A 230,686-nucleotide genomic window follows, 5' to 3' on the forward strand; every position below is an offset into this window, starting at 1 on the left:
GCCAGGTGTCACGGCTGGAGAAAGCTCTGGGCGTGATACTTATCGAGAGGACAACACGTCGTCAAAGCACAACGTCGGTGGGCATGGCTGTGTATGAGCAGTGCCGCAATATGCTCGACAGCGCCCGGGAAGCGGTCCAGGTTTCGGAGAGCGATGCCACTGAGGCAAAAGGGCGCCTGCGCGTGGCTGTGCCCAAGGCGCTGGCAAAGCAGGTGCTGGAGCCTTATTTTATTGCGTTCGTGAAAGAGTACCCGGCGGTGTCTCTGCATCTGATGGTGACCGATGAGCGCTTAGATCCGGCCCGGCAGGACCTGGATATTGTCTTTCACGTGTCGGCGGAACCCTACGAGCACCTGGTCAGTAAAGTAATCGGTAGGGTGGAATCAGTGCTTTGTGCATCTCCCGCTTATCTTAAAGAGCGTGGCGCGCCAGCTAAACCAAGGGATCTGCTGGCGCACGATTGTATCCCTTTGGGTCTGCTGGAGAGAGATAACCACTGGTTACTGAGCCGCGGGGAAAGTCGTGAGACTGTCGCGGTAAATGGTCGCTACACCAACAACCATTCGGAGATGAGGCTAAGGGCGGTAAAAGAGGGTCTGGGAATCGGCATCTTCCCGGACTTTGTTGTACAAGACGCATTGAAAGCCGGCGAAGTTGAACGGGTACTGCATGGCTTCCAAGTTCACAGCCATTTCCAGGGTGGTATGCACATGCAGTTTCAACCCATGCGCTTTATGCCGGCGAAGATGCGGGCGTTTATCGATTTTATGGAAGGTGTAGGGTATCTGGCGGCACAAGACTGATGCAAAAGGATCGCCTTTGCGGCTGGTAACGGTGCTGGAAATGCTTCAATATCAGCCCATTACGAAGCGTGGAACGGTGCGATTTATCGAACTGCCCGGTTGAAAGCTGGGGGGAGGTGGCTGATGAACATGGAGAACAATAGGCAGATCTCATAATTTCGATCTGTTGCAATCGTTTGTCACGCTTTCCTGTTAGGTTCTTTTATTAAAATCTGTTTATAAACAGAAAGACTATAAATATATAATATCTTTTGGAAATATTAATGAATTATGCGGATATAAAAGTCATTGAATATCGTTATGGTGAAGAATCTGAACTTGAGCGTGAAATCTACAAAAGTAAAACGCCTCTACTGATAAAGATATCTGATTTTCCTGACGATTTTGACTTGGATTATTATATCAATTCGCATAACGGGAAAACGAGCTACACTCGATACGACGAACATAAGAATATCATTCAGTCATCCAGTGCTAAGCTTAAGGATGTTTTGTCCTGGATTAAGGAAGATCAGCCGGTAAGAATATTTGGGCAGATGTATCCGGAACATATCAACGAGAAACTGGTTGATAAAATACCTTTATGGAGAAAGATCCCTTTCCGACCGAGATATTTCAAGCCATCGCTTGGGAAGGCGCTTTACTTCTTTGGTGGCAAAGGCAGTGTGACGAAAATGCACTACGACAGAGAGCGCAACAGCAATCTCCACGTTTGCCTTCATGGTAAGAAAAGAGTGCTGCTGTTGGACGAATCGGAAAGCCGTCATATTTACAAAACGCCCCTTAAAAGCGACAGTGTCGTCGATTTCAAGCAGCCTTTCGATAAATCCAAGCGGCACTATCCCGATCTGGCTAAGGCGACTTGTTATGATGTAATCCTGAGCCCGGGCGATATGGTATACATGCCCAAGCATTGCTGGCATTACATCGAATACATTGAGCACAATGTGAGTGCTACCTTTGCATTCTACCCGAAGCGTATAGATCAAATTCTGGGTACATTGAGCGGTGTGTTTTATCTGGGGTTTTCATTTCAAGGCCTCGGACTGGATAAAACACAAACCTATAAGAATTTCTCAAAGCGCTATATCCACGCGCGTGGGTTGAAAAGACTGTTTTTGCAATTTGTCGAAAAGCTGGCCTTTGTCGCTTTGTTCCCGGTTTGTCTGTACTCGACGATACATAAGTTTGTTATTCTTAAGAAAAGACCCTATTGATTCCTGATAATCCTGACCTCTTTGCTGTCTTTTTGGAAATAGCCCGGGTTTTAGGCTTATTAAAGCAGAGGTAAAGGCCTTTTCAGGTTAGAAATACACTAGAGCTTTCACAAGGAGCTTATATGAAAGTGATGATCGATCTCTGCGTGATACCCCTGGGTGTTGGTGTGTCGGTATCCGAGTATGTCACCGCTTGCCAACGGGTATTGGAGGAGGCGGGGCTTGAACATCAATTACACGCCTACGGTACCAACATTGAGGGTGACTGGGATGAGGTTATGTCGGCAGTGAAGCGTTGTCATGAGGTTGTTCATGAGATGGGCGCTCCGCGTGTCAGCTCCTCCATGCGACTGGGTACCCGGACCGACCGGGAGCAGACTATTCAGGACAAGATCCAAAGTGTAGAGACGAAGCTCTCGGCGGATTGAACTGCATGAGCAGTAACTGAAAGCTTTCTAACCCGGACACATCTAACCCGCCGGTTGTTTCGTATGCTGGCGATCTCTTTTTATCGCCACTGTGCAGGGCTCAACAGCCCGACCTTTTTGCACTTCCGCTGATACTTAATACACTCCCATGCTCCCAATCCCTTGCTGATGAATGCCCTGGCGACTGTTTGTGCATAGCCGGGGCGGCAACTATATTGAGGTGTACCTCACCTATAGCCCCAATGGGCACCAGAAGCCGCTGGCAGAAAGGGTGAAAGGGAGCCGTAGATGGAGCAAACCCTGTTTGATAAATACGGAGGTTTCGCGACAGTCAGCCGCATTGTCTCTGCTTTTTATGATGAAGTTCTGGATTCACCTCGCCTGAGTCCCTTTTTCGACGGCCTCGATATGCGGCGTCTGGTCGATCATCAAACCAAGTTCATCGCATCGTTAATGGGCGGCCCCGCGAGCTTTTCCAACGAGGCTCTGGTTCGTGCTCATTCCGGTCTGGGTATCGATAGCGAATCCTTCGATGAAGCGGTAAAAATTCTCAAATTCACACTCGAAGACTTTGACCTGGAAGAGGGTGATATTTCACGTGTTATCGGCGAAGTGCTCAGCCGTCGACACTGCATAGTGACCCAAGCCTGAGGCTCGGCCGATGGATAAGTCGATCGATACCCGCGCTCTTTTACAGCAGATCCATCTGGCCGTTGCGCTCGTTGATATAGAGCAAAACACTATCTGTTTCGAGAATGCCTGCTTCTTTGACTGGTTTCCACCGCCGGCCCAGGAGCAAGGTGACTTTAGCGACAGGGTGCCGTCTCTTGAGCTGGAGAAGGCGAAGCAGCGGCTGCAGGCCCGGGGCAGCTATCGTCTGGAGGTGGATGTGCAGATAAAAGGACGCGCGACTCCTGTTCGGATTGAAATGCACCAGGTGGAGTACCAGGGCCAAGCGCGCACCTTGGTCGAAGCCCGTGATATATCCAAGGAGAAAGAGAGCCAGTACATGCTGGATTCCTACTCACGCCTGGCAGAGAAGAACGCCAAAGCGCTGGAGCGTGAAAAGGACAGGGTAGAACGTTTGCTGCTTAACGTGATGCCAAAGCAGGTTTACGAAGAGCTGAAGAACTACGGAACGACCACGCCGCAGCACTTTGAAAACGCCGCTATTCTGATGCTCGACTTCGTCCGCTTTACCGATATGCAGATTTCTCACGATGCCAGCGCACTGGTCTCCGAGCTCAACGATATCTTTTCAGCCTTTGATCGCATTGTCGAAATGTTCGGTTGCGAGCGTATACGTACTATTGGTGACTCCTACATGGCGGTGTCCGGCGTGCCCGAGGAAAGTGGTGAAGACACGGCTAATATTGCCCGTGTGGCTCTACGTATGCGTCGCTATCTGGAAAAACGAAACTCGGCACACAGCAACCAGTGGCGCGGGCGGATCGGCATCAACACTGGGCCGGTCATCGGCTCGCTGGTAGGTATCCAGAAGTATGTCTACGACCTGTTTGGCCCCGGCGTAAACCTGGCAGCGCGGATGGAGAGCCACTCCGAACCGATGCGGATTACGCTGAACCAGGCCACCTATGAACTGTTGAAGGATGACTTCATCTGCACAGAGCGGGGCGAGGCGGAGATTAAGGGTTTTGGTCCGATGACGCTGTATTTCCTGGAGGAGGAAGCAAGACAGCACTACCGGTGATCTACGATTCCAGTAATCCGGGTTTTCGTTATCTGCTCTGCTTTAGGTTCCCTCTGTCTTAATAAGCGCTGTTGGTGTTTACCCTTGGCTTGCTGAGCAAGCATCTGTTAACCACTTTTGCCGTTGGCGAGGCAACTACACGGCCTTCGACGAAATTCGGGTAATTCATTGATCTAACGCGCAATTTCTTCTTCTCGTTGTTGTCACAATGGCGGACACGGATTACCGCTACGGATAAAAAATCCGGACATACCAATGAGAAGGAGTTTTCCATGCCGCTGACCGAGCGCACCGTCACATCCCCGAAAAAATTCATCATCGGTACAGGATTGCTGGCCAACATGGCGGATTACGTTTCCGCCTTTGGTGATAACGCCCTGATTATCACCGACGAGTTCATTCTTGATCGCGTCGCGACCCAGGCGACGCCGGCGCTGGAAGCGGCGGGTATCCATGCCAAGGTCGAGAAGTTTCAATACGAATGCACGGATACTGAAATCAATCGCATCGGTGAGCTAGCCAAGGCGCAGCAGGCCAATGTGGTTGTTGGGATTGGCGGTGGTAAAACTCTGGATACCGCCAAGGCTGTGGCCTACTACAACAAATTGGCCGTGGTGCTGTATCCGACCATCGCCTCCACCGATGCACCCTGTACTGCGCTGTCGGTGATCTACAAGGACAACGGCGAGTTTGATCGCTACCTGTTCCTGCCGCAGAACCCGGACGCAGTGATCGCCGATACCGATATCCTGGCCGCGGCGCCGGCGCGCTTCTTTGCCGCCGGCGTAGGCGATGCCCTGGCAACCTACTTTGAAGCGCGTGCCTGCTACGCCTCGGATGGGATCAACCTGGTGCTTAAAAAGCCTTCCCGAACCGGTCTGGGTCTGGCCAAGCTTTGCTATGAACTGCTCTGCGAAAACGTCGCCGCGGCGATGGATGCCGTGAATAACAAGATCTGCACACCGGCACTCGAACAGACTATCGAAGCGACTATCTACCTGAGCGGCGTGGGCGCTGAAGCGGGTGGCCTGGCCGCAGCCCATGCGGTTAACAACGGGATGTCTGCGGTGCCGGATCTGCACCATGTGCAGCACGGCGAAAAGGTGACCTTCGGGCTGCTGACCCAGTTGGTGCTGGAAAACGCACCCAAAGAGGAGATCGACGAGGTTATTCGTATCATTAAAACCGTAGGCCTGCCGCTGACGCTTGAGGATATGGGACTTACATCCTTTGTCGAGGCCGAATGGCGTACCGTCGCGAGCATCGCCTGTGCAGAGGGCGACACCATGGGTAATATGCCGAAAGAGGTATCCGAGGCTGACGTGTACAACGCCATGATTGCAGCCAACGCTATGGCGCAGCGCTACAAGGCTGAGGGTTAAACAACCTGGTCGGTGAGGCCTGAACGAAAGTTGCAGATCGAAGGGGCGGATCTATGAATAGTATCGATAGAGAACAGGCTGAAAACGGATTGTATGCCTGTCCCTGCTGCGGATACGCAACCCTTAGACGGGCATGTCGCTATGATATCTGCTCGATCTGCTTCTGGGAGGACGATGGTGAGGATGACGACACCCCTATTGAATATCGGGGTGGTCCCAACGGCGTAACCCTTGAGGATGGGCGAATTAATTTTCAGCGCCATGGCGTCAGTGATCTCAAGGACGCACCCCACGTGCGTGCGGCGACTGCGGAGGATATCGATCTAAGGCACTACCGGCTGGAGTATGATCTTGAGAGTGGCTGGGTCGTTAAATCCGATCAACAGGGCGGCGACTGACCCTGTTTTGATGCCATAGTCTGCTGTCATTGCTTAACAAAAAGGCTCCTCAATCGAGGAGCCTTTTTATTGCCGGTTGATGACTGGCAGAGGGCTCAGTTCAGTTAGCCGGCGCGGCAGTCATATTCTTTTTCAGCTGGTCCATGGCGCCCAGGCTGGTGAACACATCAAGGCTGTTCACGGGGGTGGCGCTGCCATCACCCACGTAGTATTCCGGCATCTTGATCTGGGTTTCTTTAAGTGCCGGGTACATGACATCGGCGATATCGCGCTGGATCTCTGCCATATAGATATCCTTGGCGGCCTGTTTCGCGAGCAGATGCGCCTTGGCCACTTCTGCTTCCGCCAGCCCTTTTTCGCGAATCGCCTTGGCTGCGTAAGTAGCGGCTTCCGCGTTGGCTTTCTGGATATCGCGCTCGGCGGTGGCGACCTCGAGCTGGGTCTCTTTCTCGAGCACCGCGACCGCCTGCTCCTTCTCCTTACGCACCTGTTCCAGTTCCGCCTGCTGGCGCTCCATCTCAACCTCTTTCTGCTTGGAGATGATCGCCAGCTCCTTGGCGCGCTGGGCGTCCTGGATGGCACGGGCCTTTTCGATCTCCTTTTCCAGCTGAGCGGTCTTCGCCTCGGCGCGGGCGGTCTCCTGAGCCTGAATCGCGGTGATACGTTTGGCCACCAGATCCTTCTTCTTCACCAGCAGCTCATCAAGGCGCTTCTCCGGGAACGGCCGACCGATAGTAACCTGGCGTACCTGGATACCGTAGGAGTCCAGCGGGTTGGCGAGGCGCATCGCCTGACCGGATTTGTCCTGCAGGATGATGTTTTTCCAGACCAGCTGTACTTTGCGCTCAAGACGGTCGGCATCGTCGTTCTCGGATGAGACGGCAGCGAGATCGGTCTGTTCCACTTCCACCTGACGGCGCTCGGTCTGGTAGAGACCGAACTGGAGCTGATCTTCCAGTTGGACCTTGAACTTGTTAAGCCCGCCCTGGAAGAACTCTTCGCCGGTGTACTGGGTAGCCGTGACCACGGTGACGTTCTTGGCGTTCTTGATTAGCAGTGAATCGATCAGGTTGTCGTAGCTGCGAAATTCCCGGTGCATGGCAATGATCTTGTCGGGATCGGCCGAGAGCTTAAAGCGAAAGGTGGCCGGGATGCTGGCGGTATAGGTATCGGCAAACTGCACTTCAACATCGTTAAGCTGACGGGTCGCGCGGATAACTTCGCCGTTTTCCTGGTTGCCGAAGTTCAGCGTCATCGCCTGGTTATAGGTGTAGACGTTGGAGAACATCGGTACCTTGAAGTGCACACCGGGCTCGGTATACACACGGATAGAACCGAACAGGGTGTCCTGCACCACGTAGGTGTAGCCCAGTTCCGTGGTAAAGAAGGATGACATCCCGATCAGCAGTGCGGCGCAAGCGCCGATGATGCCGAGAGAATACTGCTTCAGATTGCCAAGCAGAGAGCTTAAGAGGGGAGGGAGCGGTTTTTTATCAGACTGGTCCATGTTTTATTTCCTGTTGTACTTCCTTTGGCGCGGCGAAAATACACAGTTTGGGAAACAATTTCCATGGATTCAGACAGTTGTTTTAATAAGCGTTAGCCAGTGCGAGAGATTAATCAGGCAAAGCAAACTGCAGATCAAAACAAAAAAGCAGCCGTGAAAGGCTGCTTTTTTATCGGTGGCGGCGCGAGCTGCTGTTAGCGTGCCTCGCGGATCGACTTGGCCAGGGAGCGTGTCAGCTCTGCAATCGCTTCTGTACCTTCGGCCGGTGATGCCGCGTTTTCGACACAGTCGGTGAGGGCGGAGCCTACGACCACGGCGTCAGCGAACTTGGCGATCCGTTCTGCCTGTTCCGGGGTGCGGATACCGAAGCCGACCGCGATCGGAATATCGGTGTGGGCACGGATCGCGCTGACTTCACCTTCAACTTTCTCCGGGGTCGGAGCCGCAGCGCCGGTAACGCCGGTGCTGGAAACGTAGTAGAGAAAGCCGGAGGTGTTTTCCAGCACCATCGGCAGACGCTTGGCGTCGGTGGTCGGGGTCGCCAGGCGGATGAAGTTGATGCCGTGTTTCTGGGCAGGCACGCACAGCTCGTCGTCATGCTCCGGCGGCAGATCCACCACAATCAGGCCGTCAACGCCCGCTTCGGCAGCCTGGGCCAGGAAGGTGTCTACACCCATGCAGTAGATCGGATTGTAGTATCCCATCAGCACCAGCGGGGTGTCCTGATCTTTCTTACGCAGCTCGCGGACCATCTGCAGGGTTTTCTGCATATTCTGGCCAGCGGTCAGTGCGCGCAGGGAAGACTTCTGGATCGACGCGCCATCGGCCATGGGATCGGTGAACGGCATGCCCAACTCGATCACATCGGCACCGGCTTCGGACAGGGCGATCAGGTTGTTAAGGCCGGTATCGTAATCCGGGTCGCCGGCGCTGATAAAGGTGACGAGACCTGCTCGGTTCTGCTGCTTCAGTTCGGCAAAACGGCGGGAGATACGGCCCTGGTTGTTACCCTGGATCGGGGTTGTACTAGTCATTATCTCTCTCCTTCAGTCTTCGAGCTGATCGGCCAGGTGTGCGGTAACGGTGGCCATGTCCTTGTCGCCACGGCCGCTCAGGTTGATCACCATCAGGTGATCCTTGGGCAGAGTCGGCGCCAGCTTGATGGCGTAAGCGATCGCATGGGAGGACTCCAGCGCCGGGATAATACCTTCCAGGCGGCAGGTAATCTGGAACGCTTCAAGTGCTTCATCATCGGTGGCGGAGACATATTCGCCGCGACCGACTTCATGCAACCAGGCGTGCTCGGGGCCGATGCCCGGGTAGTCGAGGCCGGCGGAGATAGAGTGCGCATCCTGAATCTGGCCATCTTCCGACTGCAGCAGGAAGGTGCGGTTGCCGTGCAGTACGCCCGGTGTGCCGCCCTTGAGGCTGGCCGCGTGCTTGCCGGTGTCGATACCGTAACCGGCGGCTTCAACGCCGATCAGGCGCACGGACTCATCCTTGATGAACGGGTGGAACAGGCCCATGGCGTTGGAGCCGCCACCGATGCAGGCCACCAGAGAGTCCGGCAGACGACCTTCCTTCTCCAGGATCTGTTCACGCACTTCACGGCCGATAACGGACTGGAAGTCACGCACCATCTCCGGGTAGGGGTGCGGGCCGGCCACGGTGCCGATGATGTAGAAGGTGGAATCCACGTTGGTGACCCAGTCACGCAGTGCGTCGTTCATGGCATCTTTCAGGGTACCGGTACCGCTGGTGACCGGAATCACCTTGGCGCCGAGCAACTTCATGCGATGCACGTTCGGCTGCTGACGGTCGATATCGGTGCTGCCCATGTAGACCACGCACTCCAGGCCGAAACGGGCGGCCACGGTGGCGGTGGCGACACCGTGCATGCCGGCGCCGGTTTCCGCGATGATGCGTTTTTTGCCCATGCGCTTGGCCAGCAGGATCTGGCCCAGGCAGTTGTTGATCTTGTGAGCGCCGGTGTGCATCAGGTCTTCGCGTTTGAGGAAGATCTTCGCGCCGCCCAGTTCTTCGGTCAGGCGTTCGGCGAAGTAGAGCGGGCTGGCGCGGCCCACGTAGTCTTTCTGCAGCGCTTCAAGCTCGGCATAGAACTCGGGGTCGTTTTTCGCTTTCTCGTACTCTTTCTGCAGGTCGAGAATCAGCGGCATCAGGGTTTCAGCGACGAAGCGGCCGCCAAAACGTCCGAAGAAGCCGCGTGCGTCCGGGCCGATCTCCGGCGTGCTGGAATTTGTTGTCTGGATAGTCATGGTGCTAACTCCTTTTCGCAGGCGCCTATTCGCAGAGGGCTGCATCGTTTTCGCAGGGGCTGCGTCTTTTGATGGGGCAAGAATAGGAAAATTCCCCGTCTGTGAAAATCGATTATTTTGCGCTAACCTGTGAGAAAATCTAACAGGTTGATCTGTCGTGTCCCAATCCCTTCCCTCGCTGAACGCCCTGCGTGCTTTTGATGAAGCCGCACGTACTCTCAGTGTATCCCGTGCTGCTGAGCAGCTTAGCGTGACTCACGGTGCCGTAAGTCGCCAGATCCGTCAGCTTGAGGAGCAACTCGGCATCAGCCTGTTCCGGCGCGAGGGGCGGGGACTGGCGTTGACCACCGAAGGTGAGCAGCTGCGTGCAACAACCTCACAGGTGTTCGATCAGCTGGTGCAGACCTGTGACCAGCTGAAAAAGGCCGCAGTGGATGCGCCGCTGGTGCTGGGCTGCTCGGGTAGTTTCCTGGCGCGCTGGTTTATTCCCCGCCTGGACCGGATGCAGCGTCAGTGTCCGGATCTTAAGCTTCATTTAACCGCCAGCGATGACCTGGGTTGGCCACTGCCGGCGCAGGTTAACCTGGCGCTACGCTTCGCGGAGCCGCCCTGGCCCAAGGGGGCGCAGGTGATCGATCTCGCACCGGAGCGAATGGGGCCGGTGTTAAGGCCTGATCTGTTGCCGCCGGAGTTTCAGTCTGAGTCCGATAGGCTCGCGCCAGAGCTTCTCACCGAACTACCGTTGCTGCATACCCGCTCCCGTCAGCAGGCCTGGCCGCTCTGGCTGCAGGATAAGGGGTTGGATCGTGCCGAGCGCAGCGACGATAAATCTTTCGATCATCTGAACTACATGCTGGAAGCGGCGCTGGTGGGTTTGGGCGTGGCTATCGCGCCTGCCTATCTGGTGGAGGAAGATCTCCGGACCGGGCGGCTGATCGCCCCCTGGGGATTTATCGAGACCCCGGCGCGGCTGGGGCTCTGGTTGCCACAGGGTGAGCTCTCGGCCGGTGTAAAGCAGTTGGTTAGCTGGCTGAATGATGAGTTGCGCTTAAAATGATGAGTTGTGATTAAGTAATTGATTGCTTGCGGCGTCTCAACAGCCAGGGGCTGATCTACTGTTACAGACACGGAAAGCGCCTCAGCATCTTTTGATCCCGACTGAGGCAGCGGTGATCCGCAAGTCGACTAGACTTAAAGCGGATAACTGCTACTCGCTTCGTTGTTCGATCCTTTCTTTGCTGGCGCTTCCAGGTGCCCAAAGAGATGGTGACGAAATAGAGGGAGCGATCATGAACAGTATTAAACGTATCGCTTTTTCTGCTGTATTGATTGGGCTCTTTGGTGTTGTACAGGCCCAGGCTGCCAGTGACGAATGTATCGATACTGGGCTGAAGGCAACGCAAGAATCCATGCATAAAGCAGAAAATTACACCGCTGAAAGCGGTAATCAGTCCGACAGAAAGCTCAGCAGTGGTGAGCGTGACTATATTTGGACGATTAATCACACCAACTGGTAACAAACCAAAAAGATCAGTCCAAAGCGGCGACAGGCTGCGCGCCAGCAGTTCTGGCCGCTTTGGCTACTGAGATAAACGAACTCCCTGAACAGCTGTGTTTCAGAAACAGATAGATTGCGTTAGTTTTAGTATTCTTTCTTGGAATTAATAACACGAAAAATATGAATTTGTGTTGTTTATAACCCTGGCCTAGAGTGGTTCCACATTGATAGAGCCAGCGTTACCCAGGTCCTCCGGTCGTCTGTTTAGCCCCTCCAGCCGGATCACCCAAGTACAAGAATAGCCATTCGTTCGGCCTCTCCGTCTTTCATACCTGATCAAGGACATTAATCCGATGGGCCTCTGGATCCCCTTTACCCTGTTCGCCGCGTTTATGCAGTCGATGCGTAATGCCATCCAAAGCCGTCTCAGTAAAGAGATCAGTACCGCGGGAGTGACGCTGGCGCGGTTTCTCTGGGCGAGCCCGGTAGCTGCGGCTTACCTGCTACTGCTCTACCATTTCGATCCGGTGGCGGTACCTCGTTTCGATACAGGCTTCGTGCTGACCGTGGCTGCCGCAGCGGTGTCTCAGATTATTGCTACCGCGCTGATGGTGGTGCTGTTTCGTCTGCGTAATTACGCCATCGGCGTTGGGCTTGCGAAAAGTGAAGCGGTGATTGCGGCAACCCTGGGCGCATTATTTTTTGCGGCGCCGCTTTCCCCCCTGGGCTGGGCCGGTGTTGTGATCGGCGGTGTTGCGATCTGGTTGATGGGTAATACCGGCGCTATTCGCGAACTGCCGCTGAAAACGGTGATGACGGGGCTTGGTAGCGGTCTGGGTTTTGCGATGACCACCCTCTGGGTGCGCGAAGCCTCATTGATGCTCGATCTGAGCTTCCCGCACAGCGCCGCCTGGGTGCTGCTTTGGGTGATCAGTCTGCAGACGTTGATGCTGCTGGTATGGCTGGCGGTCCGTGAACCGGCGACACTGCTTGAGCTCTGGCGCAGACCGAAGATTGTGATGCTGACCAGCCTGATCAGCTGCCTTGGCTCGCTGGGTTGGTTTACCGCCATGAGCCTGGAGAGCGTCGCGCTGGTGAAAACCCTGGGTCAGGTCGAAGTGCTGTTTACCCTGGCCATATCGGCAACCTGGTTCAAGGACAAACTCGGGCGTCGGGATCTGCTCGGTCTCGGATTGATTGTGCTCGGAGCGCTCTGCGTTATTCTGGCCTGATGCTGGGCGTGATTCTGAGGCTTGATTTTGAGGTAAGAGTCACTTTAACGTTTGCTCGGTATCCAGCGGTGCGGCCGCTGCTGGCTCGGTGTTGGTGGCACAGTCGCAGCCCATCGCCTGGTTGCGGCCACCCGCTTTAGCGTAATAGAGGCACTCATCGGCTTTGGCGATCAATGCGGTTGGGGGGCTTTGGTCAGGCACACAAACGGCATAACCGACGCTGATGGTGACGCTGGTCGATACCTGTGAATGGCTGTGTGGAATAGCCAGATTTTCTACGGACTGACGTAGCTTCTCGGCGAGCTGAGTGGCGGTTTCGAAATCGCATTTCGGCACCAGGCAGGCGAACTCCTCACCTCCATAGCGGGCGACGAAATCAGAGGCTCTGGTTAACGACTTCCTGAGCTGAGCAGCGACCTCGCGGATACATTCGTCGCCCTCAAGGTGACCGTAGTGGTCGTTGAATGGCTTGAAGTAGTCGATATCGACCAGCATAAGCGTCAATGGGCTGGCCTCACGCTGGCAGCGCTTCCATTCCTTGATGAATACTTCGTCAAAACTGCGCCGGTTGGCTATACCGGTCAGGCCATCGTTAAGGGCGAGCAATGTCAGTTCGGCATTGAGCTGTTCCAGTTGGGCATTCTTCTCTTTGATAAGCGCTGAGGCGGCGACTTCACTTGTGTAACGGGCACGTTGGGCGCTTTGCAGCCTGAACATCAAAAAGCTGGATGAAACGCAGAGCAGCATAAAGATCAGCCCCCGTGAGAGGGTAAAGTCCCACCAGTCGGCGAATACCCGGTCAAGATCGCGACCCACGGCGAGAATAATGGGTGCATCCAGGTGCAGGTCGGCTGGCTGGATGGTCCGCAGCGCCATGATCCGTTCTTCACCGGTGGCATAAACTCTGCCGCTCAATAGATTTTTTTCCTGGCCGCTTTCGATATGACGGGAAAAGAACGATCCCGGTTGAGCCAGGTTCATGCCTTGCTGTCCCTCCCTGAATGGCTCCATCAGTAACTGGGTGCCACTCCCGTGGGCGAGGGCGGACCACATATCCGGTGCATAGTTGACCGCGTTCAGTGTGTTGCGAAATCTTTCCGGATCGATGGAGGCGATAACCATGCCGTCAAAGTTGCCGTTCTTATCGACGACACGAAGGCTAAAGGTCATTACCCAATGATCGGTCACCGCCAGAAATGGCTTGGCCATGTGAAGCGTTTCCGTGGATGGGTCCTTAAGGGCGACCTGAAAATACTCGCGTTGACTGAAGTTCTGATGCAGCAGAGAGACTCTGCTTGAGGCGATGACATCACCGCTCTGGTCCAGAGCCAAGAGGGTGCGTATACCGGTTAGCGTCTCGATGTGGTGCTGAAACTCGATATTAGCATGTTCCAGTGCCTCTTCGCTCTCTCGCCACTCGGGCAGATTGCGTCTGACTAGCTCCAGAACGCGATAGATGGAGCTGAGTTGCTCCGTCAGGTAGCTGTTGACGATTTCGGCCTGAGCGGTCAGCCGTTGCTGCTCCTGCTCATTGGTTGACGCATGCCGTTCAATGATGGTCCAGACGATATAGACCCCGAGCAGCGCAAGGCTGGCGAGCAGAGTGATCCATTCAAAGCGCGCGCGGTGCTGGGTCATAAATTAGGGCTTTGCGTTTCGCCGCTCTCGACGGACTGAAGTTTTGGCGCTGTACATGAGGGATCCTAGTCTAAAGCTGTGTTTTTCTGAACATTAACCGCGTTTGACTTAGGTATTAGTCTGAGTTGCCAACAAAACCCTAGGTCTTTGGTCAGTATGCGGTTCAGTGTTGAAACGACTTTGCGCTCACAGGTTGATGGCAATCTGTCTTCATATTTAAACAAAATTAAATTTATGTAATTTAGAAAAGACTATAATGCGTATTTTTGTGCATGTGGCGCTGCAGGCCCGTTCATTTTGGAGAATCTTATTCGATGAAAAACCTGTCTCTGCGATTCAAACTCAGTCTCTTCTCGATGCTGGCGCTGGTGGTCGCGCTGGGTGTGCTGGTAGCGGTGGCGCTGAGCCAGTTGCAGGTTCTGAGCGACATCACTATCGATTCAGCCTCTGAAAAAGAGGAGGGGGCCGCCCGACAATCGCTGGAACTGGCGGGTTCCAAGGCCAGCGAACAGATCACCTCGTTACTGCAGAGCGCTTATCTGACGCCGCGCACCCTTGCCGGCGAAATGGCGCTAACGGCTGAATCAGAGCCGCTCAGCCGTGACAGTGTTAAACGTCTGGTGCAAGGAGCCCTGGCGGCGAACCCGGTCATCAGCTCGTCTTATGCGCAGTTTGAACCCAACGCCTACGATGGTCGTGATGCTGAGTACAGGGGCGATCTGAGCCATAGTTCCAACACCGGTACCCTGGATGTGTACTGGGTGCGTGAAGAGAGTGGGCTGACCTTTTATCCCACCGAGGATACGTCGAGCAAATACAGTGAAGAGCGCGACGAAAACGGTACCCGCGAGTCGGAATGGTATCTCTGCGGTATGGAGAACAAACGCGACTGCCTGATTGAGCCCTATCTTTACGAGATCAGTCCGGGCAACTCCATCATGATGACCTCGCTGACCTCGCCGGTGGTGGCCGATGGCAGCTTTATCGGCATTGTCGGCGCGGATATCAATCTGCCGGTGCTGCAGAAAGATATCGAAGCACTGGCCGCCACGCTCTATGGTGGCCAGGCCAATGTGGTGCTGCTCAGCGAGCTGGGCCGTCTCATTGCGGCCAATGAGTACAGCGGCTCTCTGGGCAAAAAGCTCGCCGATGTGTCGACTCAGTATGCCGGTACGAAAACCCTGGGTGCTGATTCCATGCAGGTCAGCTTTCCGATCAGGGTGGCCGACGCCAACTGGGAGTTGCTGATCTCGGTGCCGCGCGAAGTGATATTTGCCGATCTACAAAACCTGATCAGCACCATCGACGATTCCCGTCAGGATACCCTGGTCACGCTGCTCAGCATTTCGGTGGGCGTACTGGTGCTGGTGATGTTCGGGTTGCAGCTGTTTGCCATCGGTATCACCCGACCACTGAAAGACCTGGGCTTGCGCATGAAGGCATTGGCCGGAGCCGAGGGCGACCTGACTCATCAGCTTGAGCGTACCAGCCACTCCGAGCTCAATGACGTGGTGGAAGGGTTCAACGGTTTCACTCAGAAGATCCGCCTGTTGATCGCTGATTTGGTAACTCATTCCGAGCAACTGAAATCCAGCGCTGCTGCACTTAGCACGACGGCAAGCCACACCGAGGTTTCCACCAGCGAGCAGCGTCGAGAACTGGAAAGTGTGGCCACCGCTGCCAACGAGATGTCTGCCACCGCTACCGATGTGGCTCAGCGTGCGGCCCGTACTGCCGAGGATTCCAATGCGGCCAACACCGAGGTCACCAGCGTGCGTGAGAAGCTCGCCGCTACGGTGCAGGAGATCGGTGAAGTATCGGATGCGATTCAGACCGCGTCCGCTTCAGTGGGCCAGGTGGCCGATCAGAGCAACACGATCTTCGGCATCGTTGAAACTATCCGTGGAGTGGCGGAGCAGACCAATCTGCTGGCGCTGAATGCTGCGATTGAGGCAGCGCGCGCCGGTGAACAGGGCCGCGGCTTTGCCGTGGTGGCCGATGAGGTACGTGATTTGGCAGCTCGCACGCAGAAAGCTACTGCTGAGATCGATGAGCTTATCCGCCAGTTGAAGCAGGGCGTGGATATCAGCGTGGCGCAGATGGAAACCTGTCTGGAGCGGGTATCTGTCACCGTGGAGGAAAGTCAGGAAAGTTATGACCGACTTGAGGGAGCCTCTGGGCGTATCGAGTCGATCTCCGATGATGCCACCCAGGTGGCCACCGCCGCTGAAGAGCAGAGCATGGTCAACGAAGAGATCAATCGCAATATCACGCTGATCGGCGATGCTGCCTCAGAGCTGGCGGAAACCGCCGAGAAAGTTAAATCGCTGGGGAGTGAAGTCTCCAGCTGCGCCGGTCAGATTGACGAACAGCTGGGGCGTTTCAAAATCTGACGAGGTTTATTCCTCGGAAAGATGAATGGGCGGGGTGCTTAGCGCTCCTGCCCGGCACGCCTCCAGAACTTCGGTGGCCAGGGCGTTATCGTTCAGCGCCCTGGCCACCGCGACGCCACCAATCATCATGACCACTTTTTGCAGTGCGGCCTGCTGCTCTTCGGCCTGAGCTGCCGAGCCTTCTCCCGTATTGTTCTGTAACCGTTTGACCAACCCCTGAAATACCTGGGACCAGGTGGAACGTACGCCCTCATCCTGATGCGCCATGTCGCTGACCAGAAATGCCAGCGGACAGGGAATATCTGCGCCCTGACAGTGGGCCTCGCTGAGGTAGGCAGCAATAAACGCCTCACGCTGTTGATCCGTGGCTTGTCCCTGCGGCAGATAGCTTTCGGCTGCGGTGTTCGCCGCATACAGGATCGCCTCGGCGTAGAGGTCGGTCTTGGAGCTGAAGTGCGCATAAAACGCGCCCCGTGTCATACCGGCGGCCTGCATCACCTGGTCGATACTGACGTTATCGAAACCCTGCCTGGCAAACAGTCCTGCCGCCGTGGTGAGTATCTTTTCCCGGCTTCGTTGCTTGTGATCTTCGCTCCACGCCATGATGCGATCCCGTCTCTCTACTAAAATATGTTCTTGAACATATTGTGCCGCCTGCAAAGATAGAGTCCAGCTGTACATAAAAACTATTTGGAGATGTTCCATGGATAAATTGCATATTTTCGGCCCTGAATTCAGCACCTTCGTGCGCACCGTAATGCTCTGCTGTGAGGAGAAAGGAATCGCCTACAGCGTGGGGATGGAGGTTAATGGCCAGGAGATTGCGTTTAAAAGCGAGCAGCATTTCGCCTGGCACCCCTATGGCAAGGTGCCGGTGCTGTTGGTCAACGGCAGTCCGCTGTTTGAATCGGGTGCTATCTGCCGGTACCTGGATGCCGTTTACGATAGCGCTGAAATGCTACCGGGCGATGCCTGGGAGCGCGCACTGGTAGACCAGGCCAGTTCAGAGATTGCGCTCTATCACTACGATGCGCTGATCCGTGATCTGGTGTTGGAGTTCTACTTCCCGAAAGGTGAGGGCGGCAGCGTAGACATGGCGGCGGTAGAGGCGGCCTTGCCGGCGGCCCAGGCATCCATTACCCGCCTGACCGAGATGCTGGGTGTTCAGTCTCATATCGCCGGCGAGCATTACACCCTGGCTGATGCGATGCTGATCCCAATCCTGGATTACGCGGCTGAACTGCCGGTGGCTGACCGCCTGTTTGCCGAGGCGGAAACATTAACCGATTACCTGGGGCGGATGCGTGAGCGGGAGGCGTCGCTAAAAGTGCTATCCGGCAACGCCTGAGCATCTGCCCCTCTGGCGCAACCGCCGGGCCAAGCCCCGACAGTTTGCCGGTGTTAACCGACGACGGAAAAAGAGTAAGCTGTTGCGCTTTCTTTATAGCACTAGAGAGCACGGATGGCGGATCTTCTTCCCTGGCAGTATGCACTGATTGGACTTGTTTTTGTCTGGAGCGGCTTTGTCCGTTCCGGTCTCGGTTTCGGTGGCGCCGTGCTGGCGCTGCCGTTTCTGCTGCTGGTCGTGAACAAGCCACTGGTGTTCCTGCCGATCATCTCCATCCATCTGTTGATCTTCTCTTCATTGATTGCGTTTCAGGGTTGGCGTGACAAGCAAGCCCAGGGCGCGAGCGGCAGTAATATCGACTGGGGCTATCTTGGCAAGTCGATGAAGGTGATGATCATTCCCAAGCTGGTGGGGGTGTTTGGCCTGCTGACCCTGCCCGCGGAGATCATGAGCAGCATTATCTTCCTGATCGTGATTGTTTACGCCGTTGGCTATGTGCTTAACCGGCCGTTTCGCAGTAAACGGCCGTGGATGGATAATATCTTTCTCGCCCTGGGTGGCTACGTTAGCGGCACCTCGCTGATCGGTGCGCCGCTGATCGTTGCGGTTTACGCCTCCCATGTGGCCAAGCATCAGCTGCGCGATACGCTGTTTGTGCTCTGGTTTATCCTCGTAGCGATCAAAATGGTCTCCTTCCTGATCGCAGGAGTGGATCTGCAACTGATTCACCAGCTTTGGCTGTTGCCCTGTGCCTATGTTGGCCATCTGATCGGCGAGCGCTTTCATCGTTATATCGTCAGTAACGAGACACCGCTGTTTTTTCGTGTGTTGGGAACGGTGCTGATTGTGGTGAGTCTGGTGGGTATCATTCGGCAGTTTGCGTTGTTTGTCTCAGCCTGAGTTACTCCTTTAGCTGGCGTTGTAGATGCTGGGCGATGGCGCTTGCCTGCATCCGACTCAGCTGTGAAAAGTGGGGCATATCCGGCAGATCCGGGTGGCCGGTTCTGATCACATCCACCAGCTCCGCTGCGCTGAATTCGGTCCGATTGTTGGCTGGGATGCCCTGGAGAAAAGAGCCGTCGCCTGACTCCTTGTGACATCCGGCGCAGTAGTAGCTGTAGAGCTCTTTTCCATCCTGGTTGGCAGGGTCGGGTTCCGAGCTGCAGCCAAACAGGCCGGTCAGGATCACAAGAGACAGCAGGCGTAACAACGGCATAAGCTTGTTCCTATAATCAGTCACTTAAGCATAAGCCATCAGGCGTTGTAGCGCCTGCTTCTGCTTTAAGCCGATTTTCGCTAAGGTGCCCCTATCTTTTTAAGGGTGATGAAACATGTCCCGCCTGGAACTTAAATGTCCGCCGCCGCTGGTCGCCGCGGTTTGTGCGCTACTGATCTGGCTTAGCCGGTGGATAGGGCTTGGATTGCCGCTAAACAGCGATCTGGCCTGGCTCAAGTACGGTCTGGTATGTGCGGCGCTGTTGCTGGGCTTTGGTGCGCTGTACCAGTTTCACCGGCGGCGCACGACTTTCCACCCGCATACGCCGGAGAAGACCCGCGTACTGGTGGATTCAGGACTGTTCCGCTATTCACGCAACCCCATGTATCTCGGCATCCTGCTGTTACTGGCCGCTTATGGCCTGCATGAGCCGAGCTGGTTGGCACCGTTCTGGCTGGTAGGCTTTGTGCTGTATATGAACCGTTTCCAGATTCACCCGGAAGAGCGCGCGCTTAAGTCGCTGTTTGGTCCCGAGTACACGCGCTACATGGAACGCACAAGGCGCTGGATCTGATGCTGAAATCTCCCATCTATCTGCGTTTGCTCGCTCTGCTGGCCGCAGGCTTGTTGCTGGCGGGCATGTGCACACCTTTGCTGACGCTGACTCGGCTCTGGCTGTTCGATGATCGTCTGTCGATTATCGGTGGCATCGGTCAGCTTTGGCTGCAGGGGCAGTACCTGCTCTTTGTATTGATTCTTGGCTTCAGTGTCGTCCTGCCGCTGACCAAACTGCTGGTGTTGATCCGGTTACTGACGCTACACAGTCGTGGCAGTAGTACGGCAAAACGTTATCTGAAACTGATGCATGAATATGGCCGCTGGGCGATGTTGGATGTGATGGTAGTGGCGATGTTGATTGTTACCGTCAAACTGGGCGTGATCGTCAGTATCCAGGTGCACTATGGCCTCTACCTGTTTGCCGCCGGCGTGCTGCTGACGATGCTGGTAACAAGGCAGACCGTGAACTGGCTGGAAAAACCGGGGGTTGGTGCGGGGGCTGACTCAGCGAAGGATGCGGGCCGGTAAGATCACCGGCCCGTACGCTTTCAGCATGTTGCTATAAGAGCGTTGAAACGGCCTGTTAGAGGCTCAGGTATTTCTTAATCTTCGCGACGGTTTTGTCTCCAAGACCACGCGCCCTGGTCAGCTGATCCAGGCTGTCGTAAGGGCGCTCGGCGATAATCGCCTTGGCCAGGCGGGGAGAGAGCCCTCTCACCGCGGCCAGCGCATCCATATCAGCCCTGTTGATCGATACAGGAGTCTCCGACTTAGCCTCTTTTACCGCTGTGCTCTTGCTGACCTGTTTGGCTGCAGGCTTGGCTTTGGCTGCGCTCTTTTTAGTGCTTGGTTCGCTGCGTTTTTTCGTGTTCGCTTTACGCGCTTTTGCCTTCGGTTCTGCAGCTTCCTCCTTAACCGGGTTCACCTTCGCAGCCTCGAGTTCCGCCGGCTCTACCAGCGCAGCTTCGGCATGCGCCGGGCGTTCCTGCTCTAGGACGTGCGCAGGCGCGAGCGGTGCCTGTATCAGATCCGGCAACTGGCGGTAATCACGCGTCACGTAGCCTGCAGAGGTCCACTCGCGCAGCATCAGTACAACGGACCATTCGCCAGCGGGAGCCTGCGCCTTATCGAGGGTAAACCGGCTGTCGCGCCATTCGGAACCACCCTGCAGCGCGCCCAGTTCACAACTGGCCAGCTGGATACCCGCAAAGGCGCCACCGTTATAAGGCGTGTTCAGGGCCCAGAGCTCAAGGCTCAAAGAACCGGAAAGGTTCAGCTCATCGCGGGGGTTGATGATCGATTCGACGTTCAGCTCCACCCGGCTTTCTAGCAGTTGGCAGTCAACATGTCCCTGAAGGCGCGGCTGGGTGAACAGCTGCCGGTTATTGAACAGGGCCAGATCGTGAATGCGGGTGATACCTTCTGCGGTCTCGCCGACCAGAGCCATCGCGATCAGGTAGTCGCGGTTGCCCGCGGGGGGTAGTGCAGGAGTCTGGTCGCTATAGAAGCCGGAATAGTGCACCGGGTGCAGAGGGAGCGACGCAATACGGGTGTTCTGCGGCGCGCTTGGATCAAAGTGATCGTCGCAGGCCCAAAGCTGCAGGGAGAGTGTTTCATGGGCGATCTGTTCAGGAGCATCAATACCCAGATGCGCGCCGAGTTTCGCGAAATCACCGTCGAGGGTGTATTCAACCTGTCCGTTAAAACGAATGGCGGGGCTGTTCATCGTTCTTTGTACCTGTAATTGGAGTCTTGTTAGTGGGACCAGGAACGGACAGGGATTATAGGCGAGGCGTATGACGGGTAGTTAGCAAAATATGGTCAGTTTTAAAAATAGGCTGATAGGCGCATTTGGGGCAATTTGGTTGTCATATTAGCGACATTTGCTGCTCTTTTATGGTGCAAAAGGCTTTTGAGAGGGGGCGGGATTGGGTGTATGAAAAAGGTTAGCACTCCCTTTGCGTGGAGCTATTCGATTTAACTACTCGGGAATACGATTTTCCATTCAGCTGAATTGTTGTAAATAATTTTTGTTTGCTCAAAATTGGATCTTGATAATTAGCTATAGGTTAGTGCATATATCATGGCGGGATCTGAACAGTTGTCCGCCAAATTCGCAGTATCGCCTGATTTAACCCAGTGACAGGTTGCTGTACTTGAACTCAGCGGCTTAAGTGGCGATCATCGTCGCCCGCTATGTGTCCTTTATAATCGATGCCGATGGAGTAGGTTTTTGTCCCAGTCGCCCCGTGAAATCTATTTTCAGGCCCTGGAAAACGGGTTCACCGATGATCCTGCCCAGCGCCAGGCCGTGGAGTACCTGGAGCGCTGTTTCGAGGCGCTGCACAAGCGTGGCCGTAAGCCGGTGCGTGGGGTTTACCTATATGGCCCGGTAGGGCGGGGGAAAACCTGGTTGATGGACAGCTTTCATCAGGGGCTTGATGTGCCCGCCCGGCGTCAGCATTTCCACCATTTTATGCGCTCGATCCATCGTCGTCTGTTTGAGCTCACCGGCCATAAGGATGCGCTGAAGCAGGTGGCTGACGAGCTGGCAGATCAGGTGAGGGTGCTCTGCCTGGATGAGCTGTTCATCAACGATATCGGCGATGCGATGATTCTTGGCCGTCTTTTTCAGTTGCTGTTCGCGAACCGGGTCACGCTGGTACTGACCTCTAACAGTGAGCCGGACAATCTCTATGAGGGCGGGCATCACCGCGATCGACTATTCCCGGCTATCGAGGCGATCAAAAAAGAGATGGAAGTGGTCGATGTGCTGGGGACCGAGGATCATCGCTTGCATCCTGGCGCCAGGGTTGAACGCTACTGGGTAGAGGACGCTGAGCAGCCGCTACGCATGGAATCCTGCTTCCATGAGCTGGCCGGTTGCCAGGGTAGCGCCGAAAGCGTGCGCGCGGGGAACCGTAATGTGGAGGTGATACGCCACAGCTCACGTGTGCTCTGGGCGACCTACGATCAGTTGTGCGAGGCTAACCTCTGGGCCAACGATTATATCGAGCTGTGTGACAGCTTCCGCCAGATACTGCTGAGCGAAGTGCCCTGTCTGGTCAGCGACGACAATCTGCCGAGCATCGCGCGAGGCACGGAGGATGCTGTCGAGCGTGTCGATACCGGTGACCGCCAGTTACCTTACCGCTCGAAGATGGATAACGGCGTACGCCGTTTCATCGCGCTGGTCGATGAGTGTTATGACCGCGGTGTACCGCTCTATATCGAAGCCCAGGTACCGATGGAGGAGCTCTATCCCATCGGCTACCTGGAGTTTGCCTTTCGCCGCACCCTTAGCCGACTCAACGAGATGCAGCTGGCGCGCTTCGGCCTCAATCGGCCTTAGCCGTTAAGGGTTATGCATCGCCTTAGTCATCGGTTTCCGGCAGGGTAAGGGCCAGTCCTGCGCCGGCCAGGCAGAGGCATGACAGCAACAGAATAATACCGCTTACATCCATTACCGCCCCCAGTGCGCCTGTGAGTCCCATCAACAGCAGGATGATGCCGATCACCGTGTTACTGACCGATACGTAATCGGTACGCTTGTTACCCTCGGCCAGGTCTACGACGTAGGTCTTGCGGCCGATGCGCACGCCTTGATGGGCGATGGTGAGCAGAAAATAGGCCAGGGGCATCAACCAGAACAGGCTCAGCCAAGCCGATTTGAACGTGGCGATGGCGAAAATCACGATTCCCAGTACCGATGTCATCACCGCCGATACAATCAGAACACGGCGGCTGGAAACATCGGCAAATTGCCCCCAGAAAGGCCCGGAGATCAGGCTGGCGGCGCCGCTGGCGAGAATAAACAGACCCAGCAGGTACGCCGGCGATCCAAGGTTTTCCTGCGCCAGGACCACGTAATAGGGTGCTGTCAGTGCCGAGCAGAGCATCAGGGCGCGGGTGGTTACAAAGCGGCGAAAGGGTTTGTCGGTGCGCAGCAGGTCGAGCCGTTTCATCGCTTCGAGAAAACCGTTCTTGCCGCCGCTGGTTTCACCGGGAAACTCTTTCACCCGGGAATAAACCAGTGCCGCAATCAGCCAGAGACTGCCGGCGCCGGCCATCAAAAGACCGTAGTGGAGGGGCCCCAGCTCACTGCCGTCACTGAGCAGCAGCGCCGCACCAAAACCCAGCGTTATCAGGCCTGCGGCCGATGAGGACCAGCCGGAGAGCTGGCCGCGCTGACGTTTGGGGATAGTTTTACCGATCACATCCTTGGAGGCCACGGAGCAGAGTCCGCGCGACAGGCTGAACAGTGTCAGCAGCGCGATAATAGACCAGCCCGCCACGGCGCCTTCCAGTAGCCAGGCCGACAGGCCGATACCGAAAATCGATAGTGCCTGGAGGACACTGCCCAGCACCCAGACGCCCTTGCGCATCGGCATGCGGCGTACGTAACTGGCTATCACCAGCTGGGGAATCATGGAGCCGGATTCACGGATCGGCACCAGCAGGCCAAAGAGGTACAGGGGGGCTGCTACGCTTTGCAGCACCCAGGGCAGAATGATCTTGGGGTTGGAGAGGGCATCGCCAAGCTGGGTCAGGAACTGGCTCAATAGAGTCAGCATAAAATTCCCCGGTACTTCGCGGCAGGCTGAATCGTCTATTGCCTTGCAGGCGCGGGCGTCCTCCTGGTTGACCAGTTTCTGGTACAGGTCTTCAGTCAGAGTGTGCGGTTTGCTCATATCCGTATTTCGCCTTCTTTCTCTTGCAGAGTTGTGCCAGTCTCTCATATATCGGCTAATCGTTAAAAAACAGCCTGTTGGAACGTTGTGACGAGGACGCGCTCGAATGCAGATGGAAAATTCGCAAGGGAAAGCGGCAACCAGTATCCATCTGGTCGCCAATGCAGGCTCCGGGCAGGGCGCGGCGGCGAGGGCTGGGCGGCAGCTCGAAGAGCTTTGTGCCGAGCGCAATATCCGCTTTAGGCGTTATCTGGCTAAGCGGCCAAGTGATCTGCCAGAGATGATCGGTCGCGCGGTAAAAGGCGCCAGGGATGACGGCGGGCGTGTTGTGGCGATGGGTGGCGATGGCACCATACGTGCTGTGGCCGAGGCAGTGCGTGAAACCGATATTCCGTTGGCGGTGATTCCCACCGGCACGTTTAATTTCTTCGCCCGCAATCTTGATATCCCCGAAACCCAGACCGAAGCGATTGAGCTCTCGGTGAGTGGTGTAATACGTGCTGTAAGCCTGGGACAGGTCAACGGCCACACTTTTATCATCAATGCCAGTTTCGGCCTTTACGCCCGGTTGATCAGAGCGCGAGAGCAGCATACCCGGCGTTTCGGGCGGCACCGTATTGTCGCGATCCTGTCTACGCTGTTTACACTGGTGCGTGGATTTCGAACCATGGATCTGGACCTGTCGGACGAAGAACAGACCCGTCGTGTTAAGAGCCCCATGGTCTTTATCGGCATCAACGCGCTGCAGCTGCGCGGCGTGGATCTGGATGTGGAGCAATGCGCTGCACGGCGTCAGCTCGGCGTGGTGGTGATGCGCGAGATGAGTCATTGGGCGCTCTACCGGCTGACCCTGCGCGGCCTGGTCCGAAGGCTGAGGGATGAACAGAGCCTGGAGCGTTTCTGTGCAGACCGGTTGATGATTGGCCCCGACCGGCGCAAGGTATCGGTGGTGCTGGACGGTGAACGGCTCAGGCTTCGCGCCCCGCTGGATTTCAAGATAGACCGCGGCGCTCTGAACGTTGTGGTTCCCGCTGAAGATGTTCGTGACTCTGGATTTTCAGAGTCTGACGTTTGTGAATCTAAGGAAGGTAACTGATGCGTATCCTCCACCTCTCTGACCCGCACTTTGGCACCATCCCCGAGCTGGTGCGCCAGCAGATGGAGGAGCAGGTGCATGCGCTGTCGCCCGATCTGATCATCCTGTCCGGCGATATTACCCAGCGCTCCAAGGAGCATGAGTTTGAGCAGGCGGGGGCGTTTGTCGAGCGCATGCCTGATGTGCCACTGGTGGCGGTGCCGGGAAATCACGATATATCGCTCTTCAACCTGCCGCGCAGGCTGTTTGATCCCTACGGTCTGTTCGAGAAAACCTTTGGCCGGTTACCCCCCTTTGCCATCGAAAAAGGCGGTGTGCAGGTGATAGCGCTTAACTCGGCGCCACGCTGGCGTCATATCAATGGTGAGATCGACGCCAGCTTTCTGCGAGAGAAACTGGCGGAATATATCCGCACCCCTGCACAGCTGCGAATCGCCGTACTGCACCATCCGCTGGATTGCCGGCGTATGCAGGACCGCTACAACCTGACACGGGGCCACCGGCGCGCCGTGGAGGTGTTGAGTGAATACGGTATCGATCTGGTTCTGGGCGGCCATATTCACGATACCCTGATGCGCACCTCCGAGCATCGCTTCCCACGTATTTTTCCCCGCATGCTGATGCTGCTCGCCGGTACCTGCATGTCCTCACGCACCCGCCTCGGCGCCCCCAACTCATTCAACCTGATCGACCAGCTTGAAGAGCAGATCGTGCAGGTACAGCGCTGGGACCTTGGCAAAGAGAGCGGTGTTTTCCATCCCGTGGAGCAGGGGCGTTTCAGTCGTGACGACAAGGGCTGGGCGCTGGTGGAGTATCAGCGCCCCGATCATCCTGAGCGCCCGGCAAAAAAACAGCATCACTGACCGGCATTTTGCTTTGAATCTACGCTAGATCCGGTGGTCCAATCTCTGGAGCGAAAGGCGTGCCCGCAATCTCCCGATGGCGGCGTTATGCAATTCGGAACCTGAAGTGATCTGGGTCAGCGAGCCCGGCCCATTAAAAAAGCATGCTTGAGAAAGGTTTGGCACCTACTTGATTCCGTTAGGCCCGTGGGTGCGATTTAAAAGCTGCTAAAAAATGCCAGGTAAGTATTAAAGAAAATCCTTACGGGCTTTTCATTATTACAACGACAGGGAGAGTGTGGGATGCGTGAATTTAAAAGCCTTTTATATATTGCTCACGGCACCGCCGATGAATCCGAGGCCTTACACCAGGCGCTCAGCCTGGCGCAGAGAAACCAGGCCTCGCTAAAACTGTTGGTTGTTTGCCCCGAGTTTCCCGCCGATTTCCCTGAATACAAACGCAAATATGAAGAGTCCCTGCTGGAGCAGGTTGAGCAATCGATTAAAGCCACCGAAACGCTGCTTTCTCTGGACCCGGGCGGGCTGGAGATCAGCATTGAAATACTCAGTGATAATCTGCCGTCAATCCAGATTATCCAGCGTGTTATGCGCGATGCCCATGACCTGGTGATTAAAGAAGCTGAGGCCCGTGATATGGAGGGTGGCTTCAAGGCGATCGATATGGACCTGCTTGGCAAATGCCCGGTGCCTGTCTGGTTGTGTCGCCCGATTCGCAAGGAGGCAAACCCGGTCAGGGTGGCCGTCGCGATCGATCCCGAGAGCGAAGAGGAGTCCGCTGAGGTGCTTTCGATACGGATGCTGCAATTGTCACATTCGCTGGCGGAAAGCTTTGCTGTTGAACTGCATATAGTCTCCTGCTGGGACTACATGCTGGAGGATTATCTGCGTCATAACGTCTGGTTTAATGTGCCGGATACGCAGCTGACCGAAACGGTGGTTCACGCGAAAAACGAGCACCGGCTTAAACTGAACCAGCTTATTGAGCAATCCGGCATAAAGGGCGCCCATAAAATCCATCACCTGCGCGGTAAGGCCAGTGACCTACTTCCCGATTTTGTTAAAGACAACAGGATTCACCTGCTGGTAATGGGCACCGTGGCCCGCACCGGTATCCCCGGTTTTCTTATCGGTAATACCGCTGAAAATATCGTGCAGAAACTCAGTTGCTCGCTGATGGCGCTTAAACCCAACGGCTTCGACTCGCCGGTAAAGTCAGACTGAAGCGGAGCGGGAAGATGGTAAGAGACAGGGTTGTCCAGAATTTACCGGGAAGACAGGGGCGGGGAGCGCATGCTTGAACTGATTACGAACTGGGTCCACAGCTCGCCGTTTTACGAATTGACAGCATTGATCGCCCTTGCCGCTGCGGTGGGGTTTATCGGTTTACTGCTGCGCCAGCCGATGATCGTCAGTTTTATCGCGGTGGGTGTTATCACCGGGCCGTCGGCGTTGGGAATCGTCCGTTCCCACGATAGCATTCAGCTGCTGGCCGATCTGGGTATTGCGGTGCTGCTGTTTCTGGTGGGCCTCAAGCTGGATCTGAAATTGATCAGAACGCTTGGCCCGGTGGCGCTGGCGACCGGGCTGGGCCAGGTCACCTTCACGTCCGTTATCGGTTTTACGCTGGGACTTGCACTGGGTCTGGATGTTACGACGTCACTTTACGTGGCGGTCGCACTGACCTTCTCCAGTACGATTATCATTATCAAGCTACTTTCGGATAAGCGTGAGGTGGATTCGCTGCATGGGCGTATCGCTATTGGTTTTCTGATTGTGCAGGACCTGGTGGTCGTTTTTGCCATGATGGTTCTGTCAGCGATGGGCGTGGGCTCCCAGGGTGGAGACGATGCTTCCGTGCTATTGCATGTTGGTACGGTCGTCGTTTACGGGGTACTGATGCTTGGGGCTGTGCTTCTGTTTATCCGTTACCTGGCTAACCCGCTGGTGAGCCGAATCGCGCATTCCCAGGAGTTGTTGATCACCTTTGCCATCGGTTGGGCGGCCTTGCTCGCGGCGATCGGTAGCCAGTTGGGGTTCAGCAAAGAGCTGGGTGGTCTGCTGGCCGGTATCTCACTGGCCTCGACGCCGTTCCGGGAGGCGATTGTCGCCAGGCTTTCGTCGCTGCGTGATTTTCTGCTGCTGTTCTTCTTTATCGCGCTGGGTTCCGAGTTGGATCTGGGGCTGCTTGGATCACAGATTACCCCGGCCATTCTGATGTCACTGTTCGTGCTGATCGGTAACCCACTGATCGTGATGGTGATCATGGGGTTCATGGGATACCGCAAACGCACCGGCTTTATGGCGGGGCTGACGGTGGCCCAGATCAGTGAGTTCTCCCTGATTTTTATGGCGATGGGGCTTTCCATTGGACATGTGTCGCCGGAGTCGCTGGGGCTGGTGACCCTGGTCGGGCTGATCACTATTTCTTTGTCGGTTTATATGATCACCTACTCCCACGGTCTGTATGGCAAGCTTGAGCCGCTACTGGGCGTGTTCGAGCGCAAAAATCCCTTCCGGGAGCAGGCGCTGGACAGGGAGCGAAGTGCGGGCGATGGCCATGACGTGATTCTGTTTGGCCTGGGACGCTACGGTAAGGCGATCGCCCACTACCTGAAACAGGAGGGCTACAGCATCTTGGCGGTGGACTTCAATCCGGACGAAGTCAGGCTTTGGAAGGAAGAGGGCAACGATGCCATCTACGGCGATGCCTGTGATCCTGCATTCGTGGGGCATCTCCCTTTGAAGGGGGTGAAATGGGTGGTGTCTGCCATGCCGCAGCATGATATCGGTATTACCCATCAGGACCCGCGCCTTTGCCTGATCGAAGGCTTAAAAGATCAGCAGTATGACGGTGGCATCGTTATTTCCACTCAGAGGCTCAAGGATCGCGAGTCGCTCAAAGCGGCAGGAGCAACGATGATTCTTTCACCCTTTTATGATGCGGCGGAACGTGCCGTATACCGAATCAAAGAGGCGTCCTGAGCGACACTGTTACAGGCATTCCAGCGCACTGACTTACTGGTTAGCTGGAGTGCCTCCTGCCCTGTTTAATCTATTCCCCACGCAGATAACGCCGATGCTGTCACGGAAATCGGTCTGTATTTTCACGCATGTCGCAGGGATCTATACGCACAAAATTTCAACCTGAACTGCGTTCATGCCCACGTTGCGTGGCTATAGTTGTGGATACCTGCCGATGAATGTCAGCCGACAGAAACACTTGTTGAGTGTTATGTAACCCCAGGCTGACAGGCAGTGATATTTGGAGACGGAGCCCGTGACAGCGGGCAAGAAGGGTGGCAATGAATGATCCATTTTCCGCCCAGCCGGATCCGCATGAGGAAGAACTCGCCAGACTTTTGATAAACCGGGGCCTCCTCAGCGAAGCTGACTTGGGACGAGTACACCAGATGCAAACCGGCGCTTTAGCGTCAGGGCAGCTATCGCAGTTACTGGTACGACTCGGACTGGTTTCAGAAAAGAACCTGGCCAGCGCCCTCGCCGAGCTGTATGACACTTCGTTGCTTTCCCTTGAAGAACTTCAATCCCCGCTCGATCCAGACGAGCGTGTTTCTATCCGTTTTCTGCGGGAATACAGCGTTATTCCGTTATTAGAACGGGACGGCTATCTGGAACTGGCGATGGCCTACCCGGGCGATCAGTATGCCCGCCGGGCGCTGGAGCTGGCCTGGGGAATGCCGGTCTCAGTAAAAGTTGCAGCCGCATCCGATATTCTGTCGGTGCTCGATCGCTACTACAGCGAGGGACAGAGCCAGATGGGCGATATCCTGGCGGATGTGAGCCCCGGCGAGGAGCAGGAGGAGAGCGTCGAAGAGCTGATGGATATGGCCAGCGGCGCGCCGGTGATCCGTCTTGTGAACCTGATCATCCAGCGTGCGGTCGAGGCGCGCGCCTCGGATATTCATATCGAGCCATTCGAGAATCAGCTCAAGGTGCGTTACCGCGTGGACGGCGTGCTGCAGGAGGGCGAAGCCCCGCCGGTGCAGCTTTCGCCGGCGGTTATTTCCCGCCTAAAAATTATGGCGCGGCTCAATATCGCCGAACGTCGTCTGCCGCAGGATGGCCGCATCGAGCTCAGGGTTCAGGGTAAGGACCTGGATATTCGTGTCTCCACCGTACCCACCATGCATGGCGAGAGCGTGGTGCTCAGGCTGCTGAACCGCGAAAACATCTCGTTCGATTTCCAGTCGCTCGGTTTTACCGATGCCTGCCGGGCCCAGCTTGATGAGCTACTGGCGATCTCCAACGGCATGATTCTGGTGACCGGCCCTACGGGCAGCGGTAAGACAACCACGCTTTACACCGCACTTCACCAACTTAACACCCCGCAACGTAAGCTGATAACCGTAGAGGATCCGGTGGAGTATCAGCTGGAGGGGATCAACCAGATCCAGGTGAAATCCTCCATCGGCCTCAGTTTTGCCAATGCGTTGCGCTCCATCGTGCGTCAGGACCCGGACGTGATCATGGTGGGTGAGATGCGTGATCTGGAAACCGCCCGCATCAGTATCCAGTCGGCGCTGACCGGTCACCTGGTGCTGTCGACCCTGCACACCAACGATGCCGCATCCAGCATCACCCGTATGCTGGAGATGGGTGTTGAAGACTACCTGCTGACCTCCACCCTGAATGCGGTGCTGGCGCAGCGGCTGGTGCGTGTGCTCTGCCCACACTGCCGTGAGCCCTACACACCTTTGCCGGAGCTGGTGCGGGAAACTGGGCTGGATAGGTTCGCCGAGGGTAAGCCGTTGCAGCTGTGGAAAGCGCGGGGTTGCGATCAGTGCCAGGGCAGCGGTTTCTTTGGTCGTTTGGTGATTCATGAACTCCTGCTGATTAGCGACGAGATTCGCCGGTTGGCGCTGGACCATGCCGATTCCGGCCGCATCCATGCCGCCGCCAGAGCCAATGGCATGCGCACCATGTATGAAGATGGCTGTGCCAAGGCGCTGCAGGGCCTCACTAACCTCGAAGAAGTCATTCGGGTGACTCAGGAGTGATGGCCTATGCCCCAGTTTCTCTACCGTGCTGTGACCCAGGGAGGGGAGGAACTAAAAGGGGAATTGGAAGCGCGAGACAGTCAGGGAGTGGTACGCCAGCTCCAGGCCAAGGGGTTAATCCCGCTGTTGGTGGAACCTGCGGGTGCCACCTCCGATCTTGCGGCTTTCCTGAAGCTTGAGGTTGGTGGTCAGAGCAAACGTCAGCGGGTGCAGCAGTTTACCCAGGATCTGGCGGAGCTGATGCGCGCCGGACTGTCGTTGGATCGCGCCCTGCAGATCATGTCCCGCGTCAGCGAAGACAAGGAACAGCAGGTGCTGCTCAAGCATGTCGAGGATGAGGTGCAGCGCGGCCGCCCCCTGTCGCGGGCATTGAAAGAACAGGGCGGTCTGTTTTCTCCCTTTTACGTCAGCATGATCCACGCCGCCGAAACTGCCGGCAACTTGGCCGAAGGGCTGCAGGATATGGCGTTCTACCTGGAACGTAACCGGGCGCTGCGGGAAAAAGTGCTCTCGGCACTGCTCTACCCAATGATTCTGTTGTTTGTCGCCATCCTCTCGCTGGTGGTGATCCTCACCTACGTTATTCCCCAGTTTGAACAGCTGTTTTCCGATATGGGCGAAGCGCTGCCGCTGGCTACCCGCATGGTGATGGCGGTGGCCGATTTTGTACGGATTTTTGGCCCCTGGTTGCTGATTGCACTGGTGGTTGCTGGCCTCATTTTCGGGCAGCGCCTGAAGCAGGCGGATGTGCGCCTGCGTTGGGATCGGTTGCTACTGCGCCTGCCTCTGGCGGGCGGACTGATTCAGCGCATCGAAACGGCCCGCTTCAGCCGCAGTCTCGGCACGCTGCTTCGTGGTGGCGTGCCGATGGTCAATGCCCTGCAGATCGCCCGCGGCACCCTGGTTAATCAGCATATTGCATCAGTCGTGGCCCAGGTGGGTGAGGGCGTTCGTGAAGGGCGCCGACTCGGTGAGCCGCTGCATGCCACCGGGGAGTTTCCGCCGCTGGCGATCCAGATGATCCAGGTCGGTGAAGAGACCGGCCAGCTCGATGACATGCTGATGAAAGTGGCAGAGCTGTATGACCGTGAGGTGGGCCTCAACATCCAGCGCATGCTGACCATCCTTGAGCCGCTGCTGATCGTTGGTCTGGGCATGCTGATCGCCGGGATCATCATGTCGATCCTGGTGGCGATCATGTCGATCAACGAATTGCCGCTCTAAGGCCGGATTCGGGAGAAAGGAAGAATGAACAGAATACAGAGTGCAAAACGGACAGCCGCCGGCTTTACATTGCTTGAGCTGCTGGTGGTACTGGTGATTCTCGGCCTTCTCGCCAGCCTTGTCGGCCCGCAGGTGCTGCGCCATGTGGGCAGTTCCAAGACCCAGACCGCGGCGCTACAGATTCAGGAACTGGGCGCCGCGCTGGATCTTTACCGGCTGGAAGTGGGGCGTTATCCGACGACCCAGCAGGGGTTGGAGGCGTTAGTGAAGCAACCCTCTGGCGCCACCAACTGGAACGGTCCTTACCTCAGCAAAAATGTCGTGCGCCAGGACCCTTGGGGAAACGATTACAACTATGAAGCGCCTGGGTCTCATGGCGAGTATGACCTCTATTCGTTGGGCGCAGATGGTCAGGAAGGTGGCGAAGGTGAGAATCAGGATGTGTCGAATTGGGAATAGCAAAGCGGATCAGGGCATGACGCTGCTCGAACTGCTTGTGGTGCTGGTGATTGCATCGCTGATGCTGACGCTGGTGGCACCCAACATCGCCAATGTGTTGCCTGGCAGCGAACTGAAAGCCTTTGCACGGCAGAGCGCTGCTCTACTGAGGGAGCTGAGAAGTGAAGCAGTAAGTCAGAGCCAGGTTCAGCAACTGGTGCTGGATAAGGAGGCTCGCGAGTATCGCAATAACGGTGAGGTCGTGATGAGTTGGCCTGATGAGATAACAGTCGCGCTTTCGCCCGGTGAGCTTCCGGCGTTTATGCGTAACCCCTTTGTGGGCAGCGGCGCATTGATGTTCTACCCGGATGGCAGCAGCAATGGTGGGCTGTTGAGCCTGGCGACGGAAACATCGGGTAGCTATTCGATTGAGGTCGATGGGCTCAGCGGAAGGATTTCCATCGATGAACGCTAAGCGCGATGTGAGACCGGAGGGCGGGTTAACGCTGCTTGAAGTCCTCGTGGCTTTTGTTCTTCTGGCAAGCATCTTGGGGGTCGTTCTTAACCTTAATTCGCTGGCGCTCGACAGCACGACGCGCGCAGCGGACAGGCAGCAGGCGCTGCTGTTGGCCCAATCCCAACTAGACAGGGTGCTGGCGCGAAGAGAGTTACGGCTTGGAAGAGAGACCGGGCGTTTTGATGATGAGCGTTATGAATGGGAGTTACGTGTAAGGCGGTTTGATTTTCCTGACTGGGATCCGTCACTGGAGAGCAATACGGCGGAGCCCTATGAAATTGAGATCAGTGTTTTCTGGGACAGGGAGAAGAGTCTGACAGTGAACACCTTGCGACTGGTGAGGCCGTTGTGAAACGCATAGATGCCGCCGGCTTTACGCTGGTGGAACTGATGATAGCGCTGGTACTGACCGGCATGATCATGCTTCTGCTGTTTGGCAGCCTGCGTGTCAGCTCCCGTGGCTGGGACGCCGCAGAGCAGCGCCAGCAACAGATCTCTGAGCAGTACCAACTGCAGCAGTTTCTGCGTCGTCTGATCGGGCAGGCCCGGGGCGAACGGATACGTGATATCGACGGCGTAATTCAGGTGACATTTCGGGGTGAGCCCGACCAGCTTGTGTTTGCAGCCCCCCAATTCAGTATGAGCAGTGAAGGTGGCCTGCTCTGGTATCGACTCTATCTAAGCGAGGCGACCGATGAACGTCCCCAGGCGTTGATGTTGCAAACCCGGACTTTTGCGGAGCAGGAGGGCGTTGATTGGCTTTCGTTGTTTGATCCTGATTTTGTAACCCGGCTCGACGATGAGGACAAAGGGATACAACCGCCCGAAGAACACCTGCTGCGTATCACCGGGGATGCAAGCTTGAGCTTTAAATACAGCTTTTTCGATAGCGATGGCAGTGAGGAGGAGAGCGATCAGTGGTTGGATGAAACGCGATTGCCGACATTGGTAGAGCTGACCTTGGAGGAATTTGATTCCGAGCACGAAGAGGAACAAGCGGAGACACCACTGTTGAGCAGCTGGCAGCCGCTCAGCGTTGCATTGCAGGAGTACAACTATGCCGTTCGCACTGACTGATAGCGGTAACAGTGTGTATCGCCTGACACAACAGGGCGTGGTGCTCGTGACTGTGCTCTGGGTGCTGGTTCTGCTGAGTCTGATCGCAACCAATCTGTCGTTGGGCGGACGCGGGTTTGCACGTCAGACCCTCAATACTGAGCAGGCGTACAAGGCATCGCAGGCGGCGGATGCAGGGCTGGTATGGGCACTCTGGAGCCTGCAGCAACAGGATCCCTACGGCTGGTTGGCGGACGGCTCAGAACACAACATGGAAATAGGCGGTACAGAGGTGCGCGTGTCGCTACAGGATGAGAGCGGGAAGCTGGATTTGAATGTGTTACCCACCGAACTGCTCGATGCGCTGATCGAACCGGCCATGGAAGATGACAGCCAGCGGGCGGCGCTGGTGGCGGCCATCGAAGACTGGCGCGATGAAGACGATCTGATCCGACTTAACGGTGCTGAGGAGGATGAATACCTGGCGGCCGGGCGTTCTGAAGGACCCGCCAATCAGCCGTTCAAAGAGGTGGCGGAACTCGCCAATGTGCTGGGGATGACAGTAGAGGTGTACCGCCAGATTCAACCGAGCCTGACAGTGCGAACGCAGGCCCGGACCATTAATCCAACGGTGGCGCCGTTTGAGGTTTTGATGACACTACCCAATGCCAGTGAAGGCATAGTGCGCAGTTACATAGATCAACGCCGAACTGCCTGGGAAAGCCAGTTGCCTTTGCCGGAACTGCCCTTTGACGGTGAACCCTATGTGGCAGATGGCAGAAGCGGTAGAGAATTTTCCGCGACGATAGAGGCGGTGATCGAGCCCTATACACGGGTTCGGCAGATTGTAAATATCGCGCGGGGAGGCCAAGTGCCGCGAGTAGAACGGGAACGTGTTCTACTCCTTGGCTCAAACGACCAAACAGAGCGGGAGGTAGCCGGTAATGAACGGTGAACCGCAACTGAAGAAAAAGCGCCTGGCCGCCGGTATAGGGTTGCGTGTGCGTCAATTCTGGGACTGGTGGACCGGCGAGTTAGCCAGCCTGGTTCCCGAGCGCTGGCGCAGCCGCCTGGAAGGCAAAGAACTCAGTTTGCATTACACCGCAGCGGGGTTTGAAGTCGTGGAAAGTGGTCAGCAACTTCGTATTCCTCTGGATCAGGTCGGAACTGCCCCGACACTGGCTACCTGGCGTACGCTGGGTAAAGGGCGCGCAGGCCTGGTTGTTACGCTGAGTGATGAAGACTTACTGCAGAAAAACCTTTCACTACCGTCAGCAACTGAGGCGCGCCTGGATACTGTGCTTGGGTTCGAACTTGATCGTCACACACCTTTCAGTGCAAGCCAAGCGAGTTATGGCTATCGTGTTGCCGGGCGGGACCGAAGTGCACAACGTATAGACGTAGAGCTCTTTGTGCTGCCCAACGCGTTACGTGAGAGGGTTGTGAATTCCTTGGCAGAAGCGGGTCTGCACCCAACGGCGATACTGCCGGAATCCGTTTTTTCCGATGGGCGCTACCTGTCCACTCTGAACCTGTTGCCAGAAACGCAGCGGCCCGAGAGCAAACGCTCGGTGCTGCTACGAAGCCGCCCAGTGCTGATCGTTCTGCTGTTATCACTGGTGATCGGGGTACTGTTTTATCAGCGGGAAGAACGTCTGCTCGCCTTACAACAGGCGATAGGACCGCGAGAGTCAGTGGCTGAAGAAGCCCAGGCGATACGATCAGAGATCGAACTGATGGAAGGGGGCGGTCAGTTTATCTACCAGCGCAAAACCGCACGCCCCGCCACAATTGTTCTGTTGGATGAACTGACACGGCGATTACCCGATTCGACTTGGCTAAGCCGTTTTGAGCTTGAGGGGGATGAGCTGCGTGTTCAGGGCGAGTCCAACAGCGCATCAGGCCTGATCAGTCTATTGGAGGAATCGCCGCTGCTTGAAAAGGTGAGCTTTACCTCGCCTGTGACGATTAATCCCAGGTCGCGTAAAGAGCGTTTTAGTCTGACGGCTCAGGTTCAGGGGGAGGTAGCACAATGACAAACCTTAAACCCGGGCAGAGTCGCTTCTTAGCTGTTGCACTCCTGGTGGTCGTTACCCTTTTACTGATACGCATTCTGCTGGTGCCGCTCTGGGTGAGCTGGAGCGACTATGCTGCCCGTATCGATGCGTTGGAGAACCGGCTTGCCGTCTATGAGCGTCTCGCAGAAGGCCTGCCTGAGGCGAAAGCGCGGCTTGCGGCACTGCAGGCGAATCAGCCATCCGATGACTGGTACCTGGCCCAGGCGACTCCCGCGTTGGCTGCCGCGGGCCTGCAGCAGCTGCTTCACCGGCAGGTTGGAATCGGCGGTGCTCAGGTCATCAGTACCCAGATTCTGAACCGCGACGACGACAGCCCTCTGCAACCTGTATCGATCCAGGTACATCTGCGTGGAGAATTGAACGACCTGGTGGATCTGCTTTACAACATTGAATCAGGGCGGCCGGTGCTGTTTGTCGATAATCTCCGAGTCCTTGCCAACCCCCGCCGCCAGATCAGCGCCCGAGTCCGGAATCAGCGGGACCGGGCGGCAGCTATTCCGGCACTGGATGTCCGCTTCGATCTCATCGGGTATACGGGTCAGGAGGTGTCGCAATGAACATTATCCAGGCTCTTTTAATCGGGGCGTTGGTGCTGGCGGCTATAGCCCCTGCGGTGAGCGCGGAACAGGAAAATATCATATCCGATACGGCGCCAATCGGTGCTGTTTCGCAGAGTATGGAACTGCCCGAGCTCCCTCCCCGTGATGCATTCGACGAAATTCTCCAGCGCCCCCTGTTTAACACCAATCGACGTCCCGAAGCGTCGGATTCGCAGGCCACGGCTGTCTCGGCGCGAGAACTGCGCGAGACCTGGCGTTTGACCGGTGTGTTTATGGTCGGTGAGGAACAGAAAGCTTTGTTCCGACAGCGCGATGGAGAGGGACATAGGCTGCTGACAGCAGGGATGCCGCTGGATGATACCTGGATGCTGAACGAGATTACTCCGGAGGGAGTGCTCATGGATTCCGGCGATGAGCAGGTTCGTCTCGACTTGCTTGAGCCCCGTGATACGGAGTCGGTTGCTTCGAGGGCTGAGCCTACAGAGACCGAACAAGCAGATTCAGAGGTGCGGCGATTGGATGAGCGGGCCCGCGAGGCCGTGGAACAGTTGCAGCAGGATCTTCAGACTACGAGGGATGAGCGCAATGAATAACTATATCCGCTTTATCTGGCTGACAGGTTGCGCACTGAGCCTGAGTGCCTGCGCCCTGCAGGATACCGGTAATCCGAACGCCCTGGACAGCATTTACCGGCAGGGTAGCCAGCCCCAGGCACCAATACCGGTTGGCGAAACTCTGGCGCGACAGCAGCGTCTGGGACAAAACCGGGCGGAAGACCGTTTCGCCACAGAGGCAGTTTCGCCCTCCGGCAGCACCGGGCAGGAGGTTGAGATATACAGCGGCAGCGGAACTTTCGTAGACCTCAGCGGTGCAGCGACGACGGTACCGGTGGAAGGGGATATAACCTTTAACTTTCAGGATGCCGAGATCAGCGAAATCGTAAAAACGATTTTGGGGGATATTCTGCAGGTCAACTATATCCTCGATGACCGTGTCCGTGGCATCGCCAATATGCAGACCACAAGGCCGATCAACCGTGATGCGCTGATTCCCACCCTGGAAAAACTGCTCCAGGTAAACGGTGCAGCGTTAGTGGATCAGGGGGACTTCTACGAGGTGGTACCGATCGACAGTATTAACGGCGGCACCGTTAGCCTGAAGGCCAACCTGAGCGCAGACCGCGGCTACCAGATGCTGGTGGTGCCGTTGCGTTACATAGGCGCTCAGGAGATGGTCAAGATTCTAGAGCCAATGAAACCCCGTCAGGGACTGCTGGAAGCCGATACCTATCGCAACATGATCACCGTTGCTGGCACGCAGGCAGAGCTGATCAACCTGAAAGAGACCATCAAGGTGTTCGATGTGGATCAGCTACGGGGGATGTCGGTGGGGTTGTATCGTTTGCAGGCGGTGGACCCTGAACAGCTGATCAGTGAACTGGAAGCGATATTCGGTGACTCTGCCGATGGGCCTCTGGCAGGTGTTGTACGCTTTTTGCCGATCGAACGACTTAACGCGATTCTGGTCATTACGCCGCAGAAAAAATACCTGGCGGATGCCGGAGCCTGGGTACGCCGGCTTGATCGCACTGAAGGCGCTCAGGGACTGGGCATGTATGTCTACTACGTGCAGAACGGGCGTGCTGAGAGCCTGGCGGAAATGCTGGGCAACCTGTTTGAAGGGCAGCGCCGCAACCGACAGGAGCGGGAAGCGAACCAGCCGCGTCCCACCGAGCCAGCACCGGCTGCGGGGGAAGAGGGGGCTGATGGCGGTATTACCCGCACGGAGGCGACTCAGTCCGCACCGGCCAGTCTCGATGTGGGCGACGTCGATATTATCGCCGACACTGAGAATAACGCTCTGCTGATCATGGCGTCGCCAACGGACTACGATAAGGTCTACCGCGCGATCCAGAAGTTGGACGTGCTGCCACTTCAGGTATTGGTGGAAGCGACGATCGTTGAAGTCTCCCTGCAGGATGAACTGCGTTATGGGCTAAGCTGGTTCTTCAAGAGCCACCTGGGTAACACCAGTAAGGGGGTCGGTACCATAGGCAGTTTCGCAACTGATCTCGCGAATAGTGCCACCTTCGAAGTGTTCAAAGCCGGCGAAACCCGAGCCCTGCTCAACCTGCTGGCATCGGACTCACGCCTCAATGTGATCTCCTCACCGTCGTTAATGGTCCTGGATAACCGTACTGCCGAGATCAGGGTCGGTGACCAAGTGCCGATCCGTACCTCCTCTACCACCAATACCAATAGCGACAACCTGAATACCACCAGTACCATCCAGTACCGCGATACCGGTGTACTGCTGGAGGTGACCCCCAGGGTTAACGCCGGCGGTATGGTCGTGCTGGATATCACCCAGGAGGTTAACGATGTGGCGGAGGAAACCACCAGTTCGTCAATCGACTCACCAACCATCACCCAGCGCCGTATCAACACCAGTGTAGCGGTGCAAAGCGGCGAAACCCTCGTGTTGGGTGGTCTCATAAGGGAAAACCGGACTAACGGTAGCGAAGGTGTGCCCTACCTGCGCCATGTGCCGGTGGTGGGCTTGGCCTTTGGTAGCAAAGGTAAAAGTGTAAACCGCACGGAGCTGGTGGTGATGATTACACCGACCGCCGTGACTGACACCGCCGATGCGCGGGAGGTCACTCGGGAGTATCAGAACAAGCTGCGTGGTCTGGAACTGCCTTCACGCTCACTGGATTCATCAATAAATCCATAGAGTTAATTCAACGTACAACCGCTCAGTCGAAACTTCGGTCCACAAAGGCCAGGTTTCGGCTGAGACCTTCTGTTCAGGATTATTCGGTCCCATTACTAAAAGTTGTTCAACCGTTACTTAGTGTTTACATCTATAGCGATTACCCAAAGTCCCTAACTATCAAATACTTATATTTAATCATAAGCAATTTATATAAGTGGGTATTACAGTTATATCTCTCGCCTCCTGCCCGTAACCCATAAAACACTTAACTATCAATGGCTTAGGTTTTAGGCACGCTCTTTGTATCTTTTAGGGCACCTAACGGCTTTGGCAAAGACATGCCTAGGTCGACCGCTGGGGGAGATATGCACCAGCGGCCAGGAGTCCTCAGAGACACCGGTTTTCGCCCTTCGTATGTTATTTCCGCCACCCGTTTGTGTGTGAGGGGGGACCCTCGCGTCAGAGGAACTGGCGTTAGAGGGATGACAACCACCTCCAGGCCGGAATCGGTACCTCGACAGGAGATCTTGGGCCAGAGCCGCTCGACCGGTATCCGGAGCACAGGCGGGAGCGAAACTTTAATTGGTTTCCCTACAAATAAGAAAAAGGAAACCAAAGGAGGTGGGCCATGCGGTCCCAAATTCATGAGGGAGGGTTTCAGTGGCGAAAACTATCACTATTGCCATCACTGCTGTTCGCGTTACTGATGGCTGTTGCGATGCAGGCCAGTGCAACCTATCCCGTTCAAATTACCTTTACACTTGAGGGGTGCCGACTGGAAACCGGCGCTATTTACGACCAATCAACCTATACCTGTACCGATGAGGGATACACCACAGGTAACCTCGGCAAACAGTGGAACGAGTTGGACTATGTGCCTCACCGTGTAACGCTGCAAAACGGTAACGGCGCACAGACCTTCAATTTTTTGGTGTCAGGGGATTATAGGGACAATGGCGACAGCACAACAGGCTGGGACGATATCAGTGAGCTGACCCTCAATACTGATCTTTCAGATGCCACTTGTAACCCTGTTCAGCAGGGGATTCCAGTACTTACCCCGCCAGGAGGGGGCGCTGGTGGTGCATTCCAAACCATCTTCCGCGCCATCGAAGCAACCATGGCCCCGGATGAAACCTGTGTGTATGACTACGCTCAACGTTTGTCATTGGGGGCCAGTGAATTCACCGGTTCGTCTCTTCAGTCCAACCTCTGGAACGAGGATGCCGCAAGTTCAGGCATCGGTCAGAAACGTATCCAGTTGCCGGTGGCCGATATTCTGCCGCAGGAGCTGAGCAAGGATATGAGTGCTCAGCAGGATACCAACTACATCTGGAACCTGACCAAAACCGCCGATCCGAGCAACCTGCAGTTCCTCGACAGTTGTAAACGCGACGATCCGATGACCGAAACCTCTACCATCCGTATTGAATGGCAGAGACTGCCAGGCGAGCCAGGAATGGTGACGGTGATCACCAATATCTATGCACATAACCCGGCGCACCTGGATGTACATATTAGCGTTGAGGATAAGGTCTACGGTGATACGGGCGGCGGAGAAGTGTTACTCGATACAGCGAGTGCCAATGATGTGGTAGTGCCGGCCGGTACAACAAAACTGTTGCTGACTCATCAGTTCAGCGCACCGTCTAATGTGACTGGCCTGAACGACGTGGCCGTTGCGACCTATAAAATTGATGGCACGACGGTACCGGGTGATACCGATGCGACTGCCTCTACTGACGTTCAACCTAGCGGTAATTCCAACAACGAAACCGCTGTCATTACAGATGTGGAAGGCCCGATCACTGGACTTGGCTACAGCTTCTCGGTTGATTCCGTCGATGGTGACGGTACCTTCCAGGGCGGCTACCTGCTCGGTGACGAAGTTGTCGGTGCTGTGACCTGGGTATCCAGCGAACAGAGTGGCGATGGCTATGTCGAGTTTGAAAAGACCATCTATCTGGATGAACCACGAAATAGCAATGGTTCACTGCCGGATGTGGCTACACTCGTCTCCGGGGAGTATGAGGTCAGCAAGAATGCGGCAATCAACTTCTTCGATGCGCCGTTGGTTGATCTGACGATCAATAAGACGATCGACAAGGATATTCTGGGCGAGGGCGAGTCTGCCACCTTCTACTTCGATGTCTACGACTCAGAAGGGCTGGTTGCCGATGATGTCCTGATTACCATCGAGTCTGGCGAAACCAGTGGCTCTGCGGTCGTTGAGGGCCTGGAGCCGGGCGTTGAATACAGCGTCTATGAGGTTGATGGTAGCGATGGCTTCCTGCTGGATGCGGATGTCGAGGTGCTGACTATCGTACTGCCGCTTTGCGGTGGCGATGTTTCCTTCCAGAACGAAGCTCTGCCGGCTTCGGCTAAGGTGATCAAGGTCACCGTACCTGAAGGTTATGACCCGTCAGGCTTTGAATTCACGCTCACCGGACCAGGACTGCCGGTAGGTGGCGTTACTGCTGTGTCCAACGGAGATGGCGAAGCAGTATTCTTGGCTGACCTGTTTGAGGGTGTCTATGAAGTCACTGAGACTCCGAAGTTGGGATGGGAACTCACCGATATCATTGGCGACAGCGTTGATCTTGAAGCGGGCACCTGCAGCTTCGAGGTGGACCTGCCGGAAGATGCCGGTTATCAGTTCCTATGTACCTTCGAAAACACAGCATTGGCTACCATCATCATCACCAAGCGGGTTGAGGGCAATAACGCGCTCGATCTCAGCGGTAGCTTCAGCTTTGACAGCTCCGTGAGTGAATTCGATGACCTGTTGGCAGCCGAGTCCTGGAGCTTCGGCGATGTGGCCTCTGGCACAGAAACGTCGAACACCTTCGTCAACCTCTTCCCGGGCACCTATGATGTGACCGAGGCAACACCGCCGCTGCTGTGGGGCTTCACCGACGTGTTCTGTGACGACCCGACAGGCAACAGCAGCGTAAACGCCGATCCGAGTGTCAGGTTGGCAACGATCGAACTGGATCCGGGTGAAACCGTCGAGTGTACCTTCGTAAACACGAAACTGGCAGCTCCCGGTAACCTGATCATCTACAAGCGGACGCTTGGTGATTTAGGTAACTTCGGTTACACCAGTCCTGATCTACCGCTGCCAGCATTCGATGTTGCGACTCTGGCAGAGGATGTCTTCTACACGGAAGCAGATGCAACCTTCAACGGACTTGTATCAGGTATCTACCACGCCAGCGAGGTCGTACCGGCTGGCTGGGATCTGACCGGACTGTACTGTGAGGATGACACCACAGGCGTAACAGGTGGCAGCACCTCAGTGGATCTCGGCGCAGGAGAAGTCACGGTCAGCATCGATAATGGTGAAACCGTATCCTGCTATTACACCAACACCCGCAGGGGTTACATCCGGTTGCATAAGGAAACCATTCCGGATGGCGCAGAGGGTCTGTTCCACTTCGATGGCTACCTGAACGGTGATATAGGTGACGGCGGGTCTATCCCGGCTAGTGGTTACCAGGAAGTTCAGCCTAACGGCCTGTACACCAGCACAGAAATTGTGCCGGATGGCTGGGATCTGACGAATATCAGCTGTGTAGAGACCAAGGTTGAAAACACTGGCATCTACTATCAGACCTCGTCTGTCCAGTTCAACGTTCAGCCGGGTGAGTACATCGATTGTACTTTCACCAACACCAAACGTGGTGATGTCGATCTCATCAAGCTGGCCAATGGTGTGGAGACCAGTACTCCGTACAACTTCACTCTGGTTGGCCCGGGTGTGAATACGTCGGATAACACCACACCGGTCATCGACTTCGGTCACCCGGACCCTGCAGACATGTGGCTGCTGCCTAACGCAACCTACACGATCTGTGAGACTGGCATTCCGGCTGGCACCACCGCCTGGTGGTCTGCCAACGGTTCTCCGCTGGACTTCGTAGGTGGCACAGACGACCTGATCGACGACGGCCTGCTGCAGGTGTACAACCCGGATGATGATGGCACACCATCCTCTGAGGACCTCGGCAACCGTTGCGTCAACTTCCAGGTTGGCCCAGGCGTGTCCCTCAGCCTGCTGGTGGACAACCGGACGCCTCTGGGTGACGCACGTACCCCGGGTTACTGGAAAAACTGGAGCTACTGCAGCGGCGGTAACCAGTTTGCGAAAGCGACCGAGGAGTACCATGTGGATCCGTCCGGCCTGATCGATACACGGCACTACACGCTGGATGAGATCCTGACCACCGCCAAAGATCACGCACCGCCGATCTACGCCAACAGTGTCTATGACACCGGCGTATATATCGGGTTGCTGGCCCTGAACGGTGATCCAGATGGAGACGTCTATGACGGTACTGCCAATACCGACTGCGAAAATGCTGTACTGGTTCTGAATTCCGCAGACCAAGAGGCGACTCGCGGCGGTAAGGACAAGGCGGTCGGCCACTCCAACGATCCGGCCTATAAACTGGGTCGCTACCTGCTGGCGTACATCGCCAACCAGGCAGCGGGAGCCTACCAGTGCGATCTGGCGGCGGATGCTGCGGAAGCTGCACAGGATCTGCTCGTCGACCAAGGCTTTGACGGAACAGGGGACTACCTGACCAAGAAAAATGAAGAGGAAGCCGCGGCCAACGCGCTCTACTACCATGGCATACTTGGCCAATACGTAGAGAATGACCCGGCCCTCAACTGCGGTGTATTGCTGAATCCACCCTATAGCAACTAAGGAGTAACACTGAGTGAATCACGGCGGGCTTCGGCCCGCCGTTTTTCGTTTACTCGTTCGCTGGTGAATACCGTTGCTGGCTTTGACGTGGCTGGCACTCTGAACCTGTACAGCAACCTGCCGTGTCCCTAACCTGCGCAGTTGAACTCAGAACTGTCAGCTTTGGCTGCCAGACAATCACCGCTCTCGCACATCCTTGTGCTCCGCGGCATACGTACATCCTGTAGATAAAAAAAGCGACGGGAGTTTCCCGCCGCTTGTCTGCATCTGCCGTGACGCTCCGTTAAGCTCCCTGATCTCTCCCTTGCCAGCCCTGGCGAAACTCCTGACTCCTCAAGTTCCTGAACGCTTATTTCTTACGGCCGTTACCTTTGCCGCCACCGCTACTGGTATCGCCGGAGCTGCTGTCACCACTCAGCGATACGGTGACGTTTGCGCTGGCGGTCAGCGAACCGTCGCTGATTGTGTAGCTGAAGGTATCGAAGTTTTTGAAGTTCTTTGCCGGCGTGAAGGTCAGGGTGCCATCGGCATTGATCTTGACTGCACCTTTTCCGCCCTCGGCCACCGATACCACGCTCAGGTTATCGCCATCCGGGTCGGAATCGTTGCCGAGTACGGCGATCACCACAGGGCTGCTGCTGTCGGTACTGGCTCTGTCATCGGTTGCCACAGGCGCCTCGTTGGCTGAAACCGGGGCTGCAGCCACACTGACACTGACGGTGGCGCTGTCGCTACTCTGACCATCGCTAATGGTGTAGCTGAATGATTCGGTTCCGCTGAAACCGCTGGCCGGGGTGAATGTGATGCTGCCGTTGGCGTTGATGACCGCCGAGCCGTTAACGCCGCTGACTGAGGTGATGGTCAGAGTATCACCATCCGCATCGGTATCATTGGCCAGTACGTTAATGGTTACCGGCGTTTCATAGCTGGCACTGCTGTTATCGTTGACTGCGACGGGTGCAGTGTTGGTTTCAACCACAGGGTTGTCTACCACGTAGGTGACGTTACCGCTGGCGTTGTAGCTGCCTGAGGCTGCTGCTGCGCTGATGGTGTAAAAGCCATCGGAAGCACTGCTGCTTGAGGTCACGGTCAGTGTCGTGCTGAGACTGGCTCCGGGTGCCAGTGTCAGGGTGCTGTTACCCAGCACGCTGCTCCAGCCAGAAGGTACACCCTTACTCAAACTGAAACTGTTTGTGGCGCAGGCGCTGCTGTCACGGTTGGTCAGGGTCAGGGTATAGGTGACAGAGGTGCCGGCGGCGACCCACGCGCTCCCGCCCGGTGTCAGGCTGAGCCCCGGGTTGGCACGGCTGCAGGTGGCCACTGTGCCGTTTACCTGTACATTGATGCCGGCAGTTTCGCCGTCGACCCACTCGGTGGCCAGAGTCAGGTCTCCATCATTAAAGCTGGCCCCCACCTCCAGGGCCGGGTCTCGGGTGTCCGCATAACTTGACGCGCCGCTGCCTGGAGTCATGTCCAGCAGGTGGCTGGTGTTGCCGCGACTTTCGACACCGGTATGAACGACGATGCCATTCTGGACATTGGCGAAGCTCGAGAGCATATCGTCGTAGCCGATGGCATGGCGATACTCAAGGTAGTAGTAAAGTGGCAGACCGGTAGCGGCATCGGTACCGTTCTGGACCTTCAGTGCTTTTGCGGTTGAACCCTGCGTGGCTGCATAGGGCTCCAGGGAGTAGACGCCGCTCTCGGTGACGGTTTGGATATTGGTGTCATCCAGCCAGCCTAAACGCTCTTTCTGAAAGGCGGTGTAGTGGCTGGTGATATGCCCCATGATATCGGTGCTGTCGCCGTATTCGTCAGTTGAACAGCTGGATCCGGTGACGGCAGAACCACACTCCAGCGCGTGAGAGTGATAGAGGCCCAGGTTATGGCCGAGTTCATGCGCTACGGTGTAGAGACTCATGGAGCCGTTGATAACGGTGGTTGAGGGCCAGCCGCCGACAGAACCTACGCCGCTAAAGCCGCAATTTGAGCTGTAAGGCATGGCGTAGATCAGGCGCTTGTAGTTGGACAGGTTGTAGCCCGCTGCAGTAGCCGCATTGTCTGCCGCGTTAACAATAGCTGTGGTGTCGCAGCTTGCACCATTGATCGGTAGTGTAAGCCAGGGAGTAACATCACCAGTGAGCCAAGTCTGGCCGGATGAGTTTTCACGGATGAAGGCGTCCACCGATTCGAACACGGTGCTCTGTGCTTGTGCCTGGGTCCAAGGCTGGGTGCTATTGTCGGCAAAGTTGACGTTGATGACCAACGTGGGTTGTTCGCCGAAGGTCCAGCCGGCCTGAGCGGTGCCGCCCAGGTTGCCACCGGTGCTACTGCCAGCTGCCAGCATCAGGTTCTCTTCGCTGATGGCAAGATCACCATTGCTGCTATCGTCTTCATCCTCGGTTTCAAGCAGAACACCATATACGGTCGCCGCGGAGCCTTTGGACAGCTCTGGAGCTTGGCCGGCAAAGTGCATTTCGAATCGCTCGCCAAAGTCAGTGCTCAATACATGACGCAGGCGGTGGCTGCCATCTGCGTAATCTTCGTAAAAAACATCCAGCTCGCCGCTGAGCTCAAGTCTTTGTTCCAGCTTTTCCTCTACTTCGGCGGGCATTCCGGCTCGCTTTTCATTGGGGATAGCCACGCGAAGTACCTCGCCTGGGTTGGTTTTGATCAACTCAGACAAAAGTTGGCGGCGTTCCTCTGCTTTGGCGACAAGCTTTTCGAGTACGCGAGATTTGTCAGCACCTTTCGCCTTCTCCCACTGTTTTTGCAGTTCGACCAGCGCTTGGGTCTTTTCGTAGGCCCGTTGACGGGCCTGTTCAGCGGCCTCCGACACCTGGGCCGGCATATTCTGTGAGTGTCTGTGACCGTCAGCAGCAAAGGACGGTAATGCCACAGATGTAATGGCGGAGGACAGGGCTGTAACAGCGATGGAACGAACCAAGTTGGGTCCGGCTAGGCGCATAGATCTCTCCTGATACACAAAAATTCAGTAAAGATCCTCTAGCGGCATACCGGAGTGTCTCTACTTTGGCGGTCCGGCGATCCCCTGTGAAGTAAACGTTATGCTCGCTTCAGCTAGGGACCCGTAACTTTGCGCCACCCGATTACTCGGGATTAGCCTTTTCAGTAGAGGATCTAGTTCGTTAATTGTTTGTCGGGTTGTGTCTTATCGAGGTTGCACTTAAGTAATACTTGTAAGCTTGATATAACGTTTTTCGTTTTAGTTACATAAATCCACGAGTTTTTTAGACTGTAACTGGCAGTGCTCTGTGTTAACTGTTACCTGAATTTAACGTTGTTAACTTGAAGGGAATATTATCAATAGAAAGATGTAAGGTTAAGTATGCGGTTTTTTTGATAAAGTTCTGAGGCGTAAAATAAATTAAAGAGGTGGAACAATAAGTTAACATTTTAATTTTTATTACGTACAGTTGTTAAGATAATGATACAGCTACCCAAGTAGCAAGGAGGATAAAATGTTACAACTGTGGCTTTTGGACAACATCTAAGATGTTTTTTGTAAATATAATGTTACAAAATAGACAAAAAAATTTTCTTGTATTTTATTAAGAACTTTTTGTTATAAAAGATTATTAAATTATCAAAATTACAAAAGTGTATTAGAACGATATCACTTCTAATCTCGGGAGCGGCTGCGGGCCGTGTAGCTGGAAGTGTCAGGGTATTGTGGGTTGCACTGGGATGCACATAGGAATGACGGTTGGCCTTCCGCCGTTTCTGCCTCTCATTAGCGGGTATACGGCACTGTAATGGATTAATGACACAGGTTTTTTTGTGAAATTTCCTAAATATCAATCAATTACATCGCCAGCCTGAGTCTGAAATTTTTCAACTCTGTATCTCGCCGTTAACAGTACTGACTGTTAATTCCATCCGAATAATCAAAATAACCTTTCTAATCAAAAGCTTTGCAGAAATGGCTTAGTCGTTGCTCTTCATGTGTGAAGTAATGCGCTCACGGAATGAATCAGAGCTTCCTGTAACAGGAGGTGACATCAACACTTTCATCCCGCTAGTGCTTAAACGTATATCGGGGGCATTCGATGCAGCGGCAAGTGGTTAGACAAGATGCGAGCCATCTGACAGGGTCTCGTCCATTCATGCGCCTAGTTCGTACCGGCTTGCTTTGGGATCTGATTGGTTACGTACTGGTGCTTTCCCTCGTCGTTTATCTGTCTGCTGCTCATCTGGGTTTACTCAATGAGGTTTCAAAACCGTCGAAAACTGCTGATTTGGGTGTTCGTAATGGCGAATACTTTGAAACTCTAGCTGGAAATGAATCTGAAGCTCTAAAGGATCAGAAACAGCCTTTCAGCCGTGATACGGTCCAGCGAGCATACAGATCTGTAGACCGGGTAGCTCCTGATCTGCTGCTGGAGAGATTGGAGCTGTTACAGAGCAGGCCCGCTTGGACGCTTCTAGATATCGACGCTGCACAAGCTAAGCGCGATCTTTGGCAGCTAATAAGGGAAGGTGATGCCGCGTTACCTGCCATCGCACACTTTCTTGCCAGGGGGGCGGACGCTGATTTCACCAAGGGCGGAATAGACGATGAGGTGGGCTATCCATCTTTGCGCCTGGCCCTGTTTGCTGCGCTTGAGCGTATCGGTGGTCACCAGGTGGAGTCGATTCTTTATGAGGAGCTTCATAAAACCCAGCAGCCTACGGAAATTGAGGCTTTGGGATTCTATCTGAACGATGCATCGCCCGGTTTGTATGATCAGGATATCGTCCGTGCCGCTCGTGACGTTTTCTCAACGCTCGTTAATGAAGGCGGAGGCGACAGAGATACCGGCCCGCTGTTTCGCATCTTCAGCCAGTATGGTGATGCATCGATCTCCCGTGAACTTGAAGGCATCAATCAACTTAATTGGGGTAGATACGCGGCAATAACTCTTTCCGAACTTCCCGATGGGGGAGGAGTCCAGGCGTTATCGAACCGGGTATATGGGGCTGATAGGTCAGATGCGGGCGCCCAGTTCGCAATAAAAATATTGGCTCAGTCGTCTGAGTATCCTGCTGCTGCAAACGCACTGATCAATAGTGTGAGGGCAAGCCTTATACCTGACCGGCGTTGGTCCGAGCTGTCGCGGCTGATTGCCGGTACATACCATCTGCAACTTACTTCTTCAGACCTGGGATCAACAGCTTCCGATGATCGGGACATTCGTTCCCCTGTGCTCAAAACGAATCAGTATATCTCGCGTACTCCGGGTGGAGGGCAGGTGGTTTACGGTTTGGAATTCGCCTCGCCAGTGCTTGCTCCTGATCAGATTCTTCCGCGCATGGAGTTGATTGATCAGTTGCTATTTGAGGTGACCAGCCCAGTTGCGAAAAGGGAGCTGGAGAAAGCATACGAAACACTCTGGTTATTAAACCTTGAACAGGAGAAATAGCAGGGCAGGACGCTCAAGCGAAGCCGGCACGGCGCGACGTCGTCTGACGGTCGAATCAACAGCCTTAACTAATGGAGGGGCTGATTATGAACGTTAAGCACAAATGGAGAGGCGTCACGGCGTGTGTGCTAGGTGCCGCCTTATCTTTACCGCTTACGGCCGGAGCGGCATCGCTGACCGGCAGCAATTTTGAAATAGACACCGACGCGGACTTTATAGTCGATGACGGGGGGATCGACTGGGAAACTACCGTCGGAAATGGGCTACGCGTGGCAACTGACGAGCTGACTGGCTCCGGTGACGATTCATTCAAAGGGGGGACCAAAGAAGATACGGTCAATCCGGATACAACGACGGGTAGTATCCCAAACAACAAAAGCGACCTTCTTCATTTCGGTGGATACCAGGAGACCAATATTAACGGTGACTTCTTGCATCTGTTCTGGACACGTGTGCAGGATCCCTCCGGAACCACGTTGATGGACTTTGAGTTTAACGCGGGCAATACCCTGCATAACCCGACCTCAACGGGGGTTCAGTTCCCGGTACGTGAAAAAGGCGATGTATTGATTGAATACAAACTGGCTCAAGGAGGTATAACACCGGAGTTGTTCATGTACCTCTGGTTGGAGGAGGCCGCTGATGGTACCTGTGAAGCCAATAATAAATACCCCTGCTGGGGTGAGCAGGTAAACCTTAGTGCTGCTGGCATCGCGATTGGTTCAATCAATACAAGTATCGCTGATGGTGATGGAATTACGGCTCCACCTCCGGGGGACCCGACAGGCACACCCGTACTGATCGGTAGCTTTGACCCCTATACGTTCGGTGAAGCGAGTATCGACCTGAGTCAGCTGTTTCCCGAAGGTCAGTGTCGCTCCTTCGGTTATGCGCACCTGAAGAGCCGCTCCTCCGACTCTTTCACGGCGCAGATGAAGGACTTTATAGCGCCTATCAACGTGAATATCAGTAACTGCGCCAACATCAATATCAGTAAGACTGATGAAAACGGATCAACGGATGGGCAGGAGGGCGCTATCTTCCGTCTGTTCAATGATGATGGTGACACCTCTGGTGTTTACGATGATGCAACAGCGACTAACCCTGATACACGCGTAGCGGTACCTGGATCAGATCCAGTCAGCTACGTAGAAGACTGTACGACCGATTTACAGGGTGAGTGTAGCTGGACGAATATCTTTGCGGGCGACTACTGTATCGTTGAAATCCAAGCTCCCACGGGTTACTCAATTCCCGACGATCCGGATTACTACGTGTGTGACACCGTTACAGCTGACAATGACCTTAATCTTGATTTCGTCGATCCGGCCATACCGGCAACGATTAGTATCGATAAGAAAGATGAAACAGGGGCATTGTTAGGCGATGGATGGGTATTTACTCTGCATGAAGATGTCTCAGGGGTACCAGGTAGTGCGACTGCTTTCAGCTGCACGACGACAGCGGGCGAATGTACCATTATCGATATCCTGCCGGCTGGGACCTATTGTGTGGTCGAAACAACGAACCCGCTTCCCGCCATGTATGAAGATACGGATCCTCAGTGCGATATCGACGTCGCTCTGGACGCTGATCTTGAGCTCACCTTCGTCAACCCGCGGATTCCTGCCGATATTAACATCGACAAGAAAGATGATACTGGTGCACTGCTCGGTGATGGTTGGATCTTTACGCTGTATGAAGATGACGGCGATCTGGTATTCGAGGACGACGGCTCAGATACAGCAACAGCCTTCAGCTGCACTACAACTGCCGGTGAGTGTACTATCAGCAACATCCTGCCGGCCGGTAAATATTGCGTTGTCGAAACCACCAACCCACTGCCCACCATGTATGGCGATCCGACCAATGTGCCTGCATCGCCCTGCGTAGACCTGGCCTTGGGTGACAGTGTGGACTACACCTTCGTCAATCCCCGTATTCCGGGCAAGATCAACATAGATAAGAAAGATGAAACCGGGGCTCTGCTATCGGATGGCTGGGTATTTACCCTGCATGAAGATGATAACGGATCTGTTGGCACTGCCACTGCATTCAGCTGCACAACGACAGCAGGTGAATGTACCATTGAAAACATCTTGCCTGCCGGCACCTATTGCGTGGTAGAAACCACCAATCCAGAACCTGGTAAATACGGCGATGCCGATGATCAATGTGGCTTGGATGTGACCCTGGGTGGTGAGCTCGATCTCGTTTTCACTAACCCGCGTCTGCTCGGAGCAATCAAGATCACCAAAACCCGCAAGCATGCTGCTGATGGCTCAGGAGACCATCCGCATGCGGGCGTGACCTTTACGGTAACAGGTGGCGAACTGGCAGCAGGCGGTGTGGATCTTGTCACCGATGCCAATGGTGAAGCCTGCCTCGACTCACTTTTGGTCAGCAGCCTGGTAGGCGATTACACCGTAACGGAAACCGTACCTGCCGGCTATGCTGCGGATGGCGATGTAGCCAAGGATGTTACAGTGTCGGCTGTATCCACTTGCGGAGATGGAAGTGAAGCCGCTGTTAGCTTCAGTAACACTCCGCTGACTGACGTGACAGTTTCAGTCAACTCGCTGGTTGATGGAGGTACCGCTTCGACCATTACATGTACCGATGCAGAGGGCACTGTGTATAACGGATCAACAGGCGTAGACGGAGACGGCACTCTGACTGTCGAAGACCTGCTGCCGACCGACCCGATTGTCACGTTGACCTGCGAAATCACCATCGATCCGTGAGTTCGCAATTTCTTTAAAACAACATTAAAAGGGCGGGTATATCCCGCCCTTTCTGTTTTGCCGTTTACTGAGCGGTAACTTGAATGATGCCGCTGGTACTGACGTTATCAGCTCCATCACGCACCAGTATTTCTATCTCGTGTACACCCTGCTTTTTGGGTACGTTCCAACCGCAGTAGTAGAAGGGGGATGTAGTTCCCCAGTTCGGTGACGGACGAGTCGCAGAACACTCGGTACGACCATTAACGATGTAGTCCACCTGAACGATATTGGCGTTGTCCCAGACATGACCCTTAATCTGGGTATACCCGCCTTTGGCGATCGTGCCGCCGTCTTCGGGATAAACGACTCGCGCTGTAGGAGCGATGATGTCTTCGCTTGTCGGTACTAAATACCCCACCAGTGCGGCGGCAATATCTATATCGGTCTGCGATACGTAGCCATCTCCATCGAGGTCGAATCGACGCCATTCAAATACGTTGGCGTAGAGGTACGCTGGGTCACTGGGGTTCGGGCTGATCGCTTCCAGTGGAATACCGTTACCTTCCCCCAGATGTAAACCAATACGAGCCAAGTCAAGCTGGTCGACTGTCCCGTCATCGTTCACGTCTGCAGGGTAGCTATCTACCTCATCGTTAACGCCCAGGGTATTTGCCTGTGCTCGAAGGTAGTTTGGCCCCCAGAGTGTATCCATCTGGTAATCACCGTCGATATAGCCGATATAACGCACCAGGCTACCCATGGTGTGTTCAAGTGCATCGTTCCAGCCATCGTTATCGGCATCAGCATTTACGCAGCGGTTGTAGTAGTACTCGACCCAGTCATTTTCGCTGTGACCGTCAACAACAATGTTGTCGGCTGCCGTATCACCGATATTGGTGACGGTAATGGTGTAATTGATCCCTTCCTCTTTGTAATTAGGGAACATGCAGAGTTGGGATGTGTTACCAACGTTTGGCGCAACGACGGCTTTACCTGTCTGTTCTACATCAGAACTGGAGTAGTCGCGGTAAGGAACTGTGCTCGACAGTTCAAGTTCCGAGCCTTCCCAGGAGAGCTGCACGGTAATGGCCGCTGGGTGATAATTGCAGGCGGGGTATTTCGGTGTGAAGCTAAAACTCTCACCAGGCTGCAGGCTACCAAGAGCTTCCCAGATCAGGTGGTCATCTTCACCCAGGCAGCTGTTATCACCGGACAGGTTACGAAAGTTATAGTCCTCTGTCGCCAATGCCAGCGGACCGGAGTTGGTAACGGCGCTTTCTGTCGCTGTTGAGTTCTTGCCTTTGCCTGCTGGCTTTGCGGCCATCACATGAGATGACAGCATAAGCCCAAAGGCTGCAGAAATTGTGATGGCTACTTTTGGCAGTGCATGTGAAGCTTTATGAGATGCCATGAGGCCCTCCTGAAATTGATATTCAGAAAGATCCCCTGGCGATGATTCCAAAGAGGTCTGTCTCCTTCGGCAATCCGGCTACCCTGACTATCTGATGCAGGGCCCGTGACTTTGCGCGGCTCCTAAGAGCTTTGCCTTTTCGGGAGAGGATCTTCTTACAGTTAAATAGGTTGTTTCAATCGTGTAACGTTCGCTTCGGTGCTTTGCACTACCGGTATACAGAACGTGCAACGGCAAACACCGGTATAAACCTGTTCAATTAATACGCTGTACATTTCTGAACAATGATTTACAGCGGATGAGTGTCTTGTTAATCCCGTGTTACGTTTGAATTCTGGGTGGATCATATCAGGACGATAATTGAATTTTAAATGCTGGATTTTGTAAGAAGATTGAAAACGTATTAGTCGACAAAGCGTCATGTGTAACTTTAAATTTACAGTAATTATTTTTCCGGAAATTTTTGTAAAGTATTTGAAACTAATAATAGAGGAGAGATGATATTATTGAGGGGATTTGCAGGTTTTTAGATACAAGCAGATAGGTTGGAATGTAACGTTTGTTAAACAGGTTTTTGGCTAGCTGTTATGAACTTTTAACTAGATTTTTTAGTTATAACTAGTTATCAATTTCGTCCCATAGGGTGATATGGATTTCGCTCTGCTGGCCTTCAATGGTATGGAATATGGGCTTGATCTGGCGCCAGGTGCGTACTCTGTTCATTTCTTTACTCCGAGTGCTGTCACTCCAGTCAAGCGTACGATCAGATCCGCTGGAGTTTTCGAGACGTTCCCGGTCGGCTTCTTCCTGTTGGATTAGGCGATGTTTGAGCAACATACGCCGGTATCGTTTTTCCATAGGGAGCTCTCTTCCGATGGTACAGAATTGCTGCAGCATACGGGCCAGAGTGGTTAGTGGATTGATATAGAAGGGATTCGGCTGGGAGGAGAGGGTTTTTCAGCGCCCGGCAATGTAAATATGTAACGGGATTCGTACAGGGGAGACCAGGGTGGCCACGGGCGCTAGCTATGCTGGAGTGAATTGGTGCTGTTTTCCTTGGTGTCCAGGTGATGCTTTTCCATCATCCGGTACAGCGTTACCCGTGAGACACCCAGTGCTTTGGCTGCGCGGGATATGTTGTGGTTGAACCGTTCCAGCGTCACGCATATGACGCGCTTCTCGGCCTCTGAACGCGCTTCACTTAGTGTACGGATCGGCTCTGCTTTCGCCACGATCTCAGAAGAGAGGTTGAGGTCCTGCGGCGTAATCAGCTTATTATCGCTCATGATCATGCCACGGCGGACGCGGTTGATCAGCTCGCGCACATTGCCTGGCCAAGTGTGGTGATTGATCGCATCGATCGCTTCATCGGTGAAACCGCGAAGCTGGCCGTTATGATCGCTGGCGAACTTTTTAAAGAAGAAGCGGGCCAGTAGCTCTTTGTCCTCGCCGCGACTGCGCAGGGGAGGGAGCTCGATGTTGAGTACGCTGAGGCGATAAAACAGGTCTTCACGGAAGCGGCCCTGTTCAACCGCTTTAGTGAGATCGATATTAGTCGCTGCGATAACCCGTACATCCACCTGCATCGGGGTATTGTTACCGAGCCGCTCAATGGTTCCTTCCTGTAGAAACCGGAGCAGGTGCGCCTGAAGGTTCAGATCGAGATCACCAATCTCATCGAGAAACAGCGATCCCTGATCAGCGGCTTCGATACGGCCGAGTCGGCGCTGCGCTGCGCCGGTGAAGGCGCCTTTTTCGTAGCCGAATAGCTCGGAGTGGATCAGCGTTTCCGGCAGTGAGCCGCAGTTGACCGCGACGAAGGGGTAAGCGCCGCGTTTCGAGCGTTGATGAATCGCGCGGGCGATCAGCTCCTTGCCGGTACCGCTTTCTCCGGTAATCAACACCGCCGCATCGGTTTTTGAGACTTTGCGGACCTGGTCAAAGATCGACAGCATTTCCTGGCTGGTGCCGACCATCTGGAATTCATCGTTGATGCCGGGCTCATCACTTTCCAATTGCTGCAGGTGATAAATGCCGTAGGCATGACCCAGAACGGTTTCCAGGTTGCTGAGATTATCTGCAAGCGGGAGGGAAAAATAATCGTAAAAGTTTTCGAAAAGCGCGCGGCGCAAGCCTACGTCTCTTAAAAATTCAGGACGAATCAGAGCGATCCAGGCTATCTGGTTATGCTGCTGAAAAAAGGTCGAAAGGGCCTGGTGAACCGAAGGGTCTGACCAGTCAAAATGGGCCATGCCGACAAAATAATTCTGTTGTAATAGGGCCTTATCGGCCTGTTCCAGGCTGTTAACCTCATGTAACTGCCAGCCATGCAATAGGGCCAGCTCATCGGCAATAGTGTTGCCGGAATCAAGGTTTAAAAACAGGGCTTTCCTTTGCGCTATTGTTCTTGGGTGTTCCCTCGTTTTATAGATTTCCATAGTTATGTGTCCTGAAAATGCGAAACTGACGTGCATTCGACACGATGTTTATGGTGAGAAGTATAGTTGTCAGCTGGTGTATAAAAGAGACAACTTTGCACGTGATGTTTATCTGTAGTGCAAATATTTCATCAGCCTAATGTACCGGTTTTGGGACTCCAGATGGTCATTTGCTGACTATAGTGAACAGTAATTGAGTCAAGCGATTGGCACTTGTTATGTACTGTAACTATTTTGGCTTACGCGAGTCGCCCTTCTCGATAGCACCGAATCCCCGCTACCTGTTCATGAGTGAACAGCATCAGGAAGCGCTCGCACATCTGCTCTATGGCATCAGCATTGATGGTGGCTTTGTACTGCTTACTGGAGAGGTGGGCACCGGCAAGACCACGGTGGCACGTCAGCTTCTTGAACAGCTGGCAGAGGATTCCTCTGATGTGGCGTTGATCCTTAACCCCCGTTTGACCGTTCAGGAACTGCTCGAAACCATTAGTGAAGAGCTACGCATCGACGACCGGACTGACCGGTCAACGGTAAAGGGCCAGGTGGATGGTATCTACCGGGAGCTGCTACAACGCTACGCCCAGGGCCGCAACACCGTTCTGTTAATTGATGAAGCACAGCAGCTATCCGTGGAGCTTCTCGAACAGGTGCGCCTGCTGACCAATCTGGAAACCAGTGAGCATAAGCTACTTAACGTGATTCTGGTGGGTCAGCCGGAACTGCTTGATATGCTGGCGCGGGATGATCTGCGCCAGCTTTCACAGCGCATCACTGCGCGGTTTCATCTGGGGCCGCTCTCTCCCCAGGACCTACCGCTGTATATGCAGCATCGACTCGCCGTAGCTGGGCTTAACCGGCCCGTATTCCCTGACCCCGTGTTAAAACAGTTGTACCGCCTCTCTGGCGGCGTTCCCAGGTTGATTAACCTGATCAGCGACCGGGCTCTGCTCGGCACCTATGTGCAGAAGCAGAACGAAGTGAGTATGGAAACGCTGAAAAAGGCGGCGGAGGAGGTTCTTGGTGAGGATCTGCCGGTCCGGATTCCGGCAGCGCAGAGTAAACGGGGAATTCTTGCAGCAGCGGTGGTGATCGGCTTGATGGCCTGGGGGACAGGCTTTGCTCTGTCCGCGCTGTATCAAGAGGGTAGCGTAGCGGAACTTAGCGCTTCTGTACGTGGGTTGTTCGGCGATGTCGCGGTGGAGCCCGCGGCGCCAGTTGCAAAACCGGTGTTGCGAGATCGCCCGATCACTCTGGCAGAACTACCAGCACCTGCTGCTGGCAAACCGGACGAGCGTGAGGGCGATACTCAGGCTGAATTGGCGGATACCAGAGCGCTGGGCGGTAAGGCACAGGTGTCGGATTTCTCCCTCGCATCCCTGCAGTTCACTTCCGTTTCAGCAGAGTCGGATCGTCCCGCTTCTGAAACAGCGGATTCCCCGGCTATCGGTCTGCCGTCTGCGAGTTGGCCAGAGCAGTCCGACCGTGACCTGGCGCTGGTTCAGGCTTACCGTCGCCTGTTCAATGTTTGGGGTATCGATTATGACCCGAGACAGCAGCCGGTGGTGTGTGATTTTGCCGCTTTTCATGATCTCGCCTGCCTTACGCTGAACGGTGATGTGGATCTGCTCAAACAGATTGATCGCCCTGTGGTGACCCGTATAGCCCACGAAGGCCGCGCCTATGACCTGCTGATAATGTCTCTTTCCGACGCTCAGGCGCGAGTGTATCTATCGGGAACAGAGCGGGTATTGAGCGCGGAAGAACTTGCAGCGGGGTGGCAGGGGCAGTTCACATTGCTATGGCGGCCGCCACCGGGATATGCAACACCGATCTGGCCAGGCGCCTACGGTGATGACGTGGCATGGCTGGACAAGCAGATGGCACGGATCAATAACCAGGTACTGACTACCGAACCGCGTAAGGCTTACGGGCCAGGCCTGATTGCACAGGTTAAGGAGTTTCAGTCCAGTAAAGGTTTGAACGTGGATGGGGTCGCTGGTCCCCGTACTTTGATTCAGTTGAACAACGCCGCGTTGGATAATCAGCCCAGGCTGGCTGGGGAGGGGCGCTAAGATGTCCTTTATCCTGCAGGCGCTCAAGGATTCCGAGCAGGAGCGCAATAGAATCAAATCGGTAGAGTCCACTGAGCCGACCCGGGCTTCTGTGGCTGTATCATTGCCCCCTAAGAAACCGGTACGTCGTCTGGCTTACATTGGCGCTTTCGCGGTCATCGTGGGCGCAGGTTGGTATCTGGCCAACCGCCCGGCAATAGAACCTGCTGTTCAGGCCGTGCCGGTTTCAGAGTCCAGCGGCACTGAGATCCGTGCCAAGCTGTTGCCTGGAGTGGAATCGAATGAACCGGATATGCGCGGGGTTAAATTGATCATCAATCCGCCCGAAACCCAGTCGCGCCCCGATGTCAGTGTGCAGCCTGCCAGTTTAACTATCCGCGAGAGGTCGATGACGGCGCCGCAACCGCGCAGAACCGCTACGCCGGTGGAAACGGCTGAGGCAGCAGCGGCTGAAATATCTCCGCCTGATCCTTATGCGGATCTGCCCTACCTGCGCCAGTTACCTGTCTCAACCCAGCGGGAGATCCCGGAGCTTAAGTTCAGCGTGCATATCTATTCGGAGAGCCGGTCTGGCAGGATGGTAAAGCTGAATGACCGCATGATGCGGGAAGGGCAGCGCGTAGCGCCGGACCTTAATATCGAAGCGATTATTCCACGGGCCGTAGTGTTTAACTACGCGGGCCAGCGCTTCAAGGTACCGGCGCGGTAACAGCACTTTAGACTTCGATATCGATATTCTGCCCAAGTGGGCTGGATGGGTCGACCGGACGGGTTGTCGTAGACTGCAGCAACTGCATCACCTGTTGACCCTGCATGTCGATCTGGTCGTTAGCCATTTTGGTCATTTTAGTCGCGTGTTGGGTTGCCATATCCAGCTGACTCAAGCTGGTGGCGGTGCCTGCAATATCCATGGTTGATACTCCAGCGATATAAGTAGTATTCCGCGCTACCTGCCCAAGTAGCACTTTCCCTGATACTAAGGGATTTGTATGTCTCTTAAAAGAGACGCTAGCTGAATGTTTTTCATCCAGTTAAGAAAAACGCGCACAAAAAAAGGAAGGCCTGAGCCTTCCTTTTTTTTAGCTTTCACCGTCTTCAAAGACGGCCAACGTTACTTACAGAGCAACGATGTTCTCAGCCTGAGGACCTTTCTGGCCCTGAGTAACGGTGAACTCAACCTGCTGGCCTTCAGCCAGGGTTTTGAAACCAGAACCCTGGATAGCGCTGAAGTGAGCGAAAACGTCCGGGCCGTTTTCCTGGGAGATGAAGCCGAAGCCTTTAGTTTCGTTGAACCACTTAACGGTGCCGGTAACGGTAGACATAGTCTTAAATCCTGTTTTTCAAATAAGTGTGTGCCTTCGACCTGAGTCTCTGGCGGAGGTGCTGGGAAGTTGTATCGAACTTATGAGAACAGGACGGACTACAGAAGCAGGACGTCAAGGGTGTTACATAATTCGGAAACTTACTTGCTAGCGGCATTGAGTCTACAGGTGGGTGGGGTGGAGTCAACAAAATACTGTTTTATTTTTATGGATAAACAGCGCTGAGGTCCGCTTCTTAGAAATTTAGTCGCGGTAATCCCGCTAACGGCGCTGGCTCCAGCGTTTTTAGCCGTTTTAACGCACAGAATAAAATCCAAGCGTCTCTAATGCCTCACGAATCATCGCAACCTTCTGATTGCTCAACTGCCGGTAATCGGGGTAGGGCGTGAGCAAAAGCTTCTGTTCGGGAATGACGAAAAGGTCATCTGTTCCCGGTAAGGGTGATGCCGAAAGATTGGTCATACCGAAGCGGGTCTGGTTTTCCTTGCCTCCGATCCAGTGCCAGCCATCGGTTTGTTCAAGCTCCGGGGCGAACACCAGCGCGACCTGATTGAAAAAGTACGCGTCTCGGAAGCTACGCCAGTCATCGTCCGGTGACGCTACTTTGGCCGCCAGGTTAACAATCTTGCGCCAGTGGTTAGAGTTCTGGGCGAGGAGTGTCGTGATTCGGGTGTCGGCGATACAGGCGTCGATACTGGCAGGCTCATGGGGGATATAGACACTTAAACGGGGAGCAGGGGTCCCCAGGCGTTGGCTCGCAGAAATACTCATCAAAGATCGGATTCGCGGCGGTCAGAGGCTGAATAGGTTGAGCAGCATGAAAGGCTTCATGCTGCTCAGGCGTTTTACCAGACGGTCTTGATCAGACCACCATCCACAGCGAGGGATACGCCGGTGATGTAGCTGGATGCGTCAGAGAGCAGAAAGGCGCAGGCCTTGCCGGCATCTTCCGCGGTACCGAAACGCTGCAGCGGCAGTTGTGCGGACATATCCTTGCTCAGTTCTTCTTCCGAAATACCGCGCTTGGCGGATTGCGCCTTGATCGTGCCGCGCAGTCGGTCGGTATCTATCTTGCCCGGAATCATGGTGTTGAAGCGGATGTTTTCTGGGCCCAACTGCTGCGACAGAGACTTGAACAGCGAGGTGACGCCAGAGCGCATCACGTTGGAGAGCAGCAGGATATCGATAGGCTCTTTCACCGAAGAGGAGGTGATCGCCAGGATAGAACCGCCGCCAGATTCGCGCATGGTTGGCAGCACCGCGCGGATCATCCGCACCGAGCTCATCAGTGTGAGCTCAAAGGCGTTTTGCCAGTCATCGTCGCTGAAACTTTCAAACTGACCGGTGGGCGGGCCGCCGGCGTTGACCAGCAGACCTTTAACGGGGCCCAACTCCTTCAGTGTCGCTTCTGCCCACTGGGCGATGCTGTCACCATCTTTAGCATCAAAGGTGTATGCCTTAACTTGGGCGCCGGTTTCCTGACGGATGGTTTCGGCGGCGGCTTCGATGGCGTCCTTATCGCGGCTCGCCATGGAAACAATAGCGCCTTCGCGCGCGCACTCCAGCGCGGTGGCGTATCCCATACCCTTGCTGGCGGCGGCAACCATCACCACCTTGCCTTTGAGATTAAGGTCCATGCTGCTCCTCGTTGTGATTGTTTGGATTACAGGTGTTGTGTTCGTATTCTTCGATAAGGATACGGGCGTTCATGAAATCAGATCCGTCGACCTTCACCTGGGCCAGGTTGAAGGTACCGACCTCTCCCAGCGCGCCCTGCAGATAATGCCCGGCCACGTGTGCTTCGATACCGTTGGCACGCAGCATTCCGGCGACAATATGGGCTTCGGCAATATCCTGCGCCTGGTAGACGATCTGCATAAGGTGATCCCCTTAACGCCCTGTTGTAGCCAATAAATGTACCACGGTTGGAAGAGTACACTGTAGCCGCAACGCAGGGTTTGGCGTCTGAGGCGGATGTTGAGTGGGGGGATTGGACGGGAAAAGCCGGTGCGATATTGACCTCTTTCCAAGAGCAACATCGTCACCGGCGTCGACCTGATCGGGCCTCAGGTTGGGGGATCAGGCAGCGTCGAAGGTTTCGAGTGGGCCGAAGAACTCGTAACGCAGACGTTCCGCCGGAATGTTCAGTGCGTTAAGGCTGCGGTAACAGGACTGCATGAACGGTCGCGGCCCGAGGAAGTAGACTTCCGGCTCTTTCTCCAGAGGCAGCAGGGATTCAAGGCGGGCCTGATCCAGCAGACCGGTCGCGAACTCGCCGTCTTCCGGCAGCGGCTCGCTGTAGCAGTAACTGATCCGCAGGTTGTCGAACTCTTCGCCAAGTTTATTGACGCTCTCCTTGAACGCATGGGTGGCGCTGTTCAGCGCGCCGTGAATGAAATGTACTTCACGGCCAGAGGTCAGAGCAGGGCGCAGCATACTCAGCGTTGGTGTCAGCCCGACACCGCCGGAGAGCAGCACCAGCGGGCGTTCGCTTTCGCTAAGGACGAAATCACCGCAGGGCGGCGTCAGTCGGGCGCTATCGCCGATATTCAGATTGTCATGAAGATAGTTAGAAACGCGGCCACCCGCTTCGCGTTTTACGCTGATACGGTAGTAGGGCTGGCCTGGGGTGTCGGATAGCGAGTAGTTGCGACGGGTGGTTTCGCCGTCGATCTCGAGAACCAGGGTGATGTACTGGCCCGGCTTGAAAGAAGCGATGGCGCTGCCGTCGGCTGCTTCAAAGTAGAAGGAGGTGATCACCTCGCTCTCCTTTTCTTTTTTGATCAGGCGGAATTCGCGCTCGCCACGCCAGCCGCCGGGCTGCTGTTCATTAGCCTGGTAAACACTCTCTTCGGCGCCGATAAGAATGTCTGCAAGTTGCTGGTACGCTTCGCCCCAGGCGTTGAGTACCTCTTCGGTAGCAACGTCGCCAAACACTTCTTTGATGGCCGCCAGCAGGCATTCGCCGACGATGGGGTAGTGCTCCGGCAGAATGTTCAGCGAGGCGTGCTTGTGCACGATCAGTGAGACCGCGTCACCGAGCAGTTCCAGCCGGTCCAGATTGCTGGCGTAGGCGACCACGGCATTGGCCAGGGCCTGGCGCTGTGTGCCCTGAGCCTGGTGAGCTTCATTGAAATAGGTTTTGACCTGAGGGTAGCGCTGGAACATCAGCGGGTAGAACACCTCGGTGATGTTGCGCGCGTTTTCTTTCACCGCCGGTAGCGTGGCGTCGATGATCGCTCTGGACTGCTCTGACAGCATAGATCTCTCCTGAGGGTAGTAAGGCACTGAGGCCGTTTTCGGTCAGAGGCTAGATAGCGGATATCGTGCCAGCTCGTGATTCATTGATATCACGCGCATCTTATGAATATATTGTTGATATGACTTGTTAAAAATATTGTTAAAAGAACAATTTGGAAGTCGTAATGACATCATTTTCTATAGCCGAGTCGATGATTTCCATTGTCGCCGACCTGTCGCAACAAATGCCTGCTGAAACCCGTTTTCAGCGTTTGGTAGCGTCGATAGATCAACTCTTTCCCTGTGATGCCGTAGCGCTGCTGCAACTGCGTGGCTCGGTGCTGCATCCGCTCGCTATCAGTGGTTTATCGGAAGATACGCTGGGGCGCTCGTTCATGGTGGAAGAGCACCCACGTCTGGCGCGTATCCTGCTAAGCCGGGAGCTGGTTCGCTTTGAGGCGGATTCAGAGCTGCCGGATCCCTACGATGGTTTGATCGATGCGCCCAATATGACGCTGCATGTGCACGACTGTATGGGCGTGGCGCTGTATATCGACGATCAGCCCTGGGGCGTTTTGACTTTGGACTCCTTGACCCCAGGTGTCTTCGACAGGATCGATCCGCTGGAACTCAGAGCTTTTGTGCGCCTGGCAGAAGCATCGATCCGCGTAGCCGCGCTGATCCAGTCACTGGAGGTGCAGGTTCGTAAAGAGAACGAGGTGGCCCGCCTGCTGGCATCCGATATCGGACGCAGCGAAATGGTTGGTGAGAGCCCGGCGATCAAAGCGCTGCTCGACGAACTGGACCTGGTAGCCAATTCCGATCTGGCGGTGCTGATCAGCGGTGAAACCGGGACGGGTAAAGAGCTGGTCGCCCGCCATCTGCATGCGGGCTCGGCCAGGTCAGAGGCGCCCTTGGTCTATGTGAACTGCGCTGCGCTACCGGAGAGCCTGATCGAAAGTGAACTCTTTGGTCACACCAAAGGCGCGTTTTCCGGCGCCACGGGGGCCAGAACCGGAAAGTTCGAACTGGCCGATGGCGGCACGCTGTTCCTTGATGAGGTTGGCGAACTGCCGCTGGCGATGCAGCCCAAACTGCTTCGAGCCCTGCAGGCGGGAGAGGTGCAACGTCTTGGCAGCGATAGCTATCACCAGGTCGATGTGCGGGTTGTTGCCGCGACCAACCGTGATCTCAAACAGGAGGTCGCCAACGGTCGTTTTCGTGCCGATCTCTACCATCGCCTCAGTGTGTATCCGGTGCAGGTACCGCCGCTACGCGAGCGTGGCCGGGATATTCTTCTGCTGGCGGGGCACTTTCTGGAGTTTAACCGACGCAAGCTTGGGCTTGGCTCTCTGCGTCTGGCACAAAGTGCGCGCACCGCGCTACTCGGTTACAGCTGGCCGGGAAATGTGCGCGAGCTTGAGCACCTCATAAGTCGGGCGGTGTTGCGTCTTTCCGCAACCCGTCGTCAGACCGGCGGCGTGCTATCCCTGGGAGCGGATCTATTGGCGTTGCCGGCTGTGGATGAGTTCAGCCAAAGCGCCGGGAGCGAGGGTGTGATTCCAATGCAAACTGCTGCGTTGGGAGAACAGCAGACTCTGCGCGAGGCCACGGATCGCTTTCAGAGCGAGCTGATCACCAGGGCTCTGCGTGAAAAAGCTTACAACCGAACGGCGACAGCCAAGGTACTGGGGCTGGACCCCGGCAACTTTAACCGGCTGCTGAAACGACTGGGTATCGATGTGGAGAAGATGAAGCGTGAAGTCTGAGCGAAATGAAGGGAGCCTGAGAGCCCTTCTGGGTCTTGGCGACAACAACACCAGCCATACGGAGAAGTTGATCTCCGGTCTTGGCGCCATGCTCAGTATCGTGCTGGTTTATTACATCTCCCACTGGTACCTCGAATCGCACAGCGGCGCGTTGATGGTCGCGTCCATGGGAGCTACTGCGGTACTGCTATTCGCCGTACCCCATGGTGCCTTGTCTCAACCCTGGGCGGTTTTGGTAGGTCACCTGGTTTCGGGTGCCATCGGTGTCAGCTGCCAGATTTTGTTACCGGATAATCCAATGACGCCGGCGCTGGCGGTGGGCCTGGCTGTCGCCGCGATGCACTATCTGCGCTGTATCCATCCACCGGGTGGCGCAACAGCGTTGACCGCAGTCGTAGGCGGGGAGTCGGTTCACGCGCTCGGATACGCTTACCTGTTTACGCCGGTGCTTTTGAACCTGATCTGCATGCTCAGCGTCGCGGTGCTGTTTAACGCGCTGTTCCACTGGCGCCGTTATCCGGCGGTCTTGGCGCGGCGGCCCGCGAATGCCGGTGTACCGGTGATGGATCGGCAGAGCAGCATGCTGACCCATGAAGATCTGGCCGCTGCTATGGAAAAGCTCGACTCCTATGTTGATGTCACTTCCGAGGAGCTCGCGCAGCTGTTTGACCTGGCGGTTGAGCATGCGGCGCAGTCACGGCAGGAGTCGATCAGCCTGAAAGTGGGGCGTTATTACAGCAATGGCTTGTACGGCGAAAAATGGGCGATCCGCCAGATCCTCGATGGGCCCGAAAATATGGCCATTGAGCGTGAGCGGCTGGTCTTCAAAACAGTGGCCGGTGACGGCAGTTATGGCACGGGCAGCTGCACGCTCAGAGAGTTCCGGGAGTGGGTCGGTTTTCCGGTGGAGTTCACTGGCGAGCGCTGGGTGCGGTTGGTTATCCAGACGCCAGACTGACGGCTAAGCGATAGCGGTCATCGTTTTGAGCGCAGTCACGAAAATGAAACGCGTAGCCAGTAAACAGCTGATAGCGCATCTGGCATGACTGCATAAAAAGCAGCATAGAAAGCGCATAAAGAGCAGCATAGAGCTTCAGCCAGAGCGTGTAAGGCGGAAAACGGACTGTAGTTTTCTGAAATTCCCGATAAGAGAGCCAACCATGCCCAGCGTGTTAAGAATCCTGTTTTTCTGTCGTCACAACTCTGTACGTGCACCTTTGGCCGCAGCGCTTGCTGAGCGCATTGCAGCGCCGAAGGTTGAAGCCTTCTGTGCGGGGCTGGATGCCTTGCCAATGACTCCCGAGGTTGAGAGCACGATAGTTAATCTGACAGGGGCGGCGCCAAAGGCGGTGGCGGAGCTCGCCGATTTATCGGCTGAAGGGATAGGGTTGATTGTGGTGCTGAGTGATAAAACCCATGCATCGCCCGCTATCGGCGCAAAACTGGATGAGTATTTTACGGACACTGAAGTGGTTGAATGGGATATGCCGGCACCTACCGATGATGAAGATATCAAGCATCTCGAGATCGAACTGGCGGAACGCCTGCGACTGATGTTCCTGGCGCGTCACCTGATCTAAGAACCAAGTTCAATAATCTCTTCCGTGGCGGGGTTGGGGTTAAATCGGTGAGATTTGTTGCCCCGTCAGGATGGCTCGCGGCGCAGCCAAGCTCTAGCTATCTCGCGCTAAACTGATGATCCCGGCGGATTTTGAATTTGTACCCGGTAAACGCTTTCGCTTACCCTGCGGCCACTTAGGGATATGAGGCGGATCAGGGTTCATGCGTTTACTGGTCGTAGAAGATGACATCATTCTGGGAGAGTCGCTTACCCAGCGCCTGCGCCGCAGCGGGCAGGGCGTGGATCTGGCCAGGAGCGGTGCTGAAGCCGTTTCGCTGATCAAACTTCAGCCCTACGACCTGGTGCTGCTCGACCTTAACCTGCCGGATACCAGCGGCGAAGCGGTGCTGAACAGTCTGCGTCGGCAGAATGACACCACGCCGGTACTGGTGTTGACCGCCCGCGATCAGATCGAAGATCGCATCCAGCTGCTGGATGCCGGCGCCGATGACTACCTGACCAAACCTTTCGATTTTGGAGAGCTGGAAGCCCGCATGCGCGCCCTGTTGCGACGCAACCAGGGGCAGGCGAGAGATCAGGTCAGCTTCGGCAACGTGGTGCTGGACCGCCGTGCGTGCAGCCTCAGCGTAGCGGGTAAACCGGTAGAGTTGAAATCACGAGAGTTTCGACTGCTGGAGATCTTTATGAACGAGCCCAAAAGGGTTTGGAGTAAAGAGGCGCTGCTGGAGCATATATACAGCTTTGATGAGCACCCTAACCCCAGCGTTATTGAGATCTATGTGACCCGTGTACGCAAGCTGCTGCAGGGGAGCGATATCCAGATCCGGACCATTCGCGGTCTGGGTTACCTGCTAGAACAATCCAAATGAGTGAGCGCCGCGGCTCTATCCGTCGCCAGATGTTGCTGATGACCTCCATGGTGCTGGTTGTTGTGGGTGGCGCCGCGCTCTGGTCTGCACACCTTTATGCGGATCGGGCGGCCAGGCTCTCCTACGACCGGTTGCTGCGCGGCGCCGCGCTGCAGATCTCCGAGAATATCCATATGCTCGATGGCCGTGTGGTGGCGGACCTGCCCGCGTCGGCATTCGACATGCTGGCGATGGCACCGCGGGATCGCGCTTTTTACGCCATCATCGATAGTGGTAAACGGGTAGTGACCGGCTACTCGGATCTGCCTTCCGTTCCTTTCGATACTTTGCTTGAAGCGCGCGACCGGGAAGGGCAGTTTCAACCCACGCTTTACGATGTCGATTACCGTGGCGAAATGGTGCGTTTTCTCGGTGTCGCCAAGCGGCTGATCGAGGCGGATAACGCTGAAACCGTTTACATCGTGGTTGGCCAGACGCTGAAGGCAAGAAAGGCGCTTGCCGATGAAGTGGGCTGGTTTGTCCTTCAGTTTGTCGCACTGTTTTTTGTGCTCACGCTCGCGCTTTTGATGCTGGGAATCTGGCGCGTGTTAAGACCGCTTAATCGTCTGCAGCACGCCATCGCCGAGCGTTCGCCCACGGATCTACAGCCCCTGGGAAATGATGTGCCTCGGGAGATAGCGCCACTGCTCGACACCCTTAATTACTTCATGGCGCAGCTGCAGATCTCTCTGGATCGGCTCAAGCGATTTACCGCTGAGGCGGCGCATCAGATCCGTACGCCGCTGGCGGGGCTCCACTCCCAGGCGCAGAACGCTCTGGATGAGCCAGACCCCGAGATCCGCCAGCGGCAGTTGAGTCATGTGCTGGAGTGCAGCGAGAGCCTGACACGAACCGTCAATCAACTGCTGCAGCACGCCAACCTAACTCACCGTTTTCAAAGCCAGCCGCGGGTGAAGGTATCCCTGCGGCAGATCGCCACCGAGGTATGTCGTTCACTGGTGATCTGGGGGCTGGATCGTGGGGTCGAGCTGGTTTATGAGGGCGACGAGGATGTAAGCGTCACCGGAGACGCCTTTGCGCTTGAGCAGATGATTCGCAACCTGGTTGAAAACGCAGTCAAGTACAGCCCCGCCGGCAGTCTGGTGACTCTTCGCCTGACGGCGGCTGGCGCCGGTGCGGAGCTCGAGGTCAGTGACCAAGGGCCGGGTATCAGTGATGAGGAGAAACCCCGCGTCTTCGAACGCTTCTATCGCAGCCGCAACATAGATCAACCGGGCAGCGGGCTGGGCCTGAGCATCGCCCGGGAGGTGGCTCAGTACCATGGAGCCGAACTGGAGCTGTATGATAATCAACCTCAGGGTCTGGTTGTGCGGGTGCGATTCAACGGGGAGGCCATTCATTGAAAGCGCTGACCTCATTGCTGCTCGGCTTCTGTCTGGTCGCGATTGGCGGCGCGCAGGCCGCTACCACCGAGGTATTTAAGCCGGCCAACGTTGACGCTTCTCCCGACCTGGTTATCTCCGGTGTTGCTCCCGTTGCCAGGATCGCTCCGTTTCTGCAGAGCTTTGCCGAACGTGAGGGGCTGGTAGTGCGTTATACCGAACGGATGACCAACGAGGTCTCTCGGCTGGCCACCAAAGAGCAGGGGGGCTCGCCTGATCTGATCCTGAGTTCTGCCATGGAGCAGCAGCTTAAGCTGGTGAATGACGGCTACGCCCAGCCTTATCGCTCCGACGTTATCCGTGAACTGCCGGAATGGGCCCAGTGGCGTGATGAGCTGTTTGCTTACGCTTTTGAACCCATCGTTATGGTGATCAACCGGGATCTGCTGGCGGGAGCCGAATTGCCGCAAAGCCGGGACCAGCTGCTGCAGCTGATCCGTGCCAAGGGCCCGCTGGTGGATGGGAAAATCGGCATGACCGATATCGAAACCGTGGGGCTGGGCTACCTGACCTGGGCGCATGACAGCCGGCAGTCGCGTACCTACGGACAGCTGCTGGAAACCTTTGGTAATGCTCACCTGCGTCTTTACCCGGACAGCGAGTCTGTGCTGCAGGCGCTGCTTAAGGGGGAGATATTTATCGCCTATAACCTGGTGGGTTCCTACGCTTTCGACTTCTCAAACCGCTATCCCTGGATAACCACGGTGATGCCCGCGGACTATACCTCGGTCCTGATGCGCACTGCGTTGATTCCGAAATCGGCGCAGCATCCGGAAGCGGCCCGGCGTTTTCTCGATGACCTGCTGTCGACCTCAGGTCAGGCGAGGCTGGGTGAGCAGACCGGCTTGATCCCGGTTATCAGTGAAGCGGGCAGCAGTGATACCTTTGCGTTCCTGCGTGAGAAGAGCCACGGCATCTTCAGGCCGATCCCTCTAAGCCTGCAGTTGTTGCTGCAGACCGATGCGGAAAAGCGCCGGCTGTTACTTAATGAGTGGCGGGCTGCGGTCTACCCGCAGCAGAAACCGGCGACTGACAGCGCTCCATAAGATCGATACCCAGAAGTCCCCACCGAAAAGCGCGTAGAAAAAAATCGCCGCTAAATAATCCGTGAAAGGTTCGTGAAAGGTTGCACCAATAATTTGATGATCGCGGGTCTCATACCCCCTTGTTCTCTGACCTGAGACCCGCGACAACAATAAGCAAAATTGGAGCTAACCATGTTGAAACGCGTAATGACCGCGACAGTGCTTTCCCTCAGCCTGTCAGCAGGCGCAGTCTCTGCCGATGATCGTATCTCTATCGGTACCGGCGGCACCGGCGGACTTTTCTATGTGATCGGTGCCGGTATCTCTGAAGTGATCAACAAGCATCTGGACGGTGTGACCGCCCGCGCTGAAGTGACCGGCGCGTCGGTGGAAAACAACCACCGTGTTGCCGCCGGGCAGATGCAGCTCGGTTTCTCATCCTCCTCCACACTTTATGAAGCCAAGCATGGCGAAGGCCCGTTCGAGGCGCGTGGTTCGCTGGACGTGGCCGCTATCGCTTATCTCTATCCTGCCGTGCTGCAGGTTGCTACCGTGGATGGGACAGGTGTCGAATCCTTTGACGATCTGAAGGGCAAACGCGTCAGCATCGGCCCACCGGGAAGCAACGCTGCAGTATTGGCGACCCGTTTGCTACAGGCTTATGGCGTGTTTGACGATATTACGCCGCGTTTCCTCTCCTACACCGAGGGTGTCAAAGCGCTGAACGATGGGCAGGTTGATGCCGCAGTTGTGCTGGCCGGTGCGCCGACAGCCTCTTTGATCGACCTGGATTCACAGGCCGATATGCGTCTGCTCTCTGCCGATGCGGGCGTCCTTTCTGGCCTGATCGAGAAATATCCGTTCTACCAGTCCTACACCCTGAAAGCCGGTACCTATTCCGATCAGACTGAAGAGATCAGCGTGATCAACGATCCGGCGGTCCTGTTTGCCAGCGGCAGTGCCGATCAGAGCAAAATCTACGATATCACCAACGCCATCTTCTCCAACCTGGAGGAGCTGCAGCAGGTGCATCCTCTGGCGAAAGAGATTCAGCCGGAAACCGCGACGCAGACGCCGATCCCGCTGCACCCCGGTGCACAGAAGTACTTCGATCAGTCAGCTCAATAACAGGGGGCTGTGATGGCGCAGTTTAATCTGTCGCGCCTGCTGCTGGAGTCCCCTCAGGGGGGCTCCATTGAGCGTGGCGTATTTTCCGGTTTGTTTTGTCTGCTCGCTACAGCCGTGGCGGCGCTGGTGCTTTATGGCGCTTACTATGGCGGTATCACCGCGCTGCTGCTGCGCTCGAGCTTTTTCTCCCTGGTGGCCTGTGCCGGTCTAATCTATTACGCCCTGCAGATGGGGCGCTGGGCACGGATTCCACTTTATATTCTGGCGTTTGTCGCGCTGATTCCGGGGCCGTACCTCTGGCACAGCTACATGGATATCATCATGCGCGGCGCCATGTCGGTCCCCGAGGATACCTGGGTGTTCCTGGCGCTGATCAGCGTGGTGTTCCTGTTCGTACGCATCGCCGTGGGCTGGGCGCTGGTGGTGCTGATGGCGCTGGCGTTTCTGTACGCCTGGTTCGGTTACCTGATCCCCGGTAAATATGGCCATGGTGGCTATGGTCTGGACCGGCTCACCTCAACGCTGATGCTGTCCACGGAAGGGGTCTATGGCGTCCCCATGGGCGTAGCCGTTGAATACATATTTCTTTTCGGTCTGTTTGGTACGCTGCTGACCAAAATCGGCACGGGTTCGGTATTTGTCGATATCGCACGCGGCCTTACCGGTCGTGTACAGGGCGGCCCCGGTTTGTCAGCCGCGCTCTCCAGTGCCTTGCTGGGTTCTCTGAACGGCAGCGCAGTGGCGAACGTGGTCACCACAGGCACCTTTACCATTCCGTTGATGAAAAAGGTGGGTTACAGCCCGAAGCTGGCTGGCGCCATTGAAGCGGCGGCATCCTCCGCGGGGCAAATTATGCCGCCGGTGATGGGCGCTGCGGCCTTCCTGATGGCAGAGATGATCGGTATTCCCTACGCCGAGGTCGCGCTGGCGGCGCTGGTGCCGGCATTGCTTTATCTCTTCGCATTGATGTTGGCGGTACGCCTGGAAGCGGGGCGCCTGGGCCTGGAACGCGATACTGCGGCTGGGTTGAAACTGCTGGGCGAGACGCTGCGCAGCCGCGGCTATCTGCTGGCGCCGTTGATTGCGCTGATCGGCCTGATGATCGCCGGTAAGTCGCCGACCCAAGCGGCGGTGCTCGGTATCGTCGTCGGCCTGTTGATCAGCCCCTGGAGCAAGCTGACCCGTGTCGGCCCGGTGGACCTGGTGGAATGCTGTAAGGATACGCTGATTAACACGCTGCCGATCGTAGCGGCGGTAGCCTCAGCGGGCGTGATCATCGGGATCCTTAACCTCACTGGTATGGGGCTGATGGTTTCCGGCCTGATTATCGAGATCGGTGGCGGAAACCTCTGGGCGGTGCTGCTGTTGACCGCTCTGGCATCGTTTATCCTCGGCATGGGGCTGCCCACCTCGGCGGCTTATCTGCTGCTGGCGGTGCTGGTAGCGCCGGCGATGACTCAGCTGGGCATGAACGTGTTGTCCGCCCATATGTTCATCTTTTACTTCGGCCTGGTTTCCGCGATTACACCACCGGTGGCACTGGCGGCCTACGCGGCGGCAACCATTTCCGGCGCCAAGCCAAACGAGACTGCAGTGGAGGCGATGCGCCTTGGTTTTGTAAAACTGCTGATACCTTTCCTGTTCGTCACCATGCCGGGGATCCTGTTGATAGGCGATGGCATCAGCATTGCCGTTGCGATCGCACTGACCACCCTGGCGACCTTCTCCATGGGGGTGGGATTCTCGGGCTGGTTGGGCAGCACGCTCAGTACAGCTCAGCGCTCACTCTATGTGGTGGCAGCGGTGCTGATCGCCTGGCCGGAACTGGCGACCAATACCGATCTGTTCGTATTGGCTGCCCGTGGGGCAGGGATGGTTATCCTGGTCGCGATGCTGGTCCGGGGGCATCTGGAACATCGCTGTTCGCAGCGTGCCAGCCTCGCCACGGATTAAGTCTGGCGATACAAAAAAGGCCGATGGTGTTATGCCATCGGCCTTTTTTATTTCAAGCGGTAGAGCAGGGGTTAAACCACCTGCCCAGCCGCCACACCCGATGCCCAGGCCCACTGGAAGTTATGTCCGCCCAGGTGGCCGGTCACGTCCAGACACTCGCCGATAAAGTAAAGACCCGGCTGGGTTTTGGCTTCCATGGTTTTTGATGAGACACCATCGGTATCGATGCCGCCGAGGGTCACTTCAGCGGTGCGATAGCCCTCGGTGCCGCCGGGTTTGATGGTCCAGTGGTGCAGCTGTTGGGCTATCTCTTCCAGGCGTTTGTTGCTGAGGTCCGCCATATGGCCGCTGAACTGCCAGTGCTCGCAGAGCGCTTGGGCCATCCGCTTGCTCATCAGATGTGACATCTGTGTCAGCAACTCCGACTTGGGATGATCATTACGTTGCTGCTTCAGCCACTCAAACAGGTCCAGGTTGGGGAATAGGTCGATCTGGATAGTATCGCCAGGATTCCAGTACGAAGAGATCTGCAGCATCGCCGGGCCGCTGAGGCCGCGGTGGGTGAATAGCATCGCTTCACGGAAAGTGGTGCCGTTGCAGCTGACGCTGACATCATGAGAGATACCGGAGAGCGGCTTCAGGTACTCAAGGTCATAGGGCTGCAGGGTGAAGGGCACCAGTGCCGCTCGAACATCACCCACGCTGAGCCCGAACTGACGCGCGATATCGTAGGCGAAACCGGTAGCACCGCCATTGGGGATCGACAGGCCGCCGGTGGCGATCACCAGGCTTTCACACTGGAGTTCACCGCCACTGGTGCTCAGATGAAACCCTTTTTCCAGTGCTTCAACGCTTTCAACCCGGGTATCGGTGACCAGCTGCACGCCGGCCCACTCACACTCGGTGAGCAGCAGCTGCAGGATCTCCTTGCTGGATTCGTTACAGAACAGCTGGCCCAGGGTCTTCTCATGAAACTCAACGCCGTGACGCTCCACCAGTTCGATAAACTGGGCGGCCGGGTAGCGGCTCAGGGCTGATTTGCTGAAGTGCGGGTTGCCCGAGAGAAAGTTCGCAGCGCTGTTATGGATATTGGTGAAATTACAGCGACCGCCGCCGGACATCAGGATCTTGCGCCCGAGCTTGCGGGTGTGCTCGATAACCAGCACCGAACGTCCACGGTAGCCAGCCACTGCTGCACACATTAGCCCCGAGGCGCCACCGCCGATAATAATCACGTCGAATTGCTGCACTGAATTTCCCGCATCCGGTTGAAAAGGGCGCAGTTTACCACGTTCATCGGCTGATTCAGGTAAGATCCCCGGGGTAATGCAAGGAGTTAATATGTCAGAAATGCCCGTAATCCGTTCTTACCACGCGCACGTTTACTACGACGCAGACAGCTTTGAGCAGGCCCGCGAGCTCTGCGAGGGGGCTGTAGCAAAATTTGGCATCCCCATGGGGCGTATGCACCAGAAACCGGTGGGCCCTCACCCCGACTGGAGCTGCCAGCTGACCGTCGCCACCTGCCTGATTGGAGAGGTTATTGGTTGGCTGACATTGAACCGAAAGGGGCTCAATGTGTTCGTACATCCTGATACGGGTGATGATCTGCGGGATCATCGCGACCGTGCGATCTGGCTTGGCGAAGACAGGCCGCTGAAGCTGGATCAGTTCTACCGCTAAAGGAACACTGGTAAAAACAGTCAGGGGATGCCTCCCGCAGCGGCACCCAGGGAGTATCTGGATACTGAGTGCCGATGAGTGATGTGAATGCTGAACTGCCGACGATTCTGGTCGGACCGATCCTGCGCCGGGTTGAAGCCAACCGGCTGGTTATCTGGTTACTCACCACGGCGGAGGTCCCGCTGGGGCTCAAGCTTACCTGCGATGGCCAAACGCTATTGGAGCGGGAGCTCAGTGGCGAGGATGTATGGACCCTGCCTCTTGGTGAACGCTGCTGGCTGCGTCTGGTGGATATAGAACCCGACAGTGATTTTCCTCTGGATAGCTCGATTGAATATGACCTGAGCTATAAAGACGCGGATCGATGGGTCTCGCTGGCGGAGTGGGGCAGTGAGCTGCTTTATCCCGGCGAATCTCTCCCCTCGTTTCAGGTAAAATCAAGGCTGGGCGCGATCTTCCACGGTTCCTGCCGTAAACCTCATCATCCGGGCGCAGATGGCATGGCCCGCGCCGATACCTGGCTGGAGCAGCACCGCAACGAGCCTGATACCTGGCCGGCGGTGATGATGCTCAGCGGCGATCAGATCTATGCCGATGATGTTGCCGGTCCCATGCTCGTGGCCTGTCATGAGCTGTCCGATCGCCTGGGACTCTGGCATGAGCAGTTTGAAGACGCCTGTGTGGCGGATACCTCAGAGCTGGTCAGCAGCGAGCATTGTTACTACCAACGTGAACGCCTGTTGCCCGAAGGCAAGACAGGGGAGACCGCACGCAGGTCGTTGTTCAGCGGCGTAAAGAAACCGATCTTTACCTCCGATAACGCGCATAACCACCTGATCAGCTTTGCCGAGATGATCGCCGCCTACTGCCTGGCCTGGTCGCCCTGTGCCTGGAGCGAACTGAAGCTGGCGCTGCCTGATGGGCTTGATGACCAGCAGACGACGCTCTATTACCAGGAGCGAGAGGTGATCGATGCCTTCCGCGAGCAGCTACCCCGGGTAAGACGGGTGATGGCCCATCTACCCACCTACATGATCTTTGACGATCATGATGTCACCGATGACTGGAACCTTTCTGCCGCCTGGGAGGTATCCGCCTATGGCCATCCGTTTTCGCGGCGGATTATCGGTAACGCCCTGATCGCCTACCTGCTCTGCCAGGGCTTGGGCAACAACCCTGGCCCGCTGAAGAAAAATCTCGGTGAGCCGGTGGAACGATGGTTAGGCGATCGAAGACCGGCTCCTCATGACGAGCTGATCGAGACATTGACCCGCTTTGAGGGCTGGGATTATCTGATTCCAATGGAGCCGGCGGTGCTGGTTCTGGATACGCGCACCCGACGCTGGCGCGCGGAGAGCAATCTGGCCAGCCCCTCGGGTCTGATGGACTGGGAGGCGCTGACCGAGCTGCAGCAGCAACTGCTGGACCGGGAGGCGGTGGTGCTGGTTTCGGCGGCGCCCGTATTCGGTGTGAAGTTGATCGAAACCGTGCAGAAGGTATTCACCTGGTTTGGTCATCCACTGATGGTGGATGCGGAAAACTGGATGGCTCATCCGGGCGCCGCCAATGTGATGCTTAATATCTTTCGCCATACCCGTACGCCCAAGCACTTCGTCATACTGTCGGGCGATGTGCACTACTCCTTTGTCTACGATATCGAGATCCGCTTTCGCAAGGGCGGGCCAAAAATCTGGCAGATCACCAGCAGTGGTTTGAAAAACGAGTTTCCGGACCGTCTGCTGAAGGTATTTGATCGCCTCAACCGCTGGCTTTACGCACCCTGGTCGCCGCTTAACTGGTTTACCCGCAGGCGTCGCATGAGAGTATCGCCCAGGCGGCCCGAAGGGGCTGATGAGGGATGCCGCCTGGTGAATAGTTCCGGCATGGGGCTGGTGCGTTTCGCTGCCGATGGCGAGCCGGAAGAGGTGTGGCAGCTGGGTGCCGATGGCCGCGATACCCGCTTTTCACTCAGCGACGAGGAGGAGCACTGGGGCTGATATGAGGGCATTCGTGCAATAAGCTGATCTCGGACATTCCTATATCTTACAGGGATGTTAGTCTTAATCCCCATTATATATATTAGATAGTTCTTATTTTGGCGGATCCCCAGCTATGCCCTTCCAAAGGTTGCTGCTTTGGCTGACCGGCAGTCTGATACTGCTTGCGCTTGGCGCACTTATTCTCTGGCCCACCGACTCAGGGCAACCCCTGGCTGAGCAGAAAGAAACGGCGGTTGCGCCAGCTCAGTATCGGTTGCGCATGGGCTACAACATGCCCGAAGGCAGCGTGATGCACGCGGCAGCGGTTCGCCTTGCAGAGCAGGTGAAGCAAGACTCTGGCGGGCGGCTGCAGATAGAGCTCTACCCCAACCAGGCGCTGGGCAATGACCACCAGATGCTGGAAATGGCTCGCGATAGCGAACTGGATATGGTGCTCACGCCCACGGCGAAGCTGAGTATCTCGCTGCCAGAGATGCAGTATGCCGACCTGCCGTTTTATTTTCCCTCTCAGGATGATGTCTACGCGCTGCTAGATGGCGAACCCGGCCAGATACTGCTGAGCCGGATGGCGCGCATCGGTCTGGTGGGGCTCACGTTCTGGGGTAACGGCTTTAAACAGTTTACCGCCAATGAGTCCTTGCTCACGCCTAAGCAGTTTGAGGGCAAGCGGTTCCGGGTAATGAAAAGCCGGCTGCTGAAGCAACAGTTCGAGATGCTGGGAGCCGAGGCGGTGCCGATCGATTTTCATCAGGTACGGGCAGCGCTGCGTGATGGTGTGGTCGATGGTCAGGAAAACCCTCTCGCGGCGATTTATGCCGTTGGTATTCATCAGGAACAGAGTCATCTGATTCTGTCGTCCCACGCCTATCTCGCCTACGTTCTTTCCATCAGTGAAACCAGTTTCAATCGGCTTCCCGGGCCGTTGCAGCGGCTGCTTATCGCCAGTGCTCGGGAGCAGACCGCCTGGCAGCGTGACGAGACGGAGCGGCGTGAACAGGGGCTCCTGAAAGAAATCGAAGATTCCGGCGTCACTATCGAACAGCTGAGCGAGGCGCAGCGAGCAAAGTTCAGGGAACGCCTCAGGCTGCTGGTGGAACGGTTCGAGCCGATCATCGGGGCTGATCTGATCGCCATTAGCGATGAGTACCTGATGGAGCGTTACGCGGCTAGTGAGCGCAGCTTGATCGGGATCGATATGGATTTGACGCTCGCGAATGGTGATGTCGGGGTGGATATTAAACGCGGAGCCGAGCTGGCGCTGAAAAATTTTCCCGAGCTGGGTTCCGTTGCCATGAATAACAGCGGTCAGCCGAGTCTGGCCCTGCGCAACATGGAACGGTTTGTCGGAAACCCGCGGGTGATCGCCATACTCGGTGGTACCAGCGCGGCGACGTTAAGAGAACAGCTGCCGCTGATCAACGAGGCCGGTATCCCGGTGCTGCTGCCCTGGGTGGTGGAAGCGAGCCTGTTTAAACAGGATGGCAATCGCACTCTGTTTTCCATCGGTATGTCCAGCGATCATCTGGCGGAGCGGATTCTTGCATCTGCCCAGGAAAAGTCCGTAAAGCGGATCGGCCTGGTAACCGAGAACAGCGCTACGGGCATCGAACTGGCTGGCCAGCTTGAGCGGTCACTGAGGGGGAGCGGAGTAGCGCTCGGCAATCTTGTTAAGTTGAATGTGGGCAGTTCCGAGGTGGGTGCTGAGCAGTTGCAGGCACTGATCGATAGCAGTGAATACTGGGTTGTCGCGTTAGGTCGGCCGGCTCAGTATCCGGTACTGAGGCAGCTGGCGGTAGTGGCCGGAGAGCACAGTGTGCTATCACTGTGGAACAGTGTGCCCAGTGGACAGAAGGTGATCGAATGCCTGCGCACCGACATCGATGCCCAGGCCTACAATCAGTTGGAACGGCAGTATATTGAACACTATGGCGTGACTCCGCAGGTGCCGATGGCACTGGTAAGGGGTTACGATGCGGGGCTGTTACTGTCAGAATCGATCGAACAACTTCAACATAAGGAGCTCGCTCTGAGCCGCGAAAATCTCCTCACTCAGCTTGAGAATCTGCCGCCTGTGCAGGGGGTGATTCGCCACTATGATCCGGCTTACGCACCCGGCCAGCATCGGGCCCTGAGCTTCGATGACTATGCTGTTTCGCCTCAGGGTTGCAGGCTGGAAGGGAGTGTCGCGCAGTGAGCCACAGGTTTGAAATGCTCAGTTCGCCGCAACAGACCCGCAGCCTCAAGCGACGCCTTGTATTCAAAGTGGCCGGCTTTGTGGCGCTGGCGATGGTTGTGATTACCCTGGCAGTGGTTTACATGATGAGCCAGGAGCTTGGTCGTCAGGCACAGCGTATGCTCTGGGAATCCGCCCGTTCATCCCAGATCCAGCTGGAGAACCGGGTGGGTTACCTGGTCGAGGCCAGCCGTCGCCTGGCGGATAACCCGTTTATGGTTAATGGCCTGATCGACAGTCGCGCCCGTGAGGAAGATCTCCCCAAGCTGGTCGAGAACTTCGCCGAAGGGACTTCGCTCAGCACCCTGGCGTTGCTTGATTACGATGGTCGCCCGGTTTACCAGGCGCAGGACTGGCGCCCGGAGTTCAACCAGTCGCCGGAACTGCGTGCTGCGCTTGCCATGGGCAATACCGCCCTCTACATGGAACCCGGCACGGGGCAGTTATTGATCATTGCCCCGATCAGTTATTACGAAACGACTCAGGGGGCGCTGGTCGTCGGTTTTGATCTCAACCGGCTGGTGCTCAGCCATGCGGTGCGTGAAGAGAGTTCCTACCTCAAGCTGTTTAGCGGCGGGCAACAGGTTGTTGGCCTGAACTACAACGACGAGACCGAATACCTGACGACACGCTTGGCCGCCAGTGAGCAGACGCCGCTACTGGCGCGTCTCGATCTGAGCCTGGAGGCAGGTGTTCCCAAGCAGAATTTTGATTCAATCGTTAAGACGACCCTGTCCCGCTTTATCGGTATCGGTCTGCTGCTGACACTGGCGTCGGCCATGCTGGCGGCAGCCATAGGTCAGAGTATCGCCAGACCCATACTGGAACTCTACCGTCGTGTCAGAGCGGTGCCGTACCGGGCATGCAGTCCACTGGGGACCGGTGACGAACTCGATGTATTGGCCAGCGCGTTTGACCATCGTACCCAGGCGCTTAAGTCTGCCCAGCAGGAGCTGGAGCGCCAGCGCGACCGCTTCCGCCATGAAGCCAATCACGACATGTTGACCGGGCTTCCCAACCGTTTCAACTTCGATCAGCGCCTGCTGGAGATCATCGGTCGTCACCATTCCGGCAATCGCGTGTTTGCGGTTATTTTTATCGATCTGGATCGCTTCAAACTGATAAACGACAGTCTGGGGCATTCGGTGGGGGATGCCCTGCTGCAGACGGTGTCTCAGCGGCTGAAGCTGGAGGTGGATGGACGTGACCAGCTGTTCCGCCACGGCGGTGACGAGTTCATTCTGATCAGTGAGGTGGATGGCGATGAATCCCGGCTGCACCAGCTGCTGGATCGACTGATCCACACGCTGAGCGCTCCGGTGCGCCATGGCGAGCGTGATCTTGATGTCAATGCCAGCATCGGTGTGACCTTCTATCCGCAGGATGGGCTGGACGCCCAGACCCTGGTTCGTAATGCTGATATCGCCATGTATGAGGCCAAGAGGAAGGGCGGCGCTCGCTACAAGCTGTTTGATCCGAGTATGAGTGAATACGCCTTCAACCGTATGGAGACGGAAGCGGGCCTTCGCAAGGCGATCGAGAACCGGGAACTGGAGGTTTACTACCAGCCCCAGGTGGATATGAACAGCGGCCGCCTGACCGGGACCGAGGCGCTCGTGCGCTGGCAGCATCCGGAAAAGGGGCTGGTTATGCCTGGGGCATTTATTCCGTTGATCGAAGAGTCCCGTCTGATCGTCGATATTGGCGAATACGTGTTGCGTGAAGCCTGCCGTGTGCAGGCCGCCTGGTGCCGTGCCGGCTATGAGCCGGGCAGGGTGTCGGTGAATCTGGCCGGGGCGCAGCTGCATGATTCCGGGCTGGACCGTATTATCGCCCGGATTCTGACCGAAACTGGCTGTAAGCCCGAATGGCTTGAGCTGGAGGTGACCGAAGGTTTCATCATGGAAGACCCCGCCGCGTCGGTGCCGATGCTGAAGCGGTTGCGTGATATGGGCATTAGCCTGGCGATCGATGACTTCGGAACGGGCTACTCGTCGCTGGCCTACCTGAAGCGGTTGCCGGTAAGCCGTCTGAAGATAGATCAGTCCTTTGTCCGTAATTCGGTGATGGATCCTGATGATGCGGTGATCATCGAAGCGATCATCGCGTTGGCCGGAAAACTGAAACTGGGGTTGATTGCAGAGGGGGTGGAGACTCACAATCAGACCGAGCTGCTTCTTGAGCTCGGCTGTGATCAGGCGCAGGGGTACCTTTACGGTCGACCCGTGCCTCATCAAGAGCTGGAGCTGATGCTCAAGAGCGGCCGTGGCGGACACCAGATCGTTCAGTAATGAGACAGCATGCAAGGCTTTATCAAAACCAATCCAGTGGCGGGTTCCGACAGCCTGTTGTGCGAGGCCAAGGGGCTTGAGCTGCTTGAGACTGCGCTCAATCGCGCGGGCATCGTTAAAGTGCGCGTACCGGCACGGCTGGAGATCAGGCGCGACAGGCTCTGCCTGGAACTGATCAATTCCGTATCGGCCAGCGAACAGCAGATGAGTCTGCTCGGTGAGTCTCTGGCTCAGATCCATAAACAACGGCATAGCTATTACGGTCTCGCCAGCGGCAACTTCATCGGTTTATCCCCCCAGGCCAACATCAAGAGCGATAACTGGGGGCGGTTCTTCCTTGATTACCGTCTTGGGTTTCAGATCAGGCGTATCGCCGACAGTGCGGTTCGCGAGCGCTTTCTGGCCGAGCTGGAGCGCTGTCGAGAGGCGCTCGAGAATTTCCTCAACGCTACCAGCCGTGGACCGGCACTGGTGCATGGTGACCTCTGGTCCGGCAACGTGATGTTTGATCGAAACGGCCAGAATGTCTGGCTGATCGACCCGGCGGTCTACTATGCGGATCCGGATGTGGACCTGGCGATGACCGAGATGTTCGGTGGTTTCTCGAGCGCCTTCTACAGCGCTTATGATGCGGTGTTCCCCAGGGCCGATGATTACCCGCTGAAGCGGCGCATCTACAACTTCTATCACTATCTGAATCACTACAACCTGTTCGGCGATGCTTATCTGTCCGGCTGTGAAGAGGGGCTGGCAGCACTCGATGAAACTCTATATCGCTGAAAAACCAAGTCTGGCACGGGCCATTGCCGCGGTATTACCTAAGCCGCAGAGCAAGGGCGATGGCTGTATTCGCTGTGGCAATGGCGATGTGGTCAGCTGGTGTGTTGGGCATCTGCTGGAACAGGCGGAACCGGAAAGTTACGATCCGGCATTCAAACAGTGGCGTTACGAACATCTGCCGATCGTACCGGATCAGTGGCAATTGAAACCGAGGCCCAAGGTGCGCTCTCAGCTCAGCGTGTTACGTAAGCTGGTTAAGGAAGCCGATCAGATTGTGCATGCAGGCGATCCGGACCGCGAGGGGCAGCTTCTGGTCGATGAGGTATTCGATTACCTCAAGGTCAGTGACACCAAAAAACGTGCGATCCAGCGGTTGCTGATCTCTGACCTCAATCCTTCGGCGGTGACCAAGGCGCTGGCAAAGGTGCGCACTAACAGTGAGTTTGTGCCCTTGTCGGTGTCGGCGTTGGCACGTTCCCGCGCCGACTGGCTGTATGGAATCAACCTGACCCGTGCACTGACGCTGCAGGGGCGTAAGGCCGGTTTCGACGGTCTGCTGTCGGTGGGGCGGGTGCAAACGCCGGTGCTGGGTCTGGTGGTGACCCGTGACAGGGAGATTGAATCCTTTGTCAGCAAACCCTTTTACGAGGTCAGGGCGCATCTGCTGACTCCGGCGGGGGAGCGTTTTACCGCGACCTGGGTACCCAGCGAGGCCTGCGCCCGCTGGCAGGATGATGAGGGGCGCATCCTCAGCCGTAAACTGGCAGAGAATGTGGCCGAGCGCATCGGCGGCAAAGAGGCGCTGGTGGAGCAGGCGAAACGCTCGCCCGGTAAGCAGCCGGCACCTCTGCCTTACAATCTTTCCGCACTGCAGATCGATGCGTCCAAGGCATTTGGACTCAGTGCCCAGGCGGTGCTCGATGCCTGTCAGTCGCTTTATGAAAAACATCGCGCCATCACCTATCCGCGTTCGGACTGCCGCTATCTGCCTCAGGAGCATCACGGTGAAGCACCCGCGGTGATGCGGGCCATCGGGCAGAGCGAGGCTAATCTGGCCGATGCGGTAAAAAGCGCGGATACCTCCCGTCGCGGGCGCGCCTGGAATGATAAGAAGGTGGAGGCGCACCACGCGATTATTCCTACCTCCAAGGCGGTACCGGTGGAGCGCTTGTCTGCCGATGAGCGCAAGGTTTACGGTCTGGTTGCGCGCCAGTACCTGATGCAGTTCTATCCCGACTGGCGCTACGCTGATACGGAGCTTCAGCTGCGCATCGAGAGTGGTCTGTTTATCGCCAAATCGAGGCAGACGCTGGAAGCGGGCTGGAAGGTACTGCTCGGTAAGGGGGAAAAAGAAGCGGATGAACTACCTCGGGTAGAGGTGGGCGATCAGCTGCTGTGCGAGAAGGGTGAGGTGGTCGATAAACAGACACAACCCCCAAAACCGTTTACCGATGCGACGCTGCTGGCAGCGATGACAGGGATCGCCCGCTTTGTCAGCGATAACAGTTTGCGAAAAATTCTGCGTGAAACCGATGGCCTCGGGACCGAAGCAACAAGGGCAGGGATTATCGAGCTGCTGGTCAAGCGCGGTTATCTGCAGCGCCAGGGTAAGACGCTTAAGTCGAGCCAGGCGGGACGCGGGTTGATCGATGCGTTGCCGGAACGTGTCAGCAAGCCGGATTTGACGGCACACTGGGAATCATCGCTGGATGCGATGGCGCGGCGCGAAGGGCGCTACGACCAGTTTATGGAAGCGCTGGGCGTGTCGTTGCGCGAGTTGGTCGATGAGCTGGGCAGTCAGGTACCGGAGAGCCTCAGGGGTGTTCCGTCCAGTGCCAAGCCGAGACGTAAAGGGCAGAAGCGAAAGGGTTCAACCAGCCGCAGTGGCTCGACAAGGAGCAGGTCCCGATCGAAGGCTGCGGCGGGTTAACGCTGAGCGCCTGACTTAAATAGTTAGGCGCAGTTGGAGATCCAGGGGTGGTTTTGCAGGCGTTCTGTCATGTGGTCGAGGAACGCGCGCACCCTTGGTGTCAGATTGCGACGGCTGGCGTAAACCGCGTTAATCTCGGTCGGGGTCATGGTGAAGTCGGTAAGGACCTCCACCAGCTTGCCTTCTTCCACCAGGTTGTTGAGGAATACACGGGGCATACGGCAGATGCCGGTGCCTTCCACTGCCATTTCGCGCGCAAAACTCAGGCTGTTGGTACGCAACTGGCCGCCGTAGGTCACCGGCTCACCATCGTTCCAGTCCATGAAGCGCCAGGTGTCGAACGGCTTCACCAGGGTGATGCACTGGTGCTGCGCCAGGTCTTCCGGTGTCTTGGGAGAGCCATTCTTTTCCAGGTAACCGGGGCTGGCGTACAGACCGCGACTCAGGCTGGCGATACGGCGAGCGATCATTGATGAGTCGGGCAGTGGGCCCATGCGCAGTGCCAGGTCCATACCCTCTTCGATCAGGTCCACGGCACGGGTGCTGAGCTCAACATCCACATCCAGTGATGGATATTCGCGAATAAAGCTGGCGATCACTTCGGTCATCAGCATGGTGCCCAGTTCGCTGGGCATGGTCATGCGCAGACGTCCGCGCAGCTCATGGGAGTCGGCCGCGATTTCATCGCGTACCACTTCGAGCTGACCGATCAGCTCTCGGCTGCGATCGAACAGCTCGCGTCCTTCAAGGGTCAGTTTGATTTTGCGGGTGGTACGCTGGATCAGACGCACACCCAGGCCATCTTCCAGCTGCGCTATACGGCGGCTGATAGTCGATTTCTGCACGTTTAGCGTCTCTGCGGCAGAAGTGAAGCTGCCGGTCTCGACGACGCGGATAAACAGGCTGAGGTCATTGAGATTCATGGATAATGACTTCCCGGATCAAGGCTGGGGATTGGTTGGGTTAGTATGTTGCAACCGAGCAAAATTCAGGAGAGCATCGATCATGGCATTGAGGCCGTTGCCGCGGCTAGGGCTCAGATGTCGCTCCAGATCGAGTTCGCGAATCCGCTCAGGCAGATCCAGCGAAAGCACTTCCTGTGGGGTGAGGCCATTGATATTTTGTAATAGGAGGCCAAGGAGGGCTCTTAGTATACGCGCATCCGCGTCCGCAAGACACGCCATCCGGGCCTCTTCATCGACTTTTGTTACCATCCAGACGCGGGTTTCACAGCCGTGCAGGCGATATTCGTCCCGTTTCCAGGTATCGGGTAGCGGTGGTAGCTGGCTGCCGATCTGCATCAGAATGCTGTAACGGCTATTCCAGTCGGGTGCCTGACGCACCTGTTCAACCAGGCTGCTTTCCAGGTTTTGCGCTATTTCACTGCCCGCTGGTGCAGAGACTTGTGTGCGTGACTGATCGATCAGCTGCTGCAGGCCGCTGGCCAAGGCTTCCGCTTCGTCGAGGGTGTTGTAGAAAGCGAAGGATGCACGGATCGATCCGGGGATGCCCAGCGCGCTCATCAGCGGCATGGCACAGTGATGTCCGGCCCGCACCGCAATTCCCTGACGATCCAGCCAAAGTCCCACATCCTGAGGGTGTTGGCCCTCGAGCAGAAACGAGATCAGCGCCGCCTGTTCTGGGCCGGCAGCCAGAGAGCGAAACCCTTTCACCTGGCCACAACACTCCAGCGCGTGGCTCAGCAGCTTCTGCTCGTGTTGCTCAAGCGCTTTTCGATCGCTCTCCCGCAGGTAACGGATTGCGGCGCCAAGACCGATAACGCCGGCGATATCCGGGGTGCCGGCCTCAAAGCGAAACGGCAGACCGGCGAAACGGGTCTCATCGAAACTGACCTGCTCAATCATCTCGCCGCCGCTTTGCCAGGGCGGCATCTGTTCAAGGATCGCTTCGCGTGCCCAGAGTGCACCGATGCCGCTGGGACCGAACAGCTTATGACCCGAGAAGGCGTAGAAATCGCAGCCTATATCACCCACATCGATGTCGGTGTGAGGCAGCCCCTGGGCGCCATCGACCAGCACCGGGACCTGTGCTTCCCTTGCCATGCGGCACATCGCTTTAATCGGGTAGATGCTGCCCAGCGCGTTGGAGACATGGCTGATGGCGGCGATCGCAGGACCTCTGCCGAGCAGTTCGCCGAAGAGCTTCAGGTCGATCTCGCCCGTAGCGCAGGGCAGCACGTCGATCACGGCGCCGGCTTCCCGAGCAATCTGCTGCCAGGGCACGATATTGGCGTGATGGGCGGATTCCATCAGCAGTACGCGTGAACCCGGCTTGAGTCTCGGCTTGAGGTAGCTGTAAGCGACCAGATTGATCGCCTCGGTGGTGCCGCGTGTCCAGACGATTTCATTCTGATGGGCGGCGCCGATCCAGTCGGCGAGCTCCTGGCGCACCTGTTCAAACGCCAGAGTTGCGTCGGCGGAAAGGGCATGGGCCGCGCGGTGGACGTTGGCGTTACTGCGTTTGTAGTAGTTGCTGATGGCGTCGATAACGCTGCGGGGTTTCTGCGTGGTCGCAGCGTTATCGAGGTAGATCAGGGGCTTGCCGTGGACGCGCGAAGAGAGAATCGGGAAGTCGCGTCTCAGGCGATTAGGATCAGCCCTGTGCTGCATGTTGCTGGGCATGTTGTTGGGATTTAGTCAGGCGGCTCTGCCAGCGAGCAAACATCATGGCGCTGGTGAACAGGGTGCAGGTCAGGGCCACGTCGATCAGGCCGAGCCAGCGGGTGGCCGGCACCAGGGAGGCGAGTACCGCCTCGGTGAAATAGATCAGCAGTACGAAGCAGAGCCAGGCATGGCCGCGAGGGTAGCCCTTGATCACCACCGGCATGAAAGCGGCCAGAGGAACCACGTGTACCAGCCAGATCACCCAGGGATGTTCCGCCTGGGCCGGTAGAATCAGCATGTACCAGAGGGTGAACAGCAGCAGCAGGCCAAAATAACTGGCCAGTGTCAGGATACGGCTGGCGCGGGTTTTACAGGCAAGGGTCATGGTTTCAGAGCTTCCTCAGTTTCTTGGCGCTAGAGTCTTGGCAAGTTTGCCCAGGCGGCGCCCCTGCGCGAGACAGAGTGCCAGCTCGGCGTCGTCTACCGCGCGCTTGCCATCGGCTCCCGCCACATGGGTAGCACCATAGGGTGTGCCGCCGCCCTGGGTTTCATTCAGGCCGGACTCGCTGTAGGGCAGGCCCGCCAGGACACAGCCGTGGTGCAGCAGTGGCAGCATCATGCTCAGCAGCGTGGTTTCCTGGCCACCATGCATTGAGGCGCTGGAGGAAAAAACGCAGGCGGGCTTGTCGATCAGTGCACCGGAGAGCCAGAGGCTGGAGGTGGAATCGATAAAGTACTTCATCGGCGCCGCCATATTGCCAAAGCGGGTAGGGCTGCCAAGCGCCAGGCCTGAGCACTGCGCCAGGTCTTGTTCGGTGCAGTAGGGCGCGCCCTCATCTGGTACCGCAGGTGCCGTGGCTTCGCAGACGGCGGATACCGGCGGTACCGTTCTCAACAGCGCACGGACGCCGCTTTCTTCGATACCCCGGGCGATATGTCGCGCCAGGGTGCGGGTGGCGCCGTGGCGGCTGTAATAGAGAACGAGAACGTAGGCGTCGCTCAACCCAGAATCTCCAGAACCGATTCCGGCGGCCGGCCGATACGGGCCTGGTCACCGTTGATCACGATCGGGCGCTCGATCAGCTTCGGGTACTGAGTCATCGCTTCAATGACCGCCTCATCGCTAACGGATGCGTCATCCAGTCCCGCTTCCTTGTATTCTGCTTCTTTCTTGCGCAGCAGGTCACGCGGAGCGATACCGAGTTTACCCAGGACCTCTTTCAGCTCCTCGCTGGAGGGAACGTCCTTGAGGTACTCACGAACCTCAGGTTCGATGCCTTTGTCCTGCAGTAGCTGCAGAGTTTCGCGTGATTTCGAGCAGCGGGGGTTGTGATAGATAGTGATCGCCATGTGGGCTCCGTGGAGGTCTTTCATTGGTAGTTCTGGGAGCCTATTGTATAGACTTGTCAGTAGGTTACAAAGCAACCCGCCGGTTTTAAGGGATCACAGATGATCAAACGCCCATGGCCCACCGCACTGATTTTTGCCCGCGACCTGGTGCGCCAGTACCAGAGCAATCAGGGCATACTCAATGCGGCGGCGCTGACCTACACCACACTGTTTGCGGTGGTGCCACTGATGACCGTGTCTTACGCCATGTTGGCGGCGGTGCCCTCGTTTCAGGGGCTCGGTGAGCAGCTGCAGGGCTGGATATTCCAGAATTTCGTGCCAGCCACCGGTGATGTGGTACAGGAGTACCTACAGGGGTTTACCTCACAGGCGCGCAAGCTCACCGCCATCGGTGTGGTGTTCCTGGTCATTACCTCGATCATGATGATGAAGAATATCGAGGCGGCGTTGAACCGTATCTGGCGTGTCAGCGAACCCCGCCGGGGTATGTCCAGTTTCCTGTTGTACTGGGCCGTACTCAGCCTGGGGCCGGTGTTGATCGGTCTAGGTCTGCTGCTGACCTCCTATGTGGCGTCGCTTCCTTTCTTCTACAGCGCCAGTGAAATGGTCGGTCGTGCAAGGCTGTTGTCGCTGGTGCCGCCGCTGCTGTCGATGTGTGCGTTTACGCTGCTGTATGCGGCAGTGCCGAACTGTCGGGTACCGCTGAAAAATGCTTTTTTCGGTGGGCTGGCGGCAGCGATCATGTTCGAGGTTGCCAAGCGCGGGTTCGCGCTATTCGTTACCCAGTTTCCTTCCTACGAGCTTATCTACGGTGCCTTTGCGGCGGTGCCGCTGTTCCTGGTCTGGATCTTTATCTGCTGGACGATCATTCTGCTGGGGGCGGAGCTGTCTCGTGCGCTGACAATTTTCCATCAGGGCCGCAGGGCGAGGAGCGAGCCACATTTTTATACGCTGCTGGAGGTGCTCGAGCGTCTGTGGCAGGCGCAGCAAAAAGGTGAACCGCTGGAAGACAGTCGCTTATTGCATGACGTAGCGGCGCTGGATCAGGGGCGTTGGGATGACTACATGCAGTTACTGATGGATGCGGAGCTCTTGCGCCGGACCGAGCAGGGACACTATCTGCTCAGCCGTGACCTCTCATCAATCACCCTGGCACAGTTTCAGGCGCTGCTGCCCTGGCCGCTTCCGGCGGGCCTGGAACGCGAGGTCGATGGCTGGAAAGGTGTGGTCAGTGATCGCCTGAATAAACTTCAAAGTGAGCGTCAGGAGCAGTTGGATCTTACGTTGACGGCGCTGTTCTCTGGCGCAGCCTGTAGCAAACCTGAACCGGTAAAGGGGCTGTCCCTGCAGTCAGCCAATACGGAGAAAGAGAATGTCTGAAGTCTGTGCGCGCGTTAAAGTCAGTGGCCGGGTTCAGGGAGTCAGTTTCCGTCGTTTTACCCAGCAGCAGGCGCAGGCTTTAGGGGTAACCGGCTGGGTGCGCAATCTCGTGGACGGTCGGGTGGAGGCGATGATCTGCGGTGAGCAGAGTGATGTTGAGCGGATGTTGACTGCGTTGCGCACGGGTCCGGATTACGCTCAGGTCGATAAGCTGGAATCGGAAACCCTGCCGATGCAGAGTTTTCACGGTTTTATTATCCGCTACGACCAGTAGGGCGCGAGTCGCTATGCCGGTTGAGGTTAGCTGTGTGGCTATGAAGGCCTCGGTGGTTTATCGCGTGTGGTCTTCGTATCCTGACGATGCCCAACAAAAAAACGGCGCCCGATGAGGCGCCGTTTTTGTATTCCCATCAACAGATCAAGCGAGGGCGGAGCGGATAAACTCCAGCGCTTCCTCGACCTGAATGTCGCGGGACTCGGCGTCGGTACGCGCCTTGTATTCGAGGGTGCCGTTACCGAGGCCGCGATCGGAGATCACCAGGCGGTGCGGAATACCGATCAGCTCCATGTCGGCGAATTTCACGCCCGGACGCTCTTTACGGTCATCCAGCAGTACATCGATACCGGCCTTGGTCAGTGCTTCGTACAGCTCGTCGGCCTTGGCCTTAACGGCGTCGGACTTATCGTAGTTCAGCGGTACCAGCGCAACAGAGAAAGGCGCCAGCGCCTGCGGCCAGACGATGCCCTTGTCGTCGTAGTTCTGCTCGATGGCGGCGGCTACCACACGGGTGATGCCGATGCCGTAGCAACCCATCTCCATCTCAATGGTTTTGCCGTTCTCGTCGAGTACGGTTGCTTCCATCGCTTTGGAGTACTTGCTGCCCAGCTGGAACACGTGACCGACTTCAATACCGCGCTTGATCGACAGCTTGCCGTTGCCGCAGGGGCTCGGGTCACCTTCGACCACGTTGCGCAGGTCGGCGACTTCCGGAGTGGGCAGGTCACGGTCCCAGTTGATGCCGAAGTAATGCTTGTCTTCGATGTTGGCGCCGGCGCCGAAGTCGCTCATGGTGGCGACGCTGCGGTCGATGATGCAAGGAATCGGCAGGTTCAGCGGGCCGAGGGAGCCGGGGCCGGCGCCGAGCAGCGGGCGGATCTCGTCTTCGGTGGCCATGCGCAGCGGGGACTCAACCAGCGGCAGCTTTTCCGCCTTGAGTTCGTTCAGTTCGTGATCGCCACGTACCAGAAGGGCGACGAAGTCCGCTTCGCACTCTTCGCTGGCGGCGACGATCAGGGTCTTGACGGTTTTCTCGATCGGCAGGTTGAACTGCTCCACCAGCTGGGCGATGGTCTTGGCGTTCGGGGTGTCTACCAGGTGCATCTCCTGGGTTGCCTCACCGCGCTCTCCCAGAGCCAGCGCTTCGGCCAGTTCCACGTTGGCGGCGTAATCGCTGCTGTCGGAGAAGGCGATATCGTCTTCGCCGGAGGCGGCCAGAACATGGAACTCGTGGGAGGAGCTGCCGCCGATGGAGCCGGTGTCAGCCAGCACCGGGCGGAAATCCATGCCCAGGCGAGTAAAGACGCGGATGTACGCGTTGTACATCTTGTCGTAGGTTTCCTGCAGAGAGTCGCGGTCAGCGTGGAAGGAGTAAGCGTCCTTCATGATGAACTCGCGGGAGCGCATCACGCCGAAACGGGGGCGGATCTCATCGCGGAACTTGGTCTGGATCTGGTAGAAGTTGGCCGGCAGCTGTTTGTAGCTGCGCAGCTCACGACGGATCATGTCGGTGATCACTTCTTCGTGGGTCGGGCCAACGCAGAATTCGCGGTCGTGACGGTCTTTCACACGTAGCAGTTCGGGGCCGTACTGCTCCCAGCGGCCGGATTCCTGCCACAGTTCAGAGGGCTGGATCGCCGGCATCAGCACTTCCTGGGCGCCGGCGGCGTCCATCTCTTCACGTACCACGCGCTCAACCTTGCGCAGGGTGCGCAGCCCCATCGGCAGCCAAGTGTACAGGCCAGCCGCCAGTTTGCGGATCATGCCCGCGCGCAGCATCAGCTGGTGGCTGATAACCTCGGCATCCGCCGGGGTCTCTTTCAGTGTGGCAATAAGATAGTTACTTGCTCGCATGATTCCGCTTGTTCCCGTTGAAAAATGGCCCTCATTTTAGGGGCGAGGGGGCTTAGTCACAAGTCGCGTAGTCGAGGGCGCGGTGCTCGGCCTCAAGTTGACGCTCCTGAGACTCAACGAAGTTGATCAGATCGTCGATCTCTTCCTCGTTGAAAACGGGGGTTCCTTCGCGGATCAGCTCATGGGCAGTGACACCTGGAGAACTGATCAGTCGGCCGGTAAAGCTACCGTCATAACTTGAGCGGTTGCCGCATGAGGGGCTACGTGCCTTCAACAGGGCGCAGCAGCAGCCGTGTTTGCGGGCTATATCGGAAGCCTGCTCGGCACCGGAGAGAAATTCGGGAGTGAAATCCTCGCCATCCCGGCTGGTGACCAGCAACGGAAAGCGGGATTGGACCTCAGCAGGTGGTCTCGGTGTGGGTAGTCCACCGAGGACCTCAGGGCAGAGGGCCACCAGGCGACCCTCTTGCTTCCAGCGCGCGATAACCGGGTGATCGATAAGATTGTGGTTACCGTCGTAACGTACTTCAGCGCCGAGAAGGCAGGCGCTTACCAGAATTTTTTCCATGAAAATCCGTATCTGTTTGAGTTTTCTTATTATTTTGGCATGCGGATTTTAAAGTCCTGTTGCAGTGAAGCAAAGCAGACTTTCGTCGTTGTCGGCAGATTTACTCTGCAGGTTGCGGACGGCGGTCCACCATGAAGGTTGCTTCACCGGTTGCCACCAGTTTGTCGCCAACATGGACATCGGTGCGGCAGATGATGCGTGCGCGGCGCTCGTTGATCTCCGTAACGGTGATGGACGCGCGGGCGGTGTCACCGATATGAACGGGAGCACGGAACTTGATCTGCTGATCCACGTAGATGCAGCCGGGTCCTGGCAGGCGGGTGCCGGCAACGGTGGAGATCAGGGCGGCGCTGAACATGCCGTGGACGATGCGGCCGCCAAAGGGAGTCTGGCTGGCATATTCTTCGTTGACATGCATCGGGTTGTTGTCACCAGAGATGCCGGCAAAGAGGTAAACGTCGGATTCGGAAATGGTTTTTGCGAAGGAGGCGCTCATTCCGACTTCCAAGTCTTCAAGATAATATCCGTGCAGATCTTCCATTGTGTTCTCCTCGTGCAGGCAGTGTTGGGTCAACGTCTTATAACGTTTTGGTGACAATATAGTTGGCGAGTGTTTCAGCTTCTCGACGCTGGGTTAGTTTAAACGAACATTGTGCGACCGCGAAATTGGCGTCGATATTTGGCCAAGGCGGATGGTGTAGCTGTGTAGTGAAGGAATTATGTTAATGGAATTAATCAGTTGCAGGGGATTGCGCCTTGAGCGCGGCGGGGTGGTTTTGCTCGAGGATACTGATCTGGTTATCGAGGCTGGCGAGCGCATATTGATTACCGGTCCCTCAGGTTGCGGTAAATCCACATTACTGCGTCACCTTTGTATGCTGGAGCCTGGAGCCGAACAGACAATTTTTTTACAGGGCCGAGCTCTCGCCGAATGGGTGCCTGGTGAGTTGCGACGCGCCGTCGCCTATCTGCCGCAAACGCCGGTTGCGGTCGAGGGGAGTGTGAGAGATTACCTCTGTCTTCCTTATACACTCAAGGTCTATTCCGGCAATCGTCCCAATGATAAAGCGCTGAAAGCAGCCCTGGAAAGCCTGAATCTTGAGATCGCACTGGATGCAGGCGCCGAGCAGCTGTCGCCCGGGCAGAAGGCGCGGCTTGCTTTGGTGCAACGGCTGCTGCTAAAGCCGCAGGTATTGCTCTGCGATGAGCCGATAGCCGCGCTGGATCAAGATAGCGCGGCTCTCGTTGTACGCGCATTGGAGCAGGCAGGCCGTGACGGAATGACACAGGTGCTGGTCAGCCACCAGCCGCTGCAAGGGGCTAGCGGGCGTTGCTATCGCTTTGTTGATCGTCGGTTGGAGCTTTCACCATCATGAACGTTGTAGAAATAGGTTGGGGGCAGCTGCTGATCTCGCTGCTGTTTATCGTTCTCGCCGCGGCTGCGTCACTCTATTATCGACTCAGGATGGAGCGCGACCTGCTCGTCGGTACGATCCGTACCTTCGCCCAGCTGGCATTGGTGGGTTATCTGCTGCAGTTCGTGTTCGATCTGCACAATCCCTGGCTGATTCTGCTGCTCTATCTGTGGATGCTGTTTTGGGCAGCCCATGCTATTCGTGGTCGCGTAGATGAATCGAAAGTGGCGATCCTGGGGCCGACCTTTGTCTCCATGGCGATAACCTTCACGCTGATGACGGTGGTGGTAACCAGTGCAGTGGTGCAGGTTCAGCCCTGGTATACGCCGCAGTACTTTATTCCGCTGGGTGGGATGATCGCCGGCAACGCAATGAATGCGATTTCAATTGCGCTGGAGCGTCTATTCAAAAGCTTGCGTGAGCAAAGGGCGGAGGTTGAGTTGATACTCAGCCTTGGTGGAAACTGGCAGGAGTCCAGTCAGAGGTTGCGGCGGGATGCGATACGCGCCGGCATGATTCCATCGGTCAATGCAATGATGACGGTGGGGCTGGTATCCCTGCCGGGGATGATGAGCGGCCAGATTCTCGCCGGTGTGGATCCTGCCCAGGCGGTGCGCTACCAGATACTGGTGATGCTGATGATGGTCGGGGCGACTGCGGTGGGGACTTTGATTGTGGTTAACCTGGCGTTGAAACGCTGCTTTACACGGTATCAGCAGCTGCGGCTCTAGTCTGGTCTTTTACGGCTAAAATGACCTGTAGGGCAGGTATCCCGGGCCTTGCTGTTGTTGCCTGCTAAAATGGGGTATCTTAGCGCCTTCGAAATTCACCTACGGACACCGATAGACAGACGATGATTATCAAGCCAAAAATCCGCGGTTTTATCTGTACAACCACTCACCCGACCGGCTGTGAAGCCAATGTGCGCGAGCAGATCGAATACACGCGTGCCCAGGGAAGTATCGAAAACGGCCCGAAAAAGGTGCTGGTGATCGGTTCCTCCAGTGGTTACGGTCTGTCGTCCCGTATTGCTGCGGCGTTTGGCAGCGGTGCTGCAACCATCGGTGTGTTCTTTGAAAAACCGGGAACCGAGAAGAAAACCGGTACAGCCGGTTGGTACAACGCCGCAGCTTTTGACCGTCTCGCCAAGGAAGAAGGTCTGTATGCCAAGAGCCTGAATGGCGATGCCTTCTCCCATGAAGCGAAACAGAAGGTTGTAGACCTGATCAAGGAAGACCTGGGTCAGGTTGACCTGGTGGTTTATTCCCTGGCGTCACCGGTGCGCAAGATGCCGGACAGCGGCGAAGTTGTCCGTTCTGCGCTGAAGCCGATCGGTGAGCCGTACCGCTCAACCGCGATCGATACCAACAAAGACTGCATCATCGAAGCGGAAATCGAGCCCGCCACCGAGCAGGAAGTCGAAGACACCGTGACCGTTATGGGTGGCGAAGACTGGGAACTCTGGCTCAACGCTTTGAAAGAAGCTGACGTCCTGGCACCAGGCTGCAAGACCGTGGCCTACAGCTACATCGGCACTGATATCACCTGGCCGATCTACTGGCATGGTGCGCTGGGTAAGGCGAAGCAGGATCTGGACCGCGCAGCGGGCGAGCTCAACACCATGCTGGGCGCCGATGGCGGTCAGGCGAATGTGGCAGTGCTCAAGTCTGTTGTGACCCAGGCGAGCTCTGCGATCCCGGTGATGCCGCTGTACCTGTCCATGGTATTCCGTGTTATGCGTGAGCAGGGTCTGCATGAGGGCTGCATGGAGCAGGTGCACCGTCTGTTCAACACCGGTCTGTATGGCGCTGATGCGCAGATGGATGAGGGCAACCGCTTCCGCATGGATGACTGGGAGCTGCGTGAAGAGGTTCAGCAGGCATGCCGCGAACTCTGGCCGCAGGTGACCACCGAGAATCTGTTCGAGTTGACCGACTATGCGCTGTACAAGGATGAGTTCCTGAAGCTGTTTGGCTTTGGTATCGACGGTGTTGATTACGAAGCGGACGTCAGCCCGCTGGTGGAGTTTGATGTGATCGACATCTGATAGTGCATTACTTTTGCGACCTGACGGCCTCTTCGTGAGGCCGTTTTTCGTAAACGGATTCCAGGTTGTGACCTGTACTAAGGTTCAGGCTGGTAAAAACGTAAATTAGATATAATATTAGATTCTACTTACGGAGTTCGGTCGCAGGGAGGTGACGATGTTAATCAGGAGGATGTGTGGGTATGTCTCTGTACTCACGATGAGCGCCGTTCTTTCGGCATGTGGCAATCACCAGGCTGTCGAACAGTCGATGGTACCTGTCGCTGAAGATGCCGCCGTATCTTTCTATTCTCAGCGAGCGGACCAGTTGTCAGGCCGTTGGCTTATTCAATCCATCGGCGACCGTGCCATCGATAGCTCCAAGCCCCTGGTTATCGCGTTTGATGATCGCAGTCGCGTTGGTGGTGTGGCGGGCTGCAATCGTTTTCTCGGTGCTTACATGCTGACAGGTGATGACGAGCTCGAGCTGCAGGGGTTGAAAGTGACGCGGCGCATCTGCCCTGACCCTGTCATGATGCAGGAGCGGCTGTTACTGAATCGCCTGGAGAATGTTCATAGCAGTCGGTTTACCGTCGAGGGCAGCTTGCTGCTGTTCTTTGAAGAAGGTGAAGAGCCGATCCGCCTGTCCAGAGATGTCGAATCAATGGTCAATCGCAGCGAAATCCGTTCCGCAATGATGGTTGCGCAGAATCAGGGGTGAGCCGCTTGGTGCTGGTCCACGTATAGCCTCTTGAGTACACTGCTACTGCAGTTTTTTCAGAGAGTTATGCGGAGATGATCAGTCAATGAAATACCGGTCGGCAACGAACTACGAACACCTGCAGAAAGATGGCATCGGCATACTGCTGACCAATCTGGGTACCCCTGATGAGCCGACAACTCCCGCCCTGCGTCGCTATCTGAAAGAGTTTCTCTGGGATCCCCGTGTCGTTGAGGTGCCGCGACCGTTGTGGTGGCTGATTCTTAACGGCGTCATTCTTAATATCCGCCCCAGGCGATCCGCTGAGGCTTACCGCCAGGTATGGACCGATGAAGGCTCGCCGCTACTGGTGCACACCCGCAATCAGGCCCAGGCGCTGTCGGAGCGCTTTTCCAGTGCTGCCGGCAAGCCGGTGATTGTCGACTTCGCCATGCGCTACGGTAATCCCTCCATCGCCAGTGTGTTGCAGTCCATGCAGGACCGGGGAGTTCGCAAGCTGCTGGTGTTGCCGCTTTATCCGCAGTACAGCGGTGCTACCTCGGGTTCAACCTTTGACGCGCTGGCGGCGGATTTTTCCTCTCGGCGCTGGCTGCCTGATCTACGCTTTGTGTCTCATTACCATGATTTTGCGCCCTATATCGAGGCGATGGCTCAGTCGATCGAAAAACACTGGGCTGAGAATGGTCGGCCTGATCGTTTGCTGCTCTCCTATCACGGTGTGCCCAAACGCTATCTCCTGTCTGGAGATCCGTACTACTGTGAATGTCGAGCTACTTCACGGCTTCTGGCGACGCGTCTTGGGGTTGATGAAGAGTTTTGCATGACTACCTTTCAGTCCCGGTTTGGGCGTGAAGAGTGGCTCAAACCCTATACCGATGAGACGCTGAAATCTCTGCCTGCAAAAGGGGTGCGTTCGGTGCAGGTGTTCTGCCCGGGATTCTCTGCCGACTGTCTTGAGACGATCGAAGAGATAGGGGTGGAAAACCGTGACTATTTTCTCGAGGCGGGCGGCACGGATTACCAGTATATTCCCGCGCTTAATGACAAAGTATCGCATATCGATGCATTGGAACAGCTGGTCAGAGGCCAGATCGGTGACTGGTTGGCAGAGGGGGCGGCGGATTACACCGAGCGTGAAAGGCTGGCCCAAAATAGTCAGATCTAAACCAGTCGCGCGCAAAGTCCTGTTTTGCCGGGTTTTGGTGCGCGACGATAAAACTTGATTCATATTGGTGCGGCGCATCAAAGCGTATTCTAACAGGTCTGCTTTGTGCGTCGCTTTATGGTGACAGTTAACAGATTTGGCATAAAAATCAATCGCAATACGATCTTTATCTTTTCGGTATAAACGGTTAGTTTGAAAAGGGCTGCCTGACCGGATGGTCGATTTTTAGCGACAGGAGTCGCGCCGATCACCGGAACAGGGAAAGCGTTCAGGTGTTGCCAGCGAGCAGGGCGACGAATTTTCCGTTTGAAACCTCATCGGTATTGCATGTCAGTCAAACTGGAAGTTAAACATCTTTACAAAATTTTCGGAGACGACCCCTCCGAAGCTTTTACTCTCCTTGATCAGGGTGTCGCCAAAGACGAAATTTTCTCCCGTACCGGTCTCACCGTCGGTGTACATGATGCCAATCTAAGCATCAATGAAGGGGAAATATTCGTTGTCATGGGGCTGTCCGGCTCCGGTAAATCGACCCTTGTCCGTCTTCTAAACCGTCTTATAGAGCCCACCCGCGGTCAGGTGTTGATTGATGGTGAGGATATCGCCGCCATTGACGAGCGCGCCCTGCAGGAGGTGCGTCGGCGCAAGATCGCCATGGTGTTTCAGTCTTTCGCGTTGATGCCGCACATGAGTGTGCTCGACAACACCGCGTTCGGTCTCGAAATCGCTGGTGAGTCGGTCAGTGTGCGTCATGAGAAAGCGCGGAATGCGCTCAAGCAGGTGGGACTCGAGGCGCATGCAAACTCCTACCCGGACGAGTTGTCTGGCGGTATGCAGCAGCGCGTAGGGCTTGCTCGGGCGTTGGCAAACGATCCGGATATTCTGCTGATGGATGAGGCGTTTTCGGCGCTTGATCCTCTGATCCGTACTGGAATGCAGGATGAACTCGTTGCGTTGCAGCATCAGCACAAACGCACGATCGTGTTTATCTCGCATGATTTGGACGAGGCGATGCGCATCGGTGATCGCATCGCGATCATGCAGGGCGGGGTGGTCGTTCAGGTGGGTACCCCCGACGAGATCCTCAATAACCCGGCCAACGATTATGTACGCAGCTTCTTCCGCGGCGTAGACGTGAGTAACGTGTTCAGCGCCAAGGATATAGCGAAGCGCCGTCAGGCGACGATTATCCGCAAAGAATCGGGTAATCAGCTGCGCTCGGCGTTGCAGTTGCTCAAGGATAACGACCGTGAGTACGGCTATGTAGTCGATCGGGAAAACCGCTATATCGGTGCAGTGTCGGTAACCTCCATGACGGAGCAGCTCAAGAATGAGGGCAATCTGGAAAGCTCGTATCTTGAAGAGGTTCCAAGCCTGGCCGCGAAGCAGCCGGTCGGCGAGCTGATCGGCACCGTGGCGCAAGCGCCGTGCAGTGTGCCGGTGGTCGATGAGGATGGGAAATACCTTGGCGTAATCAGCAAGGCGGTCCTTTTGGAAACTCTGGATCGGGAGGGTGAAGGCGATGAGTGAACAGGAACAGACTGCGCCGGCTCAGGATCCCTGGGGTGCGGCATCTGAACAGAGCAGTGATCCCTGGGGCTCCGCCTCGGAGCAGAGCGACCCCTGGGGTGCATCGGATCAAAGTGGTCAGGATTGGTTAAACAATACAGCGGTTCCCGAAGAGGCTGTTCCTTTCGACTGGCTGAACCCTTTTCAGGAGACCTTGATTCCACTGGATGGTTGGGTTGAGAACGGTCTTGACTGGGTGGTGACCAATTTCCGTCCTTTCTTCACCGCAATCAAACTGCCGATCGAGGCGCTGCTTAACGGCGTTGACGGCTTGCTCAATGCGGCGCCCGCACCGCTGATTATCCTGATATTTGTGCTTTTGGCCTGGCAGCTCGCCAGTGGTCGTCTGGCCATCGGTGCCTTGATCAGTCTGCCGATTATCGGTGCCATCGGTGCCTGGCAGGAGGCGATGACCACCTTATCGCTGGTGCTGACGGCGGTGTTCTTCTGTGCGCTGATCGGCATCCCAGCCGGTATCTGGATGTCTCGCAGCGAGCGAGTCAACAGTGTAGTGCGGCCTATCCTTGATGCGATGCAGACCACCCCGGCCTTTGTTTACCTGGTACCGATCGTGATGTTGTTCGGTATCGGTAACGTACCTGGTGTAGTGGTTACCATTATCTTCTCGGTGCCGCCGGTCATTCGTTTGACTAACCTGGGTATTCGTCAGGTACCGGGAGATCTTATCGAAGCGGCTCACTCCTTTGGTGTCAGCAAGCGTCAGCTGCTGACCCGGGTTCAGCTGCCGCTGGCGATGCCTACCATCATGGCGGGTGTGAACCAGACGTTGATGCTCTGTCTGTCGATGGTGGTTATCGCCTCGATGATTTCTGTTGGCGGTCTGGGGTTGATGGTGTTGCGCGGTATTGGTCGTCTCGATATCGGACTGGCCACCGTTGGCGGCGTCGGTATCGTCATTCTTGCGATTATTCTTGATCGTTTGACCCAGTCTCTCGGTAGGGACGCTCGTAGTCGTGGCACGCGCCACTGGTATGAGAGCGGTCCCGTGGGAATGGTTTACAAACGATTTGTGTCAAAATCCAATTAAGGAGCGGATTTATGCGAAGTTCAAAGTTTATCACTGCGGGTCTGGCGCTGGCTGTCAGCTCGGCAGTAATGGCTGAGTCACTTCCGGGTGAAGGTGTGGAAGTGCAGGGACTGCAGAGCCCCATCGCGGAAGAAACCTTCCAGACGGTTGTCGTTAACAAGGGTCTGGAAGCTCTCGGTTATGATGTTTCTCCGATCCGCGAGGTGGACTACAGCGCGAGTTACACCGCAATCGCTAATGGCGATGCAACCTTTATGGCTGTTAACTGGGATCCGCTGCATAACCAGATGTATGACAATGCCGGTGGCGATGACGCTTTCTACCGGAAAGGTTATTACATCGAAGGCGCGGCTCAGGGCTACCTGGTCGACAAGAAAACCGCTGAAGAGTACGGCATCGACAATATCGAAGACTTCAAGGATCCTGAGATCGCGAAGCTGTTCGATACCAATAACGATGGCAAAGCGGACTTGACCGGTTGTCAGGCTGGCTGGGGCTGTGAAGGTGTCATCGAGTATCAGCTCGATGAGTTCGGTCTGCGTGACAGCATCAATCATAACCAGGGCCAGTATGCGGCGATCATCTCCGATACCATCGCCCGTTACGATGCAGGTGAGCCGATCTTCTACTACACCTGGACGCCGTATTGGGTGTCTGGCCGTCTGGTGCCGGGCAAGGATGTGATCTGGCTCGAGGTACCTTACTCTGCCAACCCGAATGGCACGGATACCGCACTGCCTAACGGTAAAAACTACGGTTTCGATATCAACTCTGAGCGTATCGTTGCCAACAAGGAGTGGGCCGAAGAGAATCCGGCTGCTGCCAAACTGTTTGAGATCATGAAGCTGCCGATCAACGCGGTCAGTGCGCAGAATATGATGATCAGCCAGGGCGAAGACTCTCCGGAAGCGATGGAGCGTCATGCTGAAAGCTGGATCAAGGCGAATCAGGCTAAGTTCGATGCCTGGATAGAGGAAGCGAAAGCGGCTGCCAAGTAAGCGCTGCTAGGCTTGTCGTCGAAGCCCCGCTATCGCGGGGCTTTTTTATGGCTGTAAACCGCGGGCGCCGGCGTGGATAGTGTGCTGTTTCGGTATAGCTGAGGCTTTGCATTACTTAAAAATGAATAAAACCCCATTGCCGTGTCGGCGGTCATATGCAAAATAGAGGTGTGGGTATCGGTAAGTCGGTGCCGCGCAGACCTTAACTCAGCCGAGGAGGCCGCATCATGAGTGAAACCTCTCCCCATCCCAAATTTATGGAAGCCATGCGCAAACTTTCAGCTATGTCTGAAGAGGAGCGGCTGTCTGAGGAAAATAAAGAGTTGTTTGAGCAGGCGATGAAGTACGCGCCGCTGGATATTCAGCCTGCGCTGATCGCTATCCAGAAGAAGTATGAGGTCTCCGTTCACTAATTTTTAAATTGGCCAGGGTCGCGCGCCCCGCAATGGGGCGTGCGTACAGTCCGAGGCAGAATCAGGCAACTCTCTGACTATGCGCCGGGTGTGTGGCAATAAAATGTTGTAGTACGCCTCGAAGCACTCTTTCTTTCGCTGAATCGCCCGCTTTCCGCGCTTCATTGATGTCATCAAGAATGATCTGACGGATCTTTTGTTCACCGTCGTGGGTGACAAGATAGTGACCCAGTGCCATCGCAATCATGGTGTCCATATGCTCATGCTCCGCGATGGCATCGATCTCTTCTTCCGTGAGATCTGACATCGCCAGGCACTCCTCATAGGTCAACATCGTTAAACCTCCTGCGCGCTGAGCGCTTTTTAGGGTTATTCGTTGCTCTGCGTTAATTAGTCTAGGTCAGTGTCTACCTCATGCTAGCGCTCTGCGTAGAGGAATTTTCATTCAAATATGTCAGAGGTAAGTTTTGTCTCATGCTGCAGTTGCGGTGATACCCGGGGCGTATTTCGAAAAGACCATGAGTATCATTCGGTTGCTGGTTTCGCGGGTGCATCAGGCGTGGGCATCGGCCGTTTTTGGCTTCGGGCCGGGGTGTTGATCTGGATCAATCGCTCAGTTGTCGTTTTGGCGGAACGGAAGCCCCTCGGCGAGTCTGGTCATCTCCTGGCGAAGTAGCTCCTGCTCTTCATTGAGGAAGTCTCGCAGGGCAGGGTGGAAACCGGTTTCCCTGAGCCAGTGGGTAGACCAGGTTTCTACCGGCTCAAAACCACGCTGTATCTTGTGTTCTCCCTGAGCGCCTGGGTCGAACCGGTGCAGACCTTCGCGGATACAGTAGTCGATACCCTGATAGTAGCAGGCCTCGAAGTGCAGGCTGTCAAATTCATCCAGGCACCCCCAGTAGCGTCCATAGAGGCATTCGCTGCTTCTTAATGACAGCGCGCCGGCGACAAACCGTTGCTCATGTTCGGCCAGGACCAGTACCAGATGTTGTGGCATCGTTGTGCGCAGCAGGCTGAAGAAATCGCGGGTCAGGTAACCCTGCCGGCCGCGTTTGAGATAGGTCATCTGGTAAAAATTGTAAAACTGATCCAGGTGTTCTTCGGTGATCTCAAGTCCCGAGAGTGTGATCAGCGTAACGCCCTGGCGGATAACCTTTTCTCGCTCTTTGCGCAGGTTCTTACGTTTGCGCGAAGTGAAGTGCTCGAGGTAATGGTCGAAGGAGTTGTAGCCGCGGTTAAACCAGTGGTATTGGGTACCGAGGCGGGTCATAAGATCGTTCTTCTCGAACCTCTCCCTCAGTTCGGGCTCGATAAATAATCCGTGCCAGCCGGATGCATTAAAGCGTTCGGAAATCTGACGCAGCGCCTGGCTGAGCAGTGTGATGCTTTCCTCATCGGGGAGGTTGATCCCGTAGCGTGGACCCGTGGCCGGAGTGAAAGGGATCGCAGTCAGCAGTTTTGGATAGTAATCCAGCCCATGCCGGGACCAGGCATCCGCCCAGGACCAGTCAAAGACGTACTCGCCCCAGGAGTGGCCCTTGAGGTAGAGCGGCATGACGCCGATCAGTTGGTCTTCCTGCCATATGGATAGATGCAGAGGTTGCCAGCCAGATTTTGCGGTGACGCTGCCGGACCGTTCGAGTGCGTCGAGAAATTCATGCCGAAGAAAGGGGTAGTCGGTCCCGCAAAGCGCGTTCCAGTCGTCTCTTGGAATCTCTTCGATCTTGCTGTGCAGTCTGATATCCGGCATCGTGACCTATAATCCATTTGAGTAGCTGTCTGCTCACAAGTCTGGGTGCGCAGTGGGCTCAAGTAAGTAAAAAGCCTAACCATTTCTAGCAGTATCTGAAAGGAACATTATGGACGAACTGGAACTTGAATTTGAGCTGGCTCCGCAGCTCAAGGCGGATACGATCAACCTGGGCGATTTCCCGCTATGTCAGTTGCTGTTAATGAACGATGCCAATTACCCCTGGTTCATCCTGGTGCCGCGTCGTGCTGATGTGACCGAGGTATATCATCTTTCACTGGATGATCAGGCTGAACTGATGAAAGAGTCGAGTTTTCTGGCGGAGAATCTGGCAGACCTGTTTCAGGCCAAGAAAATGAATATCGCTGCCTTGGGTAATATGGTCCCACAGCTGCATATTCACCACGTTGTGCGCCAGGAAGACGATCCGGCCTGGCCGGCTCCAGTGTGGGGTAAGGTGCCGGCGGTTCCTTACAGCGATGAGCAGCTGAATGATATTCGCGAACGCCTGTGCCGTTTGATGAGCGAAGAGCTGAGTTTCTGCCCCCATCCCTGATCAGCGTGGGGCCTAAGGTTGGTATCGTCTGGATAGCGCCCGCCGTTACCGCTAAAAAAGCCCTGCCCTGACCCTTAGGGTCCTGTCAGGGCTTGCCAAATCGAGTATACTTCCCGCCTTTAAAATAAGAGGAGCCGCATCGGGGCCGGTGTTTTGCCGTGCTGACGATCATCTTTCAGGCTTCTCTGCAGTCTTGATCTGGCGCCCGGACAGTGGCGCGTACACGTTCAACAACAGGATAAGGTAACTATGCGCAGCCATTATTGCGGCGATCTTCGTAAAGAGCATATCGGTGAAGATGTGGTCCTGATGGGGTGGGTTCACCGCCGTCGTGACCACGGTGGAGTCATATTTCTTGATGTCCGCGATCGTGAGGGTATCGCTCAGGTCGTTTTCGATCCCGATCGCGAAGAGAGTTTCAATCTGGCCGATAGCGTGCGCAACGAATTCGTTATCGAGATTCACGGCACCGTTCGCTCCCGTCCGGAAGGCACCGACAACCCGGAAATGCCTACCGGTTCCATTGAGGTGCTGGGTAAAGAGCTGAAGATCCTTAACAAGGCGGAAACGCCTCCGTTCCAGCTCGACGAGCATCAGCAGGTGGGTGAAGACGTACGTCTGCGTCACCGTTACATCGACCTGCGTCGCCCGGAAATCCAGCAGAAGCTGCGTTTCCGCTCCCAGGTGACCCATGCGGTACGTAACTTCCTGGAAGAGAACGGTTTCCTCGATATTGAAACGCCGATTCTGACCCGTGCGACTCCGGAAGGTGCCCGTGACTACCTGGTGCCGAGCCGCACCCACGAAGGTAACTTCTTCGCATTGCCGCAGTCTCCCCAGCTGTTCAAGCAGCTGCTGATGGTGTCCGGCTTTGATCGTTACTACCAGATTGCCAAGTGCTTCCGTGACGAAGACCTGCGCGCTGACCGTCAGCCGGAATTCACTCAGATCGACATCGAGACCTCTTTCCTCGGTGAGCAGGAGATCATGGGTCTGGCTGAAGGCATGGTCCGCAAGCTGTTCAAGGAACTGCTCGATATCGAGCTGGGCGAATTCCCGACCATGCCGTACTCCGAAGCGATGCATCGCTTCGGTTCCGACAAGCCGGATCTGCGTATTCCGCTGGAGCTGGTTGACGTCAATGACCTGGTTGCCGATGTGGACTTCAAAGTGTTCGCCGGTCCCGCCAAGGATCCGAAAGGTCGTGTTGCTGCGCTGAAAGTACCGGGCGGTGCCGAACTGACCCGTAAGATCATCGATGACTACACCAAGTTCGTTGGTATTTATGGTGCCAAGGGTCTGGCCTGGATCAAGGTCAATGCCCTGGAAAACGGCGCTGAAGGTCTGCAGTCACCGATCGTCAAATTCCTCGGTGAAGAGGTTGCACTGAAGATCATGGAGCGCCTCGGTGCTCAGAACGGCGATATCGTTTTCTTCGGTGCCGACAAGGCAAACACCGTCAACGAAGCCCTGGGTGCCCTGCGTATCAAGGTCGGCGAAGACATGAATATGATCGAGAAGAACTGGGCGCCGCTGTGGGTGGTCGACTTCCCGATGTTCGAAGAGCTGGATGATGGCAGTCTGACTGCGCTGCACCACCCGTTCACCGCGCCGAACTGCTCACCGGAGCAGCTGATTGAGCAGCCTGAAGGCAAGCTTTCCCGCGCCTACGACATGGTACTGAACGGTACCGAGCTTGGCGGTGGTTCTGTGCGTATCCATGACCAGGAGATGCAGAAGGCGGTCTTCAAGGTGCTGGGTATTTCCGATGAAGAAGCGGAAGAGAAGTTCGGCTTCCTGCTCAACGCCCTGAAGTTCGGTGCGCCGCCTCACGGTGGCCTGGCGTTCGGTCTGGATCGTCTGATCATGTTGATGACCGGTTCCAGCTCTATTCGTGAAGTAATCGCTTTCCCGAAAACCCAGAGCGCCGCCTGTCTGCTGACAGATGCGCCGGGAGAGGTCAGCGCTGCTCAGCTGCGTGATCTCAACATCAAGCTGCGCAAGGCGCCTTGATCGAGGCGGGTGATCCCGTTCGCTATCAGGTTAAGTAATTAGCAACACTCCGGGACCGCTTTCGAGCGGTCCCGTCAGATTGAGGAAGTGGTATGGCAGGTCATTCTAAATGGGCTAACATCAAACACCGCAAAGCGGCACAGGACGCCAAGCGCGGCAAAATCTTCACCAAACTGATTCGTGAGCTCACCGTGGCCGCGAAAGAGGGTGGCGGTAACCCTGAAGATAACCCGCGTTTGCGTGCAGCGGTCGATAAGGCGCTGGGCGCAAACATGAAGCGCGACACCATCGACAAGGCGATCCAGCGTGGCGCCGGCGGTGGCGACGGTGATAATTACGACGAGCTGACCTACGAAGGTTACGGCAGTAACGGTGTGGCGATTCTGGTCGAGTGCATGACCGATAACGTTAACCGCACCGTTTCTCAGGTGCGTGCTGCATTCAGCAAGCATGGCGGTAATCTGGGTACCAATGGTTCAGTTTCCTACCTGTTCGATAAGCGCGGTGTGCTGAGCTTTGAGGCCGGCGTTGATGAAGACGCGATCATGGAAGCGGCACTGGAAGCGGGCGCCGACGATGTTGTCACTAATGATGATGGCTCCATCGATGTGTACTGCGAAGCCAACGATTATATGGATGTGAAGCAGGGGCTGGTTGATGCTGGCTTTGAACCTGCGCACTCCGAAGTCGGTATGATTCCGCAGACCAGCGTTGAACTCGATGAAGAGACCGGTCGCAAAGTGATGAAGCTGATCGACACCCTTGAAGATCTGGATGATTCTCAGAACGTCTATCACAACGCCGATATCCCCGAAGAGGCGATGGAAGACTGATCGCTCGAGGTCGGTGTCAGGGGCTTAGCCCCGTTGAGAAAGCCGGAGCCAGTGCTCCGGCTTTTTTGTTATTATCGCTCCAATGTAAGGATTGAGCATCGCATGCTGATATTGGGGATAGATCCAGGCTCTCGCATCACCGGATACGGAGTGATTAACGTCGATGGTCCGCGCTATGAATACGTAACCAGCGGCTGTATTCGCATTCAGGGCGACGTTCTGTCTGAGCGGTTACAGCAGGTTTACGCCGGTGTGACCGAGATTATCGATAAGTATGTGCCGCAGGAGATGGCGATCGAGCAGGTGTTTATGTCGCGCAACGCCGATTCGGCGCTTAAGTTGGGACAGGCCCGCGGCGTGGCGATGGTCGCCGGCGCCAACGCGGGTTTGCCGGTGGCGGAGTATGCGGCGCGCCTGGTGAAGCAGTCGGTGGTTGGCAACGGCGGTGCCGATAAGACCCAGGTGCAGACCATGGTTGCCCACCTGCTCAAGTTGCCGGGACGGCCGCAGGCGGATGCCGCCGATGCGTTGGCGATTGCGCTCTGTCATGCGCATAACCGAAACCGGCAGATCGCGACTGCCGGGGCGAGAAAAGTGGTTCGGGGGCGCTGGCAGTGAGCGAATACGCCGAATTTATCTATGTTGCCGATCTTATTGGGGTTGCGATCTTTGCCATTACCGGTGCGATAGCGGCTCCCGGTAAACGCTTGGATATTCTCGGCGTGGTAGTGCTTGGATTTGTAACCGCTCTGGGTGGCGGTACCATCCGTGATATCACCCTGGACCTGTATCCCTTGGTCTGGGTCGAGGATACACTCTATCTATATGTCGCGATTGTCAGTGCCGTTGCAGCATTTATAGCCTCCCGCTATATCCCGTCACCGCGTCGGGCGCTACTTGTGCTCGATGCTATGGGTCTTTCCGTATTTGCCATTCTTGGGTTGCAGAAAGCGTTGGCCGCTGGTGCGCCGGAGGCTGTGGCAGTGATGATGGCGGTGATTACCGGCGTGGCGGGTGGCATGATCCGCGATGTGCTGACGGGGCAGATCCCGCTGGTGCTGCAGCGTGGTGGTGAGCTTTACGCCACCTCGGCGCTGCTTGGTGCGCTGGTCTACCTGGGGGCTTATCAATTGCTCGATGAGCCCAGCCCGTGGCTCGATATTAGCGCCATGGTCATTATCTTTATAACCCGCATGGCGGGGCTGGTAGCCGGTCTCAGACTGCCGGAATTTATTGTTCGTGGTCATCGCCTGGAGTCACCGGGCGAGGCCAGAGAGATGGAGAATAGGGAACCGTGATAGGACGTTTAACTGGCGAGCTGGCCGAGAAACAACCCCCGCAGCTGCTGCTCGACGTAAGCGGCGTTGGCTATGAGGTCGAGGCGTCGATGAACACCTTCTATAAGCTGCCGGCGCTGGGTGAGTCCGTGGTTCTTTATACCCATATGGTTGTGCGGGAAGATGCCCAGTTGCTGTACGGTTTTGCCGACCAGCAGGAGCGGATTCTGTTCCGGGCACTGATCAAAACCAATGGTGTGGGTCCGAAGCTGGCGCTGGCGATCCTTTCCGGTACCAGCAGCGAGGAGTTTATCCGCTGCGTGCATAACGAAGACAGTGCGACGCTGGTACGTATTCCCGGCGTGGGTAAAAAAACCGCCGAGCGCCTTATCGTTGAGATGAAGGATAAACTCGACCGGCTTGAGATCCCGACCATGACCGAATTCGCTCTGGCGGCCAGCGAGAGCGGTGTCGTCGCACCGAAACTCACGGACAACCGTCAGGAAGCCGAAAGTGCATTGATCGCGCTGGGGTATAAACCGGTTCAGGCCACCAAGGCGATCGAGAACTCCGTATCTGCGCTGGGAGAGGGTGCCAGTGTTGAGGAGTTGATCCGCACGGCTCTCAAGTCCATGGTCGGCGGGTAAGAGGTAGCGCATGAAGATTGAAGAAGATCGTTTTATCAGCCCGGTGGCTCAGCCGTCGGAAGAGGTGCAGGATCGTGCGATCCGGCCGAAGATGCTGGAGGATTATCACGGTCAGCCCCGTGTGCGTGAGCAGATGGAGATCTTCATTCACGCGGCCCGTAATCGTGGTGAGGCGCTGGATCATACGCTGATTTTTGGTCCGCCTGGGTTGGGTAAAACCACCCTGGCGAACATCGTTGCCAATGAGATGGGCTCGCAGATCAAGACTACGTCAGGTCCGGTACTGGAAAAGGCTGGAGATGTGGCGGCGCTGCTGACGAATCTGGAACCCAACGATGTGCTGTTTATCGATGAAATCCATCGTCTCAGCGCCAATGTTGAAGAGGTTCTTTACCCGGCCATGGAGGACTATCAGCTCGATATTATGATCGGCGAAGGCCCTGCTGCGCGCTCAATCAAGATTGATCTACCGCCGTTTACGCTGGTGGGGGCGACTACGCGGGCGGGTCTGCTGACGTCGCCCCTGCGTGATCGCTTCGGTATCGTGCAGCGGCTTGAGTATTACAGTGTCGATGATCTGACCCGTATCGTGATGCGCTCCGCTGAGCTATCCGATACACCGATTGAAGAAGAGGGGGCTCGAGAGGTGGCCTGTCGCTCCAGGGGGACGCCACGAATCGCGAACCGCTTGCTGCGTCGTTCCCGTGACTACGCCGAAGTTAAAGGCGAGGGGCGTATTACCCGGGATATCGCAGATCTTGCGTTGAATATGCTCAACGTTGATGAACGGGGCTTCGATCATATGGATCGTCGTCTGTTGCTGGCGATGATCGAGAAGTTTGGTGGTGGCCCGGTTGGTGTCGATAACCTGGCGGCGGCGATCAGTGAAGAGCGGGATACCATCGAAGATGTGCTGGAGCCGTTTTTGATTCAGCAGGGATTTATCATGCGCACCCCGCGGGGCAGGGTAGTCACCGATCATGCTTATCTCCACTTCGGGATTGATCGGCCTGACCGCGATCAACTCTGAAATAAAACTATTTCTGTGCTCACGGGATACCTGACGCTAATCAAGGAGTGCAAAGAGATCCTTGCCTAATATCCGTTGGAACTTGAATAACAACGGGTGTCTGGCAGTGCCTCAATCAAACCGCGAAAATCCGCGCATTGTACTGCAACAGCTGAGAGCAGAGCTGGAGGCGGACCTGCGCGCACTCAAGCCCACACTGGTGGGTAATGGTCATGTTGCCGATAATGCCGGAGTGCTGGCTCAACAGATCGAACATGATATTCATCGCGTCGATGCGGCGCTTGAGCGGATCCATACAGGGCTTTACGGCTACTGCATCGGCTGTGGCGAGGAGATCGAAATGAACCATCTGCGGGCGGACCCCGCAGTGGACCTCTGCGTTTCCTGTGGCGCCAAGGTAAAACGCCTCGCCCAGGGTACCTAAGTCCCTCTTTTCCCTGCTTGTATAAAATTGTCCTCCTGCTATTGTGAGCCCTTCACCAATCGGTTGGGGCTTGAAATGGCGTTCGAGTGGCCCGTGCGTGTCTACATCGAAGACACGGATTTTGGCGGCATTGTCTACTATGTGAACTATCTGAAATTCATGGAGCGGGCCCGTACCGAACTCCTGCGTCAGCAGGGCTACTCCCAGCAACGGCTGGCTTCCGAACACTGTCTCTTCGTTGTCCACAGCATTGATGCGCGTTATGTAAAACCAGCACGTCTTGATGATGAACTTATTGTGCATACCGCTATCGAACAGCGGGGTGGCGCTAGTGTTCTCTTCGAACAGCGGGTTGTCGACGCTGCGTCGGGTCAGCTGTTGTGCGAGGGGAATGTGCGCGTGGCCTGCGTTAACAGTCAGGGCTTCAAGCCCCGGCGCTGGCCTGCCGATCTGGTGAAGTGTTTGATTCAACAGGTTTGAATGATTCTATCTCGGGAGTTGTAAGTGGAAGACAAACTGTCTATTTGGGGGTTGGTGATCAACGCCAGCTTTGTTGTGCAGCTGGTAATGCTGTTGTTACTGCTGGCCTCCTTCGTGTCATGGGTGATGATCTTTCAGCGCCGTCAGGTATTGCGTCGTGCGCAGAACTCCCTGCGTGATTTTGAAGACCGCTTCTGGTCGGGTGTGGATCTGAGCCACCTGTTCCGTGAAGTAAACGCCACACCTAATCAGGCCTGTGGTGCCGAAAATATATTCCGCTCCGGCCTTAAAGAGTTTACCCGGCTGACCAAGCAGCCCGGCGTTGACCCCGAAGTAGTGATGAACGGCGTGCAGCGCAGTATGCGCGTATCGCTGGCGCGGGAAGAGGAGCGCCTGGAGCGTCATCTTCCGTTTCTTGCAACGGTGGGTTCTACCAGCCCCTATATCGGTCTGTTCGGCACTGTGTGGGGGATCATGAACGCGTTTCGTGGCCTGGCGAACGTGCATCAGGCGACTCTGGCATCCGTGGCTCCCGGTATCTCCGAGGCATTGGTGGCGACGGCGATGGGTCTGTTTGCGGCCATCCCGGCGGTTATTGCCTATAACCGCTTCTCGGCAAAGTCCGAGTGGCTGATGAACAGCTACGAAACCTTTGCTGATGAGTTCACCAGCATTCTTTACCGACGCGTTCACGCTGCGGCCTGAGGTAATTAGGCATGATCAGGCGGATGCGTAAAAAGCGTAAGCTCAACGCTGAAATCAATGTGGTTCCCTACATCGACGTGACCATGGTGCTGTTGATCATTTTCATGGTGACGGCGCCAATGCTGACCCAGGGGGTCGATGTGGATCTGCCGCAGACCAGTGCTGAGCAGGTTGATACCGAGGATAGCGATCCGTTGATCGTCTCGGTCGATCGTGATGGCGCCTACTACATCAATGTAGGCGGTGCTGATGAAACCGAAGCGGTAACGGCGGATGAGGTGGCAGAGAGGGTCGGCAAGGTGCTAAGCCTGACTCCTGACAAGTTGCTGCTTGTGCGCGGTGATAAAAATGTCAGTTACGATGCTGTGGTTCAGTTGATGGTGCTGCTCAAGGGTGTTGGCGCCTCCAGCGTCGGGCTGGTAACGGAGTAGCCTGGTGGAGTTACGCGGATATATCCTGCCAACGATCCTGGCGACCCTGTTGCATGTGGTGATTCTGGGCAGTTTGCTGGTGCATTGGGTGGGCGAAGCCGAGCCGGAGAGGCGTACGCCTCGTCACATTCAGGCCAAGATGATCGATCTTGATGCGCTCTCTCAGCAGACCGGTCAGAGCTCACCACCACCGACACAGCAACCGGATCCCAGGCAGCAGGCCGAGGCGCAGCAGCGCGAAGAGGCGCGTAAGGCTGAGCAGGCACGTCAGCAGGCTGAGGCGGAGCGGCAGAAGCAGGCACAAGCGGAAGCCAAGGCCGAAGCCGAGGCGGCTGCTGAGCGCAAGGCGCAGGCCGCGGCGGAGCAGAAAAGAAAAGCGGAACTTGAGGCCAAGAAAAAGGCCGAAGCCCTGGCAAAAAAGAAAGCCGCTGAGGAGGCCGAGCGCAAGGCGCAGGCACAACGAGAGGCGCAAGCCAAAGCAAAAGCTGAGGCCGAGGCGAAAGCCAGAGCGGAAGCCCAGGCGAAGGCTCGGGCCGAAGCGGAGGCAAAGAAGCGTGCCGAGGAAGAAGCCGCCGCCCAGGCGCGTGCGGAGCAGGCGCGTCAGGCTGCAGCGAAACGCGCAGAGTCTGTGGTGGGAGATATCCAAAGTTATATTCATGGATTGCTGCAGCGGAACTGGCGTATTCCGGCCACCGCTCGTAACGGGATGGAGGCCGTGGTGTCGATCAGGTTGCTGGGTAACGGCGAGATCGATCAGGCGTCCATCGTAAAGAGCAGCGGTGATGCGGCTTTTGATCGCTCTGCACTGCAGGCGGTACATCGTACCGAGCGCTTTGACCGCGTGGCCGAAGTGGACCCTATACTTTTTGAACGACGACTAAGATCTATCCGTGTGGTTTTCAGACCCGAAGGATTAAGGTGGTAAACGGATGAGACAGATACTGATTTCACTCTGCCTGCTGGTGATGGCAACAGCCACTCGCGCCGAGCTGGTGGTCGAGGTAACCCAGGGTGTGTCGGAACCCTCGCCAGTGGCCGTGGTGCCGTTCGGCTGGAATGGCAGTGCGGCGCTATCTGAGGATGTGGCAAAGGTTGTCGAACAGGATCTGGGCCGCAGCGGTTTCTTCTCGACCCTGCCGCGGGAAAGCATGCTCAGCTTCCCGACCCGGGAAGGCGACGTCTATTACCGTGACTGGCGTGTCAGTGGGGCCGATTACCTGCTGACCGGGCGTATCGAGCCGGCTGGCGCTGACCAGGTGCGGATTACGGTTGGTCTCTACGATGTGCTTAAAGAGCAGCGCATTGAGTTGGCCAATAATGTCGTCAACAGCGGCAGCGCGCAGTTGCGTGATGCAGCCCACTATATATCCGATCAGGTTTTCGAGGCTCTGACCGGACTCAAGGGCGCTTTTTCGACTCGAATCGTTTATATCCAGGCGGATCATAAGGGTGGTAGCAATAGCTATAAGCTGCAGTTGGCCGACTGGGATGGGGCTCGTCCGCGCACAGTGATGGAATCCAACGAGCCGATCATGTCGCCGAGCTGGTCTCGTGATGGTCGCAAGCTGGCGTATGTTTCCTTCGAATCTGGTCGTCCGGCGATTTACGTTCAGTATCTGGCCACCGGCAAGCGCGAGCGAATCCAGTCATTTCCGGGGCTGAACGGCGCTCCCGCCTGGTCGCCCGATGGCAATCAACTGGCCCTGGTACTGTCCAAGGACGGCAACCCCGAGATTTATGTTCTTAATCTCGCCACGCGTCAGTTGCAGCGTGTTACACGTCATTATGCGATCGATACCGAACCGACCTGGTCGCCGGATGGCAAGTCGCTATTGTTCACCTCAGATCGTGGTGGGCAGCCACAGATTTATCGTTTGAATCTGCAAAGCAGGGATCTGGAGCGGCTGACCTGGGAAGGTAACTATAACGCCCGCGGGCGGTTAACCGATGACGGGCGTTTTCTGGCCATGGTGCATCGTCCTCAGGGTGGCGATTTCACTATCGCGGTTCAGGATCTGAAGTCCGGACGTCTGGATATCCTAACCGAAGCAGGGCTGGAAGAATCACCGAGCATCGCGCCGAATGGCAGCATTATTATCTATGCGACCAAAGAGGGCGGTCGTGGTGTGCTGTCGGCGGTATCCCTGGATGGTCAGGTCCGCTTCCGTATGCCTAGCCGCAGTGGCGACGTGCGGGAGCCCGCCTGGAGTCCGTACTTGCATTAACAGTGCATTGGCAATCGGGCTTTTGGGCTGAGTTGTCGTAGTAAAGAATCAGTTTTAAGAGACTTTGGAGCAGTTAGCCCCGGGTCTCTTGCAAAGCGCAATCGCTGGGATTAGCGTTACCGAAAATTCACATCGTCGAGCAAATAAAGCAGGAGATATCGATGCGAGCGTTGAACGTTTTTAAGGCGGCCACTTTGGGCGCAGCTGTCATCTGGGCAGCAGGCTGTAGCACTACCAGCACCACCACCGAAGGCGGTGAAGGTGCAATGGGTGGTCAGGACGGTTCCGGTTCTGCAAGCTCCTATGGTGTGGATGGCTCTGGCGTCAGCGGTGGCAGCGCGGGTGCAATCGATCAACTGCAGACCGTCTTCTACTTCGACTTTGACCAGTCGGTTGTGAAACAGGCCGGCTTTGCCGATCTGGAAGCGCACGCCCGCTACCTGGCCAATAACCCGTCTGCTTCTGTGCGTCTTGAAGGTCATGCGGATGAGCGTGGCACCCGTGAGTACAACATCGCACTGGGCGAGCGTCGTGCCAACGCTGTAGAGCGTCTGCTGGTGGTTAATGGTGCATCTTCCAACCAGATCGAAACCATCAGCTACGGCGAAGAAAAGCCCGCAGTGATGGGTAGCGGTGATGCCTCCTGGGCTCAGAACCGCCGTGTTGAGCTTAAGTACGTAGCTCGCTAATGCTGGCACTGCGTAGAAAGGTTCTGCCCCTGCTGACCCTGAGCCTTGCGGCTGGGTCGGCGGCGGCAGCCGAAGTCACTCAGATTCCCGTTACTGAAGTGCGTTCCGGCGCCGGTATGCAGCAAGGTCTGCAGTCCGGTCAGAGCCAGCTGTTGATGATGGTGCAGCAGCTTCAGGAGGAGGTCCGGCAGCTGCGCGGTCAGGTTGAGACCCAGCAGTACCAGATCAACAAAATGAAGCAGGAGCAGCTCGACCGGTACCGTGATACCGATCGCAGGCTCAGCGCGATTATCAACGCAACGGCTGCCGGCGGTGGGGCGGCATTGGCTGCTCCATCATCATCCGACTCCGCAAGCAGCGATGCCGCAGAAGCGGCGCCCGCGCCGACAACCGACAGCAGTAATCAAACCGCCGTTGCAAGCGGTGATGCGCAGTCTGCATATCAGAGTGCGTTCCAGCTGGTGCGCGAGCGTAAGTTTGATGAGGCGCAAGCGTCTTTCCAGGCGTTTATTAGCGATTATCCCGACAGTGACCATGTGGCAAACGCCTACTACTGGATCGGAGAGATTCAGCTCGCAGAGCAGTCTCTGGAGCAGGCACAGACGTCGTTTAATAAGGTCGTCAGTGACTACCCGAGCCATGTAAAGGTGCCGGATGCCCTGTACAAGCTTGGCGTCGTTCAGGATCGTTTGGGTAAGCGTGAGGCGGCTCAGGGCTCTTTCCAGCGTTTGATTCAGGACTATCCGCAGAGCTCCGCTGCGGGACTTGCGCGTAACTATTCTCGTTAAGGGGAGTCGCGTTAGAATAGTTGCTGGTAATAAGTCAGGTTCTACAAGTCACACGTCAAACACGGAATATTTAATGACCCAAGCTCAAAAACGCGCAGTCGTGCTGCTTTCTGGCGGGCTCGACTCTGCGACCGCCCTGGCGATCGCCAAATCCAAAGGTTACAGCTGCCATGTACTTAGTTTTGATTATGGCCAGCGTTCGCTGACCGAGCTAAACGCGGCGCGTCAGATCGCTGCCTCGCTTGAGGTGGCTGAGCATCGTGTGCTGAGGCTTAACCTGGAAGACTTTGGCGGCTCGGCGCTGACCGATAAATCGATCGACGTCCCTGAGGACGCCGAGGATGACGGCATCCCGATCACCTATGTTCCGGCGCGCAATACGGTGTTCCTGTCGCTCGCGTTGGGCTGGGCTGAGGTGCTTCACGCCGAGGCGATCTTTATCGGCGTTAACGCCGTGGACTACTCTGGTTATCCGGATTGTCGCCCTGAATTTATCGCCGCGTTTGAGAAAATGGCCAATCTGGCCACCAAAAATGGCGTCAGCGGTGAACCAATCCGTATCGAGACGCCGTTGATCGATCTGACCAAAGCAGAGATTATTCAGGCGGGAATGGCGCTCGGTGTTGACTACAGCGCGACGTTGTCATGCTACCAGGCAGACGACGAGGGCAGGGCCTGCGGTCACTGTGACAGCTGCCGTCTACGCGCTAAAGGATTCGAGGATGCGGGCGTTGCGGATCCCACTCGCTACGTTGAAGCGTAAAAAACTCGAAAAATAGGGTTGCCTTTCGGCGTAAGCTACGTACAATGCGCAGCCCTACGGCGGGTCGTTAGCTCAGTTGGTAGAGCAGTTGGCTTTTAACCAATTGGTCATAGGTTCGAATCCTATACGACCCACCACCTTTCCTTTATAGCAGGCCGTTCGCCTGTTCTATACTGCGGGTCGTTAGCTCAGTTGGTAGAGCAGTTGGCTTTTAACCAATTGGTCATAGGTTCGAATCCTATACGACCCACCACTATTCTCGCTCACCTTGTCACTGGTTCCAGCGCTTCGATTCGCACGGGTATTAGAGCTAAGCGGGAAATTACCGTTTCCCTGAATGTCTAATCCGCTGGCTGTGATATAATTTGCCGCCTTTCAAACAAGTCTGTCGACATTAGTCACGAAGTTAAGAACAGAAAAGATGCTGACGAAACCGGAAATAGATGATCGTATCCTGGTGCAGGAACACTTCGCCCAGGAACATTTGCCCTCTGCACTCAGTCCGGAGCAGATCGAAGACTATACCCAGCGCATTCAGGCTCTTCTGAAAGAGAAAGATGCCTGTCTGGTTGCTCATTACTACACCGATCCGCTGGTCCAGGAACTGGCAGAGAAAACCGGTGGCTTCGTAGCGGATTCGCTGGAGATGGCGCGCTTCGGTGCGCGCCATGAAGCCAAGACGCTGATCGTTGCCGGTGTTCGCTTTATGGGTGAAACGGCGAAGATTCTAAGCCCGGAAAAGCGCATTCTGATGCCAACCCTCGAAGCGACCTGCTCGCTGGATCTGGGTTGTCCGATTGATGAATTTTCCGCTTTTTGTGATGCCCATCCGGATCATGAGGTGGTGGTATACGCCAACACTTCGGCGGCGGTTAAAGCGCGTGCAGACTGGGTGGTCACATCGAGCATCGGTCTGCAGGTTGTTGAGCATCTGGCGGAGCAGGGCAAGAAGATTATCTGGGCGCCGGATAAGCATCTGGGTGCTTACATCCAGAAGAATACCGATGCTGATATGTTACTGTGGGATGCTGCCTGCATTGTTCACGACGAGTTCAAGGCCAAAGGTCTGCGGGATCTGAAAGCGGTTTACCCCGAAGCTGGCATTCTTGTGCACCCGGAATCTCCCGAGTCTGTGATCGAGTTGGCGGATGCCGTGGGTTCGACCACGCAGTTGATCAAAGCTGCTCAGGAGCTGCCGCATCCGATGTTTATCGTCGCTACCGATCGCGGCATCTTTTACAAGATGCAGCAGGCTGCGCCGGATAAGACCTTCATCGAAGCGCCTACCGGCGGTAGCGGTGCGACCTGTCGCAGCTGCGCTCACTGCCCGTGGATGGCGATGAATGGCCTGGAAAATATCCTGCAGGCGCTGCAGGAAGGTACCGATGAGGTGCACGTGGATGAGGCGCTGATCGAGAAAGCGCGGATTCCGCTGCAGCGGATGCTCGACTTCCAGGCGAGCTAAATCATATTCAGCTCAGCTGATTGATAAAAAGGCCGACATCTTAGTCGGCCTTTTTATGCGTTGGAGGTGGGGCGGGGCTGTATCAGGACAGGGTGTCGTCCATCTCCTGGCGTACCCGTTTGATCTCCTCTTCCATCTGGTCCAGGCGTGCCGTATCGATTGGGCTCAATCCCTTTTCACGACGCGCATAATCCAGTTGTTTCTGCGCCCGGTCGATGCGCCCGGTAAGCAGGAAATATTCGATGCGCGAGCGATGCACGGCGGCAATATTTCCGTCCAGGCCCTGGGTTTCGGAGAGCTGAAACCAGAAAGCGGCATCGGTGGGGTAATCGGAAGTAAGCTCCTTGAATGCGTCTGCGGCCCCCTTGTAATCACGCGCCTGGCGCAGGGCAAGGCCGTAGTAGTAGGTGACCGGCATGCTGCCTGGATAGAGATCATGCAGCTCCCTGGCCAGCTTCACGCCGGCTTCGATGTTGTCGGTGCGCAGATAGAAATCCAGTGCCGTCAGTCGCACATAGGGGTGCTGTTGCCAGGCTCTAGGCAGCATATCCAGGGCCGCCTGAGCCTGTTTGGGTTTACCCAACTCAATGGCGGTCAGTAGCAGGCCGTAGGCATCGCGGGGCGATGACTTGGCATCGTTGCTGAACTGGTTGAAGAGCGCGTTCATATCCTTGCCGTAGTGCACCAGCAGTCGTGTGCGTACCAGGTCGTAAACCAGACTGTTGTCTTTTGCAGAGGGACGGTTCAGGTGGGCTGCGCGGTTCAGCGAGTCGGCAATACGTGATTCGGTTACCGGGTGGGTGAGCAGAAATTCCGGAGCGCGGTTGCCGGCAAATCGATAACTCTTTTGCAGCCGTGAGAACATCTCTGGCATCGCGTAGGGATCGAATCCGCTTTTTACCAGCGTCTGCATACCGACCCGGTCCGCTTCCTGTTCATTGCGACGGCTGAACGCCAGTTGTGCTGATGCAGATCCGCCCAGGGTAGAGGCGAGGCCAGCGGTTCCCGCTTCGCCATCGGCAGAGGCCAGTAGAATACTCGCCAGCACGCCGGCGAGCACCAGCGGGCGGTTACGTCGGCTCTCTTCCAACTGCTGGGCGTAATGGCGTTGGCTCAGGTGAGCCAGTTCGTGAGCGAGTACCGAAGCAAGCTCCGCTTCCGATTCGGATGCGGTGATCAGGCCGCCATGGACGCCAACGATCCCGCCGGGAACGGCGAAGGCGTTGAAGGTTTCATTATCCAGCGTGATCAACTCCAGACGCCGGTCCCTCAGTTCGCTACTGGGTACGATTCTCCAAAGCAGATCCTGCAGATACTGTTTGACCATCGGATCGTCCAGCAGCACGGCGCGGCCTCGCAGTACCCGAGCCCAGGCGCGACCGAGCTTGTGCTCATCCTGCAGGCTGATAATGCTGGAGGTGGAATCGGTCAGAATCGGCAGCGAAGGTTCAGCGGCTTGCCCGGTCAGGGGCAGGGTGGAAAACCCGATGCAGCAGCATAAAATGCCGCCACGGAGCCGTCGTCCTATCTGCGTCCATGCATTTTTCTGTCTGAATTTCTGGTATAAAGTCCGTCGCATACAGCTCTGTAGTCGTTGGAGGTAGTGGGTTAATGCAGCATACGCCGACTGAAGCGGAAATCACCGAACTGCTCGATGCGAGTGGTCTTTCCTGTCCCTTGCCTTTGCTCAAGGCCAAACAGGCTTTGAACAAGATGGCGCCGGGGGAAGTATTGAAAGTGATCGCGACCGATGCGGGGTCTGTTCGTGACTTTCGTGTCTATGTCGATAATAGCGACCATGAAATGGTGGATTCGTTCACAGAAGGCGAATGTTATATCCATATCATAAGGCGAGGAAAGATGATGCAGAAAGGGAGTAAGTCGCTGAATGCGTAAAATTTTTAATAAATGGATAGATCAGTATTTTTCCGATGAAGAAGCGCTTTATCTGTTTTTGCTGCTGCTTGGCGGGCTGGCCGTTATCATTTTCCTCGGCGCGCCCCTGGCGCCCGTTTTTGCCAGTCTGATTATCGCTTTTCTGATGCAGGGCCTTGTGACCTGGTTGCAGGAGCGAGGTTTGCCACATCTGCCCTCGGTGATTCTGGTATTCGTCGTCTTTGTCGGCTTCCTGGCCGGTTTTCTGCTTGTCGTCATGCCGATCGCCTGGCGTCAGTTGGTTAATCTCTTCAATGAGCTGCCGGGGATGGTCGTGCAGGTGCAGAATCTGTTGCTGCTGTTACCGGAAAAGTATCCGAACCTGGTTTCCGAGGAGCAGATCCGGCAGATGATCGGTGTGGCTGCGACCGAGCTCAGTCAGCTGGGGCAGTGGGTCGTGACCTTCTCGTTGAACTCCCTGACCAGCATTGCCGCGATGCTGATCTATCTGGTGCTGGTGCCGATTCTGGTGTTCTTCTTCCTGAAGGATGGTGACTCGATGCTACAGACTTTCAGCTCGTTTATGCCCGCCAAGCGCCAGATGATGACTGGTATCTGGCATGAGATGGATGCCCAGATCGCCAACTATGTGCGCGGCAAGGCGATCGAGATTCTCATCGTTGGTGGTGTGACCTGGGTGGTTTTCGTCACCCTTGGTATCAACTACGCAGCGCTGCTCGCGCTCGGGGTGGGTCTGTCTGTGTTGATTCCCTACATCGGTGCGGCGCTGGTGACCCTGCCGATCGCGTTGATCGCCTTTTTTCAGTGGGGCTGGACCAGTGAATTTATGTGGCTGATGATCGCCTACGGCGTGATTCAGGCGCTGGATGGAAACGTGCTTGTGCCGCTGCTGTTCTCCGAGGCGGTAAACCTTCATCCGGTTTCGATCATTGTATCGGTGCTGGTATTTGGCAGTCTCTGGGGCTTTTGGGGGCTGTTCTTTGCGATTCCCTTGGCCACCTTGGTGAAGGCGGTGATCAATGCCTGGCCTATCGCGGTTAGTCAGGCGGAAGAGGAGCACACCGACGCGTAAGGGCGGCGTGCTTTGAGAAAGTTTTACTCCGCCAGAATCTGGGCGGTGTGTTCCTTGGTTTTTACCTTCTTGATCACCTCGGTGATCGTGCCCTGCTCGTCGATCAGGAAGGTGGTGCGCACCGTACCCATATATTCCTTGCCGTAGTTCTTCTTCAGCTGCCAGGTACCGAACAGTTCGTGAACACTGTTATCCGTATCGGCGATCAACGGAAACGGCAGCTCGTATTTGGCGATAAAGTTCTGGTGCTTTTTCTCTGTGTCGGTGCTGACGCCGATCACCTGATAGCCCTCAGCCTGGAGTCGTTCGTAGTTGTCGCGCAGGTCGCAGGCCTGGGCAGTACAGCCCGGGGTGTTGTCGCGCGGATAAAAGTAGAGAACAACCTTCTGGCCACGGAACTGGCTCAGGCTGATCGGGTCTCCATTCTGGTCCACGGCGTTGAAATCCGGGGCTGGTTGTCCTGCTTCAAGCATGGATAGACTCCTCAAGTGTTGTATCTGTTGTGAAAAAAGCTGCGACCCTCTACGCTAGCGGTCGCCAAATCGTTTAAAATATTCGGCTTTTACGATATCAGAAGCCGGTACGATCACAATCTACCGGTGGTTGTTCATCCCGGCGGCGCAAACGTACCATACCGGGGCTTTAATTCAGATGGAGAGAGAAATGATTCGCGGCAGTATTGTAGCGCTCGTGACCCCTATGCATGCTAACGGTGACGTCGATTGGGACGCACTGGATAAGGTGATCGATCTCCATCTTAAAAAGGGCACCGCGGCCATCGGTGCTGTGGGTACCACCGGTGAGTCCGCGACACTGGATTACGACGAGCACCTCGAGGTAATCAAGCACACTATCAAGCGTGTGGGCGGTCAGATTCCGGTTGTTGCCGGTACCGGTGCCAACTCAACCCGCGAAGCGATTATGCTGACCCGCCGTGCCAAGGACGCCGGTGCCGACTACAGCCTGCTGGTAACGCCTTACTACAATAAGCCGACTCAGGAAGGGATGTATCAGCACTTTAAGGCTATTGCTGACGCGGTCGATATTCCGCAGATTCTATATAACGTACCGGGCCGTACCGGTTGCGATATGAAGCCGGAAACCGTATTCCGCCTGATGGACCACCCCAATATTGTGGGTATCAAAGAAGCGACCGGTGACCTTGATCGCGCGAAAACACTGATCGATGGTGTCTCCGAAGACTTCGCTGTTTACTCTGGTGATGACGGTACCGCGATCGAACTGATTCTGCTCGGTGGTCAGGGCAATATCTCCGTAACCGCCAACGTGGTTCCGGCTGAAATGGCTGAGCTTTGCCAGCTGGGTCTAGATGGAAAGGTTGAAGAAGCACGCGCACTGCAGCAGAAGCTGATGCCGCTGCATACCAAACTGTTCGTGGAAGCTAACCCGATTCCTGTGAAGTGGGCGATGCATGAAATGGGGCTGATCGAAAACGGTATTCGTCTGCCGTTGACGATTCTCGCCGAGCAGTATCACGAGGAAGTACGTAACGCGCTTCGCGAATGTGGCGTAATCTGACAGGCAGAGGGACATGACCAGAAAAAACTCCCACACACTCATGGCGCTGGCCGTTGCCGCGGTGTTGAGTGGTTGCAGTAGTCTTGACGACAACCCGATCTATGGTGATAACGCGATTGTGCGTGACCGTGGCCAGGACTATGAACTGGCACGGGCCGGCAAGCGCCTGGCGCTGCCGCCGGAGATGCAAACCCGCCAGATGCAGGAGCAGCTGGTGGTACCGGAAGCCGGTGATACCGCTATCGCTCAACAGGGCGAATTTGAGGTGCCGCGCCCCGAGTTCTTCTATCTTGAATCGGGCAGCGAGAAGGTCAACATGCGGCGCGAAGATGGCCAGCGTGTCATCGTCGTGGACGAGCCGATCTCCGATGTCTGGGTAAAAATGCAGGAGTTCTGGTCATTCAATGATATCGACCTGGCACTGTCGGATCCGCGTCAGGGGGTTATGGAAACTGACTGGATCACTCTCGATGGCGATGACTACAGCTTCATCGATAGCTGGATTAAGCGTCTGACATTCCAGGATATGGACGGGCCGAGCCGCAACAAACTGCGTCTGTCCCTGCGTCCGGATCCGGATGATTACCAGCGCACCTCGATCCGCATGCAGCACGTCGGCTTCCCGCTTGAGCAGGAAGTCAGCGCCATCGACTGGGACACTCAGTCCCAGGACGTGGAGTATAAGGCCGATATGATGTTCGAGATGCTGCGCTACCTGAGCGAAGCATCCGAGCCCGACTCTCAGAGCCTGCTTGCGCTGCAGCAGGAGACTCGGGACGATCCTCAGCTTGGTCGCGACTCCCGCGGTAACCCTGTGCTGAAACTGGGCACTCCGATCGATAGCGCCTGGGCGCAGCTCAACAGTGCGTTGGATGAGGCTGAGGTCGATGTGGGTACCCGCTCGCAGGAGACCGGTATGGTCTACCTGACTTACACCACCAAGACCCGCGTGGATGAAACCGAGCGTATGGGCTTCTTCGAGTGGCTCAACTCCGATCGTGAGGATATCCAGTTCAGCACCGATCTCTTCGGTGATGCGTTGGGTCTGGCTCCGGATGAAGACGATTCGCCGGGGGCGATCCGTTACAGCTCCGGCAACACCAGCGCCTCGGGTGAAGAGCAGGCCGATGTGGCTGCCGACATTGCAGATCCGAATAACCCGGCGAACCAGGAAGGTTATAAAATCTGGTTTGGCGGTAAGGTCATCTACGTCTTTGGCGGTGGCGATAACGGTACTTACAATGAGGAGACCGGTAACTTCGAACATACCGGACGTTACCAGTTGAAGATGAACCGTACCCGCAACGGCGTCTTCCTGTCCGTATTGACTGACCAGGGGTTGGCGGCACCGAACGTGGTGGCTGAAGAGATCCTCTGGGAGATTAAAGATAACCTGCCGGAAAGCTGATCAGAGGCCTTTGGGTGGAACAAATCCCGGCAAATCGGGTGTTTTGGAGAGATTGATGGAAAAGCGTGAAGAGCTTTACAGCGGTAAAGCTAAGTCGGTCTACCGTACCGACGACCCAGAGCTGATGGTGATGGAGTTTCGTAATGACACCTCAGCGTTCGACGGTAAGAAAGTCGAGCAGCTTGACCGTAAAGGTATGGTCAATAACAAGTTCAATGCATTTATTATGCAGAAGCTTGCTGATGCGGGTATCCCGACGCACTTCGTTAAGCTGTTGTCCGATACGGATAGCCTGGTTAAGCGTCTGGAAATGATTCCGGTAGAATGCGTTGTGCGTAACGTCGCTGCGGGCTCTATCTGCCGTCGTTACGGCGTGCAGGAAGGGATGGATCTGAATCCGCCGACCTTTGAGTTCTTCCTGAAGAACGACGCGCTGGGTGATCCGATGGTTAACGATTACCACATCAAGTCTTTCGGCTGGGCTACTGAAGAGCAGGTTGCACGTGCCAAGGAACTGACCTTCGCCGTCAATGATGTGTTGAAAAAGCTGTTCTCCGACGCCGGTATGCTGCTGGTGGATTACAAGCTTGAATTCGGCATGAGTGAAGGTCAGCTGGTACTGGGTGACGAGTTCTCTCCGGACGGCTGCCGTATCTGGGACAAGGAAACCCGCAAGAAGCTGGATAAAGACCGCTTCCGTCAGGGGCTTGGCGGCGTGATCGAAGCCTACGAAGAGGTAGGTCAGCGTCTCGGTATCCAGTTCGACTGACCCGACCGACCAGCGAGTTAAGACAAAAAACCCGGCAATGCCGGGTTTTTTTGTGCTTATAAGAAAGTAAGTGGGTAATCATCTGTTCGTAGGGGTTTAAATGTCATATTTAAACTGGTTAAGTTGTTAAAGGTATAAAAAACAACTGAATAAGTTCATCGACACATCGCAAATCCATCCACCCTGGTCTAGCCTTAAGGGGATTGGAGCAATGAGCCCTGATGGAGAAGAGGCAAATGTCCGAACGGCGTACTGAACAGAAGAATAAAATCCTATCGCAGCTGGGTGAGACAATCGCGGCCCGTATACCGAAACGCGATACCCAAAAAGTTCTCGATTTCGTTAACCAGTATTATCGGGTTTCCCCGTTGGAGGAGCTGGCGGAGCGCAGCCCGCAGAACCTTTATGGTGCGACCCTGTCCTGCTGGGAACATTTGCAGGAGTGGGATGGCCAGGATCAGAAGATCCACGTCTTCAACCCCGATCTTGAGCGACATGGCTGGCACTGTGGACACACGGTGATCCAGATCAGTCATCGGGATATGCCGTTCCTGGTGGACTCGGTCCGCATGGAACTGAACCGGCGCGGTCTATCTATCCACGTCGTGCACAGTGGTGTACTGAACATTCAGCGTGATGGCCGCTCCGCGTTGGTCAAGGAGAGCGCCAAGGCCAGCAGTGAAGAGGGGATTACCCGTGAAGCGCTGATCTATATCGAGGTTGATCGCCACAGTAATCCCGATGAGTTAAAGGATATCGAACACAGCCTGGCTGAAGTGCTCACCATGGTGCGCGCAGCAGTAACGGATTTTGATGCCATGCGTGGGCGCGTCGAAGCGCTGATGGATGAACTGGCTCAGCTCAAGCAGCCCGAGCAGGTGGACGTGGATGAAGCGCGCGCTTTTCTTGGTTGGCTGCTGGAGAATCGCTTCACTTTTCTTGGTTATGAGGCACTCAATTTCGACGTATCCGGCAATGTGTTGACCACGGTGCCGGTAGAGAGCTCAGAACTGGGCGTGTGTCGCTTACAGCCGTCTGAGCGGGATGTTCAAGAGGTGGGTAGCTGCTCACAGCTGGTCAATAAGCCGTTGATGTTTGCCAAGGACTACCGGCGCTCCCGGGTACATCGCCCCGCGTATCGTGACCTGGTGGTGGTTAAACAGTTTAATGACCAGGGCGAGGTCACCGGCGAGCACCGCTTTTACGGTCTTTACACCTCTCCTGTTTATGCGGAGCCGCCGGTCAATGTGCCGGTCCTGCGCCGCCGTGTTGCCCAGGTGCTCGAGCGCGCCGGATTCACGCCCGGTGGTCATAGCGCCAAGTCGCTGAGCCAGATTCTTAACGATCTACCGCGGGATGAATTGCTGCTCTCCAGCGATGACGAACTGTTCAGCAACACCATGGGGGTGTTCAACCTGCAGGAGCGGCGTAAGGTTCGTCTGCTCTGTCGACGTGATTCCTGTGGCAAATTCTTTAGCTTTCTCTATTACGTTCCGCGTGACATCTTCAATACGGCGTTGCGCACTCAGGTGCAGGACCTGCTGGTGGAGCGCCTTGGTGCGCTCGACTCTGAGTTCACCACCTATTACAGCGAGTCGGTGCTGACCCGTGTCTATTTCGTCCTGCCGGTTGATCCGGAGACGATGAACGCCTTTGATCCCCAGGAACTGGAAGCGGAAGTGGCTGAGCTGTCACGTTCCTGGTCTGATGAGCTGCATTCGGTGCTCGTTGATGCCTCCGGTGAGGAGCGTGGCAATCATCTGGCCAACGCCTACCGTAACGCTTTCCCATCGGCTTACCGTGAACACTTCTCACCGGCCAGCGCGGTATTCGATATCGACCACATTGAGGAGCTCGATACCGGTAAAAGCATCGCTTTGAGCTTCTATCGGCAGATAGAACAGTCTCGCGATCTGCTCAAGTTCAAGCTGTTCAACCGCAATGAACCGCTGGTGTTGTCAGATATCATCCCGGTGCTGGAAAACCTCGGTATGCGTGTCGTCGGCGAGCACCCCTATATGGTGCGCCGGCGTGATGGCGAGCATTTCTGGATTCACGATTTCACGCTGCTCTACAACAGCGAGGACACCGTTGATCTGGAAGAGGTTAAGCAGGTTTTCCAGGACGCCTTCTTTAATATCTGGAGTGGCCGTGCGGAAAACGACGAGTTTAACCGCCTGGTCATCGGTGCGCGGCTGAACTGGCGGGAAGTGGCGATGTTGCGTGCCTACGCTCGCTACAATCAGCAGATCCGCTTTGGCTTCAGTCAGCCCTACATCGCTGATACCCTGTCGCGTCATCTCTATATCACACGCCTGTTGGTTGCACTGTTCCGTGCCCGTTTCGAGCCTGGCAGGCAGAACAGTTCCAAGGTACAGGCGCTGGCCGATCGTATCGGCAGCAGCGTAATCGATGCGTTGGACAAGGTTGATCATCTTAACGATGACAAGATCCTGCGCCGCTACCTGGAGCTGATCCGCGCGACCCTGCGAACCAACTATTTCCAGAACGACAGTGCGGGTGAGCCCAAGGATTATCTGGTCTTCAAGCTCAATCCCCACGAGATCGCCAATATCCCGCTACCGCGGCCGATGTTCGAGATCTTTGTTTATTCTGCGAAGGTCGAGGGTGTGCATCTGCGCGGTGGCAAGGTCGCCCGTGGTGGCCTGCGCTGGTCGGACCGCCGCGAGGATTACCGCACCGAAGTGCTGGGTCTGGTCAAGGCGCAGCAGGTGAAGAACGCGGTTATCGTGCCAGTGGGTGCCAAGGGCGGCTTTGTGGCGAAGCAGATGCCGGTCAACGCCAGCCGCGAGGCGGTACTGGAAGAGGGTATCGCCTGCTACAAGACCTTTATCCGCGGTCTTCTGGATGTGACCGATAACTTTGTCGATGGTGAAGTGGCACCCCCGCCAGAGCTGGTGCGCCATGATGAGGATGACCCCTATCTGGTCGTCGCTGCCGACAAGGGAACGGCAACTTTCTCCGATATCGCCAACGGCATAGCGGAGGAGTTTGGTTTCTGGTTGGGCGATGCCTTCGCTTCTGGCGGGTCCCAGGGTTATGACCACAAGAAAATGGGCATCACCGCACGCGGTGCCTGGGAATCGGTGAAACTGCACTTCCGTGAACTGGGCCTCGATACCCAGACCCAGGCGTTCAGCGTCGTTGCCATTGGTGATATGGGGGGCGATGTCTTTGGGAACGGCATGCTGATGTCTGAGCATATTCAGATGGTGGCGGCCTTCAACCATATGCATATCTTTATCGATCCGGCGCCGGATGCCGCAGCGAGCTTTGTCGAGCGTAAGCGTCTGTTCGAACTGCCACGCTCAAGCTGGTCAGACTATGACGAGTCTTTGATCTCCAAGGGGGGCGGAGTTTTCTCCCGTGCCGCCAAGTGGATCGATATCACGCCGGAAATGAAAAAACGCTTCGATATCAGTGAGGACAGGCTGGCACCTAACGACCTGATATCCGCGCTGCTCAAGGCGCGTGTGGATCTGATCTGGAATGGCGGCATCGGTACATACGTCAAGGCGAGCTTCGAATCGCACGGCGATGTGGGCGATAAGGCCAATGACAGCTTGCGTATCGATGGCCGCGACTTGCGCTGTCGGGTACTGGGTGAGGGCGGCAACCTGGGCTTTACCCAGCTTGGACGTATTGAGTTTGCTTTGAATGGCGGCGCCTGTAACACCGACTTTATCGATAACGCCGGTGGTGTGGACTGCTCCGACCATGAGGTCAATATCAAGATCCTGCTTAACAACGTGGTTGGTAATGGTGACCTGACCGTTAAGCAGCGAAACGTTTTCCTCAAGGAGATGACCGAGGAGGTCTCCCGGCTGGTCCTGAGAAACAACTACAGCCAGGCGCTGGCGATCAGTATCTGTCAAAGCCAGGTTGGTCGTGCGCTGGATGACTACCGGCGGCTGATCAACGAGCTGGAGCAACGGGGCCGGCTGGTACGTGCGCTGGAGTTTATTCCGGCGGATGAAGAGATCGTCAGCCGCAGCGAGCAGGGCAAAACGCTGACCCGGCCTGAACTCTCGGTGCTGATCTCCTATGTTAAGGCCGAACTCAAGGAGGTGCTGACCGATAGCTGGTTACCATCGAATCCTTACATTGCCCGTGAGGTCCAGACAGCCTTCCCGGCAGCACTGGTCGAGCGTTACACCGAAGAGGTGGAAAATCACCGCCTGCAGGCGCAGATCGTTGCCACCCAGACCGCCAACGGCATGATCAACCGCATGGGGATCACCTTCCCGCTGCGGATGCATCAGGCGACCGGGCGGGATATGGCCGATATTGCGGCTTCGTATATTACGGCGCGGGATATCTTCAACATGGATGCGCTCTGGCAGCAGATAGAAGCGCTGGATAATTCTGTGCCGGCTGCGATGTTGCAGGGGATCATGGGGGATCTGCAGCGACTGGTACGTCGGGCGGCCAATTGGCTGTTAAATGCCTACCGCCAGCAGCTTGATCCTCAGGCGCTGGTAGAGCGCTTCCGTCCCGGCGTTGAGTCCATGGCGCTGTCACTCTCGGAGCGCCTCACCGGTGAGCCGCGGGAAGCCTGGCAGGCACGGTATAACGAGCTGGAGCAGGCCGGAGTGCCCTCGGAGCTGGCGGTACAGGCAGCCTCGTTTGATAGCCTGTACACCCTGTTGGGCATTATCGCCACTGCAGAGCAGACCGGCGAGCCGCTGGATCGTGTGGCTGATGTCTACTTCCTTATTGGGGAGCAGCTCGATCTCTACAGCGTTGATCGTCAGATCAAGCTGATGGATCAGGAAACCCATTGGCAGTCGCTGGCAAGGGATGGCTTCAGGGAGGAACTCAACAGCCAGCAGCGGGCGATTACCGTCAGTGTGCTTAACCGGGCCAGCGCGGAACGCGCCGAGAAAGAGGAGGCAGAGTCGGAGCAGGAAGTGCTGTCGAGTCAGGCCTGCGTCGAGAGCTGGCTTGAGACCAACTCGGTACTGCTGCAGCGCTGGAGCCAGATATTGACTGACCTTAATTCGGTCAGCAAGCCGGACAGCGCGGTGTTTGCCGTGGCGATCCGGGAGCTGGTGGAGCTGGCTCACTGCAGCTGAGTGCGCGATTCGAAATCGATCACTGACAATTGAGCGCTCAGGCGCGTTAAGATAAAAGGGTCGGGCGGGAATGTCCGGCCCTTTTTGGTTCTACTGGAGTTTTGTTGTTATGCGAGCTGTATTTCTTGATCTGGTGACCCTGGATGATCTGGATCTTTCCGAGCTGGAAGGCTGCTTTGACGAGTTGGTGACCTACCCGCGGACGGCACCGGAGCAGGTAGCCGAGCGCATCGATGGGTTTGATGTGGTCATACTCAACAAGGTGGTGCTCGATGCTGAACGGATAAAAGAATCGGACTCGCTGAAGCTGATCTGCGTCGTGGCCACCGGTTACAACAATGTAGATATCGAAGCGGCGCGGGAGCGGGAAATCCCGGTCTGCAATGCCCAGAGTTACGGCATCAATGCGGTGGCTCAGCATACGATCAGCCTGATGCTGGCACTACACACCCGGTTGCTCGATTACGACCGTGCGGTTAAAGCGGGTCAGTGGAATAAGGCGCAGCAGTTCTGTCTGCTCGACTTTCCCATTGTCGAAATGCGTGGCCGTACCCTCGGTATTGTTGGCTACGGCGCCTTGGGCCAGGAGGTAGCTCGGCTGGCGGAGTGTTTCGGCATGAGCGTGCAGGTTGCAGCAAGGCCGGGCGCTGATGAAATACCTGTCGGACGGGTTGCCTTTGAACGTGTCCTTAGAGAGTCCGACGTGCTGAGTCTTCATTGCCCGTTGACAGACGCGACCCGGAACCTGGTTTCAGAGAATGAGCTGGCCGCGATGAAGCCGGGGGCCTTTCTGATTAATGCGGCTCGCGGTGGCGTCGTCAATGAAGAAGCCTTGGCGCAGGCCCTGCGTCAGGGTGTGATCGCGGGCGCCGCCACCGACGTGCTCACCGAGGAGCCGCCGCGTAAGGGTAATGTGCTGCTGGCCGATGATATTCCCAATCTTATTGTCACGCCGCACAGCGCCTGGGGTAGCATCCAGGCGAGGGAAACTATTATCGGCCAGGCGGTAGAAAATGTAGAAGCGTTCAAGGCCGGTCAGCCGACCCGCTGTGTTAACGGCTTCTGATACGGCAGGATTAGAAAGGGCAGGGCGCTTCAACAATGAGGCGCTCACCACTCACCGGATGATCGAACGAGAGCATTTCGGCGTGCAACAGTAGCCGTGGGCTCGCATCGCGCACCGATTCCGGTGCATAGAACTGATCGCCGATGATTGGATGACCCATCGCCATCATATGAACCCTTAACTGGTGTGAACGTCCGGTGATCGGGTGCAGCTCGATTCGGGTACCCAGCTCGGTAGATCCGGTTGCCTGCCAGTGCGTCAGAGCCGCCTTGCCCTGTTCGTGATCGACGATCTGCAACGGTCGCCGCTCCCAATCGCAGCGCAGCGGTAGGTCCACCGAGCCGCTATCTGTTTTAGGCGTGCCGCTGACGACGGCCTGATAGCGTTTGTCGGTTTTTCGATCCTGGAATTGAATGCTGAGCGCTCGATGGCTCTCGGCGCTCAGTGCCAGCACCATCACTCCTGACGTTGCGTAATCCAGGCGGTGAACGATACGCGCGGTCGGATAGTGCTCCTGCACCCGCCGCCACAGGCACTCCTGCCCCTGTGGCCCCTTGCCGGGAACCGAGAGCAGGTTGGCTGCTTTGTCGACAACGACGATGGCGTCATCGGCATAGAGAACCGTTAGTGCAGTTTGCGTCTCGGGCGTTAGCATTCGAACAGCGCCATCGATTCCACATGGGCGGTGTTCGGGAACATATCCATTACCGAAAAGCGCGTCATAAGGTAGCCGGCCTCTTTCAATAACTTGGCATCGCGGACCAGTGCGGCCGGATTGCAGGAGATATACAGCACTGCCCGGGCGCCATAGCCTGCCAGCTCGCGGACACAGGCTTCGGCGCCAGCGCGGGGCGGGTCAAGCAGCACCAGGTCGAAACCATCCTGGCGGCTTTCACGGTACCAGTAGCCTTCACGGATATCGCTGCTCAGATCGCCCTTGTAAAACTCGGCGTTGCTCAGTGAGTTGAGTTCAGCATTATCACGGGCGCGCGCGACCATCTCTGCTGAGCCTTCCACGCCGACTACACGGGCAGCTTTGGTTGCCAACGGCAGCGTGAAATTGCCGAGGCCGCAGAACAGGTCCAGAACCCGGTCATTTTCTGTGGGTGACAGCCACTCAAGTGCGCGTTCAACCATTTTTTGGTTTATCGATGCGTTCACCTGCAGGAAGTCACCCGGTGCAAAGCTGAGGTTGATATTCTGCGCCGGCAACTGATAGCTAAGTTGGACGGCCGTGCTGCTGACCCTTTCGATCTGGCCTTTATTGTTCTCGATATAAAACTGGAAACCCTGTTCGCTGCAGGCCTGGACGATAGCCTCGCTCTGTACCTGATTGAGTTTGCGCGTGGTGCGTATGGTCAGTGAGCCTGTCTCGTCGCCGCAGGCGATGTCGAGATGGGTCAGGTGCTTGATATCGCCGAGACCGGTCAGCGCGTTGCGCAAGGCGGCGAGCAGTGCGTTGATGCGTGAGTCCAGCACCGGACACTGATCGATATCGAGCAGCTTGTTGCTGGCCTGACGGCGGAAACCGATCAGTAGCTCGCCATCGGCACGCTGGTTGATACCGATGCGCGCAGTACGCCGATAGCCAAACTCCTCTGAAGTCAGTGCGGCTTCGACCTGCTGCGGCTCGATGTCAGAAAAGCGTTTCAGTTGATCGAGTAGCTGGTTCTGCTTGTACTCAAGCTGCAACTTCGGCTCCAGGTGCTGAAGCTGACAGCCGCCGCAGCGACCATAGTATTCACAGGGAGGCTGGCGCCGCTCCCCGCTTGCGACCAGTATCTCTTCGACAACCGCTTCATCGTAACGCTTGTGCCGTGCCGTGATCTGGGCGTTAACCCTTTCTCCGGGCAGTGCGCCGGTGATAAAGCAGGTTTTGCCGTTGATTCTGGCGATGCCGCGTCCCTCGAGGCTGAGATTGTCTATATCGGCTTCGAAGTGATCTGGTATGGATTGACGGCTCTGACGCTTGGCAGGTCCGCCAAACTGGATGCGATTACGACTCATGAGAACTACCCGGTTAAGAGGCCGGCAATTCTACCAATTTGCCTGCTGTGCCGGAACAGGCGGCTGATGGTAGACCCTGGGCTGGTGTAGAATCACAGCCTGATTTTTGCGCTAAATGGCAATATGCCGGCAATTTTGTGGAGTAGTGGTATGGCTCAGGAACATCCGTTTGCACAGTACGTGCGCATTCTCGGTAAGGGCAAGAAAGGAAGCCGTTCGCTGGACCGTGCGGAAGCGCGGGATGCGATGGGAATGATCCTGGATGCCAAGGTACGCCCGGAACAGCTGGGTGCTTTTTTGATGCTGCTGCGCGTCAAAGAGGAGGCGCCGGATGAGCTGGCCGGTTTTGCCGATGCGGTGCGCGAGCGCTACCAGCCCCCGGTCGGAATTAACGCCAGCGTGGACTGGGCATCCTACGCCGGTAAAAAACGTCATCTTCCCTGGTTCCTGCTGTCGGCGTTACTGCTTGCGGAGCAGGGCACGCCGGTATTTATGCACGGTGCCCGAGGCCACACTGCGGGCCGCATCTACACTGAAGATATGCTCGCACTCTTTGGGTTGCCCTCCTGCGAAAGTTGGCAGCAGGTCGGTGAGCAGCTTGAAGGCAGCGGCTTTGCCTTTATGTCGATCGACCATTTTTGCCCGCCATTGGGTGAAATCATCCAGCTGCGCAATATTCTCGGTCTGCGCTCGCCAGTGCATACCCTGTGCCGGATGCTGAATCCATTGGAGGCAGAGGTCACTGTCGATGGCGTGTTCCACCCGCCTTATGCGCCTATGCATCAGAAGACTGCTCAGCTGCTGGGTACCCATCAGGCGGTTACCGTGCGGGGTGATGGCGGTGAGGCGGAGGTCAAGCCGGACACCGACTGTGACCTGCACTGGATCGTCAACGGTGAACTATCCACTGGCAGTTGGGCGCGGATCTATCCGCAGCGACTGGTGAAGGATGAGACGCTTGATCCACAAGATCTGCTGAAGCTCTGGCGCGGTGAAATGGAACATCCCTATGGCGAAGGTGCGGTGATCTCCACGCTGGCGATGGTGCTGCGCCTGCTGATCCCGAATGAGGCAGAGGATCAGCCGCAATTGATCGACCGTGCGCGCTCAATCTGGGAAGGGCGTGACCGCGCCCGTTACTGAGCGCGGTTGCCGCATCAATCGTAACGAAGGCGTCGGGCTTTAGTCCCGACGTAGCTTGTCCGATACCGCGATCGGTGAGGGATAGCGGAAAATCACCACGTAGGTGGAGAGCAGGAAGCTAAGAATCGCCGTGGCCTGAATGACATGGGAGGCCTCGGTGCCGATCATGCCGCCGGCGAACGCGAGATAAGCGATCAGCAGGGAGAACTCACTGATCTGGCCAAGCCGGAAACCGATCTCCCAGCTGGTTTCGGAAGATTCGCTGATCCCTTTCAGGAGGTGGCGGAAAATCAGCGGTTTTAGTGCCAGTACGGCGGCGGTCAGTGCCAGCGCCGGCAGCAGAATATCGTCGATCAGCGTTAGGTTGAAGCTGGCGCCCACCGAGAAGAAAAACAGAATCAGGAAGAAGTCACGCAGTGGCTTCAGGCTGGTCGCGATGTACTGCGAAATGGGGCTCGTGGCCAGGGCAACGCCCGCGATAAAGGCGCCCATTTCCGCCGAGAGACCGAGATAAACCGAGCCCTCGGCCATGCCCAGGCACCAGCCGATGGCGACCAGAAAGATATATTCGTGAAAGCGGTCGAAGCGTTGCAGCAGCGGCAGCAGCACCCAGCGCACAAAGCCCCAGGCGAATACCGCCAGCAGTGGCAGCGCGAGCATGGAGCGACCGAAGCTCATGGCCGGGCTCTCGCCGGAACCACTGTTGAGCAGCAGGAGAACCAGAATCGCCACCACATCCTGCAACAGCAGCAAGCCAACCACCAGTTCACCAGTATGGCGATGGTGCAGAACGGTGGTGGGTAGCAGCTTGATGCCGATAATGGTGCTGGAGAACATCACCGCGGCACCGATCACCAGCGACTCGGTCTGGGTGAAGCCGAATAGCACGCCGACTCCGTAGCCGATCCCCATAAACGCCAGCGAGCTGATCACCGCCACCAGCGTAGCCTTGCGCAGCATATGGATCAGGTGGGAGGGCTGCATATCCAGCCCGAGCAGAAACAGCAGGAAGATTATTCCCACGTGGGAAATGTCGGAGAGCAGGTTGGTATCCGTAACCGCCTGCAGACCCCAGGGCCCCAGCGCAGCTCCGAGCACTACGTAGGCGACAAGCAACGGTTGTCGGGTATAAAGCGCGATTGAGGCGAGAACCGCCGCGCCACTGAAGATCAGGAAAAAAGAAAAGACAACCGAGTGTTCCATCATTGCGCGTCTCCTACTGCCGGGAGATAAGTCTATCAGAGAGGTTGTTTGCACTGCAGCAGATAATAACCAATCAATTTACTCAGGTTTAAGAACCGTGTATCCTAGTTGCAAGTAAACATCCGTTCCAAAGGGTTTTATATAAGATGGATATTAATGTTTCCAAAAGCGCTGAATCCTATCTCGCGGAGCTGCTCGCCAAGCAGAACGTGGAGGGCATCGCTGTACGCCTGTTCGTTACCCAGCCGGGTACGCCTTACGCGGAAACCTGCCTAGCCTACTGTCGCCCGGATGAAGTAAACCCGGAAGACGAAATTTATGATCTGGAACTGCTGCGCTTCTACATCGAGAAGAACAGCATCCGTTACCTCGAAGAGGCCACTATCGACTTTGCGGAAGACCGTATGGGTGGGCAGCTGACCATCAAGGCGCCGAACGCGAAAGTTCCCAAGGTATCCTCGGACAGCCCTCTCGATGAGCAGATCAACTATGTCCTGTACGCCGATATCAATCCGGGTCTTGCCGCGCACGGTGGTGAGGTCAAGCTTGTAGAGCTGGTGGATGCCGAGCAGGGTCAGGTCGCCGTGCTCAAATTCGGTGGTGGCTGCCAGGGTTGCAGCGCGGTCGATCTGACGCTGAAGGATGGTGTCGAGAAGACTCTGATGGAGCGTGTTCCCGGTCTTGCCGGTGTACGTGACGTCACCGACCACACCGAAACGACCAACGCTTACTACAAGTAATGCGCCGCTGCGCCGTGCGGTTTGTGCCCGGCGCAGCGCTTTTCCCTTAGCGACATTCTACCAGGCCCGGTTTGTGGCCTCCTCTGATAGCTGATATAACGTTTAGAAACTCCACTCCCGCCCGCTAAAAACAGCAATTTGGTCGTAACCGGTTGTAATACCGTATAAGGCCCCCATAGATGCATTAAATCCAGTCGTATCCAGCATCGGACCAGAAACCGATGCGCTGCTAAGAGGCACTCATCATGGATCAACATGAATCAAACGAAGCGGTGACTGTAGAGCTTCCCGTGCTGCCGTTGCGCGATGTGGTGGTGTACCCGAATATGGTTATTCCGCTCTTCGTTGGCAGGGAAAAGTCGATCCAGGCGCTGGAACTCGCCATGGAGCGCGACAAGCAGATTCTGCTGGTCGCCCAGCGGAGCGCATCCGAAGATGAGCCCACCTTTGACGACCTGTTCAGCACCGGCACCGTGGCTACCGTTCTGCAGATGCTTAAGCTGCCAGACGGTACCGTTAAAGTCCTGGTGGAAGGTGAGGAGCGGGCACGTATCCTCGAACTGACCGACGAAGAGGATCACTACGCTGCGAGCGTTGAAGTGCTCGACGTCGACAACATCAGTGCTTCCGAAACCGATGTCTACAAGCGTACTGCGCTTGATCAGTTCGAACGCTATATCCAGGTCAACAAAAAGATTCCGTCCGAAGTTCTGGCTTCGCTGCAGAACATCGAAGATGTGAGCCGCCTGGCCGACACCATCGCCGCACACATGGCGCTGAAGCTGGACGAAAAGCAGAACCTGCTGGAAATGCTCGGCGCACGTCAGCGTCTCGAGCACCTGATGTCGCTGATGGAAGCGGAGATCGACCTGGTGGAGGTCGAAAAGCGCATACGCGGTCGCGTCAAGAAACAGATGGAGAAGAGCCAGCGCGAGTACTACCTGAATGAGCAGATGAAGGCTATTCAGAAAGAGCTCGGCGATATGGACGAATCCGGCGGCAGCGATCTCGACGAGCTGCAGCGCAAGATCGAAAACGCGGGTATGCCGAAAGAGGCGCTCGACAAGACGCTGTCTGAGTTCAACAAGCTCAAGATGATGTCTCCGATGAGCGCGGAAGCCACCGTTGTACGTGGTTATATCGACTGGATGCTGCAGATCCCCTGGACCAGCAAAACCCGTGTTCGCATGGATATGAAACGCGCCGAGAAGATCCTTAACGAAGATCATTACGGTCTCGAAGAGGTTAAACAGCGCATCATCGAATACCTGGCGGTGCAGAAACGCGTCAAGAAACTGCGTGGTCCGATTCTCTGCCTGGTCGGCCCTCCGGGTGTCGGTAAGACCTCCCTGGGACAGTCCATTGCCCGCGCGACCAATCGTAAGTACGTGCGTATGGCGCTCGGTGGTGTGCGGGATGAAGCGGAGATCCGCGGTCACCGCCGTACCTACATCGGCTCAATGCCAGGCAAGCTGATCCAGAAGATCTCCAAGATCGGCGTGAAGAACCCGCTGTTCCTGCTCGATGAGATCGACAAGATGGGTATGGATCATCGTGGCGATCCGGCTTCTGCGCTGCTTGAGGTACTTGATCCGGAGCAGAACAGCACCTTCAACGATCACTACCTGGAGGTAGATTACGATCTCTCTGATGTGCTGTTTGTCTGCACCTCGAATTCGATGAACATTCCGGGTCCTCTGCTGGACCGCATGGAGATCATCCGTATTCCGGGTTATACCGAAGACGAGAAGCTAAACATCGCGCGTAAGTACCTGACGCCGAAACAGATCAAGCAGAACGGTCTGAAAGCGAAAGAGCTGGAGATCGATGACTCTGCAATCATCGACATGATCCGCTACTACACCCGCGAAGCCGGTGTACGTGGTCTGGAGCGTGAGATCGCCAAGGTTTGCCGCAAGGTGATCAAGGAGATCACCCTCGGTGGCGTAAACGAAGCGATTACCGTCAGCTCCGACAACCTCGAGCATTACTGCGGTGTACACAAACACAAGTTTGGTATGGCCGAGGAAGAGGATCTGGTGGGTCACGTTACCGGTCTTGCCTGGACTCAGGTGGGTGGTGACATCCTCACCATAGAATCGGCTGTGGTGCCGGGTAAGGGGCGCCTGACCCATACCGGTTCACTGGGTGACGTCATGAAGGAATCGATCCAGGCGGCGATGACGGTGGTCAGAAGCCGTGCCCGTACCCTGGGGATCCGTTCCGACTTCCATGAGAAGCATGACCTGCATATTCACGTACCTGAGGGCGCAACACCGAAGGATGGCCCGAGCGCGGGTATCGGTATGTGCACCGCTCTGGTGTCGGCACTGACCCAGATTCCCGTACGTGCGGATGTCGCCATGACCGGTGAAATCACGCTGCGCGGACAGGTTCTGCCGATCGGTGGTTTGAAGGAAAAACTGCTTGCGGCCCACCGTGGCGGCATTAAAACCGTTATCATCCCTGACGAGAATCAACGCGATCTGAAGGAAATTCCCGACAATATCAAAGCTGATCTCGACATTAAGCCGGTTCAGTGGATTGATGAGGTTCTGGATATTGCGTTGGCATACCAGCCCAAGCCTCTTACTGAAGAAGAGGATAAAGTGGTTGCAGGTGAGCCGAAGAACGGCAAGAATGAGTCCGGTCAATTGAGCACGCACTAGCCAGAGGCCCCGGAATAAAAGGGCTCCAGCCAGTTGACACTCGTTTCAGCCAGTTGGTATAAAGTGCGTGACTACACGCTGGGTAAGTATTTTTTACATAGAGCAAAATAACGACTCGATGCATAAAAGGGGAACAATGTGAATAAGTCTGAACTGATCGACGCAATTGCCGATTCAGCCGATATTCCTAAAGCGGCTGCCGGTCGTGCGCTGGACGCAGCGCTGGAAGCAGTGACTGGTGCTCTGCAGAAGGGCGAGTCTGTTGCGCTGGTAGGTTTCGGTACCTTTTCAGTGAAGGAGCGCGCTGCACGTACCGGTCGCAACCCGCAGACCGGCAAACCGATCGAGATCGCTGCCGCTACTCTGCCGACTTTCAAGCCTGGCAAGGCTCTCAAGGACGCCGTTAACTAATAAACGCGCCGTTCGAAGTGCTGATCAGGTTCAGGAGCGGTAGTTCAGCTGGTTAGAATACCTGCCTGTCACGCAGGGGGTCGCGGGTTCGAGTCCCGTCCGTTCCGCCAGATCGGAAAAGCGCATTCAACCTGAATGCGCTTTTTTTTTAGAACTTGTTTCAGTTTTGCTGATCGATTTAAGGGAAGCTACGAATAAGTCCACAGCATCTCAGGCTTCCAGGCCCGGTCGCTATCAGGGCGGACTTTTGCAGGCGTAGTACTCCTGCTGCAAAAAAGTTCAACACAGAGAGCGAGTTAGCCTGTAAGCTGCGAAACGCGTGATGTGGTGCTAACGCAAGGGTGCAGTGAGTAAAGAGCTCCCCGCACCAGGGTGCCGCAGACAACGCCGAGAGACTGTTGATCTATTCGTAGCTTCCTCCAGACACCAAATTTAGGGCTATCGCAGACAATGCTTCAAACCATCAGGGAAAATTCTAAGGGCATCATCGCCAAGGTGATCGTTGGCCTGATAGCGATCACCTTCGCGCTGTTTGGCGTGGAGTCGCTGATCAGCCTCGCTAATCAGGAACCGGCTCCGGCCGAGGTTAACGGCGAAGATATCAGCCAGCAGGATCTGTTTCAGGGGATGGAGCTTCAGCGCCGGCAGTTGCTCGCTCAGATGGGTGAGAACGCGGATCCTTCCGCCATTGATGACAAGCTGCTGCGCCAGATGGTGCTGGATGGTCTGATCCAGCGTACTGTGCTGCTGCAGAACGCCGATGAGATGGGTTTCCATCTTTCCGAGCAGATGATCGACCAGATGATCGTCTCTACCCCTCAGTTCCAGGTCGACGGCAAGTTCGATCGCAATCAGTTTGAAGCGGTGCTGCGTAGCGCTGGTTTCACCCCGCTGATGTATCGCGACCTGATTCGCAAGGAACAGCTGATCCAGCAGGCGCAGATGGGTTACATGCTGTCTGAATTTTCCACTCAGAGCGAGCTTGAGCGTCTCGTCGCTCTGGATCGCCAGACCCGCGATATCGATTACCTGAATGTCAGTATCGATCCCGCCTCGGTTGATATCAGTGATGAAGAACTTCAGGCTGCCTATGACGAGCAGGCTGACTCGCTGGTGACCGAAGAGCAGGTTGCGGTGAACTACGTAGAGTTGGATCGCACTGACTTTGCACGTCCGGATGATGTCAGCGAAGCGGATATCCAGGCTGCCTACGATCGCATGCTGGCAGGCTACGAAGCCGATGAAGAGCGTGAAGCGCGTCATATTCTGGTTGATATCACTCCAGACCGTGATGAAGATCAGGCGCTTGCCAAGGCTCAGGAGCTGCGTCAGGAGATCGTTGACGGTGCGGACTTCGCTGCAGTGGCCAAACGTGAATCCGGCGACCTGGGTTCCGCCGATCAGGGCGGTGAGCTCGGCTACAACGGTCGTGGAGTGTTCGTCGGTCCGTTTGAAGACGCGCTGTTTGATCTTGAGCCGGGTGAGGTTTCCGAGCCGGTCCGTACCGAGTTCGGTTACCACCTGATCAAGCTTGAAGATGTGCGCGAAACCTCTGCGCCGACTCTGGCGGAAGCGGAAGCTGACCTGCGTGAGCAGGTAGCTCAGGAAGCCGCAGAGCAGGATTATGTGGCCGCGCTCGAAACCCTTGCCGACCTGAGCTTCTCCAGCAGCGGTCTGCAGGCCGTATCTGAAGAGCTGGGTCTTGAGATTCGCAGCTCCCAGCCGTTTGGGCGTACCGGCGGTTCAGATGAGGTTACTTCTTCACAGCGTGTGGTTGATGCTGCTTACAGTGAAGCGGTGCTGGAAGAGGATCTCAACAGCGATCCGATCGAGCTGGATTCCGGTCGTACCGTCGTGGTTCACCTGAAAGAGCACCTGGAGCCGCGTCAGCTGGCGTTTGAAGAGGTTCGCGATCAACTGGAGCAGCAGCTGCGCGCCGAAAAGGCAGCTCAGCAGGCCGAAGAGCGTGTTGAGACTCTGATGGCAGGTCTGGAGTCGGGCAGTACGCTTGCGGATCTCGAAGCGGATAGCGTTTGGCAGTCTCATGCCGCCGCGGGTCGTGGTGACAGCAATCTGCCTGCGGCAGTGGTGCAGAAGGCCTTCGCCATGCCGAAGCCTGCCGAGGGCGAGACCAGCTATGGTATCGCTGCGCTGGATGATGGTTCTCGAGCGGTTGTGGTCGTACGTTCCGTGCAGGAAGGCGACGGTGAGCTGAGTGATGAAGAGCATGCGGCACTGGCTTCCATGATCTCCTCCCAGCGTGGTCAGCAGGTTTACCGTGCCCACATCGACTACCTCCGCGATCAGGCAGAAGTCGAGACAAACTGATCAGTATCCGAAACTGAAAAAGCCGGCGTTAGCCGGCTTTTTTATGTCTGTAGATCAGGTTGCGAAGCGTTTTAATCGAGTCCGGCAGCCTGCAATAGCTTCTGGGTATAGGGGTGTTGTGCCTGTTGGAAGATTGCATCGGCCGGTCCACTTTCAACGACTCGACCCTTATGCATTACGGCCACGCGATGGCTGAGTGCGCGAACCACGGCCAGGTCGTGGCTGATGAACAGGTAGCTGAGTCGGTAACGCTTCTGCAGGTCACGCAACAGCTCGATGATCTGTTTCTGAACGGTGCGATCCAGTGCAGAGGTGGGTTCGTCGAGCACAATCAATTCCGGTTTCAGGATCAAGGCCCGGGCAATAGCGATACGTTGGCGCTGACCGCCGGAAAATTCGTGCGGATAGCGATGTCTCACCTCCGGGTCCAGGCCTACATCACGTAACACCTGGGTCACGCGTTGTTCGATCTCGGTCTGATCCTGCTGGCCCTGTACAACCAGTCCTTCGGAGATGATCTCCGCGACGGACATGCGTGGGCTCAGACTGCCGTAGGGATCCTGGAAAACGATCTGCATCTGCTTGCGCAGCGGCTTGATCTGCTTCTGTTTTAGCTGTTCGATCGCTTCGTCCTTGAACAGAATTGGCCCCTGGGATGGCGCCAGCCGCAACAGTGCCAGGGCCAGGGTGGTTTTACCGGACCCGGATTCGCCAACGATACCCAGGGTTTCCCCGTGATCGATAGTCAGGCTGACGCCATCGACCGCTTTAAAGTGATCGACCGTGCGCTTGAAGAAGCCTTTTTTGATCGGGAACCAGACGCGCAGGTGATCGGTGCTCAGCAGCGGCGCCGGAGTGCTGTTTAACGGCAGAGGTCGCCCGCTGGGCTCGGCGTCGAGCAGTTTGCGGGTGTAAGGGTGCTGGGGGGTGTTAAACAGCGCCTGACAGGATTGTTCCTCAACGATGCTGCCCTGGTACATGACGCAAACCCGGTCCGCATGACGACGTACGATATTGAGGTCGTGGGTGATCAGCAGAATCGACATGCCGAGCTTGCGCTGGAGGTCCCGCAGCAGCTCCAGAATCTGCTGTTGGATGGTGACATCCAGAGCTGTGGTCGGCTCGTCGGCGATCAGCAGTTCCGGGTCGTTGGCCAGTGCCATGGCGATCATGACGCGCTGGCGCTGACCTCCGGAGAGCTCATGCGGGTAGTGGTTGAGGCGCTCTTCGCCGTTATCGATACCGACCAGCTCCAGCAGCTCGAGAGCCCTTTGTCGCGCCTTGGTGCCGGTAACGCCGCGATGCAGGCGCAGGGTTTCGGTGATCTGCTGCTCAATGCGATGCAGTGGATTCAGCGAGGTCATCGGCTCCTGGAAGATCATCCCCACCCGGTTGCCGCGGATTTCGCGCAGCTGGCTCTCCGGTGCCTTCAGCAGATTTGTGCCCTGAAAGCGGATTTCGCCCTCAGGGTAGGAAGCCTGATGCGGCGGCAGTAGTCGTAGCAGAGAGAGTGCGGTTACCGATTTTCCAGAGCCGGATTCTCCCACCAGTGCCAGAGTTTCGCCTTTGTTAAGCTGGAAGCTGACCCCTTTAACCACCGGTTGGCTGGTTGCCGGATCACCGAAGGTGACCGACAGGTTGTCTATTTCAAACAGGGTGTCGGTCATAGTGTTTTCCTTGGGTCGAACGCATCCCTGACCGCTTCACCGATAAAGATAAGCAGTGTCAGCATCAGTGACAGCGTCAGAAACGCTGTCAGTCCGAGCCAGGGGGCCTGCAGGTTTTCCTTGCCCTGGGCTACCAGTTCGCCCAGCGAAGGGGAGCCCGGCGGCAGGCCGAAGCCGAGAAAGTCCAGTGCGGTCAGGGTGACGATGCCGCCGTTGAAGATGAACGGCATAAAAGTCAGTGTGGCAACCATGGCGTTGGGTAGCACATGCCGGTACATGATCTGCAGGTTATCGACGCCCAGCGCGCGTGCTGCTCGGACATATTCCAGGTTTCGGCCTCTGAGAAACTCAGCGCGGACCACATCCACCAGATTCATCCAGGAGAACAGCAGCATGATGCCCAGCAGCCACCAGAAGTTGGGTTCGACCAGGCTGGCTAGAATAATCAGCAGGAACAGCACCGGCAGGCCGGACCAGATTTCGATGAAGCGCTGAAACAGCAGATCGATCTTGCCGCCGTAGTAGCCCTGCACGGCGCCCGCAGCCACCCCAATCACCGAGCTGGCGAGGGTCAGTACCAGGGCGAACAGCACGGAGATGCGGAAGCCGTAGATGACGCGGGCAGTCACATCACGGCCCTGATCGTCAGTGCCCAGCCAGTTCTCGGCGCTGGGTGGGGAGGGCGCCGGCACCGGTAGGTCATAATTAATCGTGTCGTAGCTGAAGCGGATCGGCGGCCAGACCATCCAGCCGCCGTTGTCGGTGATCAGCTCCTCAATATAGGGATCCTTGTAGTCGGCGGGGGTGTCGAATTCGCCGCCAAACTCCAGCTCTGAGTAGCTGTTCAGTATCGGCGTGTAGAGCTCGCCCTGGTAGCCGATCAGGATCGGCTTGTCGTTGGCGATCAGTTCGGCGCCGAGGCTGAGGATAAACAGCGCGAGAAAGATCCAGAGCGACCAGAAGCCGCGACGGTTGCGTCGAAATGCCTGGAGGCGGCGTTTCTGTATCGGTGTCAGTGTTGGCATCAGGTTGGCCATCTCAGACCTCCCTGCTTTCAAAGTCGATGCGCGGATCGACAAAGGTGTAGGTCAAATCCGATACCAGTTTCAGGATCAACCCGACCAGCGTGAAGATGTAGAGAGTGCCGAAAATTACCGGGTAGTCCCGGTTGATGACCGCCTCGTAACCGAGTAGGCCAAGGCCGTCGAGGGAGAAGATAACCTCGATCAGCATGGAGCCGGTGAAGAAGATACCGATCAGAGCGGCGGGCATGCCGGCGATGATCAGTAGCATGGCGTTACGGAACACATGGCCGTAAAGCACGCCGCGCTCGTTAAGGCCCTTGGCTCTGGCGGTCAGCACATACTGTTTATGGATCTCGTCCAGAAAGGCGTTTTTGGTCAGCATGGTCAGCGTGGCAAAACTGGATACCACCGATGCCAGTACCGGCAGGGTGATGTGCCAGAAGTAGTCGCCGATCTGCTGCCAGAGGGTCATCTCGTCAAAGTCTGGAGAGGTGAGACCGCGCAGGGGGAACCATTCGAAGTAGGTGCCACCGGCAAACAGCACGATCAGCAGGATGGCGAACAGGAAGTTGGGAATCGCGTAGCCGACGATAACGAAGCTGCTGCTCCAGACATCGAACGGGGTTCCATCCTTAACCGCTTTGCGAATCCCCAGTGGCACCGAGATAAGGTAGGTCAGCAGGGTGGTCCAGAGCCCCAGCGAGATCGATACCGGCATCTTCTCGATGATCAGCTCGACCACGGTTTTGTCGCTGTAGAAGCTGCGCCCGAAATCGAAGGTCAGGTAGTCACCGAGCATCTTTATAAAGCGCTCATGGGGCGGCTTATCGAAGCCGTACATCTGTTCGATATCAGCAATGAGTTGTGGGTCCAGGCCCTGAGCACCGCGGTAGCCGCTCCCCTCGGAAGAGGAGCCGGCGGCCAGGTCGGACTGGGCGCCAGCGCCGATGCGGTTGCTGGCGTCCACGCCGAGCCCCTGGAGGTGAGCGATGGTCTGTTCTACAGGGCCGCCCGGGGCGAGCTGGATGATAAGGAAGTTAAGTAGCAGGATCCCGAACAGGGTCGGGATCATCAGCAGTACGCGTCGAAGTACATATGCTCCCATCAGGGTTTGGCCCACCAGGTATCAAGGCCCAGCGCGTAGGGCGGATTTTTCTCCGGCATACCGTATTTATCCCAGTAAGCGATGCGATAGGCGGCGATGTGGTATTGGGGGATCACGTAGTGGTTCCATTGCAGTACCCGGTCCAGGGCCCGAGCGCGCAGCACCAACTGCTCGCGATCGGGAGCCTGGATGATCTGCTCTACCAAGTAATCAACAGCGGGGTTTTTGATGCCGATGGTGTTGCGACTGCCGGGCTGATCGGCCATGGATGAGTGCCAGTACTCCCGCTGCTCGTTCCCGGGGGAGGTGGACTGGCCAAAGCTGCCTACGATCATATCGAAGTCAAACTGGCGAATGCGGTTGATGTACTGAGATACATCAACGATACGGATATCGACGTTGATCCCCATCCGCTCAAGGTTGCGGATGAACGGGGCCACCACGCGTTCAAACTCCTTCTGCACCAGCAGGATTTCGAACCGGTAGGGTTGGCCTTCGGCGTTTGTCAGGGTGCCGTCTTTGAGTGTCCAGCCCGCCTCATTAAGCAGGCGCAGCGCGGTGCGCAGCTGGCCGCGGATGCGTCCATCGCCTTTGGTTGTGGGGGCATGATAGACCTTGGTGAACACCTCCGGCGGCACCTGGTCCCGGATCGGTTCCAGAATCTCCAGCTCCTCTGGGGTAGGCAGTTCACTGGCGGCCATTTCGGAGTTGGAGAAGTAGCTGTCGCTGCGTTTATAGGCGCTATAGAACAGGTTTTCGTTGGTCCACTCAAAGTCAAAGGCGTAGGCCAGGGCTTCACGGACGCGGCTGTCCTCGAACAGTGGGCGGCGGGTATTCATCACGAACGCCTGCATGCCTGCAGGGTTCTGGTTGGGCAGGGTTTTCTTGATAATGCGGCCGTCATCGAACGGGGCGCCGGTGTAGCCTGTCGCCCAGGCCTTGGATGCGTTCTCCTGGCGGAAGTCATACTCACCGGCCTTGAAGGCTTCCAGGGCGACGGTGCCATCGCGATAGTAGTCGTAGCTGATGTTGTCGAAGTTATAACGACCGCGGTTCACCGGCAGGCTCTTGCCCCAGTAATCCGGGTTGCGGCGATAGGTGATTGAGCGACTGGCGTCAAAACTGTCGATCACATAGGGGCCTGAGCCGACGGGTACATCCAGGCCAGGCTTGGTAAAGTCACGACCTTCCCAGTAATGCTTGGGCAGAATCGGTACCTGGCCGACGATTAGCGGCAGCTCGCGGTTCTCGGTCTCGCCAAATTCAAATCGCACACGGGTATCGGAGATCACCTTTACCGCGCTGATGCCGGCGTAATAGGCACGGTAAAACGGGGTGCCCTGCTCGCGCAGCAGGTCAAAAGTGTACGCCACATCATCGGCTTGGACCGGCTCGCCGTCGCTGAAGCGGGCGTTTTCATTGAGTTCGAATTCGATCCAGCGTCGATCCTCCGGCAGGTAGATCGCTTTGGCCAGTAGCCCATACTCGGAGAACGGCTCATCATCGGATTTGGTGGTCAGGGTGTCGTAGAGCATGCCGATGCCATCGGCCGCGGTGCCCTTGATGATGAACGGGTTGAAACTGTCGAAGGTCCCGAGCGCCGAGTGGCGCATGCTACCGCCCTTGGGGGCATCCGGGTTGACGTAGTCAAAATGAGTGAAGCCGGGAGCGTATTTGAGGTCGCCATGCATGGCAATCCCCTCGCGCGGTTCTAAAGACTCATCGGCGGCGGCTGCATTCGCCAATAGAAAGTTCGTAGATAGGAAAGAGGCTAGCACCAACGGCACAGCCAAGGCTCTGAATTTTCCAATGGACACTATCTTCTCCCTGCTAAATCAGACGCTTGGACGCTCAAGGTGAGACAGCAGGTTATAGCCCGGGTTCGCCGTTGGAGGCAAGTTGTTCCAGTTTTTGATGTCGTTCAGCGCGTTTCATCCCTGCAGCTCTGAAGTCTTGATCGGCTTCAAGCAGACGCTGTTCCAGCGCTGGATTGCTGGAAGCCAGGCCCTTGATCAGGTCCCGGTCTATCCAGCGCTGGATACGGCGGAAAAGGTACCACTTGAAGGCAATCGCCAGCACTACAGAGATGACGATGATGAAGATGCTCAGGCTATCCAACGGCTCAACCCGGATTGCTGCTGTCTGGGTAAAGTATCAGGTTCTGCCCCGGCTGGATGCTCCGGGAATCGCTGATCTGGTTCCAGTCTGCCAGCTGATCCGCACTGATGCCATAGTGTTGGGCGATCTTCCAGAGGTTCTCTCCGCTGCGGACCTGGTGAACCTGCTGGGTGCTGGCGTTGCTGGCCAGGGTAGTGGTGCTCGAGCGGGTGGGAATAAGCAGTGTTTTGCCGGTGCGAATCCGGTTGGACGAAAGCTTGTTACCCTTGCGAATCACTTCCACGGTGGTGTCAAAGCGACGCGCGATCTGTGACAGCGTATCGCCGCTACGGATCTCATAGCGGGTCCAGGTGACACGCTGGCTTGCGGGGAGCTTGCTCAGCGCCAGCTGGAACTGCTGACCTTTTCCGGAGGGCAGCAGTAATCTGTGCGGCCCGCTTGGGTCCGTGGCCCATTGACGGAAACCGGGGTTGAGCTTTTTCATCAGCTCGAGGTCGATACCGGCCATTTTCGCAGCTTTAATCAGTTCTACCTGGCTATCGATATCGACCATCTCGAAGTAGGGGGTGTTAGGCATTGCCGGCAGGGTGATGCCGTATTCATCGGCTCTGTCGACCAGACGAGCCATGGCAATCAGCTTGGGTACGTAGCGCTGGGTTTCACGGGGCAGGCGCAGGGACCAGTAGTCAGTTGCTTTGCCTGCGCGCTGATTGCGTTTGACTGAGCGTCCAACGCAGCCTTCACCACAATTATATGCGGCCAGAGAGAGCAGCCAGTCGCCGTCAAACCGATCATTCAGGTATTGCAGATAATCCAGCGCTGCGTTGGTGGAGGCAACAATGTCCTGACGTCCGTCGTACCACCAGTTGCGTTTGAGTTTGAACAGCTGCGCAGTACTGGGGATGAACTGCCAGGCACCGGCCGCGTGGCTGGGAGATACTGCCAGAGGGTTGTAGCCGCTCTCAACGAAAGGCAGCAGCGCGATCTCGGCGGGCATCTCACGTTTTAAGACTTCGCCGAGGACAAAGTAGTAATACAGGTTTGCACGATCAGATGCATGACGCACAAAACTGTCGTTGCGGCGGTATTCCGCCAGTACCGCATCGACGCGAGGCTGGTCGATAGTGGGTTCAAGTTCCAGATGGTGTCGGGTCAGATCCCAGAGGTCTTTAGCCTGTTCGGGCTCTTTTTTTACCTGCTGATTGAGATGCGTTGCGCGCCATTTGGCCAGGTCCTGCGCGTTTATCTGATCGGCCTTGGCCTGTTCCTGCGGGGCTTGCTGAGGCTTTACGCTTGCCGTTTGACATCCGGCCAGAACAAGGCCGATAGAAACGGCTAGAACAGTGTGAATTAGTTTGGGCCTCACGCACCAACTCCCTGAAAATGAATGAATAGCGGAGCATTTTATGGGCGTGTAACAATAGCGTCAAATGACCGGGCGCAGGTTTGGGTTTTGTTTGAATCGGGGAGCATTTTAAGACCGCTCAGGCCTCTGTGAGACGGAGCGGTCCGGGGGGGACGTCGTTAGAAGTTGTCTTTCCACTGACGCAGGCTGGCCAGGATTTCGGTTTCCGATGTGAGCGGTTTGCCGGCGTGCTTTTCCGCAGCCGCCGCAACAGGTTTTTCTGAGCTGCGCATGAAGGGGTTGATCTTCAACTCCTGCGCCAGGTCCGAGGGCAGGGTAGGCCGTCCGTTTTCACGCAGTTTTTTCGCGTTTTCGGTCACTGCATGAATGTCCGCGTTATCTGGTTCTACCGCGGCGGCAAAACGTAGGTTGGCGAGCGAGTATTCGTGGGTACAGAACACCTGAGTGTCCGTGGGCAGGCTTTTGAAGTAGCTCATTGCGGCATGCAGTTGTTCCGCTGTGCCTTCAAACAGTCGGCCACAGCCCGCCAGGAACAGTGTATCGCCGCAGAACAGTTGCGGTTGGTTGTTGGGCTGGAAGTAGCTGATATGGTCGAGGGTATGGGCCGGTACGGCGCCAATTTTGAGCGTTTCGCCCAGCAGGGAAATCTCGCTGTTGTCGTTGAGTGGCTCGGTGATACCCTTGAATGGAGAACTGGCCGGACCGTAAACGGGAACTTCGCCGGCTGCCTGAAGGTCTGCAACACCACCGGTATGATCGGGGTGGTGGTGAGTGATCAGGATTGCCGCAAGCCTGAGATTATTCTCTTTCAGGTAGGCAAATACGGGGGCTGCGTCGCCCGGATCGACAACCGCTATCTCGTCCGGTGTCGAGCCCGCCAGGGCCCAGATGTAGTTGTCCTGAAATGCCGGTATGGGCGTTACGCTGAACATGAGCAGGCCTCTTCTCTACTGTGCTTATTTGTTGGCTGTTGCACCGCTCGGGTGCAGTCTTGCTACAGGGTACTTTATAATAAGGGTCTAGATTAAGGGTCTTTCTCCTGGGTGGTGCCGCTGGCGTTACCCACAAAAATCAAGAGTCTATGACATTTGAACAGCCACCGCAGGTCGATGAACTGATTCCCGCCCTTAAAGAGTGGTTCGACTCTCCCTTGGGGCAGGAGCTTATCGATGCGGAACACAAGATGCTTGAACGGGTGCTGCCAACGCTGTTTGGCTATCACCTGCTGCAGGTTGGTGTAGACAACCGGCTGCCCATGTTCGCGGCGAGCCCGGTGCCGCATCGTGTGCTACTTGGGCCGACGCTTGAATTGGGTATGGATAAGCGCGCCATCGTCGCCAGGAGTAATGAGCTGCCGGTGGATGGCGAGTCGATGGATGTGGTGTTGCTACATCACGCGCTCGACTTTGCCGAAAATCCGCACCAGACACTGCGCGAAGCTTCCCGTGTGCTCAGGCCAGGTGGCCATCTGGTGATTGTAGGGTTCAATCCGGCCAGTCTCTGGGGTGTGTTCCGCTTTCTCAAGCGGCGCCGCCAGGTACCCTGGTTGGCTCACTTTATCCGTCACGGGCGCTTGCAGGACTGGCTCAGCCTGCTGGAACTTACCGAGGTGAAAGCCGTGTCAGCGCTTTATGCACCGCCCTTTGAGAGCAGTCATCGGCGGCATCGCTGTCGCTGGCTGCGGCGGTTGATGCAGCGGGCTCCGGCGCAGTCCGGTGCGGCCATGGTGGTGGTGGCCCGTAAGGATGTTCCCGGCATGACGCCGTTGCGCAAACCCTGGCGGCGCAAGCTGATCAGTCTGCCGGTCATCGAGCCCAAGCCTACCGCGCGGGGTCACAGTCGTCGCGACGAGCATTGAACAATCGCAACATAATTCGCAACTGCAAGGATAAACGAGAGTTGAAAGAGGTTGAAATCTTTACCGACGGCGCCTGCAAGGGCAATCCGGGGCCGGGAGGCTGGGGAGCTGTCATGCGCAGTGGCGGTCATGAAAAAGAGCTGTATGGCGGTGCGCCCAACACCACCAACAACCGCATGGAGATGATGGCTGCCATTGAAGCTCTGAAAGCGTTGAATCAGCGTTGCCATGTCAAGTTGACCACTGACTCCCAGTATCTGCGTAAGGGGATTACCGAGTGGATCGCCGGATGGAAGCGTAAAGGCTGGAAAACCGCGTCACGTCAGCCGGTAAAGAATGCGGAGCTTTGGCAGGAGCTTGATAAGCTGGTGGCCGGGCATGATATTGAATGGCACTGGGTCAAAGGGCACAGCGGTCATCCGGAGAACGAGCGTGCCGATCAGTTGGCGAACAAAGGTGTAGAGGAGTTTGGCAAGGCATGAGTAGCCGTCAGATCGTACTGGATACAGAAACCACCGGTCTTGAGGTCGATGAGGGACATAACATCATCGAAATCGGCTGTGTCGAGATGGAGCGACGCAAGCTGACCGGTAACCATTATCACCAGTACATTCGCCCAGAGCGTGAGGTCGACGCCGAAGCGATGGATGTGCACGGTATCACCAATGAATTTCTCGCCGACAAACCTTCGTTTGCCGATGTGGCGGCAGAGTTTCTCGAATTTGTACGCGGCGCCGAGCTGATCATCCATAACGCGGCGTTTGACGTGGGCTTCCTTGATAAAGAGCTCGAGCGCAACGGCTTTTCAGAGCGTATCGCCGATATCTGCACGGTCACCGACTCGGTTAAGCTTGCCCGTCGAAAGCATCCGGGCTCCAAGGTAAACCTGGATGCGCTCTGTCGCCGTTATGAGATCGATAACTCTCATCGTGAGCTGCACGGCGCATTGCTCGACTCCGAGATTCTTGCTGAGGTTTACCTGGCGCTGACCGGTGGCCAGACGGCGCTGCAGCTGGGACAGGATGACAGCGAAGAGGGTGGTGGCAGTGAGCGTCTTCGTCGCGTCGCAGATGCGGATGACCTGCCTGTACCCCTGGCAGAAGGGGAAGATCTGGCAGCCCACGAGGCCTTTCTCGATCTGTTGGATAAGAAAGCCGGCGGTCAGTGTCTCTGGCGTGAGCAGTTGGCAGAGTCGCAGCCGGGTGCGGCGGACTAAGGTTTCTGTTGAGTTTTGTTGAGCCCCTGAAATAAAAAAGCGAGCCTGGCGGCTCGCTTTTTTTGTGTCGATACCCGGCCTTAATGAAGCTCTATCAGCACCATTGTCATGGCGACGGCGCTCATTACGACGGTGTAGGGCAGGGCCATCCAGACCATGCGACCGTAAGACAGTCGGATCAGGGGGGCCAGTGCCGAGGTCAGCAGGAACAGGAAAGCGGCCTGACCATTAGGGGTGGCCACGCTGGGGATGTTGGTGCCAGTGTTGATCGCAATCGCCAGGCTTTCAAAGTGTTCGCGGCTGATCTCGCCCTTGTTGAAAGCGTCCAGTACTTCGTTGATATAGACCGTGGCAACAAAAACGTTATCGCTGATGGCGGAGAGTACGCCGTTGGCAATAAAGAACACACCGGGCTGGCGCGATTCCTCCAGCGAAAGTACCGCATGGATGATCGGCTGGAACAGGTGCTGCTCATGGATGACTGACACGATACTGAAAAACACCACCAGTAGCGCGGTGAACGGTAGTGCCTCTTCAAATGCCTTGCCGATCTGATGCTCTTCGGTGATGCCGTTGAATGCCGTCAGCAGGATGATCACCGTCAGGCCAATCAGGCCGACCTCCGCCAGGTGGAAGGCCAGTGCCAGCACCAGGAAGATCGCTACCAGAATCTGCACGATCAGGATAACGCGGTCGCGGGCGGTGCGTTTCTTGTCCTGCTCCAGTGCATACTCGGTCAGGATGGTACGCACTGTGGCAGGAAGTTTGCCGCCGTAACCGAAGGTCCCGGTCTTCTCCAGCAGCAGGCAGGTAACAAGACCTGCAGCCAGCACCGGCATGGTGATCGGTGCCATCAGCTTGAAGAACTCAACAAAATCCCAGCCCGCTTTCTGGGCGATCAGCAGGTTCTGCGGTTCACCCACCAGTGTGCATACACCGCCCAGGGCGGTGCCAACAGCGCCATGCATCAGCAGGCTACGCAGGAACGCGCGGAAGGATTCCAGATCCTGACGTTTTTCTTCCAGGATGTGCTGATCGTTGGAATGGTCGTGACCGCCCTGGCCCATCTGCTTGCCGGAAGCGACCTGGTGGTATACGGCATAAAAGCCGACGCCGACACTGATCAGTACCGCCGTTACGGTGAGCGCATCGAGAAAGGCGGAAAGGAAAGCGGCAGAGAGTGAAAAGAGCAGGGCAAGAACAGATTTGGAACGAACCCTGAGCAGAATGCGCGTAAATACCCACAGCAGCATGCTCTTCATAAAGAAGATGCCCGCGACCATGAACATCAACAGCAGGATAACCTCCAGATTGCCTTCCACTTCGTGGTAGACCGCCTCGGGCGATGCAAGTCCTATCACCACCGCTTCAAGAGCCAGCAAGCCGCCGGGTTGCAGGGGGTAGCATTTGAGTGCCAGTGCCAGGGTGAAAATAAATTCGAAAATCAGCAGCCATCCGGTTACGGCCGGACCTGCCAGAAAGAGAACAATAGGGTTCAGGATGAGAAATCCGACCACGGCCTGTTTGTACCAGACCGGCGAATTACCCAGAAAATTGCGCGTGAGCGCCTGAGTCAGCGATTGGCTCATCGGATAAAGGTGTCCTATGAAGGTTCCATTCGTACGCCTTGTAAAACTGACCCTTGGTTATTTGTATGCTTATCGGGTCCTGGCGGCACCGCGGGTAGAACATGGCCGGGAGATGTTGGGCGAGGCATGTTCGAATGGCTGGTGTGCGGCAGCGGCGCTGTCAGCAAGGCGGGCCAATGCTACCAGTTGCCGGGTGCCGGCGGAAGCTGTGCTAAAGTGCTGGCTCGGAAGAGGTATGATATTAAGGAGTAGGTTGTGGAATATGTGCTTGGTCACCAGGGTCGGTTGTATGTTGCAGAGGGCGGTGATCTTTTTTCGCCGCAGCCTCGGGTGGCGGCAGGGCAGATAGAAGAGCGTTATCCGGTATCGCCTGAATTGGAGCTGTTGCTCAGTAAGGAGGAGCCGGGGGCAGGTTTTGAAAAGTTGGATTTGAGAGCCGAGCTGTCGATGGCGGAGGAGTCTCACTTTTCACGTCTGGCGCGCGCGACCCAGATCGCGGTCTGGCATGATCAACACCGTTTTTGCGGCCGCTGTGGTGCGTTGTCCAAACGTGCCGATGGGGAGTTGGCTAAACGCTGTACCCAGTGTGAGCTGGTGGTTTATCCGCGTATCTCCCCGTGCATTATCGTTTTGGTCACCAAGGGCGATCAGTGTCTGCTGGCGCATAACACCCGCTTTCCCGATGGCCGTTACAGTACCCTGGCCGGGTTTATTGAGGCGGGGGAGACAGCAGAAGCGGCCGTTGCCCGTGAGATTATGGAAGAGGTAGGTGTAGAGGTCTGCAATATCCGCTATGCCCATAGTCAGGCCTGGCCCTTCCCACACTCGTTGATGCTGGGGTTCTATGCGGATTATGCCGGTGGCGAGATCACACCAGATGGTGAGGAGATCGATCTGGCCGGTTGGTTTACTGCAGATAACCTGCCGCAGTTACCGCCCAGCTTCACGATCTCACGTCAGTTGATCGAGGGCTTTTTGAACCCGCCGGCCTGAGTTGTAAACCCGCCGGCTTAAGCGCCGCTAAACAGTTTGCCGAGGCGCGTGGCGAGCATCACGTTGCCCTCGGCGCGCAGCTGTCCTTTCATAAACGCACTCATGCCATCCTGTTCACCGGTGACCACTCGGATCAGTGTCGCCTCATCAAGATGCAGGGTGATGTTCGGATCTTCATGTTCACCGGCCTGGCCGTCGCAGCTACCATCGGCAATGGTGATGAAAAACGGCTGAGCATCAGACAGCTGGAACTGGAATACCGCTTCGAGCGAACCCGCCTGTTCGGCATTAAACCGGGAGGGTAATTTACGGATGATCTGATCGACGGTGATGGGCGCGCTCATGGATAGTATGTTCCTGCAAAAAGCGTGTTTTAATCCGGCGATATGTTACAGTACGCGGCCCCGCAGCGCTAACGTCCCGGGACAGCAACAGGAGATGCATGTGACGGAATTTCTCGCCGAATACGGACTCTTTCTCGCCAAGACACTTACCCTGATTATCGGCATTCTGCTGGTGGTTGCCGGGGTTGGTGCCGCTGTGTCCAAGCGTCGCGAGGCGCGCGAAGGGCATGTCGAAGTGAAGCACATCAATCGCCACTTTGAAGAGATGCAGCAGGAGATCGAAGACGAAATTCTGGACGAGTCGCGTTTAAAACAGATGCATAAAGAGCAGAAGAAACGCGATAAACAGGAAGCGAAAGAGCGCAAGAAAGCGGCGAAGAAAGGCACCGAACCCGAGCCGGAGCGCAAGCGTATCTACGTCCTCGATTTCGACGGCGACCTGCACGCGTCCCAGGTTGACTGGTTGCGTGAAGAGATCAGTGCCGTGTTGATGATGGCCCGCAAGGAAGATGAAGTCGTCGTTCGTCTGGAGAGCGGTGGTGGTCTGGTTCATGGCTACGGTCTGGCGGCGTCCCAGCTTGAGCGTATCCGTCGTCGTGAAATTCCATTGACCATCTGTGTCGACAAGGTCGCTGCCAGCGGTGGCTACATGATGGCCTGTATCGCCAATAAGCTGTTGACGGCACCCTTTGCCCTGGTGGGTTCCATCGGTGTGGTGGCGCAGCTGCCGAATTTCCATCGTCTGCTGAAAAAGCATGATGTGGATTACGAGGTATTCACCGCCGGTGAATACAAGCGCACTGTCACGCTGTTTGGTGAAAACACCGAGCATGGCCGCAAGAAGTTTGTTGAAGAGCTGGAAGATACTCACGGGCTCTTCAAGGAATTTGTCGCGGAATACCGCCCCGAGCTTGATCTGGAGAAGATCGCCACCGGCGAGGTCTGGTTTGGTAAACGTGCGCTTGGCCTTGGGCTCATCGATGGTATCAGTACCAGTGACGATTACCTGTTTGATGCCTGCGAAAATGCCGATGTCTATCGTGTTAGCTATGAGCTGAAAAAGGGCTTGCAGGAGCGGCTGAGCAACTTCTCCGTACAGACCGCAGATCGCCTTGCCGACCGTCTGGTGCAAAAGCTTCAGGAAAGCCGTTTCTGGTCGCGGTAAGGGATTGGGCCTCGAGCAAGTGGAACAAGTGAGAGATTCGATGTGAAAGGTCAGTTAAAGGACGCGAATACCGCTACCCGTATTATCCTCGCCGCAGAGCAGCTGTTCGCAGAGCGTGGCTTTGCGGAAACCACTATGCGCCAGATCACCGCTGCGGCGGATGTTAACCTGGCCGCCGTTAATTACCATTACGGCTCCAAGCACGGTTTAATTGAGGCGGTGGCGACCCGCTTTCTCGATCCTCTGTGCGCGCGGCTTGAACAGTTGCTCGCCGAGCGTCGCGCCTCCGGTACCGAGTTTATCGGGGTGGAGGAGTTGATCGAGATACTGATGGTAGCGCTGCTTGAAGCACGCGAGGATCGGGAACACTCACTATCCCTGTTCATGCATCTGCTGGATCTGGCTTACGCGCCTGATCAGGAGAGTCTGCGTAAGTTCCTTATGCAGCATTACGCGGGGCGGATCGAGCCGATGGTCACTTTGGTGCGCCAGGACGCGGCGCCGATGGAGAATGACGAGTTTTTCTGGCGTCTACATTTCCTGCTGGGCGCGTTAATTTTCACACTGTCGAACTACAGCACTCTGAATCTCCTTAATGCGCGGAACTCAGACGGACGCGTTGATATCGAAAGGACCCTGCATCGTATGGTGCCCGTGCTGACGGCCGGATTCCATGCGCGTTCCGAAAAGAACTGGGTCTGCAGAATCTAATCTGCTGGTATATCACTCGTTATCTGGGGGAAGTATGTATCGCATTGAGGTGTCACTGGGCGAACAGCGCCTGCGTCTGATCGACACCGACACCGAGCTTGGCAGTTGGTCCGTCTCTACCGCGTTGAACGGAGCGGGCGAGACAAATGGCAGTGGTTGTACACCCCGTGGCGCGCATTACATACGTGCCTGTATCGGCGCCGATCAGCCGTTGAACGCGGTGTTTATCGGGCGTCGTCCCACCGGGGAGATCTATTCGCCAGAACTCGCCGCCAGTCATCCGGGGCGAGACTGGATTCTGACCCGTATTCTCTGGCTTTGCGGTCGTGAGCCGGGCAAAAATCGCCTCGGTAATTGCGATTCCCAGCGTCGCTATATCTATATCCACGGTACGCCGGATACCGAGCCCATGGGGGTTCCTCTCTCACATGGCTGTATCCGCATGCGTAACGCTGATCTCCTAGAACTGTTCTCCCGCGTCCAGGCCGGTACCCCGGTCGATATTCATGAATGAGGAAAGCATGACACTCGGTACTGAAAGTCCAGCGCTTGGCCCGTTGATGCTCGACCTGAAAGGTCTGTCACTGGCGGCCGATGAGGCAGAAATTCTGCGTCAGCCGGAAGTGGGTGGTCTGATCCTGTTTGCGCGTAACTATGAATCGCCAGAACAGCTGCATGCTTTGATGGCTGAGGTGCGCAACGCGCGCCCCGATATTCTGGTGTCCGTTGATCAGGAGGGTGGCCGTGTGCAGCGCCTGCGTGAGGGTGTCACAAGACTGCCGCCCATGGCTGCGCTGGGCGAGCGCTGGAAACTGGATCGCCAGCAGGCCGTCGAGGAAGCTCATGAGCTGGGTTGGCTGATGGCGGCTGAGTTGCGTGATTTTGATATCGATTTCAGCTTTGCGCCAGTGCTGGATCGTGACTGGTCCCGTAGCGGTGTGATTGGCGATCGCGCTTTCGCCGGCACGGTTGAAGGGATCTCCGAACTGGCCGTTGCTTTTATGAGCGGAATGCATGAGGCCGGCATGGCGGCGACGGGCAAGCATTTTCCCGGTCATGGTTGGGTCGTGGCCGACTCCCATCTGGAAATTCCGGTGGATGAGCGCTCACTGGAGGAGATCGGTGGCGAGGATATGCGTCCATTTGCCACATTGATCGGTGAGGGGCTGGACGCGATTATGCCGGCCCATGTGATCTATTCCGCCGTTAATGAAGAGCCGGCCGGATTTTCTGAATTCTGGCTGCAGCAGCAGTTGCGGCAGCGACTGGGTTTTAACGGTGTGATTTTCAGTGATGACCTGACCATGGAGGGCGCCAGTGTCGCCGGCGGCTATCCCCAGCGTGCAGAGAAAGCGCTGCGCGCCGGCTGTGACATGGTGCTGGTCTGCAACCGTCCTGAAGGTGCGCTGGAAGTGCTCGAATATCTGCAGCAGCATCCGGTGGCACCGTCGCCGCGGCTGGGCCGGATGAAAGCCCGTGTGGTTGCTCTGGATGATGCCCGGCGACGCGAACGCGCCAGGCAGATCGCGCAACAACTGATAGACCTGATGCACCGAGTTTAAGGACTGAGCAATGCCTGAAGAGAAACTGACCAGCTGGATTGACCCGTTACTTGGGCTGATGCCCGTGTTGCAGGACTATCGCTGGCAATTGAGTGTGCTGCTTATTCTTGCGGTGACGCTGCTCGCCATGTTCGTGGCAAACCGCATCATGAAGCGCCTGGTACGCTCCTTGTCCCATACCAAGCCTGTCTGGGACGACCTGTTGATCGATGCCGGCCGTTTGCCGGTGAGGATTCTGATTCTGGTAATCGGTTGTTCGCTGGCGCTGGCAGTGGCGGCACCGCATTCCGACTACATAGGCAGGGAGTTACCGAGTCGAGCGCGGCAGATCGCTTTTATCCTGTTGCTGGGCTGGACGCTGATCCGCTTTATCGGACATGCCGAAGAGGTGGTCCTGCGCCGCAATAAGAACATCGATCGGACCACAGCGGATGCGTTCTCCAAGCTGATTCGGCTGGTGATTGTTATCGTGGTTGGGTTGGTGCTGTTGCAGAACCTGGGTTACAGCATTTCCGGCCTGCTCGCATTCGGTGGTATCGGTGGTCTGGCGGTGGGTTTTGCGGCCAAGGATCTGCTTGCCAACTTCTTTGGCGGTCTGATGATCTACCTGGATCGTCCGTTTAAGGTGGGCGACTGGGTGCGCTCGCCGGACAAGAACATTGAAGGTGTTGTTGAGCATGTCGGGTGGCGCCTGACGGTAATACGAACTTTTGACCTGCGCCCGCTCTATGTGCCCAATGCGACCTTTAACAATATCTCAGTAGAGAACCCGTCGCGGATGACCCATCGACGTATCTTCGAGTATGTCGGGGTGCGCTATGACGACGCGGCGGTGGTCAAGCAGATCGTCGATGATATCCGCGAAATGCTGGTAGGCCATGAAGAGATCGACGAGAACAACACTCTGTTTGTGCAGTTGAATCGCTTTGGCCCATCCTCGCTGGATATCATGGTTTACACCTTCACCCACACCACCAACTGGGGGCATTACCTGGCGGTGCGTGAGGATGTGCTGCTGAAGATAATCGATATCGTCTCTGGTCATGGTGCCGAGATCGCCTTCCCGACCACGACCGTGCACCTGCACGAACAGCCGGGCGTAGAAGCGCCACCGGAGATGGAAAAGCAAAGCGCCTGATCCCATGTAGTTATCCAGACCTGAAGATCTGTCGATGGAGCCGGAGTTACCGCTATGAGCCAGCCTGAAGTCCAAGCGATCAAACCCAGTGCCTGGCTCCGCAGGGTCGCGGCGCCAGGGCGGCGCTGGACATTGCTGGCGATGCTGGCCGGTTTGCTGCTGGGACTGGTGCTGGTGCTTCAGGCTGATCGTCTCGCCTACGTTATCTCCGGGTTGGTGCAGGGCAGGGGTGAGCTTGGTGGCTATGTGCCGGCGATCGCGCTGGTGGTCGTTGCCGTTGTCTTGCGCGCGCTGTTTGGTTTTCTGCGTGAGTGGGCTGGGGTGCGCGCCTCGGTCAGTGTGCGCCGGGCGCTGCGTCAGGAGCTCCTGGCAAAGCTCGACAGGCTCGGCCCCGGTTATACTCATCGTCGTCAGGCGGGTGAGCTCAGTACCTTGCTGCTTGAGCAGGTTGAGGCGCTGGATGGTTTTATCGCCCGTTACCTGCCTCAGATGGTCCAGGCGGTGGGAATGCCGCTGATCATTCTGCTGTTTGTGCTGCCGCAGAACTGGGCGGTGGCACTGATCTTTATCTGCACTGCTCCGCTGGTACCGCTGTTTATGGCGTTAGTGGGAATGAAAGCGGCAGATGCCAATCGGCGTAATTTCCAGGTTCTGGCGAATTTATCCGCCTATCTTCTCGATGTTATTCAAGGCTTGCCGACACTCAAGCTGTTTCAGCGGAGCAGGGCGGAAGCCGAGACCATCGCACGGGTATCGGAGGAGTTCCGCCTCAAGACCATGGAGGTTTTACGACTGGCTTTTCTCTCTTCCGCCGTGCTGGAGTTTTTCGCTTCCGTTTCCATCGCATTGACCGCCGTCTACCTGGGATTCAGCTTTCTTGGGCAGTTGGGATTTGGTACCTGGGAGGGTGATATAACGCTCTACCAGGCGTTGTTCATTTTGTTGCTGGCGCCGGAGTTTTACCTGCCTCTGCGCGAGCTGGGTACCCAGTATCATGCCAAGCAGGAGGCGGTGGCGGCTTCGGAAAAGCTTATGCAGTTGCTCGATGAGGTAGAGCATCAAGCCCCGTCCGGCGGCAAGGGAGCGCCTGTAGACCCTGTTACTATCCGTTTTTCAGGCGTAGGGCTTGTCTATCCAGGTAGCGAGCGCCCGGTACTTGAGGGTATCGATCTCGAACTTAAGCCCGGCGAGCCCGTGGCGGTGGCAGGCCCCAGTGGTGTGGGCAAATCCTCGCTGATGAATCTGCTGCTTGGTTTTTACCCGCTATCAGCCGGGCAGATTCAGGTGAATGGTGTGGATCTCGCGGAAATGGACCGTGATGACTGGCTTGCCCGGGTGGCCTGGGTGAGCCAGCACACAACATTGTTCAGTGGCACGTTGAGGCAGAACCTTCTCCTGGCCGATCCGGATGCCAGTGATGTGCGGTTGCGTCAGGTCTGTGATGCGGCTCATGTCAGTGAATTCCTCGCTCAGCTTCCCAAGGGGTTGGATACGGAGGTAGCGGAAGCGGGGGCCGGCCTGTCCGGCGGTCAGATTCAGCGAATCGCCCTGGCCCGTGCGCTGTTGAAAGATGCGCCTGTGCTGCTGCTCGATGAGCCCACGGCTAACCTGGATCGCCAGAGTGAGGAATATATTCTGCAGGCGCTGGAGCGGTTTGCGCAGAACCGAACGGTATTGATACTGAGCCATCGTGAATCCACCCTGAAGACCGCGAAGCGACTTTTTCATTTGCGTAACGGGTCTCTTCAACGCATGGCGGATGATGTCGGAGGTGCGCAGTGAAACTACTCTGGCCTTATATCCGTCAAATGCGCGCCCATCTTGGTTGGGTGCTTCTCGGCGCGGTTCTAGCATTGGTGACCTTGCTGGCGAGCATTGGTCTTTTGACCCTTTCCGGCTGGTTTATTACCGCCACAGCCTTGGCTGGTTCGGTCAGTTTTAACTTCTATACACCCGGTGCCGGCGTGCGAGGATTCGCTATTCTGCGTACCGCAGGCCGTTATGGTGAGCGTGTGGCTTCTCACGAGGCGACCTTCCGATTGATCGCCAAGATTCGTGTCTGGGTTTACACCCGGATAGAACCGCTGCGGCCAGGGCAGTTAAGCCAAATCGGTTCGGCCCAGCTGTTGAATCGGCTGGTGGCGGATATCGCCGCGCTCGACAATCTCTATCTGCGGGTATTGTCCCCGACGCTTGTGGCCCTGGTGGTGGCGTTACTCGTTGCCGCGTTCCTCGCCCTTTACGCGCCGTCTATAGCGCTGATCAGTCTGGCGGGGCTGGCATTCGCCGGTATTCTGGTGCCCGGAGTCGGCTATCTGCTTGGTCGGCGGCCTGGACGTGATCAGGCGGCGGCTCAGGCGGAGCTGAGGACGCGTCTGGTGAAGATCGTTCAGGGTATGGCGGATCTGCGTATCTATGGCGGTATGGGGGTCGCTCGGGATTCCGTATCGGAGGCGGAGTTTCTGCTGCTGGCTACTCAGCAGCGGATGGGGCTGGTCTCAGCTGCTATTAATGCTGCGATGACATTGGTGTCGGGGTTCACCCTGGTGGCGGCGCTGCTGATTGCCGCACAGTTGCTCGGCAATCAGCTGATTGAGCCTGCACAGCTCGCTATGGTCCTGTTTTGCGTGTTGGCGGCGTTTGAGGCGGTCATGCCGCTTCCTTTGGCGTACCAATATCTGGGCAAAACGACAGCGGCAGCGGCGCGCCTGGATCAGGTTGTTAACCATGCTGAGGTTTCGGGCTTCCCTGAATCCGGCGTTAAGCCGTCACAGCCCGGTCAGTTCAGTTTCAGCGCTGTGCATTTTTCCTATACGCCCGACCGTCCCGCTCTGGATGGTATCGATCTTCAGGTCGCTCCCGGCGAAAAGGTCGTGGTGCTGGGTCATTCCGGTAGCGGAAAAAGTAGCCTTATTACGCTGCTGAGTCGGTTCTGGGATCCGCAGTCCGGGGAAATAAAACTGGGTGGTGAACGGATAGAGCGTTATTCGGAAGCGGATTTACGGCGCCAGATGAGTGTCATGTCTCAGCCCGTTCAGCTGTTTGCCGGGAGCGTGAGGGATAACTTGCAGCTCGCGGTGGATGATCTGGATGATAGTACGCTTGAGTCTTTGCTTGATGATCTCGATCTTCTGCCGGGTTTGTCGGGGCAGGGGCTTGATTACCAGGTGGGTGAAGCAGGTGCCCGGCTATCTGGTGGTCAGCGTAAACGGCTGGCGCTGGCGCGGGCATTGCTGCGGCCTGCTCCGATATTGCTGCTTGATGAACCGACGGAAGGGCTGGACGCGCAAACCGAATCAAGAGTCGTGGACTGTCTGCTTGATCGTGCGCAAGACCGCACTTTGCTGCTCATCACCCATCATCCGATCGCACTGGAGCGGTTTGATCGAGTGATCCTGATCGATTCCGGCAGGGTGGTTGAGGAGGGAGCTCCGGACCGGCTTCTCGCCGATCCGGATAGTCGACTGGCAGGGCTCAGGTCGATCTAGTCAGGGGGCGGTCAGATCGGTCTGGCGTAAACCAGAACGCCGAACAGCGGATGATCCAGGTAGTGCAGCTCCCTGGAGCGCATGCGGCGCGACTGTTTTAGCTGATACTGGGCCCCGTTTCGGGTCAGCAGCAGGTTCGGTTTGAAGTGCAGGTAACGGCTGCGGTCCACGCGGATGGTGCCGTCAACGCGGCCATCGCCGGTGTTGATCCGAATCTCCGGATTGCGTCCTGTGCTGACGTTCTGGAACCAGCCGCCATGCCAGAGAATCTGGTACCCTTCACGCTTCAGGCGTGCCGCATCGTCGCTCAATACAAAACTGCTTGATGGCATCGCTTCCAGCTGGGAGTAGGGCGAGCCGTTGTAACTGCTGATGTAACGTGCGCCAGAGGTCGCAGGGGGCTGTGCATTGGGCGCGCTGGCGTTATAGGGCAGGGCGCCGGCGCCGTAGCTGTTCTGCGCGAAAATAACGACTTCGATCGTGTAGTTGCCGGCTGCAAATGCCGGTGCCGCGACACAGAGCAGCAGGGCGCAGAGCATTGATTTTATGCGGTTTGTCATCAGTCTCCCTCGTTGGGTGTCAGCTGGCCAAGCAGGCCTTCGATGCAGTGGAAGCGGTCTTCAGGTTTTGCCATCGGTAGTGTGAACCGAAGCGCGTTGGCGCCGTCCAGTTTATACCGGTTGGGTTGTTGCTGTACCAGCATTACCAGTGTCAGCGGTTCAACCTGGGTGTCGGCGGTAAATTCGATCCGACCGCCCCGGTCGTTGGCTTCCAGTTTGGCGATGCCGAGTTTATCGGCACGCAGCTTAACCGCGGTGAGGCGGAAAAGGTTGCGGGTTGGTTGTGGCAGTATGCCGAAGCGGTCGATCATTTCCACCTGCAGTTCGTCCAGTCCGCGCTCATCGCTGGCGTTGGAGATCCGCTTGTACATAATCAGGCGGTTGTGGACGTCCGGCAGATAGTCATCCGGTATTAGAGCCGGCACGCGCAGGTTAATGTCGCTGCCGTGATTCATCGGTTGATCCAGGTTGGGTGTTTTACCCTCGCGGATCGATTTGATCGCCTGATCCAGCATTTCCATGTAAAGGCTGAAACCGATGCTCTGGATCTGGCCGCTTTGCTCTTCGCCCAGGAGTTCGCCAGCGCCGCGAATCTCCAGGTCATGGGTGGCCAGGGTGAAACCGGCGCCGAGCGTGTTAGACAGGCTGATCGCCTCGAGGCGTTTGGTGGCATCCGGTGTCATCACCTTGGGTGGTGGTGTCAGCAGGTAGGCGTAGGCCTGATGGTGAGAGCGTCCGACGCGGCCGCGCAACTGATGTAGCTGGGCCAGGCCAAATTTGTCGGCGCGCTCGATGATGATGGTGTTGGCGTTGGGTACGTCGATACCGGTTTCGATGATGGTGGTACACACCAGCACGTTAAAGCGCTTGTGATAGAAGTCCGTCATCACCTGTTCCAGCTCGCGTTCGCGCATCTGTCCGTGACCTATGGCTACACGTGCTTCAGGCACCAGTTCGCTGATCTCGGCAGCGGTCTTTTCGATCGATTTGACTTCATTGTGCAGGAAATACACCTGGCCGCCGCGCAGGAGCTCACGCAGGATCGCTTCCTTGAGCATCGGCTTGGCGGATTCGCGCACGAAGGTTTTGATCGACAGGCGGCGGGCAGGCGGGGTGGCGATAATCGACAGATCGCGCATGCCGGACATCGCCATGTTCAGCGTGCGCGGGATCGGTGTCGCGGTCAGTGTCAGAATGTCCACCTCTGCGCGTAGCGACTTGAGGCGCTCCTTCTGCTGTACGCCAAAGCGATGTTCCTCATCGATAATCACCAGGCCCAGCTGTTTAAACTCCAGATCGCCCTGCAGCAGCTTGTGGGTGCCGATCAGTATATCGACCTGGCCTTCGCTGACCTGGCCGGCGATGGTCTGCTGCTGTTTGGCGCTACGGAAGCGGGAAATCAGTTCCACGTTCACAGGCCAGTCGGCAAAGCGGTCGCGGAAGTTATCGAAATGCTGCTGTGCCAGCAAAGTGGTGGGTACCAGCACCGCAACCTGCTGTCCCGCCTGCACTGCAATAAACGCGGCGCGCATGGCGACTTCAGTTTTACCAAAGCCCACATCACCGCAAACCAGTCGGTCCATCGGCTGTGAGGAGCGCATGTCGCGCACCACGGCTTCGATGGCGTTGGCCTGGTCCGGGGTTTCTTCGAACGGAAACCCAGTGGCGAATTTCTGGTAATCCTCTTCCGGACACTCGAAGCTGTGGCCTTCGCGGGCCGCGCGGCGGGCGTATATATCGAGTAGTTCGGCGGCACTGTCGCGGACCTTTTCAGCGGCCTTGCGGCGTGCCTTGGACCACTGTTCGGTGCCCAGGCGATGCAAAGGCGCTGCCTCGTCGGAGGCGCCGGAATAGCGGCTGATCAGGTGTAGCGACGAAACCGGCACGTAAAGCTTGGCGTTATTGGCGTATTCCAGCGTCAGGAACTCGTTAACCTCGCCGTCGGTTTCGATCGTTTGCAGTCCGAGGTAACGGCCGACGCCGTGATCGATATGGACCACCGGCGCACCGATCTCCAGTTCCGAGAGGTGGCGCACGGACTGATCGGAGTCGGTCTGCTCGCGTTCGCGACGCCGGCGCTGGAACACCTGCTGGCCGAACAGTTGGGTTTCCGTGACGACCTGAACATCTTCCAGATTCAAGCCGTGTTCCAGCGGGTATACCGTAATACCAAGCGCTGCCGGATCCTGGCTGAACGCCTGCCAATCGGGGTATTCGCGTAGTTTGAGGCCAGAGCGTTGCGCGAGCGTGATCAGCGATTCACGGCGGCCGGCAGATTCGGCACAGATCAGCAGCGACTGGTTGCTGTTCTGATGCAGCTGTTTAAACAGCGATAGCGGGTCCTGTGCTCCCTGAGGCGCTGTCAGCGAGGGTGGCTCCTGGCAGGGCAGGTTGTCACGACCTGGACGGTTCTCTTCCGCTTCGGGGTTGAGGCGCAGTGCCGGATAAGCCTTAAACGCCAGGTTGAGCGTGTCGGGCGCAAGGAACAGGGTTTCGGGCTTGAGTACCGGGCGCTGCACGTCCCAGGCGCGTTCCTCATAGCGTGAGCCTACTTCACGCCAGAATTGCTGCGCGGCATCGTTGAGTCCTGCCTGCTGGACCAGCAAGGTGTTGGCGGGTAGGTAATCGAACAGCGTGGCGCAGTCGTCGAAAAACAGCGGTAGATAGTATTCGATACCCGCAGGCGTGAGGCCGGAAGAGATATCCTGGTACATCGGGCAGCGGGTGTAGTCCACATCGAAGCTTTCACGCCAGCGCTGCTTGAAACGGGTGATCGCATCCTTGTGGAAGGGATACTCCCGCGCCGGCAGAAGGCGGATCTTGTCGATATGATCAACCGAGCGCTGAGTCTCGGGGTCGAATGTACGCAGCGTATCAATCTCGTCGTCAAACAGGTCGATACGGTAGGGGATGTCACTTCCCATCGGGAACAGGTCGATAAGTGCGCCGCGGATGGCGAATTCACCATGTTCGTAAACGGTATCGACCAGCGAGTATCCGGCATCAGAGAGCTGCTGACGCATCTGTTCCGGGTTGATGGTCTGACCCTTCTCCAGCCAGAGCGAATTGCCGGTGACGAAACTCGGTGGTGCGATTCGCTGCATCAGCGTCGATGCGGGGATAACCAGTACGCCCTTGGTCATCGCCGGCAGCTTGAAGAGAGCTTCAAGCCGGGTCGAAATAATATCCTGGTGTGGAGAAAAGTTATCGTAAGGCAGGGTTTCCCAGTCCGGGAACAGGCTGACCGGTATATCACTGCCGCAATAAAAGCCGATTTCACCGGCGACGCGGGCCGCGCTTTCGCTATCGCGGCAGACCATCAGGATTGGCCCTTTATGACGACCCTGGAGCGACTCGATCAGCAGGCCGGTGGCGCTACCGTTCACCTGGCCGATGCGTCTTACATCTCCAGGGTTCTGGGGTACCGAGGGTTCAAAGCGAACGGGCACGCGAAACTCCTTTTTAGTGCATGGACTGGTATGGGGCGTTACAAAGGCCCGCTATTCTAGCGACCGAGACGGCGACGCGCAGCACCAATTAAACCTGAGCGATGACGGGGGTACAAAAGTATACCTCTGTCGGTTTGCCCGCAGGCCCCGAAATAGTGATAATACGCGCACCAAAATTGAGCTGACACAATTTTCGGAGCTACCGCCCGTGACCCAAGAACTGATTTTAGCCGACTGGAATGCCCGTGAAGCAATCGCTGAAGCGATGGTACCCCTGGTCGGTCGTCTCTACCGTGATCACAACGTTGAGATCTCTATCTACGGCCGCCTGATCGTTAAGCGTTCCGTTATTAATATCCTCAAGGCGCATCGTTATGTTCGCCAGGTTGAGGGTCAAGAGCTGTCCGTCGTGGATACCTTCCCGGTACTCGAGGCGGTAAGTGAGATGGATCTCAATGATGCTCACGTCGATATCGGCAAGCTGGCCGTTAAATTCCGTGATGAGGGCGCTGGTCGCACTCTGAAGGAGTTCCTTGAAGCTGAACTGTCTGGCGCCCTCGGTGGTGAACCGACACCTTCAACCGACGTTGTACTTTACGGTTTCGGCCGTATCGGTCGTCTGCTGGCTCGTCTGATGATCGATCGTTCCGGCGCAGGTCATTCCCTGAGCCTGAAAGCGATCGTTGTGCGTAAGGGCAGTGCTGAAAATGACCTCGAGAAGCGTGCCAGCCTGCTGCGCCGCGACTCTGTTCACGGTTCTTTTAAAGGCACTATCCAGGTTGATGAAGAGACCAACTCGCTTATCGTTAACGGCAACATGATCAAGGTGATCTTCGCCGATGCGCCGGATACCATCGACTACACCGAGTACGGTATCAATAACGCGCTGGTTATCGATAACACCGGTAAGTGGCGCGATGCTGATGGCCTGGCCCTGCACCTGAAATCCAAAGGTGTTTCCCGCGTTATTCTGACGGCCCCGGGTAAGGGCGTTAAGAATATTGTTATGGGTGTGAACGATGGCGACATCACCGATGCTGATCAGATCCTGTCTGCTGCATCCTGCACCACCAACGCCATTACGCCGGTCCTGAAGGCGATGAACGACAAGTACGGTGTGGTTAACGGTCACGTTGAGACCGTTCACTCCTACACTAACGACCAGAACCTGATCGACAACTACCACAAGGGTGATCGTCGCGGTCGCGCTGCGGGTCTGAACATGGTTCTGACCGAAACCGGTGCTGCCAAGGCGGTTTCCAAGGCTCTGCCTGAGATGGAAGGCAAGCTGACAGGTAATGCGATCCGCGTACCGACACCGAACGTGTCCATGGCGATCCTGAACCTGAACCTGGAAAAGCCTGTCGATAAAGATGAGCTCAACGATTACCTGCGTAACGTTGCGCTGCATTCCGATCTGCAGAAGCAGGTTGATTACAGCAACTCTCCGGAAGCGGTTTCCAGCGATTTCGTTGGCTCCCGTGCAGCCGGTGTTGTTGATGGTCTGGCAACGATCTCCAGCGGTAACAGCTGCGTGCTCTACGTTTGGTACGACAACGAGTTCGGTTACAGCTGTCAGGTAGTTCGCCTGGCGCGTGCGATCACCAAATGTACTCTGCCGGCGTTCCCGGTCGAGGGCTGAGCCTCCAGTTGAAGAGAATCAGCTGAATAGAAAAAGCCGCGACAGTGTCGCGGCTTTTTTTTTGTTATTTTTTTACAAGGCCCGCTGAGTGGCTGGATAGGTGTTGCACTAATATGGTGCAAAGGTGTGGCGTTTTTGTAATCAGAGGAAAGAGAATTGCCGACGAAAGTACCTGATCGCAAAGGTAGTTTGTAGAAAAAGAACCGCTCGCTCAGTTATAATTGTCCGGATTTTTGGGTGGCGTCTGTAATACAGCTGACTGAAATACGTTTTGATCCGGTAGCGATGCTGGGTTAGTGGGGGGAGCGTTTCGGTCGAATTACAGGCGCCAGTAAAGTTTATTCTACTAGGTGAGGCGTATGATCAAGATCAATAAAGGTCTGGATCTACCTATTGCAGGCGCACCGGAGCAGGTTGTCTCGGCAACCGTTGATGCGCGTACTGTGGCCCTTGTTGGTTTGGACTACGTTGGTATGAAGCCAACAATGTCTGTCAAAGAAGGGGACCGGGTCAAGCTCGGCGAGGTGATCTTTACCGATAAAAAAACACCAGGCGTTCAGTACACCGCACCAGGCGCAGGTGTCATTCGAGCGGTTAACCGTGGCGAACGACGCGTTCTGCAGTCTGTTGTGATTGAACTGGATGACCAGGAAGAGTCTGTTGAGTTCAACAGCTACTCTGCTGATCAATTATCTGGTCTGAGTCGTGAGCAAGTTGAAGAGAACCTGGTGCAGTCCGGTCTTTGGACCGCATTCCGTACCCGTCCCTTCAGCCGTGTACCCCAGGTTGGCACGACGCCCAGCTCGATCTTCGTTACCGCAATCGATACCAATCCCCTCGCTGCCGATCCGGCAGTCGTCGTTGCTGCTGAGTCTGAAAGCTTCAAACAGGGTCTGACCGTGCTAACCCGTCTGGGTGCCGGCAAGGTATTCCTGTGTAAGGCGCCGGGTGCTGATATCCCCAGCGTTGAAGGTGTAAGCTCTGAAGAGTTTGCCGGTATTCATCCGGCTGGTAACCCAGGTACCCATATCCATCACCTCGATCCGGTTTCCCGGGAAAAGGTAGTCTGGAGTATTGGTTACCAGGACGTGATCGCTCTTGGCAAACTGTTCACCAGCGGCAAGCTGTCCGTTGAGCGAGTGGTTGCCCTCGGTGGTCCCAAGGTTGGCAAGCCGACATTGCTGAAGACCCGTCTGGGTGCATCTCTTGATGAGCTGACCGCTGGCCGCGTTTCCGGCGACAACAACCGTGTTATCAGCGGTTCTGTCTGGAACGGCGCTAACGCCAAAGGTCCGCTGGCCTACCTCGGACGTTACCACGTTCAGGTAAGCGTGCTGGAAGAGGGCGACAGCCGCGACTTCATGGGCTGGATTGCTCCGGGTTCCCAGAAGTTCTCTGTGCTGCGTATGTTTACGTCGATGTTCTCTGCGGGCAAGAAATTCGATTTCACAACGACCACCAATGGATCTGAGCGTGCGATGATTCCCGTAGGTCAGTTTGAGAAGTTGATGCCCCTGGATATCCTGCCGACCCAGCTGCTCCGCGCACTGGTGACCGGCGATATCGTAACGGCGATGCAGCTTGGTTGTCTGGAGCTGGAAGAAGAGGACCTGGCCCTGTGCACCTTCGCGTGCCCTGGCAAGTACGAGTACGGTCCGATCCTGCGTGACAACCTGACGCGCATCGAGAAAGAGGCGTAAGCGAGGCTGGCCATGAGTTTGAGATCTATTCTGGATAATCTCGAACCGCACTTTCACAAGGGCGGTAAGTACGAGAACTGGTACGCGCTTTACGAAGCGGTCGATACCATCTTCTATACACCGGGTCACGTGACCAAAAGCGCAGCTCACGTCCGCGATGGCGTCGATCTGAAGCGCATCATGATCCTGGTATGGTTGTGCACCTTCCCGGCGATTTTCGCTGGTCTATATAACGTAGGTCTGCAGGCTAATACAGCCATGGCGGATCTCGGTATTACCGATCCGGGCACCTGGCAGGGCTCCATCGCCGCTGCGCTGACCGGTTTCGATCCCAACAGTGTCTGGGACAACATCATTCACGGTGCCGCATACTGGCTGCCGATCTACGCGACAACCTTTATTGTGGGCGGCTTCTGGGAAGTCCTGTTTGCGATGAAGCGTGGTCACGAAGTTAACGAAGGCTTCTTCGTGACTTCCGTACTGTTCGCGCTGATCCTGCCGCCGAGCATTCCGCTGTGGCAGGTTGCTCTGGGTATCAGCTTTGGTGTCGTGATCGGTAAGGAAGTGTTCGGTGGTACCGGCAAAAACTTCCTTAACCCGGCACTGACAGGCCGTGCCTTCCTGTTCTTCGCCTACCCGGCGAGCATGTCCGGTGATTCCATCTGGACTGCGGTTGACGGCTTCTCCGGCGCTACGCCGCTGGGCCTGGCTGCCATGGGTGGTGTTGATCAGATCCTGGCTAACAACCTGACCTGGTTTGATGCTTTCCTGGGCACCATTCAGGGTTCAGTGGGTGAGACCTCCACACTGGCGATTCTGATCGGTGGTCTGGTGATCATGTTTGCCGGTATCGCTGCATGGCGCATCGTCCTGGGTGTGTTCCTGGGTATGGTTGCCATGTCCACGCTGTTCAACCTGATCGGTTCCGAAACCAACCCGATGTTCTCAGTGCCGTTCTACTGGCATCTGGTACTCGGCGGCTTCGCTTTCGGTATGTTCTTCATGGCTACAGACCCTGTGTCTGCCTCCATGACCAACACCGGCAAGTGGATTTTCGGTGCGCTGATCGGCGTGATGGTGATTCTGATCCGTGTTGTGAACCCGGCCTTCCCTGAGGGCATGATGCTGGCAATTCTGTTTGCCAACCTGTTCGCACCGCTGATCGATAACTTTGTCGTCCAGTCGAACATCAAGCGGAGGATGAAGCGCAATGTCGTCTAATAACGATTCTATCGGTAAAACGCTTACCGTTACGATCCTGCTCTGCGTGATCTGCTCCGTGGTTGTATCGGCGGCAGCGGTTCTGCTGAAACCGAAGCAGGTTGCTAACCGTGAGCTGGACCGTAAGTCCAACATTCTGGCCGCGGCAGGTATCAGTGATGCTTCCAAGTCGGTCGATGAACTGTTCGCCCAGATCGAGACCCGCTACGTCGATCTCGACAGCGGTAAATTCGTCGATGAGCCGGTTGCCAACTACAACGCTACCAAGGCTGCGAAAGATCCTGAGCTGGGTCATCCGGTACCGCGTAGCGAAGATATCGCTTCAATCAAGTATCAGGCTAATGTGATGCCGGTGTATATCGTGCGTGACTCTGCCAATGATCTTGAAAAGGTGATTCTGCCGGTTCACGGTTACGGTCTCTGGTCTACACTGTATGGCTTTCTGGCACTGGAAGGTGACCTGAACACCGTAGTGGGTCTGGGTTTCTATTCCCACGCCGAAACTCCGGGGCTTGGTGGCGAGGTGGATAACCCTGCCTGGAAAGCACTGTGGCCGGGCAAAGAGGTCTACGGTGAAGACAAAACCGATCCAGAAATTCGCCTGATCAAAGGTAGCGTTGGCGCGGAAACTCCGGATGCCGAGCACAAGGTCGATGGCCTGTCTGGCGCTACCCTGACCAGTAACGGTGTAACTCACCTGTTGCAGTACTGGATGGGTGAAAACGGTTACGCACCGTTCCTGAATAACCTGCGTGCAGGGGAGGCTTGATTATGTCCACGACTAAAGATGTCCTGACGACGCCAATCCTTAAGAACAACCCGATCGCTCTGCAGATCCTGGGTATCTGTTCTGCACTGGCGGTAACGTCAAACCTGGCAACGGCTTTTGTTATGAGTCTTGCCGTAATCTCGGTAACAGCGTTCTCGAACTTCTTCGTCTCGCTGATCCGTAACCACATTCCGGGTTCGATTCGAATCATCGTGCAGATGACGATCATCGCTTCCCTGGTAATCGTGGTTGACCAGATCCTCAAGGCGTTTGCCTACGAGATCTCCAAGCAGCTGTCGGTATTCGTTGGTCTGATCATCACCAACTGTATCGTTATGGGCCGCGCGGAAGCCTTCGCGATGAAGAACCCGCCGATCCAGAGCTTCTTTGATGGTGTCGGTAACGGTCTGGGTTACGGTCTGGTGCTGATGTTTGTCGGTTTCTTCCGTGAACTCTTTGGCTCAGGTTCCCTGTTCGGTATCGAGATCCTGCCGTTGGTTAACAACGGTGGCTGGTACCAGGGTAACGGTATGCTGCTGCTGCCGCCGAGTGCGTTCTTCCTGATCGGTCTGTTTATCTGGGGTGTTCGCACCCTGCGTAAAGAGCAGGTCGAGAAGCCGGAGTACACCATGTACCCGAACACTAAGAAGGGGGCTGCGTAAGTCATGGAACAGTATATCAGCCTTGCTGTTAAGGCGATCTTCGTCGAAAACATGGCGCTGGCCTTCTTCCTGGGGATGTGTACGTTCCTGGCGATCTCCAAGAAGGTACAGACTGCTATAGGCCTGGGTGTTGCCGTTGTCGTGGTGCTGGTTATTACCGTGCCGGTCAACAACCTGATCTATAACAATCTGCTGCGTGAGGGCGCGCTGGCCTGGGCCGGCTATCCTGAAGCAGACCTCAGCTTCCTGGGTTACATCTCTTACATCGGGGTTATCGCGGCGATCGTCCAGATCCTCGAGATGTTCCTCGATAAGTTCGTACCTGCGCTGTATAACGCGCTGGGCGTGTTCCTGCCGCTGATCACCGTGAACTGCGCCATCATGGGTGCCGCACTGTTCATGGTCGAGCGTGACTACACCTTCGGTGAAAGTGTGGTTTACGGCGCAGGCGCAGGCCTGGGTTGGGCGTTCGCGATCACTGCGCTGGCAGGTATTCGTGAAAAGCTGAAGTACAGCGACGTGCCGGAAGGGCTGCGTGGCCTGGGTATCACCTTCATTACTGTTGGTCTGATGTCCCTGGGCTTCATGTCTTTCTCTGGCGTTCAGCTGTAACAGCTGGGTATGAACAGCATTAAGGATGGAATAAACCTATGAATGTAGAAATCATTCTGGGTGTGGTCATGTTCACGGTGGTGGTGCTTGCACTGGTTGCCGTGATCCTGGCTGCACGCGCAAAACTGGTCAGTTCCGGTAATGTGACCATCGAGATCAACGATGATCCCGATAAGTCGATCACTGTTCCGGCTGGCGGCAAGCTGCTTCAGACTCTGGCGGACAAGGGTATCTTCCTGGCGTCAGCCTGTGGTGGTGGTGGTACCTGTGCACAGTGTAAGTGTCAGGTGACCGACGGTGGTGGCTCTATGCTGCCGACCGAAGAGTCTCACTTTAATCTGCGTGAAGCGAAAGATGGCTGGCGTCTGTCCTGCCAGGTTTCCGTCAAGCAGGATATGAAGATCCACGTTGAAGACGATGTCTTCGGTGTGAAGAAGTGGGAATGTACCGTCGAGTCCAACCCGAACGTTGCAACCTTCATCAAGGAACTGACGCTGAAACTGCCGGAAGGCGAGAACGTCGATTTCCGTGCAGGTGGTTATGTTCAGCTGGAAGCGCCGGCGCACGAAGTTCACTACAAGGACTTCGACATCGAAGAAGATTTTCGCGGCGACTGGGACAAGTTCAACCTTTGGCAGTATGTCTCCAAGGTCAATGAGCCGGTTATCCGTGCCTACTCCATGGCGAACTACCCGGAAGAGAAGGGCGTTGTTAAGTTCAACATCCGTATCGCTTCTCCGCCTCCGGGCAGCCAGGGTATCCCGCCGGGCCAGATGTCTTCCTACGTGTTCAGTCTGAAACCGGGCGATAAGATCACTGTATACGGACCGTTCGGTGAGTTCTTCGCCAAGGACACCGAGAACGAGATGGTCTTCATCGGTGGTGGTGCCGGTATGGCGCCGATGCGTTCACACATCTTTGACCAGCTCAAGCGCCTGAACTCCAAGCGCAAGATCTCTTTCTGGTACGGCGCACGTTCTACCCGTGAAGCCTTCTATGTTGAAGAGTTCGATCAGCTGGCCGAAGAGAACGAAAACTTCAGCTGGCACCTGGCTCTGTCTGATCCGCTGCCGGAAGACAACTGGACAGGTTACACCGGCTTTATCCATAACGTGTTGTACGAAAACTATCTGCGGGACCACGATGCGCCTGAAGATTGCGAGTACTACATGTGTGGACCGCCAATGATGAACGCCTCTGTTATCAAGATGCTGGAAGATCTCGGCGTTGAGCCGGAAAACATCCTGCTTGATGACTTCGGTGGTTAATCCGGATGGCAGTAGTTAAACACTACCTGAAATGGCCGGCAGCTCTGCTGCTGGCCGTTTTCGTTCTAAGCGGCTGCTCCCGTGAGCCGGAGGTCATCGGCTTTAATGGCATGACCATGGGAACCACCTATAGCATTCGCTGGGTGGATACAGACGAAGAGCGCATCGAAGAGCTGCGTCCGCTCGTCGACAACCTCCTCAAGGAGGTTAACCAGCAGATGTCCACCTATATCGAAGACTCCGAACTGTCGCGCTTTAACGCGCTGCCTGCTGGCGGTTCTCTTGAAGTGTCGTCACAACTGGCAGATGTTGTTACTCAGTCGCTTCGTATCAGCAATCTGAGCGATGGCGCATTTGATGTGACGGTAGGTCCACTGGTGAACCTTTGGGGGTTCGGGCCGGATGGGCGTATCATAAAGGCGCCGTCGGAAGAGAAGGTCGAAAGTCTGCTTGGCGAAGTCGGTTACCAGAATATCTCTGTCGAAGGTAACAGACTCTCCAAAAGCGGTACTCAATACGTCGACCTGTCTGCAATAGCCAAGGGCTATGGCGTAGATGAGGTTGCGGCACTTCTCGAGCAACAGGGCATCAAAGATTACCTGGTGGAGATCGGCGGTGAGTTACGTGCATCGGGTCTGAAACCGGGTGAAAAAGACTGGCGAATTGCTATCGAAAGTCCGGTGGCAGGCGAGCGCGATGTGGAACGGGTGGTCAGCGTTAGCGACACTGGCATTGCGACTTCAGGCGACTACCGTAACTACTTCGAGGAAAACGGTCAGCGTTTTTCCCACACGATCGATCCGCGAACAGGGCGGCCGATCACGCATAAACTGGCATCGGTAACGGTGCTGCGGCCGAAATGCTATGAGGCCGACGCGCTGGCTACCACGCTGATGGTGCTGGGCGACGAGGCGGGGCCTGAGTTTGCCGAAGAGCATGGGATCGCCGCATTTTTCATTATCAAGCAGGGTGATGGATTCATAGAGCGTTCTACGCCGGAGTTCGATCATTTTCTGCAGGAGGTGAACTGATGGATACCTTGATACTTACCTTTGTTGTTTTACTTTGCATCATCACCGCCATGTCGGTGGGGGTGTTGATGGGCCGCAAGCCGATTGCAGGCTCCTGCGGTGGCATGAGCGCGCTGGGTATGGATACCGCCTGTGATATCTGTGGCGGTGACCAGGCGAAGTGTGACGAAGAGCAGCAGCGAAACAAAGGGGCTGCCAAGTCAGGCATGAGCAATGATGATCTCGCCTACGAAGTAAAAGCCAAATAATCGAACAATGTAATTCGAATAGATAATGGGCGTGGCCGCTGAGTTTTAGTAGGGTAACGGCCACGTCTGGTACCAGTGCACTGCATAAGGGGAAGTTAATGGCTGTATATGACTATGATGTCGTAATTATCGGGTCTGGACCCGCCGGTGAAGGCGCGGCGATGAGCGCTGCCAAGAAGGGCAAGCGTGTCGCAGTCGTCGAGGAGCAGGACACTGTCGGCGGTAACTGCACCCACAAAGGTACCATCCCCTCTAAAGCCCTGCGTCACTCGGTCAAGCAGATTATAGAATTTAACACCAGCCCGATGTTTCGTGATATCGGTGAGCCGCGTTGGTTCTCCTTCCCGAAAGTATTAAATCGCGCTGAGAAGGTAATCTCCAATCAGGTGATGCTAAGAACCAACTTCTACGCGCGTAACCGTGTCGATGTGTTCTTTGGTCGTGCCCAGTTCAGCAAACCCGGTGAAGTGGTTATCGAGGGCGAATCCAATGCTCGCGAGGTGCTGCGTGCGAAGAACTTCGTCATCGCCACCGGCTCCAGTCCCTACAAACCGGCCGATGTCGATTTTGATCACCCGCGTATCTACAACTCGGACACTATTCTCAAGCTCAACCACACGCCACGCACCCTGGTGATCTACGGTGCGGGTGTTATCGGCTGTGAGTACGCCTCTATCTTCAGCGGTTTGGGCGTTAAGGTCGATCTCATCGACACCCGCGACCGTCTGCTCTCCTTCCTGGATAGCGAGATATCCGACTCCCTGAGCTACCACTTCCGTAACAATGCCGTGAAGATCCGTCACAACGAGGAATATCAGTCGGTTGAGGGTGATGGCCACGGCGTGATCATCAATCTGAAATCCGGTAAGCGTATCCGCGCAGATGCCTTCCTCTGGTGTAACGGCCGTACCGGCAACACTGAAGGACTGGGGCTCGAAAACATCGGCCTGACAGCCAATAACCGCGGCCAGCTTGCCGTCGATGGTCACTATCGTACCGAGTGCGAAGGCGTTTATGCCGTAGGTGATGTGGTTGGCTGGCCGAGCCTTGCGTCGGCCGCTCTCGACCAGGGGCGTGCTGCTGCGGCTGACATGCTTAACGGCGATGACTTCCGTTACATTAACGAAGTACCGACCGGTATCTACACCATTCCGGAAATCAGTTCTATCGGTAAAACTGAAGAGGAGCTGACGGCGGAGTCGGTACCTTATGAAGTAGGTCAGGCTTTCTTCAAGGATACGGCACGCGCCCAGATTTCCGGCGAGCCGGTGGGCATGCTGAAGATCCTGTTTAACCGCGAGACGCTGGAGATCCTCGGTATTCACTGTTTCGGTGACCAGGCGTCTGAGATCGTCCATATCGGTCAGGCGATCATGGCGCAGAAGGGCGAGGCGAACACGTTGAAGTACTTCATCAACACTACGTTCAACTACCCGACCATGGCGGAAGCCTACCGCGTCGCGGCGATTGCCGGTCTGAACCGTATCGATAACCTTTGATTGTTATCTGACGGACTATGAAAAAGGGGCCAAGTGCCCCTTTTTTGTTACCGCGTTTTACCCTTTTTGCTTTTGGCGTTGATCACCTGATCGGTGCATCAGGCTTGATCAAAGTAAACCCGCGTTCGCGGTTGAGCCTCAGCGTTCAGCAATCGCTTCCTTGTGTGTATAGATGATAATAATTATCATCGCCTTCTTCTCGAGATACTCCCCCTGTTTAGCCCCGAAGGTGCATAGGTCTGATGGAAGGATCCCCGATACTGCAAGGCGCAATATTTCCGACGTTTGTCCGCTACGCGATACCCTCAATACTCGGCTTGCTGGCGATAACGACGGCAAGCATTGTCGATGGTATTTTTGTCGGTCGGTTTGTCAGTTCCGATGCGCTGGCAGCGGTCAACCTGATGATTCCCTATCTGACACTCGTGTTTGGTCTTGCGCTGATGATCGCCATCGGCGGCGCTGTGCGAGCGGGGCGGTCTTTGGGGGCGGGACATCACGACCAGGCGTCAGGGGTATTCAGCCGCTGTATGTTCAGCGTTGTGGCGATGGCGCTGCTTTTCCTGATTCCGGGGTTATTGTTTGATGGCAGCGTACTAACGCTGCTGGGTGCGCCTGAGCATCTGCACGAAACCATGAGGCCATACTTTCGTTGGCTCAGTGTCGTCCTGGTGTTGCAGCTTACCTCCATGGTTTTGTACTACTTCGTCCGCATGGATGGGCAGCCCGGCCTGGCGACCCTGGCCCTCTCAGTGGGGGCAGTCGCCAATATCTTGTTGGACGCTCTGTTTATTATCCATTTTGAGCTGGGCCTTGTCGGAGCTGCCTGGGCCACGGGGCTGGCACAACTGCTTCAGCTTGCTGTGTTGACTCGCTATTTCCGCCGCCCCGGGCGCAAGCTGCGCTTCATGCTTCGTCCCGGCCAGTGGAGCGATATGTTCAAGGTCGCGTATAACGGCGTGTCCGAGTTCATTAATGAGTGCTCGGGTGGGGTGGTGATACTGGTGCTCAACTGGCTGCTTGTCAGCCGTCTCGGGGTTGATGGGATAGCGGCCTTCACAGTGGTGAACTACACCATCTTTCTCAGCCTGATGATCTACTACGGCATTGCCGACGCTGTTCATCTTTTGGTGAGCCAGAACCTGGGGGCAGGGCAGGCGGGCCGTATTCGTGGCTTCATGAGCAGTGCGTTTCTGATGGTGGCCTGTGTGGCGGTCGTTCTGGTTTCGGTGCTACTGGCGGGCGGTGATTGGCTTATTGGCCTGTTTCTTCAGGGCGCGGACAGTTCTGTACTGGAGCAGTCGCACGATTTTATCGCGGCGGTCTGGCCGCTCTTTCTGGTTAATGGCTTGAATGTCTGTCTGTCGATCTACCTGACCGCAATGCATCAGCCGTTGCCCTCTTTGGTAGTGGCCTTGTCTCGCAGTCTGGTGTTGCCGGTAGGATTGCTGTTTGCCATTGCGACCCTGTTCCCGCAGGTTTCAATCCTGGTGGCACTGCCAATCGCGGAGTGGGTGACCTTTGCCCTCGCACTGGGTTGCTACCGGGCTTTCTCACCTGAACGGGCTATGCTTCGTTGCCAGGCTATGGGTTAGCGTTAGAATAACTTGTAACAGATGTAAATGCTGTTGCGAGTGATAATGGTTATCAAGTAGATTTCCTCTGTCCCGGTTAGGTCGTGGTGTCGCGGCCGTCAAAGATCGACAGAGGAGCTTATGAATCCTACCGCACTTGAGGTGGCGGAAAACGCCACCTTTCAAACCTTTGTAAATTGCTACCTGCGTGAGGCTGATTCCGGTGCCTGGCATTCGGGTTCCGGCTGGGCGGAAAGAAGGGTCCTTGGCGGACTGTTTCACGGTATCGGCGTCATCGAACTGCGCCTGAAGGGTCTGCGGGGCAGGCTGGCCCTGGATGTCGGTTACCGCTCTCTGATTGGTCGGCACCGTATCCTTTCTGCCTGGGTCAATCATGACTCGTCCGATCAATGGTCTCCGTTACGTCCGCTCGACGCGGTATTGGTTCTGGTTCGGGAGCTCTACGATCCGGGCATGGCGGATCATCGCCAACGGGAGCAGGAGCTTGAACTGGTTTATCGGTTGGTGGAAAGCTGCCAGCTGATGGCTCGCTTTATCGAGGCAAGGGCTGATGACCACACTCTTGAAGGTGAGCGGTTTATCGAGTCTGAACAGTCACTGTTATATGGGCACTGGTGTCATCCTACGCCGAAAAGCCGGCAGGGGATGAGTTTCTGGCAGCAGGATCACTATGCACCAGAGCTGGCAGGACAGTTTCGTCTGCATTGTTTTGCCGCTCGCCGCGCCTGGGTCCGACAAGATTCTCTGCTTGAGCGCAGCGCTGAAGCCCTGGTGCTGGAAGTACTCGGTGAGGTTGGCCTGTCTCAGGATGAGGTCTGTATTCCGGTTCATCCGCTGCAGGCGCAATGGCTTATTCACCAGCCTCAGGTCCGCCAGGCAATTGAGGCCGGCGATCTGCGCGATCTGGGGGCCATTGGCCCAGAGTTCACACCGACCTCATCGGTCAGGACGCTGTATAGCGATCACTCCCCTTGGATGTTCAAGGTTTCGATTCCGGTCAAGGTGACCAACTCGCTGCGCCGCAACCAGGTGTCAGAGCTCAGGGCGGGCGTCATCGCAGCCAAATTGCTGGAGAAAAGCGGCTTTGTCGTGCGCAACCCGCAGTTCTCAGTATTAACGGACCCGGCCTGGCTGACCGTGGAGTTCCCGCAAGGCGGGGAGTCCGGTTTTGAGGTCATCCTGCGCCACAACCCCTTTATCGGTGGGGAGCGCCGGGGCGTGCAATCGATTGCGGCGATCCTGCAGGAGCCGCTGCCAGGCCGTCCATCGAGAATGCGAACCCTGATTGAAGGGTTGGCGCTTAGAGAAGGGCGCAACGTCAGTGATGTGGCGCTGGACTGGTTCGGCCACTATTGGCACTGCGCCGTCGATGCGCTTATCAGGCTGTATGACGAGCAGGGGATCGCTCTTGAAGCCCATCAACAGAATAGCCTGCTCGATATATCGGCTGGCTATCCCTCCCAGTATTACTACCGCGACAACCAGGGTTACTACCTTGCGGACAGTTATCGTGAACACCTCTGTGAGCTGGAGCCGCAGGCGCGTTATTCAGAAGAGCTGTATTACAGCGAGGAGATGATTCGCGACCGTTTCGGTTACTACCTGATTTTGAATCAGCTGGCTGCGGTTATCCATCGCCTGGGCGCTGACGGGCTGGCTGATGAGGCGCGTCTGCTAAAGCAAGTGAGAACCTGGTTAAGCGACATGCGTCGCGATCTGAAGGGCGCAGGTCTTCGGCTGGTTAACCATCTGCTGGAGCAGCCTGAGCTCGCTTACAAAGCCAATCTGCTGACCCGTGTTCAGGATGTGGATGAGCTGACCGCCGAGCTGGAGCTCGCAGTCTACACCCGCGTACCCAATCCGCTGCGCGAGCCCGTCGCAGATTCACACAAGGAGTCCGCCGATGACGGGATCGATCTCGCTCGAGCCGAGGCTATTCACGGTGCCTGAAGCAAGTCTGATGTCGGAAGGACGCGTGATTCGCCAGCTGATTGAAGCGCTGCTGTTCGAGGGGGCCGTCGCCTTTAGCGGAGATGTTCCTGATAACACGGGTGAACTGAATTTCCGGATCGGTGAGCTGGACCTGGTTTGTCGCGGCCGCAGAGGAGCGTTTGGCAGACTACGCGTACAGGAGAACAGCTTGCGCCGGGTCGACGCAGACGGCTGGCGCTGCCAGGTTGGTCTCGGCGATTTAGTCGCCGCGCTTAACGTAGATGCAGCGATCAGAAAACGCCTCCATGCCGAGCTGGAGCAGACGGTGCGCTTGTGCGACTGGAACGCACGGCGTCTGCCAAGGCCGCTCAGTCGTCGTCAGTTGTCTTTCGAGGCGCTTGAAGGCCTGCTCGATGAGGGGCACCCCTATCACCCCTGCTTCAAGGCACGCACCGGATTCAGCGTTGAGGATCATCGGCGCTATGGCCCAGAGGCGGGTGAAACCTTTGTCCTGCATTGGCTTGCTATCGACCGCAGATCGCTGGCGTCCAGCCTTCCAGTTGAGGAAGAGTCGTTCTGGCGCCGTGAACTGGGTGACCCGTGCTGGAACACTCTGCAGGCGCGTATTCTTCAACGCGGCGGAAGCCCGGAGCGCTATGGACTAATGCCGATCCATCCCTGGCAGTGGCAGGCACTACAGCGAGAGGGTTTGGGGACGCCTATCCGCTCCGGCGAGATTCTTTACCTCGGGGAAGCGGGGGAGCAGTACCGGGCAACCCAGTCCATAAGGACCCTGATCAACGCAGAGGATCCCGGGAAGGCCCATATCAAGCTCCCGCTTAACCTGGTGAATACCTCATCGCTTCGTACCCTGGAGCCTCACTCGGTTTGCACGGCACCGGTGCTGTCCGCCTGGTTGAAAAAGGTCGTCGACAGCGATCCGTTTTTCACTGATATCGCGCCGCTGATCCTGCTGCAGGAGTATGCCGGTCTGCTTTTCAAGGGCGCAGGTAAACACCTGGAGGGGCAACTGGGCGCCATCTGGCGCGAGAACCTGAATACCTCGCTTGAACCGGGCGAGCAGGCGGTTCCATTCACGGCGCTATTTGCCATCGAGTTGGACCGGCGTCCGTTTATAGATGACTGGATCCAGCGCTTTGGGCTGCAAGCCTGGCTGACGCGCTTGCTTGAGTGCACGGTACTGCCGATATGGCACCTCCTGGTAGCGCAGGGAATTGCACTGGAGGCGCACGCCCAGAACCTGATTATTGTACATCGTGATGGCTGGCCAACACGGCTAGCCGTGCGTGATTTCCATGAGAGCGTGGAGTATGTCGAGGGCTTTCTGGCGCAGCCGGATCTCTGTCCCGACTTTCGTGCGCTTGATCCCGTGTATCTCGATGACACACCCGACCGGTTTTTCTGGATGCAGGAGGTCGAAGCGCTCCGCGAGCTCTACATGGACACGCTTTACATCTACAACCTGGCGGAGCTCTCCCACCTGCTCGAACAAGATTATGGCCTGCCCGAAGCTAGGTTTTGGCAGCAGGTACACGATCTGCTGGAGCGTTACAGCGCCGGAGGCCATTGCGACCCGGAGCGCACCGCTCTGTTGGGGTGTACCTCACCGGTTATTCAAACGGAATCGCTGCTTCGGCGGAAACTCTGTACGTCGATCACCACCGAGTGCCGTCACCCGATTCCGAACCCTTTCCACCCGCTGAGCAAAAATGAGGCTGCAGCATGCTTTACCTGAATGATGACTACTATGACAGCGAACATTTCGAGCGTTGCTACCGCCGCTTTGACGCGGTAGCTGCGATCAGTGAGTGCAAAGACCGCCGGCTCACGGTCTGCCTGAGTGATCCGGTCGAATGGATTGCGCTATGCCTGTACGTAAAGGCACGTGGCGGCTCCGTGCTGCCACTGCATCCGACCACGCCGCTGGAGGCCGCACGACGGCTTACCCGACGCAGCGGCAGTTACGCGCTGATATTCGATCAGATTGAGCGCATCGAGTTACCGCCGGATAGCGCGGCCGAGGTGCCGCCAGGCCTGGTGCAGCTAAGTTCCGGCACGACGGGGGAGCCCAAGTGCATCGAGCGCAGCTGGGAGTCTATCGATCGTGAGTTGGAAGACTACCTGGAGGCCTTGCCCCAGGCGCGGGATATGACCCCGGTGATCGCCTGCCCGGTGACACACTCCTATGGCTTGATCTGCGGTGTGCTGGCCTCATTGGCACGGCGGCAGGAACCGCACGTCCTCACCCAGCTGAACCCCAAGTATGTGCTGCGTAAGCTCGCGCAGCTGCCGCAGCCGCTGCTCTACGCGGCACCGACGCTTTTGCATGTGCTGACCCGGCTTCTGCCTCAAGGCGAAAACCTGTTTGCGGTGATGACCTCAGGCGCCGTGATGCCCAAGGCTCATTTTGAAGCTCTGCGTGAACGCAGCGTTCACCTGTTCCAGCAGTACGGCTGCTCGGAAGCGGGATGTGTGGCGATCAATACGGATACTCGCTCAGCCGGTGCAATGGGGCGCCCGCTGGCACGCTATCAGGTCGAATCTGGCAGCAGTGCCGATGCGCCCTCGGAGGTGGTTATACAAGGGGCTGCACAGGCTATTTATACCCGGGATCTGGGATATTTCGATAGCGACGGCATTCTGCATTACCTGGCCCGAATCGATGACATGATCAATGTGGCAGGTATCAATGTGTACCCGAAAGAGGTGGAGGATGTGGTCCTGACCTGCGAGGGGGTTGTCGACGTCGTCGTTTTCAAACGCGCCGATCCTTATGCCGGTGAACGCGTGTGCCTGCAGTTTGTCGCTGACCGCACCGTCGATGAGGATGAACTGCGCCGCTGGTGTGCCGAACATCTTTCACCCTACCAATGCCCGTTGGAAATTGCCCAGGTCGAAGAGATACCCAAGCTGCCAAACGGCAAAATCAGTCGCCGCCTGCTGGCGGATCAGGTTGGGCACAGCGCGGAGCAACTGTCGGCATGAAGCGAGAAGAGCTTATAGAGGTGATACAGGATGGGCTGGCGAACTCATTGAGGATTCCCCATATCGCCAGTTTCAGACCCGAGGCCCGGCTTAACGAAGATCTGCATCTCGATTCGGTGATGATACTGCAGTTGCTGCTCCATCTTGAGCTGGAATGCGGCTATGAAATACCCGACGAAGCGCTGAGCGCCGAGGCCTTTGCCACGGTTAATTCCCTGGTCGATTTCCTGCTGCAGTTACAGCAGGAGGAGGGCGCGCATCCCGAGATCTCCGCCGAGGTGGCCGTAGAGGGAGGCCTAGCATGATCAAGGTGCATTGTTTCGTCAGTTGCGTTTGTGAGGTGATCAAACGAAGTGAGGGGGTTGATCACCGTCCCTTCTACTTCGGAGTCTGGGATGCCGACTTTTCCGTCAGTGATCGCTGGGTGCTGTCCTACCATTCCGAGCATACCAACCACGACTTTTTCAAGACCTGGTACAAGCAGCTCTACGGCATCGAAATAAGGGAGTGGTTCGATCCCGGCGCGGATAAAGCCACGAATGTGGCGCGCCTTGTTGACCTTGTCGAAAACCGGCCTGCTCACCGAAATGTCATGGTGATGCTCGACATGTATCACTTGCCGGAAAGGGAGAACAAGTTCAATCAGAACCCTTTTCCGCACTACGTGATGCTGGAAACCACGGACGATCCTGATATCTGGTTTATGCATGACCCGGATTACCGTTGGGAAGGGCCGTTGCCCAAGGCGCGTATCCTCAATGCAGTGAGTCAACCCAGCGTGGCCGGTGGCTTCTTCTTTGATGGTATAGATGTGTGCCATACCGCCGATGAGACCGTGCGCGCCTATTTCGCGACCTGCATGAAGCGTCGGCATAACCCCTTCAGCGATGCGCTGCGGCGCATAGTTCATGCGCATCTGGGAAGGGACGGTGTGGAACTTGCCGATCTTGAGTGCGCCGTGCGCGAGATCCCGGTGATGGCGATACGAAAGTACGCCTACGAGCATGCGTTTGCCTTTTTCTGTCAGGCGCTGGGGGAGGGGCTGGATGATCCTTACTTCGTTTACTGGACCGATGAAGTCGAAAAACTCGTTAAGGCCTATACCCAGGTGCAGTACCGGTCGATGAAGCTGGCGCGCACAGGCCAGACCCGGGTGGCGGACTCCCTGTTCGCACTGCTTGCCGAACAGGATGCACTGGAGTTCAGAATCAAGGCGGAACTGCAGGCGCTGTTTGAGCGCTGGTGCGAGCGGGGTCGTTCGTCAGAGCAAACGGCATCGTCAAAGCAGGAGGTCATATGCGTATGAATCTCTCGGTTTGCACTATCTCCTTCAGGCACCAGCTGATTGCGCTCAGCGATATAGCAACCTGGGCCCAGCAGCACGGCTTTACCGGCATCGAACTCTGGGGGGCACACGCCATCAATCTCGAGCCTGAGGATCAGTTCGACGCCGCCTGGCTCGGTTCCCTCGGCCTGGAAGTACCGATGATAAGTGACTATCTGCCCTTGGAAGGATCGGAAGTCAGGGCGCTACGGCACCTGGAGCGACTCTGCCATCTTGCGAATCGCTGGGAGGCACCCAAGCTGCGAACCTTTGCCGGTAACCGTGGCAGTGCCGTTGTTACCAGGGAAGAAAGAAAGGCGTGGGTGGCAAGGCTGCGGAATCTCGCCAGTCTTGCCGCTGCACACGGGGTTCAACTGGTGGTAGAAACCCACCCCAACACCCTGGCCGACACTCTGGCGTCCACCCGTCAGCTGCTGGAGGAGGTCGATCACCCCGCAATGGGGATCAATTTCGATGTGCTTCATGTTTGGGAGGCGGGCGACGATCCGCTGGAAAGCCTCAGAGCTTTGGCACCGAAGGTGTGTCATTTCCATCTGAAAAACATCGACAAGCGCGAGAACCTCGGCGTGTTTGCACCGGCCAATGTGTATGCCGCGGCGGGTTCTCGCGATGGCATGGTGCCGCTGCTGGAGGGAGCGTTCGACTATCGTACGTTTCTGCAATCTTTGGGCTCAATGGGGCTGCTGGATGCGTCGCTCGAATGGTTCGGCCCGGATGTGAAAAACGTGCTGGCGCGGGATTGCAGAGAGATCTCGGCCTTAACAGACAATCCGCACCCAGCAATGCAGGCAAAAGACCCATACTCATCGATCGCGGTCTGAAGGTGAAGCCTAAGCTGTCGGTACTCCCTGAGGCGAAACGGAGTCGAAAAGACCGCATATAGACTGCTTCAGCTAGGGTAGGTCTACCTGCTTTCAACGACAGCCTTGCCGTCGTACTCTCTGTTAGGCAGCTTCTGCTATGCGCACAGAGCTCACAAATACAGATAGCAGACAGGTATTCAGAAAAGAAAAACCTGTCTGCCAAGAACCATTGCTGGTGACGAGCCTGGTTACCAGGGCAGCGGGCCGTTGCGGTCAAAGAAACCGCCGGTGGGGCCGTCATCTTCAATCAGGGCCAGTTTCACCGAAGACTCGGCACCCACTTCAACGGTCTGCGCGTAGGCCATCAGTGCGGGGTCAACCGCGCGGGTGGCAGTAAGGCCCGGCTCAACGGCGTTCACCTTGATGCCGCTATCTTCCAGCTCACGCGCCAGATGAATGGTCATCACGTTGATAGCGGCTTTTGATGCCGCATAGGAGGGCAGCATAACGTTGTAGTATGGGCTGTTTTTGTCGGTCATCATCTCCAGCGATGCCAGACTGCTGGATACATTGACGATGCGCCCGTGGGCGGATTTTTTCAGAAGCGGCAGCAACGCCTGCGTCACGGCAAAGGTGCCAAATACGTTGGTTTCAAAGGTGGCTTTGAGATCGTCCACGGCGAGACCGCTAAGGGGCCCCTGATCCTTGGCGATGCCGGCGTTGTTGACCAGAATATCAAGACGGCCGAAGCGCTCGGTGAGTGTCTTGGCGGCCGCGCTGATGCTATTGCTGTCACACGTATCGAGTTGCACCAGATCCACCTCAAGCCCCTGTCCGGCCAGCTCGCCGACCACGCCCTCGCCCTTGGCAATATTGCGCGAACCAATGACCACACGTACTCCCTGGCGAGCCAGCTGTCGCGCAGTTTCCTTGCCGATACCGTCACTGGCACCGGTAACCAGAGCGATTTTTTCACTATTACCTGTCATTTACCTGTCCTTCCGTTGGGTTGAATCTAGAGCTGTGAAGGTCCTGCCCGTGCGTGCCTCAACGCATAGAGCAGAACATGAAGAATACTCTAATACCTCAACGTAACTTGAGGTCAACGGGGTAGATCGACGAAAACGGGAAAATTTTCCGCCGAGACAAGTTAGGACTAGTCGAGGTAGGTAAGCAGCGTTGGATGCCAAAATAGGAGCAGAATAAAAATTCATCAAGACAGATATATAACAGGTGCTCTAACCTGAATCTCTGCTGGCAGAGTGCATACAGAACCACGAGCGAAGGTAAAGGGTCGGTGCCCGAAGGCGGGTAGTGGGTGGAGCTTCTGCGTGGTGCACATTGCGGGTGTTAGCAGGTACCTGGGCCGACTCTAGGTATCGACCCAAGGCGATCGTTGGTCGTTGTGGATCATGCTCATTTGCCTCTGGCGGCTAGTGTGAAATTGGTCCAATATCAAGACATTATGTAAAGGCCGTTGTGGGATACTGCGCACGGCATTGCTTAAAAACGCGCATGCTCGTTTTCAGCGGAAAGAGAATGGCTGTGATATCTCGATTTATCTCTTCTCTCCAGGTGCTTAGATCAGCTCTACCAGGCTTTCACTGGGAGCAGAAACGCGCATGCGCAGTATTAAAATTTTGCGATCTGCAAGGAAGCAAAGTACTGGTATGACATACAAACTCGATAAGAAATTTTTATGGCGTAGCAAACTCAAAATTATTGCCATGGGCTTAGTCTTTATCGTTGCTGGAACTGCCTTTACATATGCAATGGCCCTTGAAGAAAATTGGAAGTTTTTACTTGGTATCTTCTTCATCTATCTAGGCTTTAAAAAATTCAAAGAACTCAAGTACTGGGAAGCCAATAACAACAAAATATCCCTTGAGATCAGTCAAGACGCTATATCTGTATCAGACATGACTGAAGCTCGCTCTTTGAAGGTCAGTAGTATTACGAAAGCCGTGATTCAGCCTATACACGGTAAGATCAAATCTATTGTCATACATAGCTCTGGCGGTGGTATCACCAGGCTGGAAGGCTTTGAAAATATGGATAAAATAGCCAGTCAACTTAAGGGCGTTCTTGGTGAGTCTAATGTCAAAACCGCGAAAATATTCCATCGCTAACAAGGGCCTGATGTTCGCCGCTATCGCGGCTGGGACCTCCACTTCGCTGGCGCTATGTTCCGGCCCCATAGGCCGGCGTTAAATTTCACCACAAAAGGAGAGTGCATGCCATTTACACCATTACATATGGGGCCGGGAGTTTTGGTCAAAGCCATACTTCAAAGTAGCTTTAGTTTAATGGTATTCGGCTGGGCTCAGATTGTTATGGATATTCAGCCCCTTGTTGTCATGATTTCAGGTGAAGGGCATCTCCACGGTTTCTCCCACACATATATCGGTGCTATTCTATTGGCCATATTTTCAGCGCTCTCTGGTAAGTACCTCTCTGAAATCGGCCTCTTTGTTCTAGGTCTTAATCCACAGTGGCAAGTAAAAATTTCTTGGTGGGTTTGTTTTCTATCTGCATTTATTGGCACCTTTAGTCATGTATTACTTGATAGCATAATGCATTCGGACGTAGAGCCGTTTTTCCCAGCAAGTAAAGCAAATATGTTTCTCGGCTTAATCTCTATTCAAGCTTTACACAAGGTGTGCTTATATAGTGGTTTAGTGGGCGGTGCTCTTTACTTCGCCATAATCTGGGCACGAAAATTTAACAAGCAAAGGCAAAGCGACGCGTAAGCGCGTGCTTGCATTAGGCGTTAAAGTCACCTTCGGGCCATCGGCTATCGTCAGACTTTGAGGGTTTGATACGGCTCAGTAATAGGGGCGTCTTCGAGCGGCACTCAATAGATTCAAAAACGTCTGGGCTGGCACATGCATAGCACCGTTCCCAGACGTTTCTAGACCTGTCACACAGGTACGAGTCCCAAGGCTTTATACCTACCGTAGCAAGGATCACTGAGCCCAGGTCCCATAACAGCGTTACCCTCACGCTTGGAGGTATTTGGGCTGTTATGACGTCTCAATGTTTCTGTTCAGTGCTCGATGGCGCGATCGCAGAGCACGATGGGGGTGCCGTTGGAACAGCGCTCGATTCTCCCCTCAATGCCGTAGGCCTCACGCAGTACCTCAGGGGTAAGAACCTCGCGGGCAGGCCCCTGAGCCAGTACGCCGCCCTGGCCCAGCACGAGTAGCTGGTCGCAGAAGCGCAGCGCAAGATTGATATCGTGGATAGCGACCATGGCGGTGGCTTCCTGCTCGCGGGTGACGTCACGGACACAGTTAAGCACGTTAAGCTGCCAGTGAAGATCCAGTGCGCTGGTGGGCTCATCCAGAAGCAACAGGCGAGGCGAGCGCACCAGTACCTGAGCCAGGCCGATCATCTGGCGTTGTCCACCGGACAGTTCGCTGAGTTTACGCAGCGCTAGTTCACGGATACCCAGGGTGGCGAAGACTCGTTCTATGGCCGCTTCCAGTTTTGCACGATCAAAGCTGTTGATCATCGCCCGGCTGGCGCTGAACACGGTTTCGTAGGCGATCAACGAGGTGGGTTGAGGCAGGCTTTGCGGCAGGTAACCGAGCTGGCTCGCCAACGTGCCCCATTTTTTCAGATTGATCGGCTGATTGTCGAACAGGACATCGCCCCGATAGGGCTGTAACCCGGCCAGAGACTTGAGCAGGGTGGATTTGCCCGCGCCATTGCGGCCGATGACGCCGATCAGGCTGCCCTCGGGGAAAGGCTGCAGCGCTATCCCTTCCAATACGGTGCGACGACGATAGCCGGCCGTTAATTCACGTATCCAGAGTGACATATCAGAGCTCCCGTCCACGGGTGATGATCAGGGCGAGAAACAGCGGGATACCCACCAGTGCGGTGACGATGCCCACCGGCAGCAGGATACCCGGCACCAGTAGCTTGCTGGCGATCGAGGACAGCGACAGCAGCAGGGCGCCGGCGAGGGCGCTGCCCGGCAGGAAGAAACGATGGTCTTCGCCCAGCAGCAAACGCGCTATATGGGGGCCGACCAGGCCGATAAAACCGATTTCCCCCACAAACGAGAGGGCGACGGCGGTCAGCAGGCTGACGCGCACCAGTACTATCAGGCGTAACCGCTCAACCCGGATACCAAGGCTGCGGGCTTGATCCTCCCCGCTACGCAGGGCCGTCAGCGACCAGGACTGAGCCATGGAAAAGGGCAGACAGCAGAACAATACCAGGGCGACCACCGCGACCTTATCGATGCTGGCGCGGGCAAGGCTGCCCATGGTCCAGAACACGATCTGCTGCAGGGCATCGTAATCGGCGATGAACTGAAGCAGACCCACCAGTGCGTTGAGGCCGAAGAGTAGCGCGATTCCGAACAGTACGACGGTATGTACCCCGGCGCCGAAAAAACGCGACAGCAATAAAATAAGGCCCGACGCTGCAGTGGCGAAAACAAAGGCTGAAAGCGGCAGCATGATGGCGCTGCTGAGGCCAAACAGGCCCACCGGGAAAACGATAGCCAGCGATGCCCCCAGGGTAGCGGCGGCGCCAACGCCGAGGGTAAAAGGGCTGGCCAGTGGGTTGTTGAGCACTGTCTGCATCTCAGCGCCCGCCAACCCGAGGGCGCCACCGACCATAAGCGCCATCAATGCGTAAGGCAAGCGAACTTCCCAGATAATTACCCGTGTCGCGGCATCGAGATCTTCCGGATAGATCAACCCTTGTAGCACCTGGCCGGGTGCCAGAGACGCCGGGCCCGTGGCGATATCACAGAGCAGGGATATCGCCAGCGCGAAAGCAAGCAGTAGAAGTGCTGCCAGTCGCCAGCCGATAAAACGCCGATAGTGCTGCGCCAGTGTCCGGGTATCGCTGGCGTCGGTAGTGGGAACAGTACTGTTGACGGCCATTTACTTCACCCCCGTCCAGTAGGCGCCTTCCAGCCCGACCGGCTGAAAGCGCTGATAAAGCGTCGCCAGCGTCTGCTCTGGCTCAAGATCGGCGAAGGTCTCCGGGTAGAGCCATTGGGCGAAGGCCTGCAGCGCGGCGATATTGAATGGGGAGTTGTAAAAATGATGCCAGACCGCGAAAGCACGGCCGGTCTCCACCGCGTTCAGCTGCGCCAGTCCCGGTTGGGACAGTACATGCTGAAAGCTGGAGCGGGCCGTCTCGGCATCGATACCCGCACCCAACGCAATATATTGGGGATCTTCAACCAGGGTATCCGGTGATCCAATGGCGGTTGCGATGTAGACATCCGGTTGATTGACCAGCAGGTACTCCAGGTTAAGCACACCGCTGACGCCGGGTACGCTATCTGCGGCGATATTGGTGGCGCCCAGATAATCGATGAAATGGCCGAGCATACCCCTGACCATGGTCTCGCAGCACTGATCCTGGCGGCCCACCCGGCTGTGCAGAAAAACGGTGGGGGGCGTCAGCTCTGGGCTCAGCTCGGCAAGGCGACGGTCGATTTCGTTCAGTTGCTGCCGATAAAAGTCGGTAAAGGCGGCGGCCTCTGAAGTGCGGCCCAGCACCTCGCCAAGCAGTTGCATACTGACAGGCGTGTTGCGGATCGGATCCTGACGGAAGTCCAGAAACAGCACGGTGACGCCAGCCTGCTCCAGCTGCTTGATCAATCTTGCATCATGTGAAGAGGGGCCGTGTCCCTCCAGCCCAAACAGGGCGAGGTCGGCATCCAGCGTCAGCGTCTGTTCCAGACTGAAGGAATCTTTCGAGGTGCGTCCAATCTCTGGTATCTCATCAATTTCCGGATAGAGCTTCTGGTACTGAGCGTAACTGCCCGGGTCTGCGAGCCTTAAATCGGGCAGCATTCCGACGATGCGCGCCAGCGGCTGCTCTGGTTCCAGGATCGCTAACGCCGGGATATAGCGGCTTTCGCCAAGAATGATCCGCTGGACCTCTGCAGGTACTTCAACCTGGCGTCCGGCCAGGTCGGTGACGGTCTGGGCCTGGGTGTGGCCTGCGCAGAGCCAGGCGAGGCCTGCCAGCAGGCCAAGTCCCAGCCGCTTCAGGTCAGGCAGGGTGATTGAGCTAAACATTGAATGAATCCGGTGGCCAAACTGAAAAAGAGCCTGGTGCCAAAGGGCCGCAGGCTCGCAAGTGAAGCAGCGTTTAGAAACGCGCTGCCAACGAGAGGCGGATGTCGCGGCCGCTTTCTGGCATGCCTACGACACCTTCCCATCCAGGGATATGATCGAAGCTGCCGTTACTGGCGTGGTCGATATACTGTTTGTCGAACAGGTTCATGACAGCCAGATTGACCTTCAGCCTGTCGTGCCCAGTGGGCAGCCACTCAACGTAAAGGTCGTGTACGCCGTAGCCCGGCTTGTCGATCTCGCCGGCAGAGGTTTCGATATCATCGATCCCTTTGACGAACCGGGCGTTCCAGCCCATGCGCCAGGCGTCGCTGGCACGATAGTCGAGGTTGGCTGTGAGGGTATCGCCGATGGAGTTCCCCAGGCCGCCGTGGTCGTAGGCGTTCAGTTTCATGCCGTCGATCTCGGCATCATTGTGGTGGAAGCTCAGGCTGGCGCTCAGCTGCTGCCACTGATGGCCCAGGGTGATCAGGTAACCGTCGGAATCCACATCGCCCACATTGGTGTAGAGGCGACCGGCCGCGGCGGCGATGGCATCGTCGATGCGGCTCTGATACACCTTGCCGCTGATGAAGAAGCCATCCTGGGTGTAATCGAACCCGATCTCATTGTTAACCGCTTCTTCTGCTTTTAGGTTCGGGTCGTTGCTGTAAACATCCAGCCGGAAAGCTTCCTGAGTCTCTGGGCCGCGGAATGCCTGAGCGTGACGCGCGAACAGTGTCAGCCCGTTGTTGAAGGCGTATTCCAGGCCAAGGTTCGGGCTGGTGCCGGATTCCTCGAATGACTGGTCGGCCTTGTCGTCGAGCTCGTAGCGGTCGTGGCGCAGGCCGGCGCTGAGTGTCAGCGGTTCGATGATCTGCCAGCGATCCTGCAGATATATACCGCGCACCTCTCCGTCCTCCTGATCGAGCCGGGTGTCGCCCTCAGGACCCAGATACACCTTGTCTTCGCGGTAGTCGATACCGTAGGTCAGGGAGTGGTTGCCGAGAACGCTGGTATTGCGAAGATCGAAACCTGTACTTTCGGTGGTACCAAAGTAGAGGCCCCAGCGACCGTCCTGCTGCAGCTCGGTTTCTGTGTTGTATACGCTGAGGTCTGCATCGACGAACTGATTACCGAGCGGATTGATGTTGTAGCCGAAGGTGAGGGTTTCACGCTCGGTCTCCATCGGGTAAGCGGGGTTCCAGTCGCTGACGATCCATTGTGGGCGCTGGGGGCGATCGCCTTCATCGGTGCGGTTTTCGAAGCTGAATCTCAGGGTCTGGCTATCGCCGATATGACCCACCAGCTTGGCAAAGCCCAGTTGTTGCTCTGATTCGGTGCCGGCGACGTCATCGCCGTTACCATCCTCAAATTGATCCTGATCGCTGGCGCTCAAAGACACCAGGCCGCTCCAGTCCTCACCGAGGCGGCCGTAAAGGCTGGTACTCAGTTTGCCGACATCACCGTTGCTGTAGTAGCTGCCTTTGATCAGCGCGCCAATACGCTCATCGCCCTGCAACAGATCTTCGGGATCCTTGGTGATGAACCGAATAGCGCCGCCGAGAGAGCCGGGGCCAGAGGTGGCATCGCCGGTCCCTGCGTCTACTTCCACAGCCTTGATGAGATCCGGTTCGATGGAAAGGCGGCCGCTGTGATGATACTGGGAGCCACCCTGGGTCGCGCCATCGATGCTCACATTGAGCAGACTATCCTGAAGGCCCCGAACGTAGATCTTCTGCGCCACGCCGAGTGAGCCACCGACGGAAACCTCTGGCTGCTGGCGAAACACGTCTTCCAGGTCGTTGGCCTGAATCTGATCCAGCTGTTGGGAATCAACATGGCCGGTTTCGGCTAAGGGTTTGCTGCCGGTGATATCGATCTTCTGCAGCACGACGGGCTGCTCGTCGGCCAGCGCAGTCTGGCTGGCGAGGACTCCGGATACCGCGATGGCCAGCAGGCAGGGACGCAGGGGCAGGGATAGTCGCTTTTCCACTCTCATACTCTCCAGATGATATTTATTCGCAAATGCAATATGTTCGTATTCTTATCTTGGAGAGTGATGAATAAAAGAACTTTTACAATTGTTACACGGCTTGAGGTTCCGTGGCGGGAGACTCCAGGTGACCGGTGTTGCAGGGTAGGCGAATCTCCATACAAAGGCCGCCCTCGGCTGCGTTAAACGCCCTTAGCGAACCTGCCACCGCTTCCACCTGTCTGAGTGCTAGGGCGAGCCCAAGTCCATAACCGCGCGGTTCATTATGGCGGGAACGGTCGACCCGGTAGAAAGGCCGAAAGATCGACCTGAGTTCCGCCTCGGGAACCCCAGGCCCCTGGTCGCTGATCTGGATACGGTACTCCTCGTCCTGTCGGGTTAGCGTGACACTAACCTGTCCGCCGGGAGGGGTGTAATGCAGTGCATTTCGGACTATGTTTTCCAGCGCTTGTCCCAGGAGCCGTTGGCTGCTTCCGCATAAACGGGCGTGATCGGGCAGAAGCGCTGTGATCCGATGTTGCGGAAACTCGAAACGGGCATCATCCAGAATGCTGTCGGTCAGATCGGTCAGATCCAGATCTTCCGGGTCTAGCCGGGGGCGTTCGTTTTCCAGCCAGGCGAGGGTGAGGCTATCTTCCACCAGTGCGCGCATCTGTGCACTGTCTCTTTTGATGCGGTCGAGAATTTCCTGCTGGTTTGTCTGGTTACTCAGACTGAGCGCCATGTCGATGCGCGTAAGGGGAGTGCGAAGTTCGTGGGAAAGATCGGCGATAAGGTGGCGTTGGCTTCGGATAAGACTGCCGGTGCGTTCGGCCATGTGATCAAAAGATTCTGCAAGCCCTGTCAGCTCGTCGCGCCGGTTTCCCAGATCGTTGGCAACACGCACATCGTATAGCCCGTCGCTGAACTGACGGGTGGCGCGTTCCAGTCGGCGCAATGGTCCCATGACATGACGGTATAAAACGACGCTCAGCAGTATAAGCAGCGAAAGGGGCAGGAGCACTTTCAGTAGCGGGCCGATGTAGGGTTGCATCGACCCGGGTCTCATCCGCTGTGGCAGCCGGATCAGGAAATGGGTGTGGCCGTCGGTAAAGGTGATATCCATGATCGGGTTTTCGGTAAAGTAGAGGTGTATCTTCCACTCCACATGGCGACCCAGCCGAAAGCCTTCCACGAACTGTTGCGACAGGCTGCTGCCGGCGATGGGCCTGAGCTCCGATTGCACCACCGCTGCCCAGGTATCCTCTTGAGTCTGCAGCTCTCTGAGCCAGGCGGCCAGCGCTGCTTCATCCCCACTGAGATAAAGCGATTCCGCTTTGCGTCCGTAAGCGACCAGAGTGCGCTGGTGCTCGTCAGCGATAAAACTCATACGCTGCTCGGTATGTGAAGCCAGGTGGTTGATAGCCCAGAAAAGCAGCACCGTCCCCGCTGCGACTGTGGTGCAGAGTTTCCAGAACAGTCGCCGCCTCATGTCAGTGAATACCCGGTGCCATGCATGGTTTGCAGCCGGTCTGCCGTCATACCCGCCTCGACCAGCCTGCGTCTGACACGGCTGAGGTGCATATCAAGACTGCGGTCGTGCCTGCTGTATTCACGCTCCAGAACGACCTGATACAGATAGGGTTTGCTCAGTGTCTCGCCAGGATGGCGGGCCAGTATCCAGAGCAGCTTGAACTGAATCGGAGTCAGTTGTATCGGCTGGCCTTCATAGTGCACGAGTTGCTGCTGGCGCTGCATTGTCAGACCGTTGAGGCTCAACTGGAACTGTTCCTGCTGGGAGGCTCTCCCCATTGAACGGCGCAGCAGGGCGTTGATGCGTAACAGCAGCTCGGTGGAGTTGAAGGGCTTGGGCAGATAGTCATCGGCGCCCTTGTTGAAACCGCGAATGCGTTCCTCCTCGGCGCCGCAGGCGGTAAGCATCATCACCGGTGTCTGGCATTTTTCCCGCAAACGCTGGAGGAGTGAGAAGCCGTCGCAGGAGGGGAGTAATACATCCAGGAGGATAAGGTCGAAGCGCGTCTTGAGGGCAATAAGCAGGGCTTCCTCACCATCCTGGGACTGTTGAGTGGTAAAGCCCTTGGCCTGCAGCAGCTCGGTGATCTGGCTGCTGAGGGTAGGGTCGTCCTCGACGACGAAGACATGAGCGCGTGCCGGGGTATCTGAGTGCATCGTTATTATTAGTAATACGAATGATAATAAATATCGTTAATGCTAACTCATAGACAGTCCGTAGCAAAGGTTTATGGGCTTGAGTGGCTGAAGAAGTGAGGTCGATCAGCGTTTTTTGGGGGGCAGGTAGACGTCGTCTTCCATATAGCGGCCCGTGATTGTCAGTTTACGCTCGAGCCAGCGATTGAAGAGTGTCCATAGCGCGAAGGCGGGAGTCATTATCAGCATGATCCCCAGCATCAGTGCCGCACCGCTATAGCCTTCCGGCGCCAGTGATGCTGCCCAATCGAGCACACCAAGCTCTCTGCCAACAAAGAACCAGAGGATCAGGCCGAGAAAGCCGCATCCGACACCCAGGTGGTGGAGCAGCTTGGTGCGTTTTTCTTTTCTGTTCATTCCACGAGTCTCTTACGGTTTTTCGCCTGGGCTTCCAGGATCAACCTGGCCAGGAGTGTACGGCAGCTTTCCGGCATCAGCATAAATGAGACCCCCAGTTCGTAGCCTGAGTCGACCTCGCTACAGCGTTGAACCTCTGCATAAAGCAGCAGTCCCAAACCGTTATCGGGAAACACCAGCTTCAAAGCCAGGTAGCTTTCCATGGGGATCGCTTCGGTGGTTACGAAGGAAAGGCCGCCCTCGCTCAGGTTAATGGTTTGGGTATGGCTGTGTTCCAGGTCGAGATCGGTGCCGGCAATGGTGCTGGCGATCAGGTCCAGCTTTTTGTTCAGTTGTTGCAGATACGTGGCCAGATGTGGGGTAGACTCTCCGATCTTATAGATCAGGTGCTGTGACTCCGAATCGATCTCGGCCAGCTGGCTCTGCAGCAGAAAGTAGGGCGACACGTTGAACTGATAGGGTTGGGAAGAGCCTGCGACTTCGTCGCTGGACACGACCTTATAGTCGATCACAACCGGTTGGTCGATGCGATAAAACTGGCGGCGTTCCTGGTCCACGTCTGGCTCCTTTTAGTGTCGGATTTGTCACCTTCGAGTATAAACAAATATGCAGTCCGGCTGTTAGCCGGTAACAGGGACAAGATTACTCAATGTTTAAACCCCTCTCTCTCTTTGTGGGTCTGCGCTACACCGCCGCCAAGCGTGGCAATCACTTTATCTCCTTCATTTCGCTGGTATCGATGCTCGGTCTTATGCTGGGTGTGGCGGCGCTTATTCTCGTGCTTTCAGTGATGAACGGTTTCGATCGGGAGTTGAAGCAGCGGATCCTCGGTATGGTTCCCCATGCAACCCTGAGTGCCTACGGGGATGAGCTCAACGACTGGCGCTCTTTGGCAGATGAGATTCAGGGCGCCCAGGGGCTGCAGGGTGTTGCGCCCTATATCCAGGCTCAGGGTATGCTGACTCACGCCGGGCGCGTGCAGGGCGTAATGGTCAATGGTGTCGATCCTGACTATGAAGATCAGGTATCAATTATCGGTCAGCATATGCAGTACGGCCAGCTGACGGACCTGGAGTCCGGCGAATACCGCATCGTGCTGGGTGAGCTATTAGCGCGTTATATCGGTGCCAGCGTCGGCGATAAGGTCACGCTGGTATTGCCGGAAGCGTCGGTCAGTGTGGCGGGAATCACGCCGCGACTGAAACGCTTCACTGTCAGCGGTATCTTCTCGGTGGGGGCTCAGCTCGATGCGAACCTGGCCTACGTTAATATCGAGGATGCAGCGCGTCTCAAGCGAATGACCCCGGGAGCTGTTGACGGTGTTCAGCTGCATTTCGAGGACCTGTTCCAGGCACCTAACCTGGCTCGTGAACTGGCCCGTAGCCAGAACCGAATGCTCAGTGTCAGCGACTGGACCCGTACCCACGGCAACCTGTTTCAGGCGATCCAGCTTGAGAAACGGATGATCGGTCTGCTGCTGTTTCTGATCGTCTTTGTAGCGGCGTTTAATATCGTGTCGACACTGGTGATGGTGGTCACCGACAAGCGGGCGGATATTGCGATTCTGCGCACCATGGGGGCAACGCCTTCGGTGATCCTGCGGATTTTTATTGTTCAGGGCGTGGTGATCGGTGTGATCGGAACGCTGCTGGGCACGATCCTCGGGATCATTCTGGCCTTGAGCGTTACCGATATTGTCGCCTGGATCGAGCAGAGCTTCGGTATTCAGTTCCTGTCCGCCGATGTCTACTTTATCAGTTACCTGCCGTCCCAGCTGCAGTGGCCGGATGTGACATTGATCACCACGACGGCGCTGGGCATCAGTTTCCTGGCCACCATTTACCCCGCCTGGCGGGCATCACGTACTCAACCGGCGGAGGCTCTGCGTTATGAGTGAAGTTCTTAAGGCATCCGGCGTTCGACGCAGTTATCACGAAGCCGGTAATGAGATGATTGTGATCGATGATGTCACGTTCAGCGTCAACAGCGGTGAACGCGTGGCGATCATCGGCGCGTCAGGCAGCGGTAAAAGTACGCTGCTGAATATTCTGGGTGGTCTCGATAAACCGGATAGCGGAGAAGTCTCCGTGGCCGGTGAAGCCTTGTATCAGGTCAGTGAGGTCAGGCGTTCGGCGATCCGCAACCGTCACCTTGGTTTCGTTTATCAGTTCCATCATCTGCTGAATGAGTTCTCGGCACTGGAAAATGTGGCCATGCCCCTCGTGCTCGGTCGCCACTCAGTTGCTGAGGCGCGTAAGGCGGCTGCTGAGTTGCTGGAGCAGGTGGGTATGGGGCACAGGCTGACGCACAAACCGGGCAAGCTCAGTGGTGGTGAACGTCAGCGCGTAGCGATAGCCCGCGCCCTGGTCTGTAAGCCCGCCTGCGTGCTGATGGATGAGCCCACCGGTAATCTGGATCGACACACCGCCCAGGAGGTTGAAAACTGCCTGGATCAGATGAACAGGGAGTCGGGCACGGCGTTTATTACTGTGACCCACGACCTGTCCCTGGCGAGCCGGATGGATAGAGTGGTGGAGATTGTCGACGGACGTCTGCAGCCGTTTACGGGCAGTGAGTCTGGTCAGTCAGCCTGATCGGACTTCTTACGTCGGGCGGCGCGCAGCTGCCCGCGCTTGCGCCAGCTTTTATTGACGTGCCAGATCCAGAACCAGTGAACCGCTACATAACTCAGCAGCGACAGCACGATTCCCGTCAGCAATGAACCCAGCAGCAGTGGCCACCAGATGGCGGCAATCTCTGACTGGATAGTGGCCAGGTCCCAGTGGAAGCTGATGTCTTTACGGATATGGCTGTCCAGCAGCCAGGCACCGATCCGGTAAGTGAAATAGAAGATCGGTGGGATGGTGATCGGGTTTGTCAGCCAGACAAGGCCGATGGAAATGGCCAAGTTGCCGGCCAGAACCAGTGCCAGTACCGCAGCGACCAGCATCTGCCCGGGTATCGGCAGAAAGGCACAGAAGACACCCACCAGAAAGGCGCGGGAGACCGATTTGCGGGTCAGGTGCCAAAGATTAGGGTCATGCAGGTGTTCCCCTAGCCAGCGCAGGGAGGGGTGGGCACGCAGCTTGTGCTGGTCCGGCATGTACTTCTTGAAGATTTTGCGCGGCATATTAACGTGTTAACTCACATCTGTGCGGGCATTATGCCGAGTGTGACCTCTTAAGCCAACAATTTGAGATCAAGGATGATCGCTTATCTTGTCGGCCTTCTCGCCGTGGCCATGTTGCCTGGCCTTAACGGCGTCTGGCTGTTACTGCTGGCGGGTGCCTTGGCATCCGCAGTCAAACCCGCGCGTCAACAGGCTTTCCTGTTCACTGCGGGTGTTCTGCTCGCCTCTATTTGGGGCGCCTGGCAGCTGGATCATCGGCTGCCTGATGCTTATGCCCGCAGCGATCTCTCTCTTAGCGGAACTCTGATATCCATCCCCGCTACGGCGGGCAGACGCCAGACGTTTGTGCTGAAAGTAGACAGCGTCGCCAGCTCAGAACCAGCGTTAGCCAGGCTGCGGCGAGTGAAACTATCCTACTATGATGTGGCCCCCGTATTACAGGCTGGTGATCGTATCGATGTCGTCGTGCGCCTATTTCCGCCGCGAGGACTCAGCAACCCGCACGCCTTCGATCTGGAAAAACGAAACCTGATGGCGTCGATCGATGGCCGTGGTTACATCCTGGATCTTAATCGCCGGGACGAGGCACCGCCTGGCTTGCTTTCATTTCGTCAGTACCTGAGTAACCAGTTGGATCAGCGTTTCTCTGCCGTAGCTTCAGCAACGCTGGGCGCGCTGGTGTTGGGAGACCGTTCACGGTTGACGGATGACCAGTGGCGTCTGATTAGCGAGACCGGCACCGCTCATCTGATGGTGGTCAGTGGACTGCATATAGCGGTCATCGCTGGCGTGGGCATGCTGCTTTCGAGAGCGGTTGGCGGGCTGTTGCTGGGATGCGGGGTTTCCTCTGTGCAGGTGCGCCGCGGCGGTCTGCTGCTGGCGGCTATGCTGGCTATCGGCTACGCACTATTGTCGGGCATGGCTATTCCGGTGCAACGATCCCTGGTCATGGTGTTGATCTTTCTGGCGGGCGAGTGGGCACTGAGACCGGTCAGTGGATGGCTCCGCTGGCGCTGTGCACTGGTAGCTGTAACCCTGGTTCAGCCACTGGCGATAACAGAACCCGGTGCCTGGCTATCGTTCGGTGCTGTTGCGCTCTTGCTCTGGATGCTCGCCCAAAGACAGCGATTACGTGGTTTTCTGGCGACCTGGTGCAGAGTGCAGGGAACGCTGTTTATCGGCATGCTGCCAGTGACCGCGGCGCTGTTCTATCAGGTGGGGTTTCTGGCGCCGTTGGCGAACTTGTTCGCCGTTCCGTTGATCTCTTTGCTGGTGATGTTGTTGCCCCTGTTGCTGCCACTTGCACTCATCAGCGGTAGTGAGTTGCTGGTCCATGTGATGAGTGTGGGGATCGAACAGTTCTGGCTGGCGCTGGCTGCAGCGCGTGACCTTGTCGGCCTTTATCTGAAAATACCTGCACCAGGTATTCTGGCAGTGATTCTGTCATTTGGGGCAGCTCTCTGGTGGATCCAGCCGCTGCCATTTCGCTGGCGCTGGCCGGCGCTGATCCTTCTTTTGCCATTGCTCGCCTCTGAGCCAGCAGGGCCCGAAGAAGGGGAGTTTGACGTCACGCTGTTTGATGTGGGACAGGGGCTGGCCGTGTTGGTGGAAACCCGAGATGGAAGCCTGCTTTATGACACAGGTCCTGGGTATCCCGGCGGTGGCAGTGCCTTCCCTTATGCGGTTGCTCCTGAACTGCGTTCAAAGGCTATGGCCGAAATCGACTTGTTGGTGCTAAGCCATGGTGACAGTGACCACACCGGTGGAGTGGATTCGCTCATTGAACAGATGACGGTGGCCGAGATTATCAGTGGTGAGCGGGTCGTGGGGTTATCCTCCCAAAAGCGGTGTGGCGAAGAGGCGTTGACGTGGAACTGGAGTGGGGTTGAGATCGTCGCGTTGCAGGTGCATACCGGCAAGGCAGACAGCAACGCCCGGTCATGTGTAGTCAGAATCAGCAATGGTCACTGTTCTCTTTTGCTCCCCGGGGACCTGGGTAAAGCCGGTGAGAGGCAGTTGATAAGACAACAGAATCTCGGCCCGGTTACCTGGTTGGTGGCGGGACATCACGGCAGTGCCACCTCATCCTCCCAGTTGTTTCTCAACCGGATGTCGCCGCAGGCGGTCATTTTCAGTCGCGGTAGCTTTAATCGCTTCGGTCATCCGGCCGCCGATGTGGTTGAGCGTGTCCGGCACAGCGGCGCAGAGATTATCGATACGGCTGAAGAGGGTGCCGTTTTGCTCCATGGCGGTGAAGCATGCGAAACAAGCGTTTGGAGAAACGTAAAAAGACGTTACTGGACAGCGGGTTAAGTATCTACTCAGGCTGCGCGAGGCTATGGTAGAGTAACAACCCGGCTGTACAGGAGGCGAAGTCGTGTTCGATTTGATTCAAGCGGGTGGCTGGCTAATGGTGCCGATAATTGCCTGCTCTATTTTAGCATTAGCAATTGTCGTAGAGCGCTTGGTGGCGCTGAGAACCACACGCGTGATTCCTCAGGGATTACTCGCGCAGGTGTGGGAGCTTGTCCGTAGTGGTGAGATGACACCGGAGCGCATGCGCTCCATTAAGCATGACAGCCCGCTGGGCGTGATCGTCGTGGCTGGCTTAAATAGTTCTTCGCACGGTCGCGAAGTGATGAAAGAAAGCATTCAGGAAGCGGCAACCCTTGTCGTTCATGAGCTGGAGCGCTTTCTCAATAGCCTCGGGACTATTGCTGCGATTACACCGCTGTTGGGTCTGCTGGGTACCGTAATCGGCATGATCAAGGTGTTTACTGAGATTATGATCCAGGGCACGGGCAATGCCGGTGTGCTTGCGGGAGGGATCTCCGAGGCGCTGATCACCACGGCAGCAGGGCTGTCAGTCGCGATTCCGGCGCTGGTGCTGCACCGCTATTTTCAACGCAAGGTAGATACCCTGGTGCTGACCATGGAGCAGGAATCGATCAAGCTGGTCGAGATTGTCCATGGCGAGCGTGAAGTGGATTTCAAATAGCGGGAGATCCCAGTGCATTTTCAGCGTCAGCGCCGCGAAGAGGTCAGCATCAACCTGACACCACTGATCGATGTGGTGTTTCTGCTGCTGATCTTTTTTATGGTCTCAACGACCTTTACCAAGGAAACCCATCTTGATGTGGATCTGCCTCAGGCCAGTAATGGCGAGGCGGCTGCCAAGACGGAGACGCTCGATGTGGTGATAAACGCCCAGGGGCAGTACAGCGTTAACGGCCGTGCTCTGGTCAATACTCAGGCGCAGACCCTCAAACGTGCTATCGCGGAAGAGGCGGGTGAAGATCGTTCTCTGCCCTTTATCATTACCGCTGACGCTCAGACTCCTCACCAGTCCGTGGTTACGGCCATGGATGTGGCGGGTCAGCTGGGCTTTATCCATTTGAGTATATCCACGCGGGAAGTGGAGTCCCGCTGATGGGGCTCGAGAACAGCTGGTACAGTGGCGCGCCCTGGTTGCGGCTGCTGGTACCGCTGGAGTGGATCTATCGCACGCTTTCCCGTCGGCGCCGTCAGCGGCTGAGCCTGCCTGAAAGCCAGTGGCGGGCACCGGTACCGGTGATAATCGTGGGTAATATCAGTGTGGGTGGCAGTGGCAAAACTCCGCTCACCCTCAGTTTGATCGATAAACTCAGAGCCCGCGGTTATCGCCCGGGCGTGGTCAGCCGGGGCTATGGTACCAAGGCTCCTCATTATCCCTTTTATGTTACAGCGGAAACCACGCCGGAGCAGGGTGGGGATGAGCCCTGCCTGATTGTTCGTCGTAGCGGTGTGCCGCTGGTGATCGACCCGGACCGCCCTCAAGCGGTGAGGGCGCTGTTGGCGTCCAGTGACGTGAATATCGTTATTAGTGACGATGGTCTGCAACATTATCGCCTCGGACGAGACCTCGAGTTGGCGGTGGTTGATGCCAGCAGGGGGCTCGGCAATGCCCGCTGCCTGCCCGCAGGGCCCCTGCGTGAGCCGCCGGAGCGGTTGCATGAGGTTGATCGCGTTATACTGAACGGCCATGGCCGGTTTGATTTTCCTGGCGCGTCTACCATGGAGCTGAAACCAGGGGAGCTTACCGAGCTGGCGAGCGGCAAAACGCTGGCACCTTCTCAGTGGTCTGGGCCTCAACAGGTGCATGCCGTGGCGGGTATAGGTCATCCGCAGCGTTTTTTCGATACGCTGGCCGGTTTCGGGCTGGATCCCTTGCCGCATCCTCTGGCTGATCATGCCGCGATAACCGAGGAGTCGATCAGTTTCGAAGATGATCTGCCTGTTATCATGACGGAGAAAGACGCCGTAAAATGTGATGCCTGGGTTGGGCCAGGTGTCTGGGCGTTGACGGTGGACGCCCAGCTCGATAAAGAATTTGACGACTGGCTGGACCAACAGCTGGTCAGACTGCAACAGAAATACGGGAGTCCGTAATGGACCAGAAACTGCTAGATATCCTGGTATGTCCGGTGTCAAAAGCGCCGGTAGAGTGGAACCGCGAAACCAATGAGTTGATCTGCCGTACCAGTGGGCTGGCTTACCCTATCCGCGATGACATTCCCGTCATGCTCGAGAGCGAAGCGCGTACCCTCAGCAGTGACGAACGCCTGCCCGAAAAGAAGTGAAACCCTAGGTTTAGAAGTGACACTATGAGCTTTTCGATAATTATTCCAGCCCGCTACGCATCCAGCCGTTTTCCGGGGAAGCCCCTGGCCCAGCTGGCCGGCAAGCCCATGCTGCAGCATGTCTATGAGCGTGCCTGCGAGAGCGAGGCAACCCGTGTCGTCATCGCCACCGACGATGACCGTATTGCCGCCTGTGCGACAGGTTTTGGTGCTGAGGTCTGCATGACTGCCGCGGATCATCCTTCCGGCACCGACCGGCTGCAGGAGGTGGTGAAAAAACTTCAGTTCTACGCTGACGATATTGTCGTCAACGTGCAGGGCGATGAGCCCCTGATCCCGCCGCGTGTGATCAACCAGGTGGCTCATAACCTGGCGGCCGTACCGGAGGCGAGCATCGCGACGCTGTCCGAGCCGATTACCGACGCTGAGTCGCTGTTAAATCCGAATGTGGTCAAGGTGATTCGTGACCATCGCGGCATGGCGATCTACTTCAGTCGGGCGCCGATTCCCTGGCCCCGTGATTCCGCCTTGAATCAGGGAGGAAAGCTGGAGTCTCTGCCGCAAGGCTTTAACTGGCAGCGCCATATCGGCATGTATGCCTATCGGGTCAAGCTGCTGAATGATTTCGTCGCCTGGCCACCGGCGCCGATCGAAATGACCGAATCTCTCGAACAGTTGCGTGCGCTCTATAACGGTGCTGGCATTCATGTGGAAGAGGCGGTTGAAGCGCCGCCCACTGGTGTAGATACCCCTGAAGATCTGGAACGCCTTCGGGCGATGCTGGAGTCCTGATGAGCAGCACTGGAATTCTCTTTGTCTGCCTGGGTAATATCTGCCGTTCTCCCACGGCGGAGGGCGTTTTCCGGCGCAAGCTGGCGGAAAAGCCTCAGCTTAAAGCGCTGCTTGAAGTGGACTCGGCCGGGACGGCCGCTTACCACGTTGGCGAGCCGCCGGACCGGCGCAGCGCTGCTGTTGCCGCTCGTCGTGGATACGACCTTTCCGTGTTGCGCGCCCGAGCCGTGATGGCAGAAGACTTTGAAAAATATGATTACGTTCTGGCTATGGATCAGCAGAACCTGTTCAATCTCCAGGCCGTCTGTCCGCCGCAGTTTAATGGTCACCTGAGTCTGTTTCTGGATTTCGCAGGCAAACAGGATGCTGAAGTGCCTGATCCGTATTACACCAGCGGTGACCGGGGCTTCGAAGAGGTTCTTGATCTGGTCGAGGCGGCATCGGACGGTCTGCTTGCGCATCTTGAGGCGGAGCTGCTGCGTTGAGCCTTGAGTTTCATGATCTCTTTTCGTTAAAAGCGATGAATACGCTTGGCTTCGACGCTGTTGCTGAGCGTTTCGTTCAGATCCAATCGCCTGGTGAGGTTGAAGAGCTTCACGCCGAGTTAAAGCGCAGCGGCGATCCGTTGCTGCTCATCGGCGGCGGGAGCAATCTCGTGCTGGCTGCCCAGATTCCGGGCATCGTCGCTCAATTGACCATCCGCGGCTGTGAAATCGAAACGATGGACCAGGATCTGGTTCGGGTAACGCTTGGCGGTGGAGAGAACTGGCATGCGACGGTCTCCTCTCTGCTAGACCAGGGTATCTACGGCCTTGAGAATCTCGCCCTGATTCCTGGCAATGTTGGCGCTGCGCCGGTGCAGAATATTGGTGCCTATGGCGTTGAGGTCAAGGACCGCATTGAAGCGGTCGAGGTTTATGATTGGCAAGAGGAGCGGGTCTACTGGCTGGATAACCAGGCCTGCGAATTCGGTTATCGGGATAGTCGGTTTAAGCGCGAGGGCGGTCGGTACCTTATCCTTCGGGTGAGCTTTTTGCTCAGTCGCACGCCGGCGACAGTGACTACTTATGCGCCGCTGAACACGGAGCTGTCGCCGAATGAGCAGAAGGATCCGCGAGCGGTTTACCGGACGGTTTGCCGAACTCGTCGAGACAAGCTGCCGGATCCAGAGCAGATCGGCAATGCCGGTAGTTTCTTCAAGAATCCGGTTGTGAGCCAAGCGGACTATGAGCGGCTTAAGGCGGCCTATCCTGGTTTGGTGGCTTACCCGGATAGGGCTGGTTTTAAACTGGCTGCCGGTTGGTTGATCGATCATTGTGGTTGGAAAGGGCGGCAGATGGGCAATGTTGGCGTCCATGATCGTCAGGCGCTGGTACTCGTCAATCTCGGCGGTGGTGATCGTGGTCAGCTTGAGCGACTGGCAGGTGCTATTCAGGCAGATGTGCGTGAAACCTACGGCGTGGAGCTGGAACCAGAACCCAAATTTTATCCCTGAGGTCAGCGTTTGATGAGTCGCTAGATCGGACGTGGCGTGAAACGCAGCTCATAACCAGTCAAGAAAAAGCCCGCCTGAATAGGCGGGCTTTTTTGTGGAGGCGAGTAGCCTGTTAGCTATCGGCTTCGCTGGATGAATCGCTTTCAGCGGCTTCCTGCTGCTGGCGGCGTTTCACTTCGCGCGGATCGTTCGGGGCCCGGCGAGCACGACGGCGGGGTGCCGGCTTGGTCTCGGTCGGTTCCTGTTCTTCACTTTCGTCAGCGCTGTTCTGTTCCTCGGTGGCAGCCGCTTCTTCTTCGGTAGCTGTCTCTTCGGAAGAGGTTGTCGCTTCAGTGTTGGTAGCGTCAGCTTCGCTATCCTGGCCCTGTTTGGGTTCGGACACCGCTTCGCCGGCTTTTTCGCCTTCTGCCATCAGTGCTTCAGCGATGATGTCCGATTCTGATTCGGTTGCCTCGGCAGCGGCCTGGCCCTGCTTGGGTTCCGAGATCGGTTCAACAGCTTCGGCCGGCTCTTCTGTCGCCGTGTCGGCTTCGTCAGAGCTCTCTTTCGCTTCAGTGCTGGCGTTTTCTTCAGTCGCTTCTGTGGACGCCTCTGTTTCGGTAGTAGTGTTTTCTACCTTCTCTTCAGCGCTCGGCTCAGCTTCGGGCTGCGCGGCTTCCGCAGGCTTGACCTGCTCGGCTTCAGCGGATTCTGCGCTGTCGACCGACTTGGCTTCGGAGGTCTCTGCTGCAGGCTCTTTAGGCTCTACATCAGCAGGCTTGGCTGCCTCTTCTTCAGTTTCTGCCTGAGGAGCTGCGGTTGCTTCTGCGCTGGCTTCAGTTTGAGCTTCAGTGGCTTCTGCCGATGTGTTGGCTTCAGAAACAGAGCTGTCGGTGGTTTCTGTCTCTTTCTCCTGGTCGGCTTTGACTGCCTTGTTGCTCTTGCTGCGCTTTTCCTTGGCCGGTTTTTCGGCGGCGTCGGTCTGATCGCTGTCCGCGTCTTGCTCCTGGGTCTGATCAGTGGCTGCGGTCAGCGGCGTGCGTTCAGCGTTACGCTCAGTGTTACTGCGACGACGACGGCCACGACGGCGGCTGCGAGTTTCCTCTTCGTCACTCGCTTCTTTGCCGTCACTGGTAGCGGACTTTGCAGGCTTCTGCTGCTCGCTGGCTTCTTTGCTTTCGGGCTTGGCTTTTTGTTCCTGGCCGTCAGCTTCATCACCGGCGTTTAGCTGGTCGTTGTCGCGATTCTCAGTAGCAGGGACGTCGCTGGTGTTTTTATCGCCGCGACGACGGCTGCGACGGCGACGGCGGGAGCGGCTGCCATCGGACTTCTCTTTATCGTCGTTGCTGTCGCTGCTCTCTTTTTTGTCACCGATCTTCGGCAGGGCCTGCTCCTGCTCGACAGTGATTACCTCGTCATTATCGCGCGAGCGACGGCGATCGTTACCGCGGCGTCGATCGTTGCTGCGATTACGGTTGTTGCTGCCGCTACGGTTGCTGCGATTGCTGTCGCGAGATGGTTTTGAGCTCTCGTCGTTAACGCTTGCGCTCTGCTTGCTTTCCGCTGGCTTGCTTTCCGTTTCCTTGCTCTTGGCCGGAGTTTCCTCCTGGCGCTTGCCGAACAGGCGGCCGAGGGTCGCAACCACGCGTTCGCCGAAGGAGGGTGTGCTTGGCGCAACGGGTGCGACCGGAGCAGGCTTGGCTTCGGTTTTCTCTTCATCGGAAGAGGTGCTCGGAGCGCGGGAGGTCGGTACTACAGCCTGGACAGCGGCCTTTTCACGCTTGACCGGCGCGCTGGCTGTTTCCGGTTCCTCTTCTACCGCTTCGGGCTGCAGCATGTAGCTTGCATCGTTGGTCGTGGAAACGCTGTGGTCATCACGCAGGCGAACCACTTCGTAATGCGGTGTTTCCATGTTCGGGTTCGGAACAATGACCACCTGTACTTCATGGCGAAGTTCGACCGCGTGCACTTCCCGACGCTTCTCGTTGAGCAGGAAGGTGGCAACGCTGACCGGCAGAATGGCGCGGATTTCAGCGGTACGTTCCTTGGCGGATTCCTCTTCGATCAGGCGAAGAATGGAGAGCGCCAGTGACTCGGTATCCCGGATGGTGCCCTGGCCGTTACAGCGGGGGCAAACATGGCCGCGTGATTCCGCCAGTGACGGACGCAGGCGCTGACGTGACATCTCCAGCAGGCCGAAGCGAGAGATGCGGCCCATCTGTACACGGGCGCGGTCCAGCTTGAGGGCATCACGCAGGCGATTTTCAACTTCGCGCTGGTGCTTGATCGGAGTCATGTCGATGAAGTCGATGACGATCAGGCCGCCAATATCACGCAGGCGCAGCTGACGTGCGATCTCATCTGCCGCTTCAACGTTGGTGTTGAGGGCTGTTTCCTCAATATCGCCACCACGGGTCGCGCGGGCGGAGTTGATATCGATGGACACCAGGGCTTCGGTCGGATCGATAACGATGGAGCCGCCGGAGGGGAGTTTTACCTCACGCTCGAATGCGGTCTCGATCTGGGTCTCGATCTGGAAGCGGTTGAACAGCGGGGTCTGCTCCTTATAGAGCTTGATACGCTGTTCGTAGCTGGGCATTACCTGACGCACGAACATTAGCGCCTGGTCGTATACCACGGGATCGTCGATAAGCACTTCGCCGATATCGGAGCGCAGGTAATCGCGGATTGCGCGAATAACCACGTTGCTCTCGCGGTAGATCAGGAAAGGCGCGGCACGCTTGCTTTCGTTGGTAATCGCTTCCCAGACGGTGAGCAGGTAATCAAGGTCCCACTGCAGCTCTTCGCTGCTGCGGCCGATACCGGCGGTGCGCACAATGGCGCCCATCTGGTCGGGGATATTAACGCCTGCCAGGGCTTCTTTAAGCTGGGTACGCTCGTCACCTTCGATACGGCGGGAGATACCACCGGCACGCGGGTTGTTCGGCATCAGTACCAGGTAACGACCCGCCAGACTGATAAAAGTGGTCAGTGCGGCACCCTTGTTACCGCGCTCCTCTTTATCAACCTGGACGATGACTTCGGTGCCTTCCTTGACCACATCCCGGATGCTGGGGCGCTGGCCACGTTCTGGCTGTTTGCTGAAGTATTCGCGGGAGATCTCTTTGAGAGGGAGGAAGCCGTGGCGCTCAGCGCCGTAATCGACGAAGGCGGCTTCAAGGCTGGGTTCGACGCGGGTGATGCGGCCTTTGTAGATGTTGGCCTTTTTCTGTTCCCGGCTATCGGACTCAATGTCCAGGTCGAACAGGCGCTGGCCATCAACCAGCGCAACACGCAACTCTTCAGGTTGAGTTGCGTTGATGAGCATTCTCTTCATTTTTTATGCGTTCTCAATGTAACGCAACGCCACACGCCGTCGTCCATACCGGCATGTAAAAGGTGGAGCCCAGTCTTTCTGACTACAGCCCGCTCCGCACGCGTTTGGTGGCGGGGCGGCAATGGCAGGTAGCCATGCATAATCGGCTGCCTGCTTTAAATGTCTGCACATCTGCGGTGGAGGAAACGCGGACCTCTGTCGTTATCGTTGCTGGCTGTGGCTGCCAACTGGAACGCTTATGGCGTTCGCAGGGCAGGTTCCGGGTCAGCGTGCGTCTCCACCTTCAACTGGACCTTCGATCATCGACGAAGGTCGTGAAAGCGTTGCGTATAAATAGGTTTGATTTCTTTCGAAACCGTCAAAATTTCTAGCTTTTTCAAGCTTTTGTTCACTTTTTGCCGCCGGTCGGTACGTGCGCGGCCGCGCTTCGATCTATGTAATGAGGGGCCGGCGACATGGATTCATAAAAACCTAAAGCCAACCGCCTGCGGCAACGCTAGAATATAACAGCTAACCCCTAGTGCATCAACGAACCTACATAGCGACAAACGATGGGAAATGAGAGTGCCGAGATCGGCAAAGGTGTTCAGTTTATTACCGTTGACGAGGACCAGGGTGGGCAGCGCATCGATAACTTTCTGCGCACTGCATTGAAAGGTGCGCCGAAGAGCCTCATCTACCGGGTGCTCCGTAAAGGCGAAGTCCGGGTCAACAAGAAACGCGCCAAACCAGATTACAAGCTTCAACCCGGTGACTTGATCCGTGTGCCTCCTGTGCGTCTACCTGAAAAGGGTGATGCGCCGGTGGTGGGAGAGCAACTGCTGGAGCATCTTGAACGCGCAGTGCTTTACGAGGATGACGCACTGATGGTGCTGAACAAACCATCCGGCCTTGCCGTTCATGGTGGTAGCGGTGTCAATCTCGGCTTAATCGAAGCGTTGCGGCAATTGCGTCCACAGCAGCGTTTTCTTGAATTGGTGCATAGGCTCGATCGTGATACCTCGGGCTGTATCATGATTGCCAAGAAACGTTCCATGCTGAGGTACCTGCATGAAGTCTTGCGTGAGCGCCGGGTGCAGAAAATCTATCACGCCCTGGTACAGGGAAAGTGGGACAGCCGCGACAAGCGTGTCGACGCGCCTTTGTTGAGAGGTGAGCTGAAGTCTGGTGAGCGAATCGTTAAGGTGGATCAAGCGGGCAAACCGTCGCAGACCGATTTTCGTGTACTGCGCCGCTACGACAACTTGGCCACCATGATTGAAGCCAGACCCAAAACGGGTAGAACGCATCAGATTCGTGTTCATACCCTGTTTACCGGTCATCCGATCATCGGTGACAGCAAGTACGGTATAGATGAGGTCAATGAAGAGTTCCGCGGCTACGGTTTTCGCCGATTGATGCTGCATGCGGCGGCTTTGGAACTTAAACTTGCCGATGGAACGCCGTTGAAAGTTGAGGCTCCCATGGATGCCCAGATCGAGCGCTCGCTCGAGAAATTGCTGAAAAGCGCTGAACAAACTCAGGATTAGGATGTTAGATGTGAGTGAACGGAACCTCGAACGTATATTTTCCGTAGCTGACAATCAGCTGTTGGCGGGCACGCGCCCAGAGGCGGATGCCATCGCTGTGCAGTTGGAAATGGATAGAGAGGAGGTCGCGTCGCTTCTGGATCGCTGGTGGCAGGCACTGCCAGGCCGTGTGGATATCAACGGTCGCGGAGCGCTGAGAATGCCGGATGTACCGGAGACAATTACCCAGTCGTTTATGCGGATCTGGCAGCAGGCGGTGCAGGAAGCCCAGTCCAGCATGAGTCAGGTTCGGCAGAAGCAGGATGTGGGTGATGAAGAAAGCCGGCGTCTTAGTGAAGAAGCGTTACGCCAGTCGCAGGACGTATACCAGGAACTGGAATCACGCTACCGCGAGCAGGGTGCTCGTCTCGAGGAGCAGCGACAGGTCGGTAAATCGCTCGAAGCCGAAATCAATATCCTGAAAAACAGCCTCGAAAGCGAATCGAACGAGCGCAAGCGGGTGGAGCAGGCTAACGCGAACCTAGAGCATGAGCTGGCCCAGGTGCGTAAGCATTTCGAGGATCATAAGCGAGCCACGGAACAGCGCTTGAGTGAGGAGCAGCATAAAAACGTTGAGACTCAGGCGAAGATGGACGTTGAGGTACGCCATTACCGTAATCAGCTCGATAAACTGCGCGATGAAACCGGACGCAAGGAATCGGCACTAAGTCGTGAAAATAACGATCTTCACGGCCAGGTTGCGCGTAAGGATGCCAAGCTCGATACGCAGAAAAGCCAGATTGCGGCGCTTGAACAGGAGCTGGCAAACACTAAGCAGGAGCTGGGCGGCAACAATCGCAGTCTATCGAAAGCGAATGCTGATCTTCTTGCTGAAACCAATAAAACCAAACGCTTAGAAGCAAAAGTTAAGGAGCTAAGCGAAGAGGTTGAGCGGCTGGGTCAGAAAGTTTCCGCGAACTCTACCGAGGCCTCGCGCCGCGAGGCCGCCATGCGTGCGCAGCTCAAAGAGAAGGGTGATGAGCTGATGCAGGCGCAGACAAGGGTTACGGCGCTTGAGAAGCGTCTGGTGACCCGTGATGATGAAGTACGCAGGCTTAGCGCTAAGCTCTGAGATCATGCCCGGGGATTCAGTGTCCCCGGGACTGCTAAAGTTATTCTTCCGCGTTATAATGAAGCTATCTTTTGATTACTTCGAACCTCGGGAGTCCGGTGTATGAAGCTTCAGCAATTGCGATATATCTGTGAAGTTGCTCGCCATGATCTGAATGTCTCCGCAACGGCCCAGAGTCTGTTCACCTCCCAGCCTGGTATCAGCAAACAGATTCGCCTGCTCGAGGATGAACTCGGGGTAGAGGTTTTCGCCCGCAGTGGTAAACACCTGACCCGCGTAACCCCGGCAGGAGAGGCGATTCTGTCCGTTGCCGGGGAGATTCTGCAAAAGGTTGAAAGCATCAAGCAGGTTGCCCAGGAGTTCAGCGACGAAAAAAAGGGCAGTCTCGCTATCGCAACCACGCACACCCAGGCTCGTTACGCGCTGCCCAGCGCTATCAACGAGTTCATCAAGGCTTATCCCGATGTATCCCTGCATATGCACCAGGGTACGCCGATGCAGATATCCGAGCTGGCGGCCGACGGGACCGTCGATTTCGCCATCGCCACGGAAGCGCTGCAGCATTTCAGTGATCTGATTATGATGCCCTGCTACCGCTGGAACCGCTCCGTCATGGTGCCCAAGGATCACCCGCTGACTCAGGTGTCCAAGTTGACCCTGGAAGACGTGGCTGCCTGGCCGATTGTCACCTACGTGTTTGGCTTTACCGGACGCTCCAAGCTCGATGATGCCTTCCGTCGTCACGGGTTGGATCCGAAAGTGGTCTTTACCGCAGTAGATTCCGACGTCATTAAAACCTATGTGCGTCTTGGATTGGGCGTAGGTATTGTTGCCTCCATGGCCCATGAAAAAGGTGTAGACGACGATCTGGTTGCGCTAGATGCCAGTCACCTGTTCGATGCCAGTACCACTAAAATCGGTTTTCGCCGCGGTACCTTCCTGCGTGGTTACATGTACGACTTTATTCGCCTCTTCGCGCCGCATTTGACGCCCGATGTTGTGCGTGAGGTGCAGGCTTGCAATAGCCGCGCAGAAGTCGATGCGCTATTCGAAAACCTGGAGCTGCCCGAGCACTGACCCTGGGCGGTTCTTTTTCCGTTTTTGCACCTCCCGGCGACTCTTCGTTGCTGACGCCTTGCGTTGGCGAATCAGTGTTGCCGCCATCTGATCGACATCTTTGGCCAGGATGCCTACTCTCCGAGTTATCAGGATTTCATAGCTCGTCGAGGAGGTAGGGATGAGTTCAGCAAGCGCCCATGATCGCAGTAGCCAGGTAATCGATGCCCTGGAGCAGTTCAATGCGGGGCTAGAACCGCAGCAGCGTCAGGAAAAATATACGCGGATGAGTGACTCCGCCTTTAGCTTTTTCCGGGGTAGTAACCATCTTTACTGGAATGATCTCTTCCGCGATTGGCATTTTTCGTTATATGGCGGCGCGGCGCAGACACAGACTTGGCTGCTCGGTGACGTGCATGTGCAGAATTTTGGCGCTTACGGCAGCCATGATGACGTGGTTCGTTTTGGCTTGGATGACTTTGATGACGCATTTGTAGGGGATTATCAGTATGACCTCTGGCGGCTGGGTTCCAGCCTGGTCCTGGCCATGGAAGAAGAGGAGAAGAGCCGCAAGTCGATCGCCGCGGCTCTGGAGGCTTTTGTCGAACGCTATCTCGATGCCCTGAGCCGTGATGATGAACTGCTGGGGTGGGTTGCTGTACCGGATAACACAAAGGGCGTGCTGGGTGAATTTCTTGCCAAGGTGGTGGATAAGAAAAGCCGCGTCAAAATGCTTGATAAGTGGACCTGGCTGAACGAAGACGGAGAGAGGCGATTTTGCCCGGACCATCCAAAACTTGAATCCCTGTCAGCTAACCTGAGAACCCGGTTGGTCCGCGCACTGGCTGAGTATCAGGAAACACTGGATGACGAGGTTCCGGGTCATAGTCATCAGCATTTTAAGGTGAAGGATGTCGCCCTCAGGGTCGGTGCCGGTACTGGCTCGCTGGGCACCGATCGCTACTATGCCTTGATTGAGGGTCAGGCCGAAGGGGATAACGACGATGTGATACTCGATATCAAGGCGCAGCAGGCTCCTGCCGCGACCCTGGCTATGTCCGCCAGGGAAAAAGCGGCTTATGCGAAACTCTACGACCATGAGGCCGAGCGTCATGCGCTGGCGTTTAAAGCCTTGGCGCGCCATCCCGACCCCTATGTGGGCTGGTTAACGTTCGACGGCCAGGCGTTCTCGGTGCGTGAGCGCTCTCCATTCAAGGCTGATTTTCCGGTGCATAAGCTGGAAAAGGGAAAAGAGTGGCGTGAGATGGCCAGAAACTGGGCTTCGATTCTTGCTGCCTCCCATATCCGTGGTGCAATGGCACTGGGCTGTGCTTCTTTCGTAACCTCCGTTCTGGATAAAACAGAAGACAGGGAAGGGTTCACCCGGCTGTTCGTGGAAACCTGTCTCGCTTATGCCCGCTGTGTGCATCAGGATTACGAAGTGTTTCTTGGCTATATCGAGGTTGAGGAGGCCTGATCTGTCGCGTTGAAAGGGGTATCGCTTCCCGGTAGAGTCTTTGGCCAAACTGTCGACAGATTTGGAGAGTTCAACGTGGAACTGGCATGTCTCGACCTTGAAGGCGTTTTGATCCCTGAGATCTGGATTGCGTTTGCCGAAGAAACCGGTATCGAAGCACTGAAAGCGACAACGCGTGATATACCTGACTACGACGTGCTGATGAAGCAGCGGCTGTCGATACTGGATCAACACGGCCTCACCTTGCCGCAGATTCAGGACACAATCAGTCGTCTGGCCCCGCTGGAGGGCGCTAGGGAGTTCGTTGACTGGTTACGGGAACGGTTTCAGGTGGTAATCCTTTCCGATACGTTCTACGAATTTGCCGCGCCCTTGATGAAGCAACTGGGTTATCCGACGCTGCTTTGTCACAAGCTTGAGGTCGACGGTGAGGGGCGAATCACTGATTACACCCTGCGTCAGCGTGACCCCAAGCGTCAGTCGGTGCGGGCGTTTCAGCTGCTTAACTACCGCGTGATAGCGGCCGGCGATTCCTACAACGATACCACCATGCTGAAGCAGGCTGAGGCGGGGATTTTGTTCCATGCACCGGATAATGTGATTGCCGAATTCCCACAGTTTCCGGCGGTTCACAACTACGAAGATCTAAAGCAGGAGTTCATCAGAGCCAGCGATCGTCCGCTGAGTCTTTGATAAAAAGCTATCTTTACAAACTGGGTATCTTTGAAAGGTGTGCCCGCTAATGGATTTAGCGGGCACTTTTGTTGGCTAGGTCTTAAATCTTGCCGAGTTCAGAGAGCGTCTCCAACAGGTTGTTCACCTTGTCAAACGATTCCTGATACTCCTCGTCACCCACTGAATCCGCCACGATACCGCCGCCGGCAGAACAGTATACGCGGCCGTTCTCCACCAGCAGGGTGCGGATGCAGATGCTGGTATCCATGCCGCCGGCGGCGCTGATATAGCCGATGGAGCCGCAGTAAACGCCGCGCCGGTGGGGTTCGAGCTCATCGATGATCTGCATGGCGCGGATCTTCGGTGCGCCGGTGATCGAACCGCCCGGGAAACAGTGCTTAAGCAGGTCGAGGCTGGTGTAACCCTCTGCCAGTTGTCCGGTTACCGCGCTCACCAGGTGGTGAACGTTGGGGTAGGTTTCGATGGCGAAGAGTTCCGGCACGCTGATGCTGCCGGCTTCACACACCTTGCCCAGATCGTTACGCAGCAGATCGACGATCATCAGGTTTTCCGAGCGGTCTTTTTCCGACTGTCTGAGTTCTTCGATAAATGCCTGGTCGTCCGCTTCGTTGCTACCGCGTGGCCGGGTGCCCTTGATAGGTCGTGTTTCCACCTCGCCGTCATCGGAAACTTTCAGGAAACGCTCGGGTGACAGTGACAGTATCGCGTCGCTTCCGCTCTCCATGTAAGCGCTGAACGGAGTCGTAGCGCGCTTACGCAGCGCGCGATAGGCGTGGAATGGGTCCCCTTCGCAGCGGGCGCTGAAACGCTGGGTCAGATTGATCTGGTAGCAGTCGCCGGCGAGGATATATTCCTGAATGCGATTAAACGCCGCCATGTATTTCGGCCGCGGCAGATTGCTTTCAAACGCTGACAGCAGGCGGAAAGGTGCAGGCTCGGCATTGCCTTGTATGTCTGACACGGGTTCTGTCAGCAGCAGCTTGTGCACTGCGTCGACCTGGCGAGTATCAGCGCGGGGGTGACAGACAAGCTGGCTGCAGCGGTTCTCGTGGTCGATCACAATTGCCCAGAGGTATCGCCCGACCCGCATCTCCGGCAGTTCCAGATCATCTTCGGCAGGGTTTGATAACGCCTCAAACGCGCGACCCAGGTCGTAGCTGAAGTGCCCGATCAGGCCGCCGCAGAAAGGCAGGCCGTTGTTATCGCCCAGCGCAATCTCGTTATTCAGACTTTTAAGCAGATCGACCGGGTCGGATTCGATACTGTTCCACAGTCCCTGGCGGCGGACCTCGGTACGTCCGCGGGTGTAACGCACCAGAACGTCTGGCGCTGCGGCGATAATGTCATAACGGCCGAAGCGCAGATCTGATTCCGGTTGGGCGCTATCCAGCAGCACCGGATCACCCAGATCTCGGATTCGCGTAAAAACAGCCTGGGCGTCCAGCGGATAGGGCAAAGGGTGGATAGACAGCAAGACGTGCACTCCCGGCTAAAAGCGCCGATTTTAACCTCTGCCGTCAGGGGGCGCGAGTCTATAGGCGGCGCAGGTATAATGATTCGTTAAATAGATACTGAACAGATACAGCTACAAGGATTTCCCCGTAATGAAGAAGGGCTACACCGAACAGGTCCATACTCACCATCTGCAGGACCAGCATCTGACCTACAGGATTTATCGCCACCCGGAGGTTCAAGGTCAGCGCCGCTTGGTGCTGGTGCATGGTGCCGGCGTTGCCGGGCGGGATACCTGGGAGATGCTGCAGTCCTTCCTGGGGCACTGGAGCGAGATACTGGTGCCGGATCTACGCGGCATGGGTGACACGGTCTACCCCGACGGTAAGGAACACCCGTTCAGTGTACAGGAGCTGGTTGCGGACCTGGGGGCGTTGGTGGACTACCTGGGTTGGTGGAGCTTCGATCTGGGCGGGTACTCGCTGGGCGGTTTGGTGAGCCTTCTATATAAGCAGCAGCATCCCGATAGGGTGGGCAAGCAGTTCCTGCTTGAGGCGGCATGCCTGGATCGCCCTGATTGGGAATCCACCGTCACCCTGCGGGAAAAGTATTCTGCGGCGGCGGTGCATCTGCGTGGCAGCGAAAAAGAGGCCGGTATTCGTGAATTCCTCGACACGATCTCTCCCAACCGCAAAATCACCCCGCAGACTGAACAGCTGACCATCGACCGTCTGGGTCAGCGTCCCGAAGGCTTTGCCTATGCGCTGGACTCAGTGACCCGGGCGATCCGAGAGGTTGACCGGGAATCTCTGCTTGCCAGTCAGGGCGATGTCACCAGCTTTATTGGTGGCAATAGCGTTGAGTTGATGCATCAGCTGCACCTGACACTGGCGGAGCGGATGCCAAACTGGCACTACTTTCATGTGGCCGGTACGGATCATTCGCTGCCTTTCCAAAAACCGCGCCAGATCGCCCGCGTTATGAATGCCGAACTGGAGCGGTTTACCCGCACAGGCTAAAGGTTCTATATATCGCTAGACTTTGGTCTGGTGTTGACAATTTTTCCAGTTCCTTCGGTTGACGACCCAAAATAGCCCGAGTAAGGTGTCGACAATTCAACATTGTCGACAATCTGGGATTTGGGATGGCTATCGACGTGAACGAACATCAGGCAGCTGAACCCGCTCCGGAAACGGGGCAGGAAAGCCGCACCATCGCTGACCGGGTCTGCAAGCAGATCGTCACTGCGATTGTGACCGGCGAGCTGCTGCCAGGGCAGAAGATCAGTGAGCCGGGTCTGGCCAAGGCCTACGGTATCAGTCGTGGCCCGCTACGCGAAGCGATTCGCCGCCTTGAAGGCTGGCGTCTGATCGAACGCAAGGCTCATGTCGGCGCCCGAGTCGTTGAGCTGACCGCCCGCGAATTGATCGAAATCTACCGGGTTCGCGAGGCGCTCGAAGGCATGGCTTGTCGCCTCGCCGCCGAGCATATGTCAGATGAGGAGATCAAGAGCCTCAAGACCCTGCTCGACAATCATGAACTCTCTATCGCCCGCCAGGAAGGACGCGCTTACTTCCAGAAAGAGGGCGACCTGGACTTCCATTACCGGATCGTCAAAGGCAGCAAAAACGCAAAACTCGAAGAGCTGCTCGGGGACGATCTCTACCACCTGGTACGTATGTACCGCTATCAATTCAGTATCTCCAGCTCCCGCCCCAAGCGTGCATTGAAAGAGCACCGTCAGATCGTCGATGCGATCGAGGCACGGGACGCCGAACTGGCTGAGATGTTGATGCGCCGCCATATCAGTGCGGCACGCCAGAACATCGAAGAGAAACTGAATGCCGCAACTAAACCTCAAGGAACAGAACCTCAAGGGGATAAAAATGGCTGAGAAACTGACTGCGGGTGCGCGCTTCCGTAAAGCGCTGGCTGAGAACCAGCCGCTGCAGATCGTTGGCGCTGTCAATGCTTACCACGCAATGATGGCTTCACGCGTTGGTCACCAGGCGATCTATCTGTCCGGTGGCGGCGTCGCTAACGCCTCTTACGGCCTGCCCGATCTGGGTATGACCTCCATGAATGACGTGCTGGAAGATGTATGCCGCATCACCAGCGCCGTTGATACTCCGCTGCTGGTCGATATCGACACCGGCTGGGGTGGAGCCTTCAATATCGCCCGCACCATCAAAGAGATGATCAAGGGCGGCGCGGCAGCGGTACATATCGAAGACCAGGTCGCACAGAAGCGCTGTGGTCATCGTCCGAACAAAGAGATCGTTTCCCTGCAGGAGATGACCGACCGTGTTAAAGCAGCGGTCGACGCCAAGACTGACGATGACTTCTTCGTCATGGCGCGTACCGATGCCTTCCAGCAGGAAGGTCTGAATGCCGCAGTCGAGCGTGCCCAGGCCTGTCTCGAGGCCGGTGCCGACGGCATCTTCGCCGAAGCGGTGCACACGCTGGAAGATTACACCGCGTTCTCCAACGGTATCGGCGGCGCTCACCTGCTGGCGAACATCACCGAATTCGGTGCGACTCCGCTGTTTAATAAGGAAGAGCTGGCAGCCCATGGTGCGACCATGGTGCTTTACCCGCTGTCCGCATTCCGTGCTGCGAACAAGGCTGCCCTGAACGTCTACGAGCATATCCTCAAAGATGGCGATCAGAAGGCGGTTGTCGACACCATGCAGACTCGCATGGAACTGTACGATTTCCTGAATTACCACGATTTCGAACAGAAGCTCGATGCCCTGTTTGCGGAAGGCAAAAACAAATAAAAAGCGCGTGTACCCCCACAAGCGATAAACGGGCGCAGCAGACGCCCGACAGATAACCGAGGAGAGAACCATGGCAGAAGCGAAAAAGCTCGGCGGTGCAGGTCTTCGTGGCCAGTCGGCCGGTGAAACGGCACTCTGTACCGTTGGTAAAACCGGTGCCGGCCTGACCTATCGTGGCTACGACATTCAGGAACTGGCCGATAACGCCCAGTTCGAGGAAGTGGCTTATCTGCTGCTCTACGGAAAACTGCCGAACCAGGCCGAGCTTGATGCTTACAAGGCTAAGCTGAAGAGCCTGCGTGGCCTGCCGGAAGCCCTGAAAACGGTGCTGGAGCAGATCCCGGCGGACGCTCACCCGATGGACGTGATGCGTACCGGTTGCTCCATGCTGGGTAACCTGGAGACCGAGCAGGACTTCAGCGAGCAGCATGACAAGATCGATCGCATGCTGGCGGTGTTCCCGTCGATCATCAACTACTGGTACAACTTCGTTCAGCACGGCAAGCGTATCAATACCGAGACTGACGCGGACTCCATCGGCGAGCACTTCCTCTGGACCCTGCACGACAAGAAGCCGGATCCGCTGCATGTATCGGTAATGCACGCATCGCTGATTCTCTACGCAGAGCATGAGTTCAATGCGTCGACCTTTACCGCGCGCGTTTGTGCCTCAACGCTGTCCGATATCCATAGCTGCGTAACCGGCGCGATCGGTTCCCTGCGTGGTCCGCTGCATGGCGGCGCCAACGAAGCGGCCATGGCGATGATCGAAAACTGGAAAAGTGCCGACGAAGCTGAAGAGCAGATCATGGGCATGCTGGCGCGCAAGGACAAGATCATGGGCTTCGGTCACGCGATCTACCGTGAATCCGATCCGCGTAACGCGATCATCAAGAAATGGTCCAAGCAGCTTTCTGAGCAGGTGGGCGACAGCGTTCTCTACCCGGTCTCCGAGCGTGTTGAGGCGGTGATGTGGCGCGAGAAGAAGCTGTTCTGTAACGCTGACTTCTTCCATGCGTCCGCTTACCACTTCATGGGCATACCGACCGAGCTGTTCACGCCGATCTTTGTCTGCTCCCGTGTGGCAGGCTGGACCGCCCATGTGATGGAACAGCGTGCCAATAACCGCATCATCCGTCCCTCAGCGGATTACACCGGCCCGGAAACCGCCGAGTGGATCCCGATCGAAAAACGTTCCTGATGCGATAACGACAGCGGCCTTTTCATGGCCGCTTTTTTGACCTCGTTAACCGAACCGATGGACACCTGTCACCATGAATACTGAATTTCGCAAGAGCCTGCCGGGCACTGCGCTGGACTATTTTGACACCCGCGAGGCCGTGGATGCGATCCAGCCCGGCGCTTACGCCAAGCTTCCCTATACCTCTCGTGTGCTGGCTGAACAGCTGGTGCGCCGTTGTGATCCTGCGCTGCTTACCGATGCGCTGAAGCAGCTGATCGAGCGCAAGCGTGATCTCGATTTCCCCTGGTACCCGGCCCGTGTGGTGTGCCATGACATTCTCGGTCAGACCGCACTGGTGGACCTGGCGGGTCTACGCGACGCCATCGCAGAGAAGGGCGGTGATCCCGCCAAGGTGAATCCGGTGGTGCCGACTCAGCTGATCGTCGATCACTCTCTGGCCGTGGAAGCACCGGGGTTTGATCCGGAAGCGTTCGAAAAGAACCGCGCTATCGAAGATCGCCGCAACGAAGACCGTTTCCACTTTATCGACTGGACCAAGACCGCGTTCAAAAACGTGGATGTGATCCCGGCCGGCAACGGCATCATGCATCAGATCAATCTGGAGAAGATGTCTCCGGTGATTCAGGCCCGTGATGGTGTGGCCTATCCGGATACCTGTGTCGGTACCGATTCCCACACCCCGCACGTTGATGCCCTGGGTGTTATCGCCATCGGCGTCGGCGGCCTTGAAGCCGAAACTGTGATGCTGGGCCATCCGTCCATGATGCGCTTGCCGGATATCGTCGGTGTCGAACTGGTGGGCAAACGCCAGCCGGGTATTACCGCCACCGATATCGTGCTGGCGTTGACCGAGTTCCTGCGTCAGCAGCGTGTGGTCGGTGCGTACCTGGAGTTCTTCGGTGAGGGTGCAGCCAGCCTGACCATCGGTGACCGTGCCACCATCTCCAACATGACGCCGGAATACGGTGCCACGGCGGCGATGTTCTACATCGACGAGCAGACCACCGATTACCTGAAACTCACCGGCCGTGAACCGGAGCAGGTGGAGTTGGTTGAGAACTACGCCAAAACGACCGGTCTCTGGGCGGATGCTTTGACCGGTGCCGAGTACGAGCGCGTGCTGAAGTTCGATCTCTCCAGTGTGGATCGTACGCTGGCAGGGCCGTCCAACCCGCACCGTCGTCTGCCGACCTCTGCGTTGCATGATCGCGGTATCGCCGTGGACCTGGATAAGGCACTGGCGGAAGAGAAAGAGGGCAAGATGCCGGACGGCGCCGTGATTATTGCGGCGATCACCTCCTGCACCAATACCTCGAACCCGCGGAACGTGGTCGCTGCTGGTCTGCTGGCGAAGAAAGCCAATGAGCTGGGCCTGATCCGTAAGCCCTGGGTGAAATCCTCATTCGCACCGGGTTCCAAGGTAGCTCGCCTGTATCTGGAAGAAGCGGGCCTGCTGCCGGAACTGGAAAAGCTGGGCTTCGGTATCGTCGCCTACGCCTGCACCACCTGTAACGGTATGTCCGGTGCGCTGGATCCGAAGATTCAGCAGGAGATCATTGATCGCGATCTTTACTCCACTGCGGTGCTCTCCGGTAACCGTAACTTCGATGGCCGTATCCATCCGTACGCGAAACAGGCGTTCCTGGCTTCACCGCCGCTGGTGGTGGCCTATGCCATCGCCGGTACCGTGCGCTTCGATATCGAGAAGGATGTGCTGGGCACCGACGCGAGCGGCAACCCGGTGACGCTGAAGGATATCTGGCCTTCTGATGACGAGATCGATGCGATCGTCAAAGAGCACGTCAAGCCTGAGCAGTTTAACCAGGTCTACATCCCGATGTTCGATCTGGGGCAGGTGGAAGAAGCGAAGAGCCCTCTCTACGACTGGCGTCCGCAGTCCACCTATATCCGTCGTCCGCCATACTGGGAAGGCGCGCTGGCTGCCGAGCGCACGCTCAAGGGCATGCGTCCGCTGGCGGTGCTGCCGGACAACATCACCACCGACCATCTGTCGCCGTCCAACGCGATCATGATGAACTCGGCGGCCGGTGAATACCTGCACAAGATGGGACTGCCGGAGGAGGACTTTAACTCCTACGCAACCCACCGTGGCGATCACCTGACGGCTCAGCGCGCGACGCTGGCGAACCCGAAACTGTTCAACGAAATGTGCCGCGACGAGAACGGTGAGGTGATCCAGGGCTCGCTGGCCCGTCTCGAGCCGGAAGGCACCCAGATGCGTATGTGGGAGGTGATCGAAGCCTACATGAACCGCAAGCAGCCGCTGATCATCGTGGCTGGCGCCGATTACGGTCAGGGTTCCTCCCGTGACTGGGCAGCCAAGGGCGTGCGCCTGGCCGGCGTTGAAGCGATTGTCGCCGAGGGCTTCGAGCGTATCCACCGTACCAACCTGGTCGGTATGGGGGTGCTACCGCTGCAGTTCCGTGAAGGCGAGACCCGTCACACCTATAACATCGATGGCACCGAAACCTACGATGTGCAGGGTGATATAGCACCGGGCGCCACGCTGACGCTGGTGATCCACCGTGCCAATGGCGAAAGCGTCGAAGTGCCGGTGATCTGTCGACTGGATACGGCGGCAGAGGTTGAAACCTACCGCGCCGGTGGTGTGCTGCAACGCTTCGCCAAAGAGTTCCTTGAAGCCGAAGCGGTAGCCTGAGTAACACGAACCTGCGGGGCTGTCTCGCCCTGCGGGTTCAGTGAACTGGAGTAATTCATGAGCCACGTTCCCCAGATTAAGATTCCAGCCACCTATATTCGTGGCGGTACCAGCAAGGGCGTGTTCTTCAGCCTGGAAGAACTGCCGCAGGCCTGCCAGGTACCGGGACCTGCCCGCGACGCATTGTTGCTGCGCGTCATCGGCAGCCCCGATCCTTACGGCAAGCAGATCGACGGTATGGGCGGTGCGACCTCGAGCACCAGTAAAACCGTGATCCTGTCGAAAAGTGATAGCGCGGACCACGATGTGAACTACCTGTTCGGCCAGGTCTCCATCGACAAGCCGTTTGTGGACTGGAGCGGCAACTGCGGCAACCTGACCGCAGCGGTTGGCGCTTTCGCCATCAGCAAGGGCCTGGTTGATCGGTCTATCGTGCCTGAAAACGGCATAGCCACGGTACGTATCTGGCAGGCGAACATCGAGAAGACGATCATCGCCCGCGTACCGATCACCAACGGCGAAGTTCAGGAAACTGGAGACTTCGAGCTGGACGGGGTCACTTTCCCGGCGGCAGAGGTGCAGATCGAGTTTATGGATCCGGCCGATGGCGAGGGTTCCATGTTTCCCACCGGGAATCTGGTGGATGACCTGGAGGTTCCCGGTATCGGTACCTTCAAGGCAACCATGATCAATGCCGGTATTCCGACGATTTTCCTTAATGCGGAAGAGATCGGATACACCGGTACCGAGCTACAGGACGCAATCAACTCCGATCCGGCCGCGCTGGCGCGGTTTGAAACCATCCGTGCCCATGGCGCGATCCGCATGGGGCTGATCAAGGAGCTGAAAGAGGCCGAAAGCCGTCAGCACACACCGAAGATCGCCTTTGTAAATGGTGCCACCGATTACCTTTCCTCCAGTGGCAAGCAGGTCAAGGCGGAAGATATCGATCTCGTCGTGCGCGCTCTGTCCATGGGTAAGCTACATCACGCGATGATGGGAACAGCAGCAGTGGCGATCAGTGCAGCGGCCGTTGTTCCAGGAACCCTGGTCAATCTGGCGGCCGGTGGCGGCGAGCGCAACTTTGTGCGCTTCGGTCATCCCTCCGGAACCCTGAGGGTAGGTGCCGAGGCTGAACAGCGCGACGGCGAATGGGTCGTGACCAAAGCGATCATGAGCCGCAGCGCTCGGGTGCTGATGGAAGGCTGGGTCAGGGTGCCTGGCGATACCTTCTGATACCTCGTCGTACAACCTTATGCCAGGCGCCGATAATGGCGGTCTGGCCGGATTGGGTGGCCGGGTACCTGTCAGCTCAGCCATCTTCTTTAGACCCGCGCTTGCGCGGGTTTTTTTATGCGGTTCCGTGTCGTGATTCGTTGTTGAGGTTAAATTTATTGAGACTTGAGTGACAGGTTGTACACTGGAGTCATATAAAGGACTCAGTTACCTGCAAAGGAGTTGTCCAGCTTGTTGAGCCCGCGCTTTCGGCGCTATTTACCCTATCTGGCGATTTTTGTCGTCGTCTGTGCCGGTGTGGCGATCACTGAAACGGTGCAGCGGATGGTTTCTGATCGTACCTACCAGGTCCGGCGTATCGAGGCGCTTGGTACTATCGCTCAGCTGCGCGCGAGAATTGAAAGCGAGATAAATTCTGTGCTCTATCTGAGTCATGGGCTGATCAGTTATGTGACCATCTACCCCGAGGTCGAGCCCCGCCAGTGGAGTGAGCTCTCCCGAGAGATCATCAGGGGCAGCGACTATGTTCGTAACATCGGCCTTGCGCCCGACAACGTCATCTCTTTCATCTATCCCCAGGCTGGAAACGAGGCCGCGATCGGCTTCGATTACGAGAAAAGCGAGAAGCAGTGGCCCGCCGTCAGCAAAGCGATCGCTTCTGGCGGTATGGTGCTTGCAGGGCCTCTACGCCTGGTTCAGGGCGGTAATGGGCTTATCGCGCGCACACCTATCTATACCAATCCAGTGAGCCAGGGGCGAGGCGAGTATTGGGGGCTGGCCTCAGTGGTTATCGACTCCGATGCGCTGTTTGCTGCAGCAGGTCTGGAATCTGTGATTAACGGCTACCAGATCGCGATTCGTGGTCAAGATGGGCTGGGCGCCGCTGGGCAGGTGTTCTACGGCGATGAGTCGGTGTTCGATGCACCCCTGGTTGAAATGTCCATCGAGTTCCCGAACGGTAATTGGGTGGTTGGAGCAATTCCGGCAGGGGATTCAGAGGCGCTATGGCTGAGTAAAGGGCCGGTGCGGCTGCTTGCTTACAGTATATTGATCGTGCTGGTGTCGCTGCTTGTAGCATTGGTGCGTCTTTATCACACCAGCCATGGCGAGGCGATGCATGACGCCCTGACCGGATTGCCGAACAGGCGCCTGATGCTTGAGCGGGTCAATCAGCTGATCGGTCTTCATGATCGTACCGGGTTGAGTTTTGCGCTCTATTTCATCGACCTGAATGAGTTTAAGCCGGTCAATGATCACTATGGTCACCTTGCCGGCGATGAGTTGCTCAAAACGGTGGGGCATCGGTTGTCACGGGTTATACGTGGCTCCGATACGCTGGCGCGTACGGGTGGTGACGAGTTTATGCTGCTTCAGGCCGGTGTCGATACTGCCGAGAACGCGCGCATTGTGATCGCCAAGATTCAGCAGGCTCTCTCAGAGCCGCTGGTATACCGGGGCAAGGAGATACAGATCTCCGCAGCGGTGGGGTACGCGGTGTTCCCGGTGGATGCGGAGGATCTCGACGAGCTGATCCGCGTGGCCGATGATCGAATGTATACGGCCAAGAAAGAATATAAGGCGCTCGTCTGAGATCAGGCGCTGAAATTCAGGCAAAAAAATGCCGCACAAAAAGGTGCGGCAGTACGATAACTAACTAGAGATAACGCAAGGAAAAGCAAAAAACCGGAAGGGTGTGTGGAGTATGAATCCTTGCATCAGCGCGTGTACCCCAACAACAACGACAGGATGCACACCCCCTTCCGAACACTTGTAATGCTAAAGTCTAAGTTGCTTTTCGACAAATGATGGTTAATTCAACTTACGATGAATTTAACTCAACTGTTATAGCGTTCAACAGGCTTTAGATCGAGCCTTTCCCGCCCGATAGCTGCGCAAGGATAGAAACGAATTCACCGCGATAGCCCCCAGAATTAAAGCACCTCCGAGCAGGGTGCGCGAAGGCAGCTCCTCACTCAGAACCCACCAGACCCAAACCGGGCCCATCACCGTTTCGATGAGTAAAACAAGACTGACTTCTGGCGAGGGTAGATGGCGACTTGCGCTGAAAATCAGTAGCGAGGCGATCGGAATCTGCACCAGCCCCATCAGCGCAAGCCAACTCAGGCTCGCAGAGCTAAGCTCAAAAGGAGCCGCGAAGGGCGCGCTGATCAGCAGCGTAACCAGTCCGGCGGCAGCAAGCAGCGGCAGTCGGGGAAGGGTGGGGGCACGCCTCAACAGTGTCAGCATGGTTGCCATGCCCACGGCGAGGATCAAAGCCAGAAAGTCTCCGAGCTGTCCGGGCTGGCCAATAGATGCGGAAAAGACCACCAGTACGCCGATAATGGCGCAGATAATCGATATCAGCGTGCGTCTGGGCGTGCTTTCGCGGAAAAACAGCCAGGAGATGGCAGCAGCAAAGAGCGGCGCGCTGGCCAGTATCACCACGGTATTGGCCACATGGGTGTGCGTGACGGACAGTACGAAGAGTACCGAGTTAGCGCCGTATAGCACAGAGATAGCAAGGGCCATCAGCCAAAGACGTCGAGTGTCGGGCCAGGTCATAGAGTGACGGCGGAACCAGCAGATGGTCCCGGTAGCGATCAAGACGAAAAAGCCACGCCAGAAGGAAACTTCCAGGCCTCCGGCGTTGGCGAGGCGGATAAGCAGGGCGTCAAAACTGAGAATAAAAACACCGGTCACGGCCAGTGCCAGCCCGTGGTTGCGAGCAGGATCCATTTGCATAGATGCCTCGGGAAGAATAGAGACAGAGATAAGAGAAGGGAGGAGCGTGGAACTCCTCCCGGGCTGGAATCGGCTTAGCGTTTCTTCAGTGCGTCAGCCAGTTTGGCGGAGAGATCGCGCAGTGACGCTTCAGTGGTCTTCCAGTCGATGCAGGCATCGGTGACGGATACACCGTACTTGAGCTCTTCCAGACGCTCCGGAATAGACTGGCTGCCCCATCCCAGGTTGCTCTCGATCATCAGGCCGATGATGGAACGGTTGCCTTCCATGATCTGGCTGGCGGCATCCTCGGCGACCAGCGGCTGAATCGCGGGGTCCTTGTTTGAGTTCGCGTGGCTGCAGTCGATCATGATGTTCTGGCTCTGGCCGGCTTTCTCCAGTGCCTGCTCACACAGCTTGACGCTGACAGAGTCATAGTTTGGCTTGCCGTTACCGCCACGCAGGACAACGTGGCCATAAGCGTTGCCACGGGTACGGATGATCGCCACCTGGCCTTCGTTGTTGAGCCCGAGGAAGTTGTGCGAGTGGCTGACCGATTTCATGGCGTTAACCGCCACGTCCAGGCTTCCGTCTGTACCGTTCTTGAAGCCGACGGCGCAGGAGAGACCGGAAGACATCTCACGGTGGGTCTGAGACTCGGTGGTACGCGCACCGATGGCGGACCAGCTGATCAGGTCCTGGATGTACTGCGGGGAGATCGGATCCAGCGCTTCGGTGGCCAGTGGCAGACCCATTTCGGACAGATCGATCAACAGTTTACGCGCGATATGCAGACCCTCTTCGATATCGAAAGAGTCATTCATGTGCGGGTCGTTGATCAGGCCTTTCCAGCCGACGGTTGTACGTGGCTTCTCAAAATAAACACGCATGACCAGATAGAGGCTGTCTTTGAGCTCATCGGCGAGGGCTTTGAGCTTGCGGCCATATTCCAGTGCTGCTTCCGGATCGTGGATTGAGCAGGGGCCGACTACAACCAGCAGACGTTTGTCCTTGTGATCCAGAATGTCGCGGATCACCTGGCGTCCTTCCATAACCGTTTTGGCTGCGGCATCACTGATAGCCAGCTTCTTTTTCAGCTCGTCAGGGGTAACAAGCGCGGTTGTGGATTCTACATTTAGGTCTTCTACGCGTTTATCGGTCATCTTCTTGTCCTGAGGGCATTGCTGAGAGTGGCGTCCATATCACGCCAAGGGCTTATATTTATCATATTTAACGCAAGTTTGAGACAGAAAAGGTGTGGCTTTTCTGAAGCCTGCGTCATTTTGTCAGGGTGTGGGCCAGATCGCCAGAGTGATAGAATGCGCAAGTCTACGCTGAACCCTGTCGGTTCTGTGTGGTCGTAGTGACAGTATTTTTTATCGGCCTGTCTGTTCATGTTGAGTTGGCTGGCTCTGGGAAACATTATCTTGCGTAGTTTATTGCTTACCTGTCTTAAATTCCTGTTCTGCTTTGCTTTCGTTTTGCCGGGCGCGGCCAGTGCTGGCCTGTTCGACAGCGTCGGAGGTAGCAAGGACCAGCCGCTTCCCGTGGATGAGGCGTATCAGATGCGTATCGAGGCGGTGAGCCCCGGTCGCTTTGACCTGGTCTGGCAGGTGCCGCCGGATTATTACCTCTATCGAGACAAGGTAAGCGTAACGCCGGGCGAGGGTGTGGATCTGGTCGATCGGCGTAATGCGGAATCGGTCACCAAGGATGATCCGCTGTTTGGGCAGGTTGAGGTTTATTACGACGAAGCTCGGATCAGTCTGCTGCTCGGTGGCGTTAATGGTGTCACCGAAGGCACCCTGGATGTGAGCTATCAGGGCTGCTGGGAAGGTGGCATCTGCTACCCGCCGGTGAATGAAAAGGTGGATGTAGCCGATCTGGTTCAGGCCAGCGGGCTGCGCTGGGTCGATGGTGACCCTTCGGCCGGAGGCGACAGCTCGGCTTCTGCTAATAGTAATAATCCGGCAGTGCCGGTCAGCGAGCAGGCCCATTTTGCCAGTCTGCTTGGTGGTGCTTCGTTGGCGGTGACGCTGGGTGCGTTTTTCGTTGCGGGTCTCGCGCTCTCATTAACCCCCTGCGTCTTTCCGATGATACCGATACTGTCCGGGATTATTGTCGGGCACGGCCATCGTCTATCCACCGGGCGCGCTATCTTCCTTTCCTTCATATATGTTCTGGCGATGGCGCTCACCTATACGGTGGCGGGAATTATCGTCGGCCTATTTGGCGCGAATATACAGGTTGCGCTGCAAAACCCCTGGGTTATATCGCTGTTCGCCGGTTTGTTCGTCGCACTCTCGCTATCGATGTTCGGGTTCTATGAGTTGCAGATGCCCAAGGCGCTGCAGTCTCGCGTCAGCGAAGTCAGCTCCCATCAGAAGGGTGGTTCCATCACCGGTGTGGCAGTGATGGGTTTCTTGTCTGCGCTGATCGTTGGGCCCTGTATGGCAGCACCACTGGCCGGCGCGTTGATCTATATCGGTCAGAGTGGTGATCCGGTGCTAGGTGGCGCCGCGCTGTTCGTTCTGTCTATCGGTATGGGACTGCCGCTCTTGCTGGTAGGCGCGTCGGCGGGACGTTTGCTGCCGCGGGCGGGTGTCTGGATGGAAGGTGTTAAGGCCGCCTTCGGTGTGGTGTTGCTGTTGATGGCGGTTTGGATGCTTGATCGCATCCTGCCGGTGCAGATTACCATGGCGCTGGTGGGCGTGATCCTGATTATCAGTGCTGTCTACCTGAATGTGTTCGAGCGCCTCGGTGAGCATAGTAACGGCTGGCATCGACTGTGGAAGGGGGCGGGTATCATTCTCGCGGTCTACGGTATCGCGCTGATCGTTGGCGTGCTTTCCGGTAGCCGTAACCTGCTATTCCCGCTGCAGGGCCTTGTTGCCCAGCAGGGTACAGGGCAGGTTGTGGCCGAGGGGCAGATGCGCTCGCAGCTGGACTTTAAAACAGTCACCAGCCTGTCCCAGTTGGAACCGATGCTGGCACAGGCGGCTGCAGTCGATCGCCCGGTGATGCTGGATTTCTATGCCGACTGGTGTGTCAGCTGTGTCGAGCTGGAATATGTGACCTTCGCCGATCCTGCTGTCCAGGCGCGGCTGGCGGAGTTCGAGCTGATTAAGGTGGATGTCACCGCGAATGATGCTGACTCCAAAGCACTGAATCAGCGCTACCAGGTATTCGGTCCGCCGGTGCTGGTGTTCCATGATGTGGATGGCCAGGAGAGGCCGGCCATGGCGATGGTAGGAGTGATTGAGCCCGAGGTGTTCCTCAAGACCATCGCTACGCTTTAAAACTGCGTCCTGTGTTTCTGCGCTAACGGC

The 230,686-nt window shown here is 56.5% G+C and carries 201 protein-coding genes, 3 tRNA genes and 2 riboswitches (1 of these 206 only partly in view); of the genes, 146 read left to right on the plus strand and 58 right to left on the minus strand.

All coding sequences use genetic code 11. The features are described 5' to 3' along the window. From CLV83_RS04085 to CLV83_RS04115, 7 genes are all read left to right on the plus strand, one after another. On the plus strand, positions 1 to 803 hold the 3' portion of the coding sequence (locus CLV83_RS04085; protein WP_132287878.1) for a LysR family transcriptional regulator. The gene continues 121 nt to the left of window position 1, outside the view; the window shows 803 of its 924 coding nt (coding positions 122-924); its start codon lies beyond the left edge, outside the window; it ends in the stop codon at positions 801 to 803. 263 nt (positions 804 to 1,066) lie between these two features. Continuing rightward, complete coding sequence (locus CLV83_RS04090; protein WP_132287881.1) at positions 1,067 to 2,020, plus strand: cupin-like domain-containing protein; 954 nt, start codon at positions 1,067 to 1,069, stop codon at positions 2,018 to 2,020. Positions 2,021 to 2,142: 122 nt separating this feature from the next. Then, positions 2,143 to 2,448: an MTH1187 family thiamine-binding protein gene (locus CLV83_RS04095; RefSeq protein WP_132287884.1), complete on the plus strand. Its 306-nt coding sequence runs from the start codon at positions 2,143 to 2,145 to the stop codon at positions 2,446 to 2,448. Positions 2,449 to 2,736: 288 nt separating this feature from the next. After that, positions 2,737 to 3,099 carry a group I truncated hemoglobin gene (locus CLV83_RS04100; RefSeq protein ID WP_132287887.1) on the plus strand — a complete coding sequence of 121 codons (363 nt, stop codon included), beginning with the start codon at positions 2,737 to 2,739 and terminating at the stop codon, positions 3,097 to 3,099. A 10-nt stretch (positions 3,100 to 3,109) separates the two neighbouring features. After that, a complete protein-coding gene (locus CLV83_RS04105; RefSeq protein ID WP_132287890.1) occupies positions 3,110 to 4,159 on the plus strand; it encodes an adenylate/guanylate cyclase domain-containing protein in 1,050 nt (349 codons plus the stop codon). A gap of 272 nt (positions 4,160 to 4,431) precedes the next feature. Further along, positions 4,432 to 5,541 (plus strand): glycerol dehydrogenase, encoded by a 1,110-nt coding sequence (locus CLV83_RS04110; RefSeq protein WP_132287893.1) that lies wholly within the window; start codon positions 4,432 to 4,434, stop codon positions 5,539 to 5,541. Positions 5,542 to 5,594: 53 nt separating this feature from the next. Next, the gene (locus CLV83_RS04115; protein ID WP_165900230.1) at positions 5,595 to 5,939 is read left to right on the plus strand and encodes a CPCC family cysteine-rich protein; all 345 of its coding nucleotides are present in this window, start codon (positions 5,595 to 5,597) and stop codon (positions 5,937 to 5,939) included. Between the two features lie 100 nt (positions 5,940 to 6,039). On the opposite strand, the gene CLV83_RS04120 is transcribed toward CLV83_RS04115, so the two are convergent. The 3 genes from CLV83_RS04120 to trpB all read right to left on the minus strand — a co-directional run bounded on the left by CLV83_RS04120 (position 6,040) and on the right by trpB (position 9,722). After that, complete coding sequence (locus CLV83_RS04120) at positions 6,040 to 7,446, minus strand: SPFH domain-containing protein (protein ID WP_132287896.1); 1,407 nt, start codon at positions 7,444 to 7,446, stop codon at positions 6,040 to 6,042. Positions 7,447 to 7,640: 194 nt separating this feature from the next. Continuing rightward, the gene (gene trpA / locus CLV83_RS04125; RefSeq protein WP_132287899.1) at positions 7,641 to 8,480 is read right to left on the minus strand and encodes a tryptophan synthase subunit alpha; all 840 of its coding nucleotides are present in this window, start codon (positions 8,478 to 8,480) and stop codon (positions 7,641 to 7,643) included. 12 nt (positions 8,481 to 8,492) lie between these two features. After that, positions 8,493 to 9,722, minus strand: coding sequence for a tryptophan synthase subunit beta (gene trpB, locus CLV83_RS04130; RefSeq protein WP_132287901.1), 1,230 nt, complete (start codon positions 9,720 to 9,722; stop codon positions 8,493 to 8,495). 157 nt (positions 9,723 to 9,879) lie between these two features. Between trpB and CLV83_RS04135 the strand changes: the two genes are divergently transcribed. From CLV83_RS04135 to CLV83_RS04145, 3 genes are all read left to right on the plus strand, one after another. After that, positions 9,880 to 10,779 (plus strand): LysR family transcriptional regulator, encoded by a 900-nt coding sequence (locus CLV83_RS04135; protein ID WP_132287903.1) that lies wholly within the window; start codon positions 9,880 to 9,882, stop codon positions 10,777 to 10,779. 232 nt (positions 10,780 to 11,011) lie between these two features. Further along, positions 11,012 to 11,239 (plus strand): hypothetical protein, encoded by a 228-nt coding sequence (locus CLV83_RS04140; protein ID WP_132287906.1) that lies wholly within the window; start codon positions 11,012 to 11,014, stop codon positions 11,237 to 11,239. 334 nt (positions 11,240 to 11,573) lie between these two features. Continuing rightward, a complete protein-coding gene (locus CLV83_RS04145) occupies positions 11,574 to 12,452 on the plus strand; it encodes an EamA family transporter (RefSeq protein ID WP_132287909.1) in 879 nt (292 codons plus the stop codon). Positions 12,453 to 12,491: 39 nt separating this feature from the next. Here the strand turns inward: CLV83_RS04145 and CLV83_RS04150 are convergent, their stop codons facing one another. After that, positions 12,492 to 14,090, minus strand: a complete 1,599-nt coding sequence (locus CLV83_RS04150; protein ID WP_132287913.1) for a sensor domain-containing diguanylate cyclase — start codon at positions 14,088 to 14,090, stop codon at positions 12,492 to 12,494. A 314-nt stretch (positions 14,091 to 14,404) separates the two neighbouring features. On the opposite strand from CLV83_RS04150, the gene CLV83_RS04155 reads away from it, so the two are divergent. After that, complete coding sequence (locus tag CLV83_RS04155; RefSeq protein WP_132287916.1) at positions 14,405 to 16,483, plus strand: methyl-accepting chemotaxis protein; 2,079 nt, start codon at positions 14,405 to 14,407, stop codon at positions 16,481 to 16,483. Positions 16,484 to 16,489: 6 nt separating this feature from the next. Here the strand turns inward: CLV83_RS04155 and CLV83_RS04160 are convergent, their stop codons facing one another. Beyond that, positions 16,490 to 17,086, minus strand: coding sequence for a TetR/AcrR family transcriptional regulator (locus tag CLV83_RS04160; RefSeq protein ID WP_132287919.1), 597 nt, complete (start codon positions 17,084 to 17,086; stop codon positions 16,490 to 16,492). A gap of 100 nt (positions 17,087 to 17,186) precedes the next feature. Between CLV83_RS04160 and CLV83_RS04165 the strand changes: the two genes are divergently transcribed. Both CLV83_RS04165 and CLV83_RS04170 read left to right on the plus strand, forming a co-directional pair. Then, positions 17,187 to 17,831, plus strand: coding sequence for a glutathione S-transferase family protein (locus CLV83_RS04165; RefSeq protein ID WP_132287922.1), 645 nt, complete (start codon positions 17,187 to 17,189; stop codon positions 17,829 to 17,831). A gap of 114 nt (positions 17,832 to 17,945) precedes the next feature. Beyond that, positions 17,946 to 18,731, plus strand: a complete 786-nt coding sequence (locus tag CLV83_RS04170; protein WP_132287925.1) for a sulfite exporter TauE/SafE family protein — start codon at positions 17,946 to 17,948, stop codon at positions 18,729 to 18,731. A 1-nt stretch (position 18,732) separates the two neighbouring features. On the opposite strand, the gene CLV83_RS04175 is transcribed toward CLV83_RS04170, so the two are convergent. Continuing rightward, positions 18,733 to 19,047 (minus strand): c-type cytochrome, encoded by a 315-nt coding sequence (locus CLV83_RS04175; protein WP_132287928.1) that lies wholly within the window; start codon positions 19,045 to 19,047, stop codon positions 18,733 to 18,735. 115 nt (positions 19,048 to 19,162) lie between these two features. Here CLV83_RS04175 and CLV83_RS04180 point away from each other — a divergent pair, with 115 nt between their 5' ends. Beyond that, positions 19,163 to 19,621 carry a methyltransferase family protein gene (locus CLV83_RS04180; RefSeq protein WP_132287931.1) on the plus strand — a complete coding sequence of 153 codons (459 nt, stop codon included), beginning with the start codon at positions 19,163 to 19,165 and terminating at the stop codon, positions 19,619 to 19,621. Next, positions 19,621 to 20,133: a paraquat-inducible protein A gene (locus CLV83_RS04185; RefSeq protein WP_132287934.1), complete on the plus strand. Its 513-nt coding sequence runs from the start codon at positions 19,621 to 19,623 to the stop codon at positions 20,131 to 20,133. The genes CLV83_RS04180 and CLV83_RS04185 overlap by 1 nt, the downstream gene beginning before the upstream one ends. Positions 20,134 to 20,188: 55 nt before the next feature. Here the strand turns inward: CLV83_RS04185 and CLV83_RS04190 are convergent, their stop codons facing one another. Beyond that, positions 20,189 to 21,331 (minus strand): ComEA family DNA-binding protein, encoded by a 1,143-nt coding sequence (locus CLV83_RS04190; RefSeq protein ID WP_132287937.1) that lies wholly within the window; start codon positions 21,329 to 21,331, stop codon positions 20,189 to 20,191. Between the two features lie 507 nt (positions 21,332 to 21,838). Between CLV83_RS04190 and zapE the strand changes: the two genes are divergently transcribed. Further along, positions 21,839 to 22,957: a cell division protein ZapE gene (gene zapE / locus CLV83_RS04195; RefSeq protein WP_132287939.1), complete on the plus strand. Its 1,119-nt coding sequence runs from the start codon at positions 21,839 to 21,841 to the stop codon at positions 22,955 to 22,957. A gap of 22 nt (positions 22,958 to 22,979) precedes the next feature. Here the strand turns inward: zapE and CLV83_RS04200 are convergent, their stop codons facing one another. After that, on the minus strand, positions 22,980 to 24,296 hold the full coding sequence (locus CLV83_RS04200; RefSeq protein ID WP_132287942.1) for an MFS transporter: 1,317 nt from the start codon (positions 24,294 to 24,296) through the stop codon (positions 22,980 to 22,982). Positions 24,297 to 24,402: 106 nt separating this feature from the next. Here CLV83_RS04200 and CLV83_RS04205 point away from each other — a divergent pair, with 106 nt between their 5' ends. The 16 genes from CLV83_RS04205 to CLV83_RS04280 all read left to right on the plus strand — a co-directional run bounded on the left by CLV83_RS04205 (position 24,403) and on the right by CLV83_RS04280 (position 44,572). Continuing rightward, a complete protein-coding gene (locus CLV83_RS04205; protein WP_132287945.1) occupies positions 24,403 to 25,392 on the plus strand; it encodes a diacylglycerol/lipid kinase family protein in 990 nt (329 codons plus the stop codon). After that, on the plus strand, positions 25,392 to 26,255 hold the full coding sequence (locus tag CLV83_RS04210) for a metallophosphoesterase family protein (RefSeq protein ID WP_132287948.1): 864 nt from the start codon (positions 25,392 to 25,394) through the stop codon (positions 26,253 to 26,255). The genes CLV83_RS04205 and CLV83_RS04210 overlap by 1 nt, the downstream gene beginning before the upstream one ends. Positions 26,256 to 26,537: 282 nt before the next feature. After that, positions 26,538 to 27,476 (plus strand): universal stress protein, encoded by a 939-nt coding sequence (locus CLV83_RS04215; protein ID WP_132287951.1) that lies wholly within the window; start codon positions 26,538 to 26,540, stop codon positions 27,474 to 27,476. A 69-nt stretch (positions 27,477 to 27,545) separates the two neighbouring features. Continuing rightward, complete coding sequence (locus tag CLV83_RS04220; protein WP_132287954.1) at positions 27,546 to 29,237, plus strand: cation:proton antiporter; 1,692 nt, start codon at positions 27,546 to 27,548, stop codon at positions 29,235 to 29,237. A gap of 320 nt (positions 29,238 to 29,557) precedes the next feature. Further along, on the plus strand, positions 29,558 to 31,273 hold the full coding sequence (gspE, locus tag CLV83_RS04225; RefSeq protein ID WP_207894722.1) for a type II secretion system ATPase GspE: 1,716 nt from the start codon (positions 29,558 to 29,560) through the stop codon (positions 31,271 to 31,273). A gap of 6 nt (positions 31,274 to 31,279) precedes the next feature. Beyond that, complete coding sequence (locus CLV83_RS04230) at positions 31,280 to 32,497, plus strand: type II secretion system F family protein (RefSeq protein ID WP_132287959.1); 1,218 nt, start codon at positions 31,280 to 31,282, stop codon at positions 32,495 to 32,497. Positions 32,498 to 32,521: 24 nt separating this feature from the next. Further along, a complete protein-coding gene (gene gspG / locus CLV83_RS04235; protein WP_132287962.1) occupies positions 32,522 to 32,956 on the plus strand; it encodes a type II secretion system major pseudopilin GspG in 435 nt (144 codons plus the stop codon). Then, positions 32,937 to 33,410, plus strand: a complete 474-nt coding sequence (locus CLV83_RS04240) for a pilus assembly FimT family protein (protein WP_165900231.1) — start codon at positions 32,937 to 32,939, stop codon at positions 33,408 to 33,410. The genes gspG and CLV83_RS04240 overlap by 20 nt, the downstream gene beginning before the upstream one ends. After that, positions 33,400 to 33,804 (plus strand): type IV pilus modification PilV family protein, encoded by a 405-nt coding sequence (locus tag CLV83_RS04245; protein WP_132287968.1) that lies wholly within the window; start codon positions 33,400 to 33,402, stop codon positions 33,802 to 33,804. The genes CLV83_RS04240 and CLV83_RS04245 overlap by 11 nt, the downstream gene beginning before the upstream one ends. After that, positions 33,801 to 34,529 (plus strand): prepilin-type N-terminal cleavage/methylation domain-containing protein, encoded by a 729-nt coding sequence (locus CLV83_RS04250; RefSeq protein ID WP_165900232.1) that lies wholly within the window; start codon positions 33,801 to 33,803, stop codon positions 34,527 to 34,529. The genes CLV83_RS04245 and CLV83_RS04250 overlap by 4 nt, the downstream gene beginning before the upstream one ends. Next, positions 34,510 to 35,463, plus strand: coding sequence for a type II secretion system minor pseudopilin (locus CLV83_RS04255; protein WP_132287973.1), 954 nt, complete (start codon positions 34,510 to 34,512; stop codon positions 35,461 to 35,463). Before CLV83_RS04250 ends, CLV83_RS04255 begins: the two co-directional genes overlap by 20 nt. Beyond that, positions 35,453 to 36,544, plus strand: coding sequence for a PilN domain-containing protein (locus CLV83_RS04260; protein ID WP_132287976.1), 1,092 nt, complete (start codon positions 35,453 to 35,455; stop codon positions 36,542 to 36,544). Before CLV83_RS04255 ends, CLV83_RS04260 begins: the two co-directional genes overlap by 11 nt. Continuing rightward, complete coding sequence (gspM, locus tag CLV83_RS04265) at positions 36,541 to 37,143, plus strand: type II secretion system protein GspM (RefSeq protein ID WP_132287979.1); 603 nt, start codon at positions 36,541 to 36,543, stop codon at positions 37,141 to 37,143. The genes CLV83_RS04260 and gspM overlap by 4 nt, the downstream gene beginning before the upstream one ends. Further along, a complete protein-coding gene (locus tag CLV83_RS04270) occupies positions 37,140 to 37,739 on the plus strand; it encodes a hypothetical protein (protein ID WP_132287982.1) in 600 nt (199 codons plus the stop codon). Before gspM ends, CLV83_RS04270 begins: the two co-directional genes overlap by 4 nt. Then, complete coding sequence (gspD, locus tag CLV83_RS04275; RefSeq protein ID WP_132287985.1) at positions 37,732 to 39,879, plus strand: type II secretion system secretin GspD; 2,148 nt, start codon at positions 37,732 to 37,734, stop codon at positions 39,877 to 39,879. Before CLV83_RS04270 ends, gspD begins: the two co-directional genes overlap by 8 nt. A 610-nt stretch (positions 39,880 to 40,489) precedes the next feature. Continuing rightward, positions 40,490 to 44,572 (plus strand): MSCRAMM family protein, encoded by a 4,083-nt coding sequence (locus CLV83_RS04280; protein WP_132287988.1) that lies wholly within the window; start codon positions 40,490 to 40,492, stop codon positions 44,570 to 44,572. Positions 44,573 to 44,921: 349 nt separating this feature from the next. On the opposite strand, the gene CLV83_RS04285 is transcribed toward CLV83_RS04280, so the two are convergent. Next, complete coding sequence (locus tag CLV83_RS04285) at positions 44,922 to 47,540, minus strand: Ig-like domain-containing protein (protein WP_132287991.1); 2,619 nt, start codon at positions 47,538 to 47,540, stop codon at positions 44,922 to 44,924. Between the two features lie 64 nt (positions 47,541 to 47,604). Next, positions 47,605 to 47,708, minus strand: a riboswitch (cyclic di-GMP riboswitch). Positions 47,709 to 48,699: 991 nt separating this feature from the next. Here CLV83_RS04285 and CLV83_RS04290 point away from each other — a divergent pair. Continuing rightward, a complete protein-coding gene (locus CLV83_RS04290; protein ID WP_132287994.1) occupies positions 48,700 to 49,995 on the plus strand; it encodes a hypothetical protein in 1,296 nt (431 codons plus the stop codon). Between the two features lie 86 nt (positions 49,996 to 50,081). Next, complete coding sequence (locus tag CLV83_RS04295; protein ID WP_132287997.1) at positions 50,082 to 52,739, plus strand: MSCRAMM family protein; 2,658 nt, start codon at positions 50,082 to 50,084, stop codon at positions 52,737 to 52,739. 64 nt (positions 52,740 to 52,803) lie between these two features. Here the strand turns inward: CLV83_RS04295 and CLV83_RS04300 are convergent, their stop codons facing one another. Together CLV83_RS04300 and CLV83_RS04305 are read right to left on the minus strand one after the other, a co-directional pair. Further along, complete coding sequence (locus tag CLV83_RS04300) at positions 52,804 to 54,132, minus strand: Ig-like domain-containing protein (RefSeq protein WP_132288000.1); 1,329 nt, start codon at positions 54,130 to 54,132, stop codon at positions 52,804 to 52,806. A 65-nt stretch (positions 54,133 to 54,197) separates the two neighbouring features. Next, positions 54,198 to 54,278: riboswitch (cyclic di-GMP riboswitch) on the minus strand. Between the two features lie 876 nt (positions 54,279 to 55,154). Continuing rightward, positions 55,155 to 56,570 carry a sigma-54 dependent transcriptional regulator gene (locus CLV83_RS04305; RefSeq protein ID WP_132288003.1) on the minus strand — a complete coding sequence of 472 codons (1,416 nt, stop codon included), beginning with the start codon at positions 56,568 to 56,570 and terminating at the stop codon, positions 55,155 to 55,157. 287 nt (positions 56,571 to 56,857) lie between these two features. Between CLV83_RS04305 and CLV83_RS22560 the strand changes: the two genes are divergently transcribed. Continuing rightward, positions 56,858 to 58,645, plus strand: coding sequence for an ExeA family protein (locus tag CLV83_RS22560; protein WP_207894724.1), 1,788 nt, complete (start codon positions 56,858 to 56,860; stop codon positions 58,643 to 58,645). Between the two features lies 1 nt (position 58,646). After that, entirely contained in the window at positions 58,647 to 59,354 is a 708-nt protein-coding gene (locus CLV83_RS04315; RefSeq protein WP_132288006.1) for a general secretion pathway protein GspB, read from the plus strand. Positions 59,355 to 59,361: 7 nt separating this feature from the next. On the opposite strand, the gene CLV83_RS04320 is transcribed toward CLV83_RS04315, so the two are convergent. The 6 genes from CLV83_RS04320 to hmpA form a co-directional block, all read right to left on the minus strand. Beyond that, the gene (locus CLV83_RS04320; protein ID WP_132288009.1) at positions 59,362 to 59,556 is read right to left on the minus strand and encodes a putative motility protein; all 195 of its coding nucleotides are present in this window, start codon (positions 59,554 to 59,556) and stop codon (positions 59,362 to 59,364) included. A 204-nt stretch (positions 59,557 to 59,760) separates the two neighbouring features. Next, positions 59,761 to 59,967: a transcription antiterminator/RNA stability regulator CspE gene (gene cspE, locus CLV83_RS04325; RefSeq protein ID WP_132288012.1), complete on the minus strand. Its 207-nt coding sequence runs from the start codon at positions 59,965 to 59,967 to the stop codon at positions 59,761 to 59,763. Between the two features lie 294 nt (positions 59,968 to 60,261). Further along, the gene (locus CLV83_RS04330) at positions 60,262 to 60,738 is read right to left on the minus strand and encodes a DUF6942 family protein (protein WP_132288015.1); all 477 of its coding nucleotides are present in this window, start codon (positions 60,736 to 60,738) and stop codon (positions 60,262 to 60,264) included. 74 nt (positions 60,739 to 60,812) lie between these two features. Next, on the minus strand, positions 60,813 to 61,604 hold the full coding sequence (locus CLV83_RS04335; protein ID WP_132288018.1) for an SDR family oxidoreductase: 792 nt from the start codon (positions 61,602 to 61,604) through the stop codon (positions 60,813 to 60,815). Beyond that, positions 61,594 to 61,845, minus strand: a complete 252-nt coding sequence (locus CLV83_RS04340) for a putative signal transducing protein (RefSeq protein ID WP_132288021.1) — start codon at positions 61,843 to 61,845, stop codon at positions 61,594 to 61,596. Before CLV83_RS04340 ends, CLV83_RS04335 begins: the two co-directional genes overlap by 11 nt. 201 nt (positions 61,846 to 62,046) lie before the next feature. Beyond that, entirely contained in the window at positions 62,047 to 63,228 is a 1,182-nt protein-coding gene (gene hmpA, locus CLV83_RS04345) for an NO-inducible flavohemoprotein (RefSeq protein WP_132288024.1), read from the minus strand. Positions 63,229 to 63,392: 164 nt separating this feature from the next. Here hmpA and norR point away from each other — a divergent pair, with 164 nt between their 5' ends. The 8 genes from norR to CLV83_RS04385 all read left to right on the plus strand — a co-directional run bounded on the left by norR (position 63,393) and on the right by CLV83_RS04385 (position 72,975). After that, the gene (gene norR / locus CLV83_RS04350; RefSeq protein WP_132288027.1) at positions 63,393 to 64,976 is read left to right on the plus strand and encodes a nitric oxide reductase transcriptional regulator NorR; all 1,584 of its coding nucleotides are present in this window, start codon (positions 63,393 to 63,395) and stop codon (positions 64,974 to 64,976) included. After that, entirely contained in the window at positions 64,966 to 65,934 is a 969-nt protein-coding gene (locus tag CLV83_RS04355; protein WP_243642272.1) for an HPP family protein, read from the plus strand. The genes norR and CLV83_RS04355 overlap by 11 nt, the downstream gene beginning before the upstream one ends. A 202-nt stretch (positions 65,935 to 66,136) precedes the next feature. Then, entirely contained in the window at positions 66,137 to 66,556 is a 420-nt protein-coding gene (locus CLV83_RS04360) for a hypothetical protein (protein ID WP_132288030.1), read from the plus strand. A 202-nt stretch (positions 66,557 to 66,758) separates the two neighbouring features. Continuing rightward, positions 66,759 to 67,427: a response regulator transcription factor gene (locus CLV83_RS04365; RefSeq protein WP_132288033.1), complete on the plus strand. Its 669-nt coding sequence runs from the start codon at positions 66,759 to 66,761 to the stop codon at positions 67,425 to 67,427. Further along, the gene (locus CLV83_RS04370) at positions 67,424 to 68,830 is read left to right on the plus strand and encodes a sensor histidine kinase (RefSeq protein ID WP_132288036.1); all 1,407 of its coding nucleotides are present in this window, start codon (positions 67,424 to 67,426) and stop codon (positions 68,828 to 68,830) included. Before CLV83_RS04365 ends, CLV83_RS04370 begins: the two co-directional genes overlap by 4 nt. Continuing rightward, on the plus strand, positions 68,827 to 69,915 hold the full coding sequence (locus CLV83_RS04375) for an ABC transporter substrate-binding protein (RefSeq protein ID WP_165900234.1): 1,089 nt from the start codon (positions 68,827 to 68,829) through the stop codon (positions 69,913 to 69,915). Before CLV83_RS04370 ends, CLV83_RS04375 begins: the two co-directional genes overlap by 4 nt. 171 nt (positions 69,916 to 70,086) lie before the next feature. Next, positions 70,087 to 71,022: a TAXI family TRAP transporter solute-binding subunit gene (locus CLV83_RS04380; protein WP_132288042.1), complete on the plus strand. Its 936-nt coding sequence runs from the start codon at positions 70,087 to 70,089 to the stop codon at positions 71,020 to 71,022. A gap of 12 nt (positions 71,023 to 71,034) precedes the next feature. After that, complete coding sequence (locus CLV83_RS04385; protein WP_132288045.1) at positions 71,035 to 72,975, plus strand: TRAP transporter permease; 1,941 nt, start codon at positions 71,035 to 71,037, stop codon at positions 72,973 to 72,975. Between the two features lie 71 nt (positions 72,976 to 73,046). On the opposite strand, the gene CLV83_RS04390 is transcribed toward CLV83_RS04385, so the two are convergent. Beyond that, the gene (locus CLV83_RS04390) at positions 73,047 to 74,225 is read right to left on the minus strand and encodes a BaiN/RdsA family NAD(P)/FAD-dependent oxidoreductase (RefSeq protein WP_132288048.1); all 1,179 of its coding nucleotides are present in this window, start codon (positions 74,223 to 74,225) and stop codon (positions 73,047 to 73,049) included. 91 nt (positions 74,226 to 74,316) lie between these two features. Between CLV83_RS04390 and CLV83_RS04395 the strand changes: the two genes are divergently transcribed. The 6 genes from CLV83_RS04395 to CLV83_RS04420 all read left to right on the plus strand — a co-directional run bounded on the left by CLV83_RS04395 (position 74,317) and on the right by CLV83_RS04420 (position 83,892). Beyond that, positions 74,317 to 74,658 (plus strand): DOPA 4,5-dioxygenase family protein, encoded by a 342-nt coding sequence (locus CLV83_RS04395; protein ID WP_481318828.1) that lies wholly within the window; start codon positions 74,317 to 74,319, stop codon positions 74,656 to 74,658. A gap of 74 nt (positions 74,659 to 74,732) precedes the next feature. Then, entirely contained in the window at positions 74,733 to 76,655 is a 1,923-nt protein-coding gene (locus CLV83_RS04400) for an alkaline phosphatase D family protein (protein WP_132288051.1), read from the plus strand. Between the two features lie 115 nt (positions 76,656 to 76,770). Further along, positions 76,771 to 78,852, plus strand: a complete 2,082-nt coding sequence (locus tag CLV83_RS04405) for a DctP family TRAP transporter solute-binding subunit (RefSeq protein ID WP_132288054.1) — start codon at positions 76,771 to 76,773, stop codon at positions 78,850 to 78,852. Next, complete coding sequence (locus CLV83_RS04410) at positions 78,849 to 81,182, plus strand: putative bifunctional diguanylate cyclase/phosphodiesterase (RefSeq protein WP_132288057.1); 2,334 nt, start codon at positions 78,849 to 78,851, stop codon at positions 81,180 to 81,182. Before CLV83_RS04405 ends, CLV83_RS04410 begins: the two co-directional genes overlap by 4 nt. 9 nt (positions 81,183 to 81,191) lie before the next feature. Next, positions 81,192 to 81,962 (plus strand): fructosamine kinase family protein, encoded by a 771-nt coding sequence (locus CLV83_RS04415; RefSeq protein ID WP_132288060.1) that lies wholly within the window; start codon positions 81,192 to 81,194, stop codon positions 81,960 to 81,962. Then, positions 81,943 to 83,892 carry a DNA topoisomerase III gene (locus CLV83_RS04420; protein WP_132288063.1) on the plus strand — a complete coding sequence of 650 codons (1,950 nt, stop codon included), beginning with the start codon at positions 81,943 to 81,945 and terminating at the stop codon, positions 83,890 to 83,892. Before CLV83_RS04415 ends, CLV83_RS04420 begins: the two co-directional genes overlap by 20 nt. Positions 83,893 to 83,915: 23 nt before the next feature. On the opposite strand, the gene CLV83_RS04425 is transcribed toward CLV83_RS04420, so the two are convergent. From CLV83_RS04425 to arsC, 5 genes are read right to left on the minus strand one after another with little or no spacing between them, the layout of a single operon-like run. Then, positions 83,916 to 84,815 (minus strand): LysR family transcriptional regulator, encoded by a 900-nt coding sequence (locus tag CLV83_RS04425; RefSeq protein WP_132288065.1) that lies wholly within the window; start codon positions 84,813 to 84,815, stop codon positions 83,916 to 83,918. A gap of 18 nt (positions 84,816 to 84,833) precedes the next feature. Then, positions 84,834 to 86,522, minus strand: coding sequence for a SufS family cysteine desulfurase (locus CLV83_RS04430; protein ID WP_207894727.1), 1,689 nt, complete (start codon positions 86,520 to 86,522; stop codon positions 84,834 to 84,836). Next, the gene (locus tag CLV83_RS04435) at positions 86,506 to 86,901 is read right to left on the minus strand and encodes a DUF2069 domain-containing protein (RefSeq protein WP_132288071.1); all 396 of its coding nucleotides are present in this window, start codon (positions 86,899 to 86,901) and stop codon (positions 86,506 to 86,508) included. The genes CLV83_RS04430 and CLV83_RS04435 overlap by 17 nt, the downstream gene beginning before the upstream one ends. A gap of 15 nt (positions 86,902 to 86,916) precedes the next feature. Continuing rightward, positions 86,917 to 87,519, minus strand: coding sequence for an NAD(P)H:quinone oxidoreductase (gene wrbA / locus CLV83_RS04440; RefSeq protein ID WP_132288074.1), 603 nt, complete (start codon positions 87,517 to 87,519; stop codon positions 86,917 to 86,919). After that, entirely contained in the window at positions 87,516 to 87,866 is a 351-nt protein-coding gene (gene arsC, locus CLV83_RS04445) for an arsenate reductase (glutaredoxin) (protein WP_132288077.1), read from the minus strand. The genes wrbA and arsC overlap by 4 nt, the downstream gene beginning before the upstream one ends. A 99-nt stretch (positions 87,867 to 87,965) precedes the next feature. Between arsC and CLV83_RS04450 the strand changes: the two genes are divergently transcribed. Together CLV83_RS04450 and CLV83_RS04455 are read left to right on the plus strand one after the other, a co-directional pair. Further along, positions 87,966 to 89,246 carry a virulence factor BrkB family protein gene (locus CLV83_RS04450; protein ID WP_132288080.1) on the plus strand — a complete coding sequence of 427 codons (1,281 nt, stop codon included), beginning with the start codon at positions 87,966 to 87,968 and terminating at the stop codon, positions 89,244 to 89,246. Beyond that, entirely contained in the window at positions 89,239 to 89,520 is a 282-nt protein-coding gene (locus CLV83_RS04455) for an acylphosphatase (RefSeq protein ID WP_132288083.1), read from the plus strand. The genes CLV83_RS04450 and CLV83_RS04455 overlap by 8 nt, the downstream gene beginning before the upstream one ends. A 144-nt stretch (positions 89,521 to 89,664) precedes the next feature. Here CLV83_RS04455 and CLV83_RS04460 read toward each other — a convergent pair whose 3' ends face one another. The 3 genes from CLV83_RS04460 to CLV83_RS04470 form a co-directional block, all read right to left on the minus strand. Then, positions 89,665 to 91,377, minus strand: coding sequence for a proline--tRNA ligase (locus CLV83_RS04460; RefSeq protein WP_132288086.1), 1,713 nt, complete (start codon positions 91,375 to 91,377; stop codon positions 89,665 to 89,667). Between the two features lie 52 nt (positions 91,378 to 91,429). Further along, positions 91,430 to 91,945 carry a 2-thiouracil desulfurase family protein gene (locus CLV83_RS04465; protein WP_132288089.1) on the minus strand — a complete coding sequence of 172 codons (516 nt, stop codon included), beginning with the start codon at positions 91,943 to 91,945 and terminating at the stop codon, positions 91,430 to 91,432. Between the two features lie 100 nt (positions 91,946 to 92,045). Continuing rightward, on the minus strand, positions 92,046 to 92,486 hold the full coding sequence (locus CLV83_RS04470; protein WP_132288092.1) for a MaoC family dehydratase: 441 nt from the start codon (positions 92,484 to 92,486) through the stop codon (positions 92,046 to 92,048). A gap of 184 nt (positions 92,487 to 92,670) precedes the next feature. Between CLV83_RS04470 and CLV83_RS04475 the strand changes: the two genes are divergently transcribed. From CLV83_RS04475 to CLV83_RS04515, 9 genes are all read left to right on the plus strand, one after another. Next, positions 92,671 to 93,321 (plus strand): ABC transporter ATP-binding protein, encoded by a 651-nt coding sequence (locus tag CLV83_RS04475; RefSeq protein ID WP_165900235.1) that lies wholly within the window; start codon positions 92,671 to 92,673, stop codon positions 93,319 to 93,321. Further along, positions 93,318 to 94,091, plus strand: a complete 774-nt coding sequence (locus tag CLV83_RS04480; RefSeq protein ID WP_132288098.1) for an ABC transporter permease — start codon at positions 93,318 to 93,320, stop codon at positions 94,089 to 94,091. Before CLV83_RS04475 ends, CLV83_RS04480 begins: the two co-directional genes overlap by 4 nt. Positions 94,092 to 94,213: 122 nt before the next feature. Then, positions 94,214 to 95,407 carry an enoyl-ACP reductase FabV gene (gene fabV, locus CLV83_RS04485; protein WP_132288101.1) on the plus strand — a complete coding sequence of 398 codons (1,194 nt, stop codon included), beginning with the start codon at positions 94,214 to 94,216 and terminating at the stop codon, positions 95,405 to 95,407. Between the two features lie 199 nt (positions 95,408 to 95,606). After that, positions 95,607 to 96,107 (plus strand): META domain-containing protein, encoded by a 501-nt coding sequence (locus CLV83_RS04490; RefSeq protein ID WP_165900236.1) that lies wholly within the window; start codon positions 95,607 to 95,609, stop codon positions 96,105 to 96,107. 85 nt (positions 96,108 to 96,192) lie between these two features. Next, on the plus strand, positions 96,193 to 97,272 hold the full coding sequence (hemH, locus tag CLV83_RS04495; RefSeq protein ID WP_132288107.1) for a ferrochelatase: 1,080 nt from the start codon (positions 96,193 to 96,195) through the stop codon (positions 97,270 to 97,272). Positions 97,273 to 97,599: 327 nt separating this feature from the next. After that, on the plus strand, positions 97,600 to 98,802 hold the full coding sequence (gene proV, locus CLV83_RS04500) for a glycine betaine/L-proline ABC transporter ATP-binding protein ProV (protein WP_132288110.1): 1,203 nt from the start codon (positions 97,600 to 97,602) through the stop codon (positions 98,800 to 98,802). Then, on the plus strand, positions 98,795 to 99,889 hold the full coding sequence (proW, locus tag CLV83_RS04505; RefSeq protein WP_132288113.1) for a glycine betaine/L-proline ABC transporter permease ProW: 1,095 nt from the start codon (positions 98,795 to 98,797) through the stop codon (positions 99,887 to 99,889). The genes proV and proW overlap by 8 nt, the downstream gene beginning before the upstream one ends. An 11-nt stretch (positions 99,890 to 99,900) precedes the next feature. Continuing rightward, on the plus strand, positions 99,901 to 100,887 hold the full coding sequence (proX, locus tag CLV83_RS04510) for a glycine betaine/L-proline ABC transporter substrate-binding protein ProX (protein WP_132288117.1): 987 nt from the start codon (positions 99,901 to 99,903) through the stop codon (positions 100,885 to 100,887). A 227-nt stretch (positions 100,888 to 101,114) separates the two neighbouring features. After that, a complete protein-coding gene (locus CLV83_RS04515) occupies positions 101,115 to 101,300 on the plus strand; it encodes a hypothetical protein (protein ID WP_132288120.1) in 186 nt (61 codons plus the stop codon). A gap of 61 nt (positions 101,301 to 101,361) precedes the next feature. Here the strand turns inward: CLV83_RS04515 and CLV83_RS04520 are convergent, their stop codons facing one another. Next, the gene (locus tag CLV83_RS04520) at positions 101,362 to 101,634 is read right to left on the minus strand and encodes a hypothetical protein (protein ID WP_132288123.1); all 273 of its coding nucleotides are present in this window, start codon (positions 101,632 to 101,634) and stop codon (positions 101,362 to 101,364) included. A gap of 279 nt (positions 101,635 to 101,913) precedes the next feature. Next, complete coding sequence (locus CLV83_RS04525) at positions 101,914 to 103,050, minus strand: GNAT family N-acetyltransferase (protein ID WP_132288126.1); 1,137 nt, start codon at positions 103,048 to 103,050, stop codon at positions 101,914 to 101,916. A gap of 109 nt (positions 103,051 to 103,159) precedes the next feature. On the opposite strand from CLV83_RS04525, the gene CLV83_RS04530 reads away from it, so the two are divergent. The 19 genes from CLV83_RS04530 to nadA all read left to right on the plus strand — a co-directional run bounded on the left by CLV83_RS04530 (position 103,160) and on the right by nadA (position 117,376). Continuing rightward, positions 103,160 to 103,606 (plus strand): HIT domain-containing protein, encoded by a 447-nt coding sequence (locus CLV83_RS04530; RefSeq protein ID WP_132288129.1) that lies wholly within the window; start codon positions 103,160 to 103,162, stop codon positions 103,604 to 103,606. Positions 103,607 to 103,855: 249 nt separating this feature from the next. Further along, on the plus strand, positions 103,856 to 105,619 hold the full coding sequence (gene aspS / locus CLV83_RS04535; protein ID WP_132288132.1) for an aspartate--tRNA ligase: 1,764 nt from the start codon (positions 103,856 to 103,858) through the stop codon (positions 105,617 to 105,619). 92 nt (positions 105,620 to 105,711) lie between these two features. Next, the gene (locus tag CLV83_RS04540; protein WP_132288135.1) at positions 105,712 to 106,452 is read left to right on the plus strand and encodes a YebC/PmpR family DNA-binding transcriptional regulator; all 741 of its coding nucleotides are present in this window, start codon (positions 105,712 to 105,714) and stop codon (positions 106,450 to 106,452) included. A gap of 102 nt (positions 106,453 to 106,554) precedes the next feature. Then, a complete protein-coding gene (gene ruvC, locus CLV83_RS04545) occupies positions 106,555 to 107,070 on the plus strand; it encodes a crossover junction endodeoxyribonuclease RuvC (RefSeq protein ID WP_132288138.1) in 516 nt (171 codons plus the stop codon). Next, complete coding sequence (locus tag CLV83_RS04550; protein ID WP_132288141.1) at positions 107,067 to 107,750, plus strand: trimeric intracellular cation channel family protein; 684 nt, start codon at positions 107,067 to 107,069, stop codon at positions 107,748 to 107,750. Before ruvC ends, CLV83_RS04550 begins: the two co-directional genes overlap by 4 nt. Further along, a complete protein-coding gene (ruvA, locus tag CLV83_RS04555) occupies positions 107,747 to 108,376 on the plus strand; it encodes a Holliday junction branch migration protein RuvA (protein WP_132288144.1) in 630 nt (209 codons plus the stop codon). Before CLV83_RS04550 ends, ruvA begins: the two co-directional genes overlap by 4 nt. A gap of 10 nt (positions 108,377 to 108,386) precedes the next feature. After that, the gene (gene ruvB / locus CLV83_RS04560; RefSeq protein WP_132288147.1) at positions 108,387 to 109,406 is read left to right on the plus strand and encodes a Holliday junction branch migration DNA helicase RuvB; all 1,020 of its coding nucleotides are present in this window, start codon (positions 108,387 to 108,389) and stop codon (positions 109,404 to 109,406) included. Between the two features lie 106 nt (positions 109,407 to 109,512). After that, positions 109,513 to 109,830 carry a TraR/DksA family transcriptional regulator gene (locus CLV83_RS04565; protein ID WP_165900237.1) on the plus strand — a complete coding sequence of 106 codons (318 nt, stop codon included), beginning with the start codon at positions 109,513 to 109,515 and terminating at the stop codon, positions 109,828 to 109,830. Positions 109,831 to 109,905: 75 nt separating this feature from the next. Beyond that, positions 109,906 to 110,310, plus strand: a complete 405-nt coding sequence (ybgC, locus tag CLV83_RS04570) for a tol-pal system-associated acyl-CoA thioesterase (protein ID WP_132288153.1) — start codon at positions 109,906 to 109,908, stop codon at positions 110,308 to 110,310. A gap of 24 nt (positions 110,311 to 110,334) precedes the next feature. Continuing rightward, entirely contained in the window at positions 110,335 to 111,015 is a 681-nt protein-coding gene (gene tolQ, locus CLV83_RS04575) for a protein TolQ (RefSeq protein WP_132288156.1), read from the plus strand. 11 nt (positions 111,016 to 111,026) lie between these two features. Next, on the plus strand, positions 111,027 to 111,446 hold the full coding sequence (gene tolR / locus CLV83_RS04580) for a protein TolR (RefSeq protein WP_132288159.1): 420 nt from the start codon (positions 111,027 to 111,029) through the stop codon (positions 111,444 to 111,446). 4 nt (positions 111,447 to 111,450) lie between these two features. After that, entirely contained in the window at positions 111,451 to 112,371 is a 921-nt protein-coding gene (tolA, locus tag CLV83_RS04585) for a cell envelope integrity protein TolA (protein ID WP_165900238.1), read from the plus strand. A gap of 4 nt (positions 112,372 to 112,375) precedes the next feature. After that, positions 112,376 to 113,671 (plus strand): Tol-Pal system beta propeller repeat protein TolB, encoded by a 1,296-nt coding sequence (gene tolB, locus CLV83_RS04590; RefSeq protein WP_132288165.1) that lies wholly within the window; start codon positions 112,376 to 112,378, stop codon positions 113,669 to 113,671. A gap of 161 nt (positions 113,672 to 113,832) precedes the next feature. Further along, the gene (pal, locus tag CLV83_RS04595) at positions 113,833 to 114,360 is read left to right on the plus strand and encodes a peptidoglycan-associated lipoprotein Pal (protein WP_132288168.1); all 528 of its coding nucleotides are present in this window, start codon (positions 113,833 to 113,835) and stop codon (positions 114,358 to 114,360) included. Continuing rightward, a complete protein-coding gene (gene ybgF, locus CLV83_RS04600; protein ID WP_132288171.1) occupies positions 114,360 to 115,148 on the plus strand; it encodes a tol-pal system protein YbgF in 789 nt (262 codons plus the stop codon). Before pal ends, ybgF begins: the two co-directional genes overlap by 1 nt. A 73-nt stretch (positions 115,149 to 115,221) precedes the next feature. Further along, entirely contained in the window at positions 115,222 to 115,911 is a 690-nt protein-coding gene (gene queC, locus CLV83_RS04605; protein WP_132288174.1) for a 7-cyano-7-deazaguanine synthase QueC, read from the plus strand. 61 nt (positions 115,912 to 115,972) lie between these two features. Beyond that, positions 115,973 to 116,048 (plus strand) — tRNA-Lys (locus CLV83_RS04610). Positions 116,049 to 116,088: 40 nt separating this feature from the next. Further along, positions 116,089 to 116,164: transfer RNA gene (locus tag CLV83_RS04615), tRNA-Lys, on the plus strand. Positions 116,165 to 116,332: 168 nt separating this feature from the next. Beyond that, entirely contained in the window at positions 116,333 to 117,376 is a 1,044-nt protein-coding gene (gene nadA / locus CLV83_RS04620; RefSeq protein ID WP_132288177.1) for a quinolinate synthase NadA, read from the plus strand. Between the two features lie 82 nt (positions 117,377 to 117,458). Here nadA and CLV83_RS04625 read toward each other — a convergent pair whose 3' ends face one another. Then, positions 117,459 to 118,955, minus strand: coding sequence for a M48 family metalloprotease (locus CLV83_RS04625; RefSeq protein ID WP_132288180.1), 1,497 nt, complete (start codon positions 118,953 to 118,955; stop codon positions 117,459 to 117,461). 32 nt (positions 118,956 to 118,987) lie between these two features. Here CLV83_RS04625 and CLV83_RS04630 point away from each other — a divergent pair, with 32 nt between their 5' ends. Then, positions 118,988 to 119,272: a sulfurtransferase TusA family protein gene (locus CLV83_RS04630; protein ID WP_132288183.1), complete on the plus strand. Its 285-nt coding sequence runs from the start codon at positions 118,988 to 118,990 to the stop codon at positions 119,270 to 119,272. Further along, entirely contained in the window at positions 119,265 to 120,344 is a 1,080-nt protein-coding gene (locus CLV83_RS04635) for an AI-2E family transporter (RefSeq protein ID WP_132288186.1), read from the plus strand. Before CLV83_RS04630 ends, CLV83_RS04635 begins: the two co-directional genes overlap by 8 nt. Before the next feature lie 23 nt (positions 120,345 to 120,367). On the opposite strand, the gene bcp is transcribed toward CLV83_RS04635, so the two are convergent. Next, entirely contained in the window at positions 120,368 to 120,817 is a 450-nt protein-coding gene (gene bcp, locus CLV83_RS04640) for a thioredoxin-dependent thiol peroxidase (RefSeq protein ID WP_132288189.1), read from the minus strand. A gap of 190 nt (positions 120,818 to 121,007) precedes the next feature. Here bcp and dapA point away from each other — a divergent pair, with 190 nt between their 5' ends. The 5 genes from dapA to CLV83_RS04665 all read left to right on the plus strand — a co-directional run bounded on the left by dapA (position 121,008) and on the right by CLV83_RS04665 (position 130,222). After that, complete coding sequence (gene dapA, locus CLV83_RS04645) at positions 121,008 to 121,883, plus strand: 4-hydroxy-tetrahydrodipicolinate synthase (protein ID WP_132288191.1); 876 nt, start codon at positions 121,008 to 121,010, stop codon at positions 121,881 to 121,883. Between the two features lie 13 nt (positions 121,884 to 121,896). After that, the gene (bamC, locus tag CLV83_RS04650) at positions 121,897 to 123,291 is read left to right on the plus strand and encodes an outer membrane protein assembly factor BamC (protein WP_132288194.1); all 1,395 of its coding nucleotides are present in this window, start codon (positions 121,897 to 121,899) and stop codon (positions 123,289 to 123,291) included. A gap of 55 nt (positions 123,292 to 123,346) precedes the next feature. Then, positions 123,347 to 124,060, plus strand: a complete 714-nt coding sequence (gene purC, locus CLV83_RS04655) for a phosphoribosylaminoimidazolesuccinocarboxamide synthase (RefSeq protein WP_132288197.1) — start codon at positions 123,347 to 123,349, stop codon at positions 124,058 to 124,060. Positions 124,061 to 124,296: 236 nt separating this feature from the next. Further along, on the plus strand, positions 124,297 to 129,156 hold the full coding sequence (locus tag CLV83_RS04660; RefSeq protein ID WP_132288200.1) for an NAD-glutamate dehydrogenase: 4,860 nt from the start codon (positions 124,297 to 124,299) through the stop codon (positions 129,154 to 129,156). Positions 129,157 to 129,265: 109 nt separating this feature from the next. Next, the gene (locus CLV83_RS04665; protein ID WP_132288203.1) at positions 129,266 to 130,222 is read left to right on the plus strand and encodes a 2-hydroxyacid dehydrogenase; all 957 of its coding nucleotides are present in this window, start codon (positions 129,266 to 129,268) and stop codon (positions 130,220 to 130,222) included. Positions 130,223 to 130,232: 10 nt separating this feature from the next. On the opposite strand, the gene CLV83_RS04670 is transcribed toward CLV83_RS04665, so the two are convergent. Both CLV83_RS04670 and rlmD read right to left on the minus strand, forming a co-directional pair. Beyond that, entirely contained in the window at positions 130,233 to 130,877 is a 645-nt protein-coding gene (locus CLV83_RS04670) for an RluA family pseudouridine synthase (protein ID WP_132288206.1), read from the minus strand. After that, positions 130,871 to 132,229 carry a 23S rRNA (uracil(1939)-C(5))-methyltransferase RlmD gene (rlmD, locus tag CLV83_RS04675; RefSeq protein WP_132288209.1) on the minus strand — a complete coding sequence of 453 codons (1,359 nt, stop codon included), beginning with the start codon at positions 132,227 to 132,229 and terminating at the stop codon, positions 130,871 to 130,873. The genes CLV83_RS04670 and rlmD overlap by 7 nt, the downstream gene beginning before the upstream one ends. Before the next feature lie 150 nt (positions 132,230 to 132,379). Between rlmD and CLV83_RS04680 the strand changes: the two genes are divergently transcribed. Next, complete coding sequence (locus CLV83_RS04680; protein WP_132288212.1) at positions 132,380 to 133,372, plus strand: glycosyl transferase family protein; 993 nt, start codon at positions 132,380 to 132,382, stop codon at positions 133,370 to 133,372. 39 nt (positions 133,373 to 133,411) lie between these two features. On the opposite strand, the gene CLV83_RS04685 is transcribed toward CLV83_RS04680, so the two are convergent. Continuing rightward, positions 133,412 to 134,578 (minus strand): cation:proton antiporter domain-containing protein, encoded by a 1,167-nt coding sequence (locus CLV83_RS04685; protein WP_132288215.1) that lies wholly within the window; start codon positions 134,576 to 134,578, stop codon positions 133,412 to 133,414. A gap of 143 nt (positions 134,579 to 134,721) precedes the next feature. Between CLV83_RS04685 and nfuA the strand changes: the two genes are divergently transcribed. The 5 genes from nfuA (at position 134,722) to CLV83_RS04710 (ending at position 140,723) form a co-directional block, all read left to right on the plus strand. Beyond that, positions 134,722 to 135,315, plus strand: coding sequence for a Fe-S biogenesis protein NfuA (nfuA, locus tag CLV83_RS04690; RefSeq protein ID WP_132288218.1), 594 nt, complete (start codon positions 134,722 to 134,724; stop codon positions 135,313 to 135,315). Positions 135,316 to 135,560: 245 nt separating this feature from the next. After that, positions 135,561 to 137,984 (plus strand): endopeptidase La, encoded by a 2,424-nt coding sequence (gene lon, locus CLV83_RS04695; protein WP_132288221.1) that lies wholly within the window; start codon positions 135,561 to 135,563, stop codon positions 137,982 to 137,984. Between the two features lie 138 nt (positions 137,985 to 138,122). Then, complete coding sequence (locus CLV83_RS04700) at positions 138,123 to 138,395, plus strand: HU family DNA-binding protein (protein ID WP_104002036.1); 273 nt, start codon at positions 138,123 to 138,125, stop codon at positions 138,393 to 138,395. 33 nt (positions 138,396 to 138,428) lie between these two features. Further along, positions 138,429 to 138,505, plus strand: a tRNA-Asp gene (locus CLV83_RS04705). A gap of 340 nt (positions 138,506 to 138,845) precedes the next feature. Next, the gene (locus CLV83_RS04710) at positions 138,846 to 140,723 is read left to right on the plus strand and encodes a SurA N-terminal domain-containing protein (protein WP_132288224.1); all 1,878 of its coding nucleotides are present in this window, start codon (positions 138,846 to 138,848) and stop codon (positions 140,721 to 140,723) included. 71 nt (positions 140,724 to 140,794) lie between these two features. Here CLV83_RS04710 and CLV83_RS04715 read toward each other — a convergent pair whose 3' ends face one another. The 7 genes from CLV83_RS04715 to gloB form a co-directional block, all read right to left on the minus strand. Beyond that, a complete protein-coding gene (locus CLV83_RS04715; RefSeq protein ID WP_132288227.1) occupies positions 140,795 to 142,390 on the minus strand; it encodes an ABC transporter ATP-binding protein in 1,596 nt (531 codons plus the stop codon). After that, a complete protein-coding gene (locus CLV83_RS04720; protein ID WP_243642273.1) occupies positions 142,387 to 143,427 on the minus strand; it encodes an ABC transporter permease in 1,041 nt (346 codons plus the stop codon). Before CLV83_RS04720 ends, CLV83_RS04715 begins: the two co-directional genes overlap by 4 nt. Before the next feature lies 1 nt (position 143,428). Then, positions 143,429 to 144,520 carry a microcin C ABC transporter permease YejB gene (locus tag CLV83_RS04725; RefSeq protein ID WP_132288230.1) on the minus strand — a complete coding sequence of 364 codons (1,092 nt, stop codon included), beginning with the start codon at positions 144,518 to 144,520 and terminating at the stop codon, positions 143,429 to 143,431. Next, positions 144,520 to 146,337, minus strand: coding sequence for an extracellular solute-binding protein (locus tag CLV83_RS04730; protein ID WP_243642274.1), 1,818 nt, complete (start codon positions 146,335 to 146,337; stop codon positions 144,520 to 144,522). Before CLV83_RS04730 ends, CLV83_RS04725 begins: the two co-directional genes overlap by 1 nt. A gap of 52 nt (positions 146,338 to 146,389) precedes the next feature. Further along, on the minus strand, positions 146,390 to 146,638 hold the full coding sequence (locus CLV83_RS04735) for a hypothetical protein (protein ID WP_132288233.1): 249 nt from the start codon (positions 146,636 to 146,638) through the stop codon (positions 146,390 to 146,392). Positions 146,639 to 146,642: 4 nt separating this feature from the next. Further along, positions 146,643 to 148,004 carry a LysM peptidoglycan-binding domain-containing protein gene (locus CLV83_RS04740; RefSeq protein WP_132288236.1) on the minus strand — a complete coding sequence of 454 codons (1,362 nt, stop codon included), beginning with the start codon at positions 148,002 to 148,004 and terminating at the stop codon, positions 146,643 to 146,645. Between the two features lie 158 nt (positions 148,005 to 148,162). Next, positions 148,163 to 148,936 carry a hydroxyacylglutathione hydrolase gene (gloB, locus tag CLV83_RS04745; protein WP_132288238.1) on the minus strand — a complete coding sequence of 258 codons (774 nt, stop codon included), beginning with the start codon at positions 148,934 to 148,936 and terminating at the stop codon, positions 148,163 to 148,165. Between the two features lie 149 nt (positions 148,937 to 149,085). Between gloB and CLV83_RS04750 the strand changes: the two genes are divergently transcribed. The 3 genes from CLV83_RS04750 to dnaQ are packed head-to-tail and all read left to right on the plus strand — an operon-like array spanning position 149,086 to position 151,078. Beyond that, entirely contained in the window at positions 149,086 to 149,862 is a 777-nt protein-coding gene (locus CLV83_RS04750; RefSeq protein ID WP_132288241.1) for a class I SAM-dependent methyltransferase, read from the plus strand. Positions 149,863 to 149,903: 41 nt separating this feature from the next. Beyond that, positions 149,904 to 150,344, plus strand: a complete 441-nt coding sequence (rnhA, locus tag CLV83_RS04755) for a ribonuclease HI (protein ID WP_132288244.1) — start codon at positions 149,904 to 149,906, stop codon at positions 150,342 to 150,344. After that, entirely contained in the window at positions 150,341 to 151,078 is a 738-nt protein-coding gene (gene dnaQ / locus CLV83_RS04760) for a DNA polymerase III subunit epsilon (RefSeq protein WP_132288247.1), read from the plus strand. Before rnhA ends, dnaQ begins: the two co-directional genes overlap by 4 nt. Positions 151,079 to 151,158: 80 nt before the next feature. On the opposite strand, the gene nhaB is transcribed toward dnaQ, so the two are convergent. Then, a complete protein-coding gene (nhaB, locus tag CLV83_RS04765) occupies positions 151,159 to 152,667 on the minus strand; it encodes a sodium/proton antiporter NhaB (protein ID WP_132288250.1) in 1,509 nt (502 codons plus the stop codon). A 255-nt stretch (positions 152,668 to 152,922) separates the two neighbouring features. Between nhaB and nudC the strand changes: the two genes are divergently transcribed. Continuing rightward, positions 152,923 to 153,660, plus strand: coding sequence for an NAD(+) diphosphatase (gene nudC, locus CLV83_RS04770; protein WP_132288253.1), 738 nt, complete (start codon positions 152,923 to 152,925; stop codon positions 153,658 to 153,660). A gap of 17 nt (positions 153,661 to 153,677) precedes the next feature. On the opposite strand, the gene CLV83_RS04775 is transcribed toward nudC, so the two are convergent. Then, the gene (locus tag CLV83_RS04775; RefSeq protein ID WP_132288256.1) at positions 153,678 to 154,004 is read right to left on the minus strand and encodes an SCP2 sterol-binding domain-containing protein; all 327 of its coding nucleotides are present in this window, start codon (positions 154,002 to 154,004) and stop codon (positions 153,678 to 153,680) included. 94 nt (positions 154,005 to 154,098) lie between these two features. Here CLV83_RS04775 and sohB point away from each other — a divergent pair, with 94 nt between their 5' ends. The 7 genes from sohB to cydC are packed head-to-tail and all read left to right on the plus strand — an operon-like array spanning position 154,099 to position 162,068. Continuing rightward, complete coding sequence (gene sohB / locus CLV83_RS04780) at positions 154,099 to 155,169, plus strand: protease SohB (protein ID WP_341540372.1); 1,071 nt, start codon at positions 154,099 to 154,101, stop codon at positions 155,167 to 155,169. 42 nt (positions 155,170 to 155,211) lie between these two features. Continuing rightward, positions 155,212 to 155,880, plus strand: a complete 669-nt coding sequence (locus CLV83_RS04785; protein ID WP_132288262.1) for a TetR/AcrR family transcriptional regulator — start codon at positions 155,212 to 155,214, stop codon at positions 155,878 to 155,880. Positions 155,881 to 155,914: 34 nt separating this feature from the next. Beyond that, positions 155,915 to 156,394, plus strand: a complete 480-nt coding sequence (locus CLV83_RS04790) for a L,D-transpeptidase (RefSeq protein ID WP_132288265.1) — start codon at positions 155,915 to 155,917, stop codon at positions 156,392 to 156,394. A 7-nt stretch (positions 156,395 to 156,401) separates the two neighbouring features. After that, complete coding sequence (nagZ, locus tag CLV83_RS04795; protein WP_243642275.1) at positions 156,402 to 157,442, plus strand: beta-N-acetylhexosaminidase; 1,041 nt, start codon at positions 156,402 to 156,404, stop codon at positions 157,440 to 157,442. Positions 157,443 to 157,452: 10 nt separating this feature from the next. Then, positions 157,453 to 158,580, plus strand: coding sequence for a mechanosensitive ion channel family protein (locus CLV83_RS04800; protein ID WP_243642276.1), 1,128 nt, complete (start codon positions 157,453 to 157,455; stop codon positions 158,578 to 158,580). A gap of 54 nt (positions 158,581 to 158,634) precedes the next feature. After that, complete coding sequence (gene cydD / locus CLV83_RS04805; RefSeq protein WP_132288268.1) at positions 158,635 to 160,362, plus strand: thiol reductant ABC exporter subunit CydD; 1,728 nt, start codon at positions 158,635 to 158,637, stop codon at positions 160,360 to 160,362. Next, the gene (gene cydC, locus CLV83_RS04810; protein ID WP_132288271.1) at positions 160,359 to 162,068 is read left to right on the plus strand and encodes a thiol reductant ABC exporter subunit CydC; all 1,710 of its coding nucleotides are present in this window, start codon (positions 160,359 to 160,361) and stop codon (positions 162,066 to 162,068) included. Before cydD ends, cydC begins: the two co-directional genes overlap by 4 nt. A gap of 11 nt (positions 162,069 to 162,079) precedes the next feature. Here the strand turns inward: cydC and CLV83_RS04815 are convergent, their stop codons facing one another. Continuing rightward, on the minus strand, positions 162,080 to 162,628 hold the full coding sequence (locus tag CLV83_RS04815; protein ID WP_132288274.1) for a CsiV family protein: 549 nt from the start codon (positions 162,626 to 162,628) through the stop codon (positions 162,080 to 162,082). Further along, positions 162,628 to 166,077 (minus strand): transcription-repair coupling factor, encoded by a 3,450-nt coding sequence (gene mfd, locus CLV83_RS04820; RefSeq protein WP_132288277.1) that lies wholly within the window; start codon positions 166,075 to 166,077, stop codon positions 162,628 to 162,630. Before mfd ends, CLV83_RS04815 begins: the two co-directional genes overlap by 1 nt. A gap of 208 nt (positions 166,078 to 166,285) precedes the next feature. Here mfd and CLV83_RS04825 point away from each other — a divergent pair, with 208 nt between their 5' ends. The 17 genes from CLV83_RS04825 to CLV83_RS04900 all read left to right on the plus strand — a co-directional run bounded on the left by CLV83_RS04825 (position 166,286) and on the right by CLV83_RS04900 (position 185,428). Further along, positions 166,286 to 167,719, plus strand: a complete 1,434-nt coding sequence (locus CLV83_RS04825) for a glyceraldehyde-3-phosphate dehydrogenase (protein WP_207894728.1) — start codon at positions 166,286 to 166,288, stop codon at positions 167,717 to 167,719. A gap of 359 nt (positions 167,720 to 168,078) precedes the next feature. Beyond that, positions 168,079 to 169,419: a Na(+)-translocating NADH-quinone reductase subunit A gene (locus tag CLV83_RS04830; RefSeq protein WP_132288280.1), complete on the plus strand. Its 1,341-nt coding sequence runs from the start codon at positions 168,079 to 168,081 to the stop codon at positions 169,417 to 169,419. A gap of 12 nt (positions 169,420 to 169,431) precedes the next feature. Further along, a complete protein-coding gene (locus tag CLV83_RS04835; protein WP_104002019.1) occupies positions 169,432 to 170,640 on the plus strand; it encodes an NADH:ubiquinone reductase (Na(+)-transporting) subunit B in 1,209 nt (402 codons plus the stop codon). Then, complete coding sequence (locus tag CLV83_RS04840) at positions 170,630 to 171,409, plus strand: Na(+)-translocating NADH-quinone reductase subunit C (RefSeq protein WP_132288283.1); 780 nt, start codon at positions 170,630 to 170,632, stop codon at positions 171,407 to 171,409. Before CLV83_RS04835 ends, CLV83_RS04840 begins: the two co-directional genes overlap by 11 nt. 2 nt (positions 171,410 to 171,411) lie before the next feature. After that, a complete protein-coding gene (locus CLV83_RS04845; protein ID WP_132288286.1) occupies positions 171,412 to 172,071 on the plus strand; it encodes an NADH:ubiquinone reductase (Na(+)-transporting) subunit D in 660 nt (219 codons plus the stop codon). 3 nt (positions 172,072 to 172,074) lie between these two features. Continuing rightward, a complete protein-coding gene (gene nqrE, locus CLV83_RS04850; RefSeq protein WP_104002016.1) occupies positions 172,075 to 172,683 on the plus strand; it encodes an NADH:ubiquinone reductase (Na(+)-transporting) subunit E in 609 nt (202 codons plus the stop codon). A 38-nt stretch (positions 172,684 to 172,721) separates the two neighbouring features. Next, positions 172,722 to 173,951: an NADH:ubiquinone reductase (Na(+)-transporting) subunit F gene (nqrF, locus tag CLV83_RS04855; protein ID WP_132288289.1), complete on the plus strand. Its 1,230-nt coding sequence runs from the start codon at positions 172,722 to 172,724 to the stop codon at positions 173,949 to 173,951. Positions 173,952 to 173,956: 5 nt separating this feature from the next. Next, positions 173,957 to 174,982, plus strand: a complete 1,026-nt coding sequence (locus CLV83_RS04860) for an FAD:protein FMN transferase (RefSeq protein ID WP_132288292.1) — start codon at positions 173,957 to 173,959, stop codon at positions 174,980 to 174,982. Further along, positions 174,982 to 175,230: a (Na+)-NQR maturation NqrM gene (gene nqrM, locus CLV83_RS04865; protein WP_132288295.1), complete on the plus strand. Its 249-nt coding sequence runs from the start codon at positions 174,982 to 174,984 to the stop codon at positions 175,228 to 175,230. Before CLV83_RS04860 ends, nqrM begins: the two co-directional genes overlap by 1 nt. A 98-nt stretch (positions 175,231 to 175,328) precedes the next feature. Further along, complete coding sequence (gene sthA, locus CLV83_RS04870) at positions 175,329 to 176,729, plus strand: Si-specific NAD(P)(+) transhydrogenase (protein WP_132288298.1); 1,401 nt, start codon at positions 175,329 to 175,331, stop codon at positions 176,727 to 176,729. Positions 176,730 to 176,971: 242 nt separating this feature from the next. Then, positions 176,972 to 178,324, plus strand: coding sequence for an MATE family efflux transporter (locus CLV83_RS04875; protein WP_132288301.1), 1,353 nt, complete (start codon positions 176,972 to 176,974; stop codon positions 178,322 to 178,324). A 120-nt stretch (positions 178,325 to 178,444) separates the two neighbouring features. Next, entirely contained in the window at positions 178,445 to 180,274 is a 1,830-nt protein-coding gene (locus CLV83_RS04880; RefSeq protein ID WP_132288304.1) for an IucA/IucC family protein, read from the plus strand. After that, positions 180,228 to 182,012 (plus strand): IucA/IucC family protein, encoded by a 1,785-nt coding sequence (locus tag CLV83_RS04885; protein WP_207894730.1) that lies wholly within the window; start codon positions 180,228 to 180,230, stop codon positions 182,010 to 182,012. Before CLV83_RS04880 ends, CLV83_RS04885 begins: the two co-directional genes overlap by 47 nt. Beyond that, a complete protein-coding gene (locus CLV83_RS04890; protein WP_132288307.1) occupies positions 182,000 to 183,262 on the plus strand; it encodes an AMP-binding protein in 1,263 nt (420 codons plus the stop codon). Before CLV83_RS04885 ends, CLV83_RS04890 begins: the two co-directional genes overlap by 13 nt. Continuing rightward, the gene (locus CLV83_RS22565) at positions 183,259 to 183,567 is read left to right on the plus strand and encodes a phosphopantetheine-binding protein (protein WP_165900239.1); all 309 of its coding nucleotides are present in this window, start codon (positions 183,259 to 183,261) and stop codon (positions 183,565 to 183,567) included. Before CLV83_RS04890 ends, CLV83_RS22565 begins: the two co-directional genes overlap by 4 nt. After that, positions 183,564 to 184,568 carry a DUF6005 family protein gene (locus CLV83_RS04895; protein WP_165900240.1) on the plus strand — a complete coding sequence of 335 codons (1,005 nt, stop codon included), beginning with the start codon at positions 183,564 to 183,566 and terminating at the stop codon, positions 184,566 to 184,568. Before CLV83_RS22565 ends, CLV83_RS04895 begins: the two co-directional genes overlap by 4 nt. Then, positions 184,559 to 185,428 carry a sugar phosphate isomerase/epimerase family protein gene (locus tag CLV83_RS04900; protein WP_207894732.1) on the plus strand — a complete coding sequence of 290 codons (870 nt, stop codon included), beginning with the start codon at positions 184,559 to 184,561 and terminating at the stop codon, positions 185,426 to 185,428. The genes CLV83_RS04895 and CLV83_RS04900 overlap by 10 nt, the downstream gene beginning before the upstream one ends. A 230-nt stretch (positions 185,429 to 185,658) precedes the next feature. Here CLV83_RS04900 and CLV83_RS04905 read toward each other — a convergent pair whose 3' ends face one another. Next, positions 185,659 to 186,399, minus strand: coding sequence for an SDR family oxidoreductase (locus CLV83_RS04905; protein WP_132288310.1), 741 nt, complete (start codon positions 186,397 to 186,399; stop codon positions 185,659 to 185,661). Between the two features lie 633 nt (positions 186,400 to 187,032). Here CLV83_RS04905 and CLV83_RS04910 point away from each other — a divergent pair. Together CLV83_RS04910 and CLV83_RS04915 are read left to right on the plus strand one after the other, a co-directional pair. After that, positions 187,033 to 187,539, plus strand: coding sequence for a hypothetical protein (locus CLV83_RS04910; protein ID WP_165900241.1), 507 nt, complete (start codon positions 187,033 to 187,035; stop codon positions 187,537 to 187,539). Positions 187,540 to 187,644: 105 nt separating this feature from the next. After that, positions 187,645 to 188,160, plus strand: coding sequence for a metal-dependent hydrolase (locus tag CLV83_RS04915; protein ID WP_132288316.1), 516 nt, complete (start codon positions 187,645 to 187,647; stop codon positions 188,158 to 188,160). A gap of 296 nt (positions 188,161 to 188,456) precedes the next feature. Here CLV83_RS04915 and CLV83_RS04920 read toward each other — a convergent pair whose 3' ends face one another. From CLV83_RS04920 to CLV83_RS04955, 8 genes are all read right to left on the minus strand, one after another. After that, positions 188,457 to 189,233, minus strand: a complete 777-nt coding sequence (locus CLV83_RS04920) for an ABC transporter ATP-binding protein (RefSeq protein ID WP_132288319.1) — start codon at positions 189,231 to 189,233, stop codon at positions 188,457 to 188,459. A 1-nt stretch (position 189,234) separates the two neighbouring features. After that, positions 189,235 to 190,314 (minus strand): FecCD family ABC transporter permease, encoded by a 1,080-nt coding sequence (locus CLV83_RS04925; RefSeq protein ID WP_132288322.1) that lies wholly within the window; start codon positions 190,312 to 190,314, stop codon positions 189,235 to 189,237. Further along, positions 190,315 to 191,466, minus strand: a complete 1,152-nt coding sequence (locus CLV83_RS04930) for an ABC transporter substrate-binding protein (RefSeq protein WP_132288325.1) — start codon at positions 191,464 to 191,466, stop codon at positions 190,315 to 190,317. 73 nt (positions 191,467 to 191,539) lie between these two features. Further along, positions 191,540 to 193,498 (minus strand): TonB-dependent receptor domain-containing protein, encoded by a 1,959-nt coding sequence (locus CLV83_RS04935; RefSeq protein ID WP_207894733.1) that lies wholly within the window; start codon positions 193,496 to 193,498, stop codon positions 191,540 to 191,542. A gap of 91 nt (positions 193,499 to 193,589) precedes the next feature. Beyond that, positions 193,590 to 194,969: a sensor histidine kinase gene (locus tag CLV83_RS04940; RefSeq protein WP_132288331.1), complete on the minus strand. Its 1,380-nt coding sequence runs from the start codon at positions 194,967 to 194,969 to the stop codon at positions 193,590 to 193,592. Further along, on the minus strand, positions 194,966 to 195,667 hold the full coding sequence (locus CLV83_RS04945; protein WP_132288334.1) for a response regulator transcription factor: 702 nt from the start codon (positions 195,665 to 195,667) through the stop codon (positions 194,966 to 194,968). The genes CLV83_RS04940 and CLV83_RS04945 overlap by 4 nt, the downstream gene beginning before the upstream one ends. 105 nt (positions 195,668 to 195,772) lie before the next feature. Then, the gene (locus CLV83_RS04950) at positions 195,773 to 196,063 is read right to left on the minus strand and encodes a hypothetical protein (RefSeq protein WP_132288337.1); all 291 of its coding nucleotides are present in this window, start codon (positions 196,061 to 196,063) and stop codon (positions 195,773 to 195,775) included. Further along, positions 196,060 to 196,620 (minus strand): PilZ domain-containing protein, encoded by a 561-nt coding sequence (locus CLV83_RS04955; protein ID WP_132288340.1) that lies wholly within the window; start codon positions 196,618 to 196,620, stop codon positions 196,060 to 196,062. Before CLV83_RS04955 ends, CLV83_RS04950 begins: the two co-directional genes overlap by 4 nt. Before the next feature lie 92 nt (positions 196,621 to 196,712). Between CLV83_RS04955 and CLV83_RS04960 the strand changes: the two genes are divergently transcribed. Together CLV83_RS04960 and CLV83_RS04965 are read left to right on the plus strand one after the other, a co-directional pair. Beyond that, a complete protein-coding gene (locus CLV83_RS04960; protein WP_132288343.1) occupies positions 196,713 to 197,960 on the plus strand; it encodes a lipoprotein-releasing ABC transporter permease subunit in 1,248 nt (415 codons plus the stop codon). Continuing rightward, positions 197,953 to 198,657 (plus strand): ABC transporter ATP-binding protein, encoded by a 705-nt coding sequence (locus tag CLV83_RS04965; RefSeq protein WP_132288346.1) that lies wholly within the window; start codon positions 197,953 to 197,955, stop codon positions 198,655 to 198,657. The genes CLV83_RS04960 and CLV83_RS04965 overlap by 8 nt, the downstream gene beginning before the upstream one ends. Here the strand turns inward: CLV83_RS04965 and CLV83_RS04970 are convergent. Further along, on the minus strand, positions 198,645 to 199,193 hold the full coding sequence (locus CLV83_RS04970; protein WP_132288349.1) for a DUF2062 domain-containing protein: 549 nt from the start codon (positions 199,191 to 199,193) through the stop codon (positions 198,645 to 198,647). The two genes, CLV83_RS04965 and CLV83_RS04970, sit on opposite strands and share 13 nt — an antisense overlap. A 75-nt stretch (positions 199,194 to 199,268) precedes the next feature. Between CLV83_RS04970 and CLV83_RS04975 the strand changes: the two genes are divergently transcribed. From CLV83_RS04975 to murB, 8 genes are all read left to right on the plus strand, one after another. Next, positions 199,269 to 201,506 (plus strand): DNA internalization-related competence protein ComEC/Rec2, encoded by a 2,238-nt coding sequence (locus tag CLV83_RS04975; RefSeq protein ID WP_132288352.1) that lies wholly within the window; start codon positions 199,269 to 199,271, stop codon positions 201,504 to 201,506. Positions 201,507 to 201,570: 64 nt separating this feature from the next. Further along, positions 201,571 to 202,191: a MotA/TolQ/ExbB proton channel family protein gene (locus tag CLV83_RS04980; RefSeq protein WP_132288355.1), complete on the plus strand. Its 621-nt coding sequence runs from the start codon at positions 201,571 to 201,573 to the stop codon at positions 202,189 to 202,191. 12 nt (positions 202,192 to 202,203) lie between these two features. Then, complete coding sequence (locus CLV83_RS04985) at positions 202,204 to 202,623, plus strand: ExbD/TolR family protein (RefSeq protein WP_132288358.1); 420 nt, start codon at positions 202,204 to 202,206, stop codon at positions 202,621 to 202,623. Further along, positions 202,623 to 203,621: a tetraacyldisaccharide 4'-kinase gene (gene lpxK, locus CLV83_RS04990; protein WP_132288361.1), complete on the plus strand. Its 999-nt coding sequence runs from the start codon at positions 202,623 to 202,625 to the stop codon at positions 203,619 to 203,621. The genes CLV83_RS04985 and lpxK overlap by 1 nt, the downstream gene beginning before the upstream one ends. Next, positions 203,621 to 203,812, plus strand: a complete 192-nt coding sequence (locus CLV83_RS04995) for a Trm112 family protein (RefSeq protein WP_132288364.1) — start codon at positions 203,621 to 203,623, stop codon at positions 203,810 to 203,812. The genes lpxK and CLV83_RS04995 overlap by 1 nt, the downstream gene beginning before the upstream one ends. Positions 203,813 to 203,836: 24 nt before the next feature. Next, complete coding sequence (gene kdsB / locus CLV83_RS05000) at positions 203,837 to 204,604, plus strand: 3-deoxy-manno-octulosonate cytidylyltransferase (RefSeq protein ID WP_132288367.1); 768 nt, start codon at positions 203,837 to 203,839, stop codon at positions 204,602 to 204,604. After that, positions 204,604 to 205,089, plus strand: a complete 486-nt coding sequence (locus CLV83_RS05005) for a low molecular weight protein-tyrosine-phosphatase (protein WP_132288370.1) — start codon at positions 204,604 to 204,606, stop codon at positions 205,087 to 205,089. The genes kdsB and CLV83_RS05005 overlap by 1 nt, the downstream gene beginning before the upstream one ends. After that, positions 205,086 to 206,099 (plus strand): UDP-N-acetylmuramate dehydrogenase, encoded by a 1,014-nt coding sequence (gene murB / locus CLV83_RS05010; RefSeq protein WP_243642277.1) that lies wholly within the window; start codon positions 205,086 to 205,088, stop codon positions 206,097 to 206,099. The genes CLV83_RS05005 and murB overlap by 4 nt, the downstream gene beginning before the upstream one ends. Before the next feature lie 112 nt (positions 206,100 to 206,211). On the opposite strand, the gene rne is transcribed toward murB, so the two are convergent. After that, a complete protein-coding gene (gene rne / locus CLV83_RS05015) occupies positions 206,212 to 209,415 on the minus strand; it encodes a ribonuclease E (protein ID WP_165900242.1) in 3,204 nt (1,067 codons plus the stop codon). 551 nt (positions 209,416 to 209,966) lie between these two features. Here rne and rluC point away from each other — a divergent pair. The 5 genes from rluC to thrH all read left to right on the plus strand — a co-directional run bounded on the left by rluC (position 209,967) and on the right by thrH (position 215,281). Beyond that, entirely contained in the window at positions 209,967 to 210,944 is a 978-nt protein-coding gene (gene rluC, locus CLV83_RS05020) for a 23S rRNA pseudouridine(955/2504/2580) synthase RluC (protein WP_132288373.1), read from the plus strand. A gap of 10 nt (positions 210,945 to 210,954) precedes the next feature. Continuing rightward, the gene (locus tag CLV83_RS05025; protein WP_165900243.1) at positions 210,955 to 212,055 is read left to right on the plus strand and encodes a DNA-binding protein; all 1,101 of its coding nucleotides are present in this window, start codon (positions 210,955 to 210,957) and stop codon (positions 212,053 to 212,055) included. Positions 212,056 to 212,157: 102 nt separating this feature from the next. Further along, on the plus strand, positions 212,158 to 213,132 hold the full coding sequence (gene cysB, locus CLV83_RS05030) for an HTH-type transcriptional regulator CysB (protein ID WP_132288379.1): 975 nt from the start codon (positions 212,158 to 212,160) through the stop codon (positions 213,130 to 213,132). A gap of 160 nt (positions 213,133 to 213,292) precedes the next feature. Further along, complete coding sequence (locus CLV83_RS05035) at positions 213,293 to 214,588, plus strand: DUF2252 domain-containing protein (RefSeq protein WP_132288382.1); 1,296 nt, start codon at positions 213,293 to 213,295, stop codon at positions 214,586 to 214,588. Positions 214,589 to 214,663: 75 nt separating this feature from the next. Further along, positions 214,664 to 215,281, plus strand: coding sequence for a bifunctional phosphoserine phosphatase/homoserine phosphotransferase ThrH (gene thrH / locus CLV83_RS05040; protein WP_132288385.1), 618 nt, complete (start codon positions 214,664 to 214,666; stop codon positions 215,279 to 215,281). 82 nt (positions 215,282 to 215,363) lie between these two features. On the opposite strand, the gene pabB is transcribed toward thrH, so the two are convergent. Next, entirely contained in the window at positions 215,364 to 216,758 is a 1,395-nt protein-coding gene (pabB, locus tag CLV83_RS05045) for an aminodeoxychorismate synthase component I (RefSeq protein ID WP_132288388.1), read from the minus strand. 130 nt (positions 216,759 to 216,888) lie between these two features. Between pabB and CLV83_RS05050 the strand changes: the two genes are divergently transcribed. The 7 genes from CLV83_RS05050 to CLV83_RS05080 all read left to right on the plus strand — a co-directional run bounded on the left by CLV83_RS05050 (position 216,889) and on the right by CLV83_RS05080 (position 226,226). Continuing rightward, positions 216,889 to 217,755 (plus strand): alpha/beta fold hydrolase, encoded by an 867-nt coding sequence (locus tag CLV83_RS05050; RefSeq protein ID WP_132288391.1) that lies wholly within the window; start codon positions 216,889 to 216,891, stop codon positions 217,753 to 217,755. A 125-nt stretch (positions 217,756 to 217,880) separates the two neighbouring features. Next, complete coding sequence (locus tag CLV83_RS05055) at positions 217,881 to 218,630, plus strand: GntR family transcriptional regulator (protein WP_132288394.1); 750 nt, start codon at positions 217,881 to 217,883, stop codon at positions 218,628 to 218,630. Next, the gene (gene prpB / locus CLV83_RS05060; RefSeq protein WP_132290354.1) at positions 218,623 to 219,516 is read left to right on the plus strand and encodes a methylisocitrate lyase; all 894 of its coding nucleotides are present in this window, start codon (positions 218,623 to 218,625) and stop codon (positions 219,514 to 219,516) included. The genes CLV83_RS05055 and prpB overlap by 8 nt, the downstream gene beginning before the upstream one ends. A gap of 70 nt (positions 219,517 to 219,586) precedes the next feature. Further along, complete coding sequence (gene prpC / locus CLV83_RS05065) at positions 219,587 to 220,717, plus strand: bifunctional 2-methylcitrate synthase/citrate synthase (protein ID WP_132288397.1); 1,131 nt, start codon at positions 219,587 to 219,589, stop codon at positions 220,715 to 220,717. A 73-nt stretch (positions 220,718 to 220,790) separates the two neighbouring features. After that, positions 220,791 to 223,400, plus strand: a complete 2,610-nt coding sequence (gene acnD, locus CLV83_RS05070; RefSeq protein ID WP_132288400.1) for a Fe/S-dependent 2-methylisocitrate dehydratase AcnD — start codon at positions 220,791 to 220,793, stop codon at positions 223,398 to 223,400. 57 nt (positions 223,401 to 223,457) lie between these two features. Next, complete coding sequence (gene prpF / locus CLV83_RS05075; protein WP_132288403.1) at positions 223,458 to 224,636, plus strand: 2-methylaconitate cis-trans isomerase PrpF; 1,179 nt, start codon at positions 223,458 to 223,460, stop codon at positions 224,634 to 224,636. Positions 224,637 to 224,870: 234 nt separating this feature from the next. After that, on the plus strand, positions 224,871 to 226,226 hold the full coding sequence (locus CLV83_RS05080; protein ID WP_132288406.1) for a diguanylate cyclase domain-containing protein: 1,356 nt from the start codon (positions 224,871 to 224,873) through the stop codon (positions 226,224 to 226,226). A 261-nt stretch (positions 226,227 to 226,487) separates the two neighbouring features. Here the strand turns inward: CLV83_RS05080 and CLV83_RS05085 are convergent, their stop codons facing one another. Continuing rightward, positions 226,488 to 227,378 (minus strand): DMT family transporter, encoded by an 891-nt coding sequence (locus CLV83_RS05085; RefSeq protein WP_243642278.1) that lies wholly within the window; start codon positions 227,376 to 227,378, stop codon positions 226,488 to 226,490. A gap of 74 nt (positions 227,379 to 227,452) precedes the next feature. Further along, positions 227,453 to 228,520, minus strand: coding sequence for a 3-deoxy-7-phosphoheptulonate synthase (locus tag CLV83_RS05090; protein WP_132288409.1), 1,068 nt, complete (start codon positions 228,518 to 228,520; stop codon positions 227,453 to 227,455). A gap of 264 nt (positions 228,521 to 228,784) precedes the next feature. Between CLV83_RS05090 and dsbD the strand changes: the two genes are divergently transcribed. Continuing rightward, on the plus strand, positions 228,785 to 230,656 hold the full coding sequence (gene dsbD, locus CLV83_RS05095) for a protein-disulfide reductase DsbD (protein ID WP_243642279.1): 1,872 nt from the start codon (positions 228,785 to 228,787) through the stop codon (positions 230,654 to 230,656). The last annotated feature ends 30 nt before the right edge of the window (positions 230,657 to 230,686 follow it).

It is taken from the genome of Marinobacterium mangrovicola (genome assembly GCF_004339595.1).
Taxonomy (GTDB): Bacteria; Pseudomonadota; Gammaproteobacteria; order Pseudomonadales; family Balneatricaceae; genus Marinobacterium_D; species Marinobacterium_D mangrovicola.

What these genes read in the sequence shown, in the direction of transcription:
- CLV83_RS04370 (WP_132288036.1), top strand. Translation starts at nt 67,424, where the DNA reads ATGAGTGAGCGCCGCGGCTCTATCCGTCGCCAGATGTTGCTGATGACC.
- nqrE (WP_104002016.1), top strand. Translation starts at nt 172,075, where the DNA reads ATGGAACAGTATATCAGCCTTGCTGTTAAGGCGATCTTCGTCGAAAAC.
- rlmD (WP_132288209.1), bottom strand. Translation starts at nt 132,229, where the DNA reads ATGAGTCGTAATCGCATCCAGTTTGGCGGACCTGCCAAGCGTCAGAGC.
- CLV83_RS04800 (WP_243642276.1), top strand. Translation starts at nt 157,453, where the DNA reads ATGCCTGAAGAGAAACTGACCAGCTGGATTGACCCGTTACTTGGGCTG.
- CLV83_RS04330 (WP_132288015.1), bottom strand. Translation starts at nt 60,738, where the DNA reads ATGAGTATTTCTGCGAGCCAACGCCTGGGGACCCCTGCTCCCCGTTTA.
- CLV83_RS04490 (WP_165900236.1), top strand. Translation starts at nt 95,607, where the DNA reads ATGAGCGCCGTTCTTTCGGCATGTGGCAATCACCAGGCTGTCGAACAG.
- CLV83_RS04385 (WP_132288045.1), top strand. Translation starts at nt 71,035, where the DNA reads ATGGCGCAGTTTAATCTGTCGCGCCTGCTGCTGGAGTCCCCTCAGGGG.
- CLV83_RS05055 (WP_132288394.1), top strand. Translation starts at nt 217,881, where the DNA reads ATGGCTATCGACGTGAACGAACATCAGGCAGCTGAACCCGCTCCGGAA.
- CLV83_RS04315 (WP_132288006.1), top strand. Translation starts at nt 58,647, where the DNA reads ATGTCCTTTATCCTGCAGGCGCTCAAGGATTCCGAGCAGGAGCGCAAT.
- hmpA (WP_132288024.1), bottom strand. Translation starts at nt 63,228, where the DNA reads ATGCTGTCAGAGCAGTCCAGAGCGATCATCGACGCCACGCTACCGGCG.
- CLV83_RS04480 (WP_132288098.1), top strand. Translation starts at nt 93,318, where the DNA reads ATGAACGTTGTAGAAATAGGTTGGGGGCAGCTGCTGATCTCGCTGCTG.
- CLV83_RS04875 (WP_132288301.1), top strand. Translation starts at nt 176,972, where the DNA reads ATGGAAGGATCCCCGATACTGCAAGGCGCAATATTTCCGACGTTTGTC.
- CLV83_RS05085 (WP_243642278.1), bottom strand. Translation starts at nt 227,378, where the DNA reads ATGCAAATGGATCCTGCTCGCAACCACGGGCTGGCACTGGCCGTGACC.
- CLV83_RS04950 (WP_132288337.1), bottom strand. Translation starts at nt 196,063, where the DNA reads ATGAACAGAAAAGAAAAACGCACCAAGCTGCTCCACCACCTGGGTGTC.
- CLV83_RS04295 (WP_132287997.1), top strand. Translation starts at nt 50,082, where the DNA reads ATGAACGTTAAGCACAAATGGAGAGGCGTCACGGCGTGTGTGCTAGGT.
- CLV83_RS04720 (WP_243642273.1), bottom strand. Translation starts at nt 143,427, where the DNA reads ATGGCCAACCTGATGCCAACACTGACACCGATACAGAAACGCCGCCTC.
- acnD (WP_132288400.1), top strand. Translation starts at nt 220,791, where the DNA reads ATGAATACTGAATTTCGCAAGAGCCTGCCGGGCACTGCGCTGGACTAT.
- gloB (WP_132288238.1), bottom strand. Translation starts at nt 148,936, where the DNA reads ATGTTCAGCGTAACGCCCATACCGGCATTTCAGGACAACTACATCTGG.
- CLV83_RS04380 (WP_132288042.1), top strand. Translation starts at nt 70,087, where the DNA reads ATGTTGAAACGCGTAATGACCGCGACAGTGCTTTCCCTCAGCCTGTCA.
- CLV83_RS04095 (WP_132287884.1), top strand. Translation starts at nt 2,143, where the DNA reads ATGAAAGTGATGATCGATCTCTGCGTGATACCCCTGGGTGTTGGTGTG.
- CLV83_RS04415 (WP_132288060.1), top strand. Translation starts at nt 81,192, where the DNA reads ATGCAAGGCTTTATCAAAACCAATCCAGTGGCGGGTTCCGACAGCCTG.
- CLV83_RS04165 (WP_132287922.1), top strand. Translation starts at nt 17,187, where the DNA reads ATGGATAAATTGCATATTTTCGGCCCTGAATTCAGCACCTTCGTGCGC.
- CLV83_RS04240 (WP_165900231.1), top strand. Translation starts at nt 32,937, where the DNA reads ATGTGTCGAATTGGGAATAGCAAAGCGGATCAGGGCATGACGCTGCTC.
- CLV83_RS04260 (WP_132287976.1), top strand. Translation starts at nt 35,453, where the DNA reads ATGAACGGTGAACCGCAACTGAAGAAAAAGCGCCTGGCCGCCGGTATA.
- CLV83_RS04965 (WP_132288346.1), top strand. Translation starts at nt 197,953, where the DNA reads ATGAGTGAAGTTCTTAAGGCATCCGGCGTTCGACGCAGTTATCACGAA.
- dapA (WP_132288191.1), top strand. Translation starts at nt 121,008, where the DNA reads ATGATTCGCGGCAGTATTGTAGCGCTCGTGACCCCTATGCATGCTAAC.
- CLV83_RS04680 (WP_132288212.1), top strand. Translation starts at nt 132,380, where the DNA reads ATGGCTCAGGAACATCCGTTTGCACAGTACGTGCGCATTCTCGGTAAG.
- CLV83_RS04155 (WP_132287916.1), top strand. Translation starts at nt 14,405, where the DNA reads ATGAAAAACCTGTCTCTGCGATTCAAACTCAGTCTCTTCTCGATGCTG.
- CLV83_RS04280 (WP_132287988.1), top strand. Translation starts at nt 40,490, where the DNA reads ATGCGGTCCCAAATTCATGAGGGAGGGTTTCAGTGGCGAAAACTATCA.
- CLV83_RS04145 (WP_132287909.1), top strand. Translation starts at nt 11,574, where the DNA reads ATGGGCCTCTGGATCCCCTTTACCCTGTTCGCCGCGTTTATGCAGTCG.
- CLV83_RS04465 (WP_132288089.1), bottom strand. Translation starts at nt 91,945, where the DNA reads ATGGAAAAAATTCTGGTAAGCGCCTGCCTTCTCGGCGCTGAAGTACGT.
- aspS (WP_132288132.1), top strand. Translation starts at nt 103,856, where the DNA reads ATGCGCAGCCATTATTGCGGCGATCTTCGTAAAGAGCATATCGGTGAA.
- ybgF (WP_132288171.1), top strand. Translation starts at nt 114,360, where the DNA reads ATGCTGGCACTGCGTAGAAAGGTTCTGCCCCTGCTGACCCTGAGCCTT.
- CLV83_RS04840 (WP_132288283.1), top strand. Translation starts at nt 170,630, where the DNA reads ATGTCGTCTAATAACGATTCTATCGGTAAAACGCTTACCGTTACGATC.
- norR (WP_132288027.1), top strand. Translation starts at nt 63,393, where the DNA reads ATGACATCATTTTCTATAGCCGAGTCGATGATTTCCATTGTCGCCGAC.
- CLV83_RS04925 (WP_132288322.1), bottom strand. Translation starts at nt 190,314, where the DNA reads ATGGCCGTCAACAGTACTGTTCCCACTACCGACGCCAGCGATACCCGG.
- CLV83_RS04910 (WP_165900241.1), top strand. Translation starts at nt 187,033, where the DNA reads ATGCGCAGTATTAAAATTTTGCGATCTGCAAGGAAGCAAAGTACTGGT.
- CLV83_RS04365 (WP_132288033.1), top strand. Translation starts at nt 66,759, where the DNA reads ATGCGTTTACTGGTCGTAGAAGATGACATCATTCTGGGAGAGTCGCTT.
- CLV83_RS04220 (WP_132287954.1), top strand. Translation starts at nt 27,546, where the DNA reads ATGCTTGAACTGATTACGAACTGGGTCCACAGCTCGCCGTTTTACGAA.
- gspE (WP_207894722.1), top strand. Translation starts at nt 29,558, where the DNA reads ATGAATGATCCATTTTCCGCCCAGCCGGATCCGCATGAGGAAGAACTC.
- trpB (WP_132287901.1), bottom strand. Translation starts at nt 9,722, where the DNA reads ATGACTATCCAGACAACAAATTCCAGCACGCCGGAGATCGGCCCGGAC.
- proW (WP_132288113.1), top strand. Translation starts at nt 98,795, where the DNA reads ATGAGTGAACAGGAACAGACTGCGCCGGCTCAGGATCCCTGGGGTGCG.
- sthA (WP_132288298.1), top strand. Translation starts at nt 175,329, where the DNA reads ATGGCTGTATATGACTATGATGTCGTAATTATCGGGTCTGGACCCGCC.
- CLV83_RS04170 (WP_132287925.1), top strand. Translation starts at nt 17,946, where the DNA reads ATGGCGGATCTTCTTCCCTGGCAGTATGCACTGATTGGACTTGTTTTT.
- CLV83_RS04450 (WP_132288080.1), top strand. Translation starts at nt 87,966, where the DNA reads ATGATCAAACGCCCATGGCCCACCGCACTGATTTTTGCCCGCGACCTG.
- bcp (WP_132288189.1), bottom strand. Translation starts at nt 120,817, where the DNA reads ATGCTTGAAGCAGGACAACCAGCCCCGGATTTCAACGCCGTGGACCAG.
- CLV83_RS04115 (WP_165900230.1), top strand. Translation starts at nt 5,595, where the DNA reads ATGAATAGTATCGATAGAGAACAGGCTGAAAACGGATTGTATGCCTGT.
- CLV83_RS04915 (WP_132288316.1), top strand. Translation starts at nt 187,645, where the DNA reads ATGCCATTTACACCATTACATATGGGGCCGGGAGTTTTGGTCAAAGCC.
- CLV83_RS04400 (WP_132288051.1), top strand. Translation starts at nt 74,733, where the DNA reads ATGAGTGATGTGAATGCTGAACTGCCGACGATTCTGGTCGGACCGATC.
- CLV83_RS04665 (WP_132288203.1), top strand. Translation starts at nt 129,266, where the DNA reads ATGCGAGCTGTATTTCTTGATCTGGTGACCCTGGATGATCTGGATCTT.
- CLV83_RS04405 (WP_132288054.1), top strand. Translation starts at nt 76,771, where the DNA reads ATGCCCTTCCAAAGGTTGCTGCTTTGGCTGACCGGCAGTCTGATACTG.
- CLV83_RS04895 (WP_165900240.1), top strand. Translation starts at nt 183,564, where the DNA reads ATGATCAAGGTGCATTGTTTCGTCAGTTGCGTTTGTGAGGTGATCAAA.
- CLV83_RS04890 (WP_132288307.1), top strand. Translation starts at nt 182,000, where the DNA reads ATGCTTTACCTGAATGATGACTACTATGACAGCGAACATTTCGAGCGT.
- tolB (WP_132288165.1), top strand. Translation starts at nt 112,376, where the DNA reads ATGAGACAGATACTGATTTCACTCTGCCTGCTGGTGATGGCAACAGCC.
- CLV83_RS04120 (WP_132287896.1), bottom strand. Translation starts at nt 7,446, where the DNA reads ATGGACCAGTCTGATAAAAAACCGCTCCCTCCCCTCTTAAGCTCTCTG.
- CLV83_RS04290 (WP_132287994.1), top strand. Translation starts at nt 48,700, where the DNA reads ATGCGCCTAGTTCGTACCGGCTTGCTTTGGGATCTGATTGGTTACGTA.
- lpxK (WP_132288361.1), top strand. Translation starts at nt 202,623, where the DNA reads ATGGGGCTCGAGAACAGCTGGTACAGTGGCGCGCCCTGGTTGCGGCTG.
- cydD (WP_132288268.1), top strand. Translation starts at nt 158,635, where the DNA reads ATGAGCCAGCCTGAAGTCCAAGCGATCAAACCCAGTGCCTGGCTCCGC.
- CLV83_RS22565 (WP_165900239.1), top strand. Translation starts at nt 183,259, where the DNA reads ATGAAGCGAGAAGAGCTTATAGAGGTGATACAGGATGGGCTGGCGAAC.
- prpC (WP_132288397.1), top strand. Translation starts at nt 219,587, where the DNA reads ATGGCAGAAGCGAAAAAGCTCGGCGGTGCAGGTCTTCGTGGCCAGTCG.
- CLV83_RS04460 (WP_132288086.1), bottom strand. Translation starts at nt 91,377, where the DNA reads ATGCGAGCAAGTAACTATCTTATTGCCACACTGAAAGAGACCCCGGCG.
- queC (WP_132288174.1), top strand. Translation starts at nt 115,222, where the DNA reads ATGACCCAAGCTCAAAAACGCGCAGTCGTGCTGCTTTCTGGCGGGCTC.
- CLV83_RS04880 (WP_132288304.1), top strand. Translation starts at nt 178,445, where the DNA reads ATGAATCCTACCGCACTTGAGGTGGCGGAAAACGCCACCTTTCAAACC.
- CLV83_RS04715 (WP_132288227.1), bottom strand. Translation starts at nt 142,390, where the DNA reads ATGACCGACACCCTGTTTGAAATAGACAACCTGTCGGTCACCTTCGGT.
- proX (WP_132288117.1), top strand. Translation starts at nt 99,901, where the DNA reads ATGCGAAGTTCAAAGTTTATCACTGCGGGTCTGGCGCTGGCTGTCAGC.
- gspG (WP_132287962.1), top strand. Translation starts at nt 32,522, where the DNA reads ATGAACAGAATACAGAGTGCAAAACGGACAGCCGCCGGCTTTACATTG.
- CLV83_RS04835 (WP_104002019.1), top strand. Translation starts at nt 169,432, where the DNA reads ATGAGTTTGAGATCTATTCTGGATAATCTCGAACCGCACTTTCACAAG.
- CLV83_RS04210 (WP_132287948.1), top strand. Translation starts at nt 25,392, where the DNA reads ATGCGTATCCTCCACCTCTCTGACCCGCACTTTGGCACCATCCCCGAG.
- CLV83_RS04430 (WP_207894727.1), bottom strand. Translation starts at nt 86,522, where the DNA reads ATGCAGCACAGGGCTGATCCTAATCGCCTGAGACGCGACTTCCCGATT.
- CLV83_RS04995 (WP_132288364.1), top strand. Translation starts at nt 203,621, where the DNA reads ATGGACCAGAAACTGCTAGATATCCTGGTATGTCCGGTGTCAAAAGCG.
- nfuA (WP_132288218.1), top strand. Translation starts at nt 134,722, where the DNA reads ATGGATATTAATGTTTCCAAAAGCGCTGAATCCTATCTCGCGGAGCTG.
- ybgC (WP_132288153.1), top strand. Translation starts at nt 109,906, where the DNA reads ATGGCGTTCGAGTGGCCCGTGCGTGTCTACATCGAAGACACGGATTTT.
- CLV83_RS04180 (WP_132287931.1), top strand. Translation starts at nt 19,163, where the DNA reads ATGTCCCGCCTGGAACTTAAATGTCCGCCGCCGCTGGTCGCCGCGGTT.
- CLV83_RS04945 (WP_132288334.1), bottom strand. Translation starts at nt 195,667, where the DNA reads ATGCACTCAGATACCCCGGCACGCGCTCATGTCTTCGTCGTCGAGGAC.
- ruvB (WP_132288147.1), top strand. Translation starts at nt 108,387, where the DNA reads ATGAAGATTGAAGAAGATCGTTTTATCAGCCCGGTGGCTCAGCCGTCG.
- CLV83_RS04660 (WP_132288200.1), top strand. Translation starts at nt 124,297, where the DNA reads ATGTCCGAACGGCGTACTGAACAGAAGAATAAAATCCTATCGCAGCTG.
- CLV83_RS04515 (WP_132288120.1), top strand. Translation starts at nt 101,115, where the DNA reads ATGAGTGAAACCTCTCCCCATCCCAAATTTATGGAAGCCATGCGCAAA.
- bamC (WP_132288194.1), top strand. Translation starts at nt 121,897, where the DNA reads ATGACCAGAAAAAACTCCCACACACTCATGGCGCTGGCCGTTGCCGCG.
- CLV83_RS04090 (WP_132287881.1), top strand. Translation starts at nt 1,067, where the DNA reads ATGAATTATGCGGATATAAAAGTCATTGAATATCGTTATGGTGAAGAA.
- CLV83_RS04685 (WP_132288215.1), bottom strand. Translation starts at nt 134,578, where the DNA reads ATGATGGAACACTCGGTTGTCTTTTCTTTTTTCCTGATCTTCAGTGGC.
- CLV83_RS04475 (WP_165900235.1), top strand. Translation starts at nt 92,671, where the DNA reads ATGGAATTAATCAGTTGCAGGGGATTGCGCCTTGAGCGCGGCGGGGTG.
- CLV83_RS04960 (WP_132288343.1), top strand. Translation starts at nt 196,713, where the DNA reads ATGTTTAAACCCCTCTCTCTCTTTGTGGGTCTGCGCTACACCGCCGCC.
- CLV83_RS04255 (WP_132287973.1), top strand. Translation starts at nt 34,510, where the DNA reads ATGCCGTTCGCACTGACTGATAGCGGTAACAGTGTGTATCGCCTGACA.
- sohB (WP_341540372.1), top strand. Translation starts at nt 154,099, where the DNA reads ATGCATGTGACGGAATTTCTCGCCGAATACGGACTCTTTCTCGCCAAG.
- CLV83_RS04105 (WP_132287890.1), top strand. Translation starts at nt 3,110, where the DNA reads ATGGATAAGTCGATCGATACCCGCGCTCTTTTACAGCAGATCCATCTG.
- prpF (WP_132288403.1), top strand. Translation starts at nt 223,458, where the DNA reads ATGAGCCACGTTCCCCAGATTAAGATTCCAGCCACCTATATTCGTGGC.
- CLV83_RS05090 (WP_132288409.1), bottom strand. Translation starts at nt 228,520, where the DNA reads ATGACCGATAAACGCGTAGAAGACCTAAATGTAGAATCCACAACCGCG.
- pal (WP_132288168.1), top strand. Translation starts at nt 113,833, where the DNA reads ATGCGAGCGTTGAACGTTTTTAAGGCGGCCACTTTGGGCGCAGCTGTC.
- CLV83_RS04340 (WP_132288021.1), bottom strand. Translation starts at nt 61,845, where the DNA reads ATGCAGATCGTCTACCAGGCGCAGGATATTGCCGAAGCCCATATTGTC.
- CLV83_RS04230 (WP_132287959.1), top strand. Translation starts at nt 31,280, where the DNA reads ATGCCCCAGTTTCTCTACCGTGCTGTGACCCAGGGAGGGGAGGAACTA.
- CLV83_RS04395 (WP_481318828.1), top strand. Translation starts at nt 74,317, where the DNA reads ATGTCAGAAATGCCCGTAATCCGTTCTTACCACGCGCACGTTTACTAC.
- dnaQ (WP_132288247.1), top strand. Translation starts at nt 150,341, where the DNA reads ATGAGTAGCCGTCAGATCGTACTGGATACAGAAACCACCGGTCTTGAG.
- CLV83_RS04190 (WP_132287937.1), bottom strand. Translation starts at nt 21,331, where the DNA reads ATGAACAGCCCCGCCATTCGTTTTAACGGACAGGTTGAATACACCCTC.
- CLV83_RS04635 (WP_132288186.1), top strand. Translation starts at nt 119,265, where the DNA reads ATGCGTAAAATTTTTAATAAATGGATAGATCAGTATTTTTCCGATGAA.
- CLV83_RS05035 (WP_132288382.1), top strand. Translation starts at nt 213,293, where the DNA reads ATGAGTTCAGCAAGCGCCCATGATCGCAGTAGCCAGGTAATCGATGCC.
- ruvC (WP_132288138.1), top strand. Translation starts at nt 106,555, where the DNA reads ATGCTGATATTGGGGATAGATCCAGGCTCTCGCATCACCGGATACGGA.
- CLV83_RS05050 (WP_132288391.1), top strand. Translation starts at nt 216,889, where the DNA reads ATGAAGAAGGGCTACACCGAACAGGTCCATACTCACCATCTGCAGGAC.
- CLV83_RS04215 (WP_132287951.1), top strand. Translation starts at nt 26,538, where the DNA reads ATGCGTGAATTTAAAAGCCTTTTATATATTGCTCACGGCACCGCCGAT.
- CLV83_RS04140 (WP_132287906.1), top strand. Translation starts at nt 11,012, where the DNA reads ATGAACAGTATTAAACGTATCGCTTTTTCTGCTGTATTGATTGGGCTC.
- prpB (WP_132290354.1), top strand. Translation starts at nt 218,623, where the DNA reads ATGGCTGAGAAACTGACTGCGGGTGCGCGCTTCCGTAAAGCGCTGGCT.
- CLV83_RS04775 (WP_132288256.1), bottom strand. Translation starts at nt 154,004, where the DNA reads ATGAGCGCGCCCATCACCGTCGATCAGATCATCCGTAAATTACCCTCC.
- CLV83_RS04100 (WP_132287887.1), top strand. Translation starts at nt 2,737, where the DNA reads ATGGAGCAAACCCTGTTTGATAAATACGGAGGTTTCGCGACAGTCAGC.
- CLV83_RS04670 (WP_132288206.1), bottom strand. Translation starts at nt 130,877, where the DNA reads ATGCTAACGCCCGAGACGCAAACTGCACTAACGGTTCTCTATGCCGAT.
- nqrM (WP_132288295.1), top strand. Translation starts at nt 174,982, where the DNA reads ATGGATACCTTGATACTTACCTTTGTTGTTTTACTTTGCATCATCACC.
- CLV83_RS04815 (WP_132288274.1), bottom strand. Translation starts at nt 162,628, where the DNA reads ATGACAAACCGCATAAAATCAATGCTCTGCGCCCTGCTGCTCTGTGTC.
- kdsB (WP_132288367.1), top strand. Translation starts at nt 203,837, where the DNA reads ATGAGCTTTTCGATAATTATTCCAGCCCGCTACGCATCCAGCCGTTTT.
- nadA (WP_132288177.1), top strand. Translation starts at nt 116,333, where the DNA reads ATGCTGACGAAACCGGAAATAGATGATCGTATCCTGGTGCAGGAACAC.
- CLV83_RS04420 (WP_132288063.1), top strand. Translation starts at nt 81,943, where the DNA reads ATGAAACTCTATATCGCTGAAAAACCAAGTCTGGCACGGGCCATTGCC.
- trpA (WP_132287899.1), bottom strand. Translation starts at nt 8,480, where the DNA reads ATGACTAGTACAACCCCGATCCAGGGTAACAACCAGGGCCGTATCTCC.
- CLV83_RS04525 (WP_132288126.1), bottom strand. Translation starts at nt 103,050, where the DNA reads ATGCCGGATATCAGACTGCACAGCAAGATCGAAGAGATTCCAAGAGAC.
- CLV83_RS04455 (WP_132288083.1), top strand. Translation starts at nt 89,239, where the DNA reads ATGTCTGAAGTCTGTGCGCGCGTTAAAGTCAGTGGCCGGGTTCAGGGA.
- tolR (WP_132288159.1), top strand. Translation starts at nt 111,027, where the DNA reads ATGATCAGGCGGATGCGTAAAAAGCGTAAGCTCAACGCTGAAATCAAT.
- CLV83_RS04625 (WP_132288180.1), bottom strand. Translation starts at nt 118,955, where the DNA reads ATGCGACGGACTTTATACCAGAAATTCAGACAGAAAAATGCATGGACG.
- CLV83_RS04860 (WP_132288292.1), top strand. Translation starts at nt 173,957, where the DNA reads ATGGCAGTAGTTAAACACTACCTGAAATGGCCGGCAGCTCTGCTGCTG.
- CLV83_RS04790 (WP_132288265.1), top strand. Translation starts at nt 155,915, where the DNA reads ATGTATCGCATTGAGGTGTCACTGGGCGAACAGCGCCTGCGTCTGATC.
- CLV83_RS04630 (WP_132288183.1), top strand. Translation starts at nt 118,988, where the DNA reads ATGCAGCATACGCCGACTGAAGCGGAAATCACCGAACTGCTCGATGCG.
- CLV83_RS04335 (WP_132288018.1), bottom strand. Translation starts at nt 61,604, where the DNA reads ATGGACCTTAATCTCAAAGGCAAGGTGGTGATGGTTGCCGCCGCCAGC.
- CLV83_RS04750 (WP_132288241.1), top strand. Translation starts at nt 149,086, where the DNA reads ATGACATTTGAACAGCCACCGCAGGTCGATGAACTGATTCCCGCCCTT.
- CLV83_RS04285 (WP_132287991.1), bottom strand. Translation starts at nt 47,540, where the DNA reads ATGCGCCTAGCCGGACCCAACTTGGTTCGTTCCATCGCTGTTACAGCC.
- CLV83_RS04360 (WP_132288030.1), top strand. Translation starts at nt 66,137, where the DNA reads ATGCCCAGCGTGTTAAGAATCCTGTTTTTCTGTCGTCACAACTCTGTA.
- hemH (WP_132288107.1), top strand. Translation starts at nt 96,193, where the DNA reads ATGAAATACCGGTCGGCAACGAACTACGAACACCTGCAGAAAGATGGC.
- CLV83_RS04845 (WP_132288286.1), top strand. Translation starts at nt 171,412, where the DNA reads ATGTCCACGACTAAAGATGTCCTGACGACGCCAATCCTTAAGAACAAC.
- nhaB (WP_132288250.1), bottom strand. Translation starts at nt 152,667, where the DNA reads ATGAGCCAATCGCTGACTCAGGCGCTCACGCGCAATTTTCTGGGTAAT.
- CLV83_RS04320 (WP_132288009.1), bottom strand. Translation starts at nt 59,556, where the DNA reads ATGGATATTGCAGGCACCGCCACCAGCTTGAGTCAGCTGGATATGGCA.
- CLV83_RS04830 (WP_132288280.1), top strand. Translation starts at nt 168,079, where the DNA reads ATGATCAAGATCAATAAAGGTCTGGATCTACCTATTGCAGGCGCACCG.
- CLV83_RS04185 (WP_132287934.1), top strand. Translation starts at nt 19,621, where the DNA reads ATGCTGAAATCTCCCATCTATCTGCGTTTGCTCGCTCTGCTGGCCGCA.
- CLV83_RS04270 (WP_132287982.1), top strand. Translation starts at nt 37,140, where the DNA reads ATGAACATTATCCAGGCTCTTTTAATCGGGGCGTTGGTGCTGGCGGCT.
- CLV83_RS04975 (WP_132288352.1), top strand. Translation starts at nt 199,269, where the DNA reads ATGATCGCTTATCTTGTCGGCCTTCTCGCCGTGGCCATGTTGCCTGGC.
- CLV83_RS04905 (WP_132288310.1), bottom strand. Translation starts at nt 186,399, where the DNA reads ATGACAGGTAATAGTGAAAAAATCGCTCTGGTTACCGGTGCCAGTGAC.
- nagZ (WP_243642275.1), top strand. Translation starts at nt 156,402, where the DNA reads ATGACACTCGGTACTGAAAGTCCAGCGCTTGGCCCGTTGATGCTCGAC.
- CLV83_RS04110 (WP_132287893.1), top strand. Translation starts at nt 4,432, where the DNA reads ATGCCGCTGACCGAGCGCACCGTCACATCCCCGAAAAAATTCATCATC.
- cysB (WP_132288379.1), top strand. Translation starts at nt 212,158, where the DNA reads ATGAAGCTTCAGCAATTGCGATATATCTGTGAAGTTGCTCGCCATGAT.
- CLV83_RS04940 (WP_132288331.1), bottom strand. Translation starts at nt 194,969, where the DNA reads ATGAGGCGGCGACTGTTCTGGAAACTCTGCACCACAGTCGCAGCGGGG.
- rluC (WP_132288373.1), top strand. Translation starts at nt 209,967, where the DNA reads ATGGGAAATGAGAGTGCCGAGATCGGCAAAGGTGTTCAGTTTATTACC.
- lon (WP_132288221.1), top strand. Translation starts at nt 135,561, where the DNA reads ATGGATCAACATGAATCAAACGAAGCGGTGACTGTAGAGCTTCCCGTG.
- gspD (WP_132287985.1), top strand. Translation starts at nt 37,732, where the DNA reads ATGAATAACTATATCCGCTTTATCTGGCTGACAGGTTGCGCACTGAGC.
- fabV (WP_132288101.1), top strand. Translation starts at nt 94,214, where the DNA reads ATGATTATCAAGCCAAAAATCCGCGGTTTTATCTGTACAACCACTCAC.
- CLV83_RS04970 (WP_132288349.1), bottom strand. Translation starts at nt 199,193, where the DNA reads ATGCCGCGCAAAATCTTCAAGAAGTACATGCCGGACCAGCACAAGCTG.
- CLV83_RS04305 (WP_132288003.1), bottom strand. Translation starts at nt 56,570, where the DNA reads ATGGAAATCTATAAAACGAGGGAACACCCAAGAACAATAGCGCAAAGG.
- CLV83_RS04300 (WP_132288000.1), bottom strand. Translation starts at nt 54,132, where the DNA reads ATGGCATCTCATAAAGCTTCACATGCACTGCCAAAAGTAGCCATCACA.
- CLV83_RS04710 (WP_132288224.1), top strand. Translation starts at nt 138,846, where the DNA reads ATGCTTCAAACCATCAGGGAAAATTCTAAGGGCATCATCGCCAAGGTG.
- gspM (WP_132287979.1), top strand. Translation starts at nt 36,541, where the DNA reads ATGACAAACCTTAAACCCGGGCAGAGTCGCTTCTTAGCTGTTGCACTC.
- CLV83_RS04540 (WP_132288135.1), top strand. Translation starts at nt 105,712, where the DNA reads ATGGCAGGTCATTCTAAATGGGCTAACATCAAACACCGCAAAGCGGCA.
- CLV83_RS04930 (WP_132288325.1), bottom strand. Translation starts at nt 191,466, where the DNA reads ATGTTTAGCTCAATCACCCTGCCTGACCTGAAGCGGCTGGGACTTGGC.
- arsC (WP_132288077.1), bottom strand. Translation starts at nt 87,866, where the DNA reads ATGGCGATCACTATCTATCACAACCCCCGCTGCTCGAAATCACGCGAA.
- cspE (WP_132288012.1), bottom strand. Translation starts at nt 59,967, where the DNA reads ATGTCTACCGTTACCGGCACCGTTAAGTGGTTCAACGAAACTAAAGGC.
- CLV83_RS04435 (WP_132288071.1), bottom strand. Translation starts at nt 86,901, where the DNA reads ATGACCCTTGCCTGTAAAACCCGCGCCAGCCGTATCCTGACACTGGCC.
- CLV83_RS04885 (WP_207894730.1), top strand. Translation starts at nt 180,228, where the DNA reads ATGACGGGATCGATCTCGCTCGAGCCGAGGCTATTCACGGTGCCTGAA.
- CLV83_RS04920 (WP_132288319.1), bottom strand. Translation starts at nt 189,233, where the DNA reads ATGTCACTCTGGATACGTGAATTAACGGCCGGCTATCGTCGTCGCACC.
- CLV83_RS22560 (WP_207894724.1), top strand. Translation starts at nt 56,858, where the DNA reads ATGAGTGAACAGCATCAGGAAGCGCTCGCACATCTGCTCTATGGCATC.
- CLV83_RS05005 (WP_132288370.1), top strand. Translation starts at nt 204,604, where the DNA reads ATGAGCAGCACTGGAATTCTCTTTGTCTGCCTGGGTAATATCTGCCGT.
- CLV83_RS04725 (WP_132288230.1), bottom strand. Translation starts at nt 144,520, where the DNA reads ATGGGAGCATATGTACTTCGACGCGTACTGCTGATGATCCCGACCCTG.
- CLV83_RS04175 (WP_132287928.1), bottom strand. Translation starts at nt 19,047, where the DNA reads ATGCCGTTGTTACGCCTGCTGTCTCTTGTGATCCTGACCGGCCTGTTT.
- purC (WP_132288197.1), top strand. Translation starts at nt 123,347, where the DNA reads ATGGAAAAGCGTGAAGAGCTTTACAGCGGTAAAGCTAAGTCGGTCTAC.
- CLV83_RS04160 (WP_132287919.1), bottom strand. Translation starts at nt 17,086, where the DNA reads ATGGCGTGGAGCGAAGATCACAAGCAACGAAGCCGGGAAAAGATACTC.
- CLV83_RS04900 (WP_207894732.1), top strand. Translation starts at nt 184,559, where the DNA reads ATGCGTATGAATCTCTCGGTTTGCACTATCTCCTTCAGGCACCAGCTG.
- CLV83_RS04520 (WP_132288123.1), bottom strand. Translation starts at nt 101,634, where the DNA reads ATGTTGACCTATGAGGAGTGCCTGGCGATGTCAGATCTCACGGAAGAA.
- CLV83_RS04245 (WP_132287968.1), top strand. Translation starts at nt 33,400, where the DNA reads ATGAACGCTAAGCGCGATGTGAGACCGGAGGGCGGGTTAACGCTGCTT.
- CLV83_RS04200 (WP_132287942.1), bottom strand. Translation starts at nt 24,296, where the DNA reads ATGAGCAAACCGCACACTCTGACTGAAGACCTGTACCAGAAACTGGTC.
- rne (WP_165900242.1), bottom strand. Translation starts at nt 209,415, where the DNA reads ATGAAGAGAATGCTCATCAACGCAACTCAACCTGAAGAGTTGCGTGTT.
- CLV83_RS04150 (WP_132287913.1), bottom strand. Translation starts at nt 14,090, where the DNA reads ATGACCCAGCACCGCGCGCGCTTTGAATGGATCACTCTGCTCGCCAGC.
- CLV83_RS04425 (WP_132288065.1), bottom strand. Translation starts at nt 84,815, where the DNA reads ATGAATCTCAATGACCTCAGCCTGTTTATCCGCGTCGTCGAGACCGGC.
- nqrF (WP_132288289.1), top strand. Translation starts at nt 172,722, where the DNA reads ATGAATGTAGAAATCATTCTGGGTGTGGTCATGTTCACGGTGGTGGTG.
- CLV83_RS04530 (WP_132288129.1), top strand. Translation starts at nt 103,160, where the DNA reads ATGGACGAACTGGAACTTGAATTTGAGCTGGCTCCGCAGCTCAAGGCG.
- proV (WP_132288110.1), top strand. Translation starts at nt 97,600, where the DNA reads ATGTCAGTCAAACTGGAAGTTAAACATCTTTACAAAATTTTCGGAGAC.
- CLV83_RS04205 (WP_132287945.1), top strand. Translation starts at nt 24,403, where the DNA reads ATGCAGATGGAAAATTCGCAAGGGAAAGCGGCAACCAGTATCCATCTG.
- CLV83_RS04470 (WP_132288092.1), bottom strand. Translation starts at nt 92,486, where the DNA reads ATGGAAGATCTGCACGGATATTATCTTGAAGACTTGGAAGTCGGAATG.